Source organism: Streptomyces sp. NPDC050546, from assembly GCF_044457425.1.
In the GTDB taxonomy this organism is placed as follows: Bacteria; Actinomycetota; Actinomycetes; order Streptomycetales; family Streptomycetaceae; genus Streptomyces.
On record NZ_JBITGX010000010.1, the window covers coordinates 56,981 to 283,568 of the forward strand.

194 protein-coding genes, 4 pseudogenes and 2 riboswitches (2 of these 200 cut by a window edge) are annotated in these 226,588 nt (G+C 72.1%); of the genes and pseudogenes, 103 read left to right on the plus strand and 95 right to left on the minus strand.

All coding sequences use genetic code 11. The features are described 5' to 3' along the window. Positions 1-736, minus strand: partial view of a cytochrome P450 gene (locus tag ACIBK5_RS24845; protein WP_399022553.1) — the 5' portion only. Its footprint begins 461 nt before the window's first position; the window shows 736 of its 1,197 coding nt (coding positions 1-736); its start codon is at positions 734-736; its stop codon lies beyond the left edge, outside the window. A gap of 369 nt (positions 737-1,105) precedes the next feature. On the opposite strand from ACIBK5_RS24845, the gene ACIBK5_RS24850 reads away from it, so the two are divergent. Together ACIBK5_RS24850 and ACIBK5_RS24855 are read left to right on the plus strand one after the other, a co-directional pair. Then, positions 1,106-1,738 carry a LysE/ArgO family amino acid transporter gene (locus ACIBK5_RS24850; RefSeq protein ID WP_399022555.1) on the plus strand — a complete coding sequence of 211 codons (633 nt, stop codon included), beginning with the start codon at positions 1,106-1,108 and terminating at the stop codon, positions 1,736-1,738. Between the two features lie 75 nt (positions 1,739-1,813). Beyond that, positions 1,814-2,263 (plus strand): nitroreductase family deazaflavin-dependent oxidoreductase, encoded by a 450-nt coding sequence (locus tag ACIBK5_RS24855; RefSeq protein ID WP_399022557.1) that lies wholly within the window; start codon positions 1,814-1,816, stop codon positions 2,261-2,263. A 94-nt stretch (positions 2,264-2,357) separates the two neighbouring features. On the opposite strand, the gene ACIBK5_RS24860 is transcribed toward ACIBK5_RS24855, so the two are convergent. Further along, entirely contained in the window at positions 2,358-3,278 is a 921-nt protein-coding gene (locus tag ACIBK5_RS24860) for a cation diffusion facilitator family transporter (protein ID WP_399022559.1), read from the minus strand. Between the two features lie 179 nt (positions 3,279-3,457). Here ACIBK5_RS24860 and ACIBK5_RS24865 point away from each other — a divergent pair, with 179 nt between their 5' ends. Further along, positions 3,458-4,480, plus strand: coding sequence for a glutathione S-transferase family protein (locus ACIBK5_RS24865; RefSeq protein WP_399022561.1), 1,023 nt, complete (start codon positions 3,458-3,460; stop codon positions 4,478-4,480). Positions 4,481-4,520: 40 nt separating this feature from the next. Beyond that, positions 4,521-4,817 (plus strand): DUF4235 domain-containing protein, encoded by a 297-nt coding sequence (locus ACIBK5_RS24870; protein WP_399022563.1) that lies wholly within the window; start codon positions 4,521-4,523, stop codon positions 4,815-4,817. 73 nt (positions 4,818-4,890) lie between these two features. Here ACIBK5_RS24870 and ACIBK5_RS24875 read toward each other — a convergent pair whose 3' ends face one another. Then, positions 4,891-5,349 carry an Lrp/AsnC family transcriptional regulator gene (locus ACIBK5_RS24875; protein WP_399022565.1) on the minus strand — a complete coding sequence of 153 codons (459 nt, stop codon included), beginning with the start codon at positions 5,347-5,349 and terminating at the stop codon, positions 4,891-4,893. Between the two features lie 62 nt (positions 5,350-5,411). On the opposite strand from ACIBK5_RS24875, the gene ACIBK5_RS24880 reads away from it, so the two are divergent. From ACIBK5_RS24880 to ACIBK5_RS24895, 4 genes and pseudogenes are all read left to right on the plus strand, one after another. Continuing rightward, a complete protein-coding gene (locus ACIBK5_RS24880) occupies positions 5,412-6,104 on the plus strand; it encodes an AzlC family ABC transporter permease (RefSeq protein ID WP_399022567.1) in 693 nt (230 codons plus the stop codon). Beyond that, complete coding sequence (locus tag ACIBK5_RS24885; RefSeq protein WP_399022569.1) at positions 6,097-6,423, plus strand: branched-chain amino acid transporter permease; 327 nt, start codon at positions 6,097-6,099, stop codon at positions 6,421-6,423. Before ACIBK5_RS24880 ends, ACIBK5_RS24885 begins: the two co-directional genes overlap by 8 nt. A gap of 18 nt (positions 6,424-6,441) precedes the next feature. Continuing rightward, positions 6,442-6,765 (plus strand): annotated as a pseudogene (locus ACIBK5_RS24890) (acyl-CoA thioesterase domain-containing protein); the annotation flags it as partial. A 168-nt stretch (positions 6,766-6,933) separates the two neighbouring features. After that, positions 6,934-7,410: pseudogene (locus tag ACIBK5_RS24895) on the plus strand (thioesterase family protein); the annotation flags it as partial. Positions 7,411-7,419: 9 nt separating this feature from the next. Here the strand turns inward: ACIBK5_RS24895 and ACIBK5_RS24900 are convergent. Together ACIBK5_RS24900 and ACIBK5_RS24905 are read right to left on the minus strand one after the other, a co-directional pair. Further along, a complete protein-coding gene (locus ACIBK5_RS24900; protein WP_215116835.1) occupies positions 7,420-7,812 on the minus strand; it encodes a VOC family protein in 393 nt (130 codons plus the stop codon). 78 nt (positions 7,813-7,890) lie between these two features. Next, the gene (locus tag ACIBK5_RS24905; RefSeq protein ID WP_399022571.1) at positions 7,891-8,355 is read right to left on the minus strand and encodes a pyridoxamine 5'-phosphate oxidase family protein; all 465 of its coding nucleotides are present in this window, start codon (positions 8,353-8,355) and stop codon (positions 7,891-7,893) included. Positions 8,356-9,020: 665 nt separating this feature from the next. Between ACIBK5_RS24905 and ACIBK5_RS24910 the strand changes: the two genes are divergently transcribed. Together ACIBK5_RS24910 and ACIBK5_RS24915 are read left to right on the plus strand one after the other, a co-directional pair. After that, on the plus strand, positions 9,021-10,751 hold the full coding sequence (locus tag ACIBK5_RS24910) for a hypothetical protein (RefSeq protein WP_399022573.1): 1,731 nt from the start codon (positions 9,021-9,023) through the stop codon (positions 10,749-10,751). Positions 10,752-10,855: 104 nt separating this feature from the next. Next, complete coding sequence (locus tag ACIBK5_RS24915) at positions 10,856-11,125, plus strand: hypothetical protein (protein ID WP_399022575.1); 270 nt, start codon at positions 10,856-10,858, stop codon at positions 11,123-11,125. Between the two features lie 78 nt (positions 11,126-11,203). On the opposite strand, the gene ACIBK5_RS24920 is transcribed toward ACIBK5_RS24915, so the two are convergent. The 6 genes from ACIBK5_RS24920 to ACIBK5_RS24945 form a co-directional block, all read right to left on the minus strand. Next, positions 11,204-12,454: a cytochrome P450 gene (locus ACIBK5_RS24920; protein WP_399022577.1), complete on the minus strand. Its 1,251-nt coding sequence runs from the start codon at positions 12,452-12,454 to the stop codon at positions 11,204-11,206. Continuing rightward, complete coding sequence (locus ACIBK5_RS24925; RefSeq protein WP_399022579.1) at positions 12,451-13,056, minus strand: GTP-binding protein; 606 nt, start codon at positions 13,054-13,056, stop codon at positions 12,451-12,453. The genes ACIBK5_RS24920 and ACIBK5_RS24925 overlap by 4 nt, the downstream gene beginning before the upstream one ends. Further along, positions 13,037-13,408 carry a DUF742 domain-containing protein gene (locus tag ACIBK5_RS24930; RefSeq protein ID WP_215116839.1) on the minus strand — a complete coding sequence of 124 codons (372 nt, stop codon included), beginning with the start codon at positions 13,406-13,408 and terminating at the stop codon, positions 13,037-13,039. Before ACIBK5_RS24930 ends, ACIBK5_RS24925 begins: the two co-directional genes overlap by 20 nt. Further along, positions 13,405-13,815: a roadblock/LC7 domain-containing protein gene (locus ACIBK5_RS24935; RefSeq protein ID WP_003994857.1), complete on the minus strand. Its 411-nt coding sequence runs from the start codon at positions 13,813-13,815 to the stop codon at positions 13,405-13,407. The genes ACIBK5_RS24930 and ACIBK5_RS24935 overlap by 4 nt, the downstream gene beginning before the upstream one ends. Before the next feature lie 5 nt (positions 13,816-13,820). Then, the gene (locus ACIBK5_RS24940) at positions 13,821-15,545 is read right to left on the minus strand and encodes a sensor histidine kinase (protein WP_399022582.1); all 1,725 of its coding nucleotides are present in this window, start codon (positions 15,543-15,545) and stop codon (positions 13,821-13,823) included. A 261-nt stretch (positions 15,546-15,806) separates the two neighbouring features. Then, positions 15,807-16,751: a GlxA family transcriptional regulator gene (locus tag ACIBK5_RS24945; protein WP_399022584.1), complete on the minus strand. Its 945-nt coding sequence runs from the start codon at positions 16,749-16,751 to the stop codon at positions 15,807-15,809. A 71-nt stretch (positions 16,752-16,822) separates the two neighbouring features. Between ACIBK5_RS24945 and ACIBK5_RS24950 the strand changes: the two genes are divergently transcribed. Further along, a complete protein-coding gene (locus tag ACIBK5_RS24950) occupies positions 16,823-17,773 on the plus strand; it encodes an NADP-dependent oxidoreductase (RefSeq protein WP_399022586.1) in 951 nt (316 codons plus the stop codon). Here ACIBK5_RS24950 and ACIBK5_RS24955 read toward each other — a convergent pair. Next, complete coding sequence (locus ACIBK5_RS24955; RefSeq protein ID WP_399022588.1) at positions 17,742-18,137, minus strand: hypothetical protein; 396 nt, start codon at positions 18,135-18,137, stop codon at positions 17,742-17,744. The two genes, ACIBK5_RS24950 and ACIBK5_RS24955, sit on opposite strands and share 32 nt — an antisense overlap. 350 nt (positions 18,138-18,487) lie before the next feature. Between ACIBK5_RS24955 and ACIBK5_RS24960 the strand changes: the two genes are divergently transcribed. Beyond that, positions 18,488-19,855, plus strand: coding sequence for a cytochrome P450 (locus ACIBK5_RS24960; protein WP_399022590.1), 1,368 nt, complete (start codon positions 18,488-18,490; stop codon positions 19,853-19,855). 18 nt (positions 19,856-19,873) lie between these two features. On the opposite strand, the pseudogene ACIBK5_RS24965 reads toward ACIBK5_RS24960, so the two are convergent. The 3 genes and pseudogenes from ACIBK5_RS24965 to ACIBK5_RS24975 all read right to left on the minus strand — a co-directional run. Beyond that, a pseudogene (locus ACIBK5_RS24965) lies at positions 19,874-19,972 on the minus strand (IS5/IS1182 family transposase); the annotation flags it as partial. Between the two features lie 301 nt (positions 19,973-20,273). Next, positions 20,274-21,380, minus strand: a complete 1,107-nt coding sequence (locus tag ACIBK5_RS24970; protein WP_399022591.1) for an NAD(P)-dependent alcohol dehydrogenase — start codon at positions 21,378-21,380, stop codon at positions 20,274-20,276. Between the two features lie 23 nt (positions 21,381-21,403). Further along, positions 21,404-22,858, minus strand: a complete 1,455-nt coding sequence (locus ACIBK5_RS24975; RefSeq protein ID WP_399022593.1) for an aldehyde dehydrogenase family protein — start codon at positions 22,856-22,858, stop codon at positions 21,404-21,406. A gap of 103 nt (positions 22,859-22,961) precedes the next feature. Here ACIBK5_RS24975 and ACIBK5_RS24980 point away from each other — a divergent pair, with 103 nt between their 5' ends. The 4 genes from ACIBK5_RS24980 (at position 22,962) to ACIBK5_RS24995 (ending at position 25,477) form a co-directional block, all read left to right on the plus strand. Then, on the plus strand, positions 22,962-23,399 hold the full coding sequence (locus ACIBK5_RS24980; protein ID WP_215116846.1) for a MarR family winged helix-turn-helix transcriptional regulator: 438 nt from the start codon (positions 22,962-22,964) through the stop codon (positions 23,397-23,399). 205 nt (positions 23,400-23,604) lie between these two features. Next, on the plus strand, positions 23,605-23,985 hold the full coding sequence (locus ACIBK5_RS24985) for an anti-sigma factor antagonist (protein WP_399022596.1): 381 nt from the start codon (positions 23,605-23,607) through the stop codon (positions 23,983-23,985). 149 nt (positions 23,986-24,134) lie between these two features. Continuing rightward, positions 24,135-24,797: a DUF4230 domain-containing protein gene (locus ACIBK5_RS24990; protein ID WP_399022598.1), complete on the plus strand. Its 663-nt coding sequence runs from the start codon at positions 24,135-24,137 to the stop codon at positions 24,795-24,797. A gap of 134 nt (positions 24,798-24,931) precedes the next feature. Next, positions 24,932-25,477, plus strand: a complete 546-nt coding sequence (locus tag ACIBK5_RS24995; protein ID WP_399022600.1) for a VanZ family protein — start codon at positions 24,932-24,934, stop codon at positions 25,475-25,477. On the opposite strand, the gene ACIBK5_RS25000 is transcribed toward ACIBK5_RS24995, so the two are convergent. Beyond that, positions 25,474-25,710: a hypothetical protein gene (locus ACIBK5_RS25000; protein WP_193481290.1), complete on the minus strand. Its 237-nt coding sequence runs from the start codon at positions 25,708-25,710 to the stop codon at positions 25,474-25,476. The genes ACIBK5_RS24995 and ACIBK5_RS25000 overlap by 4 nt on opposite strands. A gap of 96 nt (positions 25,711-25,806) precedes the next feature. Between ACIBK5_RS25000 and ACIBK5_RS25005 the strand changes: the two genes are divergently transcribed. The 4 genes from ACIBK5_RS25005 (at position 25,807) to ACIBK5_RS25020 (ending at position 30,097) form a co-directional block, all read left to right on the plus strand. Continuing rightward, positions 25,807-26,847: a PHP domain-containing protein gene (locus ACIBK5_RS25005; protein ID WP_399022602.1), complete on the plus strand. Its 1,041-nt coding sequence runs from the start codon at positions 25,807-25,809 to the stop codon at positions 26,845-26,847. A 40-nt stretch (positions 26,848-26,887) separates the two neighbouring features. Then, positions 26,888-27,553 (plus strand): HAD family hydrolase, encoded by a 666-nt coding sequence (locus tag ACIBK5_RS25010; RefSeq protein ID WP_399022604.1) that lies wholly within the window; start codon positions 26,888-26,890, stop codon positions 27,551-27,553. Between the two features lie 51 nt (positions 27,554-27,604). Beyond that, complete coding sequence (locus tag ACIBK5_RS25015) at positions 27,605-28,876, plus strand: aromatic acid exporter family protein (RefSeq protein ID WP_399022606.1); 1,272 nt, start codon at positions 27,605-27,607, stop codon at positions 28,874-28,876. A 192-nt stretch (positions 28,877-29,068) separates the two neighbouring features. Further along, positions 29,069-30,097, plus strand: a complete 1,029-nt coding sequence (locus tag ACIBK5_RS25020; protein ID WP_399022608.1) for an SDR family oxidoreductase — start codon at positions 29,069-29,071, stop codon at positions 30,095-30,097. A 102-nt stretch (positions 30,098-30,199) separates the two neighbouring features. Here the strand turns inward: ACIBK5_RS25020 and ACIBK5_RS25025 are convergent, their stop codons facing one another. The 4 genes from ACIBK5_RS25025 to ACIBK5_RS25040 form a co-directional block, all read right to left on the minus strand. Then, positions 30,200-30,499 (minus strand): hypothetical protein, encoded by a 300-nt coding sequence (locus ACIBK5_RS25025; protein WP_399022610.1) that lies wholly within the window; start codon positions 30,497-30,499, stop codon positions 30,200-30,202. A 60-nt stretch (positions 30,500-30,559) separates the two neighbouring features. Further along, positions 30,560-31,849, minus strand: coding sequence for an ROK family protein (locus tag ACIBK5_RS25030; RefSeq protein ID WP_399022612.1), 1,290 nt, complete (start codon positions 31,847-31,849; stop codon positions 30,560-30,562). 73 nt (positions 31,850-31,922) lie between these two features. Next, the gene (locus ACIBK5_RS25035; protein WP_399022614.1) at positions 31,923-32,909 is read right to left on the minus strand and encodes a phosphotransferase family protein; all 987 of its coding nucleotides are present in this window, start codon (positions 32,907-32,909) and stop codon (positions 31,923-31,925) included. A gap of 30 nt (positions 32,910-32,939) precedes the next feature. Continuing rightward, entirely contained in the window at positions 32,940-36,122 is a 3,183-nt protein-coding gene (locus tag ACIBK5_RS25040; protein ID WP_399022616.1) for a cytochrome P450, read from the minus strand. A gap of 146 nt (positions 36,123-36,268) precedes the next feature. On the opposite strand from ACIBK5_RS25040, the gene ACIBK5_RS25045 reads away from it, so the two are divergent. The 4 genes from ACIBK5_RS25045 to ACIBK5_RS25060 all read left to right on the plus strand — a co-directional run bounded on the left by ACIBK5_RS25045 (position 36,269) and on the right by ACIBK5_RS25060 (position 40,200). Next, positions 36,269-36,919, plus strand: a complete 651-nt coding sequence (locus ACIBK5_RS25045; RefSeq protein ID WP_399023062.1) for a PAS domain S-box protein — start codon at positions 36,269-36,271, stop codon at positions 36,917-36,919. Positions 36,920-37,051: 132 nt separating this feature from the next. Continuing rightward, complete coding sequence (locus ACIBK5_RS25050) at positions 37,052-37,546, plus strand: FBP domain-containing protein (protein ID WP_399022618.1); 495 nt, start codon at positions 37,052-37,054, stop codon at positions 37,544-37,546. 87 nt (positions 37,547-37,633) lie between these two features. Next, positions 37,634-38,893 carry an aromatic acid exporter family protein gene (locus ACIBK5_RS25055; protein WP_399022620.1) on the plus strand — a complete coding sequence of 420 codons (1,260 nt, stop codon included), beginning with the start codon at positions 37,634-37,636 and terminating at the stop codon, positions 38,891-38,893. 116 nt (positions 38,894-39,009) lie between these two features. Beyond that, a complete protein-coding gene (locus ACIBK5_RS25060) occupies positions 39,010-40,200 on the plus strand; it encodes a lactonase family protein (protein ID WP_399023063.1) in 1,191 nt (396 codons plus the stop codon). On the opposite strand, the gene ACIBK5_RS25065 is transcribed toward ACIBK5_RS25060, so the two are convergent. Both ACIBK5_RS25065 and ACIBK5_RS25070 read right to left on the minus strand, forming a co-directional pair. Next, on the minus strand, positions 40,168-40,896 hold the full coding sequence (locus ACIBK5_RS25065) for a DUF2470 domain-containing protein (RefSeq protein WP_399022622.1): 729 nt from the start codon (positions 40,894-40,896) through the stop codon (positions 40,168-40,170). The two genes, ACIBK5_RS25060 and ACIBK5_RS25065, sit on opposite strands and share 33 nt — an antisense overlap. A gap of 85 nt (positions 40,897-40,981) precedes the next feature. Further along, a complete protein-coding gene (locus tag ACIBK5_RS25070; RefSeq protein ID WP_382577231.1) occupies positions 40,982-41,590 on the minus strand; it encodes a TetR/AcrR family transcriptional regulator in 609 nt (202 codons plus the stop codon). A gap of 108 nt (positions 41,591-41,698) precedes the next feature. On the opposite strand from ACIBK5_RS25070, the gene ACIBK5_RS25075 reads away from it, so the two are divergent. Next, positions 41,699-43,195 (plus strand): cytochrome P450, encoded by a 1,497-nt coding sequence (locus ACIBK5_RS25075; protein WP_399022624.1) that lies wholly within the window; start codon positions 41,699-41,701, stop codon positions 43,193-43,195. Here the strand turns inward: ACIBK5_RS25075 and ACIBK5_RS25080 are convergent. From ACIBK5_RS25080 to ACIBK5_RS25130, 11 genes are all read right to left on the minus strand, one after another. Continuing rightward, positions 43,157-43,987: a pentapeptide repeat-containing protein gene (locus ACIBK5_RS25080; protein ID WP_399022626.1), complete on the minus strand. Its 831-nt coding sequence runs from the start codon at positions 43,985-43,987 to the stop codon at positions 43,157-43,159. The genes ACIBK5_RS25075 and ACIBK5_RS25080 overlap by 39 nt on opposite strands. 31 nt (positions 43,988-44,018) lie before the next feature. After that, positions 44,019-44,912: an RNA polymerase sigma factor SigJ gene (gene sigJ, locus ACIBK5_RS25085; RefSeq protein WP_399022628.1), complete on the minus strand. Its 894-nt coding sequence runs from the start codon at positions 44,910-44,912 to the stop codon at positions 44,019-44,021. 23 nt (positions 44,913-44,935) lie between these two features. Further along, positions 44,936-45,670, minus strand: coding sequence for a PIG-L deacetylase family protein (locus ACIBK5_RS25090; RefSeq protein WP_399022630.1), 735 nt, complete (start codon positions 45,668-45,670; stop codon positions 44,936-44,938). 28 nt (positions 45,671-45,698) lie between these two features. Beyond that, positions 45,699-47,000, minus strand: coding sequence for an alpha/beta fold hydrolase (locus ACIBK5_RS25095; protein WP_399022632.1), 1,302 nt, complete (start codon positions 46,998-47,000; stop codon positions 45,699-45,701). A gap of 120 nt (positions 47,001-47,120) precedes the next feature. Further along, complete coding sequence (locus ACIBK5_RS25100; protein WP_399022634.1) at positions 47,121-48,146, minus strand: LacI family DNA-binding transcriptional regulator; 1,026 nt, start codon at positions 48,144-48,146, stop codon at positions 47,121-47,123. An 89-nt stretch (positions 48,147-48,235) separates the two neighbouring features. Continuing rightward, positions 48,236-49,660, minus strand: a complete 1,425-nt coding sequence (locus tag ACIBK5_RS25105; RefSeq protein WP_399022636.1) for a BNR repeat-containing protein — start codon at positions 49,658-49,660, stop codon at positions 48,236-48,238. 16 nt (positions 49,661-49,676) lie between these two features. Continuing rightward, positions 49,677-49,997 (minus strand): L-rhamnose mutarotase, encoded by a 321-nt coding sequence (locus ACIBK5_RS25110; RefSeq protein ID WP_215116872.1) that lies wholly within the window; start codon positions 49,995-49,997, stop codon positions 49,677-49,679. 17 nt (positions 49,998-50,014) lie between these two features. Then, a complete protein-coding gene (gene rhaS, locus ACIBK5_RS25115; RefSeq protein WP_399022638.1) occupies positions 50,015-51,100 on the minus strand; it encodes a rhamnose ABC transporter substrate-binding protein in 1,086 nt (361 codons plus the stop codon). Positions 51,101-51,180: 80 nt separating this feature from the next. After that, positions 51,181-52,158, minus strand: coding sequence for an ABC transporter permease (locus ACIBK5_RS25120; protein ID WP_399022640.1), 978 nt, complete (start codon positions 52,156-52,158; stop codon positions 51,181-51,183). Further along, on the minus strand, positions 52,151-53,191 hold the full coding sequence (locus ACIBK5_RS25125) for an ABC transporter permease (protein ID WP_399022642.1): 1,041 nt from the start codon (positions 53,189-53,191) through the stop codon (positions 52,151-52,153). The genes ACIBK5_RS25120 and ACIBK5_RS25125 overlap by 8 nt, the downstream gene beginning before the upstream one ends. Then, positions 53,188-54,705 carry a sugar ABC transporter ATP-binding protein gene (locus tag ACIBK5_RS25130; protein ID WP_399022644.1) on the minus strand — a complete coding sequence of 506 codons (1,518 nt, stop codon included), beginning with the start codon at positions 54,703-54,705 and terminating at the stop codon, positions 53,188-53,190. Before ACIBK5_RS25130 ends, ACIBK5_RS25125 begins: the two co-directional genes overlap by 4 nt. Before the next feature lie 261 nt (positions 54,706-54,966). Between ACIBK5_RS25130 and rhaI the strand changes: the two genes are divergently transcribed. The 6 genes from rhaI to ACIBK5_RS25160 all read left to right on the plus strand — a co-directional run bounded on the left by rhaI (position 54,967) and on the right by ACIBK5_RS25160 (position 62,683). After that, on the plus strand, positions 54,967-56,127 hold the full coding sequence (gene rhaI, locus ACIBK5_RS25135) for an L-rhamnose isomerase (protein ID WP_399022647.1): 1,161 nt from the start codon (positions 54,967-54,969) through the stop codon (positions 56,125-56,127). Positions 56,128-56,238: 111 nt separating this feature from the next. Then, on the plus strand, positions 56,239-58,278 hold the full coding sequence (locus ACIBK5_RS25140) for a bifunctional aldolase/short-chain dehydrogenase (RefSeq protein WP_399022649.1): 2,040 nt from the start codon (positions 56,239-56,241) through the stop codon (positions 58,276-58,278). Next, positions 58,275-59,723 carry a rhamnulokinase family protein gene (locus tag ACIBK5_RS25145; protein WP_399022651.1) on the plus strand — a complete coding sequence of 483 codons (1,449 nt, stop codon included), beginning with the start codon at positions 58,275-58,277 and terminating at the stop codon, positions 59,721-59,723. The genes ACIBK5_RS25140 and ACIBK5_RS25145 overlap by 4 nt, the downstream gene beginning before the upstream one ends. A gap of 70 nt (positions 59,724-59,793) precedes the next feature. Next, positions 59,794-60,549 carry a (Fe-S)-binding protein gene (locus ACIBK5_RS25150; RefSeq protein WP_399022653.1) on the plus strand — a complete coding sequence of 252 codons (756 nt, stop codon included), beginning with the start codon at positions 59,794-59,796 and terminating at the stop codon, positions 60,547-60,549. Then, complete coding sequence (locus tag ACIBK5_RS25155; protein ID WP_399022655.1) at positions 60,546-62,024, plus strand: LutB/LldF family L-lactate oxidation iron-sulfur protein; 1,479 nt, start codon at positions 60,546-60,548, stop codon at positions 62,022-62,024. Before ACIBK5_RS25150 ends, ACIBK5_RS25155 begins: the two co-directional genes overlap by 4 nt. Then, positions 62,021-62,683, plus strand: coding sequence for a lactate utilization protein C (locus tag ACIBK5_RS25160; RefSeq protein ID WP_399022657.1), 663 nt, complete (start codon positions 62,021-62,023; stop codon positions 62,681-62,683). The genes ACIBK5_RS25155 and ACIBK5_RS25160 overlap by 4 nt, the downstream gene beginning before the upstream one ends. Here the strand turns inward: ACIBK5_RS25160 and ACIBK5_RS25165 are convergent. Then, complete coding sequence (locus tag ACIBK5_RS25165) at positions 62,659-63,453, minus strand: SDR family NAD(P)-dependent oxidoreductase (protein ID WP_399022659.1); 795 nt, start codon at positions 63,451-63,453, stop codon at positions 62,659-62,661. The two genes, ACIBK5_RS25160 and ACIBK5_RS25165, sit on opposite strands and share 25 nt — an antisense overlap. A gap of 156 nt (positions 63,454-63,609) precedes the next feature. On the opposite strand from ACIBK5_RS25165, the gene ACIBK5_RS25170 reads away from it, so the two are divergent. The 4 genes from ACIBK5_RS25170 (at position 63,610) to ACIBK5_RS25185 (ending at position 68,080) form a co-directional block, all read left to right on the plus strand. Beyond that, positions 63,610-64,395 (plus strand): ABC transporter ATP-binding protein, encoded by a 786-nt coding sequence (locus ACIBK5_RS25170; protein ID WP_399022661.1) that lies wholly within the window; start codon positions 63,610-63,612, stop codon positions 64,393-64,395. A 3-nt stretch (positions 64,396-64,398) separates the two neighbouring features. Further along, the gene (locus ACIBK5_RS25175; protein ID WP_399022663.1) at positions 64,399-65,706 is read left to right on the plus strand and encodes an FtsX-like permease family protein; all 1,308 of its coding nucleotides are present in this window, start codon (positions 64,399-64,401) and stop codon (positions 65,704-65,706) included. Positions 65,707-65,861: 155 nt separating this feature from the next. Further along, positions 65,862-66,719: an AAA family ATPase gene (locus ACIBK5_RS25180; protein ID WP_399022664.1), complete on the plus strand. Its 858-nt coding sequence runs from the start codon at positions 65,862-65,864 to the stop codon at positions 66,717-66,719. After that, the gene (locus ACIBK5_RS25185; protein ID WP_399022665.1) at positions 66,716-68,080 is read left to right on the plus strand and encodes a VWA domain-containing protein; all 1,365 of its coding nucleotides are present in this window, start codon (positions 66,716-66,718) and stop codon (positions 68,078-68,080) included. Before ACIBK5_RS25180 ends, ACIBK5_RS25185 begins: the two co-directional genes overlap by 4 nt. Positions 68,081-68,199: 119 nt before the next feature. On the opposite strand, the gene ACIBK5_RS25190 is transcribed toward ACIBK5_RS25185, so the two are convergent. The 3 genes from ACIBK5_RS25190 to ACIBK5_RS25200 form a co-directional block, all read right to left on the minus strand. Next, entirely contained in the window at positions 68,200-68,556 is a 357-nt protein-coding gene (locus ACIBK5_RS25190) for a cupin domain-containing protein (RefSeq protein WP_391108961.1), read from the minus strand. A gap of 140 nt (positions 68,557-68,696) precedes the next feature. Beyond that, complete coding sequence (locus ACIBK5_RS25195; protein ID WP_399022667.1) at positions 68,697-69,674, minus strand: pyridoxal-phosphate dependent enzyme; 978 nt, start codon at positions 69,672-69,674, stop codon at positions 68,697-68,699. Beyond that, complete coding sequence (locus tag ACIBK5_RS25200; RefSeq protein WP_399022669.1) at positions 69,671-70,351, minus strand: transcriptional regulator; 681 nt, start codon at positions 70,349-70,351, stop codon at positions 69,671-69,673. Before ACIBK5_RS25200 ends, ACIBK5_RS25195 begins: the two co-directional genes overlap by 4 nt. A 175-nt stretch (positions 70,352-70,526) precedes the next feature. On the opposite strand from ACIBK5_RS25200, the gene ACIBK5_RS25205 reads away from it, so the two are divergent. Genes ACIBK5_RS25205 through ACIBK5_RS25215 form a run of 3 tightly spaced genes read left to right on the plus strand, consistent with a single transcriptional unit; the run spans position 70,527 to position 73,161 of the window. After that, entirely contained in the window at positions 70,527-71,447 is a 921-nt protein-coding gene (locus ACIBK5_RS25205) for a metal ABC transporter solute-binding protein, Zn/Mn family (RefSeq protein ID WP_399022672.1), read from the plus strand. Further along, complete coding sequence (locus tag ACIBK5_RS25210; RefSeq protein WP_399022674.1) at positions 71,444-72,292, plus strand: metal ABC transporter ATP-binding protein; 849 nt, start codon at positions 71,444-71,446, stop codon at positions 72,290-72,292. The genes ACIBK5_RS25205 and ACIBK5_RS25210 overlap by 4 nt, the downstream gene beginning before the upstream one ends. Then, positions 72,289-73,161: a metal ABC transporter permease gene (locus ACIBK5_RS25215; RefSeq protein ID WP_399022676.1), complete on the plus strand. Its 873-nt coding sequence runs from the start codon at positions 72,289-72,291 to the stop codon at positions 73,159-73,161. Before ACIBK5_RS25210 ends, ACIBK5_RS25215 begins: the two co-directional genes overlap by 4 nt. Here the strand turns inward: ACIBK5_RS25215 and ACIBK5_RS25220 are convergent. From ACIBK5_RS25220 to ACIBK5_RS25235, 4 genes are all read right to left on the minus strand, one after another. After that, positions 73,124-74,821, minus strand: a complete 1,698-nt coding sequence (locus ACIBK5_RS25220; protein ID WP_399022678.1) for an amidohydrolase — start codon at positions 74,819-74,821, stop codon at positions 73,124-73,126. The two genes, ACIBK5_RS25215 and ACIBK5_RS25220, sit on opposite strands and share 38 nt — an antisense overlap. Positions 74,822-74,903: 82 nt before the next feature. Further along, positions 74,904-75,887 carry an ABC transporter permease gene (locus ACIBK5_RS25225; RefSeq protein WP_399022680.1) on the minus strand — a complete coding sequence of 328 codons (984 nt, stop codon included), beginning with the start codon at positions 75,885-75,887 and terminating at the stop codon, positions 74,904-74,906. Next, the gene (locus ACIBK5_RS25230; protein WP_399022682.1) at positions 75,884-77,398 is read right to left on the minus strand and encodes a sugar ABC transporter ATP-binding protein; all 1,515 of its coding nucleotides are present in this window, start codon (positions 77,396-77,398) and stop codon (positions 75,884-75,886) included. The genes ACIBK5_RS25225 and ACIBK5_RS25230 overlap by 4 nt, the downstream gene beginning before the upstream one ends. A gap of 10 nt (positions 77,399-77,408) precedes the next feature. After that, entirely contained in the window at positions 77,409-78,419 is a 1,011-nt protein-coding gene (locus ACIBK5_RS25235; protein ID WP_399022684.1) for a sugar ABC transporter substrate-binding protein, read from the minus strand. Between the two features lie 232 nt (positions 78,420-78,651). Between ACIBK5_RS25235 and ACIBK5_RS25240 the strand changes: the two genes are divergently transcribed. Continuing rightward, complete coding sequence (locus ACIBK5_RS25240; protein ID WP_399022687.1) at positions 78,652-79,683, plus strand: response regulator transcription factor; 1,032 nt, start codon at positions 78,652-78,654, stop codon at positions 79,681-79,683. Between the two features lie 15 nt (positions 79,684-79,698). Here the strand turns inward: ACIBK5_RS25240 and ACIBK5_RS25245 are convergent, their stop codons facing one another. After that, entirely contained in the window at positions 79,699-80,640 is a 942-nt protein-coding gene (locus ACIBK5_RS25245) for a TIGR03619 family F420-dependent LLM class oxidoreductase (protein WP_399022688.1), read from the minus strand. Between the two features lie 104 nt (positions 80,641-80,744). Here ACIBK5_RS25245 and ACIBK5_RS25250 point away from each other — a divergent pair, with 104 nt between their 5' ends. Beyond that, on the plus strand, positions 80,745-81,317 hold the full coding sequence (locus tag ACIBK5_RS25250) for a MarR family winged helix-turn-helix transcriptional regulator (protein WP_399022690.1): 573 nt from the start codon (positions 80,745-80,747) through the stop codon (positions 81,315-81,317). Positions 81,318-81,331: 14 nt separating this feature from the next. Here ACIBK5_RS25250 and ACIBK5_RS25255 read toward each other — a convergent pair whose 3' ends face one another. From ACIBK5_RS25255 to ACIBK5_RS25300, 10 genes are all read right to left on the minus strand, one after another. Continuing rightward, the gene (locus tag ACIBK5_RS25255) at positions 81,332-82,024 is read right to left on the minus strand and encodes a gamma-glutamyl-gamma-aminobutyrate hydrolase family protein (protein WP_399022692.1); all 693 of its coding nucleotides are present in this window, start codon (positions 82,022-82,024) and stop codon (positions 81,332-81,334) included. Then, a complete protein-coding gene (locus ACIBK5_RS25260; protein ID WP_399022694.1) occupies positions 82,021-83,511 on the minus strand; it encodes an aldehyde dehydrogenase in 1,491 nt (496 codons plus the stop codon). The genes ACIBK5_RS25255 and ACIBK5_RS25260 overlap by 4 nt, the downstream gene beginning before the upstream one ends. Before the next feature lie 24 nt (positions 83,512-83,535). Continuing rightward, complete coding sequence (locus ACIBK5_RS25265; RefSeq protein ID WP_399022696.1) at positions 83,536-84,993, minus strand: APC family permease; 1,458 nt, start codon at positions 84,991-84,993, stop codon at positions 83,536-83,538. A gap of 215 nt (positions 84,994-85,208) precedes the next feature. After that, positions 85,209-85,811 carry a TetR/AcrR family transcriptional regulator gene (locus tag ACIBK5_RS25270; RefSeq protein ID WP_399023065.1) on the minus strand — a complete coding sequence of 201 codons (603 nt, stop codon included), beginning with the start codon at positions 85,809-85,811 and terminating at the stop codon, positions 85,209-85,211. A gap of 106 nt (positions 85,812-85,917) precedes the next feature. Continuing rightward, the gene (locus tag ACIBK5_RS25275; RefSeq protein WP_399022697.1) at positions 85,918-86,763 is read right to left on the minus strand and encodes a fumarylacetoacetate hydrolase family protein; all 846 of its coding nucleotides are present in this window, start codon (positions 86,761-86,763) and stop codon (positions 85,918-85,920) included. Then, positions 86,756-87,697: a 3,4-dihydroxyphenylacetate 2,3-dioxygenase gene (locus ACIBK5_RS25280; RefSeq protein ID WP_399022698.1), complete on the minus strand. Its 942-nt coding sequence runs from the start codon at positions 87,695-87,697 to the stop codon at positions 86,756-86,758. The genes ACIBK5_RS25275 and ACIBK5_RS25280 overlap by 8 nt, the downstream gene beginning before the upstream one ends. After that, positions 87,690-89,153, minus strand: coding sequence for an aldehyde dehydrogenase (locus ACIBK5_RS25285; protein WP_399022700.1), 1,464 nt, complete (start codon positions 89,151-89,153; stop codon positions 87,690-87,692). The genes ACIBK5_RS25280 and ACIBK5_RS25285 overlap by 8 nt, the downstream gene beginning before the upstream one ends. Before the next feature lie 97 nt (positions 89,154-89,250). After that, on the minus strand, positions 89,251-90,063 hold the full coding sequence (locus ACIBK5_RS25290; protein WP_399022702.1) for an acetoacetate decarboxylase family protein: 813 nt from the start codon (positions 90,061-90,063) through the stop codon (positions 89,251-89,253). Further along, positions 90,060-91,271 (minus strand): NAD(P)/FAD-dependent oxidoreductase, encoded by a 1,212-nt coding sequence (locus ACIBK5_RS25295; protein WP_399022704.1) that lies wholly within the window; start codon positions 91,269-91,271, stop codon positions 90,060-90,062. Before ACIBK5_RS25295 ends, ACIBK5_RS25290 begins: the two co-directional genes overlap by 4 nt. A gap of 1 nt (position 91,272) precedes the next feature. Next, the gene (locus ACIBK5_RS25300; RefSeq protein ID WP_399022705.1) at positions 91,273-91,461 is read right to left on the minus strand and encodes a ferredoxin; all 189 of its coding nucleotides are present in this window, start codon (positions 91,459-91,461) and stop codon (positions 91,273-91,275) included. A gap of 340 nt (positions 91,462-91,801) precedes the next feature. Here ACIBK5_RS25300 and ACIBK5_RS25305 point away from each other — a divergent pair, with 340 nt between their 5' ends. The 4 genes from ACIBK5_RS25305 (at position 91,802) to ACIBK5_RS25320 (ending at position 96,794) form a co-directional block, all read left to right on the plus strand. Further along, positions 91,802-93,151, plus strand: coding sequence for a glutamine synthetase family protein (locus ACIBK5_RS25305; protein WP_399022707.1), 1,350 nt, complete (start codon positions 91,802-91,804; stop codon positions 93,149-93,151). Positions 93,152-93,180: 29 nt separating this feature from the next. Then, the gene (locus ACIBK5_RS25310; RefSeq protein ID WP_399022709.1) at positions 93,181-94,467 is read left to right on the plus strand and encodes a cytochrome P450; all 1,287 of its coding nucleotides are present in this window, start codon (positions 93,181-93,183) and stop codon (positions 94,465-94,467) included. 103 nt (positions 94,468-94,570) lie between these two features. Next, positions 94,571-95,953, plus strand: a complete 1,383-nt coding sequence (locus tag ACIBK5_RS25315) for an FAD-binding oxidoreductase (RefSeq protein WP_399022711.1) — start codon at positions 94,571-94,573, stop codon at positions 95,951-95,953. Positions 95,954-95,984: 31 nt separating this feature from the next. Beyond that, on the plus strand, positions 95,985-96,794 hold the full coding sequence (locus ACIBK5_RS25320) for an alpha/beta fold hydrolase (protein ID WP_399022712.1): 810 nt from the start codon (positions 95,985-95,987) through the stop codon (positions 96,792-96,794). Positions 96,795-96,801: 7 nt separating this feature from the next. Here ACIBK5_RS25320 and ACIBK5_RS25325 read toward each other — a convergent pair whose 3' ends face one another. Then, a complete protein-coding gene (locus ACIBK5_RS25325) occupies positions 96,802-97,641 on the minus strand; it encodes a (2Fe-2S)-binding protein (RefSeq protein ID WP_399022714.1) in 840 nt (279 codons plus the stop codon). A 103-nt stretch (positions 97,642-97,744) separates the two neighbouring features. Here ACIBK5_RS25325 and ACIBK5_RS25330 point away from each other — a divergent pair, with 103 nt between their 5' ends. The 4 genes from ACIBK5_RS25330 (at position 97,745) to ACIBK5_RS25345 (ending at position 103,665) form a co-directional block, all read left to right on the plus strand. After that, complete coding sequence (locus tag ACIBK5_RS25330; RefSeq protein WP_399022716.1) at positions 97,745-98,917, plus strand: acetyl-CoA carboxylase biotin carboxylase subunit family protein; 1,173 nt, start codon at positions 97,745-97,747, stop codon at positions 98,915-98,917. Beyond that, positions 98,914-100,644: an IucA/IucC family protein gene (locus ACIBK5_RS25335; RefSeq protein ID WP_399022719.1), complete on the plus strand. Its 1,731-nt coding sequence runs from the start codon at positions 98,914-98,916 to the stop codon at positions 100,642-100,644. The genes ACIBK5_RS25330 and ACIBK5_RS25335 overlap by 4 nt, the downstream gene beginning before the upstream one ends. A gap of 88 nt (positions 100,645-100,732) precedes the next feature. Further along, on the plus strand, positions 100,733-102,469 hold the full coding sequence (locus ACIBK5_RS25340) for an IucA/IucC family protein (protein ID WP_399022721.1): 1,737 nt from the start codon (positions 100,733-100,735) through the stop codon (positions 102,467-102,469). Then, positions 102,466-103,665 (plus strand): type III PLP-dependent enzyme, encoded by a 1,200-nt coding sequence (locus ACIBK5_RS25345; protein ID WP_399022723.1) that lies wholly within the window; start codon positions 102,466-102,468, stop codon positions 103,663-103,665. Before ACIBK5_RS25340 ends, ACIBK5_RS25345 begins: the two co-directional genes overlap by 4 nt. On the opposite strand, the gene ACIBK5_RS25350 is transcribed toward ACIBK5_RS25345, so the two are convergent. Both ACIBK5_RS25350 and pdhA read right to left on the minus strand, forming a co-directional pair. Then, positions 103,662-105,674, minus strand: a complete 2,013-nt coding sequence (locus ACIBK5_RS25350; RefSeq protein WP_399022725.1) for a 2-oxo acid dehydrogenase subunit E2 — start codon at positions 105,672-105,674, stop codon at positions 103,662-103,664. The two genes, ACIBK5_RS25345 and ACIBK5_RS25350, sit on opposite strands and share 4 nt — an antisense overlap. Then, positions 105,662-106,768, minus strand: a complete 1,107-nt coding sequence (gene pdhA / locus ACIBK5_RS25355; RefSeq protein WP_399022727.1) for a pyruvate dehydrogenase (acetyl-transferring) E1 component subunit alpha — start codon at positions 106,766-106,768, stop codon at positions 105,662-105,664. Before pdhA ends, ACIBK5_RS25350 begins: the two co-directional genes overlap by 13 nt. A 230-nt stretch (positions 106,769-106,998) precedes the next feature. Between pdhA and ACIBK5_RS25360 the strand changes: the two genes are divergently transcribed. The 6 genes from ACIBK5_RS25360 to ACIBK5_RS25385 are packed head-to-tail and all read left to right on the plus strand — an operon-like array spanning position 106,999 to position 129,418. Continuing rightward, positions 106,999-108,285, plus strand: a complete 1,287-nt coding sequence (locus ACIBK5_RS25360) for a cysteate synthase (protein WP_399022729.1) — start codon at positions 106,999-107,001, stop codon at positions 108,283-108,285. Between the two features lies 1 nt (position 108,286). Then, the gene (locus ACIBK5_RS25365) at positions 108,287-116,098 is read left to right on the plus strand and encodes an amino acid adenylation domain-containing protein (RefSeq protein WP_399022731.1); all 7,812 of its coding nucleotides are present in this window, start codon (positions 108,287-108,289) and stop codon (positions 116,096-116,098) included. Between the two features lie 5 nt (positions 116,099-116,103). Beyond that, the gene (locus ACIBK5_RS25370; protein ID WP_399022733.1) at positions 116,104-123,690 is read left to right on the plus strand and encodes an amino acid adenylation domain-containing protein; all 7,587 of its coding nucleotides are present in this window, start codon (positions 116,104-116,106) and stop codon (positions 123,688-123,690) included. Positions 123,691-123,745: 55 nt separating this feature from the next. Continuing rightward, complete coding sequence (locus ACIBK5_RS25375; protein WP_399022735.1) at positions 123,746-127,939, plus strand: amino acid adenylation domain-containing protein; 4,194 nt, start codon at positions 123,746-123,748, stop codon at positions 127,937-127,939. Next, positions 127,936-128,145: an MbtH family protein gene (locus tag ACIBK5_RS25380; protein WP_399022737.1), complete on the plus strand. Its 210-nt coding sequence runs from the start codon at positions 127,936-127,938 to the stop codon at positions 128,143-128,145. The genes ACIBK5_RS25375 and ACIBK5_RS25380 overlap by 4 nt, the downstream gene beginning before the upstream one ends. Positions 128,146-128,197: 52 nt before the next feature. Continuing rightward, positions 128,198-129,418: a cytochrome P450 gene (locus tag ACIBK5_RS25385; protein WP_399022739.1), complete on the plus strand. Its 1,221-nt coding sequence runs from the start codon at positions 128,198-128,200 to the stop codon at positions 129,416-129,418. A gap of 1 nt (position 129,419) precedes the next feature. Here ACIBK5_RS25385 and ACIBK5_RS25390 read toward each other — a convergent pair whose 3' ends face one another. Continuing rightward, the gene (locus ACIBK5_RS25390) at positions 129,420-130,040 is read right to left on the minus strand and encodes a sigma-70 family RNA polymerase sigma factor (protein ID WP_399022741.1); all 621 of its coding nucleotides are present in this window, start codon (positions 130,038-130,040) and stop codon (positions 129,420-129,422) included. A 148-nt stretch (positions 130,041-130,188) separates the two neighbouring features. Further along, positions 130,189-130,863 carry a hypothetical protein gene (locus ACIBK5_RS25395; RefSeq protein ID WP_399022743.1) on the minus strand — a complete coding sequence of 225 codons (675 nt, stop codon included), beginning with the start codon at positions 130,861-130,863 and terminating at the stop codon, positions 130,189-130,191. A gap of 143 nt (positions 130,864-131,006) precedes the next feature. Between ACIBK5_RS25395 and ACIBK5_RS25400 the strand changes: the two genes are divergently transcribed. Beyond that, complete coding sequence (locus ACIBK5_RS25400) at positions 131,007-132,149, plus strand: winged helix DNA-binding domain-containing protein (protein ID WP_399022745.1); 1,143 nt, start codon at positions 131,007-131,009, stop codon at positions 132,147-132,149. A gap of 126 nt (positions 132,150-132,275) precedes the next feature. Here ACIBK5_RS25400 and ACIBK5_RS25405 read toward each other — a convergent pair whose 3' ends face one another. After that, the gene (locus ACIBK5_RS25405) at positions 132,276-132,584 is read right to left on the minus strand and encodes a hypothetical protein (RefSeq protein ID WP_399022747.1); all 309 of its coding nucleotides are present in this window, start codon (positions 132,582-132,584) and stop codon (positions 132,276-132,278) included. Between the two features lie 62 nt (positions 132,585-132,646). Continuing rightward, positions 132,647-133,123, minus strand: a complete 477-nt coding sequence (locus ACIBK5_RS25410; RefSeq protein WP_399022749.1) for a DUF4396 domain-containing protein — start codon at positions 133,121-133,123, stop codon at positions 132,647-132,649. 63 nt (positions 133,124-133,186) lie between these two features. Between ACIBK5_RS25410 and ACIBK5_RS25415 the strand changes: the two genes are divergently transcribed. After that, positions 133,187-133,984, plus strand: coding sequence for an SDR family NAD(P)-dependent oxidoreductase (locus ACIBK5_RS25415; RefSeq protein ID WP_399022751.1), 798 nt, complete (start codon positions 133,187-133,189; stop codon positions 133,982-133,984). 13 nt (positions 133,985-133,997) lie between these two features. On the opposite strand, the gene ACIBK5_RS25420 is transcribed toward ACIBK5_RS25415, so the two are convergent. Further along, positions 133,998-134,849: a class I SAM-dependent methyltransferase gene (locus tag ACIBK5_RS25420; protein ID WP_399023067.1), complete on the minus strand. Its 852-nt coding sequence runs from the start codon at positions 134,847-134,849 to the stop codon at positions 133,998-134,000. Between the two features lie 168 nt (positions 134,850-135,017). Between ACIBK5_RS25420 and ACIBK5_RS25425 the strand changes: the two genes are divergently transcribed. Continuing rightward, the gene (locus tag ACIBK5_RS25425; protein ID WP_399022753.1) at positions 135,018-135,815 is read left to right on the plus strand and encodes a VOC family protein; all 798 of its coding nucleotides are present in this window, start codon (positions 135,018-135,020) and stop codon (positions 135,813-135,815) included. A gap of 57 nt (positions 135,816-135,872) precedes the next feature. Here ACIBK5_RS25425 and ACIBK5_RS25430 read toward each other — a convergent pair whose 3' ends face one another. Next, on the minus strand, positions 135,873-136,637 hold the full coding sequence (locus tag ACIBK5_RS25430) for a carbonic anhydrase family protein (protein WP_399022755.1): 765 nt from the start codon (positions 136,635-136,637) through the stop codon (positions 135,873-135,875). Between the two features lie 140 nt (positions 136,638-136,777). Between ACIBK5_RS25430 and ACIBK5_RS25435 the strand changes: the two genes are divergently transcribed. The 10 genes from ACIBK5_RS25435 to metE all read left to right on the plus strand — a co-directional run bounded on the left by ACIBK5_RS25435 (position 136,778) and on the right by metE (position 148,450). After that, the gene (locus ACIBK5_RS25435) at positions 136,778-137,233 is read left to right on the plus strand and encodes a nuclear transport factor 2 family protein (RefSeq protein ID WP_399022756.1); all 456 of its coding nucleotides are present in this window, start codon (positions 136,778-136,780) and stop codon (positions 137,231-137,233) included. 30 nt (positions 137,234-137,263) lie between these two features. Next, positions 137,264-137,800: a GNAT family N-acetyltransferase gene (locus ACIBK5_RS25440; protein ID WP_399022758.1), complete on the plus strand. Its 537-nt coding sequence runs from the start codon at positions 137,264-137,266 to the stop codon at positions 137,798-137,800. Between the two features lie 113 nt (positions 137,801-137,913). Continuing rightward, positions 137,914-139,719, plus strand: coding sequence for an ABC transporter permease subunit (locus ACIBK5_RS25445; protein ID WP_399022760.1), 1,806 nt, complete (start codon positions 137,914-137,916; stop codon positions 139,717-139,719). Then, complete coding sequence (locus tag ACIBK5_RS25450; protein ID WP_399022762.1) at positions 139,716-141,014, plus strand: MDR family MFS transporter; 1,299 nt, start codon at positions 139,716-139,718, stop codon at positions 141,012-141,014. The genes ACIBK5_RS25445 and ACIBK5_RS25450 overlap by 4 nt, the downstream gene beginning before the upstream one ends. Before the next feature lie 262 nt (positions 141,015-141,276). Next, entirely contained in the window at positions 141,277-142,704 is a 1,428-nt protein-coding gene (locus tag ACIBK5_RS25455; protein ID WP_399022763.1) for a serine/threonine-protein kinase, read from the plus strand. Between the two features lie 56 nt (positions 142,705-142,760). Next, positions 142,761-143,028, plus strand: a riboswitch (cobalamin riboswitch). A gap of 29 nt (positions 143,029-143,057) precedes the next feature. Beyond that, the gene (locus ACIBK5_RS25460; RefSeq protein WP_193481353.1) at positions 143,058-143,759 is read left to right on the plus strand and encodes an energy-coupling factor ABC transporter permease; all 702 of its coding nucleotides are present in this window, start codon (positions 143,058-143,060) and stop codon (positions 143,757-143,759) included. Beyond that, on the plus strand, positions 143,756-144,100 hold the full coding sequence (locus tag ACIBK5_RS25465) for an energy-coupling factor ABC transporter substrate-binding protein (RefSeq protein ID WP_399022766.1): 345 nt from the start codon (positions 143,756-143,758) through the stop codon (positions 144,098-144,100). The genes ACIBK5_RS25460 and ACIBK5_RS25465 overlap by 4 nt, the downstream gene beginning before the upstream one ends. Before the next feature lie 5 nt (positions 144,101-144,105). Next, on the plus strand, positions 144,106-144,855 hold the full coding sequence (gene cbiQ / locus ACIBK5_RS25470; RefSeq protein ID WP_399022768.1) for a cobalt ECF transporter T component CbiQ: 750 nt from the start codon (positions 144,106-144,108) through the stop codon (positions 144,853-144,855). Then, the gene (locus ACIBK5_RS25475; protein ID WP_399022770.1) at positions 144,852-145,703 is read left to right on the plus strand and encodes an energy-coupling factor ABC transporter ATP-binding protein; all 852 of its coding nucleotides are present in this window, start codon (positions 144,852-144,854) and stop codon (positions 145,701-145,703) included. Before cbiQ ends, ACIBK5_RS25475 begins: the two co-directional genes overlap by 4 nt. 27 nt (positions 145,704-145,730) lie before the next feature. After that, positions 145,731-145,951: riboswitch (cobalamin riboswitch) on the plus strand. Between the two features lie 165 nt (positions 145,952-146,116). Beyond that, the gene (gene metE, locus ACIBK5_RS25480; RefSeq protein ID WP_399022772.1) at positions 146,117-148,450 is read left to right on the plus strand and encodes a 5-methyltetrahydropteroyltriglutamate--homocysteine S-methyltransferase; all 2,334 of its coding nucleotides are present in this window, start codon (positions 146,117-146,119) and stop codon (positions 148,448-148,450) included. A gap of 45 nt (positions 148,451-148,495) precedes the next feature. Here the strand turns inward: metE and ACIBK5_RS25485 are convergent, their stop codons facing one another. Continuing rightward, positions 148,496-150,289, minus strand: coding sequence for an FAD-binding dehydrogenase (locus ACIBK5_RS25485; RefSeq protein WP_399022774.1), 1,794 nt, complete (start codon positions 150,287-150,289; stop codon positions 148,496-148,498). A 206-nt stretch (positions 150,290-150,495) separates the two neighbouring features. Between ACIBK5_RS25485 and ACIBK5_RS25490 the strand changes: the two genes are divergently transcribed. Then, the gene (locus ACIBK5_RS25490) at positions 150,496-151,152 is read left to right on the plus strand and encodes a maleylpyruvate isomerase N-terminal domain-containing protein (RefSeq protein WP_399022775.1); all 657 of its coding nucleotides are present in this window, start codon (positions 150,496-150,498) and stop codon (positions 151,150-151,152) included. A gap of 30 nt (positions 151,153-151,182) precedes the next feature. On the opposite strand, the gene ACIBK5_RS25495 is transcribed toward ACIBK5_RS25490, so the two are convergent. Next, complete coding sequence (locus ACIBK5_RS25495; RefSeq protein ID WP_399023069.1) at positions 151,183-152,643, minus strand: glycoside hydrolase family 43 protein; 1,461 nt, start codon at positions 152,641-152,643, stop codon at positions 151,183-151,185. A gap of 8 nt (positions 152,644-152,651) precedes the next feature. Next, positions 152,652-154,469, minus strand: coding sequence for a glycoside hydrolase family 2 protein (locus ACIBK5_RS25500; RefSeq protein WP_399022777.1), 1,818 nt, complete (start codon positions 154,467-154,469; stop codon positions 152,652-152,654). 173 nt (positions 154,470-154,642) lie between these two features. Between ACIBK5_RS25500 and ACIBK5_RS25505 the strand changes: the two genes are divergently transcribed. The 8 genes from ACIBK5_RS25505 to ACIBK5_RS25540 all read left to right on the plus strand — a co-directional run bounded on the left by ACIBK5_RS25505 (position 154,643) and on the right by ACIBK5_RS25540 (position 164,799). Continuing rightward, positions 154,643-155,656: a LacI family DNA-binding transcriptional regulator gene (locus tag ACIBK5_RS25505; RefSeq protein WP_399022779.1), complete on the plus strand. Its 1,014-nt coding sequence runs from the start codon at positions 154,643-154,645 to the stop codon at positions 155,654-155,656. Between the two features lie 95 nt (positions 155,657-155,751). Beyond that, on the plus strand, positions 155,752-156,555 hold the full coding sequence (locus ACIBK5_RS25510; protein ID WP_399022781.1) for an alpha/beta fold hydrolase: 804 nt from the start codon (positions 155,752-155,754) through the stop codon (positions 156,553-156,555). Beyond that, positions 156,555-157,877 (plus strand): PP2C family protein-serine/threonine phosphatase, encoded by a 1,323-nt coding sequence (locus ACIBK5_RS25515; protein ID WP_399022783.1) that lies wholly within the window; start codon positions 156,555-156,557, stop codon positions 157,875-157,877. Before ACIBK5_RS25510 ends, ACIBK5_RS25515 begins: the two co-directional genes overlap by 1 nt. After that, positions 157,874-158,206 carry an STAS domain-containing protein gene (locus tag ACIBK5_RS25520; RefSeq protein WP_399022785.1) on the plus strand — a complete coding sequence of 111 codons (333 nt, stop codon included), beginning with the start codon at positions 157,874-157,876 and terminating at the stop codon, positions 158,204-158,206. Before ACIBK5_RS25515 ends, ACIBK5_RS25520 begins: the two co-directional genes overlap by 4 nt. Positions 158,207-158,352: 146 nt before the next feature. Then, positions 158,353-159,000, plus strand: a complete 648-nt coding sequence (locus ACIBK5_RS25525; RefSeq protein WP_399022787.1) for a dihydrofolate reductase family protein — start codon at positions 158,353-158,355, stop codon at positions 158,998-159,000. A gap of 79 nt (positions 159,001-159,079) precedes the next feature. Then, entirely contained in the window at positions 159,080-159,970 is an 891-nt protein-coding gene (locus tag ACIBK5_RS25530) for an FCD domain-containing protein (protein ID WP_399022789.1), read from the plus strand. Positions 159,971-160,127: 157 nt separating this feature from the next. Next, positions 160,128-162,779: an aconitate hydratase AcnA gene (gene acnA / locus ACIBK5_RS25535; RefSeq protein ID WP_399022792.1), complete on the plus strand. Its 2,652-nt coding sequence runs from the start codon at positions 160,128-160,130 to the stop codon at positions 162,777-162,779. 205 nt (positions 162,780-162,984) lie between these two features. Then, entirely contained in the window at positions 162,985-164,799 is a 1,815-nt protein-coding gene (locus tag ACIBK5_RS25540; RefSeq protein WP_399022794.1) for an ABC transporter ATP-binding protein, read from the plus strand. A 122-nt stretch (positions 164,800-164,921) separates the two neighbouring features. On the opposite strand, the gene ACIBK5_RS25545 is transcribed toward ACIBK5_RS25540, so the two are convergent. Continuing rightward, entirely contained in the window at positions 164,922-165,422 is a 501-nt protein-coding gene (locus ACIBK5_RS25545) for an arginase family protein (protein WP_399023071.1), read from the minus strand. A gap of 89 nt (positions 165,423-165,511) precedes the next feature. On the opposite strand from ACIBK5_RS25545, the gene ACIBK5_RS25550 reads away from it, so the two are divergent. Beyond that, complete coding sequence (locus tag ACIBK5_RS25550) at positions 165,512-165,673, plus strand: hypothetical protein (protein ID WP_399023076.1); 162 nt, start codon at positions 165,512-165,514, stop codon at positions 165,671-165,673. Positions 165,674-165,699: 26 nt separating this feature from the next. On the opposite strand, the gene ACIBK5_RS25555 is transcribed toward ACIBK5_RS25550, so the two are convergent. After that, on the minus strand, positions 165,700-166,596 hold the full coding sequence (locus ACIBK5_RS25555; RefSeq protein ID WP_399022796.1) for a helix-turn-helix transcriptional regulator: 897 nt from the start codon (positions 166,594-166,596) through the stop codon (positions 165,700-165,702). Between the two features lie 195 nt (positions 166,597-166,791). Between ACIBK5_RS25555 and ACIBK5_RS25560 the strand changes: the two genes are divergently transcribed. Both ACIBK5_RS25560 and ACIBK5_RS25565 read left to right on the plus strand, forming a co-directional pair. Next, positions 166,792-167,997 (plus strand): Cmx/CmrA family chloramphenicol efflux MFS transporter, encoded by a 1,206-nt coding sequence (locus ACIBK5_RS25560; RefSeq protein ID WP_399022798.1) that lies wholly within the window; start codon positions 166,792-166,794, stop codon positions 167,995-167,997. Between the two features lie 49 nt (positions 167,998-168,046). After that, positions 168,047-169,018, plus strand: a complete 972-nt coding sequence (locus tag ACIBK5_RS25565) for a zinc-binding alcohol dehydrogenase family protein (RefSeq protein ID WP_399022800.1) — start codon at positions 168,047-168,049, stop codon at positions 169,016-169,018. A gap of 60 nt (positions 169,019-169,078) precedes the next feature. Here the strand turns inward: ACIBK5_RS25565 and ACIBK5_RS25570 are convergent, their stop codons facing one another. After that, a complete protein-coding gene (locus ACIBK5_RS25570; RefSeq protein ID WP_399022801.1) occupies positions 169,079-169,786 on the minus strand; it encodes a TetR/AcrR family transcriptional regulator in 708 nt (235 codons plus the stop codon). A gap of 148 nt (positions 169,787-169,934) precedes the next feature. Between ACIBK5_RS25570 and ACIBK5_RS25575 the strand changes: the two genes are divergently transcribed. The 3 genes from ACIBK5_RS25575 (at position 169,935) to ACIBK5_RS25585 (ending at position 173,946) form a co-directional block, all read left to right on the plus strand. Then, positions 169,935-171,431 (plus strand): APC family permease, encoded by a 1,497-nt coding sequence (locus tag ACIBK5_RS25575; protein ID WP_399022803.1) that lies wholly within the window; start codon positions 169,935-169,937, stop codon positions 171,429-171,431. A gap of 25 nt (positions 171,432-171,456) precedes the next feature. Then, the gene (locus ACIBK5_RS25580) at positions 171,457-173,118 is read left to right on the plus strand and encodes an amidohydrolase (RefSeq protein ID WP_399022806.1); all 1,662 of its coding nucleotides are present in this window, start codon (positions 171,457-171,459) and stop codon (positions 173,116-173,118) included. A 72-nt stretch (positions 173,119-173,190) separates the two neighbouring features. Then, positions 173,191-173,946, plus strand: coding sequence for a hypothetical protein (locus tag ACIBK5_RS25585; protein ID WP_399022808.1), 756 nt, complete (start codon positions 173,191-173,193; stop codon positions 173,944-173,946). 152 nt (positions 173,947-174,098) lie between these two features. On the opposite strand, the gene ACIBK5_RS25590 is transcribed toward ACIBK5_RS25585, so the two are convergent. Next, complete coding sequence (locus ACIBK5_RS25590; protein ID WP_399022810.1) at positions 174,099-175,589, minus strand: MFS transporter; 1,491 nt, start codon at positions 175,587-175,589, stop codon at positions 174,099-174,101. Positions 175,590-175,787: 198 nt separating this feature from the next. Here ACIBK5_RS25590 and ACIBK5_RS25595 point away from each other — a divergent pair, with 198 nt between their 5' ends. Together ACIBK5_RS25595 and ACIBK5_RS25600 are read left to right on the plus strand one after the other, a co-directional pair. Then, entirely contained in the window at positions 175,788-177,284 is a 1,497-nt protein-coding gene (locus ACIBK5_RS25595; RefSeq protein WP_399022812.1) for an MFS transporter, read from the plus strand. Positions 177,285-177,395: 111 nt separating this feature from the next. Beyond that, entirely contained in the window at positions 177,396-177,809 is a 414-nt protein-coding gene (locus ACIBK5_RS25600; protein WP_399022814.1) for an SRPBCC family protein, read from the plus strand. A 75-nt stretch (positions 177,810-177,884) separates the two neighbouring features. Here the strand turns inward: ACIBK5_RS25600 and ACIBK5_RS25605 are convergent, their stop codons facing one another. From ACIBK5_RS25605 to ACIBK5_RS25635, 7 genes are all read right to left on the minus strand, one after another. Then, positions 177,885-178,595: a phosphonatase-like hydrolase gene (locus tag ACIBK5_RS25605; RefSeq protein ID WP_399022815.1), complete on the minus strand. Its 711-nt coding sequence runs from the start codon at positions 178,593-178,595 to the stop codon at positions 177,885-177,887. Next, positions 178,589-179,713: a TIGR03364 family FAD-dependent oxidoreductase gene (locus tag ACIBK5_RS25610; protein WP_399022816.1), complete on the minus strand. Its 1,125-nt coding sequence runs from the start codon at positions 179,711-179,713 to the stop codon at positions 178,589-178,591. The genes ACIBK5_RS25605 and ACIBK5_RS25610 overlap by 7 nt, the downstream gene beginning before the upstream one ends. 133 nt (positions 179,714-179,846) lie before the next feature. Continuing rightward, the gene (locus ACIBK5_RS25615; RefSeq protein WP_399022817.1) at positions 179,847-180,602 is read right to left on the minus strand and encodes a GntR family transcriptional regulator; all 756 of its coding nucleotides are present in this window, start codon (positions 180,600-180,602) and stop codon (positions 179,847-179,849) included. A gap of 54 nt (positions 180,603-180,656) precedes the next feature. Beyond that, the gene (locus tag ACIBK5_RS25620) at positions 180,657-181,820 is read right to left on the minus strand and encodes a Rieske 2Fe-2S domain-containing protein (protein ID WP_399022819.1); all 1,164 of its coding nucleotides are present in this window, start codon (positions 181,818-181,820) and stop codon (positions 180,657-180,659) included. 102 nt (positions 181,821-181,922) lie between these two features. Then, positions 181,923-182,570, minus strand: coding sequence for a hypothetical protein (locus ACIBK5_RS25625; RefSeq protein ID WP_399022821.1), 648 nt, complete (start codon positions 182,568-182,570; stop codon positions 181,923-181,925). A 69-nt stretch (positions 182,571-182,639) separates the two neighbouring features. After that, entirely contained in the window at positions 182,640-183,518 is an 879-nt protein-coding gene (locus ACIBK5_RS25630) for an alpha/beta fold hydrolase (RefSeq protein WP_399022823.1), read from the minus strand. Beyond that, the gene (locus ACIBK5_RS25635) at positions 183,515-183,880 is read right to left on the minus strand and encodes an STAS domain-containing protein (RefSeq protein WP_399022825.1); all 366 of its coding nucleotides are present in this window, start codon (positions 183,878-183,880) and stop codon (positions 183,515-183,517) included. Before ACIBK5_RS25635 ends, ACIBK5_RS25630 begins: the two co-directional genes overlap by 4 nt. A gap of 173 nt (positions 183,881-184,053) precedes the next feature. Between ACIBK5_RS25635 and ACIBK5_RS25640 the strand changes: the two genes are divergently transcribed. Then, positions 184,054-184,503 (plus strand): ATP-binding protein, encoded by a 450-nt coding sequence (locus ACIBK5_RS25640; RefSeq protein ID WP_399022826.1) that lies wholly within the window; start codon positions 184,054-184,056, stop codon positions 184,501-184,503. 67 nt (positions 184,504-184,570) lie between these two features. Here the strand turns inward: ACIBK5_RS25640 and ACIBK5_RS25645 are convergent, their stop codons facing one another. The 7 genes from ACIBK5_RS25645 to ACIBK5_RS25675 form a co-directional block, all read right to left on the minus strand. Continuing rightward, positions 184,571-185,245: a 4-carboxy-4-hydroxy-2-oxoadipate aldolase/oxaloacetate decarboxylase gene (locus tag ACIBK5_RS25645; protein WP_399022828.1), complete on the minus strand. Its 675-nt coding sequence runs from the start codon at positions 185,243-185,245 to the stop codon at positions 184,571-184,573. Between the two features lie 9 nt (positions 185,246-185,254). Beyond that, entirely contained in the window at positions 185,255-186,493 is a 1,239-nt protein-coding gene (locus ACIBK5_RS25650) for an aspartate transaminase (protein ID WP_399022830.1), read from the minus strand. Positions 186,494-186,497: 4 nt separating this feature from the next. Continuing rightward, positions 186,498-187,241: an SDR family oxidoreductase gene (locus ACIBK5_RS25655; RefSeq protein WP_399022832.1), complete on the minus strand. Its 744-nt coding sequence runs from the start codon at positions 187,239-187,241 to the stop codon at positions 186,498-186,500. 34 nt (positions 187,242-187,275) lie between these two features. Then, the gene (locus ACIBK5_RS25660) at positions 187,276-188,586 is read right to left on the minus strand and encodes an MFS transporter (protein WP_399022834.1); all 1,311 of its coding nucleotides are present in this window, start codon (positions 188,584-188,586) and stop codon (positions 187,276-187,278) included. 122 nt (positions 188,587-188,708) lie between these two features. After that, positions 188,709-189,695 (minus strand): biotin-dependent carboxyltransferase family protein, encoded by a 987-nt coding sequence (locus ACIBK5_RS25665; RefSeq protein WP_399022836.1) that lies wholly within the window; start codon positions 189,693-189,695, stop codon positions 188,709-188,711. Beyond that, on the minus strand, positions 189,688-190,401 hold the full coding sequence (locus ACIBK5_RS25670; RefSeq protein WP_399022838.1) for an allophanate hydrolase subunit 1: 714 nt from the start codon (positions 190,399-190,401) through the stop codon (positions 189,688-189,690). The genes ACIBK5_RS25665 and ACIBK5_RS25670 overlap by 8 nt, the downstream gene beginning before the upstream one ends. 1 nt (position 190,402) lies before the next feature. Beyond that, positions 190,403-191,185 carry a LamB/YcsF family protein gene (locus tag ACIBK5_RS25675; protein ID WP_399022840.1) on the minus strand — a complete coding sequence of 261 codons (783 nt, stop codon included), beginning with the start codon at positions 191,183-191,185 and terminating at the stop codon, positions 190,403-190,405. Positions 191,186-191,441: 256 nt separating this feature from the next. Between ACIBK5_RS25675 and nac the strand changes: the two genes are divergently transcribed. Both nac and ACIBK5_RS25685 read left to right on the plus strand, forming a co-directional pair. Then, a complete protein-coding gene (gene nac / locus ACIBK5_RS25680; protein ID WP_399022842.1) occupies positions 191,442-192,359 on the plus strand; it encodes a nitrogen assimilation transcriptional regulator NAC in 918 nt (305 codons plus the stop codon). Positions 192,360-192,450: 91 nt separating this feature from the next. Continuing rightward, positions 192,451-193,458, plus strand: a complete 1,008-nt coding sequence (locus ACIBK5_RS25685; protein WP_399022844.1) for a 2-hydroxyacid dehydrogenase — start codon at positions 192,451-192,453, stop codon at positions 193,456-193,458. A gap of 86 nt (positions 193,459-193,544) precedes the next feature. On the opposite strand, the gene ACIBK5_RS25690 is transcribed toward ACIBK5_RS25685, so the two are convergent. Beyond that, positions 193,545-194,771 carry a DUF418 domain-containing protein gene (locus ACIBK5_RS25690; protein ID WP_399022846.1) on the minus strand — a complete coding sequence of 409 codons (1,227 nt, stop codon included), beginning with the start codon at positions 194,769-194,771 and terminating at the stop codon, positions 193,545-193,547. 213 nt (positions 194,772-194,984) lie between these two features. Between ACIBK5_RS25690 and ACIBK5_RS25695 the strand changes: the two genes are divergently transcribed. Beyond that, positions 194,985-195,656 carry a response regulator gene (locus ACIBK5_RS25695; protein ID WP_399022848.1) on the plus strand — a complete coding sequence of 224 codons (672 nt, stop codon included), beginning with the start codon at positions 194,985-194,987 and terminating at the stop codon, positions 195,654-195,656. After that, entirely contained in the window at positions 195,653-196,777 is a 1,125-nt protein-coding gene (locus tag ACIBK5_RS25700; RefSeq protein ID WP_399022850.1) for a sensor histidine kinase, read from the plus strand. Before ACIBK5_RS25695 ends, ACIBK5_RS25700 begins: the two co-directional genes overlap by 4 nt. 9 nt (positions 196,778-196,786) lie before the next feature. Here ACIBK5_RS25700 and ACIBK5_RS25705 read toward each other — a convergent pair whose 3' ends face one another. Next, entirely contained in the window at positions 196,787-197,140 is a 354-nt protein-coding gene (locus ACIBK5_RS25705; RefSeq protein ID WP_399022852.1) for a helix-turn-helix domain-containing protein, read from the minus strand. Between ACIBK5_RS25705 and ACIBK5_RS25710 the strand changes: the two are divergent. Beyond that, a pseudogene (locus ACIBK5_RS25710) lies at positions 197,021-197,339 on the plus strand (FAD-dependent oxidoreductase); the annotation flags it as partial. The gene ACIBK5_RS25705 and the pseudogene ACIBK5_RS25710 overlap by 120 nt on opposite strands. A gap of 457 nt (positions 197,340-197,796) precedes the next feature. On the opposite strand, the gene ACIBK5_RS25715 reads toward ACIBK5_RS25710, so the two are convergent. Together ACIBK5_RS25715 and ACIBK5_RS25720 are read right to left on the minus strand one after the other, a co-directional pair. Then, entirely contained in the window at positions 197,797-198,255 is a 459-nt protein-coding gene (locus tag ACIBK5_RS25715) for a hypothetical protein (RefSeq protein WP_399022854.1), read from the minus strand. Between the two features lie 199 nt (positions 198,256-198,454). Then, on the minus strand, positions 198,455-199,486 hold the full coding sequence (locus ACIBK5_RS25720; protein ID WP_399022857.1) for an Lrp/AsnC family transcriptional regulator: 1,032 nt from the start codon (positions 199,484-199,486) through the stop codon (positions 198,455-198,457). A gap of 118 nt (positions 199,487-199,604) precedes the next feature. Between ACIBK5_RS25720 and ACIBK5_RS25725 the strand changes: the two genes are divergently transcribed. The 3 genes from ACIBK5_RS25725 to ACIBK5_RS25735 all read left to right on the plus strand — a co-directional run bounded on the left by ACIBK5_RS25725 (position 199,605) and on the right by ACIBK5_RS25735 (position 204,143). Next, positions 199,605-200,948: a diaminopimelate decarboxylase gene (locus tag ACIBK5_RS25725; RefSeq protein WP_399022858.1), complete on the plus strand. Its 1,344-nt coding sequence runs from the start codon at positions 199,605-199,607 to the stop codon at positions 200,946-200,948. Positions 200,949-201,086: 138 nt separating this feature from the next. After that, the gene (locus ACIBK5_RS25730) at positions 201,087-202,535 is read left to right on the plus strand and encodes a M81 family metallopeptidase (RefSeq protein WP_399022860.1); all 1,449 of its coding nucleotides are present in this window, start codon (positions 201,087-201,089) and stop codon (positions 202,533-202,535) included. A gap of 201 nt (positions 202,536-202,736) precedes the next feature. Further along, positions 202,737-204,143, plus strand: coding sequence for a Na+/H+ antiporter NhaC family protein (locus ACIBK5_RS25735; protein ID WP_399022862.1), 1,407 nt, complete (start codon positions 202,737-202,739; stop codon positions 204,141-204,143). 779 nt (positions 204,144-204,922) lie between these two features. Here the strand turns inward: ACIBK5_RS25735 and ACIBK5_RS25740 are convergent. Further along, positions 204,923-207,157, minus strand: a complete 2,235-nt coding sequence (locus ACIBK5_RS25740; protein WP_399022864.1) for an alpha-L-fucosidase — start codon at positions 207,155-207,157, stop codon at positions 204,923-204,925. A gap of 199 nt (positions 207,158-207,356) precedes the next feature. On the opposite strand from ACIBK5_RS25740, the gene ACIBK5_RS25745 reads away from it, so the two are divergent. Next, positions 207,357-208,061: a FadR/GntR family transcriptional regulator gene (locus tag ACIBK5_RS25745; RefSeq protein WP_399022866.1), complete on the plus strand. Its 705-nt coding sequence runs from the start codon at positions 207,357-207,359 to the stop codon at positions 208,059-208,061. Between the two features lie 9 nt (positions 208,062-208,070). On the opposite strand, the gene ACIBK5_RS25750 is transcribed toward ACIBK5_RS25745, so the two are convergent. Continuing rightward, positions 208,071-208,643 carry a helix-turn-helix domain-containing protein gene (locus tag ACIBK5_RS25750; protein WP_399022867.1) on the minus strand — a complete coding sequence of 191 codons (573 nt, stop codon included), beginning with the start codon at positions 208,641-208,643 and terminating at the stop codon, positions 208,071-208,073. A 149-nt stretch (positions 208,644-208,792) separates the two neighbouring features. Between ACIBK5_RS25750 and ACIBK5_RS25755 the strand changes: the two genes are divergently transcribed. Then, complete coding sequence (locus ACIBK5_RS25755) at positions 208,793-209,500, plus strand: B3/4 domain-containing protein (protein ID WP_399022869.1); 708 nt, start codon at positions 208,793-208,795, stop codon at positions 209,498-209,500. A 31-nt stretch (positions 209,501-209,531) separates the two neighbouring features. On the opposite strand, the gene ACIBK5_RS25760 is transcribed toward ACIBK5_RS25755, so the two are convergent. Continuing rightward, positions 209,532-210,197: a TetR family transcriptional regulator gene (locus ACIBK5_RS25760; protein WP_399022870.1), complete on the minus strand. Its 666-nt coding sequence runs from the start codon at positions 210,195-210,197 to the stop codon at positions 209,532-209,534. Positions 210,198-210,476: 279 nt separating this feature from the next. On the opposite strand from ACIBK5_RS25760, the gene ACIBK5_RS25765 reads away from it, so the two are divergent. The 3 genes from ACIBK5_RS25765 (at position 210,477) to ACIBK5_RS25775 (ending at position 214,760) form a co-directional block, all read left to right on the plus strand. Next, positions 210,477-211,799: a UDP-glucose dehydrogenase family protein gene (locus ACIBK5_RS25765; protein ID WP_399022872.1), complete on the plus strand. Its 1,323-nt coding sequence runs from the start codon at positions 210,477-210,479 to the stop codon at positions 211,797-211,799. Between the two features lie 45 nt (positions 211,800-211,844). Then, on the plus strand, positions 211,845-213,053 hold the full coding sequence (locus tag ACIBK5_RS25770) for a glycosyltransferase (RefSeq protein WP_399022873.1): 1,209 nt from the start codon (positions 211,845-211,847) through the stop codon (positions 213,051-213,053). A 90-nt stretch (positions 213,054-213,143) separates the two neighbouring features. Continuing rightward, positions 213,144-214,760, plus strand: coding sequence for an MDR family MFS transporter (locus ACIBK5_RS25775; protein ID WP_399022875.1), 1,617 nt, complete (start codon positions 213,144-213,146; stop codon positions 214,758-214,760). A 31-nt stretch (positions 214,761-214,791) separates the two neighbouring features. Here ACIBK5_RS25775 and ACIBK5_RS25780 read toward each other — a convergent pair whose 3' ends face one another. Beyond that, the gene (locus tag ACIBK5_RS25780; RefSeq protein ID WP_399022877.1) at positions 214,792-215,166 is read right to left on the minus strand and encodes a hypothetical protein; all 375 of its coding nucleotides are present in this window, start codon (positions 215,164-215,166) and stop codon (positions 214,792-214,794) included. 102 nt (positions 215,167-215,268) lie between these two features. Between ACIBK5_RS25780 and sigJ (ACIBK5_RS25785) the strand changes: the two genes are divergently transcribed. Next, on the plus strand, positions 215,269-216,186 hold the full coding sequence (gene sigJ / locus ACIBK5_RS25785) for an RNA polymerase sigma factor SigJ (RefSeq protein WP_399022879.1): 918 nt from the start codon (positions 215,269-215,271) through the stop codon (positions 216,184-216,186). 727 nt (positions 216,187-216,913) lie between these two features. On the opposite strand, the gene ACIBK5_RS25790 is transcribed toward sigJ (ACIBK5_RS25785), so the two are convergent. The 3 genes from ACIBK5_RS25790 to ACIBK5_RS25800 all read right to left on the minus strand — a co-directional run bounded on the left by ACIBK5_RS25790 (position 216,914) and on the right by ACIBK5_RS25800 (position 218,559). Further along, positions 216,914-216,994, minus strand: coding sequence for a putative leader peptide (locus ACIBK5_RS25790; RefSeq protein ID WP_350839683.1), 81 nt, complete (start codon positions 216,992-216,994; stop codon positions 216,914-216,916). Positions 216,995-217,040: 46 nt separating this feature from the next. Beyond that, positions 217,041-217,940, minus strand: coding sequence for a dihydrodipicolinate synthase family protein (locus tag ACIBK5_RS25795; protein ID WP_399022880.1), 900 nt, complete (start codon positions 217,938-217,940; stop codon positions 217,041-217,043). Between the two features lie 67 nt (positions 217,941-218,007). Beyond that, entirely contained in the window at positions 218,008-218,559 is a 552-nt protein-coding gene (locus ACIBK5_RS25800; RefSeq protein ID WP_399022882.1) for a GNAT family N-acetyltransferase, read from the minus strand. Between the two features lie 81 nt (positions 218,560-218,640). On the opposite strand from ACIBK5_RS25800, the gene ACIBK5_RS25805 reads away from it, so the two are divergent. Beyond that, on the plus strand, positions 218,641-219,075 hold the full coding sequence (locus tag ACIBK5_RS25805; protein ID WP_399022884.1) for a VOC family protein: 435 nt from the start codon (positions 218,641-218,643) through the stop codon (positions 219,073-219,075). Positions 219,076-219,300: 225 nt separating this feature from the next. Continuing rightward, entirely contained in the window at positions 219,301-220,485 is a 1,185-nt protein-coding gene (locus tag ACIBK5_RS25810; RefSeq protein ID WP_399022886.1) for a type III polyketide synthase, read from the plus strand. Positions 220,486-220,566: 81 nt separating this feature from the next. Here the strand turns inward: ACIBK5_RS25810 and ACIBK5_RS25815 are convergent, their stop codons facing one another. Then, on the minus strand, positions 220,567-222,738 hold the full coding sequence (locus tag ACIBK5_RS25815; protein ID WP_399022887.1) for a SpoIIE family protein phosphatase: 2,172 nt from the start codon (positions 222,736-222,738) through the stop codon (positions 220,567-220,569). Positions 222,739-222,985: 247 nt separating this feature from the next. Next, the gene (locus ACIBK5_RS25820) at positions 222,986-223,939 is read right to left on the minus strand and encodes a LysR family transcriptional regulator (RefSeq protein WP_399022889.1); all 954 of its coding nucleotides are present in this window, start codon (positions 223,937-223,939) and stop codon (positions 222,986-222,988) included. A 170-nt stretch (positions 223,940-224,109) separates the two neighbouring features. Between ACIBK5_RS25820 and ACIBK5_RS25825 the strand changes: the two genes are divergently transcribed. Together ACIBK5_RS25825 and ACIBK5_RS25830 are read left to right on the plus strand one after the other, a co-directional pair. Next, the gene (locus ACIBK5_RS25825; RefSeq protein WP_399022891.1) at positions 224,110-225,255 is read left to right on the plus strand and encodes a PrpF domain-containing protein; all 1,146 of its coding nucleotides are present in this window, start codon (positions 224,110-224,112) and stop codon (positions 225,253-225,255) included. Positions 225,256-225,358: 103 nt separating this feature from the next. After that, positions 225,359-226,588 carry the 5' portion of an SLC13 family permease gene (locus tag ACIBK5_RS25830; protein ID WP_399022893.1) on the plus strand. The gene runs 24 nt beyond the window's last position, so only the first 1,230 of its 1,254 coding nucleotides appear in the window; its start codon is at positions 225,359-225,361; its stop codon lies beyond the right edge, outside the window.

The following is a 226,588-nucleotide window of genomic DNA, read 5'->3' on the forward strand; positions in this document are numbered from 1 at the left end:
TCATGTTGGCGGTCGTCTCGTGGCCCGCGACCAGCAGGATGAGCGCCATGGCGATCAGGCCCTCGCGGTCGAGTGCGCCCTCGTCCGCCTGCCGGTGCACCAGGTCGTCCAGCAGACCGGTGCCCCGCTTCTCCCGCTTGCGGTCGATCAACTCGCCGAAGTAGGCCTCGAGCCGGTCGCGGGCGTCCAGCACGTCGGCGGTCTCCGGGCCGCGCAGCAGCCGCCGTGACTGGGTCTCGAAGAAGTCGTGGTCGGAGTACGGGACGCCGAGCAGGGCGCAGATCACCATGGACGGCACGGGCAGCGCGAAGGCGGTCACCAGGTCCGCCGGCGGGCCCTGGGCGATCATCGCGTCGAGCCGCTCGTCGACGATCTGCTGGATCCGTGGCCGGAGTTCGACGGCCCGTTTGAGGGTGAAGTCCCCGACGACCATGCGGCGCTGGGTGCGGTGCTCGGGGTCGTCGACGCCCAGCAGGGCCGTTCTGCGGTTGCGGATCCCGGCGAACCGCTTGGTCGGGGCGGGGAAGCCGGGCCGGTCGCGGTCGGACGACAGACGCGGGTCGGCCAGCAGCGCGCGGGCGATCGCGTGCCCGCTGACCAGCCAGGCCTCGCGGCCGTCGAAGAGGGTGATACGGGTGAGGGGGCGCTCGGTGCGCAGCACGTCGTAGGCGGCGGGCGGCTGGTAGGGGCAGGTCCGGCTCTGGGGGTAGGCGACGGGTGCGGTCGTGTCCGTCATGAAGACCTCGCAGACGAGTAGTGCGTCGTGCCGATCATCATTAGATGCCCCGGGCACCTATAGGGCGACGCGAAGTTCGGCCAGATCGGTGGCGGCTGCAAACATGGCCGGGGAATGCCGTCTTCACGTTCGAAGGCCGGGGTCGGGGTCCGTGGCGTGCGAACAGGGCCCTTGCCGGGAGCCGGGGGCTCCCGGGAAGTCATGGCGGCGATTCGAAAACCGGTTGTCGCCGCGGCGGGACAGGCCCCAGGATCCAGCCATGCCTACGCTCGAGGTCCTTTCGCCGTCGCTGCCGCTGTCCGCCGCCGCTCCTGCCGCGCGCCGACAGCAGCGGTCCGGCCGCCGTGGAGGGCCGACGCCGCCGCGGTCATGACGGCCGCGCTCCTCGCGGGGCTGCTCGCCGGATACGGCATCGCCGTTCCCGTGGGCGCGGTCGGGACCTACCTCGTCTCGCTCACCGCCCGCACATCCCTGCGTACCGGTGTGTGCGCCGCGCTCGGCGTCGCCACCGCCGACGGGCTGTACGCCCTCGCCGCCACGCTCGGGGGTACGGCCCTGGCCGCCGCGCTGCGGCCGGTGCTCGGGCCGCTGCGCTGGGTCTGTGTCCTGGTGCTGCTCGGGCTGGCGGTGTGGGGCGCGGCCGGCGCCCTGCGCGAGTACCGCGGCCACCGGCTCGCCACGCGGACGGGCGCCGCTCCCCCGAGTCCCGCCCGGGCCTTCGCGGGGCTGCTCGGCATCACCCTGCTCAACCCCACCACCGTGATCTACTTCGCGGCCCTGGTGCTCGGCTCCCGGGCCACGGGTCCGGCCGGGCCGGTGGAGCAGGGCGTGTTCGTCCTGGCCGCCTTCGCCGCATCGGCCAGCTGGCAGGTGCTGCTCGCCGGGAGCGGTGCCCTGCTGGGCAGGGCGCTGACCGGTCGCCGGGGCCGGCTGGCGACGGCGCTGGTGGCGAGTGGCGTGATGACGGCTCTTGCCGTCCGAATGGCGGTTTCTCCTGGATGATTCCCCGGCGTACCGGTGTTGGGGGCAGGTACCAGGTACCAGTCGGCCTCTGACACGACGATGGGACGGAATGCCATGCCTCTCGAGGGCGAGTACGAACCCAGCACGACGCAGTGGGTGCGCAAGCAGGTGGAACTGTACGAGAGCTCCGGCGGTACGGAGGGGACGACGCTGCAGGGCTCCAAGATGCCGGTCGTCGTCCTGACCTCCCGGGGCGCCAAGAGCGGCAAACTGCGCAAGACACCGGTGATGCGGGTGGAACACGAGGGGCGGTACGCCGCCGTCGCCTCCCTCGGCGGTGCGCCCAAGCACCCGGTCTGGTACTTCAACCTCAAGTCCGACCCGCACGTGGAGCTCCAGGACGGGCCGCGGAAACAGGACATGACCGCCCGTGAGGTCACGGGCGAGGAGAAGTCCGAGTGGTGGGACCGGGCCGTCGCGGCGTATCCGGCCTACGCGGACTACCAGAAGAAGACGGACCGGGAGATTCCGGTGTTCGTGCTGGAGCCGGCAGAGGGCGGGTGACACAGAGCCGGCCCGCCCTGCCCCCGGGGGAAATCCACCGGCAGAAAAGTTTCGCCCGGTGTGCATGAACCCCCGGCGGCGGGGCACGCGTGGTTCAGGCCCCGCCGCGTTCCCCCGTCGCGGCGGGGCTTTCCGCTGCCTCCCGGGCCCGACGGTCCGTGACGTCGAGGAAGATCTGGTGCGCCTCGGGCACCGTCCGGGCGATGGAGCGCTTGATGCGCACGGCGACGTCCTCGACGTGCTCGCTGTCCAGGCCCGGCACCAGGTCGACACGGGCGGCCACGAGGGCCGAGTCGAGGCCCGTCTTCATCGTGAAGAGTGCCTCCACACTGTCGATCTCGGGCTGCGCCCGCAGCAGTGCCTGGATCCGCCCGCTCGCCTCCGGGTCGGCCGCCTCGCCGATCAGCTGGTCGCGCGCGTCACGGCCCAGCCGGAAGGCGACGTAGACCAGCAGCGCGCCGATCGCCAGGGATGCCGCCGCCTCCCACACCACCTGTCCGGTGACCATGTGCAGCGCCATGCCCGCCATGGCCAGCGTGACGCCGAGCACCGCGGTGCCGTCCTCGGCGACGACCGTCCGCAGGGCCGGGTCGCGCAGCCCGGCGCGCATGCCACCCTGCCCGCGCACCTGGTACAGGGCGCGCAACAAGGAGCCGCCCTCCGCGAGGAGGGCGATGCCGAGCACGATCAGGCCGGCGACATAGCCGCTGAGCTTCTCCTCCGATCCGCTCGCGAGGGCCTCGAAGCCCTGGAAGAAGGAGAAGCAGCCGCCCATGACGAAGATCCCGACCGCCGCGAGGAGCGACCAGAAGAACCGCTCCTTGCCGTAGCCGAAGGGGTGACGCCGGTCGGCGGGGCGGCGGCTGCGACGCAGCGCCGCCAGCAGGAAGACCTCGTTCAGGCTGTCGGCCACCGAGTGGGCCGCCTCCGACAGCAGGGCGGGTGATCCCGCGGCCAGGCCTCCGACGGCCTTGGCGACCGCGATCACCAGGTTGGCCGCGAGCGCCACCAGCACGGTGACGCGTGTCCTCCGATCAGATCCTTGTTCAGTCACCCACGCCGATTGCCCCGCTCGGCGGTGCTCACACCGTGCCGTCGGCCGAAAAAGGGGAACGCGTTCACCAGGGCACACGCACGACAGACAGGGCACTCGCACGACGAGCGGGCCACACGCACGGCAAGGAGGTCACCCCCATGAGCCGCGACGACGGCGACGGCAACAGCGCCTACGGCAGGAGGTCGTTCAAACGGTCCAAGGCGCATTTCGCGGACCGGATCACGGCGGACGGCCGGGACGGCTGGCCGGTGGAGGCGGGCCGCTACCGTCTGGTCGTCAGCCGTGCCTGCCCGTGGGCGAGCCGGTCGCTGGTCTCCCGGCGGCTGCTCGGCCTGGAGGACGCGCTGTCCCTGGCCGTCGCCGACCCGATCCAGGACGACCGCAGCTGGCGCTTCACGCTGGACGAGGACGGCCGCGACCCGGTTCTCGGCATCCGCTACCTCGGCGAGGCCTACGACCGGCGGGAGTCCGACTACCCCGGCGGTGTCAGTGTGCCGGCGATCGTGGACGTGCCCAGCGGGAAGCTGGTCACCAACGACTACCAGCAGCTGACGCTCGACCTGGCGACCGAATGGACGGCCCTGCACCGGCAGGGCGCGCCCGACCTCTACCCGGACGCGCTGCGCGACGAGATCGACGCGGTGATGGCGGACGTCTACGAGGACGTCAACAACGGCGTGTACCGGGCGGGGTTCGCCACCGGGCAGGAGGAGTACGAGGCCGCCTGCGCGAGGGTCTTCCGGCGGCTGGAGCTGCTCGCGGCGCGGCTGGAGGGCCGGCGGTACCTCGTCGGCGACACGATCACCGAGGCGGACATCCGGCTGTTCACCACGCTGGTCCGCTTCGACGCCGTCTACCACGGCCACTTCAAGTGCAACCGCTGGAAGCTGACGGAGAACCAGGTGCTGTGGGCGTACGTCCGGGACCTGTACCAGACGCCCGGGTTCGGCGACACCGTCGACTTCGACCACATCAAGCGCCACTACTACCAGGTGCACACGGGCATCAACCCGACCCGCGTCGTGCCGCTGGGCCCGGACCTGTCGGGCTGGTCGGCCCCGCACCACCGTGCGGAACTGGGCGGCCGGCCCTTCGGCGACGGCACACCGCCGGGGCCGGTCCGCGCCGAGGAGCGGGTCCCGGCCGCGCACACACCCTGACCACCCCCACCCACCCCCCTGAGCGACGAAGGAGATCCCCGTGGCCAAGAAGAAGAAGCTGCCCCTCGCCTACCAGCCCCTCGGGTTCGTGCTGGGCTGGTCGAGCGGCTGGCTGTCCGGGCTGGCCTTCCGCAAGACGTGGATGGCGATCCGGCACGAGGAGGACGCGCCCGACGCGCTGGACCGGGACCGCGGCTGGGGCGAGATCCTGCTGGCCGCAGCCGTCCAGGGCGCCATCTTCGCGGTGGTGCGCAGCGCCGTCGATCGCGCGGGCGCCAAGGCCATCGAGCGTTCGACCGGCACATGGCCGGCTGACGAGAAGGGCGGCAGGGACTGACAGAAGGCCCCGGCCTCGCCCGGCCCCGCCTGGCCCGTGCCGCCGGCGGGGCCGGTCCGTGCCGGGCGTCCGCTCAGCCGTCCACCTTGATCGTCTTCATGGTGAGGTGGGACTCGAGGCGGAGAACGGCGGGCAGTCCGCTGAGCCTGCTCATCATGAAGGCCTCGTAGGCGGCGTGGTCGGCGACGGCGACGCGGAGGAAGTAGTCGGGGCGTCCGTACATCCGCCGGAACTCGACGACCTCCTCGTAGGAGGCCACGGTGGTCTCGAACTCCTCGACGGTCCTGCGGTCCTGGGCGTAGATCTCGACGTCGACGAGCACTTCGAGCTCGCGGCCCAAGGCTCCGGGGTCGATGACGGCCCGGTAGCCGGCGATGACGCCGCTCTCCTCCAGACGCTTGACCCGGCGCAGGCAGGGAGGCGGAGTCAGCCCCACCCGCCTGGCCAGCTCGACGTTCGGCAGCCGGCCGTCCTGACGCAGGTGAAACAGAATTTCTCGGTCGACGGCATCGAGGCCATCTTCATTGCCCATATGGAGATCATAGAGCCACAATCGGCAACCATATGAGGTGCGAACTTTCCTAAAATGTCGACATGCGAATAAGCCCTGCGGCGCGCGCCGCCTTCCAGGACTGTGCCTCCGTGGGCCTCGGGATGGTGCCGCTCGGTCTCGCCTTCGGGGCGCTCGTGGTGCAGTCGGGACTCGACTGGTGGTGGGCCGGGCTGTCCGCGGCACTGGTCTACGGCGGCTCGTTCGAGTTCCTGCTGATCGGCATGGTCGTGGCCGCCGCACCGCTGGTGTCCATCGCCCTGGCCGCCTTCCTGGTACAGGCGCGGCACCTCTTCTACGCGCTGTCCTTTCCCCTGCACCGCGTGCGGGGCCGGTTCGCCAGGACGTACAGCACCTTCGCCCTCACCGACGAGGCGTACGCGCTGACCGCGACCGAGCAGGCCCGCGACTGGTCCAGCCCGCGCATCCTGTGGCTGCAGTTCTTCATGCACCTGTACTGGGCCGGCAGCGCGACCGCCGGGGCCCTGCTGGGCTCCCTCGTCCCGGACAGCGTCACCGGCCTGGACTTCGCCCTGACCGCCCTGTTCGTCGTTCTCGCACTCGACGCGGTCCGTGACCTGCGGGGCGATCTGCCGACCCCCGTGCTCGCCCTGCTCTGCGCCCTGGGCGCCCGGCTGTTCTTCCCGGGTCAGCTGCTGCTTGCGGCCTTCGCCCTGTTCACCGCCGGCCTCCTGGCACGCCGGCTCGCCGACCGGAGGAAGCCCGCTCATGTCTGACACCTACGCCGTCGTCGCGGTCCTCGTCACCGCGGCCGTCACCTGGTCCCTGCGCGCCCTGCCGTTCGCCGCGCTGGCGCCGCTGCGGGCCAGCGCCACCGTGCGGTACCTCAGCGTCCGTATGCCTGCCGGGGTGATGGTGATCCTGGTCGTCTACTGCCTGCGCGATCTGCCGCTCACCGAGTCGCGCGCCGTGGCCCCGCTGGCCGCCCTGGCCGTCACCGTCGGCCTGCACCTGTGGCTCCGCAACGCCCTGCTGAGCATCCTCGCCGGCACGGCCGTCCATGTGGCCCTGGCCAGCGCGGTCTTCACCCACTGACCCCGTCCCCCGAGAGGCATGCTTCCTTTGAACACCGGCAGCTACTTCGAGCCCGTCGACGCGCACCGCTACAGGCCCACCGGACACGCGAGCGGCGCATGGGATCCGGCCGAGCAGCACTTCAGCCCACTCGCCGGCCTGCTCGTCCACGCCATCGACCGGCAGCGGGACACGGGCTCCGACAGCCGCCTGAACCTGTCCCGGATCAGTTTCGACATCCTCGGGCGCCTCGCCCTGGACGAGTGCGAGATACGGGTGGAGACCGTCCGGCCCGGCCGCACCATCGAACTCGTCGAAGCCGTCGCCCTGATCGCCGGGCGCCCCGTCGTACGGGCCCGGGCTTAGGGGGCTTCTGATGGATCTCCGTGGAAGAAGGAGCGGCGTTCGGTGCGTGCTCTCGGCGTGCCGGGCGGAAGGCCTCGTAGCGGAGCTACTAGGCCTTTTGTCCGGTGCGGCGAGAGTGCGTGCCGGGCGTCGCGACGCCGCGGAGATCCATCAGAAGCCCCCTAACTCCTCGCCGACGGCGACACCGCGGAGGTCGCCGGCGGTGGCACCGGCCGGCTCACCCCTCCCGAACTGCTCGCCCCGTGGCCGCTGAGCTCCGTGTGGCCCGGCGGATACATCGCCTCCCTCGACGTCCGCCCGCCGACGCCGCCGCGTCCGGGCCGCACGACGGCCTGGATCTCCACCTCGCTCGACCTGGTGGCCGGGCAGACGGCGAGCCCGCTCGCCTCCTACATCGCGCTCGTCGACACCGCCAACGGCATCGCCGTACGCCAGTCGCCCGACCGGTGGATGTTCCCGAACGTCGACCTCACCGTCCACCTCCACCGCCGGCCGGAAGGCCCCTGGACCGGGCTCGACACGACCGTCACCTTCGGCGCCACCGGCCAGGGCGTCACCAGCACCGTCCTGTACGACCTCGCCGGACCCGTCGGCCATGCCCAGCAGATCCTCACCGTCAGGCCGATGCCGGTATCCGGCTGAACGCCGGGCTCAGCCCTGCTTGGGTGCCGTCGGCGCGGTGCGGCGCAGGGTGAAGGAGTGGCCCGCCGGGTCGGCGTACCCGCGTTCCTCCAGGGGGCCCGAGGCGTCCTTGGCCTCCAGGGGGCGTCCGCCCAGGCTGATGACCCGGCGTTCCACCGCGTCGAGGTCGTCCACCACGAACTCCAGATGGGCCTGGAGGGAGTTCTCGGGGCGCGGCCAGCTGGGCGGGGTGGCGTTGACGTCCCGGCGCAGGGCGATCCGGAAGCCGTCGGCGCTCCTGATCTCCACCCGGTTGGCCGTCGCGTCCGACTCCTCCCCTTCCAGCAACTCCTTGTAGAACACGGCGAGCTTCTCGGGCTCGGCGCAGTCGAGCACCAGGACACCCGCTTTCACCAGGGCCATGTCTCCTCCGCAGGATTCCGTCCGCGGGGCGTGCTGCCCCACGGCCTCGTACCTTGCGGTTATCCCGGCACGGCCGATTCAGTCGGACCTCAACCACCGTCCGTCGCGCATGAGTTCGCGGCCGTGCAGTTCGTCGGCCTCCCGCCAGGCCTGCACCCGCCGCGGTACCACCCGGAAGTAGAGGTACGGCGTGGCCAGCCGCCGGGGATCGAACCCGGTCTTGGCGGCGAAGAGTTCGGCGTCCTGCTCCGCCAGCTCGCCGGGCTGGACGGTCTCGACGGTGCCCTCGAGCAGGACGACGTCACGGGTCGGCCCGATGCCCACCCGGGCGCGGCCGGTCGCGGTCAGGTTCCGTCCGGTGGGGCTCGACGCGGGAGTGGCGAACAGCAGGTACGAGCCGTTCCAGAGGAAGGACAGCGGGACGAGGTGCGGCGTCCCCGACGCGGTGCCGGCCGTGGCGACCCAGGCGTCCACATCGTGGTCCAGACGGTGCAGGGTGTCCTTCTTGCGCTGCTCAGCGCCGCGTACGGGTGCGGACGTCATCGTCGGTGCGCCTCCTGAAGAGTCGTCAGAACGGACGAGGTCCAGTGTGACGCCAGGAGGCCGGGGAGGCCCGGCGGACGGGCCGAGCCGGGTGAGGGACGAGGGAGCATACGCAGCTCAAGCGCTTTCCGCAGTAACCGAGATCACGGCAGTGTCACGGAATGGCTTATTCCCGCCGTGGGCAGTCTCGTACCGCTTCTCGGTTCAACGTTCGGACTGCGAAGTCGAGTTCGAGTGTGCGGCCGGTCAAGGCACCGTCCGCTCGCAGGGGCGGGGGGCTCTGCGGTCCGTCTCCCGAAAGGAAGCCCATGCCTCAGGACGTCCGGTTCGACCTCCCCTTCGACATCCCGGTCAGCTACCCACACGCCTCGGGCGAAGCAGCGCATCTCGGCTCCAGGGGTCGCGCTACGCCTGACGGACCGCGAGTGCTTCCTGATCAATACAGCTGAGGCGGCGATGCAGGTGCTCGCCTTGCAGCAGGAGTGCCGTCATCGCAGCAGTCGTGCCTCTCACGGTCGTTCGCAGCAGGAGCCAAAGCCGGTCGCATGAGTCCGGCTGTCCGGCGAGGTCGTCGCGGAAAGTACAGAAGATTCCCGGACACGGCAGGTCAACGACCACGGTCGATCGATTCCGTTGCCAGGACCACAGCTTATGGGGAGACCGGTGTGAAATCTCGAGTCGCAGGTGCTGTTACGAAGGCATCCGCCGACAGCTCGCTCCCGGCGCAGCCAAGCGCCCAGATCCAGCCCACGGAGGCGGGGAACATCCTGGCCCGCCTCCTGGTGAAACAGATCAATGGGAGCACGGAGCAGTACCGAAAGTCCCAGAACGCCGCTCAGCAGCGGCTGAACGCATTCGGCTCCCCCCACTCCAGCACGACGCTGCAGGTGGAGGGAGCCCTCCATCTGGCGCGGCCCGCGTTCCTCCCGCCCGACGAGGAGGGCTACGCCAGGTTGAGGCACCTCGACACCAGCCTGCGCATGATCGAAGCAGCCTTCCCCCAAGTCAGTACCGACATCGAGGTCTGCAGACTGGCCTGCACCATGCTGGAAGGGGCCTGGAGGAGCCGGGCACTCGCCCCGCCGCGCGAGGAGGAGCAGACAACCGTCTGCGCCTGCCCTCTGTGCCGTCGGCTGCCCACGCCCCCCGCACGCACTCTGGACGACTACCGTTGGCGGCAGAGCGCCGGTCGTCCCCTCACCGTCAAGACCTGGCCATACCGCCGGGAACTCGACAGCGTCCTGACCGGTGGATGGTCCTGGACCCGGCAGATGAACGACCTCGAACGAGACCTCGGCCACCGCCACCACTTCGAGAACGACATCCTCGTCTTCCACGAATACAAACGCGTGATCGACACCATCGACACAACGCGCCTCACCCAACACGTCGAAGGCCGCCTGGCCGAGAATTTCAGCACCAACAGCGCACGGGCCCTGGTCTCCGGACTCTTCGCAGCCCACAAGCGATCCGTCGACGAGTACTGGCTCCAACAGCACGACGCGGGCAGCGTCATGCTCCCCCAGACCAACCCGCTCAACCAGAGCACCTACTCGGCCCTGCAGATGCTGGACTGCCTGTTCTGGCACGTCGCCCCCGACACCGAACTCTGGCAGGAGGAAAACCTCGCCTCCCTGCTGCTGTGCCGCGTCATCGACGACATGGCCGATGTACGAGCCGACGCCCTCACCGGCGAGATCAGCAACTTCTGGCTCGCCGACATGCCCACCCACACCAAGGCGCTCTACGCTGCCTGCGCGATAGCCGTCGTCAAGTACGGCTGCATGCCCGAGGCCCACAGCCCGATGTGGAACACCTGGCTGATGACCACCACCACCGTCTGGATGGGGCTCACGGGCCGCCACGCCCTGTGGTTCGACGGCATCACCCAGGGCCTCCCCCCGGCCGAGGAGTGCACGCTGTGCGACCTGCAGCCCAACCCATGCACCGGCCTCCTCACCCACGGCACCACCCTCACCATCGCCCCGCGGCCCACCGCACCAGCACTGAGCACCAGGACCGCCGAACTGTCCGCACTCTGCCGAGCCCAGTACCCCCAGACATGGGCACTCTTCGACGCCGAGCTCCATGCCTTCGAAGCACTGCACGGCCCCTGGTACGGCAACACGGACAGCACATGGGAGATCTTGCGCCGCACCTACATCGCCGCCGTGGAGGCATCCAGCGCCGCACCATCGCCGGACCGCGCCCGTCATGTCCAACAAGACGCCGGCGTAGTCGGATCCGAGAGGTTCCACACCCTGCACGACCCTCAGACCGGGAGGGAGGACACCGCACTGCTCGCCTACATGTTCGGCTGCGCCCACCCGCATTTCCTCTGGAACGCCACGGGATACCGTCCCACGGGCGTCGCAGGCGACTGGCTCGACGGCTGACGCCTCGATCCTGAAGGCTCGGGCCGCTGCTCACACCCGCCTGGTGGTGGTAACGGCCCAGCCTGTGCCCGGCCCCACCGCAGACGCGAAAGCACTGCCAGGGCATGGCCGTACTCGGCGACGGCGCTCACCTCGACATCGGCCTGACCGTCCCGCACCTCAAACGCCCCGAACGGCCCCTGCTGAAGGGCGACGATGAGGACAGCGCCGCGCCACCGCAAGGCCCGCATGGCCGCCGGCAGCGCGGCGACTGCCTCCACCACTCCGTCCAGGCCGAGGTCGCACGGACCACCGGCCGCTACGCCGCCACCGAGGGGTGTGCCCCGTGGCCTCGGCCGGACTCCCCGGACGCAGCTCGGTTGACGACCTGCTGAGCGTGTGAGCCACCGCCTGCACCCACGCACGGCGTTGCCCGGCCGGAAGCCGGCCGGGCAACGGTCCGCCGGCGTGGCCTAGACGGCGAACTCGACCGGCAGGCTGTCCAGCCGGGACTCCCACGTGGAGGCCGTCGAGCCGAGTTCTTCCGGCGGTACAGCCAGGCGCAGGTCCGGCAGCCGGTGCAGCAGGACGTCCACGCCGATCTCGATGATGGACTGGCCGATGTTCTGCCCTGGGCACTCGTGCGGTCCGGCGCTGAACGCCAGGTGCGACTGGTTGCCCTGCACGGCGACGGCCGAGTCGGGCCGTACATCCGGGTCGAGGTTGCCGGCGGCCAGGCCCAGGATGAGCAGTTCTCCCTCCTGGACGTGATGGCCTCCGAGCTCCATGTCGGCGGTTGCGAACCGGCCCGGCAGCACGGACAGCGGCGGGGCGTCCCACATGACCTCCTCCACCACTGAGGAGACGTTCAGCTCCCCGCTGACCAGACCGGACAGCCGGGCGGCATCGGTGAGGACCCGTTGCAGGACCCGGGCCAGCAGATTGCTGGTGGTGGTGTGCGCGGCGATCAGCACCAGGCGCAGATGGCTGACGACCTCGTCGTGGTCGAGGCCGGCCGGGTGCTCCAGCAGGGCCGTGGCGAAGTCGGAGCCCGGCTCGGCCCGCTTGCGCTCGGCGAGTTCCGCGAGGATCTGCATGATCCGGTCGTTGTGCTCGAGGGCGCCCTCACCGCCCTTGAAGACCTGGGCGCACGACTCAATCATACGTAGACCGTCCGCCGCGGGAAGGCCCAGCATCCTGGTAAGCACGAGCATCGGCAGCTGCTCGGCGTAGTCGGCCACGAGGTCGGTGTGCCCGGCGTCGGCGAACGCGTCGATCTGCTTGTTCGCGAAGTACGTGACGTGCCGCCGGATGCCCCGGGCGGCCGCCGCCTGCAACCCGTCGGTGACGGCGCCGCGCAGCCTGCGGTGCGGTTCGCCGTCCTGGGACACACAGTCGGGGCGCCAGCCGACCATCGGCATGATCGGCGAGGTCTCCTCGATCCGGCCGTCCCGCCAATCCCGCCAGATCCGCGCGTCCCGGCTGAACTGACGGGGGTTGTCGAGCACCCGCCGGTTGTCGCGGTATCCGAGGACCAGCCAGGCGGGCACGTCGCCTTCGAGCAGGACCGGCGCGACCGAGCCGTGCTCCTTGCGCAGCCGCTCGTAGATGCCTCCCGGATCGGTCGCGGCGTCCGGGCCGTACAGCCTGGTCAGGTCGGCGCCGTGATGGGCGACGGGGCAGCCCCGTACGGCCTGGAGTCCGGATTCGGTCGAGTCGTTCATCGGGGCTCCAGGGCCACGGCCGAGCGTTCCTTCAGATGGTGGATCAGGGCGACGAGGACGTCCCGGCTGGAGGCCCGGTCGCGGGCGTCGAAGGCTATGACCGGGGTGTGCTCGGGGATGTCCAGGGCGTCCCGGATCTCCTCGACCGGGTAGTTGGTGGAGTCGGGGAAGACGTTCAGGGCGACGACGAAGGGGACCTCCTGCCGCTCCATCTCCTCGATCGCCCGGAAACTGGACTCCAGGCGGCGGGTGTCCACCAGGACGATGGCGCCGAGCGCCCCCTTGAACAGCCCGTTCCACAGGAACCAGAAGCGCTCCTGACCGGGCGTGCCGAACAGGTACAGCACCAGGCTCTCGTTGATGCCGATCTTGCCGAAGTCGAGGCTGACGGTGGTCTGCGTCTTGTCGGCGACGCCGATGAGACGGTCGACGTCGGCACTGGCCTGGGTGAGGGTCTCCTCGGTGGTGAGCGGCTTGATGTCGCTGACCGACCGGACCATCGTGGTCTTCCCGGTGCCGAACCCGCCGGCGATCATCACCTTCACCGAGCGGGCGTCCCCGCCCGCCCGCCCTCCGGGTTGGTCAAAGCCTTTCAAGTCCACTGAGTACCTCCTCAAGGAGCGCGAGGTCGGGCCCGCGGCCGGCGTCGTGCGCCGGGATGGGGTTACGGGCTTCGACGCGACCTGCGACGAGCAGGTCCGACAGCAGCACTGCGAGAATGTTGAAGGGCAGCCCGAGGTGAGCGCCGAGTTCGGCGACCGACAGCGGATCGCGGCACCGGCGGAGAATCTCCTCGTGCTCGTGCTGCATGCCCGGTAACGGGGCGGCGCGGGCGACGACCAGCGTCGCCACGTCGAGGCTCGACGCCGAACCGCCCGGTCCGCTGCGACCGCCCGTGAGGACGTAGTAGCGCTCGAGACCGGACGGGTCCGAAGGCCTGCGGGGAGCACTCATCCAGAGTGCTCCTCCAGGCGCGGAGTGGTGCCGAGGAGCTCACCCATCCTGCGGGCCAGGTCTCTCATCTGGTGCCCGAGCAGGCCCTGGTCGAGGCCTTCCCTGGCAAGGACACCGAGGTACGTCTCCACACCGGCGCGGACCACGAAGAGGTGCCCGCCGTCGACTTCGATCATCGCGAGCCGCAGCTGCCCGGCGTACTTGGGGAACTGCTCGGCGACCGGCTGGGCGAGGGCCTGCAGGCCGGCCACCACGGCGGCGAAGCGGTCGACGTCGTCGGGGTCTTCGGCGCCGTAGGAGGTGATGGCCTTGCCGTCGCTGGAGGCCACGAGGGCGAAGCGGATCTCCTGGATGCTCTCGACGAGATCGCGGAGCGCCCAGCTCACATCTGTTCCTTGTTGCGTCATGAGGACTAGTCGCTCTCTTCGGTGCGGTGCTCGGTGGACTCGCGTCCGGCGTCGGTGTCGCGGTCGCCGGGCGCCCGGGACGCCTCTTCGGCGTCGCGTCCGGCGGTGGCGAAGGCGGCGAGACCGGAGAACGAGGCGTCCGGCGGGATGGCGGAGACGGTGCTCCGGTCCGTCCGCTCGGCCTCCCTGGGCTCGGCGGCCTCGTTCCGCCTGCTGCGGCGCCGGGGCAGTCCGCCGGGTGTGGTCTCCGCAGCCGCGGCCGGTGCGTCCGACGCGGGTGCGGTGGCCGTCTCGCGGGCCGGGGCTGGCGTGGCGGCGCGGACCTCGGGGGCGGGCGCCGCCGAGGCGGCGGGGGCGGCGGGCAGCGGGCTGAAGTACTTGTGCGGAACCACGACCACCACGGAGGTGCCGAGCCACGGGGAGTCCGCGAAGGTGACGCGGATGCCGTAGCGACGGGCGAGGGCTCCGACGACGCGCAGACCGATGTTCGCGTCCTCGGTGATGCCGCCGAGGCCCGCTCCGGGAGCGGTGCCCGCGAGGGCGTGCTCGGCCTCGCGCTTCTTCTCCTCGCTCAGGCCCTTGCCGGAGTCCTGGATCTCGATGCCGACGCCGTTGGGCACCTCCTTGCCGGAGATGAGCACCGGCTCGGTGGGCGGCGAGTAGCGGGCCGCGTTGTCGAGGAGGTGAGCGAAGATCAGCGTGAGGTGGTCCACGAGACCGCCGTCGACGCCGAGTTCGGGCAGGTGGCGGACCTGGATCCGGTGGAAGTCCTTGATCCGGCCGATGCCGCCGCGCGCCACGCTGAGCAGCCGCTGCGGCTCCTGCCACTGCCGGCCGGGCCGGTCCGAGCCGCCGAGCACACCGATGCTGGCGGCGAGACAGTCGGCGGGGCCGATCTCCTGGTCGAGCTCCATCAGGCCCCGGGCGACGGCCGGCAGCCTGCCGTGCTCGCCCTGCATCTCGTGCAGACGGCCGCGGAGCTTGCTGGTCAGCACGTGGATGCGGTTGCCGATGCTGATGACGGCCTGTTCGGCGGAGGTGGAGCGGTCGAACTCCGACTCGAGGCCGATCAGGGCGGTGCGCAGCACCTTGCGCAGCTCGGCCTGGAGGTCGGAGCTGACCTTGGCGCACTGGTTGAGCGTGGGCAGCACGTCGTCGATGGCGTCGCCGGAGCGCAGCGCCTCCATGGCGGAGGGCAGTTGCTCGTCGGCGAGCCGGGCGACCGCGGCGAGCTGGTGGGAGAGCTGCTCCTGCCAGACCTCGGCCTGGTCGGCGAGCTGGGCCTCGTAGGACGTGGCCTGCTCGGTCAGCCGTTCCTCGTAGGCCCGGGAGGTGTCGGAGAGCTGCGTCTCGTACGTGGCGCTCTGGTCGGCCAGGCGCCGCTCGTAGGTCGCGTTCTGCTCGGTGAGCTGGGACTCCAGGGTGGCGCGTTCGGCGGAGAACTTCCGTTCCAGGCCCGCCACGTGCTGCTGCCACTGCTGGTTGTGCTCGGCCTGCGTGGTGCGGAAGGAGTTCTCCGCCTTGTGCAGTTGTGCCCGGGTGCGCAGCAGCAGGCGTACGCACACGGCACTGGCCGCCGTCGCCGCGAGTCCGGCGACGGCCGCGGTTATTCGCTCCGAGCTCATGAAGGTGGCGGCAACGGTCCCGCCTCCCAAGCTCAGCGGCATCAACCACCAGCTGTACCAGGCGACAGGGGCCCGCGCCGCCGGTGGCGGAGTGGCGAGTTCCATCTGCATCCTTCGAACAAACACGATCGAACAGGGGGGTGTGGATCGCACTCATGAGTACGCACCGCGAGTCGACCGGACGCGATCGCGTCAACTCGCAGCGCCGATCGGAACCTTATCGGGTTTAGACACGAAAGGATCAACCTCGTCGCTCTGCGGACGTGAGGGTTCCGTCACGCTCCGACAGAAAGAAACAGGTCGACAAATATCCATGCCAGCCTGGGCAGTTGACCGGTGAACGACCGCCCGCGATCGGCGGACGGGTCAGCGGGCGGTCTGGAAGGTGCGGCGGTACGCCTGCGGGGACACCCCGATCGCCGCGTGGAGATGCTGGCGCAGGGACGCGCCCGTCGCGAAGCCGACCCGGCCGGCGATCTGATCCACCGTGAGGTCACTGGACTCCAGCAGGTGCCGGGCCCGGGCCACGCGCTGCTGGATGAGCCAGCGGCCGGGACTGAGGCCCACCTCGTCGTGGAAGCGGCGGGCGAAGGTGCGCTGGCTCATCCGGGCGTGGCCGGCGAGGTCGGCGAGGGTGAGCGGTTCGCCCAGGCGCTCCAGGATCCAGGAGCGGGTGGCCGCGGTACTGGCGGCGCCCTGCTCGGGGACGGGCTGTTCGATGTACTGCGCCTGGCCGCCGTCCCGGAACGGCGGGACCACGCAGCGGCGCGCGACGGTGTTGGCCAGCCGGCTGCCGTGGTCCTTGCGGACCAGGTGCAGGCAGATGTCCACCCCGGAGGCGGCTCCGGCGGAGGTGAGGAAGGGGTGGTCGTCGACGAACAGCACGTCCGGGTCGAGGTCGACGAGCGGGAACATGCGCCGGAACCGGTCGGCGACCTGCCAGTGGGTGGTCGCCCTGCGCCCGTCGAGCAGCCCGGCGGCGGCGAGGACGAAGGCGCCGGTGCAGATGGAGACGATGCGGGTCCCGGGCCGGATGAGCGCGAGGGCGGCCAGGACGTCGCCCGGCACCTCGTCGGCGAGGTGGGCGGGCGCTACGGGCGCGATCACCACCGTACCGGCCGTGGCCAGGACCTCGGGCCCGTGCTCCACGGTGACACCGAAGTCCGCGTTGGTGCGCACCGGACCGCCGTCGACCGAGCAGGTCAGCACCTCGTACCGGCCGTCGGCGGCGCCGAGGATACGGCTGGGGATGCCCAGCTCGAAGGGGTACACCCCGTCCAGGGCCAGGACCACCACTCGTTCGCGTCGCATGGCACGATCCTATCGAAGGTTGGCAATCTTGCCATTGGTGAGCGGTGCGCGAACCGGCACGCTTGATCACCATGAGCACACAGAACACGATGCGAGCCATCAGCCAGGACGTCCTCGGCGGTCCCGAGGTCCTCAAGGAAGTCGACGTCGAGCGCCCGGCACCCGGGCCGAACCAGGTGCTGGTCCGGGTGCGGGCCGCCGGGGTCAATCCGACCGACTGGAAGCACCGCGCGACCGGCGGGTTCCTGGGCGAGCCGCCCTTCGTCCTCGGCTGGGACGTCTCCGGTGTGGTGGAGGCGGCCGGCATCGGCGTCGTGGCCTTCGCGCCCGGTGACGAGGTCTTCGGCATGCTGCCGTATCCGTACGGGCACGGCTCGCACGCGGAGTACGTCATCGCTCCCGTCCGCGCCCTCACCCGCAAGCCGGCCGGTGTCGACCACGTCCAGGCGGGCGCGCTGCCGCTGGTCTCGCTCACCGCGTGGCAGGCGCTGGTCGAGCACGCGGACGTGCGGCCCGGGCAGCGGGTGCTGATCCACGCCGCGGCGGGCGGGGTCGGGCATGTGGCGGCGCAGATCGCCAAGGCGCGCGGCGCGTACGTGATCGGCACCGCGAGCGCGGGCAAGCACGAGTTCCTGCGCGGGATCGGCGTGGACGAGACCGTGGACTACCGGGAGACGGACTTCACCGAGGCCGTGAAGGACGTCGACGTCGTCCTGGACACGATCGGCGGCGACAACGCCCTGCGCTCCCTTCGCGTCCTGCGCCCCGGCGGTGTCGTGGTCTCGATCCTCCCGGGCGGCTCGAACGACTTCTACGAGGAGGCCGAGCGGCTCGGCGTACGAGGGCTCCGCATGCTCGTGGACGCCGACCGCAGCGACATGCGGGCGATCGCGGAACTCGCCGAGGCGGGCAAGCTCCGCGCCACGATCGCGGGCACCTTCCCGCTGGCCGCTGCGTCGGAAGCGCACAGGCTGGGCGACACCGGGCGTACTACGGGGAAGCTGGTGCTGGTGAACGACTAGCCGGGCTGGGCGGGCACACCTTCCCCCGGCCTGCGCGGGCCCTGATCGGTCTGGCCGGGCCGGCCGGACCTTGATCGGGCCGGCCGGAGCCAAGGCCGATGGCAGGCTTCCCGCTGTTCTCGGCGGGTTCCTTCCTGCCGCCGGCCTTGGGCTCGAAGTCTGTGACGACCTTCACGGTGGGCCATTCGCGGCCTTTGGCCTTGTGGCCGGTGGAGACGACGACGTCTGCTTCTCTTTCGGGATGCAGCTTGCGCACGGTGGCGAGGACGAGTTCCGGCCCGTACTCGTCGACGATGTCGACAAGCGCCAGCAGGTCGCCGCCGGAGGGGTCAGAGGTGGCGACGCGCTTGGACCCCTCCAGCATGCGGAGCACTTCGCAAAGTGGCGCCGGCGTTGGACCGGCACAGCACGGCGTCGGGGTGGTCGACAGGGCCGACAATGGTGTCGAGGGCAGGCATGCCCGTGAGTCGCTGGGGGGATTCCACGAGGGCTAGCCATCTGCTGGCTTCGGCGGCGATGGCCGGGCCACGGAATGACTGGGTCAGGCTCAGCTGGACGCCGTCGAAGCCGGAGAGGAGAGAGGGTTGCTCCCCCTCCCCTCCCCACCATCGCCACGTGGCGCAGGACACGTTCATGTCAGGATTGCACTTGGGAAGGTTCAGGGAAGTCATAGGGGCACCCATGAACCCATGATTGCCGTGAAGGTGATGACCCGTGACGTCCACTGCGCCTCCCCCCATACCTCGAGCCGCAGGATCGTTTCCGTTCATCGGCCACACTCTGAAAATGCGCGACAACCTCGGCTTCATCGACTCGCTGCGCGAGACACGAGAACCACTTGTCGAGATCATCCTGCAACCCGGGACACGCACCATCGTGGTCCAGGACCCGGCCCTGATCCACCAGATGCTCAAGGCCCTGGGGCCCAGCCTCGACAAGGGCCGGCTCTACGACAAGCTGGGCCAGCTGCTGGGCGACAGTGTCGTCACCGCCACCGGCCGGACCCACGTACGCAAACGCCGCCAGCTGCAACCGGCGTTCGCCCACACCGAGATCAGCCGGTACGTCGACATCATGCGTGCCGAGGTGACGGCCACGGTCGCCGGCTGGGAGCCCGGGCGAACCCTCGACGTACGCGAGGCGATGGTCGGGCTGAGCCTGGACATGCTGGCCAAGACGGTGTTCGCCGGCAGCCTCGACGACCGAGTCTTCCGTCGGCTGCGCAGCGATCTGTCGGTGGTGCTGAACGACGTCGGTGTGCGCATCATGCTGCCCGACTGGGCCGAGCGTCTGCCGCTGCCCTTCAACCGCCGCTTCGACCGGGCCCGGGCCGGCGTACGCGCCACCATCAACACCGCCGTCGACGAACTGCAGGCCTCCGGGCACGACACCGGGGACATGCTCTCCATGCTGCTGCGGGCCATCGACGAGGAGACCGGCGAGCCGCTGACCGGGCATCAGATCTGCTCCGAGATCCTTACCCTGGCCGTCGCCGGCACCGAGACCACCGCGTCGGTGCTGTCCTGGGCTCTGTACGAACTCGCCCGCAACCGCGACATCGAGGCCCAGGTCATGGCTGAGCTGGACGAGGTCCTCGGCGAACGGCCGGTCGCCTTCGACGACGTGATCCGGCTGCCGTACCTGAACCGGGTCATCACCGAGACCCTGCGGCTGCACCACCCTGGCTGGCTGGTCACCCGCCGCACCACCGAGGAGACTCGGCTCGGCGAGTGGATTCTGCCCGCCGGCACCGAACTGGCCTACTGCCAGCACGCCCTGCACCGCGACCCCGAGCGCTTCCCCGACCCGCACACCTTCGCCCCGGACCGGTGGACCGACCCCGCGCAGGATCCTCCGCCGGGCGCGTTCCTGCCCTTCGGGGACGGCAAGCACAAGTGCATGGGGGACCGTCTCGCCCTCACCGAGATGGTCACGGCGCTCGCGACGATGCTGCGTTCGGTACGGCTGGAACTCGCCGAGGGCCAGGTCATCCACCAGGTCGCCCGGCTCACCGTACGGCCGCACACCCTGCGGATGACGGTCCACCGCCGGAACCGTCCCCGAGCCGGGGGCGGTCTCTAGGCCTGTTCGAGGTGTGGATCACGTTGGTCGGAGACTGCGGATCCAGATCACGGCACCGCGTAGGTGGAGTCCAGCGAGGTAGCTGGTGACGGTCTTGTCGTATCGGGTGGCCAGGCCCGGGCCGGGTGCGCGGGCGGCCGACCGGGCCACGCACCTTGACGCCCTACGGGCCGGGCCGTCGGGGCGGACCGGCGTGCAGCAGCCGGGGAGGCCCAGGCCCGGTAGCTCCCGAACCATCCGGCCGCGCCTCGGGCCACGCCCTGCTCGTACCCCTGTCGACAAGTCGGCGGACCGGCGGGAAGGGGCGAACCATCAGGTCCCGCCCGGCCACCGTCCAGACCCGCACCAGCCACCCGGCCCCCTGGTCACAGCCCGCCGGCGGGGCCGTCGGCCGACCTGCCCGGCTCAGTCGCCGGTGTCAGAACGTCAGCACCGGCTTGATCGTCTTGCCCGACCTCATGTCCTGGACCGCCCGGTCGATGTCCCCGAAGGGATAGGTGCTGATCAGGCGGTGCAGCGGGAGGCGGCCCTCCTTCACCAGGCGGACCAGGGCGGGGATCATCGTCTGGGTCTCGCTGTCGCCGAGGGTGAGGCCGACGATCCGCTTGCCGCCGAGGAGGCCGTTGACGTCCAGGGCGACCTCCGTGCCGAAGGGCGGGGCGCCGACGACGACCAGGGTGCCGCGCGCGGCGAGCGCGTCGACGCCCTGGCGCAGGACGCCGACGTTGCCCGTGGTCTCCACGACACCGTCCGCGCCCTGACCGCCCGTGATGCCGGCGAGGGCCTCGGCGAGGTCCTCCCGGCTGGTGTCGACGGTGTGCGAGGCGCCCAGCTCCGTGGCCAGTGACAGGCGTTCGGCAACCCGGTCGACGGCGACGATCCTGGTGGCCGGGGTGAGGGCCGCCGCCATCACGGCCGACAGGCCGACCGCTCCGGCACCCAGGACGACGACCGTGCTGCCCGTGTCGGGCTTCAGGACGTTCCAGACGGCGCCCACACCGGTCTGTACGCCGCAGCCCAGCGGGGCGATCGACTCAAGCGGCACATCCGGGTCGACCTTGACCAGGCTGCGCTCGTCGGCCAGGGCCCGCTCGGCGAAGGAGGACTGGCCGAAGAAGTGGCCGCCCAGGGCCTCGCCGTCCCGGCTGATGGTGTTCGAGCCGTCGGCGCGGCTGCCGCCGAGCAGGTTCAGCGGCAGCCAGGTCGCGCAGTACGCGGGGTGCCCGCCGCGGCAGTTGCGGCAGTCGCCGCAGGAGGTGAAGGAGAGCAGGACGTGGTCGCCGGGCGCGACGCCGGTTACGGCGGGGCCGACGGCCTCGACGACGCCCGCGCCCTCGTGGCCGAGGACCCCGGGCAGCGGGAAGGGCAGTCCGCCGCTCGCCACCCCGAGGTCGGTGTGGCACAGGCCGGTGGCGACCATGCGGACCAGCGCCTCGTGGGGGCCGGGTTCGTCGAGGACGACGTCGGAGAGGGTGAAGGGCGCGCCGCCGGACTCGACGACCGCGGCACGGGTGGTGGTGGGCATCGCAATGGCTCCTTGACGGTGTCTCAGTCGAGCGAGACGACGACGGACTTGACCTTGGTGTAACCGGCGAGGGCCTCGGGCCCGTACTCACGGCCGTAGCCGGAGTCCTTCACACCGCCGAAGGGCACGGCGGGGTCGAGCATCGCCCAGTCGTTGATCCAGACGATGCCGGCCTGGAGCCGGTCGGCGACCCGGTGGGCGCGGGCGAGATGGCTGGTCTGGACGCCCGAGGCCAGACCGTAGGGCGTGGAGTTGGCGAGGGCGACGGCCTCGTCCTCGTCGTCGAAGGGCTGCACGGTGAGGACCGGGCCGAAGATCTCCTCCTGGATCACACGGGAGTCGTTCGCCAGGTCGGCGATGACGGTGGGCTTGTAGTAGTAGCCGCCGTCCAGGTCGAGCCGCTCACCGCCGCAGACGACACGGGCACCCTCCTTGCGGGCCAGGGCGACGTACTCCTCGACCTTCTTGAGGTGCTTCTCGGCCGCCATCGGGCCGATGACCGTGGCCGGGTCGCGCGGGTCGCCGATCGGCACGCCGGGCACGGCCTCGGCGAGGATGCCGAGCAGCGTCGGGTACACCGAGCGGGCCACCAGCAGGCGCGGGCCGCCCATGCAGAACTGGCCGGTGTTGAAGACGAAGCCCTTGATGACCGCGCCGACCGCCTTCTCCAGGTCGGCGTCCTCGAAGACGATGTGGGCCGCGTTCCCGCCCAGCTCCATGGTGACGGGCTTGAGCGCCTCGCCGGCGACGCTCGCCACGTGCCGGCCGATCGCGGTGGAGCCGGTGAAGGCGACCTTGTCGACACCTCGGTGGCGCAGCAGCGCCTCGCCGGCGACGGGACCGCTGCCGGTCACGACGTTGACCACGCCGTCCGGTACGCCCGCCTCCTGGAGGAGCCGGGCCATGTACAGGGCGCTGAGCGGGGTCTCGTCGGCGGGCTTGTGGACGACGGTGTTGCCGGCCGCGAGCGCGGGGCCGAGCTTGGAGCCGGCGAGGATCAGCGGGAAGTTGAACGGGGTGATCGCCGCGACCACGCCGAGCGGCTCGCGCCTGGTGTAGGCGAGGGCGTTCATGGGGGTGTCGCGCAGGGCGCCGTCCTGGCTCTGGGCGAGGTTCGCGTAGTACTCGTAGTCGTTGGCCGCGTTGGTCACGTCGACCGCGCCGCACAGGGTGATCGGCTTGCCGACGTCGAGGCTCTCCAGAGCGGCGAGCTCGTCGGCGTTCTCGCGGATGAGCTGGGCGACACGGTGCAGCACCCGGCCGCGCTCGCGGCCGCTCAGCCCGGACCAGGCACCGTCGTCGTGGGCCTCGCGGGCGGCGCGTACGGCCGCGTCGACATCGGCGGGGCCCGCCTCCGCGACGGTGGTGACGACCGTGCCCCGGGACGGGTCGACCACCTCGGTACGCGCCCCGTCGGCGGCCTCGCGCCACTGCCCCCCGACGAACAGCTGTCCGGGTTCCCTCTCGAAGGTGGTCATCGCCGCTCCCCAGCGTCGTCGCCAAGTTTTCAACAAACAGGATTCCTGTTGGTTCGCAGTCTCTTTACAGACAGGTTTCCTGTCAATGCTCTAGCCTGCTTCCATGCTCGACACACAGGTGACCAAGGCGCCCCCTTCCCTGCTCTACATGGTCAAGCAGGTGGAGCTCGTCGTGCGCTCCCACCTGGACGAGCTGGTCAGACCTTCCGGGATCACCGCTCTCCAGTACACCGCGCTGACCGTCCTGGAGCGACACGACGGACTGTCGGCGGCCCAGCTGGCGCGCGACTCCTTCGTCACCGCGCAGTCCATCGCCGATCTCGTCCGCTCTCTGGAGGGCCGCGGTCTGGTGCGCCGGGAGCGCAACCCCCGCAACCGCCGGGAGCTGCTGATCCTGCTCACGGACGACGCCCGGGAGCTGCTCGCCCGGCACGCCGGGCCGGTCCGGGAGCTGGAGGAGCGGATGGTGCGCGACCTCACGGCACACCAGACCGAGCAGTTCCGCCAGGCGCTCACCAAGGCCTGGCACGCCCTGTCGTAGCCCGGAGCGCACGCCTGGAATCGCGCCCGCGCTCACGCCCGCGCACTCCCCCGCGCGAACCTCGGCCAACTCGCCTGCAATTCAGAGACATATGTCAATCGAACATGCTCAAATTCACTCGTTGGAGGGTAACTTGCGGAGCGGGGAACGGTTTTGAGGCCGTGGCCCCTCCCCACGCACGGAGCAGGCTGGAGGCGATCTCGTCGTGCGGCAGGAACCTGCACCGCTCACCCGGCATCTGCGCGTCCGCCAGGAACGGGGACACACCGTGCTGGAGTTCCGCGGCGAGATCGACCTCGCCGCGGCCACGGAGATCGCCCCGCACCTGGACCGGGAGACGAACCGCCGCGCCGCCCGGGTCGTGATCGACCTCAGCGGGATCGAGTTCTTCGACTGCTCGGGCCTGCGGTTGCTGTACCGGGCCAGGAGCCGGGTCCTCGACCGGGACGGTCACCTGCTCCTCGTCTGCGCCCACCCCCTGACCCTGCGGGTGCTGCGCATCACCGGCCTGTCCCGGCTGCTGCCGCCGCAGCCGACCCTGGACGCGGCCCTGGAACAGCCGGAGGCCACGTCCGGCTCAGTGTGACGCCCGGGCGCAGACCTCCGTCCTTCCGTACGTCCCTTCCTGTCCGTGCGCGCCCTGCCGTGCTTCCACCGAAGTCGTCCGGTCCTCAACCGGCCGGTCTGGCAGGGGATGTGGCGGGCATCCGGACAGTAGGAAGGAGGGCCGTCGACATGACGACTCCCGTCAAGCACCTCCCCAGGCGCATGCCCGGCTGGGCCAAGGTGGTGGGCGCGCTCGTGCTGGTGCTCGTCGTGTTCTTCGCCGGGATCCGGCTCAGCGTGATCCCGGGCCTGAAGGACCTGTTCGGCACCGACACCCACGACCGGTCCGGCCCCGCACTGCTGAAGTCCATCCAGGACATCAGCCGGTACGACGCCGCCTCCGGCAACTTCCAGGTCGTCGTGGACCTGGAGAAGGACGCCAGGTTCCTGCCCGACGCGATCCGCGGCACCCGCACCCTGTACGTCGGCGCGGGGACCGTCGACGCCTATGTCGACCTGGGCAAGGTCGGCGACGACGACGTGAAGGTCAACGGCGACCGCACGTCCGCCACACTCCGGCTGCCGCACGCGCGACTGGGCAAGCCGGCCCTCGACCCCGACCGTTCCTACGCCGTCTCCAAGCAGCGCGGTCTCTTCGACCGCCTCGGCGACCTCTTCTCGGACAATCCCAACGGTGAACAGGCCGTGCAGAAACTCGCGGTACGGCACATCGGGGACGCGGCGAAGGAGAGCGAGCTGACCGCACGCGCCGAGAAGAACGCCACCGGCATGCTCGAAGGGCTGCTGCGCTCCCTGGGCTTCAAGGAGGTGAGGGTCTCGTACGGGACCTGAGGACCCCCCGGACAGGGCGGAGTGCCCCGGCGGAACGCGGGCAACAGTGGCTGGGAACGACCCCCGGCGGCATCGTCGGCGCGGCCGTGGGTAACCGCCCTGTCACACAGGGAAGTTGAAGAGTGGAGGAGCGTATGGCCAGTGCAGCCTCACGTCCCCGTACCGTCGGGTCCGGGAGCGAGCGACGTCCACTGCCGCTGCCCGTCCGGCTGCTGGCGATGCTGTGCGCCTTCACATTCATGGTCGCCTTCGCCGTGGTGCTGGCCCAGCTGACCCTGCAGCCATCGCCCGCCTCGGAGGCGCTGACCCACACCAACCTCCAGCCCGGCGACTCCCTGAAGGCCTATCTCGACCAGCCGGAACTGCGGGACGCCCTGCGCCAGATCGGCGGCAACATCCTGCTCGGCGTCCCCTTCGGCATCCTCGTGCCCGTCGTAGCGCCGCGCACGCGCGGCATTCTGCGCGTCCTGCTGATGACCGCGATCGTGATGCTGCTGGTGGAATTCGCCCAGGGTGCCCTGGTCACCGGCCGCGCCTTCGACATCGACGACGTCATCCTCAACACCACGGGCGCGCTGATCGGCTATCTGCTCCTGGGCCGCCGCATGAGCCGCGCGGTCCACGCACGCAGGCCCCGGCGCGGCCGGGCGGCCGGGAAGTCGCCGGCCGGGAAGGCCTAGTGCAAGGTCCAGGTGTACTTGTCTCCGCCCACCCAGCGGACCACGTCCGGATCGTCCATGTCGTGGACCGTGATGCCGAACGCGGCCGCGGCCGTCAGTACGTCGGTGGCGGCCTTGGCCTCCCCGACCACCTGGCCGTCGATCTCCACGATCCGGAACGGCGGTGTGCCCGGCTGCACCCCGAGCACCATGATCCGTGGGTGGGATATGTACGGGCTCGCGCTTTCGGTCATGCATCGAGGGTAGAGCGCAACCGGCGACAGCGCGGGGTTCAAGCCCACGTCGTGCGGTCCGCCGGGGGCTGGGGAACCCTTGAGGTGGAGGTGGCGATGGATCCCGTCGAGGCACTGGACCGGATCGCCTTCCTGCTGGAGCGGTCCCTGGCACCGACGTACCGGGTGCGCGCCTTCCGTACGGCGGCCCGGGTGCTGAAGGAGCTGGGCGACGACGAGGTGCGCCGGCGGGCGGCGGACGGTTCGCTGGAGTCGCTCAAGGGCGTCGGGCCGAAGACCGCGCAGGTGGCGCGGGAGGCGCTGGCCGGGGAGGAACCCGGCTATCTGCGCACGCTGGAGAGCGAGGCCACGGAGCGGCCCCCCGTGCGGGGCGGCGAGCGGCTGCGGGAGCTGCTGCGCGGCGACTGCCATCTGCATTCCGACTGGTCGGACGGCGGCAGCCCGATCGAGGAGATGGGCCGGGCCGCGGCGGCACTGGGCCACGAGTGGGCGGCGCTGACCGACCACTCGCCGCGGCTGACGGTGGCGCGTGGCCTCACGGCCGAGCGGCTGCGGGAGCAGTTGGACGTGGTGGCGGAGCTGAACGAGACCTGGGCGCCGTTCCGCCTGCTGACCGGCATCGAGTGCGACATCCTCGAGGACGGTTCCCTCGACCAGGAGCCGGAGCTGCTGGACCGGCTCGACGTCGTCGTGGTGTCGGTGCACTCCAAGCTGCGGATGGACGCCCGGTCGATGACCCGGCGGATGGTGGCCGCCGTACATGATCCGCACTCCGACGTGCTCGGGCACTGCACGGGGCGGCTGGTGACCGGCCGGGGGCGGCCCGAGTCGGAGTTCGACGCGGACGAGGTGTTCGCGGCGTGCGCGGAGACCGGCACGGCGCTGGAGATCAACAGCAGGCCGGAGCGGCTCGACCCGCCGCGGCGGCTGCTGCGCCGGGCGGTGGACGCGGGGGTGCTGTTCTCCGTCGACACCGACGCCCACGCACCGGGGCAGCTGGACTGGCAGATCAACGGGTGCGCGCGGGCGGAGGAGTGCGGAGTGCCGCCGGAGCGTGTGGTGACGACGTGGTCCCTCGAGGAGCTGCTGGCCTGGACCCGCGAGCGGCGGGTGCCGTCCGGCGTGACGGGCGGCTGAGGTGGTACCCGGGCGGGCCTGAGAGGAAGGGACCACACCTATGGACAGCGCCGGACGGGCGGCCGTGTTCGACGTCGACGGCACGCTGGTCGACACCAACCACCTGCACGTCGTGGCGTGGTGGGAGGCCTTCCGGCAGGCGGGCCACCAGGTGCCGATGCACGCCGTTCACCGGGCCGTGGGCCTGCCCTCCACCGACCTCGTCGCCCACTTGCTGGGAGACAGCCGCGACAAGGACCAGGACGCCGGCATCAGCGCCGCCCACAAGGCGCTGTACGGGCAGTGCTTCGACCGGCTGCCCGCGCTGCCGGGTGCCGGGCCGCTGCTGCGCCGGCTGCACCGGGAGGGCTGGGCGGTGGTGCTGGCCACCTCGGCGGGCGGCACCGAGCTGAGCGCGCTGCGCCGGGCCATCGACGCGGACGACGCCATCACCGCCACGGCGAGCGCCGACGACGTCGACGAGGGCAAGCCGGCACCCGAGCCGGTCGAGCACGCGCTGGAGCTGGCCGGGGTACCTGCTCAGCGGGCGGTCTTCGTCGGAGACACCGCGTGGGACATGCTGGCGGGCAGCCGCGCCGGGGTGCGCTGTGTGGGTGTGCTGTGCGGCGGCATCCCGCGCGCCGACCTGGAGAAGTCCGGCGCGGACGCGGTCTACGCCGACCCCGCGCACCTGCTGTCCTCCCTCCGGAGCAGCCCGCTGGCATGAGACCGCCATGAGGCGGCGTGAAACCCCCGGTCACGCGGATACTCGCAGCGCATGACGCGGGTGACGAGAGCGGTACGGCGGGCGGCCCGGGCCTTCCGTCCGGGGCGGGACAGAGGCACGTCGGCCGAAGCGGGGCGGATCCGCGCGCTGGAGCACGAGGCCCGCGGCAGACGGCCGGTGGATGCCGTGGGGCGGGAGACGCGGGCCGCCTGGAACGCCCTGCGAGCCGCCTGGAACGGGCCCGGGCGCGAACGCGATCTTGTCGTCCAGTCGCTGAAGGCCGCCGCGGCCGCGGTGCTCGCCTGGCTGGTGGGCGGCGTCTGGATGGGGGACCCGCTCGCGCTGATGGCGCCGTGGGTGGCACTGGTGCTGGTGCAGGCCACCGTCTACAGCTCGCTGGTGCAGGGTGCGCGGCAGTTCGGGGCGATCTGTGTCGGCACCGTGCTGGCCTCGGCCGCACAGGCGCTCACCGGCGACACGACGGGCGCGCTCGCCCTGTCCGTCCCGGTGCTGATGCTGCTCGCGAACTGGTCCCGCTTCGGCGACCAGGGCATCTACGCGGCGACCACCGCGCTGTTCACCCTCACCGCGGGCTCGGTGAGCATGTCGAGCGTCGGGCACCGGGTGGGGCAGGCGGCACTCGGGGCGGTCATCGGCCTCGCGGTCAACGCACTCGTCCTGCCGCCGGTCCATCTGCGGGACGTACGGGAGAACCTGGCGGCCCTCGCCCGGGAGGCGGGCGACGTCCTGCGCACCGTCGCCGCCGACCTGCGCGAGGGCGAGTGGGACGCGCAGACCGCCGCCGGCTGGCTCAGTGCGTCGTCCCGGCTGGACACCCGGCTGGAGGCGCTGCGCTCGGCGCGCCGGTGGAGCCGGGAGAGCCTGCGCCTGACCTACGGCCCGCTGCGCGCCCTGCACCGCGTGCCGCACGGGGGTGGTGCCCTGCCGCCGATGGACGAGGACGAGCGGTTCAGCCGGGTCACCGGGCATGTCACCGCGCTGACCCGGGCCCTGGCGGTGTCCGTGGACGACAACCGGACGCCCGCACCGCCCGAGGGCCCGGCCCTTGACGCGTACGCGCGCCTGCTGGACCTGATCGGGGAAGCCTGCCACAGCGAGGCCGACAGTCTGCTCGACGGCAGCGTGCGGCCCCGCCCGGACGAGGAGACCGTTCGGGCGATGGCGGAGCTGCACCAGGAGCTGCAGGAGAAACTGCGCCGGGACGCCGGGGAGGGGGCCGCGCACACGGCGGTCCTGGGCACGCTGCTGCTCCAGGCGGAGAACCTGTGGGCCGAGACCGTCCCGGACGACCGGGGACGGTGACCCACCTCACCGGACGGGGCGTCCGAGCGTGGAACACCCAGCGATGGTTGCCCGTTGAACAAGGCGTGGGTACGCGCTCACACCTTGAGCCGCCCCGGCCGTGATTCCCCCGTCCGGCCGGGGCTTCCCCATGTTGCCACCCGGGTACTCGGTGCACCGCTCGCGGAACCACGCGGCCGAGAGGAGCGGAAGGTGAGCAGCGCAACGGGCAAGAGGATCGTCGTCACGGGCGCCACCGGCAATGTGGGCACCAGCGTGGTGCGCCTGCTCTCCGAGGATCCGGAGGTCGCCTCCGTGCTGGGCCTGGCCCGGCGGATCCCCGACTGGTCGCCGCCGAAGACGGACTGGTCCGCGGTGGATCTGGCCTTCGCGGAAGCCGACCTCGTGGAGCGGTTCGCGGGCGCCGACGCGGTCGTCCATCTGGCCTGGGCGTTCCAGCCGACGCACGATCCCGCGAGGACCTGGCGCACCAATGTGCTCGGCAGCATGCGGGTGTTCGAGGCGGTGGCCGCCGCGGGGGTGCCGGCGCTGGTGCACGCCTCGTCGGTCGGCGCGTACTCGCCGGGTCCCAAGGACCGGACGGTGGACGAGTCGTGGCCGACGCACGGCTGGCCGGACGCCGCGTACTGCCGGGAGAAGGCCTATCTGGAGCGTGCGCTGGACACGTTCGAGCGTGATCACCCCGGGACGCGGGTGGTACGGATGCGTCCCGCCTTCCTCTTCCGGCGGGAGTCCGCGAGTGAGCAACGCCGTATCTTCGGCGGGCGTTTCCTGCCGGGCCCGTCGGCCCGTCCGGAGCTGCTGCCCTTCCTCCCCGACATCGCGGGCCTGCGGGTGCAGGCGCTGCACACGGACGACGCGGCGCACGCCTACCGGCTGGCGGTGCACTCCGAGGCGCGCGGCGCGTTCAACCTCGCGGCCGAGCCGACGGTCGACGCGGAACTCCTGGGCAGGATGTTCGGCGCCCGTCCGGTGCGGCTGCCGCGCACGGCGGCCCGTTCGGCGATCGCCGCCGCCTGGGGCCTGCGCCTGCTGCCCGCCTCACCGCAGCTGTTCGACGCGGTCCTGCGGCTGCCCCTGATGGACTGCGCACGCGCGCGCGGAGAACTCGGCTGGCGGCCGGAGCACACGGCGCCGGAGGTGCTGGAGCAGTTCCTCCAGGGACTCCAGCAGGGTGCGGGCGCGCCGACGGAACCGATGCAGGGACACAAGGTGGGCTGACCCCAGGCCGGCCCGCACCCCCGCCTCCCGCACTTCGGAATCGACCGATGGCCGCAGCCGGCCCCCACGGTCAGCTGCGGCCATCGGCGCTCAGGGGGGTGCTCAGTCGGCGGGCTCGTCCGGCACCGGATGCTCGGGGTGCACCGTTCCCGGTTGCGGCGCCTCCCCCTGCCGGCCCGTCCCCGCCTCGTCCGTACCGGGCACGTCGGCGGGCTCGTCGGCGGAGCGCTTCCCGTCCTTCCCGGCCTTCTCGTTCTTCCCGTCCTTCTCGTCCTCGCCGGTGCCCGTGAAGCGCGGGGCCACCTCCCACGGGTCCTCGCCGGCGTCGGCCTGCTGGTCCGGCATGTCCCGCGGGACGGGCTCACCGTTCTCGCCGGGTCCTTCGAGGCGGTGGTCGGTCACGGCGTACTCCCTTCGTGGTCCGGGCGTCACGCGAGTACCTCTGCCGTGACCTGCAAAACCTCAGTGCGGTGCCCGCTCGCGAAGTGCCGCGTGCCACGCGGGAAGCGGACTCTCCGGTGCCGGATCGGGACGCCGTCCGCCCCGGGCGAAGAAGTCGGCGAGCGGCAGGATCGCGGCGCCGATCGTGACCGCGTCGGGCCCGAGCCGGCCCAGTTCGACGGTCACCTTCCCGGCCGGGTGGCGCAGCGCGTAGGACATGGCGTGGCGGCGTACGGCGGGCAGGAAGCGGGCTCCGAGGGCCAGGCCCGCCCAGCCGCCGATGAGGATGCGCTCGGGCTGGAAGAGGTTGATGAGGCCGGAGAGGCCGGCGCCCAGGTACTCGGCGGTCTCCTCCAGGACGGACAGCGCGACCGGGTCGGCCTCGCCGTCCCCGGGCGGGTACGCGGCGGCGAGCATCGCGGTGAGCGCGGACTCCTCGTCGGCGCGGTCACGGACCCGGCCGCCCTCCTCCCGCCAGCGGGCGATGAGCGACTCGGCGCCCGCATAGGCCTCCAGGCAGCCGAGCGCCCCGCAGCGGCAGCGGCGGCCCCGGACCCGCACGGTCAGGTGCCCCCATTCGACCGCCCGGCCCTGCTCCACCTCGGGGGTGACGAGGCTCGCGCCGACGCCGGAGCCGAAGAGAATCACCACGGCGTTGTGCGCGCCGCGTCCGGCGCCGAACCACATCTCGGCCTGGCCCAGCGTCTTGGCGCCGTTGTCGATGAAGTACGGGACGGTGTCCGGCAGCGGGGTTACGGTGCGGAGCAGGGCCTCCAGCGGGACCGCGTCCCAGCCGATGGTCTGCCCGTGCACGAGCGCGCCGCGGTCGGGGGTGCGCTCGACGATGCCGGGGACGCCGATGCCGACGCCGAGGAGCCGTTCGGGCGCGAGGCCGGCGGTGTCGAGCACCTCGGCGATGCCCTGGCGGATGTGGTCGACGACGACCTCGACCTCGTATCGCGCCGCGGCGAGCGGGCGCTCGACGCGGGCGAGTTCGGTGAGGGTGAGGTCGAACAGTTCGACCCGCACCCGGGTCTCGCCGACATCGACGCCGATCATGTGGCCGCTGCCGGGCGCGACGCGCAGCAGGGTGCGGGGGCGGCCGCCGTCGGAGTCGACACTGCCGGCCTCCTCCACCAGACCGTCGGCGACCAGATCGGCGACGACGTTGCTGACGGAGCCGGAACTCAGTCCGGTCACCGGGCCGAGAGCGAAGCGGCTGAGCGGGCCGTCGAAGTAGAGCCGTTGCAGCACGGCCGTGCGGTTGGCCCGCCTGAGATCGCGTACGGTGCGCCCGTTCCGCCCCGCCATGTGGCTCCTTCCACCCCTTGCCCGGCCTGCAACATACCGCCGGGGCAAGCTCGGCGCGACATTCCTCCACCCCTTATTTCACGCTGTGAGATTTCCCGCCTCGGAGTTCCTCGATCTCGTCCAGGGCCGCGACGAGTTCCGGGGCGACCGTCTCCCGGACCCAGCGCACCTGTTCCTCGCCGGCCTCGCGCGGAACCGTCTCGGTGAGCATGATCAGGTACAGATAGGCGCGGTACAGGGCGAGACGGAGGCGGGCCGGGGCGTCGAAGCCGGCCCGGCCGCCGGACTCCCGGTAGCCCGACAGGAAGGCCTCGTCCTCCTTGATGTCCCCCAGCAGCGCCAGGGAGACGAATTCGGCGAGGGGGTCGCCCCAGAACATGCGCTCCCCGTCGATGAGGCCGCCGATGCGGGCGTCTCCGTCCGACCGGTCGACGAGGATGTTGCCCCGCCACAGGTCGAAGTGGACGAGGCACGGGACCGTGACCTCGCCGAGGGCGCCGTACGCGGAACGGGCGGTACGGGCCACCGCGTCGACCGGGCGTGGCAGCCAGGCCTCGTAGCGCCGGGCGTCGTCGAGGACGGCGTCGAACATCGTCGTGAACGCGGTCCGCCAGTCGGGGGCGAGCGGTCCGAGGGCGCCGGAGGGATAGCCGAAGCCGGGGCCCGTCACGCCGTGCAGCCGGGCCGTCCGGCGTCCCAGCTCCGCACGCAGCGCGGTCTGCTCCGCCGCCGTGAGCGAGTCGTCCCAGGAGTCGCCCGGGCAGGCCGTCATCAGCAGGAAGTCGTCGCCCAGGGACACCAGCCGCGGCGCGGGGACACCGGCGCGGGCGGCCGAACGGTAGAACTCGGCCTCCGAGACGAGCAGTCGGCGCTCGTGCCGGAGGCCGGGGACCGTGGCGGCGGGCGGGATCTTCAGCACGTAGCGGGTGCCGTCGGTGAGGCGGAGTTCCTCGACGGTGTTGTACGTGCCGCCGGTCAGCGGGCGGAGGTGGGCGAGGCGGCCGGGGTCCAGACCCGCCGTCGCCAGGACGCTCCGGGCCCGTTCCCAGGAGTCCACCACCGTGCGCCCACCTCTCCCCTACGGCATCGGTCAGCCGGCCGCGTACACGTCCTCGACGTAGCGCCCGTCCGCGACCAGCCCGTCGAGCCACTGCTCGGCGGCCGTCTCGTCCGCACCCGGCGTGTGCTTGCGGTACAGCGTACGGAACGCCTCCCGCACCCCGGGCGCCATCCGCGAACCGTCACCGCAGACGTACACCCGCGCTCCGGCGGCCAGCAGGCCCCAGACCTCCTCGGCCTCGGCGGCGACGCGGTGCTGCACGAACCGCACCTCGCCCTCGGGGGTCTCGCTGAAGGCGGGGCGCAGCGAGACGGCCCCGGCCGTGTCGGCGGCGCCCAGTTCGTCGGCGTGCATGAAGTCGGCGTCGGGCGCGTCGCAGCCGAAGTAGCAGACGGCCGGGGCCAGTTCGGCGCCCGCCGCGAGGGCGGCCGTGCGGTCGGCGATGGCGCCGCGGAACGGGGCGAGGCCGGTGCCGGCCGCGACCATGATGACCGGGACTGATCCGCCGGTGGCGTCGATGCGGAAGGCCTCCCGGCACGGCTGCACGCGCGCGTAGACCGTGTCACCGGGCTCCACCGCGTTGAGGTGGCCGGATCCGGTGCCCCGGTAGACGCCCTTGCCCGAGCGGGCGGGCGCCTGCAGCAGCGACACCATCAGGTCCACGTGGCCGGGGTCGACGGCGGGCGAGGAGGAGATGGAGTAGTGCCGGGGGCGCAGCGGGGTGAGGAGGTCGAGGAGCCCCGGCCAGTCCAGGGCGCCCCGCAGGGCCGGGTGGTCCTCGAGGATCTCCACGAGGGTGCGCGGGTCGTCGGTGAGGGCGGCCAGGGCCATGCGCTCCGGCGGGCACGGGTTGGCGGCGGCGAGCGCGGCCAGTTGCCCGGCGCTCGGGCGCTCCTGCAGCTCCACGTGGTGGCTGAGGAGCTGCCGTACCGTCACGGGCCGGTCGACCGCGATGCCGTCACGGCGCGGGCGGGTGGCGCGGATGTCCAGGACCGTGTCCAGGTCGACGCCGAGCGCGGTGGCGGTGCGGGTGACGAGGTCCGGGTCGTTGGCGGGCAGCACGGTGAGGTGGTCGGCCGTGCGGTAGGTGACGCCGTCCGGGAGGGCGACGCGCAGGAACCGCTTGCGGCGCGCGTAACCGGGCGCGGTGAGGTCGTAGGCCTCAGTGACCCTCATCGGGACGAGTTCGTGCCGTTCGGCGAGGGCGTCCAGCGGGCCGCCGGTCAGGGCCCGGACCTCGTAGGCGACCGCGGGCTCGGGCTCCGGGGTCGTGGCGTCCGGGTCGCCGTACTGCCGCAGGAGGGCGGTGCGCAGGGCCGTCGTGAACTCCCGGACGGTGCCGGTGAGGTCGCCGGAGGCGTCGGCGGCGGCACGGTCGAGGAGCCGGGTGGCGCCGGACTCCGCGAGCCGCTCGTCGATCCGGGTGGGGACGTGCTGGTAGGTGGCGGCCCAGTTGCGGTCGCCGACGCCGAGCACGGCGTACGTCACTCCGGACAGGTCGTGGCTCTCCTCCAGCCGGGCGGCGAAGGCGGCGGCGTCGTCGGTGGGGCGTCCGTTGTAGGAGGCGGCCGTGATGACGACGGGCCGGTCGGTGGGCAGGCCGCCGGCGTAGGCGTCCAGGGGCGCCACCTGGGTCTCGCAGCCGACGGCCGCGGCCTCGTCGGCGAGCTGGGCGGCGAAGTCGCGGCAGGTGCCGTAGTTGCTGCCGTGCAGGAAGAGGGCGGCGGTGCCGGGGCGGACGCGCGCGGGCAGATCCTGCGGCTCGGCCGAGCCGGTGTCCTGGAGCGGGGCGGCACCGGGCAGCGGCGTGTGGACGCGGTCGGCCGGGGTGCGCCGGGTGAGCGCGAGGGTGAAGCCCTCGGGCTTGAGGGTGAGGGTCTCCTTGATGTCGAGCCGGTAGCCGGCGTGGTCGCCCAGCCGGTAGCGGTGCACGAGCATGGCCAGCAGCATGGTCGCCTCGTGCAGCGCGAACTGGCGTCCGATGCAGGCGCGCTCGCCGGTGCCGAACGGCTTGAAGGCGTGCACCGGGCGCTCCGCCTCCGCCTCGGCCGTGAAGCGGGAGGGGTCGAACAGCTCGGGGTTGTCGCCCCAGACGGGCTGCCGGTGCAGCATCGGCGTGAGCACCAGGGCGGACTGCCCGGCGCGCATCGGGATGCGGCCGCCGAGGAGTGTGTCCTCGCGGGCCTCCCTGGAGAACACGGCGGCCGTGGGCCAGAGCCGGAGCGCCTCGTTGAGGACCTGGCGGGTGTAGGTCAGCCGGCCGACCTCGTCGTACGTCGGCTCGACGTCCGCCGTGTCGCCCCACAGCTCGTCGACCTCGCGCTGCACCAGCTGGAGCGCGGTCGGGTGCTTGGCGAGGTAGTACAGCGCGAAGGACATGGCGCCGGAGGTGGTCTCGTGCCCGGCGATGAGGAAGGTGATGACCTGGTTGCGGATGTTGGCCGTGTCGAGGGTGGTGCCGTCGGCCGGGTGCTCGGCGGTGAGCATCAGGCCGAGGAGGTCGTCGGCCTGGCTCTGGTCGGTGCCGGTGCGGGCGGCGATGACCTCGTCGACGACCTGGGCGAGGTAGGCGGAGTCGTCGCGGAAGGCCGCGTCCTGCGCCGAGTAGTCCTGGCCCGGGACGCGGGCGAGACGGGTCATGCTCCATTCCAGGCAGCGGACCATCGACTCGACGAAGGGGTGCGGCTCGGCCCGCTCGAAGGAGCCGAAGTCGTAGCCGAAGCCGGCGAGTCCGATGGTGTCGAGCGTCATGCGGGTCATGTCGCCGGGCACGTCGACGGGCTTCCCGGCACCGGCGTCCCGGTCCCAGGACGCGATGAGCCGCTGGGCCACCCGCAGCATGACGGGGTGGTACGTCCGCATCGAGCCGAGCGCGAAGGCGGGCATCAGGATGTCGTGCGCCTTGGCCCAGTTGGGCTCGTCGTTGTAGGCGGTGAACAGGCCGTCGGCGGCGAACTCGCGGACGTTCTCCAGGCCGGGCCCGATGTGCTTGGCGAACCGCTGCTCGTCCGCGAGCTCGGCGACCAGGTCCAGGTCGCCCACGAACAGGGTGTCCCGGCCGTAGAGCCGCCGGACGAAGGCGGGCCCGTGCTCGCGCATCAGGTCCATGGCCTGCTGGATGGGCGCGGGGCCGGGTCCGGTGGCGGTGATGTCGGCGACGGGGAGGCCGGCGCGGGTGTCTGCGGGGCGGGAGGTCTGTCCGGTGGGGGGCATGACGCGGCAACTGCCTTTCGCGGTACGGAAGTACTGCGATCCAGCGTGATCCACGGGGCCCGGCGGGCGAAACCCCGCCCCTACATGATTGTGTAGCGCAAGGAGATACGTCGCTCTTGCGCGGGAGCGACCCGGCGTGGCAGGAGATGCTCGTGGACCTGGCCCGGCAGGAGGCCGTGGTGTGGCGCAACCGCGCCCTGCTCCTCTTCGACCGGGTGGCGATGCCGGTCGCGGTGTGCGACGTGTACGGCGCCGTGCTGCTCGCGAACCCGGCGATGGCCGCGGAGTGCGGTACCACTCCGGGGCAGCTGCGCGGGCGGGACGTGCTGGAGCTGTTCAGCCCGCGGGAGGCGACGCAGGTGGAGCGGATCGCCGAGGCGCTGCGGTTGCGGCACCGCTCGCGGTACCAGGTGTCCGTGCGCTGGCGGTCGCCCGGCGGGGCGGAGCGGTACGGGGAGCTGACGGCGGACCCGGTGAGCGACACCGTGGAGGAGACGCCCGCCCTGCTGGTGATGCTGCGGGTGGACGGCGAGCACGAGGCCCGCGGTGCCCCGCCCGCCGAACGGGTCACCCCGTCGGAGGCACGCATCCTGGCCCTTCTGGCCGCAGGCGCCACCACGGCCCGGGCCGCCCGCGAGACCGGCCTCACCACGGACGGCGTGACGTACCACCTCCGCCGTCTGTCGGCCCGCTGGCAGGCGGCCAACCGCACGGAACTGGTGGCCCGCGCCTACGCGCTGGGGGTACTGGCCCCTGGGGTGTGGCCGCCGGAGGTCTCGGCGGCGGAGCCGGGGTGAGCCGGCCTCCCGGAAATCCACTCGCCCGGTTCGGCGCGGCTGTCTAACCTGACCTGGCCGACGAAACCTAGGACCCCTAGGTTTGGCCGAACAGACGCCGAAGAGAAGCCGAAGAGAACCAGGAGCCCTCCCGTGAAGCCGCTCACCGAGAAGGACATCCGCACCTCGTTCATCAACTGCTCGAAGGGAGAGGCCAAGCGTCTGGCCGTGCCGCGGGATCTCGCGGAGCGGCCCTGGGACGATCTCGACTTTCTCGGGTGGCGGGATCCGGGGGCGCCCGATCGGAGCTACCTCGTGACGGAGCGGGACGGCCGGCTCGTCGGGGTGACGATGCGGTTCCAGCCCGCGCAGCGGGGGCCCCTGCAGCGCAGCATGTGCTCGCTGTGCCTGACGACGCACCCGCGGGGCGGGGTCTCGCTGATGACCGCGCGGAAGGCCGGGGCGGCCGGGCGTGAGGGGAACTCCGTCGGTGTGTACATGTGCACCGACCTCGCCTGTTCCCTCTACGTACGCGGGAAGAAGGTGCCGGAGAGCGGCTCCCGCCTCGAGGAGAGCCTCACCCTGGCGGAGCAGATCGACCGGACCACGGACGGGCTGGCCGCCTTCCTCGACAAGCTGTACGCCTGAGCGTCCACGGTCGCCCGTGTTTTCCCGCGGCGCTAACGTCCTTCATGGATGCGTTCGATGCGCCAGGGGAAGGGGAACAGCCCGAGGATGCGAGAGGTACGTGAGTGGACGGCGCACGCCACTCGGATCATGCACAAGCGCCGGGATCCCGTGGTCGTCCAGACGTTCCGGTCCGCGACCGCGGCGACGATCGCGTACGTCATCGCGCTCCGGCTGAGCCCCGAGCCGACGGCCGCACCTCTCACCGCTCCCCTGACCGCGCTGCTGGTCGTCCAGGTGACGCTGTACGCGACGCTGACCAACGGCTTCCGCCGGGTGAACGCCGTGGTCACAGGCGTTCTCGTCGCCATCGCGTTCAGCCTGCTGGTGGGGCTGACCTGGTGGAGCCTGGCGCTGCTCCTCGTGGCCGCGCTGGTCGTGGGGCGGCTGGTCAAGGTGGAGGAGTACGTCCCCGAGGTGGCGATCAGCGCGATGCTGGTCCTCGGGGTCACCACCGTCGGGAACACCGCGTGGGCCCGGGTGGTGGAGACACTGATCGGCGCGACGGTCGGACTCGCCTGCAATCTGCTGCTGGCGCCGCCGGTGTGGGTGGAGGAGGCGGGCGAGTCGATCGAGGGGCTGGCGCGCCGGCTGCGGCAGCTCATGCTGCTCATGGGCGAGGAGGCGGCGGGTGGCACGCCCGTGGACCGCGCGGAGAAGCAGCTGCACGAGGCGCGGCGCCTGGACCACGACATCGTCGAGGTGGATGCCGCCCTGAGACAGGCCGAGGACAGTCTGCGGCTCAACCCGCGGGTGCAGGACAGCGTGCTGCACCGGGTCGTGATGCGCACCGGCCTGGACACGCTGGAGATCTGCACGGTCGTCCTGCGCGTGCTCGCGCGCTCCCTCACCGATCTCGCCAAGGAGCGCGACCCCAAGCCGCTGTTCGAGGCCGAGACGGGCGCCGCACTGGAGCAGTTGCTGTCCGAGATCGCCGATGCCGTGGTGAGCTTCGCGGTACTGGTCACCACCCACCTCAGCGCGAGCGCCGAGTCGGCCGAGGAACGTCTCGCCGCGGAACTGCGCACCGCGGCGGGCACCCGCGACAAGCTGGCCCTGCTGCTGCGCGAGGAGGCCGAGCGCGACCCCGGGCACTGGCAGCTGCCGGGCGCCGTCCTGACGGAGGTCAACCGCATCCTCGACGAGCTCGACACCGAGCACCGCACCCGGCGCCTGTTCGAGGAACTGGACCGCGTGTCGCGCGAGCAGCACGCGCGGATGCCCCGGCTGACGCGACTGCGTGAGCGGCTGGGCGTCACGGAACAGCTGTGGCGGAACCGCGCCGGGTTCGAGGCGCGTTCTCGCTGACAGCCGGCACCGCGCGTTGCGTGACACGCAACGCGCGGTGCCGTTGTTGCACCCGGTGGGTGATCCACGCCAAGGTGGCTGTCGCGACGGGGACGAGCGACGACCTGAGGGGCGACATGGGCAGTGGTGGCTGGAGCAGGCGCCGGTTCGTCGGCGCACTGGCAGGAGGATCCGCCGCGGCGGCGCTCCCGGCCTGTGACAAGGCGCCCGCGCCCTCGACCTCGACAAGCCCCTCGGCCCCCGCGCCGAGTCCGTCCGCGGAGGCCCGGCGGCCCTCCGGGCCCCGCCCCCTCCACCTCGGCACCTACACCTCCGCCGAGGGCGGCGGCAAGGGCATCGGCCTGGCCACGTACGACGCGGCGACGGGCCGGATCACCGGCACCGGCACGATCACCGGCGTCGGCGACCCGTCGTATCTCGCGATCCACCCGGACCGCCGCACGCTGTACGCGGTGGACGAACGCGCGGACGGCGCCGTGACGGCCGTCCGGCTGGAGGACCGGAAGGTCCTGGGCAGCCGGAGCACCGGGGGCGCGGCCCCCTGCCATCTGTCGGTGCATCCGGGCGGGCGCTGGCTGCTCAGCGCGAACTACGGCTCGGGCAGCGTGGCCGTGCACCCGATCGGCTCCTCGGGAGCCCTCGGCGAGCGCACCGACCTCGTCCGGCATTCCGCTCCGCCGCCCGGGCCGGGCCAGGACGGGCCGCACGCCCACCAGATCTTCGCCAGCCCCGACGGGCGGTACGTGCTCGCCGTCGACCTCGGCACCGACACCGTCTACACGTACCGGCTCGACGAGAAGGCCGGCACGCTCACCGAGGTGTCGCGGGCGCGGACCCGGCCGGGCGCGGGACCGCGTCACCTCACGTTCCACCCCGGCGGCCGGTACGCCTATCTCGCCGACGAGGTCGACAACACCGTGGCCGTCTGCTCGTACGATCCGGCCTCCGGCCGTGTGACCGTCGGTGCGGCGCAGTCCACGGGCACGGGCTCGGGCACGAACTATCCGGCGCAGCTCCTGGTGACCGCGAACGGCCGGTACGCCTTTCTCGCCAACCGCGGCGCCAACAGCCTCACGCGCTATGCGATCGAGGCGGACGGTGCCCGGCTCAGACTGCTGGACACCGTGCCGGTGGACGGGGACTTCCCCCGCCAGATCGCCTTCTCCCCGGAGGGCACGCTGCTGTTCGCGGCGAACCAGAAGTCCGGCACCGTCACCGTCTTCCACGTGGACGAGAAGAGCGGTGCGCTGCGGCGCGCCGGAGAACCGTTTCCCTCACCGGTCGCCGTCTGTGCGCTGCCGCTGTAGGGCCTTGGGGCAGGACGCGGCGCTCGCCTGTGTGAGCAGGACGTGCATGCGCTCGGTGAGTTGCGCGACGTCGTCGGCGGGCGCGTGGAACGCCAGACGTACGTCGCCGTGGGCGCGGGCCCGTTCGATGCGCAGCGTCAGTCCGTGCCGGTCCACGGCGAGCGGCTGGACGCGGACCGCGCCGTGCAGGCTGTCGTGCTCCACCAGCCGGGTGAGCCGCTCGACGGCGTCGGCGTGGCAGTCGGCGAGGTGCGTCAGCAGCCGGGCCTCGGCCGTGGTGAGCGGGTCGGGCACGGCGGCGGTGAACTCGTCGAGGTCCACGACCACGGCACCGGACGTCTGCCGCAGCACCACACGGGTGGGCCTGAAGGCCAGTTGTCCCTCCTCGACGGCGAACCAGCCCGCGAGCCACAGCCGGGTGCGGATCCGGTTGCGCACGGGGACGGGCGCGACATCGGCGAACTCCAGCACCGCGGACGGCTCGCCGCGGGGCGCGCAGATCGCGGCCGCGAGCAGGGCGCTGTCCTCCGGCACGGTCACCAGTACCCTGCCGTCCTCGGTCACCGTGTGCGCGCCGACCAGCTCCTCTCGCGTGCCCTCCGCGGTCACCGAGCAAGACCAGGCGGCGGCGAGCACCGAGCGCGCCCGCTCCGCCGCGGCAGGGGCCGCCGTCCAGCTTTGGCTGTCGTCACCCATCCCGAACCTCCTTAGGTAAGCCTTGCCTAACCTACCGAAGATCGGGGTGTGAGCCAACCACGTCACGTGATCTTTACGAGACGTCTCAGGGAGTGAGCACACCCAGCAGGGCACGAGCGCACAGTTCGCGCACCTGCTCCCGGCCCAACTCCGCGTCGCGCAGCCACTCCAGGCAGACGGCCGTGGTGAACGCCAGCCAGCCGCGCACGGCGAGCCGCACCTCGGGCCGCTCCTCGAAGGCCGGGCCGAACTCGGGGTCGGCGGCGAGCGCGGCGAGGATCTGCCGCTCCTGCGCGGCCAGGGCCCGCTGGTAGACCCGCCGCACCGCCTGGTCCCCGGCCGCGTCGGCACGGTGGAAGGCACGGTAGCCGTGCGCGTGGGCCCGGACGTACTCCAGGAACGTGTCGAGACCGGCCGCGAGTTGCTCGCGCACCGGGACGCCCGGAACCGCCGCCGTCATACGCAGCATCCGCTCGCTCTCGCGCTCCACGACCGCCGCGAAGAAGTCACGCTTGGTCGGGAAGTAGTGATACAGCAGCCCGCGCGACACCCCGGCGATCTCGGCGACCTGCTCGATCCACACGTCGTCGTACGGACTCTCCGAGAACAGCCGTGCCCCGACCGACAGGAGCTGCTCCCGGCGCTCCTCGGTGCTGAGCCGGCGGCGGGTGCGCCCGCCCTGGTTCGCGGCCATACCGGCACTTTACTTGACGCCGGTTCAACAACGGGACCAGACTGACCGCGCTATTGAACTCACGTACAACACGTGCGAACCCGCCGCCGGATCAAGGGAGATCGCGTCATGACGGAGGCGCCGATACGGGCTGCAGGGCCCAAGGGGTTCCGGAGTGCCGAGCTGGGCTGGCCCGAGCTGGACCGCATTCCGCATCCGCCGCGCCGGATCCCACTGCTCGGTGACGTGGTGGGCGTGAACCGGCGCACTCCCCTCCAGGACTCGCTGCGGTACGCCCGGCAGCTGGGGCCGGTCTTCCGGCGGAAGGCCTTCGGCAAGGAGTTCGTGTTCGTGTGGGGCGCCCGGCAGGCGGCCGATCTCGCGGACGAGTCGCGGTTCGCCAAGCACGTGGGACTCGGCGTCGCCAACCTGCGGCCGGTCGCCGGGGACGGCCTGTTCACCGCGTACAACCACGAGCCGAACTGGCAGCTGGCGCACGACGTGCTCGCCCCGGGGTTCAGCCGCGAGGCCATGGCCGGCTACCACCCGATGATGCTGGACGTCGCGCGGCGGCTGACGGAGCACTGGGACCGGGCGGCGGCGACGGGCCGCTCGGTGGACGTGCCCGGCGACATGACGAAGCTGACGCTGGAGACGATCGCCCGCACCGGCTTCGGGCACGACTTCGGGTCCTTCGAACGCTCCCGGCCACATCCCTTCGTGACCGCGATGGTCGGGACGCTGACCTACGCGCAGCGGCTCAACACCGTGCCCTTCCCGCTGGCCCCGCTCCTGCTGCGGAGCGCGAGCCGCCGCAACGCGGCCGACATCGCCCACCTCAACCGCACGGTCGACGAGCTGGTCCGGACCCGGCGCGCGACCGGCGGCGGCGACGGCGACCTGCTCGACAGGATGCTGGAGACGGCCCACCCGGAGACCGGTGAGCGGCTCTCGCCGGAGAACGTCCGCCGTCAGGTGATCACCTTCCTCGTCGCGGGCCACGAGACCACCTCGGGCGCGCTCTCCTTCGCCCTGCACTACCTCTCCCGGCACCCCGAGGCGGCGGCCCGGGCCCGCGCCGAGGTGGACCGGGTGTGGGGCGACACGGCGGAGCCGGCCTATGAGCAGGTCGCCAGGGTGCGCTACGTCCGCCGGGTGCTGGACGAGTCGCTCCGGCTGTGGCCCACGGCACCCGCCTTCGCCCGGGAGGCACGGGAGGACACGGTGCTGGCCGGGGAGCACCCCATGCGGCGCGGGGCGTGGACGCTGGTGCTGACGCCGATGCTGCACCGGGACCCGGAGGTGTGGGGCGCGGACGCCGAGCGGTTCGACCCGGACCGCTTCGACGCGCAGGCCGTACGGTCCCGGGCCCCGCACACCTTCAAGCCGTTCGGGACGGGGGCGCGGGCGTGCATCGGGCGCCAGTTCGCGCTGCACGAGGCGACGTTGGTCCTGGGTCTGCTGCTGCGCCGCTACGAGCTGCGGCCCGACCCGGCCTACCGGCTGCGTGTCACGGAACGGCTGACGCTGATGCCGGAGGGTCTGCGGCTGCACCCGGAGCGGCGGACCCCGGTGCGGGAGCCCGCCTCAGACCTGCGCTGTCCAGTGCCCGGGGCGGGTGACTGACTCCGGCAGCCGGGTCCCCGCACTCCCCCGGGCCGCGTTCAGCTGCGGCTGGGTGAGGAAGAACGCGCCGGTCAGGTCGGCGTCGGTGAGATCCGCGTCGCGCAGGTCGGCGCCGATCAGGTCGGCGCCCCTGAGGTCCGCGCCGGTGAGGTCGGCGGCGATGAGGTAGGCGCCGCGCAGACTGGCACCGCGCAGGTCGGCGCCCTTGAGCCGGGCGCCCATGAGGTCCGCGCCCCGGCGGTCCTTCCTACGGCCCCGGGTGCCGGCCCTGGCCAGTTCGCTCGTCCTCAGCAGCAGGACGTTGATCTCCTGGCGGTGCGCCGCCACGTCCAGCCCGGCCAGCTCCTCGGGGCTCCCGTCGGTGAGCTCCCGGGTCTTCTCCAGCGCGTCGCGCAGCTCGGCGTGGACCGGGCCGGCCGCGGGCAGGGCGAGCGCCTCGGTCAGGTACCACAGCAGCTCGTGCAACTGCCGGACGACCGGGAACACGTCGAACATGCGGCGGGCGTGCTCCGCGGGCCCGGACCTCCAGTCCCGCCCGCCGAAGGTGATCTGCGAGACCTGCTGTCCGGCGCCGAAGCAGTCGTAGACGGTGCAGCCGGTGAACCCTTTCTGCCGCAGCCTGGCGTGGATGCCGCAGCGGTGGTCGTCCTGGAGGTTGCGGCAGGGCGTTCCGGCGTCCTTGCCGACCGCGAAGTCGGCCGATCGCGCGAAGGGCAGGGCGACACAGCACAGCCCGAAGCACCGCTCGCAGTCGCCGCGCAGTTCCGCTCGCGCGGCTTTGTGATCTCGCATGCCGTTCAGCGTACAAAACGAGGAACGCCGCTCAGCCCGTGAGGCCGGGCACCTCCAGGCGCTCCAGCCGCTCCGGGTCGGCCAGGATGTACATGCCGGTGATCCGGCCGTCGGCGATCGTGACCCCCATGACCGACTGCACGCGTCCCTCAGGCGCGTGGACGAGGCCGACCGAGCCGTTGACCAGCACCAGCCGCGCGGACTGCGTGTACCGGGCGAACATGAGCGCCTGCTCCGCCACCGTCTTCGCGCCCTGAACGGCCTTGGAAGCGGCCGCGCCCCGCACGAGGGCACCCGAGTCGGCCCGCAGCACCACATCCGGGTGCAGCAGCGCGAGCAGCGCCTCGAAGTCGCCGCCGCGCGAGGCGGCGAGGAAGGCGTCGAGCACTTCCTTCTGCCGGCCGAGGTCCGGCTCGGCCGAGGGCGTGGCGCCGCGGACCCGGCGCCGGGCGCGGCTCGCCAGCTGCCGGGTCGCGGCCGGGCTGCGCTCCACGACGGGCGCGATGTCGTCGAACGGCACGGCGAACATGTCGTGCAGCACGAACGCGAGCCGCTCGGCGGGCTCCAGGTTCTCCAGGACGACCAGCAGGGCCAGGCCGACCGAGTCGGCCTGGAGCACCTCCTCCGCCGGGTCGACGTGCGACAGGGGCCTGAGCACCGGGTCCGGGACGAAGACGTCGTCCATCGGCTCCTCGCGGCGTGCGGTGCGCGAGCGCAGGAGGTCGAGGCAGATGCGGCCGGTCACCGTGGTGAGCCAGCCGCCGAGGTTCTGGATGTCGTCCGGGTCGGTGCGGCTCAGCCGCAGCCAGGCTTCCTGGACGGCGTCCTCCGCCTCGGCCAGCGAACCCAGCATGCGGTAGGCGACCGCTCTGAGGTGCCCGCGGTGCTCCTCGAACCGGTCTGCAAGTTCCGCGCTGTCTGTCATGGTCTCCCCCGTCGTCCGTCAGGTCATCTGCTGAACAGTTCGAACGCCACGGCGGGCCTGCCCCCGAAGCGCTCGCCCGTGGCCTCGGCGTGCTGGGTCAGGAAGCCGCGGACGTAGGTTTCCGGGTCCTGGTCGGTCAGCGCCTCGATGTAGCTGCGGTGCTCGAGCAGCGAGGCCACCGCGCGCTCCAGGCCGGACGTCGCGTCGACGGCGTGTGTGGGTGTGCTGGAACCGGCGACGGCGACCCAGCGCACTCCGTCCCACGGCTCGAGGCCCTGCTCGACGAGTTCCTGGAAGATCCACCGGTTGCCGGCGTCGCCGGCCGCGTCGAGCGTGGCGCGGCCGACGGCGACATGGTCCGGGGTGTTCCAGGCGACGCCGCCCCAGGTGTCCCGGTGGTTGAGGGTGATGACCAGCTCGGGCCGGTGCCGGCGGATCGCGGCGGCGATGTCGCGGCGCAGGGCGGTGCCGTACTCGATGACGCCGTCCTTGTGGTCGAGGAACTCGACGGCCGAGACCCCGACCACCGCCGCGCTCGCCCGCTGCTCGCGTTCCCGCAGCGGGCCGCACTTCTCCGGCTCCAGCGTGTCGATGCCCGCCTCGCCCCGGGTCGCCAGCACATAGGCGACCTCGCGGCCCCCGTCGGTCCAGGCGGCGATCGCCGCCGAGCAGCCGTACTCCAGGTCGTCCGGGTGGGCCACGACCGCGAGGGCACGCCGCCAGTCGTCGGGCATGGGCTGAAGTCGAGTGGTCGTCATGTCGGCAGACTAGTCCGGGCCTCCGGTCTCAGACCTCGTCACGCGCCATGGCCAGCAGCCGGTCGAGGACGCGGGTGCCGCCGGTGCGCACACCGTCGTGCTCGAACTCGTCCGTGATCCAGGTGCGCAGGCCGCGAATGCCGCGGGCGGTCCGCAGGGAGTGGGCCGTGTCGACGTACATGTCGTCGTGGTACACGGCCGCGACGACCGGCACCTTGTTGGCGGCCAGACGGGCCGCGTCGTACAGGGGTGTCCAGTCGGTGCGGGCGGCGAGCAGGTCCGCGGTCTCGCGCAGGGGGCGCAGGGCCGGGTCGCAGTCGAACATCCAGGGGTGGATCGACTCGCCGGTGAACAGCAGCGGCTCGTCACCCGCGAGTGCCTTGGCGGCGTCGAACTGCGGGAACTCGGCGCGGACCCGCTCGGCCGACCAGGCGGTGGGCCGGCCGTCCTGGCCGTAGATCGACTCGTGGACGAGGGCGTACAGCGGGTGGCGGGCGTAGGACAGCATGCCCTGCGTCTGTTCCTGGAACGCGTCGGACAGGGTGAAGCCCTGCGGGGTGCGGACGAAGGCGTCCTCCAGGAGGTAGTGGAGGCGGTGGGTGCCGTCGCCGGTGCCGAGGAGGATGCCGAGGGACTGGAACGCCTCGACGGTGAGCCGGTAGCCGTTCGGCAGGACCACGTCGTGGGTCAGCAGATGGTCGGCGATCCGGCGGGCGCGTTCGGCGTCCTGCGGGTAGCGGGCGTAGTGGGCGGCGACCTTGCGTTCGACGCGCGGGAAGGCGGCCCGGTAGACGTCGTCGGCGTGGGCGTCCAGGGCGGGCAGCCCGCCGGTGATCACCGCGGTGGCCAGGCCCTCGGGGGCGAGGGAGAGATAGCTGGTCGCGCAGAAGCCGCCGAAGCTCTGGCCGAGGACGGTCCAGGGCGCGCCGCCCGTGACCAGCGGGCGGATGGCCTCGCAGTCGCGGACGATCGAGTCGGCGCGGAAGCAGGTGAGGTACTCGGCCTGTTCGGCGGGGCCGCCGCGCAGCGGGAGCGTCTGCCGGTTGGCGGGGGTGGAGTGGCCGGTGCCGCGCTGGTCGAGGAGCAGGACGCGGAACTCCTTCAGGGCCCTGCCCAGCCAGCCGGGCCTGCCGACGGAGCGGTCCGCGCCGAAGCCGGGGCCGCCCTGCAGATAGAGCAGCCAGGGCAGGTCCTGGTGGGCCCTGTCGCTCGCCACGACCTCGCGGGCGTACAGCTCGATCGTGTCGCCCTCGGGGTGGTCGTGGTCGAGGGGGACGGTGAAGCGGCGGTCGGTGAGGACGACTCCGGGCTGGCGGTAGCTGAGGGTCAACAGGGCTCCCGGGACGGACGGATTTTCGGACCGCGTCCCAGTTCATCACAGGGAACGTCCTCGGGTGGGCCCTTCGGATCATGAAGCTTTCCTGAACGGCCGTTCAGGCCCCGGGGCGCCCTAGCGGGCAGAGAGACTGGAGCGGCGGACCACCAGCTCCGGCTGGAGGACGACCCTGCGGTGCTCGTGCGGCTTCACGGCGCCCTCCGCCTCCGTCTCCTCCAGCAGCAGGTCGGCCGCCATGGCGCCCATGGTGACTGCGGGCTGCCGTACGGAGGTGAGCGGGACGGCGGCGGCGGCCGCGAACTCGATGTCGTCGTAGCCGACGATGGCGAGGTCGTCGGGGACACCCACGCCCGCCGCGTACATGGCCTGCAGGACACCGAGGGCCAGCAGGTCGTTGGCGCAGAACACGGCGGTCGGCCGGTCGGCGAGGCCGAGCAGCCGGGCTCCGGCGTCGCGGCCCGCGGCGACGTCCAGCCGTTCGGTGGGCAGCTCGCGCAGCGCCTCGGGGCCGAGCCCGGCCTCGGCGAGCGCATCCAGGGCGCCCATACGCCGGTCGCGGACCTGGTTGAGGCCGGGCGGGCCGCTGACATACGCGATCGAGCGGTGCCCGGCGTCGACGAGATGGCGTACGGCCAGGGCGCCGCCCGCGACGTCGTCGACGGAGACCGAGCACTCCGTGGTGCCCTCGGCGACCCGGTCGACCAGGACGAACGGGATGCCGTGCCGGCGGAAGGCCTCGATGTTGCGCCCCGTGGCGTCGGCGGGGGTGAGCAGCACGCCGCGCACGCGCTGCTCGGCGAAGAGCGACAGGTAGTCGGCCTCCTCGCCCGGGTTCTGCGCGCTGTTGCAGACCATCACACCGAGTCCGGCCTGACGGGCGGCACGCTCGGCGCCGCGTGCCACGTCGACGAAGAAGGGGTTGCCCATGTCGAGGACGAGCAGCCCCATGATCCGGCTGCGGCCCGCGCGCAGCTGCCGCGCGGACTCGCTGCGGACATAGCCGAGCCGGTCTATCGCGGACTGCACGCGGGCCCGGGTCTCGGTCGCGACCGTGTCCGGGCGGTTGATCACGTTCGACACCGTGCCGACGGAGACTCCGGCGGCACGGGCGACGTCCTTGATACCCACCGACTGGGACATCGGACAGGGACCTCCAGAAGGGGAAAAGAGGGGGCGGCGGCCGGAGCGGCTTCACATTACCGGCATGCCGCCCCGGCGACCGGGTCCGGTCAGGCGGGCAGCCGGAAGTCGGTGACGTGCAGCGCCGAGGGCGTCGTACCGCTGGATTTCTCCTGGTACATGAAGGACAGCACCCCGTCCTGCCCGACGCGTGTCTCGTCGATGACGACCTCGCCGAAGGCGTTGAGACCGCTGCCGTCGAACAGGATCCTCCAGTCGGTGTACCCGGAGGCCGCGGAGGCGGCGGCGATCCGGCCGAAGGGGAAGACCGCGTACGCGTTGTCGTACTTGTCCAGGATCAGCTTGGTGCGCTGGCTGGAGTTCAGCGGGACCGGGATCTCGGTCTTCTGCCAGGTGCCGGAGGCGTTCCTGCGGACGTGGAAGGCGCGCCCGTTGGCGGTCCGGTTCGCGACGTAGTTCGTGGTGCACTGTCCGAAGCGGCCGGGGACGTAGGAGATGATCGCGTGCGGCCGGCCCGCGGAGTCGGTGAACTGGCTCTCCTGGTTCATCAGGGAGTGGTCCGGGTTCAGCGGGTCGACGACCAGGCCGGTGTCGTTCACGGACACCTTGTCGGAGCCGCCGGTGGTGCCGACGACGCTGCCGGCGTTGTTGCGCCAGGTGCGGCCCCGGTCGTCGGAGTAGACATAGCCGGTGTCGTGGTTGCTGATGCCGCCGCCGTCGCACATCACGGCGCCGTTCTGCTCGCGCCAGGTGAAGAAGGAGTGCAGCCGCCCGTTCCGGTCGTAGTCGATGCCGTGCAGGTACATGTTCCGGGCGGTCGAGGAGCCGTGCTCGCTGGTGTATGTGCCCGTCGAGCTGGACCACTCGCCGAGGTTGGTCCACCTGGTGCCGTCGTACTCGGCGAGCGCGTTCCGGCCGTTGCCGGAGACGGCGACGCGGTAGCTCAGCTGGAGCCTGCCGTCGGGCGTGGAGACGAATTGCGGATAGGTGAACTGCGAGGTCAGCGCCAGGCCGTCGAGGGTGGACTGCGGCGCCCCGAAACGGGCGGCGGTCCAGCTCAGCCCGCCGGGGTTGTCCATCAGTCCGGCGACCGACTTGACGTAGGTGAAGCCGTCGCTGTGGGAGTCCATGTTGAGGTGCAGCCGGCCGTCGACCCTGGAGACGCCCATGGAGATGACGTTGTGGGAGTCGTTGTACCGCAGAGTGTGCCCGACCTTCACGGTCGACCAGGTGCTCGCTCCGAGGGCGCGGCGGCCGACGACGGCATTGCGGTCGGCGGTGTACCAGACGGCGTACTGGTAGCCCTTGTAGGTCAGCAGGCCGTTCTTCTGGAACGCGTTGTTGTTGACCAGCCCGTCGTACGACACGAAGAAGACGGCCTGGTTGTCGAGCGTGGTGGTGCCGGTCCGGGTGACGGAGGGGCCGGGGTCCGCGGCCCGGGCCGTGCCGGAGGCGAGGGCGGGGGTCACCACGGCTCCGGCGAGGGCGGCGGCCAGCAGCGTACGTCTGCGCATCTCATGGACTCCATCGTCATACGAGGTGGAACACTTCCGTGAGCGGTTTCATGGCCTCGTCGGGCCGGGCGCCGTCCAGCGACTCGAAGAACGGCGCCATCTCCGCCTGCCAGCGGGCGTTGACATCGGTGGCTTCCATTCCGGCCAGGGCGGCCGCGAAGTCCTCGGTCTCCAGGTAGCCGACGAGCAGTCCGTCCTCGCGCAGGAACAGCGAGTAGTTGTGCCAGCCGGTGTCCGAGAGCGCCTGGCGCATCTCGGGCCACACGGTGGCGTGGCGCTCGCGGTACTCGTCGAGGCGGTCCGCCCTGACCTTCAGCAGGAAGCACACGCGCTGCATCAACAGACCTCCGGGGACTAGAAGTTGAACTGGTCGATGTTCTTGGCGTCGAACACGGTCGGCTTGCCGAGGCTGATCACACCGTCCTTGCCGATGGTGTACTCGCCCATGGAGCCGGCCTTGAAGGTCTCGCCCTCCTTGCCGGTGATCTGCCCGGAGGACAGCGCGACGGCGGTACGGGCGGCCAGCTCGCCGAGCTTGGCCGGGTCCCACAGCTCGAACGCCTCGACGGTGCCGTTCTTGACGTACTTGCGCATGTCGTTCGGGGTGCCGAGGCCGGTCAGCTTGACCTTGCCCTTGTACTTGGAGCCGGACAGGTACTGGGCCGCGGCCTTGATGCCGACGGTGGTCGGCGAGATGATCCCGGCCAGCTTCGGGTGCTCCTGGAGCAGGCCCTGGGTCTGCTGGAAGGACTGCTGGGCGTCGTCGTTGCCGTACGCGACCTTGACCAGCTTCATGTTCTTGTACTCGGGCTTCTTCAGCTCGTCCTTCATGAAGTCGATCCAGGTGTTCTGGTTCGTCGCGGTCTGCGCGGCGGACAGGATCGCGATCTCGCCCTTGTAGTCGAGCTGCTTGGCGAGCAGCTGCACCTCGGTACGGCCCAGGTCCTCGGCGGACGCCTGCGAGACGAAGGCGTTGCGGCAGCCGGCCGTGGTGTCGGAGTCGTAGGTGACGACCTTGATGCCGTTCTTCATGGCCTGCTTGAGCGCGGTGCACAGGGCGCCGGGGTCCTGCGCGGAGACGGCCATCGCGTCGACCTGCTGCTGGGTGAGCGTGTTGACGTAGCTGACCTGCCCGGCGGTGTCGGTGGCGCTGGACGGACCGACCTCCTTGTAGCTGGAGCCGAGCTCCTTCAGCGCCTTCTCGCCGCCCTTGTCGGCGGAGGTGAAGTACGGGTTGTTGACCTGCTTGGGCAGGAACCCGACGGTCAGGCCCTTCTTGGTGGCGGCATTCGGATCGGCCTTGCCGGCGGTGGCGGCGGATCCGCCTTCCTTCGCCACGTCCTTCTTGGTGGTCCCGCCACCGCAGGCGGTGAGGGCCAGGGCGAGCGAGGTGGCGGTGGCGAGTACCGCGCAGCTGCGGCGGAGAGTCGATTTACGCATGACGTTTTCCTTTGAAAGAGGTTGAGGGAAGCGCCGCTCAGGGGCGCGGGGAACTGCGCGACCAGCCACGAACAAGCGGGTCAGCCGGACGACGATTGCGCACGCAAGACGGCGATCTGCCGAGCCACCCGCGGCCCGAGCACGGAAAGCACGAGCAACACACCGGTGACGACGATCTGCGACTGCGCCGAGACATCCTGAAGGCTCATCACGTTCTGCAACGCGCCGAGCAGAAACACCCCGGCGATCGCACCACCCAACGTGCCCTTGCCGCCGTCGAAGTCGATCCCACCGAGCAACACCGCGGCCACAACGGACAGTTCGAGCCCGGTCGCGTTGTCATACCGCGCACTCGCATAGTGCAGCGCCCAGAAGACGCCGGTCAGCGAGGCCATCAACCCGGTCAGCGTGAACAGGAGCAGCTTCTGCCGCTTGACGCGGACACCGGCGAACCGCGCCGCCTCCTCACTCGCCCCGGTCGCGAACAACGACCGCCCGAACGGCGTGGCGTGCAGCGCGACCACGGCGATGGCGAGCAGGACGAGGAACGGCAGGAAGGCGTACGGGATGAACGTGTCACCGAGGCGCCCGGCCGCGAAGTCCAGGTACTGCGTGGGGAAGTCGGTCACCGCGTCGGACCCGAGCACGATCTGCGCGATACCCCGGTACGCGGCGAGCGTGCCGATCGTGACGGCCAGGGACGGCAGCCCGAGCCTGGTCACCAGCAGCCCGTTGACCAGCCCGCACACCACACCCAGCAGCAGGCAGATCGGGATGATCGTCTCGATGGCCATGCCCTGGTTCCACAGGGCCCCCATCACCGCACCGGACAGACCGGCGGTCGACGCCACCGACAGGTCGATCTCCCCGGACACCACCAGCAGGGTCATCGGCAGGGCGATCAGAGCGATCGGAAGCGTGTTGCCGATCAGGAACGACAGGTTGAGCGCGTTGCCGAAGCCGTCGACGAACCCGAAGGAGAACAGCAGCACGACGAGGAGCAGGGCGCCCACAACCGTGTCCCAGCGAATCGCTCGGCTCAGGGAGATGTCAGCCATGGCGGGCGTTCCTCTTCTTCAGGGCGGAGGCCACGCGCAGCGCGACGACCCGGTCGACCGCGATCGCGAGGATGAGCAGGATGCCGTTGATGGCGAGCACCCAGACCGAGCTGACACCGAGGGCGGGCAGCACACTGTTGATGGAGGTCAGCAGCAGCGCGCCGAGGGCCGCGCCGTAGACGCTGCCGGAGCCGCCGGTGAAGACGACGCCGCCGACCACGACCGCGCTGACGACGGTCAGTTCGTAGCCGGTGCCGGTGCCGGAGTCGACGTTGCCGAACCGGGCGAGGTACATCGCGCCGGCGAGTCCGGCGAGGGCGCCGCAGAAGGTGTACGCGGCGAGGATCCGCTTGCGGACGGGGATGCCGGCGAGCCGGGCTGCCTCCGGGTTGGAGCCGAGGGCGTAGAGCTCGCGGCCGCTGCCGTAGTGCTTGAGGTAGTAGGCCGTCGCCACGAGCACCGCCAGGGCGATCAGCGCCAGGTACGGCACCGCCCAGATGCCGCCGGAGCCGAAGTCGACGAACCCGCCGGGCAGGTCGGCCGCGGTGATCTGGCGGGAGCCGACCCAGATGGAGTCGATGCCGCGGATGATGTAGAGCGTGCCGAGGGTGACGACGAGCGCGGGCACCTGGCCGAGGCTGACGAGCAGCCCGTTGAGCAGTCCGAAGCCGATGCCGAGCAGGACGGCCAGCGCGATCGCCACGACCGGGTTGCCGCCGCCCTGGAGATACGTTCCGGCGGCGAAGGCGCTGATGCCGAGCGTGGATCCGACGGACAGGTCGACGTTCCGCGTGATGACCACCAGGGACTGGCCCGTGGCGACCAGTACGAGGATCGTCGCGTTCAGCAGCAGGTCCTTGATGCCCTGCTCGGACAGGAACTCGCTGTTGCCGGCCTGGGTGACGGCGATCATCACCAGGAACACGACCAGGATGGCGAGTTCGCGCATCTTGAAGACCCGGTCGACAAGCCGTGTGCCGCTCGACTTGGGCACGTCGGCCACGGGGGCCTCTCGGGGAGTGACGACCGTCATGCGGCGGCCCTCCCGGTGGCTGCGGCCATCACGGATTCCTCGGTGGCGTCGGAGCGCGGGATCTCGGCGGTGAGGCGGCCCTCGTGCATCACCAGCACGCGGTCGGCCATGCCGAGGATCTCGGGCAGGTCGGAGGAGATCATCAGGACGGCCACGCCGTCGGCGGCCAGCTGGGACAGCAGCCGGTGCACCTCGGCCTTGGTGCCGACGTCGATGCCCCGGGTCGGCTCGTCGACGATCAGCACCTTGGGGCCGGTGGCCAGCCACTTGGCGAGCACGACCTTCTGCTGGTTGCCGCCGGACAGGGTGTTGACGGTGTCGGCGATCCGGGCGTACTTCACCTGGAGTTTGACGGCCCAGTCGAGGGACCGGCTGCGCTCGGCGCCGCGGTCCATCAGCCCCGCCTTGACGGTCTTACGGAGCCCGGTGAGGCCGATATTCCGCTCGATGGACATGTCCATCACCAGGCCCTGGGCGCGCCGGTCCTCTGGGACCAGGGCGAGTCCGGCGGACATCGCGGTGGAGGGGGCCCCGTTGACGAGGGCCTTGCCCTGTACGGAGACCTCGCCCGCGTCCCAGCGGTCGATGCCGAACACGGCCCGGGCGACCTCCGTACGCCCGGCGCCGACGAGCCCGGCGAGGCCGACGATCTCCCCGTGCCGCACCTCGAAGGAGACGTCGGTGAACACGCCCTCGCGGGTGAGGCGGCGCACGCTCAGGGCGACTTCGCCCGGCGTCACGTCCTGCTTGGGGTACAGCTCGTCGAGGTCGCGGCCGACCATGCGACGCACCAGGTCGTCCTCGGTCATGCCGTCCAGGGGCTCGCTGGCGATCCAGGCGCCGTCGCGCAGGGTGGTGACCCGCCGGCAGATCTCGAAGATCTCCTCGAGCCGGTGGGAGATGAACAGCACGGCGGCGCCCTGGTCGCGCAGGGTGCGTACGACGCCGAAGAGGCGGGCGACCTCACTGCCGGTGAGGGCGGCGGTCGGCTCGTCCATGATCAGGACGCGGGCGTCGAAGGAGAGGGCCTTGGCGATCTCGACGATCTGCTGGTCGGCGATGGGCAGACCGCGGGCGGGCCGGTCGGGGTCGAGTTCGACGCCGAGGCGCTCCATGAGGGCGGCGGTCGCGTTGTGCGTGGCCTTGTGGTCGATCCGGCCGAGGGCGCGCTTGGGCCTGCGGCCCATGTAGATGTTCTCGGCGATCGACAGGTCGGGGAAGAGCGTGGGCTCCTGGTAGATCACGGCGATGCCGGCGTCGCGGGCGTCGCCGGGGCCGTTGAAGACGACGGGCGCTCCGTCGAGCAGCACCTGGCCGGCGTCCGGCCGGTGCACTCCGGCGAGTGCCTTGATGAGGGTGGACTTGCCGGCGCCGTTCTCGCCGGCGAGGGCGTGCACCTCCCCGGGGAACAGCTCCAGGGAGACATCCCGCAGCGCGCGGACCGCGCCGAAGGACTTGGACACGTCCCTCAGTGCCAGAACCGGGGCCGGACCCGTGGTGGACGGGTGGGTCATGAGGGCTCCTCGACGACGCCGGCGGGAGGCCCTCTCGGCGTCGTGAAAGGTTTCAACTGGGTTGCCGGGACGTTAGGCGGGCCGCACATGTCACGTCAATGGGTCCCGGTCGAAAATATTTCGAGGACAGAAGGTCACGCGCTGGTCACGGGAAACCGTGTGAGCCGGAGGGGTTGACACCCCTTCGGGGGACCCATAGCTTCGCGTCCTGAATCGTTTCATTCAGTGGTCGCTACGACCCGATGCCACAGGAGCCCTGACGTGACCGAGCTCGCCGCGGCGAAGACCGCGCTCAAGACCCAGGCCGTCGAGACGCCGTCGTGGGCGTACGGGAACTCGGGCACCCGGTTCAAGGTGTTCGCGCAGGCGGGCGTGCCGCGTGATCCGTACGAGAAGCTGGACGACGCGGCGAAGGTGCACGAGTTCACGGGGGTCGCCCCGACGGTGGCCCTGCACATTCCGTGGGACAGGGTCGACGACTACGCGGCGCTGGCGAAGCACGCGGAGCGGCGTGGTGTGCGGCTCGGCGCGATCAACTCCAACACCTTCCAGGACGACGACTACAAGCTCGGGAGCATCTGCCATCCGGACGCGGCGGTGCGGCGGAAGGCCGTGGATCATCTGCTGGACTGCGTCGACATCATGGACGCGACGGGGTCGGCGGATCTGAAGCTGTGGTTCGCCGACGGGACGAACTATCCCGGGCAGGACGACATCCGGGGGCGGCAGGACCGGCTGGCCGAAGGGCTGGCCGAGGTCTATGAGCGGCTGGGCGAGGGGCAGCGGATGCTGCTGGAGTACAAGTTCTTCGAGCCGGCGTTCTACACGACGGACGTTCCGGACTGGGGTACGGCGTACGCCCACTGTCTGAAGCTCGGGCCGAAGGCGCAGGTCGTGGTCGACACGGGGCATCACGCGCCGGGGACCAATATCGAGTTCATCGTGGCGACGCTGTTGCGTGAGGGGAAGCTCGGGGGGTTCGACTTCAACTCGCGGTTCTACGCGGACGACGACCTGATGGTGGGGGCGGCGGATCCGTTCCAGTTGTTCCGGATCATGTACGAGGTGATTCGGGGTGGGGGATTCGCGCCTGAGGTCGCGTTCATGCTCGATCAGTGTCACAACATCGAGGCGAAGATTCCGGCGATCATTCGGTCGGTGATGAATGTGCAGGAGGCTACGGCCAAGGCCTTGCTGGTCGATGGGGATGCGCTGCGCGCGGCTCAGGGGGCGGGGGATGTGTTGGAGGCCAATGCCGTGGTGATGGATGCGTACAACACGGATGTGCGGCCGTTGCTTCGGGAGGTGCGGGAGGAATTGGGGTTGGACCCCGACCCTGTTTCGGCTTATCGGCGGTCCGGGTGGGGCGAGAAGATCGTTGCCGAGCGGGTTGGTGGGCAGCAGGCGGGGTGGGGGGCGTAAGCGTCTGCCGAGATCTGTTGATTGCGGGGTGCGGGCCGGTTGTGGCCGGTCGCGCAGTTCCCCGCGCCCCTAGGTAAGTCATCCGCCGTCCCTTGAAAGGAACTCCTCTCCATGGCACCCCATCCCGAGGCCGCTGCTCTGCTCGCTCGGTCCCACCGGCTCGGATCCGATCCCCGCAACACCAACTACGCAGGCGGCAACGCCTCCGCCAAGGGCACCGAGACCGATCCCGTCACCGGGGGTGATGTGGAGTTGATGTGGGTCAAGGGGTCCGGTGGGGATCTGGGGACGTTGACCGAGGGCGGGCTGGCCGTGTTGCGGCTGGATCGGATGCGGGCGCTCGTCGATGTGTATCCGGGGGTGGAGCGCGAGGACGAGATGGTCGCCGCGTTCGACTACTGCCTGCACGGGAAGGGTGGGGCGGCTCCTTCGATCGACACCGCCATGCATGGGCTGGTCGGGGCCGCGCATGTCGATCATCTGCATCCTGATTCCGGGATCGCGCTCGCCTGTGCCGCCGACGGGGAGAAGCTGACCGCCGAGTGTTTCGGGGACAGTGTGGTGTGGGTGCCCTGGCGGCGGCCCGGGTTCCAGCTGGGGCTGGACATCGCCGCCGTGAAGGAGGCCAATCCGCAGGCCATCGGATGCGTTCTCGGCGGGCACGGGATCACCGCCTGGGGTGACACCTCCGAGGAGTGCGAGCGGAACTCGCTGCACATCATCCGGACCGCCGAGACGTTCCTCGCCGAGCGTGGGAAGGACGAGCCCTTCGGGCCGGTGATCGAGGGGTATGCCGCGCTGAGCGCCGGTGAGCGCCGGGAGCGGGCCGCCGCGCTCGCGCCGTACGTACGCGCTCTCGCTTCCCAGGACCGGCCTCAGGTCGGGCACTTCGACGACTCCGAGGTCGTTCTCGACTTCCTGGCGAGCGCCGAGCATCCGCGGCTGGCGGCGCTGGGCACCTCCTGCCCGGACCACTTCCTGCGGACCAAGGTCCGACCGCTGGTCCTCGACCTGCCTCCGTCCTCGACGCTCGACGAGGCCGTCGCACGGCTCAAGGAGCTGCACGCCGGGTACCGCGAGGAGTACGCCGCCTACTACCGGCGGCACGCCCTGCCCGACTCCCCCGCCATGCGCGGCGCCGACCCGGCGATCGTGCTGGTCCCGGGCGTGGGGATGTTCTCGTTCGGCAAGGACAAGCAGACCGCGCGGGTGGCCGGGGAGTTCTACGTCAACGCCATCAATGTGATGCGGGGCGCCGAGGCCGTCTCCACGTACGCGCCCATCGAGGAGTCGGAGAAGTTCCGTATCGAGTACTGGGCGCTGGAGGAGGCCAAGCTTCAGCGGATGCCGAAGCCCAAGGCACTGGCCACGCGGGTCGCGCTCGTCACCGGTGCGGGCAGCGGGATCGGGAAGGCCATCGCGCACCGGCTCGTCGCCGAGGGGGCGTGTGTCGTCGTCGCGGACCTGAACGGTGAGAACGCCGCCGCCGTCGCCGAGGAGCTGGGCGGGTCCGACAAGGCCGTCGCGGTGACGGTCGACGTCACGTCCGAGGAGCAGATCGCCGAGGCCTTCCGGGCGGCCGTGCTGGCCTTCGGCGGAGTCGACCTCATCGTCAACAACGCCGGTATCTCGATCTCCAAGCCGCTGCTGGAGACCTCCGCCAAGGACTGGGACCTCCAGCACGACATCATGGCGCGCGGCTCCTTCCTCGTGTCGCGGGAGGCGGCACGGGTGATGATCGCGCAGGGGCTCGGGGGCGACATCGTCTACATCGCCTCGAAGAACGCCGTGTTCGCCGGGCCCAACAACATCGCCTACTCGGCCACCAAGGCCGACCAGGCCCACCAGGTGCGGCTGCTCGCCGCCGAGCTGGGCGAGCACGGGGTCCGGGTCAACGGGATCAACCCGGACGGTGTCGTGCGCGGGTCCGGGATCTTCGCCGGTGGGTGGGGAGCGAAGCGGGCCGCCGTGTACGGGGTGGAGGAGGAGAAGCTGGGTGAGTTCTACGCGCAGCGGACCATCCTCAAGCGCGAGGTGCTGCCCGAGCATGTGGCCAACGCCGTCTTCGCGCTGACCGGCGGGGACCTGACCCACACCACCGGGCTGCACATCCCGGTCGACGCCGGCGTCGCGGCCGCCTTCCTGCGATGAGCGCGAGTGTGAAGTCGTACGCCGCGGTCGACCTCGGCGCGTCCAGTGGGCGCGTCATGGTCGGCCGTGTCGGCCCGGACTCGCTGGAGCTGAGCGAGGCCCACCGCTTCCCGAACCGGCCGGTGCGGGTGCCCGAGGGGCTGCGCTGGGACGTGCTGGGGCTCTACGCGGGGGTGCTGGACGGGCTGCGGGCGACCGGGCGGGTCGACTCCGTCGGCATCGACAGCTGGGCTGTGGACTACGGCCTGCTGGACGCCGACGGGGCGCTGCTCGGCAACCCGGTGCACTACCGCGACAGCCGTACCGAGGGCGTCGCGGAGAAGGTGTGGGCGACCGTGCCCGCCGAGGAGCTGTACGCGGCTACGGGGCTTCAGTACGCGCCCTTCAACACCCTGTATCAGCTGACCGCCGCCCGTTCCACAGCCCAACTCGCCCAGGCTCGGCGGCTGTTGCTGATGCCGGATCTGCTGACGTACTGGCTGACCGGTGAGCAGGGCACAGAGCTGACCAACGCCTCGACGACCCAGCTGATCGACCCGCGCACCCGGGACTGGGCGTACGGGGTCGCCGAGCGGCTGGGCATCGATCTCGGGCTGTTCGCACCGCTGCGGCAGCCCGGGGACGCCGCGGGGGTGCTGCGGCCGGAGGTGCTGGAGGAGACCGGGCTGACCGGTCCCGTGCCGGTGACGGCCGTCGGGTCGCACGACACCGCGTCGGCGGTCGCCGCCGTACCGGCGTCGGGTGAGCGGTTCGCGTACATCTGCACCGGCACCTGGTCGCTGGCCGGTCTGGAGCTGGACGCTCCGGTGCTGACCGAGGAGAGCCGGGCGGCCAACTTCACCAACGAGCTGGGGCTGGACGGCACGGTCCGGTATCTGCGCAACATCATGGGGCTGTGGCTGCTCCAGGAGTGCGTGCGGGCCTGGGGCGACACGGATCTGGGCGCGCTGCTGCTGGAGGCCTCCAAGGTGCCGGCGCTGCGGTCCGTGGTCGACGCCGGCGACGCGGCGTTTCTCGCGCCGGGGCGGATGCCCGAGCGGATCGCCGAGGCGTGCCGGGCCTCCGGACAGCCCGTGCCCGAGTCGCCTGCCGAGGTGACGCGCTGCATCCTCGACTCCCTCGCGCTCGCGCATCGCGAGGCCATCAAGGACGCGCAGCGGCTCGCGGGGCATCCGGTCGACGTGGTGCACGTGGTGGGCGGGGGTACGCGCAACGCGCTGCTGTGCCAGCTGACCGCCGACGCCTGCGGGCTGCCGGTGGTCGCCGGGCCGACGGAGGCCGCCGCCCTGGGGAACGTGCTGGTGCAGGCGCGGGCGCACGGTCTGGTCGGTGACCTGGAAGGGATGCGGCGGCTGCTCGTGCGTACGCAGCCGCTCACGCGGTACGAGCCGCGCGGCGGGACCGGGCGGTGGCGCGCCGCGCGGGACCGGCTCGCCGGGGACTGACGGGGTCTCCCCCGGGTCCTGTCCCCGCACTACGCTTCACTCATCCGATGATCGACCACAAGGAGCCGCGATGCGTGTCGCCCTGTTCCTGACCTGCGTCAACGACACGCTGTATCCGGACACCGGGCGCGCCGTGGTGAAACTGCTGACCAGACTGGGTGTCGACGTGGACTTCCCGATGGCGCAGACCTGCTGCGGACAGGCGCACTACAACACCGGATACCGGCACGAGGCCGAGCCGCTCGCCCGGCATTTCTCCGATGTCTTCGGCGAGTACGAGGCGATCGTGACACCGTCCGGGTCGTGCGGGGCGATGGTGCGCGAGCTGTATCCGAGGATGGGCGAGCGGGCCCGGGCCGAGGGGCGTGGGGACACCCTCGCGGCCACGCTGGCGCCGGTGGTGCCGAAGACGTACGAACTCACGGAGTTCCTGGTGGACGTGCTGGGAGTGACGGACGTCGGGGCCTACTACCCGCACAAGGTCACGTACCACCCGACCTGTCACGGACTGCGCGGACTCGGACTCGGCGACCGGCCTCGGCGGCTGCTCCAGGCCGTGAAGGGTGTGGAGCTGGCCGAGTTGCCGGGGGCGGACGAGTGCTGCGGGTTCGGCGGCACCTTCGCCCTGAAGAACTCCGACGTCTCGGCGGCGATGGGCGCCGACAAGGTGCGCAACGCCGAGTCGACGGGCGCCGAGGTGCTGTGCGCGGCCGACAACTCCTGTCTGATGCACATCGGCGGCACGATGACCCGGCTGCGGACCGGCATGCGGCCGGTGCACATCGCGGAGATCCTGGCGAGCACGGAGGAGGAACCGGCCGTATGAGCGGGACGTATCTCGGCATGCCGGCGTTTCCGGAGGCCGCACGGGAGGCCGTGGGCAACGAGACGCTGCGCGGCAATCTGCGGCACGCCACGCACACCATCCGCGCCAAGCGGGCGAAGGCCGTGACGGAGGTGTCCGACTGGTCCGAGCTGCGCGAGGCGGGCAAGCGGATCAAGGACCACACGCTGGGCCATCTCGACCGCTATCTCGAACAGTTGGAGGAGTCGGTCACGGCCGCGGGCGGCGTCGTGCACTGGGCCGCCGACGCGGACGAGGCCAACGAGATCGTGACCCAGCTGGTGAAGATGACCGGCGAGTCGGAGGTCGTCAAGGTCAAGTCGATGGCCACGCAGGAGATCGGGCTCAACGAGGCGCTGGAGGCCGAGGGCATCCGCGCCTACGAGACCGATCTCGCCGAGCTGATCGTGCAGTTGGGCAAGGACCGGCCCTCGCACATCCTCGTCCCGGCCATCCACCGCAACCGGGGCGAGATCCGGGACATCTTCCGCTCCGAGATGAGCGAGTGGGGCCGGCCGGCCCCCGAGGGCCTCACCGACACGCCCGCCGAGCTCGCCGAGGCGGCCCGGCTGCATCTGCGGGAGAAGTTCCTGCGCGCCAAGGTCGGCATCTCCGGCGCCAACTTCATGGTCGCCGAGACGGGCACCCTGGTGGTCGTGGAGTCGGAGGGCAACGGCCGGATGTGCCTGACCCTGCCCGAGACGCTGATCTCGGTCGTCGGCATCGAGAAGATCGTGCCCACGTGGCGGGACCTGGAGGTGTTCCTGCAGACCCTCCCCCGCTCCTCCACGGCCGAGCGCATGAACCCGTACACCTCGACGTGGACCGGCACCACCGACCAGGACGGGCCCAGCGCCTTCCATCTGGTGCTGCTGGACAACGGCCGCACCGACACCCTGGCCGACGAGGTCGGCCGGCAGGCGCTGCGCTGCATCCGCTGCTCGGCGTGCCTCAACGTGTGCCCGGTGTACGAACGGGCCGGCGGCCACGCCTACGGCTCGGTGTACCCGGGCCCGATCGGCGCGATCCTCAGCCCCCAGCTGCGGGGCACGGCCAGCGAGATCGACGCCTCGCTGCCGTACGCGTCCTCGCTGTGCGGGGCGTGCTACGAGGTGTGCCCGGTCGCCATCGACATCCCCGAGGTGCTGGTGCATCTGCGGGAACGGGTCGTGGAGGGCGGTGAGGTCACCCGGGAGGGCAACAAGGTGGTGCTGCGGCCCGCGAAGGGGCATGCCGCCGAGCGTGCGGCGATGCGGGCGGCCCGCTGGGCGTTCACGCACCCCGGCGCGCTGCGCACCGGCCAGCGTGCCGCCTCGCGGACCCGGCGCTTCCATCCCCGTACGCTGCCGGGGCCCGGCCGGGCCTGGAGCGGGACCCGGGAGCTGCCGCCGGTGCCCGCCGAGCCGTTCCGGGACTGGTGGTCGCGGACGCGTGGTGGGAAGGACGGGGCCAAGTGAACAGCAGGGAGCGGATCCTGGGGCGGGTGCGGCGCGCGCTGGCGGATGTGCCGCGGGACGACACGCCGTACGAGCAGGCGGTCGCGCGCGACTATGCGCGGGAGCACGGGGACCGGAGTGCCGAGCAGACCGTCGAGTTGCTGGCCGAGAACCTGGCGGACTACCGGGCCGTCGTGCACCGCACGGACGCCGAAGGGCTGGCCGCGCTGATCGCGGGGCTGCTGGACGAGCGCGGGTCGGCTTCGGTACTGGTGCCGCCCGGGCTGGACCCGGCGTGGCTGGAGCGGACCGGGGTGACGCGGGTGGCGGACCGGGCGGAGAGCACTCCGGGCGAACTCGACCGGGTGGACAGTGTCGTGACGGCCTGTGCGGTCGCGATCGCGGAGACCGGGACGATCGTGCTGGACGGCTCGCCCGACCAGGGCCGACGGCGGATCACTCTCGTCCCGGACCACCACATCTGCGTGGTCCGCGTCCCCGGGCAGGTCGTGTCGTCGGTGCCGCAGGGCCTCGAACGCCTCGACCCGGCGCGCCCGTTGACGTGGATCTCGGGGCCGTCGGCGACCAGTGACATCGAGCTGGACCGGGTCGAGGGGGTGCACGGGCCGCGCACGCTGGAAGTGGTGCTGGTCGGTCAGGGCAGGATCGAGTCGACGTAACCGCCGTCGACACGCAGGGCACCGCCCGTGGTCGCCGAGGCCTGGTCGGAGCCGAGGTAGACCACCATGTTCGCGATCTCCTCCGGCTCGATCAGCCGCTGGAGCAGGGACTGCGGCCGGTGCTGTCGCATGAAGGCGCGCTGGGCCTCGTCCCAGGGCAGCTCGCGGTCGACGAGCTGGTAGACGAAGTCCTCGACGCCGCCGGTGTGGGTCGGCCCGGCGATGACGGAGTTCACCGTGACGCCGGTACCGGCCGCCTGCTTGGCGAAGCCCCGGCTCACCGCGAGCAGGGCGGTCTTCGACATGCCGTAGTGGATCATCTCGGCGGGGATGACGACCGCCGAGTCGCTGGCGATGTACTGCACCCGGCCCCAGCCGCGTCCGGTCATGCCGGGCAGGACGAGCCGGGTGAGGCGTACGGCGGCCAGGACGTTCACCTCGAAGTAGCGCCGCCACTCGTCGTCGCTGATCTCCAGGGGGTCCGCGGACTCGAACACGCCGAGGTTGTTGACGAGGATGTCCACCTGCCCCAACGTGTCCACCGCCTGCCGCGCGCCCTCCTCGGTCGTCACATCGGCGGCCACGGGCACCAGGTCGGCGCCGGGGGCCTCGCCCCGCATCCGGTCCACGGCCTCTTGCACCCGCCCGGGCGAGCGGCCGTTGACACCCACCCTGGCGCCCGCCCGGGCCAGGCCCGAGGCGATCGCGGCGCCGATGCCCTGTGTGGAGCCGGTCACCAGAGCGGTGCGGCCCTTCAGATCGATCTGCATGCCGGGTCAACCCTTTCGGTGCTGGTGCGATCGGGTACCCCCGAGGTGTCGCTGAGTACACCCCCCGATACGGGTTCTGCGGCCAGTGTGGTCACGTCGCCTTCTCCGTAGCGTCGAGGACGAGACACAGGGCGTGTCGGACGAAGGGGGACGACGATGGTGCGCACCGGCCCACGAAAGGACCAGGACCCGGGGCCCGCGCCCGAGGCGCTGCGGCTGGTCAAGGTCACCAAGACCTACGGGAGCGCCGACAGCGCCGTGACCGCCCTGGACGGTGTGACGCTCGGTCTGGGGCGAGGCACGTTCACGGCGGTGATGGGGCCGTCCGGTTCCGGCAAGTCGACGCTGCTGCAGTGCGCGGCGGGACTCGACCGGCCCGACAGCGGGATCGTTCAGGTCGACGGCACGGAGCTGACGGGCGGCGGCGAGGCCGAGCTGACCAGGTTCCGGCGCGGGCGGATCGGGTTCGTGTTCCAGCAGTACAACCTGCTGGAGACGCTGACCGTCGCCCAGAACACGGTGCTGCCGCTGAAGCTGGCCGGGCGGAAGGTGGACCGGCGGCGGGTCCGCGAGGTGCTGACAGCGGTGGGACTCGGCGACCGGCTCGGACACCGGCCCGATCAGCTGTCGGGCGGGCAGCGCCAGCGGGTCGCGATCGCCCGGGCGCTCGTCACCGAACCGCGGGTGATCTTCGCGGACGAGCCGACGGGCGCGCTGGACACCCGCAGCGCGCGGGACGTGCTGCGGCTGCTCCGGCAGGCGGTGCGGGTGCACGGGCGGACCGTGGTGATGGTGACGCACGACCCGGTCGCCGCCTCGTACGCCGACACCGTGCTGTTCCTGGCGGACGGCCGGCTCGCGGGCCGGATGGACGCGCCGACGGCCGACGCGGTCGCGGAGCGGCTGGCGCACCTGGGTGACGACGTGCGGGCGGGGGTGTGAGCCGTGTTCGTCCTCGCGATGCGGTCGATACGGCGGCGGCCCGGGCGGTTCCTCGCGACCCTGCTGTCCGCGTTCCTCGGCGCGGCGATCGTCATGACGTTCAACTCGATGCACGACACCGCCGGGCAGCCGGGCGTGGACCCGGTGAGCGAGGAGACCCTGTCCACCGCGGCGGGCGTGGTCGGCGGCTACGGCACCCTGCTGGTGTTCTTCGCGATCGCCTCGACGCTGACGGTGAACGTGCGCCAGCGGGCCGCCGAGATGGAGCTGTTGCGCTGCTCGGGGGCGACTCCGGCACAGATCAAGCGGATGGTCGTGGGTGAGGCGCTGGCCGTGGCCCTGGTGGGCGTGGCGCTGGCGATCGGCCCGGCGCTGCTCGGCGGCCGGGCACTGCTGGAGGTGTTCCAGGACAGCGGTCAGGTCGCGCGGTCCGTCGAGTACTCCTTCGGCCCGGTGGCGTCGGCGTCCGGTGTCGCCATCACGCTGGTCGCCGCCGTGGGGGCCGCGTTCCTCGCCGTGCGGCGCGCGACGGGCGGGAGCCGGCAGCGGGGCCGGGCGCGAACGGTCCTCGCCTACGCGGCTCTGGTGGCCGGAGTCGCCTCGGCGACCTCGACGTTCGTGTTCTCGGCGACGGACTCCGCGCTGATGGCGCCGCCGGCGTACGGGGCGATCCTGCTGTCCGTGGGGTGCGCGCTGCGGGCGCCGCGGCTGCTGGCGGCCGTGCTGGACCGGCTTCAGCTCGGCGGCGCGAGCGGCTGGCTGGCGGTGCGCAATCTGCGCGAGCGGGCCGGGCAGCTCGCCGGGATCCTGATGTCGCTGATCCTGTTCACGGCGGTCGCCACGGCCACGCTGACCATGCAGGCGGTGGAGAGCGACGCCGTCGAGGATTCGGGCATGGTCAAGTCGGTCGACGCGAAGAACCTCGAGACGCTCAACTTCACGGTCGTCGGGATCATCGTGGTCTTCGTGTGCGTCATGCTGGTCAACTCGCTCTATGCGGCGACCAGTTACCGGCTCCGGGAGTTCGGGCAGCAGCGCCTCGCGGGGGCGACGCCGGGGCAGGTGCTCGGGCTGGTCGGGGTCGAAGGGCTGATCCTGATGGTCACGGGGGTGGTCTTCGGCACGCTGGCGGCGCTGGCGGGGGTCGTGCCCTTCACGGTGGTGCGCACCGACGAGGTCGTGCCGGGTGAGTTCTTCGGCATCGGCTCGGCGGTCGTCGGGGTCGCGGCGGTGGTGACGCTGGGCACGAGCCTGGCGACGGCCCGGCGGACGCTGCGCACTCCGGCCGTCGGGGCGGTCGCGATGGCGTGACGAACAGGACGGTCACGAGGGGCCGTCGCTGCGGCGGCCGTGAGGGGGGGCGGTCGCTGCGGCGGCCGCCCTTTCGCCGTATGCCGGACGCGTGACATCCTGGCTGAACAAGCGCTTAGATAGTGCTCCGTCCAGCCGCTGACCTGGAGGCCCCGTTGTTCACATCCGTCGACGACGTCTCCGCACGTCTGGCCGGTACCGGGTATCTCGCCTCGCCCGCCGTCGCCACGACCGTCTTCCTCGCCGACCGCCTGGGCAAGCCACTGCTGGTCGAGGGCCCGGCCGGGGTGGGCAAGACGGAGCTCGCCAAGGCCGTCGCCGAGGTCGCGGAAGCGCGCCTGGTGCGCCTCCAGTGCTACGAGGGGGTCGACGAGTCCCGGGCGCTGTACGAGTGGAACCACGCCAAGCAGCTCCTGCGTATCAGCGCGGGCCGCGACGAGTCGTGGGACGAGACGCGCACGGACATCTTCAGCGAGGAGTTCCTGCTCACCCGGCCGCTGCTGACCGCCATCCGGGGCGACGACCCGAAAGTGCTGCTGATCGACGAGACCGACAAGGCGGACGTCGAGGTGGAGGGCCTGCTCCTGGAGGTGCTCAGCGACTTCCAGGTGACCGTGCCCGAGCTGGGCACCATCACGGCGACGCGCCGCCCCTTCGTCGTCCTGACCTCCAACGCGAGCCGGGAGCTGTCCGAGGCGCTGCGCCGCCGCTGCCTCTTCCTCCACATCGGCTTCCCTGACGAGGAGCTGGAGCGCCGGATCGTACGGCTGAAGGTGCCGGGGCTCGACGAGGCGCTGGCCCGCTCGGTCGTCCGGGTCGTGGGCGCGCTGCGGGCGATGGACCTGCGCAAGGTGCCGTCGGTCGCCGAGACCATCGACTGGGCGCGCACACTGCTCGCGCTGGGCGCCGGCACCCTGGACGAGACGGTGGTGCGGGCCAGCCTCGGCGTGCTCCTCAAGCATCAGGAGGACGTCCTCAAGGCGAGCGCCAAGCTCGACCTGGAAGCCCTGTGACCACCCCGACGGACGCGGGCGTCGCGGAGCGGCTGACGTCCCTGGTCGGGGCGCTGCGCGCGCACGGCATCCGGATCGGCACCGGCGAGACGGTCGACGCGGGGCAGGCGATCGAGGCGCTCGGCCTCACGGACCGTGAGCTGCTGCGCGAGGGGCTGGCGGCGACGCTGCTGCACGGCACCGGGCAACGGCGGGTGTTCGACCCGGTCTTCGACCTGTACTTCCCGCGGAGCGTCGGCGGCCCGGAGCGGAAGGCCGCCGGACGGGACGATCTGCGCGACCGGCTGGCAGCCGCGCTCGCCGCCGACGACCGGGCGCTGCTGGGCCGGCTGGCGGTCGAGGCGGTCGACGGTTTCGGGGGCTACGGCTCCTCGGCGGAGTCGGACGGCTGGTCGTCGTACCAGGCACTCGAACGGCTTCGCCCGGGGACCCTGCTCGCCCGGGTCCGGGACAATGTGCGGGGGCAGGGCGGCAGTCCGGGTTTCGCCGACCGGCTGCTGGAGGACGAGATCCGGCGACGCATAGACGGTTTCCGCGCCTTGGTGGCCACGGAGGCGCGGCGCCGGGTGGCCGAGCGGCGCGACCGGGACGAGATCGCCCGGCGGGCGGTGGCCCCGACCACCGAGCAGGTCGACTTCCTGTTCGCCGGGAAGGCCCGGCTGGCGGAACTGCGCAGGGCGGTTCAGCCGCTCGCCCGCAAGCTCGCGACCCGGCTCGCGGCGCGGCGCCGCCGCGCCTCCCGGGGCACGATCGACCTGCGCCGGACCCTGCGCGGTTCGCTGTCGACGGGCGGGGTGCCGATGAAGCCGGTGCTGCGCCGGCGCCGACCGGCCCGCCCCGAACTGGTGCTGCTGTGCGATGTGTCGGGTTCGGTGTCCGGCTTCTCGGACTTCACGATGCTGCTGGTCCAGGCCCTGCACGACCAGTTCAGCAAGGTGCGGGTGTTCGCCTTCGTCAACCGGATCGACGAGGTGACCGCGCTCCTCCGGCACGGCACCGCGGACCCGGAGGGGCTCAGCGCCCGCATCGGGGCGGAGGCCACCCTCACCGGATGGCACGACAGCAGCGACTACGGCACGGCGCTGGGCGAGTTCGCGGAGATCCACGGCGACGCGGTCGGTCCGCGCACGACCGTGTTCGTCCTCGGTGACGCCCGGACCAACCGGAGCGACCCGAATCTGCCCGCCGTAAGGCAGATCGCCGGGCGGGCGCGCCGCGTCTACTGGCTGAACCCCGAGCAGCGCTCCCTGTGGGGCACGGGCGATTCCGTCGCGCCGGTCTACGCCGAGCTGGTCGAGATGCACGAGTGCCGCAATGTCGCACAGCTCAGCGCACTGGTGGCACGGCTGCTGCCGGTGTGACCGAGGGTGTGATCAGGCGACTGCGAGTCGCGGGTGGAGAGCGCGCGAGCGGCACGGAAACCGATCGGTTCCCATGACGGGACGTGTAAATCGATCGGTTTCCGGAGAGCGGGCGGGCGCTACTTCTTCGCGAACTCCCTCGCCGACTGCCCCTGGAAGTCGTAGACCACGACCTGCTCGTCGCCCACCACCCAGGCGTCGTGGCCGGGTGTGCACACGTAGACGTCGCCGGGGCCGACCTCGGTCTCACCACCGTCGTCCATCCGGATGTGCATGCGCCCCTGGAGCATGTAGGCGTTGTGGTGCATCTGGCAGGTGTCGGTGCCCGCGATCGGGCCCACGGACTCGGACCAGCGCCAGCCGGGCTCGAAGGTCGCCACGGCGAAGTCGAGCTCCGTCATATGGACGGCTTCGAGGTGGCCACGGGGAAAATCACGCCGCTCGTCCGGCTTGTCGAGCGTCTTCACTTCCAACATGACGCGCTCCCTTCCGGCCGCGGCGCACCGCGGCCGGGGGCCGGTCTCCCCGGCGGCCCTGGACACCGCGCGTCGGCGGCCGGCCTCTCCCCTCCATCGTCCGCCCGTCCCTCCGGGGCCGCCAACCAGGGAACGCCCGCTCAGACCTGGTGCCCGCAGAGCTCGGCGAAGCGTCCGGCGTCGATGTTGCCGCCGGAGAGGATGACGCCGACGCGGCGCGGGAGACGGCCCGCGCGGCCGGTCAGCAGAGCGGCGAGCGGAGTGGCACCGCTCGGCTCCAGGACGATCTTCAGGCGTTCGAAGGCGAACCGCATCGCGTCCCGGATCTCGTCGTCGCCGACCAGCGCGATCTCGTCGACGAGCCGCCGGTTGACGGAGAAGGTGAGTTCGCCCGGTGTGTGCAGGGCCTGCCCGTCGGCGATGGTGTGCGGCACCGGGATACTGATGCGCCGTCCGGCCTCCAGCGAGCGCCTGGTGTCGTCCCCGGCCTCCGGTTCGATGCCGATCATCCGGATGTCCGGGTACAGCCCCTTGGCCACCGTGGCACTCCCGGCCATGAGCCCGCCGCCACCGACCGGTGTCACCATCGCCCCCAGCTCTCCCGCCTCTTCGAGGAGTTCGAGCGCGGCCGTGCCCTGGCCGGCCATCACGTGCGGGTGCTCGTACGGCGGGATGAGGGTGAGACCCCGTTCGGCGGCCAGGGCCTCAGCGATGGCCACGCGGTCGCCGGTGTAGCGGTCGTAGGTGACGATCTCGGCGCCGTACCCGGCGGTGGCCGCGCGCTTCGACGGCGGGGCGTCCTCCGGCATGACGATCACGGCGGTGGTGCCGAGCTCACGGGCGGCCAGGGCGACGGCCTGGGCGTGGTTGCCGGAGGAGTAGGCGGCGATACCCCGCGACAGCTGCTCGGGGGTGAGGCGGGAGGCGGCGTTGTAGGCGCCGCGGAACTTGAAGGCGCCGACGCGCTGGTAGTTCTCGCACTTGAGGTGGATCTCGGCACCGGCGAGCGCGTCGAGGGTGCGGGAGCGCAGCACCGGGGTGCGGTGGGCGACGCCCTTGAGCCGGGCGGCGGCGGCCCGGACGTCGTCGGGGGTGACCGGTGGGCTGGTGGTCGTCACGCGGATCCTCCGGTGGGAGTGTCGTGGGCGGCCCGGGCCTGGGAGAGGTAGTTGTATGCGGAGGCGCGGGAGATGCCGAGCCGGGCGGCGACCTGCTCGACCGCGCCGCGCACGGCGAAGACACCGCGGTTGTCCAGCCCGCCGAACAGTTCCAGGCGCTCGGCGCGGTCCAGTTCCGCCCAGCTCCCCCGCTGCTTCGACTGGTGGGCGTCGACGAGGGCGTCGACCACGGCGTCGATGTCGTTGCCGAAGGTGGTGGTCGGCAGCTCCGCCGGCTCGGGGCGTATTCCGGCGAGCGCGCCGAGCAGACCGTGGACCTGGCTGACGGCGCCGACGTCCACGTTGACGCAGAGCGCGCCGAACACGGTCGCCGTGGAGTCCCGCAGCACCATCGTGGAGGACTTCACCAGCGCCCCGTTCCGGGTGCGGGTCACGTAGTTCAGCTCGTCGGCCGCCTCGTCCCCCCGGGCGAGGACACGCATGCCGATCTCGCTCATCGCACCGCCCACCGTCCGCCCGGTCACCGATCCGGCGACGGCGACCACCGACTTCTCCGGGTTCCGGTAGTCGTGCAGCACGACCTCGCAGACCGGCCCGAAGGTCGCGGCGATTCCTTCGACGACCGGTGTCAGCGCGGCGAGGATCGCATCCCGTTCCGCGGTCAGAGGCTCTCGCATGGAAATTAGACTACGCATCCAACGATTGGATTTCCAGTCCAGATCGACCCGGACCTCCGCTTCAACAATTGGCAATGGTTTTCACATGACTTCGGCCAGAACCCGCTCTTGACATTCATTCCCATCTAGCGTGGCGCTGCCAAGTACCCCTGTGCACGTCCGTCATGGAGGAGCCATGCCCCTGTCCACGTCCCGCCGCCTGGCGCTGCTGACCAGCGCGTCCCTGGCCCTGCTCGCGGGCTGCGGCAGCTCGTCGGACTCCGCCGGCGCCAAGAGCACACCGGCCCGCGTCTCGGTGGTCGCCTCCACCGACGTCTACGGCGACATCGCGCGGCGCGTGGGCGGCGACAGCGTCGACGTCACCTCGATCATCAGCGACCCCGACCAGGACCCGCACTCCTACGAGGCCGACCCCCAGAACCAGCTGGCCCTGTCCAAGGCCGAGGTCGTCGTGGAGAACGGCGGCGGCTACGACGACTTCGTCGGCCGCATGCTGAAGGGCGGCCACAACGACTCCGCCCAGGTGATCGACGCGGTGAAGGTCTCCGGCAAGACCGCGCCGAAGGGCGGCGAGCTGAACGAGCACGTCTGGTACGACTTCCCCACCGTCGCCAAGGTCGCCGACCGCATAGCCGCGGCCCTCACCCGGGCCGACCCGTCCGACGCGGCCGTCTTCAAGAAGAACGCCGCCGCCTTCAAGGCCCGGCTCACGCCACTGGAGGCGAAGGAGGCCCGGATCAAGAGGGAGCACGGCGGTGCGGGCGTGGCGATCACCGAGCCCGTGCCGCTGTACATGACGGAGGCCGGCGGTCTCGTCAACCGCACTCCCGCCGCGTTCAGCGAGGCGATCGAGGAGGGTGACGACGTCTCCCCGCGGATCCTCCGGGAGAACCTGGCGCTGTTCAGCGGCAGGAAGGTCGAGGCCCTCGTCTACAACGCGCAGACCACCGGCCCGCAGACCGAGAAGGCCGAGGCGGCGGCCAAGGCAGCCGGCATCCCCGTCGTACCCGTGACCGAGACCCTGCCGAAGGGCAAGGACTACCTCGGCTGGATGACCGCCAACGTCGACGCGCTCGCGAGCGCGCTGGCCAAGTGACCGCGATATCCGGGCAGGGCGGCGTTCCTGTCATCAGTCTGCGCGGCGCGGCCCTGGCGTACGGCGCCCGCGAGGTGTGGAGCGGCCTCGATCTCGACGTACGGGCCGGGGAGTTCCTGGCCGTGCTGGGGCCGAACGGTGCGGGCAAGACCAGTTTCGTACGGGCGTTGCTGGGCCGCCGGCCGCTGTCCGCCGGGACCCTGACCGTCCTCGGCCGCCCCGCGCGCGACGCCGCCCGGGAGATCGGCTATGTCCCGCAGCAGGCCGCGCTGTCCGCCCAGGCCATGCTGCGCGCCCGGGATCTCGTGCGGTTCGGCATCGACGGGCACCGCTTCGGGCCACGGCTGCGCACCGCCGGGGTCCGTCGCCGGGTCGACGAGATCCTCGAAGCCGTCGGGGCCTCGGCCTACGCCGATGTCCCGCTCGGAACGCTGTCCGGCGGCGAACGGCAACGCGTCCGCATCGGCCAGGCCCTGGCCACCGACCCGCGGATCCTGCTGTGCGACGAGCCGCTGCTGTCGCTCGACCTGAACCACCAGCGGGCCGTCACCGAACTGATCGACGCCCGGCGCCGCTCCCACGGCACGGCGGTGGTCTTCGTGACGCACGAGATCAACCCGGTGCTGGGGCCGGCCGACCGGGTGCTGTACCTGGCCCCCGGCGGCCACCGCGTCGGCACCCCGGACGAGGTGCTGACCTCCGAGTCGCTGTCCCGGCTGTACGGCACACAGGTCGATGTCGTACGGGTGCGCGGCCGGGTGGTGGTCGCGGGGGCGCCCGACGAACCGGCCGCACCGGCGCACCATCCCGAGCCGTCGGACGAGCCGGACGGAGTGCGCGCATGACGCTCGCCGCCGGGATCTGGCACCAGATCTTCGACTTCACCGACTACGGCGAACTCCTCGGCCTGGTCCGCAACTCCCTCGTCGCGGGCGTGGCGCTGGGGCTCGTGGGCGGGCTGGCCGGGGTGTTCGTGCTGATGCGGGACCTGCCGTTCGCGGTGCACGGCATCAGCGAACTGTCCTTCGCGGGCGCGTCGGCGGCGCTGCTGCTGGGTGTGAACATCGTGGCGGGGTCGATCGCCGGCTCGCTCCTGGCGGCCGGCGTCATCGGGGTGCTGGGGACGCGGGCCCGCGATCGCAACTCGGTGATCGGCATCATCATGCCGTTCGGGCTGGGCCTCGGCGTGCTCTTCCTGGCCCTCTACCAGGGCCGGGCGGCCAACAAGTTCGGGCTGCTCACCGGGCAGATCGTCGCTGTGGACACACCGCAGATGTCGTGGCTGCTCGGCACGTCCGTGCTGGTGCTCATCGCCCTGGCGGTCATGTGGCGTCCGCTCGCCTTCGCCAGCACCGACCCGGATGTGGCGCAGGCGCGCGGGGTGCCGGTGCGGGCGCTGTCCTTCGCGTTCATGCTGGTGCTCGGGCTCGCGGTCGCCCTGTCGGTGCAGGTCGTCGGCGCGCTGCTGGTGCTCAGCCTGGTCGTCACCCCGGCCGCTGCCGCCGCCCGCGTCACCGCTTCGCCGGTACTGCTGCCCGTGCTGAGCGTGCTGTTCGCCGTGGCCTCGATCGAGGGCGGCATCCTGCTCGCCCTGGGCAGCAGCATCCCCATCAGCCCCTACGTCACGACGATCTCCTTCGGCGTCTACGCCGTGAGCCGGGTGGCCGGCCGGCGGCTCAGCGTTCGAAGACCACCCGCCCGTCGAACACGGTGAGGTCCACCCGCACTTCGGTGATCTCGTGCGGGTCGAGGTCGAGCAGCGGCCGGTCCAGTACGCACAGGTCGGCGGCCCGGCCGGGTTCGACGGTGCCCTTCCAGTCGTCGGCGAAGTCCTGCCAGGCGGCGGTGGCCGTGTAGGCGCGCAGGGCGTCGGCGAGCGGCACGCACTGTTCGGGGCCGCTGGGCCGGCCGCTGGCCTTGGACTCGCGGAGCATCATCGAGGCCACGCCCTGCCGCCAGTCGGGCTCGGTGATCGGGGCGTCGGAGCTGGCGCAGACCCGTACTCCGGCGTCGAGCGCGGAGCGCACCGGCCACTGGTAGGCGGAGCGTTCGGGGCCCACGACCTCGTCCATCAGATCGGAGATGGTCCATTTGATGGCGGGGTTCATGTTGACGCCATAGCCGTGTGCGGCGAGCTTGGCGAGACTGCCGGGGCTGATGAAGTCGCCGTGGATGACGTAGTGGCGGGCGTCCGGGCGCGGTGCGGCGGTGTTCGCGGCGACGAAGGCGTCCACGACCGTGTCGATGGCCCGGTCGCCGGTGACGTGCACGCCGAGCTGGAATCCGGCCTCATGGGCGACCCGGATCATCTCGCGCAGTTCGTCCGCCTGGAGCGCGGGGGTGTCGCCGTGCACGCACAGGGCGCCGTGGCCGCCTTCCGGGTAGGGCTCGTTCATCCAGGCCGTGCGGTTGGGCGGTACGCCGTCCCCGAAGACCTTGACGCCGATGGCCCGCAGCAGCCGGGGGTCGGCCGACTCGGGGCGGCGCAGTTCGGCCAGGCCCTCGCGGACGTCGTCGGCGGAGCCCCCCATGGGGGCGGGCAGCAGCAGGACGCTGACACGGGCTTCGAGTGCGCCCTCGGCCGCGAGTTCGGCGTACGCGCGCCAGTTGTCCGTGCTCAGACCGCCGAAGAGGGTTCCGGTGCCGCCGGGGCCGAGGCCCGGCTCGGTGTAGCTGGTGATGCCGCGTGCGTGCAGCTCACGGATCACGCCCTGGATGGCCTGGCGGCGCTGGGCGACGGTGGGGGCGGGCAGCTCCGCCTGGACGAGCCGCCCGGCGGCCTCGCGCAGGATGCCGGTCGGCCGGCCGTCGGGGTCGTGGTCGATGACGCCGCCGGGCGGGGACGCGGTGTCCGCGTCGATGCCGCAGCGGCGCAGCGCCTCGGAGTTGGCCCACACCATGTGCGAGGAGAAGTCGGTCAGACAGACCGGGTGGTGCGGCGCCACCTCGTCCAGGTCCCGGCGGTGCGGGAAGCGGCCCGGGTCGGCCAGGCACTCCGCGAGATAGCCGGGGTCCCAGCCCAGGCCGACGATCCACTCGCCGTCCGGGGCGTCCCGTGCCGCCCGGGCCACTGCCCGGGCGATGTCCGCGAGGGAACCGACCGCCGGATGGCCGACGTCGATGGCGAACGGCGGATTGGTCATCCCGTAGGCGGCCCCGTGCAGATGCGAGTCGTTGATGCCCGGCAGCACGGTCCGGCCGCCCAGTTCGACGATCCGCGTGCCGGGTCCGGCCAGGGCTCGCATCTCCGCGTCGCTGCCCACGGCCAGGATGTCCCGGCCGCGCACGGCCACGCCTTCGGCGACGGTGAAGCCGGCGTCGACGGTGAGGACCTGACCGCCGGTCAGGACGAGGGTGGGAGCGGTGTCGCTCACGGGTGACCTCATTTCGGGTTCAGGTTCAGGTTCAGGTTCGGGTTCGGGTTCGGGTTCCGGTTCGGGGAGCGGAGGAGGTGAGTCAGCGCCCCGTGCGGGGTGCGAAGTACGCGAGGGCCGCGCCGGCCACCAGCGCGACGCCCTGGGCCATCTGCTGCCAGAACGTCGGCACGTTCAGCAGGGTCAGGCCGTTCTGCAGACCGCCGAGGAAGAGCACGCCGAGCAGGACGCCGAGGATCGACCCGGTGCCGCCGGTGAGGGCCACTCCGCCGAGCAGCACCGCGGTGAGCACGGTCAGTTCGAACCCGGCCCCGGAGGTTCCGGCGACCACGCTGTCCAGCACCGACGCCTTGACGACCCCGGCGAGGGCGGCGGCCACGCCGGTGACGACGAACAGCGCGAACGGGGTACGGCGGACCTGGATGCCGGAGAGGTGGGCGGCCTCCCGGTTGACGCCGATGGCGAAGACGTGCCGTCCGGCCGGGGTGAGCGCCAGGAAGAGCACGCCCGCCGCCAGCACCAGTGCCGCGATGACGACCGGCGCCGCGACTCCGGCGATCCGCGCCCCGCCGATCCAGGCGAACCCGGAGCCGAAGCCGCTCAGCGGCAGCGGGAACAGCTGCTGTGCCAGGCCCCGTACGGCCGTCAGCATCCCGAGGGTGACGATGAACGCGGACAGGCCGAAGTAGCAGCACAGGACGCCGTTCACCGCCCCGACCGCCGCCCCGGCGGCGAGCGCCCCCAGCAGGGCGACGGCGGGTGACTGGTGGTGCTGGCCGGCCAGCCAGCCCGCGACCAGCCCGCCGAGGGCGAGCGTGGAGCCGACGGACAGGTCGAGGTAGCCGCTGATGACGAGCAGGGCCAGCGGGACGGCGACGATGGCGAGGGTGGCGGCGTCGGTGGCGATGCCGCTCAGGTTGGCCGGGTCGAGGAAACTGCCCGTGGTCAGCTGGAAGACCAGCACCATGGCGACGAGCACAACGAGGAGCGGGTTGCGGCGTACGGTGTCCAGCCCGCCCGTGGCCAGGAGCCGGGGGCGGGTGAGGACGGGGTCGGCGGTGGTCATGCTGCTCCTTCGGCGGGCAGGGGGGTGTGGACGGCCGACAGCAGGGCCTGTTCGGTGAGTTCGGCACCCGAGAGTTCGCCGGCGATCCGTCCGCCGGCGACGATCAGGCAGCGGTCGGCGAGCGCCACGACCTCCTCGGGGTCGCTGGAGGCGAACAGCACGGCGGTGCCACGCTCGGCGGCGAGGGACGACACGACCCGGTAGATCTCCTGCCGGGCGCCCACGTCGACGCCCTGCGTCGGCTCGTCCAGCAGCAGGACGTCCACGTGCCGGGCCTCGTTGATCCACCGGCCCAGGACGAGCTTCTGCTGGTTGCCGCCGGAGAACGCGCCCGCCGGCAGCCCGGGCCGGGCCGGACGCAGCCCCACCGCCGCGGCCAGCGCCTCGAACACCCGCCGCTCGCTGCGCAACGCCCGTATGCCGTGGCGGGCCAGGGGCCGGACGGCCGGCAGCAGCGCGTTGTCCTGCGCGGACAGCGACGGGAACAGGCCCTGTGTGCGCCGGTCCGCCGGCACGAGCGCGATCCCCGCGGCGAGCGCGTCGGCCGGTCTGGCGGGGGCGACGGTACGGTCACCGACCCGGATCGTTCCGGCGGTGGCGCGGCGCCTGCCGTAGAGGGTCTCCAGGATGCGGGTGCGGCCGGAGCCGATGAGCCCGAAGAGGCCCACGCGTTCCCCTTCGGCGACGGTGACGTCGACGGGGCCGAAGCCGGGGCCGCCCAGGGCTTCCACGACGAGCCGGGGTGCGGTTGACGTACGGCGGGGCCGGGGCCCGCGCACCTCCTCCGTCGGCCGCCCCGCGATCGCCGTGACCAGTTCGGCCCGGGTCTGCCCGGTCACCGTGCCCTGGTGCGCGACCCGTCCGTCGCGCAGGACCGTCACCGCGTCCGCGAGCCGTTCCACCTCCGCCAGCAGATGGGTGACGTAGACGATGGCGAGTCCCTGGGTGCGCAGGTCCTCCACGCGTTCGGCCAGGGCGTCGGTCTCCGCGCCGGACAGGGCGGCCGTCGGTTCGTCGAGGACCAGGACGGAGGCGCTGCGGCTGAGGGCCTTGGCGATCTCCACCAACTGGCGTTGTCCCATGGGCAGATCACCCACCCGGTCGCGCGGGGAGCACCGGGCCGCGACCCGCTCCAGCAGCCCGGCGGCGACGTCCTCCTGGGCGCGCCGGTCGATGCGGCCGTACCGGGTCCACTCCTGGCCGAGGAAGATGTTCTCCGCCACGGTGAGAGCGTCGACCACGCTGAGCGTCTGGAAGATGATCGCCACGCCGGCCGCGATCGACTCGCGGGGACTGAGGCGGGTGTGGGTCGTTCCGCCCACCTCGATGGTGCCGGCGTCGGGCGGGAAGGCACCGCCCAGGCACTTGATGAGGGTGGACTTGCCTGCGCCGTTGTGGCCGAGCAGGGCGTGCACCTGGCCGGCGGGGACGGTGAGGTCCACGCCGTCCAGGGCCCGGACTCCGCCGAAGGACTTGGTCAGGCCGCGGACACGGAGGTTCGTGGTCGTCATGGTCGTGGGCCTAGGCGTTCTGCGCGAGGAGCGTGTCGATCCGGGCGGTGTCGGCGCGCTGTACCAGCGTGATGGGCACCTGGGTGCTGGGGTTCGCCTTGCCCGCCGCGACCGCGCGCGGCACCTCGACGATGGCGGCGGCGATGTCCTTCGGCGCCAGGGCGGCGGAGGCCCGGTAGAAGGTGCCCTGCTTGACGGCGAGGAGCGAGGGCGCGGAGCCGTCCTGTCCGCCGACGAAGGTCTTCGCGTCGTCCTTGTCGCGGCCCGACTGCTGGAGTGCCTTGAATCCGCCGTACGCGGCGGCGTCCGTGACGCCGAGGACGAGGTTGAGGTCGGGGTGCTTGGCGAGGATCGCCTTCGTCTTCGACAGGCCCGTGTCCGGGTCGATGGCCTGTTCCCGCGCCACCACGTCGACGCCGGGCGCCAGCTTGGTGAAGGCGTCGATCATGCCTTTGGTGCGTTCGCGGCCCAGCTCGATGGTGCTGTCGGTGAGGAAGGCGATCTTGCCCTTGCCGCCGAGGTGTTCCTCGGCCCACTTCGCCGCTGCCTCGCCGAGCAGGGTGCCGCCCTCGCGGAAGCTGAACTGTATGTCGGCGCTCTGGTGCTGGAGGGAGCCGCCGTAGGTCACCCAGATCAGTCCCGCGTCGAGGGCCGCCTTGGCGATGGGCTCGGCGGCCTCGAAGACCATCGGGAAGGACACGATGGCCGGGACCTCGCGGGCGACCCAGGTGTTGAGGTTGCTCGCCTGGGTGTCGGCACTGGCGTTGTCGCTGGTCGTGAGCAACGAGATGCCGTGCCGCTTCGCCTGGGCCGTGGAGAGCTTCACCAGCGTGGAGTAGAGCGGGAGTTGGGTGAAGGGGTAGTCGAGGCCGATCTTCGTCAGGCGGGTGCCGCCGGACCGCGAGGGCTTGGCCGAGGCGGCCGTGTTCTCCGGTGCCGAGCATCCGGCGGCGGACAGTGCTGTGGCGGCGGACAGGGCGAGGAAGTGTCTGCGCGAGGCGGTGTACAGGGGTTGGGTCATCGCGTGGGCTCTCCGAGGGGCGGGCCCGACTGGAGCGGGCGTCCGGCTGCTGTGCCGAACAGGAAAGACCCGCGGGGCCCGCCGCACCATCCGTACAAATACCGACTGCCGACGGCGACCGGCCGTGCACCGGGCCCTCGCGCGAGTCGGTCGGCACCTTGTCGGGCACGGACCGGAGCCCTATCGTTAGGCCCCAAACGATATCGTCGCCCGAGCCGTCCGGAGGCTCGTCATGCCCAGCCACCACCAGATCGCGGCAGCCGCCCGCATCGGCATGCTCACCCGCGAGCGCGACACCGCGTCGGCCTCCGCGCAGGCCCTGCGAGAACTCGCCCGCGCCCTGCCGCTGGACGCCGCGACCCTGCTCACGATCGACCCGCTGACCGGCTCCCACGTCCAGATCGCGAGCATCGGCTACACGGCCGAGGCCTCGCAGGCCCTGGCCGGGGAGTTCGTCGGCACCCCGTGGTACCGGAACGTCGTGCGGCGGGAGCTGCCACCGTCCATCTCGGAAGACGCGGAGGACTCCGAGGACGCCGGCCCGCGCTTCCGGCACGGCTGGTTCTACGCCGAGCGGGTCCGGCCGGCCGGCTTCCGGGACGGCGTCACGGGAGCCCTGCGGCATCGGGGCCGCCTGGTGGGACTCGTCCATCTCTCCACCGAGAGCGCGGACGCCTACGGCACCGACGCCCGGCTGCTGCTCGCCTCCGTGATCCCGGCCCTGGCCTCGCTCGCCGACCCGCTGGCGCACGCCGGTGACCTGCACGGACTGGCCGAGGAGGACGCGGCGAGCCTGGTCACCGGTGACGGCGGGGTGATCGACCTGCCGGGCCGGGACCGGCCCCTGGTGCTGCGGGACGACGGGCCCTTCCGCGCGCTGCTGGACGCCTTCTCGGGCACGGGCGGGCGGCGGCTGCGGCTGCTGTGGCCGGCCGGGGGCGGCTGGCAGCGGGTCGCCCTGCACCGGCACCCGCCGGGCACCGGCCTCGTATCGGAGGCGGTACTGGTGCACGAGACCCCCACGGAACTGCCGTACGGGCTGAGCCCTCGGGAGCTGGAGGTCCTCACCCGGGCGGCCACGGGGCAGACCAACCAGGCCATCGCGCAGGCGCTGTTCCTGTCCCCGCGGACCGTGCACAGCCATGTCGAGCATCTGCTGCGCAAGACCGGCTGCGCCTCCCGCGCCGAGGCCACCGCCCTCGCGGTGCGGGACGGGCTGCTGCGGCCGGACCCGGATCACCTCGGGCGTTTCGTCGAGCGGTGATCCGGCGCCTGGTCCTCAGGAGGTCAGTGCCGCGACGCGCCGCACGACCTCGCGGCAGAACGCCCCGACTCCGTCCGGGTCGTCGATGAACTGGTTCGGTTTCACGCAGAACGTGGTGAAGCCCTGCTCCAGTTGGCCGGGGATCACGGCGAGCGCGGCGCCGAGGTCCGCCGGGGAACGGTCGTCCGGAAAGACCGCCCGGGTGCCGCCGATCATCTCCAGGTCGGCGATGTCCCGCCCGGCGGCCGCCATCGCGTCCTTGAGCGACCGAAGGTCCTCGGGCGTGGGCCGGCCGAGCGGATGGAAGCCGTGGCCGTACCGCACCAGGCGGCGCAGGACGGGTCCGTGCAGGCGCTGACCGCCGAACCAGAGCCGGGGGCCGTCCGGGCGGTGGGCCTTGGGCTCGAACCAGACGTCCTGGAAGGGGTAGTGCGGCCCCTCGTGGGACAGCGGGGACGGGCCCCAGGCCTTCGCCCAGACCTCCAGCTGCTCGTCGAGGAGCCGTCCCCGACGGGCGAAGGGCACACCGAGGGCGTCGTACTCGTCCTTGCTCCAGCTCACCGTGGGCTGCACGACCAGCCGTCCCTCGCTGAGCAGGTCGAGGGTGCCGAGTTCGCGGGCGAGCAGCAGCGGGTGGCGCAGCGGGGCGAGTACGGCCGCCGCGGCGAGGCGCAGCCGGGAGGTGACGGAGGCGATGGCGGCGAGCAGCAGCAGGGAGTTGGGCCAGGGGGTGCACGGGTCCTGGTTGCCCGGGAGGGCGTAGTCGCGGGGGTTGCCCATGATGCCGGCGGCTGCCGCGTCGGGGCCGAGGACGATGTGCTCGCTGACCATGACGGCGTCGAAGCCGGCGTCCTCGGCCTCGCGGGCCCAGCGGACGGCGGCGGGCAGATCGGCCCGGCCGCCGGTCAGGGTCCAGTTCTCGCTGAGGACGAGGAGCATGCGGGGAGGGGTGGGCATGTCGGGTTTCCCTTTCATCTCCGTACAATTTGAGCCCGAACGACTGGACGGCGAGGATGAGCCGCCCGAGCGTGACACGTCGTGATCAGACGAAGGAGCCGCCCGTGCCGGGCCAGCGATCCATCACCGAGGCCGAGAAGCTCGCAGCGGCGAAGCTCGGTGGTTTTCCGATCCGCCGGGAGCAGATGGCGGCGGTGGCGAACATCTACCGGGCCGCCTCCGCCGTGCGGCAGCACCTGGAGAACTCGGTGCTGCGCGGATCCGACCTGACCTGGACGGCCTTCGTGGTGCTGTGGGTGGTCTGGGTGTGGGGCGAGTCGGAGACCCGGCATGTGGCGGAGGAAGCGGGGATCTCCAAGGGCACGCTGACGGGGGTGGTGCGCACGCTGGAGTCGCGGGGGCTGCTGCGGCGGGACGGTCATCCGAGCGACGGGCGGCTGGTGCTGCTGAGCCTGACGGAGGAGGGCGACGCGTTCATGCGGCGGGTCTTTCCGGCGTTCAACGACGAGGAGGCCTTCGTGACGGCCCGGCTCAGCGACGAGGAGTGCCACAGTCTCGCCGAGGGGCTGCGCAGTGTCGTGCTCCAGGTGGAGGAGCACGGCGAGGAGCGGCGGGAGTCCCTGCGGGGCGGTGCCGAGCCCACTCCCCGGCGCAGCGGGCGGCGGCCCCGGGCCTGACTCCCGCGGCGGCCTCATCTGGCGGCGGCCCGGACGAGCGCCTCGAACAGGCCCTGCTGGGCGGGGTCTTCGTGGGCGGTGTCCTCCGGGTGCCACTGGACGGCCGTGAACCAGCCTTGGGCGCCTGGGAGTTCGAGCGCCTCGACCGTACCGTCAGCCGCTCGGGCCGTCACCCGCAGGCCCGCGCCCAGGCGGTCGGCCCGCTGGTGGTGGTAGCAGGACACGTCGGTCTTCTCGGCGCCGGTGGCCGCGGAGACGGCCGAGCCCGGTTCCAGGGTGACGGGGTGCACCAGGTGCCGGTGCTCGCGCTCCGGGCCGCCCATGTCCTGCTCCAGGGTGCCGCCGAGGGCCACGTTCACGACCTGGAGGCCGCGGCAGATCGCGAGCAGGGGCAGGCCCGACTCCAGGGCGTGGCGGGCGACCTCGAGGTCGAAGCTGTCCTGGAGGGTGTCGACGTCGTAGACGGTGTCGTGCGTGCCGGCGGCGCCGTAGCGGGCGGGGGCGAGGTCGCCGCCGCCGGGGAGCAGCACGCCGTCGAAGCGGGCGAGCCGGGCGGCGGTGCCGGTGTCGGCCGGGTGGATGCTCGCCGGTTCGCCTCCGGCCCGCCAGACGGCCTCGATCAGGGCCCGGGCGTTGACCTCGGCGGCGTACCGGAGTGCGGAGGTCCGCGCGGAGAACCGGGCGGGCACGGCGATCAGTGGCCTCACAGCTGGATCCAGGTGGTCTTGAGCTCGGTGTACTTCTCCAGCGCGTGGACGGACTTGTCACGGCCGTTGCCGGACTGCTTCATGCCGCCGAAGGGCACGGTCAGGTCGCCCTCCTCGTAGCAGTTGACCCAGACCGTGCCGGCCCTCAGCCTGCGGGAGACCCGGTGGGCGGTGGACAGGTCGGAGGTCCACAGGCCGGCGGCGAGGCCGTACTCGGTGGCGTTGGCCAGGCGGACCGCCTCGTCGAGGTCGTCGAAGGCGAGCACGGACAGGACGGGGCCGAAGATCTCCTCCCTGGCCAGTCGCGAACCGGGGTCGACCTGGTCGAAGACGGTCGGCTCCAGGTAGGTCCCGCCCGTCTCGGCGAGCAGGAGTTCGCCGCCGGTGCGCAGACGGGCGCCCTCGTCGACGCCGTGTCGGACGTGGTCGCTTACGCGGTCGAGGTGGGCCTGTCCGACCAGTGCTCCCATCTCCGTCGCCGGGTCGAGGGGATCGCCGACGCGCAGCTCCCGGGCCCGCCGGACCACGGCCTCGGTGACCCGCTCGGCGATCGAGGCGTGCACGAGCAGCCGCGAAGGCGCCGTGCACATCTCGCCCTGGTTGAAGAAGATGCCCCAGGCGGCGGTGGCGGCGGCCTTGTCGAGGTCGGGGGCGTCGGGCAGGACGATGTTGGGCGACTTGCCTCCGAGCTCCAGCCAGACCCGCTTCAGGTTGGAGTCGGCGGCGTAGCGCAGGAAGTGGCGTCCGACGGCGGTGGAGCCGGTGAAGGCCAGGACGTCGACGTCGGGGTGGAGGCCCAGGGCCCGGCCGGCTGTGGGTCCGTCGCCGCCCAGGACGTTGAGCACGCCCGGCGGCAGTCCGGCCTCGGTCGCGAGGCGGCCCAGGAGCAGGGCGGAGAGCGGTGAGTGCTCCGAGGGCTTCAGGACGACCGTGCAGCCGGCCGCCAGGGCGGGGGCGATCTTCCAGCCGGCCAGGGTCAGCGGGAAGTTCCAGGGGACGACCGCCCCGACCACCCCGGCGGGTTCCCGGGTGACCAGGGCGAGGGCGTCGGGGGCGGTGTACGGGGACTCGTCGGTGAGCTTGTCCGCGAGCTGGCCGTACCAGCGGAAGGTGTTGACGACGGCGCGCAGTTCGATGGCGTGGGCGTCCGTGATCGGCTTGCCCATCTCCAGGCTGACGGCCAACGCCAGTTCCTCGCGCCGCTCGTCGAGCAGGTCGGCGAGGCGGAGCAGGGCCCGGCCGCGCTCGGCGGGTGCCAGGCGCGGCCACGGGCCGGTGTCGAAGGCCCGCCGGGCGGCGGCGACGGCCGCGTCCACCTCGGCGGTGCCCGCGTCGGCGACCTCGGCGATGATCCGGCCGTCCCGCGGGGACACGACCGGGAACGTCGCCCCGCTCCCGGGTTCGTCGGCACCGCCGAGGTGATGGGCGCCGGAGGGCTGGAACGCCTTGGCGCGGCGCAGCCACTCGTCGTGGGTGACGGCCGGCATGGAACCTCCTTGGGGTTTCCCTGATCAGGTCGGTGTGTCGGCGGACGGTCTGCGCACCCGCGCGGCCACGACGCCCAGTGCCATGACCACCGGGACCGGCAGCGTGAGCCACAGGGCCGTGGTGCGGTCGCCGCCGATGAGGGTGGTGAAGTTGGCGAGGATGAGCCAGATCGCCCCGGCGATGCCGAGCGCGCCCAGGACGGGTGCGATCAGGGTGTTCCAGGGGCGGGCGTCGAGACGTTCGCGGCGGAAGAAGACGACGACGGACACCGAGGTCAGCAGGTACAGCAGCATCATGGCCAGGACGGCGACCCCGCTGAACCAGGAGAACAGCGTGAGCACCGGGTCCTTGCCCGCGAGCGCGAAGGGGAGCACGAGGAGGACGGCCAGAACGGTCTGGACACACCCCGCCGTCCAGGGGGCATGGCGGCGGTTGAGTCCGCACAGCCGGCGTGGCAGCAGTCCGTCGCGGCCGAGCGAGAACAGGTAGCGGTTGGCGGAGTTGTGGAAGGTGAGGATGCCCGCGAAGAGGGAGGTGGCGAGCAGCACCGGCAGCACGTCGCCCACCCAGCCGCCGAACTCGGCCGCGATGGGCGCGAAGACGAACCCGGCCCCGTCGCCGCCCTCCAGGGCCTTGCCCGCGGCCGCGGTGGCCTGGGAGGCGCCGTAGGAGGAGACGATCATCCAGGAGGTCAGGGCGAAGAAGCCGGTGACGACGGCGACCGCGAGGTAGGTGGCCCGTGGCACGGTCTTCCTCGGCTCCCGGGCCTCCTCGCCGTAGATCGCGGTGGCCTCGAAGCCGAACATGGACGCCACGGCGAACATCACGGCCACGCCCGGCGCTCCGTCCAGGGCTGCGGCCGGGGAGAAGCTGTCGGCGAGGCCGAGCCCCTCGGGGCCGCCGCCCTTGACGAGGGTGACCAGGGCGAAGACCGCCAGGATGCTGAACTCGGCCAGGACGAAGACGGCCAGCACCTTGGCGCCCATCTCGACACCGGCCGCGCCGAGCGCCTGGACGACGGCCATGGTGGCCAGCGTCCAGACCCACCACGGCAGGTCGAGGCCGGTGTGGTGCGCGACCAGGCCGCTCACGATGGAGCCGTAGAGCCCGTACATGGCGGCCTGGATGGTGCAGTACGCGAAGAGCGCGAGGCCCGCGCTGCCGGTGCCGGTGGTCCGGCCCAGGCCCTTGCCGATGTAGGTGTAGAAGGCGCCCGCGTCCACGACATGGCGGCCCATGGCGACGAAGCCCACCGAGAACAGCAGGATCACCAGGCCCGCCACCAGATAGGCGGCGGGCACGCCGGGCCCGTTGCCGAGCGCCACGGCGATGGGGGCCGCGCCGGCGATGCCGGTGAGCGGGGCCTGGGCGGACAGGACGAAGAAGAGGATGCCCAGGACGCCGAGGGCGTCGGGCTTGAGCGTGCCTGCGGTGGGCGCGTCCGGTTTCGCCGTGTGCGGGGAGACCGTCTGACTGTCCACTCGGATCACCTGCCAGAGGGAGGAAGGATCGTTTCAGGCCAAACGAGTTGCCTCATCGTGGGGCGGAACTATCCGTTTGGCAAGGGGTGAGGGGCGAGGAATTCCGGGGCTCCGGTCCAGGACGGCCGTGAGGTCCAGGAGGTCCAGGAGGGCCGGGAGGTCCAGGAGGGCCGGGAGGTCCAGGAGGGCCGGGAGGACCGGGAGGACCGGGAGGGTCAGGCCTTGTCGTCCCGGCGCTCGGCGAGCAGCCGCAGTACCGCGCGCAGTTCGTCGAGGGCGTCCTCGATGACCTCGCGCTCGCCGAAGACCAGCTGGTGCAGGACGAGTCCCTCCAGCGTGGCGAAGACCATCCGGGACAGGCCCTCGTCGACCGGTCCGGGCAGCATCTGGGTGAGTTCGCGCCGGGTCGCGTCGAAGTACTCGTCGTACAGCGACCGCAGGTGGGCGAGGAGCTCGGGGCGGCGCCGGGACTCCAGCAGCAGTTCGTACTGGAAGGCCTGGAGGTCCGGCCCGGCCTCCACCATGTCCGTCAGGCCGACCGAGAAGTCGGCCACCTCGCCCGTGCCCGGTTCGAGGGCGCTGCTGCTCAGCGAGGAGCGGATGGCGTGGGCGACGGCCTCCTCGATCAGGGCGTCGCGGGAGCCGAAGTGGTGCACGACCAGGCCGTGGGTGACACCGGCCTCCTCCGCGACCGCCCGGTAGGTGAGCCTGCGCAGCCCGCCCCGGGCGACGACCCGCACGGCGGCCTCCAGCAGGGCCTCGCGGCCCGTGCCGTAGTTCACGCGCTTGCGGGGGCGGCGCCCGGCGGGCTCGGTCATGCCCGCGACCCTACCCGGGCCGTCCCGCTCGGCGGCGCGGACGGGACCCACCTCGGCGACGCCGTATCCGGTCCCCACGGCGGTGACGCCGCTTCCGGTCCCCACGTCAGCGGCGCGGCGGCCGGATGCCACGGAACTCCCAGTCGCCGCCGAGTGCGGTCGACAACACCTCCTCGGACTCGGTGGGCTGGGCGCCCACGTCCGAGCGGATGGCGGTCGGCCCGGTCACGATGTGGTTGGTGAGCCGTCCCAGCCCTTCGACCTCCACCTCCACGACGTCTCCCGGCTGCACGGGGCGCGAGTTGGCGGGCGTGCCGGACAGGAGGACGTCCCCCGGGTGGAGGGTGATGGTGCGGGCTATGTCGGCGACGAGGTAGTGCATGTCCCACGTCATCTCGTCGGTGGAGCCGTCCTGAACGACCTGTCCGTTGACGTAGGTCCGCAGCCGTTTGCCGTGGAAGTCCCAGTCGGTGACGAGGCCGGGGCCGAGCGGGCAGAGGGTGTCGGAGCCCTTGACGCGAAGCATGGAGCCGGCGTCGGTGTCGCGGAAGTCGTGCAGCCCGTAGTCGTTGGCGACGGTGTAGCCGGCGATGTACTCCCCCGCCTCGGCCGGTGCGATGTTCCGCGCGGTCCGCCCGATGACGATGGCGACCTCGCCCTCGTAGTTGAGCCACTTGCAGCCCTCCGGGCGGACGACCGCGCCCTGATGGGCGTTGAGGGCGGAGGTCGGCTTGTGGAAGTAGGTGGGGGTGTCGGGCAGGCCGATCCGAAACTCGTCCACCCGGCTGCGGTGGTTGAGGTGGACGGCGATGACCTTGGACGGCACGACCGGCGGCAGATGCTGTGCCGTCCCGGTCTTGACGCGGCGGCCGTCCCCGGCGACCAGTTCGTCACCGTCGACGGTGACCTGGACCGCGGCGCCGTCGAGGAGGATTCTGCGGTACTCAGGCATGGGCGGACTCCTGCGCGGGGGTGTGGTCAGCGGCGGGGGTGGCGTGGCCCCCGGTCCAGCCGTCGGCCGGCCGGTCGAACCAGAGGTGGACCTGGCCGGTGCCGACGGAGTTCTCGTACTCGCCGTACTGGCGGGCCCGGGCGACGCAGGCCTGCTCGCCGAGGGCGCCGGCCAGCATCAGGTAGTGGAAGAACTTCGCCTCGGGCTTGTACCGCCAGAACGCGTCCATGGTGTCGAGGACCTTGTCGTGGCGGCCCTCCTTGAACCAGGCGATCCGCTCCTCGTCGGCCTCGCGCGCTTCGGGCGTACGAATGTGGACGGGGTCGCTGGCCTCGTGGTCGCGCAGTTCGCGCAGCGGCCAGAAGGTGTGCGACAGGGCGCCGGAGGCGATGACCAGCACCCGTCGCCCCGGGGTGGCGGCGATCCCGTCGGCCAGTGCCCGCCCGAGCCTCAGATGGTCCTCCATGTCGCCGGTCTGGCAGACGCCGATGGTGATCCACCGTTTGTCGGGCAGTCCCTCCCCCAGGTACTTCCAGAGGTTGAGAGTGGCGTAGTAGATCGGCAGGTACGCGTCGTCGATCGGGGTGATCCAGGTGCCGTGCTTGTCGGCGAACCCGGCCATGTTGTGGGCGAGTTCGGGGTCGCCGGGGAAGTCGTACGGCATCCTGCACATGCCGCGCGGCAGCTCCTCGGAGGTGAACAGGCCCGCGCGCCGCTCCTGCGCGGTGACGACGAACTCGACGGTGGTCGCCCAGTGGGAGTCGAGCACGACCACGGTGTCGTAGTCGTCGCGTTCGAAGACGTCCCCGCGGAGCTCCCGGAGCCCGGTCACGAGGGTGATCTCCTTGCCCTCGTTGAGCTCCCGGCGATCCGCCTCGGGGAGCACGATGGTGGGGACGTGGGCGAGCAGCCCCGCCCCGACGATCTCACCCATGGTCCTGGCTCCATCCCTTCGGGGCGGTGACGGTGTTCTTCAGGTCGCAGTAGAAGTCGAAGCTCCAGGTGCCGCCCTCCCGGCCGACGCCGGACTGCCGGGAGCCGCCGAAGGGTGCCTGGAGGTCGCGTACGAAGAAGCAGTTGACCCAGACCGTGCCCGCGACGAGCCGCGCGGTGACCCGCTCGGCACGGTCGCGATCGCCGGTGACGACGGTGGCGGCCAGCCCGAAGCGGGTGCCGTTGGCGAGCCGGACGGCCTCGTCCTCGCCGGTGAAGGTCTGGAGGGTCAGGACCGGCCCGAAGACCTCCTCCTGCACGATCTCGGAGTCCTGGTCGACCTCGGTGAGCAGGGTCGGCGCGTAGTACTGGCCGTCCTTCCGGTGCCCTCCGACGACGGCCCGCGCCCCGGCCGCGACCGCCCGCCGCACAAAGCCGTCGATCTTCTCCAGCTGCCGGGGGTGGATGTTGGGCCCGATGTCGGTGCCTTCGTCCCGCGGGTCGCCCTGCCTGAGCCCGGCCGCCTTCTCGGCGAACCTGCGGGTGAACTCGTCGGCGACCGTCTCCTCGACGAGCAGCCGGGTGCCCGCCAGACAGACCTGCCCGGCGTTGTCGTACTGCTCGACGGCGAGGTCCACGGCCAGCTCGAGATCGGCGTCGGCGAACACCAGCAGCGGTGACTTGCCGCCGAGTTCGAGGCTCAGGGGGGTGAGCTGCGCGGCGGCCGACTCCGCGATCCGCTTCGCGGTCGGCACGGACCCCGTGAAACTGATCCGGCGCACGTCCGGATGCGAGGTCAGGGCGTCCCCGATCTCCGAGCCGTACCCCTGGACGACATTCAGCACCCCGGCCGGCAGCCCGGCCTCGGCCGCGATGTCGGCCAGCAGGGAGGCGGTCAGCGGGGACCACTCCGCCGGCTTGAGGACGACGGTATTGCCGGCGGCGAGGGCAGGGGCGACCTTCCAGGTGGCCAGCATCAGGGGCGCGTTCCACGGGGTGATCAGCACACAGGGCCCTGCCGGGTCCCAGCTGACGTGGTTGGTGTGCCCTCGGGTCTCGAAGTCCTCGTGGCCGAGCGACAGCAACCAGTCCGCGAAGAACCGGAAGTTGTGGGCGACACGGGGCATCACGCCCCGGCGGTGGGAACGCAGGAGGGCGCCGTTGTCGGTGGTCTCGACGATCGCCAGCTCTTCGATCCGCTTCTCGACCCCGTCGGCGATGGCGTGGAGGATGCGGGCGCGTTCCGTACGGGAGGTGGCGGCCCAGGCGGGAAAGGCGTCCCGGGCGGCGGCGACGGCGGCTTGGGCCTCGACGGGACCGCCCCGGGCGATCTCGCCGAGAGCACCGCCGTCGATCGGCGAGTGGTCGGTGAAGGTGGTGGCGGAGGCGACGCGCTCGCCGCCGATCCAGTGCCGGGTATCGATGGAGACACCCGCGACGATGATGTTGTCAGGCATGAGAAGGGTTCCATTCAGAAGAGGGGCTGTCGCACGTCCTCAGGGGCGCGGGGAACTGCGCGAACAATCACGACGGACCCGCACCCGCCCACAAACCTCACTCGGCACACGCTGCTGACGTACCGACCTCAAGCAGCCGCCCCCCGTCCCAGACCACCCCGACCTGCCGGTAGTACGCAGCGATCGGCTCACGCACCTCCAGCCGGGCAAGCTCCTCGGTGGGCGCCTCGAACAACTCCAACTCAGCGTCACCGACCCACGCCTGCCCACCCTCGAACGACGCCGCCCCGGACTCGATCAGCTCGTCGAGAGCCAGCCCCTTTCCGTTCTCGATGGACGGCAGCCACCGGTGATGGGCCATGGGATGGGCATTGACGAAGCCGCCGCTCTCCGATGGCTCGCGCAGCGTCACCACGGCCTGAGCCAGCCGCCGGTCCGCCGCGGCCAGCGTCGCCCCGAACCGCGCCCCCGCCTCGATCCGCGGCGCGGGCCCATACGGATGCGGCCGCGTCTGGTGGATGGACCCGAGCTTCTTCGGATACCCCTGATGCAGCCCTCGCGCGATCGCGAAGTCCTTGTCGACCCAGATGTAGACGCACCGCGAGTAGGTCCGCCCGCGGAACTTGCACCGCACGACCGCGAACGCCTCCTTGTACTGCGCCCGCACAGGATCGAGCAGCTCCTCCCCCGCCCCCGAGCACGACTGCCAGTCCGCCCAGATCAGGGCGACGGCCCCCGGGTCCTCGTCGGCCAACTCCAGTGGCTCGGGCAGTAGTTCGCGCACCCGCGAGGGATCTGTCCGGTATTCGACGGTCAGCAGGTCTCCGGAGTAGCGCCACGGGGGCGCGGGGATCAGCGACGAGGCACCGCTCGCCGTCTTGGGGTGGAAGTAACCCTGAACTACGGTCACTTGAGGGCTCCTTGCACAGTGAGGGCGGGCTGCTTCAGCAGCTCGGCGCGACAGCGGGCGGCGGCACGACCGACGGCCGGCCCGCCGAGCGCGACGACACCGACCAGCAGTCCGTCGCGGTGGTAGCCGACCAGGACGTCCCCCGAGGGATCACCGTCGAGGACGCGGACGTCACCGAGCCCGAGAGCGGGCGCGCCGAAGGACTGGAGCCGGAAGTCGTGCTGGTCGCTCCAGAAGGTGGGCAGCGGCGCGAAGGGCGTCAGACCGGCCGCGCCTCCGACCAGCACCTTCGCGGCGTGCTTGGCCGAGTCGGCCGGGACGGACCAGTGCTCGACCCGGCGCGGCACACCGTCGTAGCGGGCGTTGGGGAAGCGGGCGACATCGCCGACGGCGACGACCTCGGACCGGCCGCCGACGCGCAGGTGTTCATCGGTGAGCACCCCGTCGTCCAGGTCGAGCCCGTTGCCGTCCAGCCACTCGGTGTTGGCGACCGAGCCGACGGACTCCACCACCACATCGGCGGGAAGCACGGAGCCGTCCTTCAGAACGACAGCGGTGACACGGTCCCGCCCCTCGAACCCGGCGACACCCGCACCGAGCACGAAACGCACCCCTCGTTCCTCGTGCCGCCGCAGCAGCACACGCGCGAGCAGCTCACCGAGGGGCCCGACCATCGGAAGGGGCAGCGGGTCGACCACCGTCACCTCACCCGCGCCCAGCCCGAGGGCCGTCGAGGCGACCTCGCAACCGATGAATCCCGCGCCGACCACGACCACGCGCGCCCCGGGCCGGGTGAGTTCGCCCCGCAGCAGCCGGGCGTCGTCGATCGTGCGGACGGTGTGGCGGCCGGCGGCCGGCCCGGGGCAGCGCAGCCGCCAGGGCCGCATGCCGGTGGCGACGACCAGACCGTCGTAGGAGAGCACCGAGCCGTCGTCGAGCACGACGGTGCGCTCGTCGAGCCGGGCCGCGGCCACCTTCGTGCCGAGCCGCCATTCCACGTCCGCCACGGACGCCTTCGGGGTGAAGGCCAGCGACGCGAAGGCCGCCTTGCCCGCGAGGACCTCCTTGGACAGCGGAGGCCGGTTGTACGGCGGGTGCGGCTCGTCGCCGAGCACCGTGATGCCGCCGGTCCAGCCGGCGGTGCGCAGCTGCTCGGCCGCGCGCAGGCCGCCCAGGGAGGCGCCGGCCACGACGATGCGCCCGCTCATGTCAGTCCTCGATCCGGATGGCCTGGAGCGGGCAGACGTCCGCGGCCTCCTCGACCTCGTCGCGCAGCGCGTCGTCGGGGTCGGGGACGTGGGCCAGGCGGCCGGTGTCGTCCAGGTGGAAGACGTCGGGGGCCGCGAAGACGCACTGGCCGTGGTCCTGGCACTTGTTCATGTCGACGACGACCTTCATGGCCGGTCCTCCTGAGTGTGAGGGCGTCGAAGGGAAGGGAGAGGGGCCCGGCCGGAAGGGCCGGGCCCCGGCCAACGGGGTGCGGTGAGACGCGCCCCGAACTCGTTTGGCTTCAAACAAGGTAGGCAGGGGCGGAGGTCTGGTCAATAGCTATCCGGATGGATAAATTCTTGCCCCCGCCCCCTTGCGGCACCCCTCGCCCACCCCTACCGTTTGGCATCAAACAAAGCACCCGGGCGGTCCCTGGCTCCGCCGCGCCCGGCCTGCTCGCTCTCCCGCCACCCGCCTCCCCGGCCCCCGTGTCCCGGAGGTGTCCCGACGTCCGCCCGAGGAGACAACGGTGAGCGCTCACGACCTTGAAGAAGTCCGCCGCCACATGGAGCGGCTCGCCGCCGACGGCATCGACGTGGTCCGGGTGACCTATCCCGACCTCATCGGCACCGACCGGGCGCGCGACGTGCTGCTCGAGGAACTGCCCCGGGCCTGCGCGCACGGTCTCGCGTTCTGCCGGGCCGTCTACCACACCAGCCCGCAGGGCGACGTGGTCCCGGTCAGCGGCGGGCTGGACGCGGGGCTGCCGGACATCTGCGTACGGCCGGACCTCGGCACGCTGGTGTCCCTGCCCTGGGAGCCCGGGGTGGCCGCCTGTCTGGGCGAGGTCGTCGACCCGGCGACCGGCGCGCCCGCTCCCGAGTCGCCCCGCGACCTGCTGCGCGCCGTTCTCGCCCGGTGTGCCGAGCACGGGCTGCGGCCGGTGGTAGGGCCGGAGCTGGAGTACTTCCTGTGCGAGCCGGAGCCGTCCGGCGGCTGGCGCCGCTACGCGCCCGACCCGGGCGTCGTCTACACCGCGGGGCTGCGCGCCGACCCCGGAAACCACCTGCTGCGCACCCTGCGCCACGTACGCGATCTGAGGATCGGGGCGATCAGCGGCAACCACGAGTTCGACGGCGGCCAGATCGAGATCAACCTGGCGCACTCCGACGCCCTCTCGGCCGCCGACCGGTCCTTCCGCTTCAAGGCGGCGATCAAGGAACTGGCCCGCAAGGAGGGCCGGCTGGCCACCTTCATGGCCAAGCCCTTCAACGACGCGGGCGGCTCCGGCTTCCACCTGCACCTCTCCGGCGAGGACGACCGGGGCGGCAACACCTTCGACGACCCCTCGGCCCCGTACGGTCTGTCCGCCGTCGCCCGGCACGCCGTGGCCGGTGTCCTCGCCCACGCTCCCGCCCTGGCCGCGCTGCTCAACCCCACCGTCAACTCGTACAAGCGCTTCGGCCCGGACACCCTCGCGCCCTGGCTGATCGACTGGGGGCTGGACAACCGCAGCGCCATGGTGCGCGTCCCGCCCGAGCGCGGCTCGGGTGCCCGGCTCGAACTGCGGCTGGGCGACGCGAGCGCCAACCCCTATCTGGCGATCGCCGCCACGACGGCCGCCGCCCTCCTGGGCGTCCTGGCCGGCGAGGAGCCGCCCGCCCCGCTGGAGGGCTACGGCTACGACACCTCCCGGTCCGCCGCCCTGCCCCGGACCCTGTCCGCCGCGCTGGACGCGCTGGAGGCGGACACCGCCCTGACCGACCTGCTCGGCAAGGGCTTCACCACGTCCTTCCTCTCCTACAAGCGCGACGAGGTCGAACGCTTCCACCGGCATGTCACCGACTGGGAGTTCACCGAGTACGCCTACCACCTGTGACGCCCCCTGTGACGCCGAGGAGCTGTTCGATGACCACCGAGACCCCGACCGACGCCCTGCGCGAACCGCTGCCGCTGGCCGATGTGAACCTCGCCGACCTGGACCGCTTCACGGACGGCGTCACACCCTGGCGGATGTTCCACACCCTGCGTCACCAGGACCCCGTGCACTGGCAGCCCGAAGAGGCGCCCAACTCCGGTTTCTGGGCGCTGACCCGGCACCAGGACATCGTCCGGGTCGACCGCGACCCGGAGACCTTCACCTCCACGAGGTTCGTCAACCTGGAGGAGGTCGACGACGACCAGATCAAGAAACGCGCCTCGATCCTCGAACTGGACGGGGTCCGGCACCGGGCGCTGCGCAGCCTGATCCAGCGGCAGTTCGGCGCGAACGTGATCAGCGGCTACACCGACTTCCTGCGCGGACTGACGGCACGGACCCTCGACGCCGCGCTCGCCAAGGGCCGCTTCGACTTCGTCGAGGACGTCTCGGCGGACTTCCCGATCAACGTCCTGGCCCGGCTGCTGGACGTGCCCCCGGAGGACAACCAGCGGCTGATCGACTGGGGCAACCGGATCATCGGCCACACCGACCCCGACTACGCGGACGTCCTGCTGCACAGCGAGGAGAGCGAGCGGTACCGCGATCTGCCGTTCCGCTCCCCCGCCTCGCTGGAGGTCTTCGAGTACGGCCGGGAGCTGGCGCGGCAGCGGCGGGGCGGAGACGGCACCGACCTGGTCTCCCGACTGGTCAACACCATGCCCCGGGACGGTGTGCCGCTCTCCCCGCAGGACTTCGACAACTACTTCCTGCTCCTGGTCGTCGCCGGCAACGAGACCACCCGGCACACCATCTCCCACTCGATGCTGGCCCTGATCCAGCACCCCGAGCAGCTGGCCCGCCTCCAAGAAGACCCCTCACTGATCCCGGTCGCGGTGGAGGAGTTCCTGCGCTGGGCCTCCCCCGTCTACCACTTCCGCCGCACCGCCACGCGCGACGTCGAACTGGGCGGCAGGCTGGTCAGGGAGGGCGACAAGGTCGTGATGTGGTTCGCCTCCGGCAACCGCGACGAGGAGGTCTTCGGCGATCCGTATGACTTCGACGTCACACGCGCCGACAACGACCACGTCACCTTCGGCAAGGGCAGCCCGCATCTGTGCCTGGGCAATCTGCTCGCCCGCACCGAGATCCGGATCATGTTCGAGGAGCTGATCCCGCGCCTGGCGGACATCCGTCTGGCCGGTGACGTGCCGCGGGTGCGGTCCAACTTCGTCAACGGCATCAAGAAGCTGCCGGTGGAGGTCACCCTGACCTGAGTCCGCGGGCAGCCGGGCGACGGCCCCCGCCGGACATGCACAGCCGCGCCGTCGGCGGGACGCTGGTGATGTCAGCACGGGCACGCGTCCCGAGGAGATCGTCATGAACAGCGCCACCCTGGAAGACATGCGGACCACGCTGCGAGGACCGGTCATAGGCCCACGGGACGCCGAGTACGACCAGGCCCGCAAGATCTACAACGCGATGATCGACAAACACCCCGCCGCCATCGTGCGGTGCGCGGACGCCGCGGACGTCATGGCCGCGGTCGCCTACGTCCGCGATCACGGCCTGGAACTCGCCGTGCGGGGCGGCGGGCACAGCGGCCCGGGCCTGTGCCTGGTGGACGACGGTGTGACCATCGACCTCTCGCCGATGCGCGGCGTACGGGTCGACCCGGCGGCGAAGACCGCGCAGGCCGGCGGCGGCGCCCAGCTCGGCGACCTGGACCACGCCACCCACGCGTTCGGCCTGGCCACCCCGACCGGCATCATCTCCATGACGGGGGTCGGGGGCCTGACCCTCGGCGGCGGACACGGCTATCTCACCCGCAGGTACGGCCTGACCGCGGACAACCTGATCGCCGCCGACGTCGTCCTGGCCGACGGCAGCTACGTCACCGCGAACGCGGACGAGCACCCCGACCTTTTCTGGGCCCTGCGCGGAGGCGGCGGCAACTTCGGCATCGCGACTTCCCTCACCTACCGGCTGCACCCGGTGGACACGGTCGGGGTCGGGGTGACCGTCTGGCCGGTGGATCACACCCGTGAGGCGCTGGCGTGGTATCGCGAGTTCCTCCCACAGGCGCCCGAGGACGTGTACGGCTTCTTCAACGTCTTCGTCGTCCCGCCCGGCCCGCCCTTCCCCGAGGAGCTGCACCGGCGGAAGGTGTGCGGCATCGTGTGGTGCCTCACCGGCGACCTGGACGGGCTCGACGAGACGCTCTCCGTGGTGAACGAGGCCGGGCCGCCGGCCTTCCACTTCACGACTCCGATGCCCTACGTCGGGCTGCAGAGCATGTTCGACGAACTGATCCCGACCGGCTACCAGTGGTACTGGCGCGGCGACTTCTTCGACCACATCCCGGACGCCGCCCTGGACGTGCACCTCAAGTACGCCGAGAACAACCCCACCCAGCTCTCGCTGATGCACCTCTACCCGGTCGACGGGGCGGCCCACCGCGTGGGCCCGGACGACACGGCGTGGAGCTACCGGGACGCGGTCTGGTCCGGTGTCTTCGCCGGTGTGGACCCCGATCCGGTCAACGCCGGGGCCATCAGGCAGTGGTGCGTCGACTACCAGGAGGAGCTGCACCCGTACTCCATGGGCGGTTCATACGTGAACTTCATGGGGTCGGGCGAGGGCCAGGAGCGGGTCCGGGCGACCTACCGGGGCCACTACGACAGGCTCGCGCGGGTCAAGCGGACCTACGACCCGGACAACCTGTTCCACGCCAACCAGAACATCGCGCCGGCGCGAGCGTGACGGCCACGGTTCCCCGCTCCGGGAGGCGGCCATGGGACAGATGATCGACGCCGGCGGTGTGGAGCTCTGGGTCGAGCGACGGGGCCAGGGGCCCGACGTGCTGCTCATCTCGGGGCTCGGGGACCCGGCCGAGGCGTGGCAGTCACAGCTCGACGGGCTCGCGGACCGCTACCGGCTCACCGCCTTCGACAACCGGGGCGCCGGGCGTACGCCGCTGCCCGAGGGGCCGCTCACCATGCCCCGGATGGCCGACGACGCCGCCGCGCTGCTGCGCACGCTCCAGATCCCGGCCGCCCACGTGACCGGTTTCTCGGGAGGCAGCTTCATCGCCCAGGAGCTGGCGCTGAGGCATCCCGGCCTCGTCCGCAGCCTGGTCCTGATGAGCACGACGGCTCGCCCGGACTCCTACTTCCGCGCGATGACGCGCTTCTGGGAGTGGATGGTGGAGCGGGCTCCGACCGAGCGCGCCATGCTCGAGGCGTTCTACCTGTGGATCTACACACCGCGTGCCCACGCCGACGGCCTGGTCGACCGCCTCATCGACGAGACGCTGGCCTTCGAGCACCCGCAGTCCGCCGAGGCCTTCCAACGCCAGCTCGCTGCGTTCTGCCGCCATGACACGTCCGACCGTCTCGGCGGCATCACCGCGCCGACCCTCGTTCTCTCCGGCGAACTCGACCTCGCCACACCGCCGCGCCTCGGCCGGGAGGTCGCGGAGGGCATCCCGGACGCCGAGTTCGAGGTGCTGCCCGGAGAGGCCCATCAGCCGTTCCAGGAGGTGCCGGAGGTGTTCAACGCGCGGGTCGACGCGTTCTGGCGAGAGGTGGAGGCAGGAGACTGACGGCTGGTCACTCCTCCAGCCGGCGCAGCCGTTCCGTGTCGCAGGTGCGGGGGCAGGTGCCACAGGCCTCGTCCGGCCGGATGGCGTAGTAGAGACAGCAGCCGGCCCGGGTGCGGGTCGTGTGGCGGCGGCCGTCGGTGCCGGTCAGCAGCCGGAAGTCGGCTCCCGAGGGGTACGGGCTGACGGGCTCGGGGAGCAGGGCGGTCGCCGCGCGTACGGCGTCCTCCTCGCGGCCGAGGGTCCGGCCGAGGTACCAGATCCCGGAGACGAGGTCGTCGCCGACCATGCCCCACAGGGCGCGCGGCCCGCGGCGCACGGCGGGGCCGAGGGCGGTGAGCAGCGGGCGCATGTGGTCGGCGACCGCGGCGCGCAGCTCGGCCCGCAGGGCCTCCTCGCCCGCGACGGTCACCGCGCCGGGCAGCCCGGCGACGGGGTCGCCGGGAAGGCAGGCGACACGGGACTCCGGAGTGATCGTGTACGCCCCGGCCTCCAGGTCCAGGCGCACCGACTGCGGCCGGATGCGCGGCACCCGGCGTTCCAGGTACCAGACGCCGCTCATCAGGAGGGCGATCGACCAGGCGTAGTCGTGCAGGGCGCGTGAGGCGGTGACGTGGGGGCGGGGGGTGCGGGCGAAGCGGGTGTGGATGCGCGTCTCCTCGGCCTCCAGGAAGGCGTCGAGGGCCGCCTGGTCCGACGTCAGTCCGGCTGCGGTGAGCTCCTGTTCGTCATAGGCCGTCCGGGGGTCCGCGACCTCGACGCTCAGCGCCTCGCAGATGTCCGTCAGCCGCCGGTAGGCGGTGCCGAGGACGGAGGCGAGGGTCGGCGGTGACTCCAGGACAGTGCGCATCGATCACTCCTACGGGCAGTTGCCACCCGCGATTGGATAGGTAAGGCTAACCTAAGGTACAAGATCGTCGGACGTGCTCCCGACCCACCGATGGAAGACCGCCATGCGCCTGTACCTGCTCGCCCTCAATCCGACCGACTCCGTCACCGAGGGCTTCCTGCCCGCCGCCGCCCGGCTGGGCCTGGACGTCACCGTCCTCACCGACCAGCCCGACGCCCACCGGAGAACCTGCCCGGACGTCGAGGTCCTGGAGTGTGACGTGCGGGACTTCCGGGCCGTCGTGTCACGGATCTCGGTCCACGGCAGCCCTGGTGCCGTCTTCACCAACAGCGACCACCTCCAGACCCAGGCCGCCCTGGCCGCCGCCTACTTCGGCCTGCCCGGCAAGGACTGGCGGGCCACCCTGCGCTGCAAGGACAAGGCCGAGACGCGCCGCCGGCTGACCGCCGCCGGGGTCGACGCCGTCTGGTCGGCCGAACTCGCCGAACCGGCCCCGCTCGACGCGCCCTACCCGTGTGTCGTCAAGCCCCGTGAGGGCGTGGCCAGCGAGGACGTCGTGCTCGTGGACGGCCCCGAGGACCTGGTGATCCGCGCGAAGGAGATCCTGGAGCGCCGGCCGGGCACCGCCCTGGTCGTCGAGGAGTACCTCCCCGGCGAGCTGTGCACGCTGGAGACCCTGGGCGACGGCCGGGTCCGCCACGTCCTGGGCGGCTTCCGCACCACGTTGTCACCGCCGCCGCACTTCGTCGAGCAGCGCCTCACCTTCGTCCCCGCGCACCCCGAGCCGGTCGTCGCGCAGGTGCTCGCCCAACTGGACGCGCTCGGCGTCGGGTTCGGCGCCTGTCACACCGAGTTCGTGGTGCACGAGGGGCGGGCACGGATCATCGAGGTCAACTACCGGGCCATCGGCGACCAGTGCGACCTGCTGCTCGAACGGCTCCTCGGCATCCCGCTGTTCGAGCACATCCTCCGCACCCACCTGGGCGAACCGCTCCCGGCCGATCCGGGCGCCCGCCCCGATCGCGCCGCCCTCCTGGAGTACCCGTGCGCCGACCGGGCCGGGACCCTGACCGACGCCCCGGCCGCCGCCGAGCTCACCGTCGACGGGGTGTGTCTGACGTACCGTCCGCTGCGCGCGGTGGGCGAGCGGCACGAGCTGTACGGCACCAACCGCGACTACCTCGGCGTCCTGCGGGCCACCGGCACCGACCAGGACACCGTGGACCGCGTGGCCGCCGGCTTCCTGGCCGGCCTCCGCTGGGAGATCCGGGCGTGACCGTACTGCCACCCGCGCCGGACACCTGCGCGGCCGAACTGCTCACCCGGGTGCTGAGCGCCCTGCTGCGCGAGGACGTCGTCGGACTGCGCACCCGCGGCACCCTCGTCCACCGGCCGGACGGACCCTGGCTGCGGCTCGCCGCAGGTCGTGACGCCCTGCTGCTGCCGGTCGCCGAGGACGGCTTCCAGTGCCGGTACGCCGCCCGGCTGCCGCTGCTCCTGCGCGCTTCGGACGGCGCCGAGCTGACCTCGTACGAAGAGGTGCTGGACACGCTGCGCGTGCTCGCCGAGCCCGAGGACCGGGCCGGATTCGACGCCTTCGCCGAGGAGTGCCGGCAGACGCTGGCCACGTTACGGCTGCACGCGGACACCCGCGAGGCCCTCGCCGGGCGGCTGACCGGCCGTCACGGTGCCGAGCCCGCGCACTGGACCGGCCTCGGCGGCGGGACGGCGTTCGACGCGCTCGCCGCCCGGCTGGACCATCCGGTGTACCCGACCGCACGCGGCCGGGCAGGGCTGGACGAGGAGCAACTTCGGTCGTACGCACCCGAGTTCCATCCGCGGTTCCCGCTGCGCTGGCTCGCCGTGCCCCGGGACGCGCTCCTGCTGACCGGCACACTGCCCGAGCTGTGGCCCACGCCCGCGCGGCTCGGTCTGGCCGGGCTGGAGCGCACGCACCTCGCCCTGCCGGTGCACCCGCTGACCGTCGGCCCGGCGCTCGACGCGGGCTTACGGGCCACCGGTCTGCGCGGGCGGGCGGTACTGGCGGACCAGGGCTTTCTCGACGTCGTACCGACCCTTTCCATGCGGACGGTGGCGACGGTGACGGACCCGGCGCTGCACCTCAAACTGCCCCTGGACACCTCGTCGCTGGGGCTGCGCAACAAGCGGTCCGTCAAGCCCGGCACACTCGTCGACGGGGCCGCGGGGCAGCGACTGATCCGGGAGGTCGTCGCCCGCGAGCCCCGGTTCCGGGACACGATCCTGCACGCCGACGAGACGACGTACGCCCACGCGGGGCACGAGCTGCTGGCCGTGCTGTGCCGCCGCTACCCGGCCGATCTCGGGGACTCGGTCGTCGTGCCGATGGCGGCGCTCCTCGCCGAGGCGCCGGACGGACGGCTGGTCGTCGACCATCTCGCCGACCGCTTCTACGACGGCGACCCGATCGCCCTGCTCGACGCCTGGCTGACGCTGCTGTTCGACTGGCAGACCACGCTGTTCGGGTACGGCATCGCGCTGGAGTCGCACCAGCAGAACATCTCCCTGGTGCTCCGGCCGGGCGGTCTCCGGCTGCTGTTCAAGGACAACGACGGGCCGCGGGTCAACGCGGGGCGGCTGCACGCCCGGATCCCCCGCGGGTGGGACTTCGACGACCCCCGGGTCCTCGGCACGGAGGACGGGCCGGTGGCCGACCTCTTCGCCACCATCACGGTCCATCTGTGCGCGGGCGCCTACGCGTTCGGGCTGGCCCGGCACGGCCGCGCCCCGCTGCCCGTGCTGCTGCGGCTGGTGCGCCGACGGCTCGCGGAGGCCGTGGAGCGGCTGGGCGGCGAGGCGGGGGGCGTCCTGCGCGCCCGGCTCCTCGACGCCCCGGAGCTGCCGGTGAAGGCGATGGTGACGGCCGGGACGCTGCTCAGCAAGGAGCGTTCGGGCGCCGCCGACATCAACAAGCACTACACCACCGGGCCCAACTACCTGCTGCCGTACCGGAGCAAGCGATGAGAACCCGGGACCGGACCGCCGGTCCCGTCGTCGCCGCCCGTACTCGCCCCGCCCCTCCCCCGCACTCGCGCAACCGCTGGAGCCTGCCATGCCCTCGCTGACCGAATCGCCCGGCCGCACCACCGCGTCGCTCTCCCTGCCCACCGCCGACGACGTGGTGGCCCACACCCTGCTGAACTGTCTGCTGCGCGAGGTGTCCGGGCCGGAGCGGCAGACCGTCGTCGCCGACGGCCGCCTGCTGCTGCGGCTGCCCCGCCGCGGAGTGCTGCTGAGTGTCGCCCTGCGCCGCACCTCGCTGCTCGGCGCGCACCGTTTCACCGGCCCGGTGCGCGAGGAGCGGGACGGCGGCTGGGCGGACATGGACTGGCGGCGGCTCGCCGAGTACACGCGTGACGAGCTGTCGCTGCGCACCGGTGTGCGCAACGAGGAGTTCCTGGCGCAGGTCGCCTCCAGCCACGCCGCCGTCGAAGGCTCGCTCACCGCCCTGCCGGAGGTGCCGGAGCCTCCTGGCGACCTGCTGTCCGCCTATCTCGCCTCCGAGCAGTCCCTGCTCTTCGGGCACCGCTTCCACCCCACACCCAAGGCCCGCACCGGCGACCCGGGTTCCTGGGCCGCCTACGCACCCGAGACGGGCGCCTCCTTCCCACTGCGACACCTCGCCGTGCGGGAGCACCTGATCGCACAGGAGAGCGCCGAACCGTGGGCCACCGCCGCCCTGGACCGGCAGCGCCCGGACGTCCCGGAGGGCTACCGGCTGCTGCCCGCCCACCCCTGGCAGTACGAGACGCTCCGGGATCACCCGCTGCTGCGCGCCGCCCAGGACCGCGGTGACGTACTCGACCTGGGACCGGGCGGCCGGCCCTTCGCGGCCACCGCGTCCGTGCGCACGCTGTACGACGGGGAGACGTTCCTGAAGTTCAGCCTGAACGTGCGGATCACCAACTGCCTGCGCAAGAACAGCAGTTACGAGCTGACCGGGGCGGTCGCCCTCACCCGGGCGCTGGCCCCGGCACTGTCCGACCTCGCCGGGCGCTTCCCGGGCGGTGCCGTGCTCCGCGAACCCGCCTACCGCACCCTCGCCCTGCCCGGCCCCGACGGTGTGCCGGACCGCGAGCTGCTGGAGGGCTTCGGCGTCATCGTCCGCGAGGGCCTGTCCCGGCGGCTCGCCCCCGGCACCACTCCCCTGCTCGCGGCCGCCGTCGCCGACGAGTACCCGACGAGTGCCGCCCAGGTCTCCCGGCTCCTCGCCGGGGCGGATCCGGCCACGGCGCTCGACTGGTGGTCGGCGTACCTGGACCTCCTGCTGCCGCCCGTCCTCGCCGCCTACTTCGACCACGGCCTGGTCCTGGAGCCGCATCTGCAGAACGTGCTGCTCTGCGTCGACGGGGCGGGCCGGCCCGCCCAGGTCCTCTTCCGGGACCTGGAGGGCACCAAGCTGGTGCCCGAGCGGCACCCGGAGACGCTGGCCGCGCTGGAGCCGGAGGTGGCCGGGCCGATGACGTACGACGCGCGGCGCGGCTGGGACCGGGTCGTGTACTGCCTGCTCGTCAACCACGTGGCCGAGATGCTCGCGGCCCTCGCCGACCTGCATCCGGAGACGGAGGCGGCACTGTGGGCCCGCGTGCGGAAGACCCTGCGCGCCTACGCCGACCGGCACGGCTGCCCGCCCCGGCTGGCCGCCCTGCTCGCCGGGGTGCCGCTGCCCGCCAAGACCAACCTGCTCACCCGCTGGGAGCGCAAGGCCGACCGCCGGGCCGGATACGTCCGGCTGCCGTCGCCGCTGGGCGAAGAGGTGCTGCACGAGGCGAAGAGGAGCTCCCGATGACCCTCCCCACCGCCGCGGTGAACGACCGCGCCCTGTCACTGCCGTCATCGGAACTGCCCGCCTACCTCTACGACTTGGCGGCCCTGCGCACACACACCGCCGGGATCCGGGCCGCGCTGCCCGGTCGGGTCGAGCTGTACTACGCGGCCAAGGCCAACCCGGAGCCGGAGATCCTGGCCGCGCTGGAGCCCCGCGTCGACGGGTACGAGGTCGCGTCGGGCGGTGAACTCGCGCATGTCGCCAAGGCCGTGCCGGGCCGGCCGCTGGCCTTCGGCGGGCCGGGCAAGACGCCGGACGAGGTGACGGCGGCGCTGGAGCTGGGCGTCGAGCGCTTCCACGTCGAGAGCGAGCACGAGCTGCGCGTGCTGGCCGAACTGGCCCGCCGCGTCGCGCCCCGGCGGCGTGTCGCGGTGCTGCCGCGCGTCAACCTGCCGGTGCCCGACGGCTCGCTCGCGGGGAGCTCGCTGGCGATGGGCGGACGGCCCACACCCTTCGGCCTGGACCCGGCGCGAGCCGAGTCGATGATCCGGACGCTCGCCGGGGGGACGTACCCCCAGCTCGGACTGCGCGGCGTCCACGCCCACTTGGCGAGCGGGCTGGACGCGGCGGAGCTGCTGGGAGTCGCGGAGAGCGTGGTCGGCTGGGCCACGGGGCTCGGTGTGCCGGTCGAGGAGGTCAACGTCGGGGGCGGCATGAGTGTCGACTACGCCGACCCGGAGCGCCGCTTCGACTGGGCCGCGTACGGCGAGGGGCTGGCCCGGCTCATCGAGGCACGTCCGGGGCTGACGCTGCGGATCGAGCCGGGGCGGGCGCTCACCGCGTACTGCGGCTGGTACGCCACGGAGGTGCTGGACGTGAAGCGCAGCCACGGCGAGGAGTTCGCCGTCGTCCGGGGCGGCACACACCATCTGCGCACCCCGGCGACGAAGGGACACGACCAGCCCTGCACCGTGCTGCCCGTGGACACCTGGCCGCACCCCTGGCCGCGCCCGGCGGCGGAGAACGGGCCCGTCACACTCTCGGGGCAGCTGTGCACACCGAAGGACGTGCTGGCCCGCCGGGTACCGGTGCGTGAGCTCCGGGCCGGGGACCGGGTGGTGTTCTCCCTGGCGGGCGCCTACGCCTGGAACATCTCGCACCACGACTTCCTGATGCATCCCAGGCCCGGGTTCCACTTCTTGGACGAGAACGCCTAGGGTCCCTCGGTCACATGGGCGAGGAACGCGGCGGCGGTGACGCCGTCGCAGACCCGGTGGTCGAAGGTCAGTGAGAGGTGCACGACCTTGCGGACCGCCAGCCGGCCGTCGACCGCCCAGGGGCGGTCGGTGATCCGGCCGATGCCGAGCATCGCCGCCTGCGGGTGGTTGAGGAGCGGTGTGGCGCCGTCGACCCGCAGAGGTCCGTAGTTGTTGACGGTGAAGGTGCCGCCGGTGGTGTGGGCCGCGGTGAGTTCGCCGTGGCGGGCGCGGGCCGTCAGTCGGCGCAGTTCGTCGGCCAGTTCGCCGGGGGCGAGCAGGTGGGCGTCGCGCACCACCGGAGTGAGCAGCCCCCGCTCGGTCTGGGCGGCGAAGGCCAGGTCGACGTGGGGCAGTCGGACGAGTTCGGCGCGGTCGGTGTCGATCCGGGCGTTGAGCTCCGGGTACTTGGCGAGGCCGGTGACGCACCGGGCCGCGAAGGTGGCGAGCACGTCGCGGGCGGGGACGCCGGTGGCGTCGGTGTCCCGCCAGATGGTGACGGCCGGGGTGTCACGGTGGGCGCGCTCGTACTTGCGCGCGGCCGGGCCGAGAGGGGTGCGGGGTCCGGCCAGGTCGGCGGGATCGGCGGGTCCGGCGGGATCGGCGGGTCCGGCGGGATCGGCGGGTCCGGCGGGTTCGGCGCGGGTGCCGTAGCCGGTGAGGACCGCGCCGGAGCCGGTCGGTGTCCCGGCGTGCTCCTGTGCGGGCCCAGGCCGCACGGACAGCAGCGGGGCTCCGACGGCCAGCGTCTCCCCGGCGCCGCAGTGCACTCGGGTGACGGTGCCGGCGAAGGGCGTCGGCAGCGTGACGACGGACTTGGCCGTCTCGACCTCGGCCACCACCTGGTCCACGGCCACCGTGTCGCCGACGGCGACCCGCCACTCCAGCAACTCCGCCTCGGTCAGGCCTTCGCCGAGGTCGGGGAGGGCGAAGACACGCTCGCCTGAGTCCGGTGTGCGGTGGAGGCCGTGCACGACGGCGCGTGGTGCGGCCGTGTCGTCGCCCAGCAGCCGGGCGAGGGCGTTCAGGACGCGCTCCGGGCCGGGCAGATGGGCGTCTTCGAGCAGCGGCGGCGGGTACGGGATGTCGTAGCCGGTGACGCGCAGCACGGGCGCCCGCAGGGACGGGAAGCAGCGCTCCTGGACGCGGGCGGCGAGTTCGGAGGCGACCGAGGCGAAGCCCTGGGCCTCCTGGACCACCAGGCACCTGCCCGTGCGGCGCACCGAGGCCGTCACGGTGGCGTCGTCCAGGGGCGTGAGGGTGCGCAGGTCGACGACCTCGACGTCCCAGCCGCGCTCGCTCGCGGCCCGTGCCGCGTTCAGGGCGACGGCCACGGCGGGGCCGTACGCGACCAGGGTGGCGTCGGTGCCGGGGCGGCGGACGGCCGCGGAGCCGAACCCGGCCGTGCGCGGCGGGAGGACGAGGTCGGCCCTGGTCCAGTAGTGCTTCTTCGGTTCGAGGAAGACGACCGGGTCGGGGTCCTCGACGGCTTCGCGCAGCAGGGAGTAGGCGTCCTCGACGGTCGCAGGGGCGGCCACCTTCAGACCGGCGGTGTGCGCGTAGTACGCCTCGCTGGAGTCGCTGTGGTGCTCCACGCCGCCGATTCCGCCGCCGTAGGGGACGCGGATCACCAGGGGCAGGGGGAGGGCGCCGCGTGTGCGGTTGCGCATCTTGGCCACATGGGAGGCGATCTGCTCGAACGCCGGGTAGGCGAAGGCATCGAACTGCATCTCCACCACCGGGCGGAACCCGGCCATCGCCATGCCGACCGCGAGGCCGACGATCCCGGACTCGGAGACGGGCGTGTCGAAGCAGCGGCGTTCGCCGAACTCGGCGGCCAGCCCGTCGGTCACGCGGAAGACACCGCCGAGCCGGCCGACGTCCTCGCCGAACACCACCACGCGGTCGTCCCCGGCCAGGGCGTCCCGCAGGGCGGTGCGCAGGGCCTGCGCCATGGTCACGGGCGCCATGCCGCCTCCACCTCGGTGCGCTGCTCGGTCAGTTGTGACGTGGGGTGCCGGAAGACGTGGTCGAAGAGGGTGCGGGGGTCCGGCTCGGGGGGCGCGGCCAGGCGTGCGCGCAGGTCGCCGGCCAGCGCCTCGGCGCGGTCGGCGGTCTCGGCGACGGTGGTCTCGTCGAGCAGGCCGGAGGCGCGCAGCCGGCGCTCCAGCCGGGCGATCGGGTCGCGGGCCCGCCACGGTTCGCTCTCCTCGGGGGAGCGGTAGCGGCTGGGATCGTCGGCGCTGGTGTGCGGGCCCACCCGGTAGGTGAGCGCCTCCACGAGCCAGGGGCCGCCGCCGGTGCGGGCGTCCTCGACCGCGGTGGCCAGGACGGCCAGGACGGCCGCGGCGTCGTTGCCGTCGACCTGTTCGGCGCGTACGCCGTAGCCGACCCCGCGGTGGGCGAGGCTCGTGGCCGCCGTCTGCGCGGCGAACGGCACGGAGATGGCGTAGCCGTTGTTCTGGACGAGGAAGACCACCGGTGCGCGCAGGACTCCGGCGAGGTTGAGGGCCTCGTGGAAGTCGCCCTCGCTGGTCGCGCCGTCGCCGAGCAGGGCGAGGGCGACCGTGCCGGTGCCCTTGAGGCGCTCGGCGTGGGCCAGGCCGACGGCGTGCGGGGCGTGGGTGGCCAGCGGGGTGCACTGGGGCGCGGTGCGGTGCGCCACGGGGTCGTAGCCGCTGTGCCAGTCGCCGCGCAGCAGGGTGAGGATCCCGACGGGATCGATGCCCCGGCTCACCAGCGCCACGGAGTCCCGGTAGGTCGGGAAGAGCCAGTCGTCGTCGCGCAACGCGAGTGCGGCGGCCACCTGGCAGGCCTCCTGGCCGAGCGAGGACGGGTAGACCGCCAGCCGGCCCTGCCGGGCGAGCGCGTTCGCCTGCTCGTCGAATCGGCGCCCGAGGACCATCTTCCGATAGGCGGCCAGCAGCGTTTCCGCGTCCGCCATCGGGTAATCCCGGCCGGCCGGCGAGGGATCGGCGTCTTTTTCGGGAAACGCGAAAGGAACGGGCCCGGGAAGCAAAATCTCGATTCCCGTCCGCCGCTCCGGCGCCAATTTCTCGGACATGCCTGGGAAGCCTCTTTCCTCGATGCTCCGGGAAGGGTCGTAGAAAGCCTTCGCGGACGTCAACGCAACGTCCACCAAGGGCAGATGAACACGGGTTGACATCCGGCGCGCAGGTAAGAATTCTTACCCTGGAGCCGCATTCGGCCTCTCCACAGCGTCACCACACCCTCGTACTTGAGCATTCAAGCGGTAGCTACCGGCTGTTTTTCCCGCCCTGAAGCAATGACGTCATGCTCGGTAAGCGGCACTACTCGGTCGTCTGCGCGGCATGCGGCACACGGTATGAGGACGACGGCCTCATACTGGAATGCCCGGCCCCGCACGAACCGGCTTTTCTGCGCACGGAATACCGGGCGCCGTGCGCGGACTCGGCGGATACCGGACTGTTTCGGCACGCCGGTCTGCTGCCGGTCGCGCGTACCTTTCCGGACGTCGGCGGACCCGTGGTCCACCCCGCGGGGCGGCTGGGCCGGCTGCTCGGGCTGCGGCGGCTCTGGGTCGCCTTCAGCGGCTACTGGCCGGAGCGGGGCGCCTTTCTGACGACCGGCACGTTCAAGGAGCTCGAGGCGTACACGGTGCTGGGACGGCTGCCCGAGGCGGCGCCCGTGCTGGTCGTCGCCTCGGCGGGCAACACCGCCGCCGCGTTCGCCTGGGCCGCCACCCTGCATCGCGTGCCCGTCCTGATCGTGGTGCCCGCCTCGGCGCTGGAGCGCCTGCGCCTCCCCGGCCCGCTGGATACTCGGGTCCGCGTGGTCGCCCTCGACGGCACCGCCACCTACAACGACGCCATCGCCTGCGCCGACCGGCTCGCCCGGCTCCCCGGGCACCATCCCGAGGGCGGCTGCCGCAACGTGGGCCGGCGGGACGGGCTCGGCACCGTCATGCTCGCCGCCGCCCAGGCGCTGGGGCGGCTGCCGGAGGTGTATGTCCAGGCGGTCGGGAGCGGCGCGGGCGCGATCGCGGCGCACGAGGCGGCACTCCGGCTGTGCGGCGACACGGACGGTTCCCCCTCCCGGGTCCCCCGGGTCCTGATGTGCCAGAACACGCCGTACGCGCCGCTGTCGCACGCCTGGCGCGGCGGTACGGGCCCGGCGCCCGGCCGGGCCGTGGACGTGATCGCTCCCGAACTGACCAACTGCCGGCCTCCGTTCGCGGTGCGCGGCGGGGTGCGGGACGTGCTCCGTGAGAGCGGTGGCGAGGTGCTGGAGGCGGACAACGAGGCCGCGCTGGCGGCGATGGCGCTGTTCGAGCAGACCGAGGGCATCGACATCGAGCCGGGCGCCGGGGTCGCCCTGGCCGCCCTCGCCGAGGCGGCCCGCACGGGCCGGGTGGGCCGCGACGAGCTCGTCCTGCTGAACATCACGGGCGGCGGCCGGGCCCGCCTCTCCCACGACGTTTCCCTGGCCCCGGCCGAACCGTGGCTCCGTGTCCCGTGGGGCCCCGGCAGTACGGCCGACGACGCCGCCGAGCTCGTCCGCCGTGCGCTGGGGCAGGTGCCGACCCCGAGTGGAGTGTGAGATGACGGCCGGTCAGGAGCAGGTGCACGTACGCCTCGGAGCCTCGGCAGCGCAGCGGGCGATGTGGTTCGGGGAGCAGGCGGACGCCGCCGGTGCCGCGTACAACGTGGGTGAGTACACGGAGATCCACGGGCCGGTCGACGCCGGGCGGCTGCGTGCGGCGATCGCCGCCGCCGTGGACGCGACCGAGGCGCTGCGCAGCCGTTTCGCCGCCGCCGGGCAGGATGTGGAACAGCTGGTCGACGGGCGTCCGGAGTGGTCGATGCCGGTGGTGGACCTGTCGGCGGAGGGGGACCCGCTCGATGCGGCGCGGGCCTGGATGGCGGCCGACTTCGCCGTCCCGTTCGACCCGGCCGCCGGTCCGCTGTTCCGGTACGCGCTGCTGCGGCTCGCCCCGGACCACTGCGTCTGGTACCAGTGCTACCACCACATCGCGATCGACGGCTTCAGTTGCTCGCTGGTGGCCGCGCGGGTGGCCGAGGCGTACACCGACGCCGCGGTTCCGCCGTCGTACCCGGTGGCCGCGCTGGTGGCGGAGGACGCCGCCTACCGCGCCTCGGAGCGGTACGCGGCCGACCGCGCCCACTGGGCCGAGGTGATGGCGGACGCGCCCGAGCCGGTGGGGTTGTCGCCGGTGCCGCCGCGCGTGGACGGCGGATTCCGGCGTCGTACGGCGCACCTGTCGGCCGCGGCCGGAGAGGCCGTGCACGCCTGCGCCGAGCACGGCGGTACGCGCTGGTCCCGGGTCGTCGTCGCCGCCGTGGCCGGATTCCTGCACCGGCTGACCGGAGCCCGCGAGGTGGTGCTGGGGCTGGCCGTCACCGCCCGGCGGTCCGAGGCCGCCCTGACGACCCCCGGTATGGCGTCCAACGTGCTCCCGCTGCGGCTGGCCGTACGGCCCGACGCCCCGGTCGAGCAGCTGGTCCGCGAGACGGCCCGGGCGACCCGGGACCTGCTGGCGCACCAGCGGTACCGGGGCGAGGAGCTGCGCCGTGAGCTGGACTGGTCCGGGGCTGCGCACCGCTTCTTCGGGCCGGTGGTCAACATCATGGCGTTCGGGCCGGAACTGCGCTTCGACGGCTGTCCGACCACCCGGCACAACCTGTCGACCGGCCCGGTCGAGGACCTCGCGGTCAACGTCTACGACCGCTCCGACCGCCACGGTCTGCGCGTCGACCTCGATGCCGCGCGCGGACCGTACCCGGAGGACGAACTCGACGTCCTGCACCGGCGGTTCATGGCATTCCTGGAGCGCTTCGCGGCAGCGGGGCCGGGCACGCCGCTCGGCCGCCTGGACGTGCTGCTCCCGGGCGAGGAGGACGCCGGGCTGCTGATGGGCGAATCTGCGACCGCCGGACCGCTGATGGGCGAGCCCGCGACCGCCGGACCGCTGATGGGCGGCCCCGCGACCGCCGCCCCCGGGACGGTTCCCGCCGTCTTCGCCGCCCGGGTCGCCGAGCGGCCGGACTCGGTCGCCGTAGCAGGCGAGTTCGACCTCACCTACCGCCAACTGCACCAGAGGGCAGCGCGGTTGGCGGAGGTGGTCGGGCCCGGCCCGGAGGAGCGCGTCGCCGTGCTGATGCGGCACTCCCCCGATCTCGTCGCCGCGCTGCTGGGTGTTCTGTCGGCGGGCGGCGCGTACGTACCGCTCGATCCGCGTGCCCCCGACACCCGGCTCCGCCGGATCCTGGCGCACACGGGTGCGTCCGTGCTGCTGACCGACGCCTCGCTGGCCGAGCGGGCGCGGACGGTGCACGCCGGGCGAGTGCTGGTGGTGGACGACCTCGCCGTACGTCCTTCCGCCGAGCGCGGAGGCGTGCCGCTGCGGCCGGACGGGCTGGCGTGCGTGATGTACACCTCGGGATCGACGGGTGAGCCCAAGGGCGTCGCCGTGACGCACCGGGATCTGACGGCGCTCGCGGCGGACCGGCGGTTCGACGGGGCGGCGCACGAGAGGGTGCTGGCGCACTCGCCGGTGGCGTTCGACGCGTCCAGCTTCGAGATATGGGTGCCGCTGCTGCGCGGCGGCAGCGTGGTCGTCGCCCCGGAGGGGGACGTGGACGCTGCGGCCGTCGCCCGGCTGACCGCCGGGCACGGTCTGACCGCGCTGTGGCTGACCGCGGGGCTGTTCCGGCTCGCCGCGCAGGAGGATCCGGGGTGCTTCGCCGGGCTGCGGCAGCTGTGGACGGGCGGTGACGTGGTCCCGGCGGCGGCCGTGCGCAGGGTGCTGGACGCTTGCCCGGGGCTGGTCGTGGTGGACGGCTACGGTCCCACCGAGGCGACGACGTTCACCTCCGCGCGGGCCTTCGACGCGGCCGGGGCCGTCCCCGACGCGCTGCCCGTCGGCCGCCCCCTGGACGGAATGCGGGTGCTGCTGCTGGACGCGGCGCTGCGGCCCGTGCCCCCGGGCGCGGTGGGCGAGCTGTACGTGGCGGGGCCCGGCGTCGCCCGGGGCTATCTGGGGCGCCCGGACCTGACGGCGGAGCGTTTCGTCGCCGACCCGTCGGGCGGGCCGGGGACGCGGATGTACCGGACGGGAGACCGGGCCCGGATCACCGACGGAGGGGAGCTGGAGTTCCACGGCCGGGCCGACGGCCAGGTCAAACTGCGCGGCTTCCGGGTCGAACCCGGCGAGACCGAGGCACGGCTCACCGCTCTGCCCGGAGTCGGGCAGGCGGCCGTGGTGGTACGCGAGGACCGGCCGGGCGACCGTCGGCTGGTCGGGTACGCGGTGCCGGCCACCGGTGAGCGTCTCGACGGCCCGGCGCTGTGCGAGCGGCTGGCCGGTGAGCTGCCGGAGTACCTGGTGCCGTCGGCGGTGGTGGTGCTGGACCGGCTGCCGCTGACGGCCAACGGCAAGCTGGACCGGGCGGCGCTGCCCGAACCGGCCCGTGTTCTGCCCCGGGCCACTTCCTCCCGCGGCCCCGCCACACCACAGGAGGAGGTGGTCTGCGGGCTGTACGCCGAGGTGCTGGGGCTGCCGGCCGCCGGGCCCGAGGACGACTTCTTCGCCCTGGGCGGCGACTCACTGCTGGCGATGCGGCTGGTGGCCCGGCTGCGCGGGGTGTTCGGTACGGAGGCCGGGGTGCGCGAGGTCTTCGGGGCACGGACCCCGGCGGCGCTCGCCGCGCTGGTGGCCGACACGGGACCCGGACGCTCCCGGAGCGAAGGGCGGCCCGGAATTCCCGAGGCGACGGCGGACGACCGGCTCTCCTTCGCGCAGCAACGCCTGTGGTTCCTGCACCGTCTGGAGGGCGCGGGCGCCGCCTACAACATCCCCCTGGCCGTACGGTTCACCGGCGGCCCGCTGGACACGGAGGCCCTGCGGGCGGCTCTGGGTGATCTCGTCGGGCGGCACGAGATCCTGCGGACGGTCTATCCGGACGTGGCCGGTGTACCGCACCGGCGTCCGGCGCGGCAGACACCGCAGCCGGTCGTCGAGGAGATCACCGAGGCCGAGCTGCCGGGTGCGCTGGCGCGCGAGGCGGGCCGGGGCTTCGACCTGGCGTCGGAACTGCCGCTGCGGGCCTCCGTGTTCGTCCTCGGCCCCGAGGACCACGTGCTGCTGCTCGTGCTGCACCACATCGCGGCGGACGGCTGGTCGCTGCGGCCCCTCGTCCGGGATCTGTCCGCCGCCTACCGGGCCCGCGCCTCCGGCGACGCGCCCGCGTGGGTCCCGCTGCCGGTGAGCTACGCGGACTACGCGGCCTGGCACCGGCGCCTGCTCGGCGACCCGGCCGACACGGACAGCCTGCTCTCCCGACAACTCACCTTCTGGCGCGAGACGTTGAAGGGGCTGCCGGACGAACTGCCGCTCCCCGCCGACCACCACCGCCCGGCACGCCCGACCCACCTGGGCGGGGACATCCCCTTCGCACTGCCCGCCGCGCTCCACCAGCGGCTGCGCGCCCTCGCGGCGCGGCACGGCGGCACCGTCTTCATGGTGCTGCAGGCCGGTCTCGCGGCCCTGCTGACCCGGCTCGGCGCGGGCACCGACATCCCCGTCGGCACCCCGGTCGCCGGCCGCTCCGACGAGGCGCTCGACGACCTGGTCGGCTTCTTCGTCAACACCCTGGTCCTGCGCACGGACACCTCGGGCGACCCGGACTTCCGCACCCTGCTGGAGCGGGTGCGCGGCAACGCCCTGGCCGCCTACGCCCACCAGGACCTGCCGTTCGAACGTCTGGTGGAAGCGCTGAACCCGCCCCGCTCGCTCGCCCGGCATCCGCTGTTCCAGGTGATGCTCACCCTGCGGCCGCCCGGCGGCACCCCGTGGGACCTGTCGGGCCTGCGCGCGGCGGAGGTCCCCGTCGGCAGCGGTGCCACCAAGGTCGACCTGTCGCTGAACGTCGCCGAACGCACCGCCGACGACGGCACTCCGGCCGGTATCCAGGGCGTCCTCCAGTACAGCGCGGACCTCTTCGAGCCCGAGACCGCGCGGGAGCTGGCCGACCGGCTGGCACGCCTCCTCGCCGCCGCCGCCGAGAACCCGGACGCGTCGCTCTCCGTGCTGGAGGTCCTGGAGCCGGCCGAACGCCACCGGCTGCTCGTCGCCTGCAACGACACCGCCCGCCCCGTGCCGGACCTCGCCTTCCACGAGCTGTTCGCCGCCCGGGCCGCCGAAACGCCCGGGGCACCGGCCGTGACGGACGGCCGCGTTGAGCTGACGTACGGCGAACTCAAGGAGCGGGCCGACCGGCTGGCGGCCGTGCTGCGGGACCACGGGGTCGGGCGTGGCGGGATCGTGGCCTTCGCCCTGCCGCGTTCCGTGGACATCGCCGTCGCCGTGCTCGGCGTGCTCACGGCCGGCGCGGCCTACCTGCCCCTGGACCCCGGCCATCCGGCCGAGCGCACCGCGAGGCTGCTGGCCGACGCCGCGCCCGGCCTCCTGCTCACCACGCACGCGGCGGACGACCGGCTGCCCGCCGAGCCCGGCTGCCCGGTGCTGGACCTCGGCGCCCTGGACGTGGAGGTCGGCGGCATCGAGCCGGTCCCGGTCTCGGGGGCCGACGCGGCGTACGTCATCTTCACGTCGGGCACCACCGGGCGGCCCAAGGGCGTGGTGGTCGAGCACCGCAACCTCACCAACTACGTCCTGCGCTGTGCCGAGGCGTATCCGGGCCTGCGGGGCCGGACACTGCTGCACGCGACCATGTCGTTCGACGCGACGGTGACCGCCCTGCACGGTGCCCTCGCCGCGGGCGGCACGGTGCACATCGCGGAACTGCACGAGGCGGGCGCCGCACCGCCGCCCGGCGGCTACACGTTCCTCAAGGCGACCCCGAGCCATCTGACGCTGCTGCCCGGACTGCCGTACGACGTCTCCCCCGGCGAGGAGTTGATGCTCGGCGGCGAGGCCCTGGTCGGCGAGGCGGTGCGCGACTGGCGGGACCGGCATCCGGGCGTACGGCTGTTCAACCACTACGGGCCGACCGAGCTGACCGTGGGCTGTACGGATCTGCGGTTCGAGCCGGGTGAGCGGGTGCCGTCCGGGCCGGTGCCGATCGGCCGCCCGATGTGGAACACCCGCGCCTATGTCCTGGACGAGCGGCTGCGGCCGGTGCCGCCGGGCGTGCCCGGGGAGCTGTATGTGGCGGGCGCGCAGGTCACCCGCGGGTACCTCGGACGGCCGGGGCCGACCGCCGAGCGATTCGTCGCGGACCCCTACGGGACGCTGTTCGGCGAGCCCGGGGCACGCATGTACCGCACCGGTGACCGGGCGGTGCGCCGCCGTGACGACGTGCTGGAACTGCGCGGCCGGGCGGACCGGCAACTGAAGGTCCGCGGGCTGCGGATCGAACCCGGTGAGATCGAGGCCGTGCTGGCCGGACATCCGGACGTCGGGCAGGCCGTGGTGGGCGTGCACGACGGGCCGGCGGGCCCACTGCTGGCCGGCTACCTGGTCCCGGCGGACGGCCGAAGGCCCGGACCCGAGGACGTACGGGCGCATGCCGCGCGGCTGCTCCCTGAGCACATGGTGCCGCAGACGCTGCTCCTCCTGGACGCGCTGCCGCTGACGCCGAACGGCAAGCTGGACCGCGACGCCCTGCCCGCTCCCGATATGACACCGGAGCGCACCGCCGCCGGACGGGCCCCGTCCGGTGAGCGGGAGGAGGTGCTCTGCCGGCTTGTCGCGGAGGTGCTCGGCCTTGACCGGGTCGGGCCGGACGAGGGGTTCTTCCGGCTGGGCGGGGACAGCATCCTCTCCATCCAGCTGGTCAGCAGGGCGCTGGCGGCCGGGCTGCGGATCACGCCCCGGGACGTCTTCGAGCAGCAGACCGCGGCCGGACTCGCGGCCGTGGCCTCCGGCACCGACGCTCTCCAGGCACCGCCCCACCCCGGTGACGGTTGCGGTGACGTGCCGCTCACGCCCGCGATGCATCGGCTGCGCGAACGCGGAGGCCCGATCGGCCCGTTCAGCCAGACCGTACTGCTGCGCACCCCGGCCGGGGCGGACGAGAGGCGACTGGCCGCGGCCCTGCTCGCCCTGCTCGACCACCACGACGCACTGCGCCTGCGGCTCACGGAGAGTGCGGGCGACTGGTCGGCGGAGATCCCGCCGCCGGGCTCCGCGAAGGTCGCGCTGGAGCGCGCGGACATCACCGGTCTGGCACCCGCCGCCGCCGAAGCCCTGATCGGCGAGCAGGTGCGTGCGCAGCCGGGGCTGCTGGACCCGGCGCGGGGCGAACTGGTGCGTGCCGTGTGGTTCGACGCGGGCGGGGCGGCGGAGGGCCGGCTGCTGCTCACGGTCCATCATCTGGCCGTGGACGGCGTGTCGTGGCGGATCCTGGTGGCGGATCTGGCCGACGCCTGGGAGGCGGAAGGGGCACCCCGGTTCGCGCCGGTGGCGATGTCCTTCCGCGGCTGGGCGCGGCTGTTGCGGCAGGAGTCCGCCGAGCCGCGCCGGGCCGCCGAGGCGGAGCGGTGGGGTGACGTGCTCGGCGGATGTCCGCCGTTGCCGGGCGTCGCACCGCTCGACCCGAGCCGTGACACGGTGGGCGGCATGCGGCACCTCAGCCGTGACGTGCCCGCGGGCGATCTGCTCACGGCCGTGCCCGCGCACTTCAACGCCGGTGCCGAGGAGGTCCTCCTCACCGCTCTCGCCCTGGCCTTCGCCCACTGGCGTGCCGGGCGGGACGGCGTACCGGGCCTGCTCGTGGACGTGGAGCGGCACGGGCGTGAGGAGCTCGCCGAGGGCGCCGACTGCGCCCGTACGGTCGGCTGGTTCACCAGTGTCGCCCCGCACCGGCTCGACCTCGCCGGCCAGGACGTCGACGGGGCGCTGCGCGGCGGCGCCGGGACGGGTCAGGTGCTCAAGCAGGTCAAGGAGCAGGTGCGGGCGCTGCCCGACCGGGGTTTCGGGCACGGCCTGCTGCGCCACCTCAACCCCGGCACCCGGGCGGTACTGGCGCACCTGCCCTCACCCCAGGTCGGCTTCAACTACCTGGGGCGGCTCGGCATCCTCGGCGAGGAGACACCCGCGTTCGGGCTAGTGCCGCACCCGGCGCTCGGCCCGCTGGGCGTGCTCGGCGCGGCCCAGGATCCCGCCGCGCCGGTCCCCCACGGTCTGGAGGTGACCGTGCTCTCCCGGGGGCCGGTGCTCGAATCCACCTGGTCCTGGGCGCCGGGCGTGTGGGACGAGCGGGACGTGCGCGAGCTCGTCGGCCTGTGGTGCCGGGCCGCCGAGGCGCTCGCCGCACCCGCCACCCGGCAGGAAGCGGGCGGCCACACGCCGTCCGATCTGCCGCTGGTGTCGATGTCCCAGGAAGAGATCGACGAACTCGAGGCCGAGTTCGCAAGCGAGTGGAGGTAGACGCGGTGACGCGGTCCGGACTGTCCGACATCTTGCCCCTGTCGCCGCTGCAGGAGGGGCTGCTCTTTCACGCGGCCCTCGACGACACCGAGGCACCCGACGTGTACGCCGCCCAGCAGGTCCTCGACCTGGACGGCCGTACCGACCCGGCGGCGGTGCGCGCGGCGGGTCAGGCGCTGCTCGACCGGCACCCCAGCCTGCGGGCCTGTTTCCGCCGCCGCGAGAGCGGCCGGCCGCTCCAGGTGATCCCGGCGGACGTGGCGCTGCCCTGGGCGGAGGCCGACCTGTCCGGCCTGACGGAAGCCGGGCGGGACAAGGAGTGGCGGCGGCTGCTGGACGAGGAGCGTGACCGGCGCTTCGGCCTCGACCGGCCGCCGTTGCTGCGCTGGCTGCTGGTGCGCTGGTCGGCGGACCGGCTGCGCCTTGTGGCCACCAACCACCACATCCTGCTGGACGGCTGGTCCAAGCACCTGCTGGTGCAGGAGCTGACGGCCCTGCTCGACGGAACCCACCCGACGGCTCTGCCGGCCGTAGCTCCCTACCGCGCGTACATGGAGTGGCTGGGGCGACAGGACCGTACGGCGGCGGAGACGGCTTGGCGGAAGGCACTGACGTGCGGGAGCGAGGTTCCGGGCGGGCCCGAGCCGACCCGGCTCGCCCCGGTGACCGCCACCGCCACCGCGCCGCGGCACCGGTCCCAGCCGGACGAGCTCGTCGTCGAACTGTCCCCGGAGCTGTCCGGCGCGGCCGAGACCGCCGCCCGCGCGCTCGGCGTGACCGTCAACACGCTCGCGCAGTCCGCCTGGGGGCTGCTGATCGGCAGGCTGACCGGGCGCCGTGACGTGCTGTTCGGGCAGACCGTCAGCGTCCGGCCGCCGGAACTGCCCGCCGCCGCCGGCGTGGTGGGCCTGTGCATCAACACCGTGCCGGTGCGGCTGGCCTGGGACGAAGGCGGCACCGTGGCCGGGCTGCTGACCGGACTGCAGGAGCGGCAGGCCGCCCTGCTGCCGCACCAGCACCTGGGCCTGGCGGACATCCAGCGAGCGACCGGCGGCACGGACCTGTTCGACACGCTGCTGGCCGTCGAGAACTATCCGGCGGCCCCCGACGGGCAGACCTCCACCGTCACGTCCGTCTCCGGCCGCGACGCGACCCACTACCCCCTCGCCCTGGCACTGCTGCCGGGCCCGCGCATCGCACTGCGGCTGTCGTACCGGCCCGACCTGTACGACGAGGAGGCGGCCCGGCTGCTCCTCGCCCGCTTCACCCGGGTGCTGGAACAGCTCGTCGAGGAGCCCGGGCGGCGCGTGGCCGCCGTGGAGGCACTGCTGCCGGGCGAGCGGGAACGGCTGCTGACGGCGGCGTGCGGTGAACGCCGGCCGGTCGGGGAATCGACCGCGGCCGGGCTGATCGCCCGCCAGGTACGCCGTACGCCCGGCGCGGTCGCCGTGACCTGCGGCGAAGTGACCTTGACCTACGCCGAGTTGTGGGAGCGGGCCGGCCGGGTCGCGGCCGTGCTGCGGGAGCGGGGTGTGGGCCCGGAGCGGGTGGTCGCGGTGGCCGTGCCTCGTTCGGCGGACGCGGTGGTCGCGCTGCTCGCGGTGTGGCGAGCGGGCGGTGCCTGGCTGCCGGTGGACCCGGCGCATCCGGCGGACCGGATCGCGTACGTCCTCGAGGACGCCCGGCCGGTGTGCGTGCTGGGCGGACCCGATGTGGAGCGCCCCGGTTCGCTGCCGCGCGTGGACCTGCTCGCGGCGATGAGGGAGCCGGGTGAGCCGCCCGCCGAGTCCGGCCCGGCGGGCCGGGCGGCCTACCTCATCCACACCTCCGGCTCGACCGGGCGGCCGAAGGGTGTGGTCGTCCCGCACACGGGCGTGGTCAACCTCCTCGACTGGGCGGTGACCGCGTTCGGGCCCGAGCGGCTGGCGGCGGTGGCCGTCTCCACCGCGTTCTCGTTCGACGTGTCGGTCTTCGAGCTGTTCGCGCCCCTCGTCTGCGGGGGCCGGGTCGAGATCGTCCGGGACGCCCTGGCGCTGGCCGAGCACGAAGGCACGGTGAGCCTGGTGAGTGCTGTGCCGTCCGCCGTCTCGGCGGTCGTGGGCCACGGGCGGCTGCCTGCCGGTACGGGCACCGTGGTCCTGGCGGGCGAGGCGCTTCCCGGTGCGCTGGTGGAGCAGGTACGGGCGGCGGCACCGGGTGCCCTGGTGGCCAACGCGTACGGTCCGACCGAGGCGACCGTGTACGCGACGGCATGGATCGCGGAGGACGGTGCGGCGCACCCCCGGCCTCCCATCGGCCGGCCCCTGCCCAACGTCCGGGCATATGTGCTGGACGCGGTGCTGCGGCCGGTGCCGCCGGGCACCCCGGGTGAGCTGTACCTCGCGGGCGCCGGGCTGGCCCGGGGCTACGCGGACCGGCCCGGGCCGACCGCCGAGCGGTTCGTCGCCGATCCGTTCGGGGGGCCCGGGGAGCGCATGTACCGCACCGGCGACCTGGTCCGGCTCCGTCCCGACGGCCTGCTCGACTACCTGGGCCGTACCGACGATCAGGTGAAACTGCGCGGCTACCGCATCGAACCGGGCGAGATCGAGGCCGCCCTGACCCGGCAGCCGTCCGTCACGGCCGCCGCCGTGCTGGTCCGGGACGGCCGTCTGCTCGCCTACGTCACCGGCGAAGACCCCGATCCGGACGGGCTGCGCGGGGAGCTGGCCCGGACGCTGCCCGCGTATCTGGTGCCCTCCGCCGTCGTCTCCCTCGACCGGCTGCCGCTGACGCCCAACGGCAAGCTCGACCGCCGCGCCCTGCCCGATCCGGGGCTCGCGGCCGAGACGGCCGGCGGCGCCCCGCGCACACCGCAGGAGGAGATCCTGTGCGGTGTCTTCGCGGACGTCCTGGGCCTGGACCGCGCGGTCGGCCGGGACGACGGCTTCTTCGCGCTGGGCGGCGACTCCCTGCTGGCGATGCGGCTCGCGGACCGCGTCCGTACGGCGTTGAAGGCGAGCCTGCCGGTACGGGCGCTCTTCGAGGCCCCGACCCCGGCCGCGCTGGCCGGACGCCTGCGCGAGGAGAGCACGCCCCGGCCCGAACTGCGCCCGCTGCCGCGCCCCGACCGGATCCCGCTGTCGTACGCCCAGCGGCGTCTGTGGTTCATGAGCCGCCTCGGCCACGGCACCTCGACCTACACGCTCCCGTTCGCGCTGCGGCTGCACGGCGCCCTGGACGCCGACGCGTTGCGGGAGGCGCTGGCCGACATCGCCGCCCGGCACGAGACGCTGCGCACCCGCTACCCGGACGAGCGGGGCACGCCGTACCAGCTGGTCCTGGACGCCGAGGCCGCCCGGCCCGGGCTGGACGTCGTACCGGCCGCCGAGGAGGACCTGCCCGGACTGCTGCGGGCCGCCGCCGGGCACCGGTTCGACCTGGGGCGTGAACTGCCGCTGCGCGCCACCCTCTACCGGCTGGGCGTCGAGGAGCACGTCCTGCTGCTGCTCGCGCACCACATCGCGGTCGACGGTGCGTCGCTGCGCCCGCTGCTGCGGGACCTGGGCACGGCCTACGCGGCCAGGCTCGCCGGTACGGCCCCGCGGTGGGCGCCGCTGCCCGTGCAGTACGCCGACTTCGCGTCCTGGCAGCGCGCGCTGCTCGGCGACCAGGAGGACGCGGACAGCCTGATGAGCCGTCATCTGGGCTTCTGGCGGGACGCGCTGGCGGGTGCTCCGGAGGAACCGGCGCTGCCCGCCGACCGGCGGCGGATCGCGGAGCCGACCGACCGGGGCGGCCGGGCCGATGTCCGGATCGACGCCGAACTGCACGCCCGGCTGGTCGAGTTGGCGAACGGCTCGCGCTCCACGCTGTTCATGGTGGTCCAGGCGGGGCTGGCCGCCCTGCTGACCCGGCTGGGCTCGGGTACCGACATCACCCTCGGCACACCCGTGGCGGGCCGTGACGAGGCGCGGCTGGAGGAACTGGTCGGCTTCTTCGTCAACAGCCTCGCCCTGCGCACGGACACCTCGGGCAACCCTACGTTCCGTGAACTCCTGGACCGGGTACGGGACTTCGACCTGGCCGCGTACGCGCATCAGGAGCTGCCGTTCGAGAGCCTGGTGGACGCGCTCAGCCCGGAGCGTTCACTCGGCCGGCATCCGCTCTTCCAGGTCATGCTGGCCTTCACCGGCGCCGCCGCGGTGCCCGGCCTCGCGCTGCCGGGGCTGCGGGTGGCGCCCGAGCCGGTGGACACCGGGACCTCCCGGTTCGACCTGACCTTCTATCTCACCGAGCACCGCGACACGGACGGCGGCCCGGCGGGTGTCGACGGTGTCGCCGAGTACAGCGCCGACCTGTTCGAGCCGGATACCGCGCGGCGGCTCGCCCGGCGGCTGGTGCGGTTCCTGGCCGCCGTGGCCGCCGACCCGGACCGCCGCATCGGCGAGGTGGACCTGCTGGACAAGGACGAGCGCCGCGCGGTGTCGGAGCGCACACCCGTCTCCGACGACCTGCCGGTTCTCCCGCTCGCCGAGCTGTTCCGGCGTCAGGCCGCCGAAGCGCCCGGGGCCCCGGCGCTCGTCGGCCCGGACCGCACCCTGTCGTACGGGGAGCTCGCGGACCGCGCCGAGCGACTGGCCGAGGTGCTGGCCGGGCGGGGTGTGCGGCCCGGGGACGTCGTGGCCGTCGTGCTGCCGCGCTCGGCGGACCGGGTGGAGGCGGTGCTCGCGGTGGCGTTCGCTGGGGCCGCGTTCCTGCCGGTCGACCCCGAACTGCCCGCCGAGCGCATCGCCTTCATGCTCAGCGATGCCCGGCCGGCGTTGGTGCTGACGGACACTCACCTGGACGGTGCGCCGGGCGAGCTGCCCGTCTCCTACCACCCCGACCAGGCGGCGTACGTCATCTACACCTCGGGGTCGACCGGCACCCCGAAGGGCGTGGTGGTCACCAACCGGGGCCTGGTCGCGCTGAGCCGTACCCAGGTGGAGCGGTTCGCGCTCGGGCCGGACGCGCGGGTACTGCAGTTCTCCTCGCCCGGGTTCGACGCGTCGGTGATGGAGCTGCTGATGGCGTTCGGCTCGGGTGCCGCGCTGGTGGTGCCGGGCCCCGGGACGCTCGTCGGGGCGACGCTGGCGGAGTCGCTGCGCGAGGGGCGGGTGACGCATGCGCTGATCCCCCCGGCCGCGCTGGCGACACTGGAGCCCGGCACGTTCCCGGAGCTGCGGACCCTGGTGGTCGGCGGTGAGGCCTGCTCGGCGGAGCTGGTGGCGCGGTGGGCACCGGGGCGGCTGATGGCCAACGCGTACGGGCCGACGGAGTCGACGATCTGCGCCACGGTCCACTCGCCGCTCGCCCCGGGCGGGGCACCGCCGATCGGCGTGCCGGTGGCGGGGACCCGGGCGTACGTCCTGGACGGCGCCCTGCGGCCGGTGCCGCCGGGTGTGACAGGTGAGCTGTACCTCGCCGGGCCCGGGCTGGCTCGCGGCTATCTGGAGCGAGCGGGGCTGACGGCGGACCGGTTCGTGGCCGACCCGTTCGGCGGGCGGGGTACGCGCATGTACCGGACCGGGGACCTGGCGCGGTGGCCCGCCGACGGGCCGCTGGAGTACCTGGGGCGCTCGGACGGCCAGGTGAAGATCCGCGGCTTCCGGATCGAGCCGGGCGAGATCGAGGCGGTGCTCGCCGCCCACCCTGCGGTGCGGCAGGCGGCGGTGCTGGTCCGTGAGGACGAGCCGGGCGCGCGCCGCCTGGTCGGCTACACGGTCCCGGCCGAAGGCGCCGCACCCGACCCGGCGAAGCTGCGCCGCCACGCCGGCGTGAGCCTGCCGGAGCACATGGTGCCGGCGGCGGTCGTGGTGCTGGACGCGCTGCCCCTCACCCCGAACGGCAAGCTGGACCGCCGCGCGCTGCCCGCCCCCGGGACGGTGGCCGCCGAGTCCGTCAAGGCCCCGGCCACTCCTGCCGAGAAGGTACTCGCGGACCTGTTCTGCGAGCTGCTGCGACTACCGCGGGTCGGCACGGACCAGAGCTTCTTCGACCTCGGCGGGGACAGCATCGCCTCCATCCGGCTGGTCAGCCGGGCCCGTGAGGCCGGGGTGGTGCTCAGCCCGAGGGACATCTTCGAACGGCAGACGGTGGCAGGGCTGGCCGCCGTCGCGAGGGGCCCGGTCGGTGCGGCTCCGGCCGCGGACGAGGCGGAAGCCCTGGGGCGTATCCCGCTGGGGCCGGTCATGCGGTGGCTGGTGGAGCGCGGCGGGTCCTTCGGGCGGCTCAGCCAGTCCGTCCTGCTGACCGTGCCCGCCGACGCGAACCTGCCCCGGCTGACGGCGGCTCTGCAGAAGCTGCTCGACCACCACCCCGTGCTGCGCTCCCGCCTGGTGGAGGAGGACGGCGAACTCTCCCTGGACGTCCGCCCGACGGGCGCGGTCCGAGCCGAAGACATGCTGAGCCGCCGGGACCTGGCGGGCGCGGACCCGGGTACGGCCGTCGCGGAGGAGTCGGAGCGTGCGAACGGCATGCTGGACCCGGGCACCGGGGCCATGGTGCGGGCGGTCTGGTTCGACGCCGGGCGGGAAGGGTCCGGACGACTGCTCCTGACCATCCATCATCTGGCGGTGGACGGCGTGTCCTGGCGGATCCTCGTCCCCGACCTGGCAGCGGCCTGGCGGGGCGCGGAACTGCCGCCGTCCGGCACGTCGTTCGCCCGCTGGACGCGGCTGCTGGTGGAGAACGCGGCTTCCCGCACGGCCGAACTTCCGCTGTGGCGACGGATTCTCGACGGGCCGAACCCGCCGATCGGCACCCGCCCGCTCGACCCCGCACGGGACACGGCCGCCACCGTCCGCTCCCTCACCCTGACGCTGCCGCCCGAGCACACCGCTCCCCTGCTGGGCGCCGCGCCCTCGCGCTACGGTGCCGGGCCGCACGAGCTGCTGCTGGCCGGCCTGGGACTCGCGGTCGCCGCCTGGCGGGGCACACCGGAGGTGCTGCTCGATGTCGAGGGGCACGGCCGTGAGGAGTTCACCGACGGCGTCGACCTGTCCCGTACGGTCGGCTGGTTCACCTCCCTCTACCCGCTGCGCCTCGACCTCACCGACGCGCAGGCGCCGGACCGGGCGGTCCGCCACGTCAGGGAGCGGCTGGGCGAACTCCCGGACCACGGGCTGGGATTCGGCCTGCTGCGCCACCTCGACGCGCGGGCGGGACAGGAGCTGGCCGCCTTCCCCGCGCCCCGGGTGGGCTTCAACTACCTGGGCCGGTTCGACACCGCGACGCACGACGACGGCCGTCCCTGGGCCCTCGCTCCGGAGTCGTCCGCGATCGGCAGCGGTATGGACCCCGGGCTCGGCACGGCGCACGCTCTGGACCTCAACGCGGTCGTCCGGGACACGGAGGAGGGCCCCTATCTGGAGGCCACCTGGTCCTGGGCGGACGGGCCGCTCGACGAGAGCGCCGTACAGGGGGTCGCGGAGGAGTGGTTCCGGGCACTGACCGCGCTGGCGGCCGGGAGCGCGGAGCCGGTCTCGCCCACCGGGCCGCTGCCCGAAGTCCTGCCCGACGAGTTCCTTCCCGAGGAGTGGGAGGAGCTGGCCGCCGGTCTGGAGGACTGACCGCGCATCCCCGCCACCCCGCACAGCACCGCACAGTCAAGGATCGGTAAGCCCCATGACGCAGCCCGCTCGGGTCGACGTACTCCCGCTGACCCCGCTCCAGGAGGGCCTGTACTTCCACGCCCGGTACGAGGACGGGCCGGACGTCTATCTGGTGCAGCTCGTGTTCGACCTGGCCGGGGCCGTGGACGCCGAGCGCCTGCGGGCCGCGGGGCAGGCACTGCTGGACCGCCATCCCAACCTCCGTGCGGCGTTCCGGCAGCGCCGGGACGGCCGCCCGGTGCAGGTCGTGCCGCGCCGGGCGACGCTGCCGTGGGCCGAGGCGGACCTCACCGGGCTCGACGGGACGGAGGTCGAGCGGGAGTGGCGGCGGCTGCTGGACGAGGACCGGGACCGCGGATTCGACCTTGCCACTCCGCCACTGCTCCGCTTCACCCTGGCCGGACTGGGCGAGGACCGCTTCCGGCTGCTGATCACCCATCACCACATCCTGCTGGACGGCTGGTCGGTCTCCGTCCTGCTCCGGGACCTGCTCGCGCTGTACGACTCGGCCGACCTGCCGCCGGCTCCGGAGTACCGGGCGTTCCTCGACTGGCTGGGCCGGCGCGGCCCGGCCGCCTCGCTCGCCGCGTGGCGCGAGGAGCTGGCGGGGGTCGACGAGCCCACCCGTCTCGCAACCGCCGACTCCACCGCGCCGGGGGCGATCGGCCAGGCGTACGTGGAGTTGCCGGAGGCGGCCACCCGGGCGCTGGCGGCTCGGGCGCGGGAGCTGCGGGTCACGCTCAACACGGTCGTGCGGGCCGCGTGGGCGGTGGTGCTGAGCCGGCTGACGGGACGGGACGACGTCGTGTTCGGGACGACCGTGGCCGGGCGGCCCGCGGAGATCCCGGGCGTGGAGTCCATGGCCGGGCTGTTCATCAACACCGTGCCGGCCCGGGTCCTGCTGCGCCCCGACGAGCCGCTGCGCGCGACACTGACGCGGGTGCAGCGGCAGTACGCCCGGCTGCTCGACCACGAGCACGCCGGTCTCGCCGACATCCAGCGGGAAGCCGGGCTCGGTGAACTCTTCGACACGCTGCTGGTGTTCGAGAACTATCCCGTCGACACCGCCGCCGGGGCGCGGGACGGCTCCTTCCGGATCACCGGGGCGCACGGCCGCGACGCCACCCACTACCCCGTCACCCTGGTCGCCGTCCCGGGCCCGCGGCTCCGCTTCCGGCTCGCCCACCGCACCGGCCTGTTCGGCGGCGACCGGGCCGAACGCACCCTGACCCGGCTGCTGCGCGTGCTGGAGACCATCGCCGCCGACCCCGGCCTCCCGCTCGGCCGGGTCGACCTGCTGGCCGCCGAGGAACGCACGGCGCTCACCACGTCCGAGGCGGCCGCCCTACCCGCCGCGGCCGTGACCCCGGCCGACCTGTGGGAGGCGCAGGCCGCCGCCACCCCGGACGCGCCCGCCCTGCTGGACCGGGGCGCCACGCTCACCTACCGCGAACTCGACGCCCGCGCCGAGCGCCTGGCCTGTCTGCTCGCCGAGCGCGGTGCCGGCCCGGAGCGCACGGTCGGCATCGCCCTGCCCCGCACCGCCGACCTGGTGGTGGCCCTCGTAGCCGTCCTGAAGACCGGGGCCGCCTATGTGCCGCTGGACCCCTCGTACCCGAGGGAGCGGCTGGCCTACATCATCGGAGACACGCAGCCGACCGTCGTCCTCGCCACCACGGACACCGCCTCCGCGCTGCCCGACAGCACTCCCCTCCTGCTGCCGACCGGCCTTGGCGAACCGCCGGCCGGACGGCCCGCGCCCCGGCGCGACCCGGAGCAGACCGCCTACGTCATCTACACCTCGGGCTCGACCGGCCGGCCCAAGGGCGTCGCCGTCACCCACCGCGGTGTGGTGGAACTGGTGGAGTGGGCGCACGCCGAGTTCGGGCCCGAGGGACTGGCCAAGGTGCTGTTCTCCACCTCGCTCAACTTCGACGTGTCGGTCTTCGAGATCTTCCCGGCGCTGCTGTGCGGCGGGCGGATCGAGATCGTGGAGAACCTGCTCGCCCTCGTCGGGGAGAAGCGCGAGAGCTGGGACGTCGGGCTGGTCAGCGGGGTGCCCTCGGTGCTGGCGACGGTGCTCGCCGTCGGGCCGCCGCCCGTGACTCCGCACACCGTCGCGCTGTGCGGTGAGGCCGTGTCCGATCAGCTCGTCACCGACCTCCAGAAGGCCTTCCCCGGCGCGCGGATCGCCAACTTCTACGGCCCGACCGAGACGACGGTGTACGCCACCGCCGGATACACCACCGCCGGACACGCCGGCGACACCCGGTCCGGGGCGCCGCCCATCGGTGCACCGATCGCCGGCGCCCGCGCCTACGTCCTCGACCAGACCCTCCAGCCCGTACCGGAAGGGGCCGTGGGCGAGCTGTATCTGGCGGGCGGCGGCGTGGCCCGTGGGTACGCCGGCGGGCCGGACCTGACGGCACAGCGTTTCGTCGCCGATCCCTGGGGCCGGGCGGGCGCGCGGATGTACCGCACGGGCGACCTGGTCCGGTGGCGGCGGGACGGGCGGCTGGACTTCGCCGGCCGGGCCGACCACCAGGTGAAGATCAGGGGCTTCCGTATCGAGCCGGGCGAGATCGAGTCCGTCCTCGTCCGGCATCCCTCGGTCGCCCGGGCCGCGGCCGTCGTCCGGCAGGACCAGCCGGGCGATCCACGGCTGGTGGCGTACGCCGTACCGGCCGGGGACGGCGGGGCCGACCCGGCGGTGCTGCGCGAGCACACCGCCGCCGCGCTGCCCGGGTACATGGTGCCGGCGGCGATCGTGCTCCTGGACGCCCTGCCGTACACCGCCAGCGGCAAGCTCGACCGGGCCGCGCTGCCCGCGCCGGGCGGCTCCGCGCCGGACAGCGGGGCGCCGGGCACGGAGCGGGAGGAGATCCTGTGCGGGCTGTTCGCCGAGGTGCTGGGACTGCCCGGGGTCGGGGTGCACGACGACTTCTTCGAGCTGGGCGGCCACTCCCTGCTGGCCACGCGGCTGATGTCACGGATCCGGTCGGTGTGCGCCGCGGACCTGCCGGTACGGGTGCTCTTCGACGCGCCCACCGTCGCGCAACTGGCCCGGCGCCTGGGCACGGTCGGCGCGGAGCGCACCCCCGACCGACTACGGCCCACCACCACCGCCCCGGCCCTGCCCCCGACTCCGACTCCGACAACGGCGCTGGCCCCGACTCCGGAATCGGCAACGGCTACGGCCCCGACCCCGGACCCGGCTCCCGCGCCCACCCACGCCCTGGTGGTCGACGCCGCAGCGGGGGAAGCGCCGGCCGGGACACGCCCGGGGAGCCGCCGTGCCCGCTCCACGGATGTGCTGTCCGAGTCCGACGCACGGGACGTCGCCATGCGCAGGAGTGCCGCGCCCGGGCGGTCGGAGGCCGATCAGGCCCGGCCGGCGGACAGTTCCGCTTCCGGGGACCCGCTGCTGCCGTTGCGCAGGCGCGGGGCGCGGGAGCCGCTGTTCTGCGTCCACCCCGTCTCGGGCATGAGCTGGGGCTTCGCCGGCCTGTCCCGGCACCTGGACGCGGACCGGCCGGTCTACGGCCTGCAGTCCCGCGGCCTGCTCACCGGCCGCGGCCTGGCGACCGGATTCGACGACCTGGTCGCGGACTACGCGGCACGGATCCGCCACGTCCAACCGCACGGTCCGTACCACCTGCTCGGCTGGTCCATGGGCGGCCTGGTCGCCCACGCGCTCGGCACGGCCTTCCAGGAGGCCGGCGAGGAGGTCGGTCTGCTGGCGCTGCTCGACTCCTACCCGGAGCAGCGCGGCGCGAGGAAGCGCGTGCCGGACGACCGGCAGGCTGCGTTGCGCAACCTGCTGACGGTCCTGGGGCGTGACGTGCCGTCGACCCGCCTGAGCGAGGCGGACTTCCTGCGCCTGGCCCGCGGTGTCCCCGACATGGCCGCCACCCTGACCGACACCGAACTCCTCGCCCTGGTCCGGGTGACCACCAACAACCGGCGGCTGATCACGGAGTTCGCTCCCCGTCCGTACCGCGGTGACGTGCTGTTCTTCACCGCGGCACAGGACCCCGACGCGTCCCGGTACAGCCACCGCTCCTGGCAGCCGTACGTGACCGGGCGCATCGACAACCACGACGTGCCCTGCACGCACGCCGCCATGACGCGGCCGGAGCCACTCGCCCTCGTCGGCCCGATCACGGCCGGCCTGCTCGACCCCACCCCCGAGAGGAACGCCCGATGACCAACCCCTTCGACGACGACACCCTCCAGCACCTCGTCCTGGTGAACGACGAGGGTCAGCACTCCCTGTGGCCCGCCTTCGCGGAGGTCCCCGCGGGCTGGACGGTCGCGCACGGCCCGGAGAGCCGGCAGTCCTGCCTGGACCACGTCGACGAGCACTGGACCGACCTGCGGCCCAGGAGCCTCGTCGAGGCCATGGGCGAGTAGCGGCGCACAGGAACACCGAGGCAGGAACACGGAGCACGGAGAAGGGGCACGTATGACCACGCGCCGCAGGATCGCGCCGGAGGAACTGGACGGCCTCGACCTGGCCGATCCGAAACTGCACGCCGAGGCCGATCTCACCGGCGTGTGGCGCCACTTGAGGGAGCACGAGCCGCTGCGGTGGAACCCGGCGGCCGGCGCTGCGCCCGGCTTCTGGGTGGTGTCCCGGCACGCGGACGTGACGTCCGTGTACCGGGACAGCGCCCGGTTCACCTCGCAGGGCGGCAATGTGCTGGAGACGCTCCTCGCGGGCGGCGACTCGGCGGCCGGGCGGATGCTCGCCATCACCGACGGCCCGCGCCACGCCGACCTGCGCAAGGTGCTGCTGCGGGCCTTCTCGCCGAAGGCGCTCGCCCCGATCGTGGACAGCGTGCGCCGCACCGTGGACCGGCTGCTGCGGCAGGCCCTGGAGCGGGGCGGCTGCGACTTCGCCGCCGACGTGGCCGCGGGCATCCCGCTGGGCGCGATCTGCGACCTGCTCGGGGTGCCCGACCGAGACCGGGACCACGTCCTGAGCCTCACCTCGTCGGCGCTGGGTTCGGAGCACGCGGACGCCACGGCGGCCGACGCCTGGATCGCCAAGAACGAGATCCTGCTCTACTTCGCCGACCTGGCCCGCGAACGCCGGGGCACCGGCCACTCCGACGTCATCGGTCTGCTGACGACGAGCCAGGTGGACGGCGCCCTGCTGGACGACGACGAGATCATGCTGAACTGCTACAGCCTGATCCTCGGCGGCGACGAGACCGCACGGCTGTCCATGATCGGAGCCGTGCTGGCGCTGCTGGAGCACCCGGACCAGTGGCGCGCGCTCAAGGACGGCGACGCGGGCCTCGACCGGGCGGTGGAGGAGATGCTGCGCTGGACCACGCCCGCGCTGCACTCCGGGCGCACCGCCACCGCCGACACGGAGATCGCCGGCCTCCCCGTCCGCGCGGGCGACATCGTCACCGTCTGGAACGCCTCCGCCAACCGCGACGAGCTGGTCTTCGACACCCCGGACGCACTGGACCTGAACCGCTCCCCCAACAAGCACCTCACGTTCGCCTACGGCCCGCACTTCTGCCTGGGCGCCTTCCTCGCCCGCGCCGAGATCGCCGCCGTCCTCTCCGGGCTGCGCGAACTCGTCACGGAGTTGGAGCGGACCGGCCCTGTCCGGCCGATCTACTCCAACTTCCTCAACGGCCTGAGCAGCCTGCCGCTGGAACTGCGCTGAGTCAGGCCGCGACGAGGGCGGGTGACGCCGCCGCCGGTTCCTCGGCCTCGGCCAGCAGGGCCATGAGCGTCGCCCGGGCACGGGCCACCCGGGAGCGGACCGTGCCGACCGGGCAGTCGCTCAGCGCGGCGGCCTCCGCGTAGGGCAGACCGAGCAGCTGGGTGAGGACGAACGCCTCGCGCCGCTCCTCAGGCAGTCCGTCCAGCAGCTCGAGCAGTGCCACGCCGTCGTCGAAGCCGGGCAGACCGCGCGGCTGGGCGAGCTCGACCGCCAGTTCCCAGTCCTGCAGATCGGCCGGGCGGGGGCGCACGGCGGAGTACCGGAGGCTGTCCGCCACCGCACGCCGGGCGATGGCCAGCAGCCAGACACGTGCCGAGGAACGGCCCTCGAACCGGTGCAGACTGCCGAGCGCCCGCAGGAACGTGTCCTGCGCCAGATCGTCCACGGCCTGCGGATCCGCGCACAGATGGGCGACGTAGCGGATGACGTCACGGTGCAGGGCGCGCACGAAGTGGTCGACGGCCGCGGAGTCGCCGCCGCGCGCGGCCAGCGCCCAGGCGGTTATCGACTCGTCGGACGACGGATTTCTCTCGTGCGAAAGGGGCAGGGCAGGAGTGATCACCTGGTGTCCTTCTCGGAATCCCGGGACCACGCGAACACGCGTGCGACCCGGTGAGCGGGGATACGGCCGCGTCCGTACGGCGTGACGTACGGACAGCGGGACCGAGACCGGGGCACGCGGAATGCCGCCCCGGGAGCGCCGGCTGCCGTCAGGCGGCAGCGGCCCCCGCGGGCGGTCCTCGAGAGGTGATCGCGTGGACGAGAAGGAGAAGGCGCGGCGCGCGGTCCGAGGGCCGGCGCCGGACACGCACGGGTGGGGGCGGCGGCGTGGGCAGGGCGAACAGGAGCCGCAGCGGCGCGGCCAGCCTGCTCCCCACGGCGCGCAGCAGACGGAAGACGGCCCGCTCGCCGTGGCCCAGCCACAGTCCGCACAGCAGCGCGGCCAGCAGGTGGGCGGCGAGCATGCCGAGGGACGAGTCACCGCCCGGGACATGTCCCGTATGCCCCATGTGATGAGACATGGAGCCCATGTCATGCCCCATGGATCCCATGCCATGGCTCATGGCTCCCATGCCATGCCCCGTGGAGGCCATGTCCATGGAGTCCGTGCCACCCGCCGCCCCGGCGGCCGGTGACGGTACGAGCGAGAACACCGAGTGCAGTCCGGTCTGGACGACCACGGCGACGGCGACGACCAGCCGGAGCCCGCGCTCGCGGCCCGCCAAGCACCAACCCGCGACACCCGTCACGGCCCAGCCGGCCAACAGCGTCGACAGGGGGACGTGGTCGCCGGACATCATGACGTGCCCCAGGGCGGCGAGCACGACACAGACGGCCGCGAACACCGCGGCCCGTGTCGTGCGAGCACACCACCCAGCTGTCATGGCGCCTCATCTTCGCATCCGGCCCCGCTCCTGCACCCATGGGTACGGACATCCCCCCGTTCCGGCACTCAATCGGCGACATGTGATCCAGGCCACTTTCCAGGAATCGATGCCTCCGGCCGGGCCACGGCAGAATCCCCGGCGTGGACATCACCGCGCAGGAACTCAACCGGGCGACCCTCGGCCGTCAGTTGCTGCTGGGCAGGGAGGTGATGGAGGCCGGGGAGGCCGTGCGGCGTGTGGTGGCGCTCCAGGCGCAGCATGCCGCTTCGCCGTATGTGGCGCTGTGGAACCGGCTGGCCGGCTTCTCCCCGGCCGGGCTGGACGACGCCTTCGCGCGGCGCGACGTGGTCAAGGCGACCCTGATGCGCATCACGCTGCACGCGGTCCACGCGGACGACTACCAGGTGTTCCGTGAGGCGACGCAGCAGATGCTGTACGCCTCACGGCTGGGCCACCGCTTCGCCGCCGCGGGGCTCACACCGGCCGACGGCGAGGCGCTCGTCCCGGAGCTGCTGGACTTCGCCGACCGGCCGCGGACGGCCGCGGAGCTCCAGGCGTGGCTGGAGGAACGGGTCGGCGCGGACAAGAAGGCCGGCGCGTGGTGGGGGCTCAAGGGGTACGCGCCCCTGCTCCACCTCCCGACCGGCGGGCCCTGGTCGTTCGGCACCCGGGCGTCGTTCGCCGCGGCGCGGACCGGCCCCGTGCCGACGGGCCGGGAGTCGGCGGCGGACGCACTCGGGCAGCTCGTGCTGCGCTATCTGCGGGGCTTCGGGCCGGCCTCGGTGGCGGACGTGGCCCAGTTCGCCATGCTGCCGCGGCAGCCGATACGGCAGACGCTGCTCGCCCTGTCCGGCGCGGTGGAGCAACTGCGCGGACCGGACGGGACGGTCCTGTACGACGTACCGGACGCCCCGCGCCCACCGGCGGACACTCCGGCGCCGCCGCGCCTCATGGCCATGTGGGACAGCGTCCTGCTGGCCCACGCCGACCGCAGCCGCGTGATCCCCCCGGACTACCGCCGCCTGGTGATCCGCGTGAACGGTGACGTACTGCCCACCCTGCTGGTCGACGGCCGGGTCGCCGGCGTGTGGCGCGCGATCGACGGCGGCATCGAGGCCACGGCGTTCCACGACCTGCCGCCCACCACATGGGACGGCCTCGCGGAGGAAGCCGCCTCACTGACACGTCTGCTGACCGACCGCGACACCGAGCCCTACCGCCGCTACCACCACTGGTGGCCGAAACTCCCCGCCGGACACGTACGACTGCTCAAGGCCGGTTGACTCCCCTGCCCCGCACCCCACGACGGCGGCGCGGTCGGCTCCCGCGGGCCCAGAGCCCCATGGCGGCACCCGGCGACCCTGGCGGGGCGCCCAGACCCGCGATGACCAGAAGGGGGAGCAACCCGCTCATGGCGTCTCCTCAGGCCGCCGGGGCCTGATGTGCACCACTCCGGCATCGAGGTCCACGCGGAACGGATCCCCTTCCGCCGGTCTCACGTTCTTGCGCACCCTCTCCTGCTCCATGGCCCGCCTGGCCGCCTGCGCCGCGGGGTCTCCCTCTTGCAGGAAGTCGGCCCCTATGGCCGACAGGCCCTTTCGCTTGCGCCAGTAGATCCAGCCCCGGGCCTCCACCCACAACAGCGCGCGATCGGCGAGGAAAAGGGCCGACGCGGTCCCCAGTATTCCGACGGTGACCTGCCACACGGTATGCGTCATGCGGGGGCAACGGCCCGTTGCGTCGCGTGGTTCCCTTGCGTCGCACCACCGGTGACATCGAGTCAGTGGTGTCCGTGGACGACGGCATGGCCCTTGCCCCGGCCGATCATCCACTTGTTGACCGGTGCCGTGATCAGGAAGGCCACCGCGAAACCGCCCAGCAGCGCGGACCAGAACAGTCCGTCCGTGAGATGGGCCTCCAACGCGCCCGGGGTGAGCGCGATGATCGCGTTGTCGACGAGTTCCATCACCGCGATCGAGACCGTGTCCGCGGCCAGCGCGACCCTGATCGCGGCCTTGAGGCCGAGGCCGGCCCGCAGGACCGCGAACAGGGTGAACGAGTAGCCGAAGAGGAAGGCGAGCCCGATCGCCAGCACCATGGTGGGCACATCGCCCCACCCGAGCGCGGTGCCGATCACCATGCCGAGGATCTCGCCGATCGCACAGCCCGTCAGACAGTGCAGTGTCGCCTTCACGGCGGTCGCCCAGGACGCCGTCCCGCGCGGGTGCCCTTCGGGGTGGTGCGGGGTGTGGTCCATGACGTGCCAGTATGCGGCAGCCGCGTGCTCCCCCCGTGATCGATCCGCATACAGTGTCGGATCATGACGACACAGGCGACCCGGTCGGCACAGGCGTATCTCTCCGAGTTGTTCTCCCTGGACGGCCGCGTCGCGGTGGTCACCGGCGGGAGTTCCGGCATCGGTCGCGCCATCACCGGGGCACTCGCTCGCGCCGGCGCGAGCGTGGTGGTCGTGGCCCGCGGGGAGGCCGGGCTCACCGCGACGGTCGAGGAGCTGACGGCTCAGGGCTGCCGCGCCGCGTGGGTCAGCGCCGACCTGAGCACGCGTGAGGGTGTGCGGATGGCCGCCGAGCGGGCGGTCGAGGCGTTCGGGGAGCCCGACATTCTCGTCAACAGCGCCGGGATCAATCTGCGTCCGCCGATGGACGAACTCACCGAGGACGTCTGGGACCTCACGATGGCCGTCAACCTGGAGGCGCCCTTCCTGCTGGGGCAGCGCTTCGGCCCGGGCATGGCGGAGCGCGGGTTCGGGCGCATCCTGCACATCAGCTCGCAGCAGGCGCACCGGGCGTTCGTGCAGAGCGGCGCGTACGGCGCCTCGAAGGGCGGCCTTGAGTCGCTGGCACGTTCCCAGGCCGAGGCATGGTCACCGCGCGGCGTCACCTGCAACGTCCTGGTGCCGGGCTTCGTCATGACAGCCCTCAACAAGCGCCTGTCGTCGGACCCGGAGAAGGTGGCCGCCCTCGCCGACCGCACGCTGATCGGGCGGAACGGCCTGGCCGAGGACTTCGCGGGCGCGGCCGTCTTCCTGGCGAGCCCGGCGTCCGCCTACGTCACCGGGCAGTCGGTCTACGTCGACGGCGGTATGTCCGTCCACTGACGCGGCAACCCGCTCAGACGGCCGGGCCGTTCCGCCACACGAAGACCTCCGTGCTCGGTGCCCGTTCGGAGAACCGGCCCGAGGGCGAGGCCTCGCGCAGCAGCAGCCGCAGGTCCGCCTCGAAGTCGTCCCGGCGCCCTTCGAAGAGATGCGGAGCCGAGAACGACATGGAGAACACCCAGGCGACGACATCGTCGAAGCTCCGCACCAGCAACTGCCCGCCGGGCACCACGAGACGCCGGGGACCGGAGAAGCCCGCCCGGACGAAGACCTCGTCCTCCCCACCCGGTGTCCCCTGCGCCAGCACCCCGCGGCCCGCTCGTCGCACGGGCCCCAGGTACCGCTTCACCAGTGCGTCCACCCCCGCGTAGGGGATCGCGGGGTGGGGCATGCCGTCGACGGTCCGGGGCTCCGTCTTCAGGTCCGCGATGTGCACCAGCGCCCCGCCGGGCAGGAGCATGTCCCGGACGGTCGCGGCCACCAGGTCGCGGTCCATCCAGTGGAAGGACTGGCCGAAGGTGGCGACGGCGAACGTGCCGAGCCCGAGCCCCGCGGGCAGGGCCTCGGCCCGCGCCCGCACCCACCGGGTCCTGGCGCCCACTCCCCGGTCGGCGGCCCCGCGCCGGGCCTCGGCGATCATCCCGCTGTCGGGGTCCACCCCGACGATTTCGCCGAACAGATGCGCGAGACTCAGGGCGATGGTCCCGGGCCCGCAGCCCACGTCGAGGAGACGCCCCTCCCCGTCGAGCGGAAGTTCCTCCGCGAGCGCGTCCGCCAGCCCGGCGGCGTACGGCAGCCGTCCGCGCTCGTAGTACGCGGCGGTCCCCGAGAACAACGTGTCGTCCCACTCCCAGCCGACCACCACGCCCGCCACCACCCTCACCGCACCGAACTCCGCGACCACCCGACCGGCCGACAACCCCGATGATTCCACGGCCGACCGGAGGTCCCCCGTCGGAGAGCGGCCGACGGGCGCTTGTCAGTGCCCGGTGTCACGCTGGGCACACAGGACCTGCGGAAGGGAAGCATCGCCATGATCACCACCGAGTTCGCCCCCGGTTCCCCCTGTTGGCTCGACCTCGGCGCTCCGGACGTCCGGACCGCCGCTGCCTTCTACGGCGCCGTGCTCGGGTGGGACTTCGAGTCCATGGGCGAGAGCGAGGACTTCGAGGGCGGGATGTTCCGGAAGGACGGCAAGATCGTCGCCGGGCTCGGCAAGCTGACCGAGGAGGGCGCGCGCTCGGCCTGGATGCTCTACTTCAGCGTCGCCGACGCCGACGCCACGACGAAGGCCGTGGAGCAGTCGGGCGGCAGTGTGCGCGTCGCGCCGATGGACCTCGAGGAATGGGGCCGGATGGCGCAGTACACCGACCCGCAGGGAGGACAGTTCGCCGTCTGGCAGCCGGGGACGACCAAGGGCCTCGATCTGGTCGACGAGCCGGGCTCGCTGTCCTGGACCGAGCTGTACACGAGCGACGCGGCGGCCGCGAAGGAGTTCTACGGCGGACTCTTCGACTGGCGGTTCAGTGACATGCCGCTGCCGGGTGATGGGGGTACGTACACCCTCATCACCCCCGCCGGACTGCCCGAGGAGCGGATGCACGGCGGTCTCATGGAGGTCGGCAGGACGGACCTGTCACTGGCGAACGGGCGGCCGTACTGGCACCCGGTCTTCGCCGTCGACGACTGCGACGCCGCGGTGGCCAAGGTCAGGGAGAACGGCGGCAGCGTACAGATGGGCCCCGAGGACGCTGAGGGCGTCGGCCGTCTGGCCGTCTGCCTCGACCCGGCGAACGCGGACTTCGTGGTGCTCACCCCGGCCCAGGGCTGAACCGCCCCGCCGCCCGGTGAGCGGGTGCCGGGGGCGGCCCTGGTGCCGGGGGCGGAGTCACCACCAGCGATGGATGTCCCCGGCGATCCGCCGCTTCCCGAGCGGCTGTACCTCGCGGGCGTTGCCCTCGGGGAAGAGGCTCCGGTAGTGCTCCAGCGCGGCGGCGGACGCCTGGACCGGATGGGTCAGGACGGTCCAGCGCACGCCGGTGGTGTAGGGGCAGGTCGTGGTGGAGCCGAGGTAGCGGTACGACTCGGTGCAGGGCGGCAGCAGGGTGTCGATCGCCACGTCCGGGACGTCCCAGGGGTCTTCGCTCCGGAGGGCGGACTCCAGCAGCCGGTCCAGGGAGCGGTTGGCGTCGCCCGGGTGGATGAACACGGCGAGCACCGCGTACTCCTTCGCACCGGCCGCGGTCCCGGCCCCGGCACCGTCCTCGTCCCTCTCCCCGTCCTCGTCCCTCTCCCCGATCGTCCGTGCGTACTTCAGGTGCTGTTCCACCGGGAAGGCCACCCCGCCGACGGTGTGCTCGGACGGCGTGTGCCAGTGGATGTCCTCCAGGTGGTAGGTGGCGTCGCCGACGCTCATCAGGCAGTCCTGCCCGCGCGGCGGCTCGGCCTTCACCGATCCCTCCTCGGCCCGGGCGCAGTCGGGCCGGTGCCGCTTCGGACGCTCGAAGCGCAGACGCATGGTGAGCCGGGCCGGATGGCGCAGGCGCAGGGGTGGCAGGGCCGAGACGTCGATGGCCTGCGGACGGATGTCGACCGGGCTCTGGGACTGCAGCGCGGTGCCGACGGTGGAGTGGGCGGGAGCGGTCAGGGACACGGGTGATCACTTTCGGTCGACGGGCGGACGGCCGTGCAACGACGACCGCATCCTTTTCCCTCGGCGACGCCCGGGACGCGCGAGGTCACCCGGACTGCTGAACACCCCGGATCGCGGCCTTGACGCGTTACGGTCGCGACATGAACCAAGGTCCCGAAGCGGCGGCTCAGGAACCCGGCGAGGACACCGTCCGCGCGTTCACCGATCTGGCGCGGGACTGGGCGGCGGCGATCGTCGCCAACGACCCCGTACGCATCGCGGGCTTCATGGCGGACGAGTGGGTGATCGTCTCCGAGTCGGGGATCGATCCGAAGGAGAGGTTCCTCTCCGTCGTCCGGTCCGGGGAGCTCACCCACTCCGCGATGGGCCTCAGGACCCGGCCCAGGGTCCGCGTCTACGGCGACACGGCGGTGGTCACCGGACGGGTCACCAACACGGCCCACTACCGGGGAGAGCGCTACGACGCCGACGAGTGGACGACGGACGTGTTCGTGAAGCGGGACGGGCGCTGGCAGTGCGTGCTGAGCCAGATCACATCCGCGGCCCCCGGCACCACAGCTGCGGCCGCCGGCATCACATCCGCGGCCCCCGAATGAGCGTTCATGTGATTTGCATATGATGCGCAAATGCATGACTACAGCATCAGGGAAGCCACGCCTGCGGACATCGACGGGGCGCGGGTGGTGATGCTGGACGCCGTGTACCGCGACTTCGACACCGGCTATGTGCCGCGCTGGCACGCCGACATCATCGACCCGGTGCCCTTCTACGTCGAACCGCCGCGGCACACCCTCCTGGTGGCCGTGGACGAGCGGGACGGGACGGTGGCGGCCACCGGGGCGCTGGACGCGCGCGGGCCGGCGCATCCGCCGAACCCGCGCTGGCTCGCCGAGCGGTACCCCTCGGGCGAGACCGCACAACTGCGGCGGCTGTACGTCAGCCCCGCGCACCGGCGGCGCGGACTGGCCCGGAGGCTGGTGGCGGGCCTGGTCGACTTCGCCCGGGCCGACGGAGGTTACCGGTCCGTCTATCTGCACACATTTCCGCACTCGCCCGGCGCGATGGGCCTGTGGCGGACCCTGGGCAAGGTGGTGTGCGACGAGCGGGAGGAAGTGCCCGGCGGCGGCAGCGGCGTGGTGCACTTCGAGATTCCCTTCGCCTGAGCACCACGGGAACGACACTGAACACCTCGCACTCACCCCTGACCAAGGGCCTCACCGCCCTGCGCGCCCTCGCACGGGGCGGCGCCCCGACACTGCTGTGGCGGGCCGTGCTCATGGCCGCCCTGGTGGGCGCGATCGGCCTGCTGCCCTGGCTGTCACGCACCGACCCGGCCCTGACGGTGCTCAAGGCCCGCTCGGCCGACCGCGACCCGACGCCCGAGACACTGCGCGCCATCCGCGACCAACTCGGCCTGGACGACGGCCCGCTGATGCTGCTGGGCCGCTGGCTGGGCGGGCTGCCGCACGGGGACGCGGGCACGTCATGGGTGTCCGGCGGCCAGGTGCTGCCCGGTGTCGTACAGTCGCTCGGCGCCTCGCTGCTGCTGATGTCCGGGGCTCTCGTCGTCGCGGCGGGCACGGTCGCGGCCGTGTGCGCCCGCACACTCCGGCTCGGCTCGCGGGGGCGGCTCGCCGCACGCCGCCCCGGCGGCACGGCCTCGGCCGTACTGGCCGCGCTGCCCGAGTTCCTCGTCGCCTCCGTGCTGGCCTCGGTGATCGGCGTCCAACTGGGCTGGCTGCCCGCTCTCGGCTGGTACGGGCCGCAGTGGATGGTGCTGCCGTCGCTGGCCCTCGGTCTGCCCGCCGGGGCGATCCTCGGACGGATGCTGGACGACCTGCTGCCCGGCGCCTTCGCCGAGCCGTGGGCGCTGGCCGCCGCGGCACGCGGTGTCCCGCCGAAGTCCGTGGCACGGCAGGCGGTGCGCCGCTGCGTGCCCGGGCTGCTGCCCAATCTGGGCCTGTTCGTGGTCGGCCTGACCGGCGGCTCGGTCGCCGTCGAGCAGATCTTCGACATCCCGGGCCTGGGCCGGCTCACCCTCCAGGCCGCCCTCGCCCAGGACCTGCCGGTCCTGCAGACCGGCACCCTCGCCCTCGTCCTGGTCGCGGCCGTCGCCGGGGCCCTCGCCCGGCTGTCGGCCCGGCTGCTCATCGGTCCCGCGCTGCGCGACGGCGCGCTGCACTCCCTGCACCGCGCCGGCCCGTCCGAGCGCCGCGCCCTGCCCTTGCTCTACGGGGCGCTGCTCGCCGCCGTCATCGGGTTCGGGCTGCCCCGCGACGCGCTCGCCCTGGACACCCTCGCCCGGCTGCGGGCCCCCTCCCTGGCACACCCGTTCGGGACGGACGCGCTCGGCCGGGACGTCCTCGCCCGGGTCTCCCACGGCGCTCTGACGACCCTCGGCATCGCCCTCGCGGTGAGCGCAGCCGCCCTCGTCGTGGGACTGCTGCTGGGGCTGCTGCCGAGACTGTCCGGGCCGCTGGTCGACACCGTCAGCGCCGTGCCCCCCGTCCTGGCGGGACTTCTCGTCGCCGGTGTCGCGGGGAGCGGGCCCTGGACGCCCGCGTTCGCCGTGGGCATCGTGGCCTGGTCCCCGCTGGCCGCCCACACCTCCTCGCTGCTGCGGCAGGAGCGCGCCACCACACACCTGGCCGCGACCCGCGCGCTGGGCGCCGGCCGCTGGTATCTGCTCTGGCACGAGATGCTGCCCGCCGTGCTGTCGCCGGTGGCCAAGCACGCCCTGCTCCGGCTGCCCGGCATCGCGCTGAGCCTCGCCGCGCTCGGCTTCCTCGGCCTGGGCGCCCAGCCGCCGTCCCCCGAGTGGGGCCTGCTGCTCGCCGAGAACCAGCCGTACGCCGAACGCGCCCCGTGGGCCGTCCTCTTCCCCGCCGCCGTACTCGCCCTGCTGGGGGCGCTCGCGGTGACAGCCGCAGGCGGCGTACGGCTGCCCGGGCGGCGCAGGCGGCCCGAGGGCCCGGCCGGGCCGTCCGGGGAGCGGGCCCTGCCCCCGCAGCGGAACAGTCCTGACGCCCCCCTGGCCCCCGTGTCCACCTCTGTGTCCACCTCACCGGCGGAAGAACGATGACCGACCCCGTCTCCCGCGTGCCGGCCCGCCGGTCCGCCCGTGCGCCCAAGACCCCGCGCGAGAGCACCTGGCGGCTCTGGAAGGAGCTGACGCCGCTGCTGCGGCTGCTGATCCTGACCCAGCTCGCCTTCAACGTGGGTTTCTACGCCGTACTGCCGTTCCTCGCCGAGCACCTCGGCACCGCGATCGGCATGGCGGGCTGGCTGGTCGGCTTCGTGCTCGGGCTGCGCACCTTCAGCCAGCAGGGCCTGTTCGTGGTCGGCGGCTGGCTCGTCGACCGGTTCGGGGTGCGGCCGGTCGTGCTGGCCGGCTGTGTGCTGCGGATCGCGGGGTTCGCGTGGCTCGGGTACGCGGAGGCGAGCGGGGCCGTGATCGGCGCCGTGTTGGTGATCGGTTTCGCCGCCGCGCTGTTCTCGCCCGCCGTGGAGTCCGAGGTGGCCCGCCAGGCGGTGGTCTGGGAGGAGGAGGGACGCGGCTCGCGCACCCGGCTCCTGGCCCTGTTCAGCGTCGCGGGCCAGGCCGGGGCCTTCGTCGGGCCGCTGCTCGGCGCGTTGCTGCTCGCCGTCGACTTCCGCACCGCGTGCCTCGCCGGTGCGGCGGTCTTCGTGCTGGTCCTGGCCGGGCATCTGTGGCTGATGCCGCAGCACATCCCGGGCCGGGTCCGTATCCGGGAGCGGGGCGGGGCGCGCGTGCTGCTGCGCAACCGCCGCTTCCTGGCCCTGTGCGGGGCGTACGGCTCGTACCTGCTCGCCTACAACCAGCTGTATCTGGCCCTGCCGGACGAGGTGCAGCGCGCGGCGGGCTCCCAGGCGCCGCTGTCCTGGCTGTTCGCCCTGTCCTCGGTGCTGGTGGTCTTCACTCAGCTGCCGGTGACCCGCTGGGCGGGCGACCGGCTGGACCTGCGCCGCTCCATGACAGCCGGACTGCTGCTGATCGCGGCCGGTTTCACGGTGGTGGCCGCGGCGCGCCCCGTCGGCTGGACGGGTGCCGCCGGGCTGCTGCCCGCCGCGGGTTTCGTCGTACTGCTCACCGTGGGCCAGATGCTGGTGGTGCCCGCCGCCCGCGCCTGGGTGCCCGACCTCGCCGAGGAGGGCCGGATCGGCCTCTACATGGGCGCGCTGTCCTCCGTCTCCGGCCTGATCGTCCTGGCCGGCAGCGCGGCCACCGGCTCCCTGCTCGACCTCGGCCTCCCGCCCGCCGTACCCTGGCTGGTTCTCGCGGCCGTCCCGGCCCTGACGGTGGCTCTGCTGCCGCGCCGGGAGGAGCGGCCGGAGGAGACGGACGAGACTGCCTGACCCGGCACGCACAGGCACCAGAAGACGACCCCCGGCGCCCCGAGGCTCGCGCAGGACACCCCCGGCAACCGCGCGCACCGCACCGTCACCCCGCCGGGTGACTCCTCCGCTCCTGGATTTCCGGGACCGTACCGTCTCTCTCCCCCGCTGCGGAGATCATGGGTCACGCGGCGCCAGTATCCTGGGTCGGCTGCGACGTTCCCCACCAACCCCCGCGTCAAAACGGGGAGTTCGGCATGCGGCGACGTACCTTCCCCCCTGCATGAGACGAGGACGAGTGCTGCTAGCGGGCCGCTACCGGCTGGATGTTGAGATCGGGCGCGGTGGAATGGGAGAGGTCTGGCGCGCGTACGACGAGACGCTCGCCAGAGCGGTGGCCGTCAAGCTGCTGCTGCCCCAGGACACCGATGTCACGGCGGCCTCCCGGTTCCGTCTGGAGGCCCAGACCGCCGGGCGTCTCAACCACCCCCATCTGGTCGGTGTCCTGGACTTCGGCGAGTACGACAACCGGCTGTACCTGGTGATGGAACTGGTCGAGGGCGACAGCCTCGCCGGGGTGCTGGCCGCCTCCGGCGCGCTGCCCGCCGAGCGGGTGGCCGATCTCGCCGCACAGGCCGCCGCAGGGCTCGCCGCCGCGCACGCGCAGGGCATCGTCCACCGTGACATCAAGCCCGCCAACCTCCTGCTGGACACCCACGGCACCTTGAAAATCGGCGACTTCGGCATCGCCCGCTTCCTGGACGACCCCGGCGCCGCGCTCACCGCTACCGGCCAGATCGTCGGCACCGGCCTCTACCTCGCACCCGAACGCGCCCTGGGCCAGCCCGCCGGTCCCGCCTCCGACATGTACTCCCTGGGGTGTCTGCTCTACCAGCTCCTCAGCGGACGGCCACCGTTCCAGGCGGACACCGCCGTCGCGCTCCTGCACCAGCACCTCGACTCCGCGCCCGTACCGCCCCGCGAGCTCGGTGTCGCCGGACTCCCGCCGGCCTTCGAGAACTACCTGCTCGGCCTGCTCGCCAAGCAGCCCGAGGACCGGCCCACCGCACAGCAGACCGCCGAGTGGTTCGCCGGTGGCGCCTGGCGAGGGCGGCCCGAGCCGCTGCCGGAGGCCGCGCCCCCGGTGACGTCCGCCACGCCCGGGCCGTATCCAGCCACCGAGACCCGCAACCCGGCCACCTACGCGCTGCCCGGCGCCCCCGGGCTGCGCACCGGCCGCACACCCCAGGCCGGCCGTTCGCGTCGCGCCGCACCCCGGGGCGGCGACGACAACCGGCGCAGAGCGGCCGCGACGGTCGCCGCGGCGACACTCTTCGCCGCCGCGATGCTCGCCGGCATGCTGTGGTTCTCGCCCGACGACACCGCGACGGAGGGCACGGAACCCGACGCGTCCCCGTCCGCGAGCAGCCCGGCCGCCACACCGTCCGCGGACTCCGCCTCGCCCCTCTCCTCAGCTCCGGCGGAGGACACGGATCCGGCCGCCACCGCGCCGGCCGCCGGCACAGTGGCCGATATCACCCCGTCCACCACCGCGTCTCCTCCCCCGACCCCCGTCGAAGTGAAGCCCAGCCCCACGACTCCGGCGCAGGAGACGGCCGCCCCACCGCGAAAGGCGGACAAACCCCAGCAGGAGAAGCCCCGTCAGACCTGGGAGGACGGGGACGACGATGACGCCGGGGGCGACGACTGAGCGGCCCTGCGCCGGTGTGCGAGCGGACGCCCCCTCGCGCGCCCCCTCGGGTGGCTTGTCATCGTCCTTATCTCGGCATTACTGTCACCACGCCTTGGTGAACGGGAAATCCGGTGTGATGCCGGTGCGGCCCTCGCCACTGTGAATCGGGAAGTCCGGCTCCAGCCCACACGGGCAGCCACTGGGTCCTAGGGCTCTGGCGCCACATTCCCGCCCTCCGGGCGGACGACGGGAATGTGGCGCCAGAGCCCTTGCCCCGGGAAGGCGGAGCACGGGCGGTGGTACCCGTCAGCCAGGAGACCGGCCAAGGCACGTCAACCATCCACGAGGTGCTGGAGAGGGTCTGCTGAGCCATGCACATAGCCGAGGGTTTTCTGCCACCCGCACACGCGGTCGCCTGGGGCGTCGCGTCGGCCCCGTTCGTCGTCCACGGAGTCCGGTCGCTCACCCGTGAGGTGCGCGAGCACCCCGAGAGCACCCTGCTCCTCGGTGCCTCCGGTGCCTTCACGTTCGTTCTGTCCGCCCTGAAACTGCCGTCGGTCACCGGCAGTTGCTCCCACCCCACCGGAACGGGTCTGGGAGCCATCCTTTTCCGGCCACCCATCATGGCGGTGCTGGGCACCATCACCCTGCTCTTCCAGGCGCTGCTGCTCGCCCACGGCGGTCTGACCACGCTGGGCGCCAACGTCTTCTCCATGGCGATCGTCGGGCCCTGGGCCGGATACGCCGTGTACAAGCTGCTGCGGCGGTACGACGTGCCGCTGATGGTCGCGGTCTTCTTCGGGGCGTTCTTCGCCGACCTGTCCACGTACTGCGTCACCAGCGTGCAGCTGGCACTGGCCTTCCCCGACCCGGGCAGCGGGTTCGTGGGCGCGCTCGGCAAGTTCGGCACCATCTTCGCCGTCACCCAGATCCCGCTCGCGGTGAGCGAGGGGCTGCTGACGGTGCTCGTGATGCGGCTGCTGGTGCAGTCCAGCAAGGGCGAACTGACCCGGCTGGGTGTGCTCCTCGCCAAGAAGCAGTCCGTGACCGAGACCGAGGCGGCGGCCCGATGAAGAAGAACACGAAGATCAACCTCCTGCTGCTGCTCGCGGTGGCCGCGCTCGCCGTACTGCCGCTCGCGCTCGGCCTCGGCGACCACAAGGAGGAGCCGTTCGCGGGCGCCGACGCCCAGGCGGAGACGGCGATCACCGAGATCGACCCGGACTACGAGCCCTGGTTCTCGCCGCTGTACGAGCCGCCGTCGGGTGAGATCGAGTCGGCGCTGTTCGCCCTCCAGGCGGCGATCGGCGCCGGTGTCCTCGCCTACTACTTCGGTCTGCGCCGGGGCCGGCGCCAGGGTGAGCAGCAGGCTCGGGAGCGGGACGCCGAGGAGCCGGCGGCCGAGAGGGCCTGAGCCGCGTGCTGCCGATCGACGCGGCGGCGCACAGCAGTCGCTGGCGCCGCCGCCATCCCGTGGACAAGGCCGTGCTCGGTCTCGGACTCACCGTGCTGGCCATCTCCCTGCCGCCCTGGCCGGGCGCGGCTCTCGTGCTCGTGACGGCCGTGTCCCTGCTGCTGGGGCCGGCCGGGGTGCCCGGCCGGCGGCTGTGGCGGGCCTACCGCGTGCCGCTGGGCTTCTGCGTGACCGGCGCTCTCACGCTGCTCGTCCAGGTCGGCGGGCCGGGGGGCTTCGTCTCCTTCGCGGACGACGGGCCGCTGCGGGCCGGGGAGTTGCTGCTGCGCACCTCGGCGGCCTCCCTGGGGGTGCTGCTGTTCGCCTTCACCACGCCCATGTCCGACCTGCTGCCCCGCCTGGTCCGGGCGGGCGTCCCGGCGCCGGTCGTCGATGTCGCGCTCGTGACGTACCGCATGAGCTTTCTGCTGCTGGACTCCGTGCGCCGGATCCGCGACGCGCAGGCCGCCCGGCTCGGGCACACCACGCGGGCCGCCGCCTGGCGTTCGCTGGGCGGACTCGGCGCCACCGCGTTCGTCCGGGCCTTCGACCGGGCGGCCCGTCTCCAGGCCGGCCTCGCGGGGCGCGGCTACGACGGGACCCTGCGGGTCCTGGTGCCCGAGGCCCGCGTCTCCGTCCGCTTCACGGCCGCCAGCTGCGCGCTCCTCGCGGCGCTGGCCGTCCTCACCTTCGTACTGGAAAGGCCGCCGGCATGAGCGAGCCCGCCCTCGTCGCCCTGCGGGGCGCGTCCTTCGCCTACGAGGACGGCCCGGCCGTGCTCAGCGGCCTCGACTTCGACATCCGCGAGGGGCGGGCCCTCGCGCTGCTCGGCCGCAACGGCAGCGGCAAGACCACCCTGATGCGGCTGCTCAGCGGCGGGCTGCGGCCGCACGAGGGGCGGTTGACGGTCGACGGGCAGCCGGTGACGTACGACCGCAAGGGCCTGACCCGGCTGCGGACGACCGTCCAGCTGGTGGTGCAGGACCCGGACGACCAGTTGTTCGCGGCGTCCGTGGAGCAGGACGTGTCGTTCGGGCCGCTCAACCTCGGGCTGTCCGACACGGAGGTACGGGCGCGGGTGGCGGAGGCACTCGCCGCCCTGGACATCAGCGGCCTGGCCGACCGGCCCACCCATCTGCTCTCCTACGGGCAGCGCAAGCGGACCGCGATCGCCGGCGCGGTCGCCATGCGGCCCCGGGTCCTGGTCCTCGACGAGCCGACGGCCGGGCTCGACCCCGACGGCCAGGAACGGCTCCTCAGCACGCTCGACGGGCTGCGTGCGAACGGCACCACGGTGGTGATGGCCACCCACGACGTCGATCTCGCCCTGCGCTGGGCCGACCACGCGGCGCTCCTCACCCCGGACGGTGTGCACCTCGCTCCCGCGCCGACGGCACTGGCCCGGACCGATCTCCTCCGGCAGGCGGGGCTGCGGTTGCCGTGGGGCGCCGCCGCCGCGGACCTCCTGCGCGCGCAGGGGCTGTTGACCGGGTCGGCGCCCGGCCCGCGCACTCCCGAGGAGCTGGCCGCGCTGGCGGCGGGGCGGCCGGTGAGCGGCGGCTGAGGGTCGCTTCAGCGGCCTTGTCGTGTATAGGCTGGCGGTGCAGCTGGTTCGCCCCGTCCGCCAGGCGGGATGCGTCGCAAGAGGGAACCCGGTGGGAATCCGGGACTGCCCCGCAGCGGTGAGCGGGAACGACCGCCGTCATACGCACTGGGCCCACGAAGGGCCCGGGAAGCGACGGCCAGTAGGTGTTCTCACATGGTGAGACGTGCCCGCGAGTCCGAAGACCTGCCAACTGCCCGCGTGCGGACGATACGTGCGCGGACATTCCGGTGACCTCGAGGGCGGGTCGGCGTACCTACCAGGCGGACGACCGCGCTGTGCCGCGCGAGGTCGTCTCCGTCCGGTTCGTCACCCCTTCGCGCTCTCGTCCCGTCGCCGGGATCTCAGGGATTCGTCTCGCGAAGGAGATCTCCGTGACCACCAAGCCCGCAGCCGCGGCAGCACGGTCCACCGTGTACGGCTACCCCCGCCAGGGACAGAACCGGGAACTGAAGAAGGCGATCGAGGGCTACTGGAAGGGCCGCGTCACCGCAGACGCCCTCCGGGCCACCGCCACCGAACTCCGCGCCACGAACTGGCGGCAGCTGGCCGACGCCGGCATCGACGAGGTCCCGACGGGCGACTTCTCGTTCTACGACCACGTCCTGGACACCACCGTCATGGTCGGCGCGATCCCCGGCCGCCACCGGGACGCCGTCGAGGCGGACGCCCTGGACGGCTACTTCGCCATGGCGCGTGGCACGCAGGACGTGGCGCCGCTGGAGATGACGAAGTGGTTCGACACGAACTACCACTATCTGGTGCCCGAGCTGGGTCCGGACACGGTCTTCACCGCCGACTCGGCGAAGCAGGTCGCCGAGCTGCGCGAGGCGCTGGCGCTCGGCCACACCGCGCGTCCCGTCCTCGTCGGCCCTGTCACGTATCTGCTCCTGGCCAAGCCCGCCCCGGGGGTGCCAGCGGACTTCGAGCCGCTCACGCTCCTGGACCGGCTGCTGCCCGTGTACGCCGAGGTCCTCGCCGACCTGCGCGCGGCGGGCGCCGAGTGGGTCCAGCTGGACGAGCCTGCCCTGGTCCAGGACCGGACCCCGGCCGAGCTGAACGCCGCCGAGCGTGCCTATCGCGACCTCGGAGCCCTCACCGACCGGTCGAAGCTGCTGGTCGCCTCGTACTTCGACCGGCTCGGGAACGCCCTGCCGGTGCTGGCGAAGGCGCCGGTCGAGGGGCTCGCGCTGGACTTCACGGAGTCGGCGGCGGCCAACCTGGACGATCTGGCCGCGGTGGGCGGTCTGCCGGGCAAGCGGCTGGTCGCCGGTGTCGTCGACGGGCGCAACATCTGGATCAACGACCTGGCGGCCTCGCTCTCCCGGCTCGGCACGCTCCTGGGCCTCGCCGACCGGGTGGACGTCTCGGCCTCCTGCTCCCTGCTGCATGTGCCGCTGGACACGGCGGCGGAGCGGGACATCGAGCCGCAGGTGCTGCGCTGGCTCGCCTTCGCGCGGCAGAAGACCGCCGAGATCGTGACCCTCGCGCGCGGTCTCGCGCAGGGCACGGACACGATCGGCGCGCAGCTCGCCGCGAACCGGGCGGACCTGTCCTCCCGGGCCAACTCCCCGATCACCCGTGACCCGGCCGTCCGCGCCCGCACGGCCGCGGTGTCCGATGCGGACGCCCGCCGCTCGCTGCCGTACGACGAGCGGACCGCCGCGCAGCGCGCCCGGCTCGGTCTGCCCCTGCTGCCGACCACCACGATCGGCTCCTTCCCGCAGACCGGTGAGGTGCGTACCGCCCGGGCGGACCTGCGCGCGGGCCGGATCGACACGGCCGGTTACGAGGAGCGCATCAAGGCCGAGATCCAGGAGGTGATCTCCTTCCAGGAGAAGGCCGGTCTGGATGTCCTGGTGCACGGCGAGGCCGAACGCAACGACATGGTCCAGTACTTCGCGGAGCAGCTCACCGGCTACCTCGCCACGCAGCACGGCTGGGTCCAGTCCTACGGCACCCGCTACGTCCGCCCGCCGATCCTGGCCGGCGACATCTCGCGGCCCGAGCCGATGACCGTGCGCTGGACGAGGTACGCGCAGTCCCTCACGGACCGTCCGGTCAAGGGCATGCTCACCGGCCCGGTCACCATGCTCGCCTGGTCCTTCGTCCGCGACGACCAGCCGCGTGCCGAGACGGCCCGTCAGGTCGCTCTCGCCCTGCGCGAGGAGGTGAGGGACCTGGAGGAGGCAGGGACGTCGGTCATCCAGGTCGACGAGCCCGCCCTGCGCGAGACGCTGCCGCTGCGTGCCGCCGACCGGCCGGCGTATCTGGCGTGGGCCACGGAGGCCTTCCGGCTCAGCACGGCCGGCGTGCGGCCGGACACACAGATCCACACCCACATGTGCTACGCCGAGTTCGGCGACATCGTGCAGGCCATCGACGACCTCGACGCGGACGTCATCAGCCTGGAGGCCGCCCGCTCCCATATGCAGGTCGCCCGCGAACTCGCCTCGCACGGCTATCCGCGAGAGGCGGGGCCGGGTGTCTACGACATCCACTCCCCGCGCGTTCCCGGTGCGCAGGAGGCGGCCGACCTGCTGCGCACCGGCCTGAAGGCCATCCCCGCCGAACGGCTGTGGGTCAACCCCGACTGCGGCCTGAAGACCCGCGGCTGGCCCGAGACCCGCGCGTCCCTGGAGAACCTGGTGACAGCGGCCCGGAGCGTCCGGGCCGAGCTGGCCGGGGAGCGGCCCGGACTCGCCTGACGCTCTGGGCCGGGGGCGGGCTGGCATGGCCCGCCTCCGGTGGGGTCAGGTCGCCGTCGCGGCCGCCGCCGCCCGGCCCGCCGCGCGGCCCGAGAACAGGCAGCCGCCCAGGAAGGTGCCTTCGAGGGAGCGGTAGCCGTGGACGCCGCCGCCGCCGAAGCCGGCGACCTCGCCGGCCGCGTACAGCCCGGTGATCGGCTTGCCGGAGGCGTTCAGGACGCGGCCGGAGAGGTCGGTCTGGAGGCCGCCCAGTGTCTTGCGGGTGAGGATGTTGAGGCGTACGGCGATCAGCGGTCCTGCGGACGTGTCCAGGATCCGGTGGGCGGAGGCGGTGCGGCTGAGGGTGTCGCCGGGGTAGGCGAGGGCGTTGCGGATGCCCATGACCTGGGCGTCCTTGGTGTACGGGTTGGCGATCTCGCGGTCGCGGGCCTCGATCTGCCGTTGCAGGCGGGCCAGGTCGATGAGGTCGTCCCCCGTCAGTTTGTTCATGCCTGCGACCAGTTCGGGCAGGGTCTTGGCGACGACGAAGTCCTCGCCCTTCTCCTTGAACCGCTCGATCGGCTCGGGGGTCTGCCAGATGCGCGACAGCAGCTTCCAGACGTTCTTCTCGGTGAGGTCCGGGTTCTGCTCGGAGCCGGAGAGCGCGAACTCCTTGGCGATGATCTTCTGGGTCGTGACGAACCAGGAGTAGTCGTAGCCGGTGTCGGTGATCGACTTGAGCGTGTGGAGGGTGTCGTAGCCCGGGATGTCGGGGCTGGAGAAGCGCTTGCCCGTGGCGTCGAACCACATGGAGGACGGGCCTGGCAGGATGCGGATGCCGTGGTCGGGCCAGATCGGGTCGTAGTTCTTCAGGCCCTCGGTGTAGTGCCACATGCGGTCGGGGTTGACGATCCGTCCGCCCGCCTTCTCGGTGATCGCGAGCATCCGCCCGTCCACGTGCGCGGGCACTCCCGTGATCATGGACTTCGGGGGTGTGCCGAGGCGCGCGGGCCAGTTCTGCCGGACGAGGTCGTGGTTGGCGCCGATGCCGCCCGAGGTGACGATCACGACGGGGGCGTTCAGTTCGAAGTCGCCGACGACCTTGCGGGAGCTGGGCTTGCCGCGTGCCGCGCTGCTGGGCTCCAGGACCTTTCCGCGTACACCGGTGACGGCACCGTTCGTGACGACGAGGTCGTCCACGCGGTGGCGGAACCTGAAGGTCACCTTGCCGTCGTCGACGGCCGCGCGCACCTTCTTCTCGAAGGGCTCGACCACGGCGGGCCCGGTGCCCCAGGTGACATGGAAGCGGGGTACGGAGTTACCGTGCCCGTCCGCGAGTCCGCCGCCGCGCTCGGCCCAGCCGACGATCGGGAACCACTGCATGCCGAGCCCCGCGAGCCAGGAGTGCTTCTCCCCCGAGGCGAAGTCCACGTACGCCTCGGCCCATTTGTGGGCCCAGTGGTCCTGGCCCGACGGGTCGGTGATGCCACGGTCGAAGCCGGCCGTGCCCAGCCAGTCCTGCCAGGCCAGTTCCCGCGAGTCCTTGATGCCCATGAGCCGCTGCTCGGGGGAATCGACGAAGAACAGCCCGCCGAAGGACCAGAAGGCCTGCCCGCCCAGACTGGCCTCCGGCTCCTGGTCGAGCAGCAGCACCTTGCGCCCGGCGGCGGCCAGTTCGGCGGTGGCGACGAGTCCGGCGAGGCCGTGACCGACGACGATGGCGTCCGCGTCCGACGATCCGGCGCCTGCCGCGAAGGCCGGGAACGCCGACTGCGCGAGCGCGGCACCGGCGAGCACACCGCCCGCCACGGTCAGGGCACGGCGGCGGGTGAACGCGGCGGGTTCTGACGGGTGTTCCATGGGCCGCCTTCCGGAGGAGGTGCGCAGGGGTCGGGAGAGGCCCCTGTGGCAACCAGGGGTGTTACCGACGGTAGCCCAGGAGTTCTCAAGGCCGCCAGAGTCCTGCGCCGATGAACTCAAGGGCTCGGTTCGGGAGTTGGCACAAGGGCGTACCGACCGCCCGAAAGCGTTTGTCCGCCCACGACGCACCCCACTACGGTGCCGAGGTGGATCTCTTCTCACGTTCCTGGACGGCATTGCGCGCGGCGGTCGCGGACCTGGCCGACGAGGACTTCGCCCGGCCGTCCGGCTGTACGGGCTGGCTGGTGCGGGACCTGGTGTGCCATCTCGTCATCGACGCCCAGGACGTCCTGATCACCCTCGCCACCCCCTCCGACCGGGAACCGACCCGTGACGCGGTGACCTACTGGGAGCTCGCCGACACGCCACCGACCGGTGACGACCCGCTCGACGCGCTGACCGTCCGGCTCGCGGCCGCGTACGAGGATCCTCGACTGCTCACGTTCCACCTGGACGACGTCGGTTCCGCCGCAGGCCGCGCCGCCCGGCTCGCCGACCCCGCCGGCCGGGTCGGCACCCGCGACGAGGTCCTCACCGTGGCGGACTACCTCTCGGCGTATGTCCTGGAGTGGACGCTGCACCACCTCGACCTGATCGCGCACCTCCCGGACGCGGAGCAGCCTCCGGCGGAGGGGCTCACCCGCTCCCGTGAACTGCTGGAGCGGATCGCGGGCAGCGCGTTCCCCGCGTCGTTCCACGACCGGGACGCGCTGCTGGTGGGCACCGGGAGACGGGCACCCACGGAGGCGGAGCGGGCCGAACTCGGCGAGCCGGCCTCGAAACTCCCGCTCTACCTGGGCTGACCCGCCTCCCCGGCCCTCCGCGGCCGTTCGTCAGTTCGTGTACACCTCCGCACGGTCCACGCTCACGAACGCGCCCCGGGACTGGGCGTTGTGTTCCCCGGTGACCCGGATCCGCAGGGCGTGCCGCCCGTACGGCAGCTTGGGGCTGACGTACTGCAGCTTCTCGCCGGTGCGGATCGCGCCATGGAAGTCGACGCGCTGTTCGGCTCCGCCGTCGACGCTGATCCCGGCGATGCCGTTGCCGGTGTCGCGGACGGACAGCAGGGCGATACGGGTCCCGGTGAAGGTGAAGGTGGCCGTGTTGCCGGCCCGGTCACTCCAGTGGTCGTCGCCCCAGAAGCACTGGGTGGCGCAGCCGGTGCCGGAGTTCCAGTCGCCCGCGTAGGCCACGCTTCCGGCGCCGCTGGAGCGGCCGTCGTCGTTGATCCAGTACGTGCCGGACCCGGGGTCGCCCGAGGGCAGGTCCTGGGTGGCGCCGAGGGCGAGCGGCCGGCCGAGGTCCGGGCTGCCGTCCGCGTTCCAGGTGATCTTCTGGGCGCGGGTGGTGCGGTCCGTGTAGGTGTTCGTCGAGGTCGTCTTGGCGTGGTAGACGATCCAGTCCTCGGTGCCGTCGGGCGAGCGGAAGAAGGCATGGTGGCCGGGGCCGTAGACGCCTCGGTCGTCGGCGCGGGAGAAGACCGGCCCGGAGTGCTGCTTCCAGTTGCCGGGCACGAGCGGGTCGGCGCCGTCGCGCAGGGACATCATCCAGACCTGGTAGTCCGGCTTGCCGGTGTCGCAGGTCGAGTACGTCATCCAGGTACGGCCGTTGCGGTGGAGGAACTCCGGCCCTTCGCGCACCTCGGGGCAGCCGCCGGCGGCGTCGAGGGGGACGGCGTCACCGGAGACGGTCCAGGGGTTGGACATCGGGGCGATGTTGAGGCCGTTGTGCTGGTACTGGTTGAGCCCGGCGTAGGCCAGGTAGAGGCGGCCGTCGTGCCGGAACACGCCGGGGTCGATCGCGTACTTGTCGGCGTGGTTGGGCGGGGTGAGCCTCGCCTTGAAGCGGTACGGGCCCGCCGGGTCGTCGCGCTCGGACTCCAGGACGTACAGCCGGTGGTGTTCGTCGACCCCGTCGTCGGCCGTGTAGTAGAGGTACCAGCGGTCGCCGAAGCGGTAGAACTCCGGCGCCCAGATGTTGCGGTTGCGGGAGCCGTCGGTGTCCTTCCACACGGTCACCGGGTCCGAGGTGAGCAGTGTGCTCAGCGAGGGCGAGCGCCACATGCGGATGCTGTCGCCCTGGGTGGTGGTGAGGTGGTAGTTGCCCTTCCAGTACGAGACGTAGGGGTCGGGGCCGGGATTGAGAGGGTTGCGGAAGGTGCCCGCGGCGGCGGCCTTCGTCCCCTCGGCGCCGCCGGCCGCCGACGGGACGGCGGTGAGTCCGAGCAGCAGGGCCAGGAGGACGGCGAACAGTGAAGCTCGGGATCGTAAGCGCATGAGCGGTTCTCCTTGCATCGTTGTCATCACCGACGACGCGGGGCGGCCTCGAAAGCGGCCGGGCGGGTCTGGGCGTCGCGCAGGAGCGTGGTGTCGACCTTCTCGGAGCGGTCGAAGCGGTAGACGCCGTTGCGTTCCTGGAAGACGTCGGTGAGCTGGGTGTAGCAGTAGCCGAACATGTCCGGGTCGTCGAGCAGTACGCCGGTCAGGCCGGTGAAGCGGGCCACGAACTCCTCGGCGCTGCCCGGCCGTTGTCCGTAGCCCCATGAGGAGTCCTGGTCGTCGCCCGCCGAGCCGGCCGCCGCCTCCGGGTCCCACCAGATGCCGCCGAACTCGCTGCAGAAGTAGGGCTGTCCACGGTAGGGCACCGACCAGGTCCGTCCGTCCGGCGCCCGGTTGACGTGCGGCCGGTCCTGCGCCAGCCCGTCCATCGTCGTGGCGAAGACGTCGGGGTCCTGCTCGTAGCAGTGGGAGTCGTACACATCGGTCTCCGGCACCCGGTGGGCGTAGCCGGAGGCGTCGATCACCGGGCGGGTGGGGTCGGCCTGCTTGGTGGCCAGGAACATCGCCCGGGTGACGTCGTCGAGCCGGGTGATGCGGTCGTGCAGCGGCTGGTACGTCTCGTTCAGCGGGCACCAGCCGACGATCGAGGGGTGGGAGTGGTCGCGCTCCAGGGCCTCCAGCCACTGGGTGACGTAGGAGGCGTCGGGGCGCTGGTTGTCGTCGCGCACGCCGGTCTCGCAGCCCCAGTCGCCGAACTCGCCCCAGACCAGGTAGCCGAGCCGGTCGGCGTGGTGGAGGTAGCGCTCCTCGAAGACCTTCTGGTGCAGACGGGCGCCGTTGAAGCCCGCGCGCAGGCCCAGTTCGATGTCCCGGACGAGGTCGGCGTCGGTCGGGGCGGTCATCAGGCCGTCCGGGTAGTAGCCCTGGTCGAGGACGAGCCGCTGGAAGACGGGCTCGCCGTTCAGCAGCAGCCGCTTGCCGTGGACGGCGACCGAGCGCAGGCCGGCGTAGGAGCGCGCCGTGTCGACGACCGTGCCGGACGCGTCGAGGACCTCCAGGGTCAGGTCGTACAGGTGCGGGTCCCGGGGTGACCAGACGCGCAGCCGGCCGGTGGGCACGGGCAGGACGAGCCGAGGGCACAGGTCGAGGTCGGCGCGCGCCTCGGCGGTGGCGAGGTCCCCGTGGCCGTCGGCGAGCGTGGCACGGACGCGGTGGCCGGGCGCGTTGGCGGAGAGCGGGAGTTCCAGGAAGAAGGAGCCGGAGGCGAGGTCGGGCGTGATGCGGGGTCTGCGGAGGGCGACGGTGCGCGGGACCGGCTCCAGCCACACGGTCTGCCAGATTCCGGTCGTCCGGGTGTAGTGGCAGTGGGAGTTGGCGTACCAGTTCGCCTGCTTGCCGCGCGCCTGGACGCCGTGACGGCTGTCCCGGGCCCGGACGACGATGGTCAGTTCCCCACCGGGGACGGCGACTTCGCCGAGGTCGGCGGTGAACGGTGTGAAGCCGCCGCGGTGCCGGGCGACCTCACGGCCGCCGGCCCAGACGGTGGTGTCGTGGTCCACGGCCCCGAAGTGCAGCAGCACCCGGGCACCGGCCCACTCCGCGGGTACGGTCACGGTCCGCCGGTACCAGACCGCTTCCATGAAGTCCGTGTCCCCGACGCCGGAGAGCTCCGACTCGGGGCAGAACGGGACGACGATCGTGCCGGTGAGTTCGCGCGCCGCCAGTCCGCGTTCCAGGCCGGTGTCCGACCGGTCGATCTCGAACTGCCACGTGCCGTTGAGGTTCAGCCAGGCGTCCCGGACGAACTGTGGCCTCGGATGTTCGGGGCGGGGCACGGCCATGGGGCTCCTCGTGTCGCGTGTGCCGGGTGTCTCTGGTGCCGGGTGTCTCTGGTGCCGGGTGTCTCTGGTGCCGGTCGGTGCCCATGGCACCATGGGTTTACATCGATGTAAACCCGTCGGACGGCGCCTGGGCGCGGTGGGTACGATCTCGGCAGTCGGAAGGACGGGACAGCGTGGCGGCCAGACCCAGGATCAAGGACGTGGCGGAGTACGCCGGCGTCTCCCCCAAGACCGTCTCCAACGTGATCAACAACTTCGAGCATGTGTCGGAGCGGACCCGTGCCGCCGTCCAGGAGGCCATCGAGGCCCTGGGCTACCGCGTCAACATCGCCGGGCGGCAACTGCGCCAGGGCCGCACCGGCATGATCACCCTGGCGGTCCCGGAGCTGGACGTCGCCTACTTCGCCGAGCTGGCCAAGCACGTCATGGCCGAGGCGGACCGGCGCGGGCACACCGTCCTGCTGCACCAGACCGGGGCGGTGCGCGAACGGGAACTGGCGGCGCTGCACGGCTTCGACGCGCAGTTCTCCGACGGCGTCATCCTGAGTCCGCTCTCCCTGCAGCCGCGTGATCTCGCCGTCCGCGACCGGCGCCTGCCCGTGGTCCTGCTCGGCGAGCGCTCCGCCGAGGGCGGCACCGACCATGTCGGCATCGACAACGTGCGCGCGGCGCGCGAGGCCACCGAGCATCTCCTGTCCCGGGGCCGCCGGCGCATCGCGGTGGTCGGCGGTGCCCTGCACGGCCGCCAGGGCACCGACCGGCTGCGCACCGACGGCTACCGCGAGGCCCTCGAAGCGGCGGGCCTGCCCTTCGAGCCCGGCCTGGTGGTGCGGGTGGACGCCTATCACTGGCAGGACGGCGCGCGGGCCGCCGCCGCGCTGATGGAGAGCGGCCCCCGTCCGGACGCGCTGCTGTGCCTCAACGACCATCTCGCCCTGGGCGCACTGCGGGCCCTGCACGAGCTGGGCCGCTCCGTGCCGGGCGATCTCGACGTGGCCGGTTTCGACGACATCGAGGCGTCCCGTTTCAGCGTCCCCACCCTCACGACCGTCGCCCCGGACAAGCAGGAGATCGCCCGGGCCGCCGTCGCCCAGCTGCTGGCCCGGATCGACGCCCCGGACACCGCGCCGCCCGGCGACCATGTGGCCGGGCACCGGCTCGTCGTGCGGGAGAGCTCGGGCGGCTGAGCTGCGACGGAGCGGCCTTCCTCGCCCCGCGGTGCCGACCCTCCGCTGCCCGGCCCGCCGACGAACCGCGCCGGCCGAGGTGGGAGCATGGCCGCATGGACGTCCGCCGCAGGAACAATGTGAACGTCATCGGCCGCGACGACGCGCCGGTGCTGGTCCTGGCACATGGCTTCGGCTGCGACCAGAACATGTGGCGCCTGGTGGTGCCGGTTCTGGCGGAGCGGTACCGGGTGGTGCTCTTCGACTACGTGGGTTCCGGCGGGTCGGACCTGTCGGCCTGGAGCGAGGAGCGGTACTCCTCGCTGCACGGCTACGCGGCCGATGTCGTCGACGTCTGCGCGGAGGTGGACCTCCGTCAGGCGGTGTTCGTGGGGCACTCGGTCAGCGCCATGGTCGGGGTGCTGGCGGCGCGGGCCGCGCCGGAGCGGATCGCGGCGCTGGTGATGGTGACGCCCTCGCCCCGCTACCTCGACGACGAGGGATACCGCGGCGGGTTCAGCACCGAGGACATCGACGAGCTGCTGGACTCCCTGGAGGCGAACTACCTGGGCTGGTCGTCCGCGATGGCCCCGGTGATCATGGGCAACCCGGAGCGTCCGGAGCTGGGCCAGGAACTGACGAACAGCTTCTGCGCCACCGACCCCGACATCGCGCGTGTCTTCGCCCGTACGACCTTCCTGACCGACAGCCGCGAGGACCTCAAGGGCGTGTCCGTGCCGACCCTCGTGCTGGAGTGCGAGCAGGACGCCATCGCGCCCCGTGAGGTCGGCGCCTATGTGCACACGACGATTCCCTCCTCCCGCCTGGTCACCCTCGACGCCACCGGGCACTGCCCGCAGCTGAGCGCCCCGGAGGCCACCGCCGCGGAGATCCTCGGCTTCCTGGAGTCCCTGAAGTGATGTGCCGTGCGAACGGCGCGCCGGAGCCTGCCGGGACCGGAGACGAGGCGGGCACGGACGCGGCGTTCACCGCGCTGCTGGAGGACAGCGCGGAGGATCTGTACGAGTCGGCGCCGTGCGGTTACCTGTCCACGATGATGGACGGCACCATAGCCAAGATCAACACCACATTGCTGGACTGGCTGGGCCTGGAACGCGAGGCCGTGGTGGGCCGCAAGCGCTTCGCGGAGCTGCTCACCATCGGCGGGAAGCTGTACCACGAGACGCACTTCGCGCCCCTGCTGCGTATGCAGGGCGAGCTGCGCGGTATCGCCCTGGACCTGAGGCGCCAGGGCGGCGGCCGGCTTCCGGTGCTGGTCTCGGCCGTGGTCAAGTACGGCACCGGGGGCGAACCCCTGCTGATCCGGGTCACCGTCTTCGACGCCTCCGACCGCCGCTCCTACGAAGCGGAGCTCCTGCGCCGGCGCAAGGAAGCCGAGCGGGCCCACGCCGAGGCGGACGAGGCCCGGCGGCAGGCCGAGTCCGACCGGGCGCGGCTGGCCGACGCGCTGGCCGTGCTGCAGCGGTCCCTGGTGCCGGACTCGCTGCCCGCCGTACCGGGTCTCGAGACTGCCGTCCACTACCACACGGCCTCCCCGGACCAGCTCGGCGGCGACTTCTACGACCTGTTCCCCGTCGCCGGCGACCGGTGGGCGTTCTTCCTCGGCGACGTGTGCGGCAAGGGCCCCGAGGCCGCCTCCCTCACCTCGCTGACCCGCTACACCCTCCGGGCGGCGGCCCACCACGACCCGGAGCCGGCGACGGCCTTGGCCACCCTGAACGCCGTACTGCACGAGCGGTACACGGCCGACGGCGATCCCCGTTACTGCACCTGCGTCTTCGGGATCGTCGAGCCCGGCGGGGACCATGGCCCCACCGTCGTGCGCCTCGCCTCCGGCGGTCACCCGCCTGCGCTCGTCCTGCGGTCCGACGGCCGCGCCGAGTTCCTGCCCACCCCCGGCGGCCTGCTCGTCGGTGTGCTGCCCGACGCACCGATCGGCACCGCGGAGACCGTCCTGGCCGCCGGCGACACCATCGTGCTGTACACGGACGGTCTCACCGAGGCCCGCACCGGCCCCGGCCGCGACGACCTGTACGGCGAGGGCGCCCTGCGCGCCTTCGGCGCCGACCTCGCTCCCGCCGCCCCGGGCGAGGTGATCACCGCACTCACCGGACTGCTGGACAGCTTCGGCGAAGGGCTCGACGACGACACCGCCCTGCTCGCCCTCGGCGTCCCGGCCGACTCTTCCCCCGTCCGCCCCGCGACGAGTTTCCCCACATGAAGACGCTGACCATCCACCACCGCGACGCCGAGACCGGACCCGTTCTGCACGTGGCCGGCGACCTGGACCACGCCCGGGCCCCCGAACTGCGCGGCCAGGTCGGCCGGCTTCCGCTGACACCGGGGCAGTGCCTGGTCCTCGACCTCTCCGGCCTCGAGTTCTGCGACTCCTCCGGCATCACCGCCCTGCTTGCCGCCCGCCAGCACGCCCTGGCCGCCGATGCCGGCATCGTCCTGGCCGGCGTACCGGCGAACCTGCTGCGTGTCCTCACACTCGTGGGCCTCGACCAGGTCTTCACCCTGCGCCCGGACAGCGGCCCCATGTCGTGATCCGCCGGCGTTCGTCCGCGCCGCGATCAGGGAGTGACCGGGCACGTGCGGCCGACGCGTGCCGCTCCGGCACTGCGGTGGCCGCCGGGATCTGGAAAGAATGGGCGTGGGACGTCTCGAGAAGCACAGGACAGGAGTCGCCGGCCATGTCACTCGCTCGCGTGCACAACTTCTCCATCTCGCTCGACGGCTTCGGCACCGGTGAGGGACTGAGCCGTGACGCGCCGTTCGGTCATGCCGGCGAAAGGCTGCACGAGTGGATGTTCGCCACCCGGTTCTGGCACGAGATGATCCGCCGGCCCGGCGGGACCGGCGGCCTCGACGATGCCTTCGCCCGGCGCCACGGGCCCGGGATCGGCGCCGAGATCATGGGCGCGGGGAAGTTCGGTTACCCCGGATGGCACAACGACCCGGAGTGGAAGGGCTGGTGGGGCCCGAACCCGCCGTTCCACACGCCCACTTTCGTCCTCACCCGTCACACGCGCCCGCCGATCGAGATGGAGGGCGGCACGACGTTCCACTTCCTCGACACCTCGCCCGCCGAGGCGCTCGAGACGGCCCGCGAGGCGGCGGGCGGCCAGGACGTACGCATCGGCGGGGGCCCCACCGTGGTCCGCGACTTCCTCGCCGCCGGGCTCATCGACCACCTGCACCTCACGGTGGTCCCGATCCTGCTCGGCCGCGGCGTACGCCTCTGGGACGGGCTGGAGGGCGTCGAGAAGGACTACGAGGTCGAGGCCACCTCCTCGCCCTGCGGAGTCACGCATGTGACGTTCACCCGTACGGCCCCCTGAGTTTCCGGCAGGCGGCCCCCTGCGACCGGGTTCATAGGATGAGGCGTTCCGTCCGACCACGCACGAAGCGCAGGGGCTGATGTCACGGCCGAACCTGACCACCGCCATGGCCACCCGACTGGTGGACCTGTTCCGTCGCAGTGGGCTGACCGAAGGCGCGCACGTCACCGAGCAATGGGCGGCGGACGCGCTGGAGGTCTCGCGCACCCCGGTGCGCAAGGCGATGCTCTTCCTCACCGAGGTCGGCATCCTCGACCGCGTCCCCAACCGCGGCTTCTTCCTCACGCGGGACGCGAGCGCGCTGGCGCGGCCCGACCTCGGTGACGGCGAGGACGTGGAGCAGAAGGCGTACTTCGAGATCGCCGACGACCACGTGGGCGGGCGCTTCACCGGCTCATTCACCTCGGCCGACATCAGCCGCCGCTACGGGCTGACCTCGCGTCAGGCCGACCGTGTGCTCTCCCGTATGGAGGCCGAGGACCTGGTGCGGCGCAAGGCGGGTGGCCGGGGCTGGGAGTTCCAGCACGTCATGGCCACCGCCGAGGCACACGACCAGAGCTACCGGTTCCGGATGATCGTCGAACCGGCCGCGCTGCTGGAGCCCGGTTTCGCCGTGGACGCGGAGGCCTTCGGCCGGCACCGGCAGCAGCAGGAGGCCCTGCTGCACGGGGACGTCCTGCTGCTGCCGCGGGCTGAGCTCTTCCAGGTCAACGCGACGTTCCACGAGATGCTCGTGGGGTGTTCCGGGAACCCGTTCCTGCTGGATGCCGTGCGGCGCCAGAACCGGCTGCGGCGGCTGATCGAGTACCGGCACCAGGTCGACCGGACGCGGCTGGCCGGGCAGGCCCGGGAGCATCTGCGGCTGCTGGATCTGGTGGAGGGCGGGGACCTGGAGGAGGCGTCGGTCTTCCTGCATCAGCATCTGGACAAGGTGCGGTCGGTGAAGACCGGGGTCGTCGACGAGGCCTAGCTTCGGTCGGCCGTTTGCCGTCCGCGGGTCCGAGGTGGCCGGTCGCGCGGTTCCCCGCGCCCCTTCGGGGCGGCACCATCGAGCAAGTTGTATCAATGCGCGCCTTGAGACAATATTGAGGGCGGTCACCGTCGCACCGAGAGACTCGGAGTCAGGCTTGAGTTCCGATCGCACCAGCCCTGCCGTGCTCACCGTCGACGGCCGTGCCTACCGCTACCGGCCGCTGGACCGGCTGCTGCCGCCGGCGGAGCTGCGGACACTGCCGTACGCGGTGCGGGTTCTGCTGGAGAACGTCGACCGGTGCGCTCCGGACGCCCTGGCGGCTGTGGTCACTCGGGCGCGGGCCGGGCAGGGCACCTGTGAGGTGCCGGTGCGTCCGAACCGCATCATGCTGCACGACACCACGTGTCTGCCGGCCCTGGCCGACTTCGCCGCGATGCGCGACAGCGTCGCCGAGCTGGGCGGGGACCCCGGCCGTCTGCAACCGTCCGTTCCGGTCGACCTGACGGTGGACCACTCCGTCATCGTCGAGGAGTACGGCCGCCCGGACGCCGTGGAGCGGAACCTGCTGATCGACTTCCGCCGCAACGGCGAGCGGTACGCGATGGTGAAATGGGCCGAGCGCAGCGTGGACCACTTCCGGGTCGTCCCGCCCGGCACCGGCATCATCCACCAGGTCAACATGGAGGCGCTGGCCCGGGTGGTGTGGGTGGCGGAGGCTCAGGACGGCGACGGGCCCTGGCTGCATCCGGACATGCTGGTCGCCACCGACAGCCACACCCCGATGATCAACGCGCTGGGGGTCGTCGGCTGGGGCGTCGGCGGTCTGGAGGGCCAGGCGGCCATGCTGGGCGAGCCCGTCACCATCCAGTATCCGGAGGTGGTCGGCGTCCGGCTGACGGGACGGCTGGGCCCGGGCGTCGGCGCGACCGACCTGGCCCTGACGCTGACCGAACTGCTGCGCGCCGAGGGCGTGGTGAACAAGTTCGTCGAGTTCTGCGGCGACGGGGTCACGGCCCTGGGCTGGGCGGAACGGGCCGCCGTCTCCAACATGGCCCCCGAGTACGGGGCTACCTGCGTCTTCTTCCCCTACGACGACGAGACCGCCGCCTACCTCCGGCTCAGCGGCCGGGACGAGGAGCACGTCCGGCTCGTCGACGCCTATCTCACCGCGCAGGGCCTCAAGCGCACCGGCGACCTCCCCGAGCCCCGCTACGACCAGGTGATCGACCTCGACCTCGGCACGGTCGAACCCAGCCTCGCGGGGCCGCACCTGCCCCATCAGCGGCTGCCGCTGTCCGCCGTACCGGATTCCTTCCGCGGCCACGGGCGTGGCACGGGCGCGGAAGGCGATCCCGATGCCGGTGCGTTCGGTGAGCCGCTGCCGGACGGCCCCGTGGCCATCGCCGCCATCACCAGCTGCACCAACACGGCCAATCCCACCCTGATGGTGCAGGCGGGTCTTCTCGCCGAGCGGGCGGTGGCGGCCGGGCTGACCGCCAAGCCCTGGGTGAAGACCTCCCTCTCCCCCGGCTCACGGGTCGTCGAGGAGTACCTGCGGGCGGCCGGACTGCTGCCCGCGCTGGAGAAGACCGGCTTCCACATCGTCGGCTTCGGCTGTATGACCTGTATCGGCAACTCCGGTCCGCTGCACCCGGCGATGGAGGAGCGGGCCGCCGCCGGCACCGTGGAACCCGTCGCCGTCCTGTCCGGCAACCGCAACTTCACCGGCCGGGTCAACCCGCTGATCTCCCTGTCGTACCTGGCCTCCCCGCCCCTGGTCGTCGCCTACGCCCTGGCGGGCTCGGTCCTGCACGACTTCGACCGCACGCCCCTGGGCACCGCCCCCGACGGAAGTCCCGTCCACCTCAAGGACCTGTGGCCCTCCGAGGAGGAAGTGGCCGCGCGGGTCAGGGAGTCCGTACGCCCGGAGATGTTCCGCGCCAACGCCGCCCGCATCCGGCAGGGCACCCCGGCCTGGCAGGAGATCGACGCGCCCGGCGGCACCCGCTTCCCCTGGAACCCGGCGTCCACCTACATCCGCCGCCCCCCGCATCTGACGGACCTGTCCCCGCAGCCCCCCGCCCGGCTGCGGCTCGACCGGGCCAGGGTGCTGCTGCACCTCGGGGACGATGTCACCACCGACCACATCTCCCCGGCCGGCGCGATTCCCGCCGCGGGCGCGGCGGGTCACTGGCTGGCGGACCGCTCGGTCGCCCGCCGCGACCTCAACCAGTACTCCACGCGCCGCAGCAACCACGAGGTCATGCTGCGGGGCGCCTTCACCAACGCCGCCGTCACCAACCGGCTCCTCGCCGAGCAGCCGGCCCCCGGCGGTCACGCGCGCACCGCCGACGGCTCCCGGGTCCTGCCCGTGTACGAGGCGGCGGCCACCTACCGCGACGCCGGCCACGACCTGGTCGTCGTCGCGGGCCGCAACTACGGCGCCGGCTCCAGCCGTGACTGGGCGGCGAAGGCGCAGGCGCTGCTCGGGGTGCGGGCGGTCGTGGCCGAGTCGTACGAACGCATCCACCGCTCCAACCTGATCGGCATGGGCGTCCTGCCCCTGGAGTTCGCCGAGGGCGACAGCAGTGCGGGCCTCTCCTTCACCGGTGCGGAGGACCTGTCCTTCGATGGGCTCGACGACCTGTCCGTGGGCACCAACCGGATCACGCTGAGGATTCGGCGGAAGCAGGGGCCGGACACCACGGCCGTCCTGCGGCTGCGGATCTTCTCCCGCCAGGAGCTGACCTACCTCCGCCACGGCGGCATCCTGCCGTACGTCGTCCGCCGTACGCTCACCCCTTGAACCGACCGAGTCAGGTTCACGCCCCGTCCGCCACGCCCCTTGGCGCTCCCCCGCGCACCACCGCCCGGCCGGAAAAGGCTTGGACGCCGCGGTCGTCGTCGCGGGACACTGCCGGACTCGACCGAAATCCACACATTCGCCGCGGCGATGGCCCCTGCCCGCGTCAGCGCGTGGCGGGCTGCCATCAGGACGACACAGGGGTGGGATGGAAACGTCTGGTTCTCGCAGGGTTCAGCCGGGCAAGCGCTCGGTGTTACTCGCACTTCGCTACTACGGACGGGAGTTGGCCCGGCTGCGCCGGCTGACGGTACCCGCGATGCTGCTCATGGCGCTGGGCAACATCGGAATCAACTACGTGGCGCCGCTGATCGTCGCCAAGCTCGTCGGCGACCTCGCCGGCGACAAGGACGTCACGGTCGACTCGGCGCTGCCGTACGTTCTCGGCTTCGCCGGTGTCCTGCTGCTCGCGGAGGCACTGTGGCGCGTCGCCCTGCACTGCCTCAACCGCCTCGACGCCCTCGGCATCGAGCATCTGTACGTGCTCGGGATGGACGAGCTGTTCGCCAAGGACGCCGCGTTCTTCCACGACAACTTCGCCGGTTCGCTGACCAAGCGGGTCCTCAGCTTCGCCTCGCGTTTCGAGCAGTTCGTGGACACGGTGACGTTCCAGGTCGTGGGGAGCTTCGTGCCGCTGGCGTTCGGCGCGGTGGTGCTGTGGCGCTACGAACCGCTGCTCGTCGTCGGTCTGCTGGTGACGATCGCGCTGACGGCGGTGCTGGTCGCGCCGCTCATCCGGCGCCGCCAGCGGATCGTCGACCAGCGTGAGGAGGCGATCGCCCGGGTCTCCGGCCATGTCGCCGACAGCCTGATGAACATGGACACCGTACGGGCGTTCGCCGCGGAGAAGAGCGAGGCTGCCGAGCACCGCTCCCGGGTCGCGGTGTCGCGCCGGCTCACCGTGCGGTCGTGGGACTACGGCAACCTGCGCATCGACACACTGGTCGCGCCGATGTCCGTACTCACCAACGCGATGGGCCTGCTGCTCGCGGTCACGCTCGCCGGGGGAGCGCACGGCGTGGAGGCGATCGTGGTCGCCTTCGCCTATTACGGCAACGCGACCCGCATCATGTTCGAGTTCAACCAGATATACCGCCGGCTGGAGAGTTCGATGACGGAGGCCGCGCAGTTCACCGAACTGCTGCTGACACCGCCCACCGTACTCGACCCGGCGTCGCCGGAGCCGCTGTGCTCCCGGGCGGCCGACGTCCGCTTCGAGAAGGTCACTTTCGCACACCGTGGCGGTCGACCACTGTTCGACGGGCTGGACCTGGCCGTGCCGAGCGGGGCGAAGCTCGGCCTGGTCGGCCGGTCCGGCGGCGGCAAGACCTCGCTCACCCGGCTGCTGTTGCGGATGACCGACATCGACGCCGGACGCATCCTGATCGGCGGTCAGGACATCAGCCGGCTGCGTCAGGCCGATCTGCGCAGCCGGATCGCCTATGTGCCGCAGGACCCGGCGATGTTCCACCGCACCCTGCGGGACAACATCGCCTTCGCCCGGCCGGACGCCACCGACGCCGAGATCCGCCGGGCGGCCGAGGCGGCCCATGTCACCGAGTTCGCCGACGCGCTGCCGGACGGCTTCGACACCATGGTGGGCGAGCGCGGCATCAAGCTGTCCGGGGGTCAGCGCCAGCGGGTCGCCCTCGCCCGGGCGATCCTGCGGGACGCGCCGATCCTGCTGCTCGACGAGGCGACCAGCGCCCTGGACTCGGAGAGCGAGCTGCTCGTCCAGGAGGCGCTGTGGCGGCTCATGGAGGGGCGGACGGCGCTCGTGGTGGCGCACCGGCTGAGCACGGTCGCCACCATGGACCAGCTCGTCGTCCTCGACCGGGGCCGGATCGTCGAGCAGGGCAGCCACCAGGAGTTGCTCGCGGTCGACGGGGCCTACGCGAAGCTGTGGCAGCACCAGTCGGGCGGCTTCCTGGACGACGGCCCGGGGCGGGCCGAGGTGGTGTGAGAGCGGGCGGCGCGATGTCCGTCTCCCGTTGCGGGAACGGGCACCGCGCCGCCCTTCCGGCGTTGGCGGGCATCGTGGCGCCGTCGGAGTCCGGCTGAGAGGACGGCCGATCGCGACGGCTCTCACCTGCCGTGCAGCAGGGGGAAGCCGTTCAGGATCCGCTGGAGGTGCATGACCTGACGGGGGATGAACTCGGCGATCGTGAGGCCGACGACGTCCGCGGCCCGGTCGATGTCGGCGACGACGCGCCGCACCTCACCGCCGGTGAGCCCACCGGGTACGCATCCGAGTCCGAGGCCGATCTCGTCGCTGTCGACGGTGTCGACGTCGAAGTGGACGGCGACGCGTGAACAGTCGGTGGCCGAGAGCCAGTCGAGGACCGGACGGGTCGACGCGCGGAGTTCGTCCGGGCCGAACGACGTGATCCCCCACTCCTCGACGTTGGGGAAGTCGTCGTCGGTCCACTCGTGCAGGCCGACGAGGGCGACGCGGTCCGGGGAGACGGTCGCCGGCAGCAGCTTCTGGACGTCGGGGTCGCCATGGCCCGTGAGGACGGCGACGGCCATCGCGTGGTAGCCGTGGTACTCGCTGTCCGGTGTGCCGGTGTCGGGGTGCGAGTCGATCCAGACACGGCCGCCTTGGCCTCGACGCCGTCGCGTTCCGCGAGGCCCTCGTCGGTCATGGTGACCGGGACGGTCGCGGTGGGGCCGTCGTGCGGCGCCAGAACCGCTTCGAGGGCCGCGGTGCCGACCGCGTAGCCGCGCCGGGCGATCCCGAGCGGGAACTCGAGGGCGAGTTCCCCGACGACGGCCGCACCGGCGCCCTGCCACTGGGGCCGGACGAGACGCAGGTGATCGCCGGTGCGGCGGTGTGAGGCGTCGGCGGGGGTGGTGGCGTGGCTCATGGGTCTCCTGTCCGGGAGGCGGGTGACGTGCCGTCGCTGCGCTGGGCGTCGGGGGCGCTCCAGCTGGCGAGGAGGGCGAGGGTCTGGGCGGAGGCGGAGCCCGGTTCGGCGGTGTAGACGCACATGGTCTGGCCCGTATCGGCGGGGAAGGCCAGGGTCTCGTGGTGCAGGGTGAACTCGCCGACCACGGGGTGCTGGAAGTGCTGTGTGCCGTGGACGCACTGGGCCACTCGGTGGCTGTCCCACCAGGAGCCGAACTCCGGCATCTTGACGACGGCTTCGCCGATGAGTTCGTTGAGCCGGGCGTCGTCGGGGTGGCGCCCTGCTGCCAGGCGCAGATCGGCCACGACGATCTGCGCGACCTGGTCCCAGTTGATGTACAGCTCGCGGGCGGTGGGGGCGAGGAGGACGTAGCGGGCGAAGTTGCGTTCCCGGTACGGCAGCGCGTCCCAGTCCGTGATCAGGGCGCGGGCCAGCTGGTTGGCGGCCAGCACGTCCTGGCGGTGGTTGGCCACGAAGGCCGGTGAGACGCCGTTGAGGAGGTCCAGCATCTGATGGACCTCGGGGCGCACGCGCTGCACGCGCTCCGGACGGCGGCGCCGGGTGCGGGTGGTGGAGGGCCTGGCGAGGTCGAAGAGATGGCCGCGTTCGTCGTCGTCCAGACGCAGGGCACGGGCGACGGCGTCCAGCACGGCCTCGGAGACGTTGGGGTGGCGGCCCTGCTCGAGGCGGGTGTAGTAGTCCGTGCTCACACCGGCCAGGTGCGCGACCTCCTCACGGCGCAGCCCCGGCACCCTGCGGACGCCATGGCCCGGAGGCAGGCCCGCGTCGTCCGGGCTCAGCCGCGCCCGGCTGCTGCGCAGGAAGTCTCCCAGTTCGGCGTTCTGCTCCATCCCTCCAGTATTCGCTCGGCGCGGGCCGCTCGCCCCGTTCAGGGTGGCCCAGCTGGACCCAGGCTCGGCTGGGCCAGTTCCGCGGTCCGGCCGGGCCTGCTGGACCGTGAGCCTGGAAAGGCAGGCCGGTCCCGGAGGACCGGGCCCACCCTCGTCTCGGACTGTCCTCACGGTCCTTATGGAGTTCGCCCCACCATGCCTTTCATCGTCTACATCCTCGGGTTCGGCACGTTCGCGCAGGGCACCTCGGAGTTCATGCTCTCCGGGCTGCTGCCCTCCGTCGCCGACGATCTGGACGTCCCGCTGTCCGAGGCGGGGCTGCTGGTCTCGGCGTTCGCCGTCGGCATGATCGTCGGAGCGCCACTGCTGGCGCTGGCCACTCTCGGGCTGCCCCGCCGCGCCGCGCTGGCCGGTTTCCAGACCGTGTTCGTCGCCGGGCACGTGGCCGCCGCGCTCGTGCCGCACTTCGCGTTCCAGCTGGTCATGCGGGCGGTCACAGGCATGGCGTACGCCGGGTTCTGGGCGCTGGCCTCCGTCGCGGCGGTCTCTCTCGTCGCCGCGGACCGGCGCGGCAGGGCGATGTCCGTGGTCGTGTCCGGGCTGAGCCTGTCCATGATCATCGGTGTTCCGGGCGGCACGCTGCTCGCCCAGCACACCGGTTGGCAGGCCGCGTTCTGGGCCGTTGCCGTGCTGACCGCGCTGTCCGGGATCGCGCTGCTGCTCGGCCTGCCCGGCGGTCACGACGCCGGGACTCCGCGTCCGGGGCTGCGTAGAGAGCTGCGCTCCCTGGCCGTGCCGCTCCTGTGGGTCGCCTACGCCACCACCGCGCTGACCGTCTCCGCCACCATCGCCGTCTTCTCCTACCTCGGTGCCCTCCTGCAGGACGTCACGGGCGTCTCGGAGGGGTTCGTGCCGGTGGTGCTCGGGCTGTACGGGGTGGGGGCGCTGGCCGGTCTGACCGTGGGCGGTCGCAGGGCCGACCGGGCGCCGTTCGGGGTCCTGCTGACCGGCATGGGCACCGTCGCGATCGTGGCCGCGGGCATCGCGCTGAGCGCGGACAACGCCTCGGTGGTGATCCCGCTCGTGGTGCTCCTCGCCGCCGGTGGCTTCGTGACCAACCCGGCGGTGAACGCCCGGGTGTTCGGGGTCCTGGGCGAGACCAGGACGCTGGGCGGCGCGGTGAACATCGCCGCGTTCAACGTCGGCATCGCCGTCGCTCCCTGGGTGTCCGGCCTGGTCATCGACGCGGGCCCGGGCCTGGCCGGTATCGGCTGGGTCGGCGCGGCCTTCGCCCTGACGGCTGTCGCGAGCACCCTGCTGGACCGGCTCCTCACCCGCCACGACCAAGGCACGACGACGACGGTTCCCGACGCCGCCGAGCCCACCACTGCCGCCCGGTGAGCGACCACTGCTCATCGGACATCCGCACACAACTCTCTGGAGATTCATCATGAAGGCGATCGTGACGCGGCGATTCGGCAACCCGCCTCAGATGGGCGTGGAGGAACGCCCGAAGCCGGTTCCACGCGAGGGCTGCACGCTCGTCAGGCTGCGCGCCGCGACGATCAACCAGCTCTCCAACACGGTTCGGACAGGCGAGTTCGGCTTCCCGAAGGCCCCGCTCGTCCTGGGCAACGAGGGCGCGGGGACCGTCGAGGAGAGCGGTCGCTTCCCCGCCGGCACCCGGGTGGCCGTCTACGGCCATTCCGATCTCGGCGTCACCGTGGACGGGCTCTTCCAGGAGTGGGCCCTGGTCAGGGACGACCGTCTGCTTCAGCTGCCCGACACCCTCGACTGGGCGGAGGGATCGGCCCTGACGGTCAACTACCTGACCGCCTATCTGGCCCTCACCAAGGCCGCGGGGGTCCGGAACGGGCAGACGGCTCTGGTGTCCGGGGCGACGGGCGGAGTGGGCCACGCCGTGATGCAGACGGCCCGGGCGCTCGGGGCGCGGCCCATCGCCCTGGTCTCGACGGCGCGGAAGGCCCGCCGGGCAGCCGAGGCCGGTGCGCCGGCGGTCATCGACTCCTCCTCGCGGCATCTCGGCGAGGCCGTCGCCGAACTCACCGACGGCCGGGGCGTCGACATCGCCCTGGACCCCGTGGGCGGCCCGCGCCTCGGTGAACTGATCCGCTCCGTTCGCCGGCACGGCACGATCGTCTCCCTCGGCTTCACCGGCGGCAGGCAGGCCACGGTCGAGATCATGGATCTCCTCGCCGGCGAACGCGTCGTCACCGGCTACGGCGTGCACGGCGACTCCGACGAGGAGATCGCCAAGGGCCTCGACGGAATCGGCCGCCTGGCAGCCGAGGGACACCTGCGGCCCGTCATCGACAGCAGGTACGCCCTCTCCGACTTCGAGGCCGGCTACGCGCGTCTCGCCTCACGGAAAGCCGTGGGCTCCATCGCGCTGGAGCTGTGAGGCGCCGGGAGACGTCCGCCCGGCCGAGCCCCCACGACAGCGGATGCCGGACATCGCGGGTCAGCGGTGGGAACGCCGTCGCTCCGGGGCCCGGGCCGTCAGGGCCTCCAGGAGGAGGTCCACCGCCTGTGCGAAGGAGCTGTCCGCCATTCCGGGCAGCTCGGTGCGGACCGCGGTGAGGGACGGATAGGTCTCCGGGTCCAGGTCCTGGTAGACGTCCCGCCATGCCCGGTGGTCGGCGTCTCGCTGTTGCCGCGGGAGGGCGTGGAACGCGGCCTCCGTGGCGGCGTGGCTGAGCACGGTGTCGATGAAGGCCAGGTAGAGCCGGGCGGCGTCGGCCGGTGGGAAGCCCGCGTTCAGCAGGAGGCCGATCCCCGTGTCCACGGCGTGGATCTCGTTCCGGCGCCGGGTGACCCGGTGTGCGGCCATGGCGGCCGCCCGGGGGTGGGCGAGGTATCCCGCACGGACCCTCGTCGCCATCTCGCGCAGCGAGGCCACCCAGTCCTCTCCGGGTACGAAGCCGGCCATCGCGTCGCCGATGATCCGGTCGGCGATGGCGAGCACCAGGTCGTCGGTGCCGTGGAAGTAGCGGTACAGGGCGGTCGGGTCGCAGCCCAGCGCCGCGCCGAGGCGGCGCACGCTCAGCGCCTCGGGGCCGTGCTCCCCGATCAGGCGCAGCGCGGTCTCCACGATCACGTCCTCCGACAGCAGGACGCCCGAACGGGTCGGCCGCCGGCGCCGACGCTCCTGCGGGACACGAGTGGACATGACCGGGGCTCCTCTCGCCGTGCGACTGTGCACCGCAGTGAACGACCCCGGGCCGCCTTACGTCAACAGGGTTGACCGAATATGGACGCCGGTTGTTCCATCACAGTCCCGCGCGGCTCTTCCCACCCTGTCCCCCGAGGAGCCCTTCATGTCGTCCGCACCTCCGCCGGCACGTCCCGCGCTGCGCCGTTCCCTCGGCGTGGTCGACGGCGTCGCCATCGCCGCGTCCAGCACCGCGGCCACCACCAGCATCGCCATCGGCATGGGCACGATCGCGACGGTCGTGGGCCTCCAGGCCCCGGCGCTGCTGCTCCTGGCGTTCCTGCCGGTGCTCGGCATCGCCACCGCCTACGCCCGGCTCAACCGTTCGGAACCCAACTGCGGCAACGGCTACACCTGGGTCGGCAGAACCCTCGGCCCCTGGCCCGGTTTCCTGACCGGCTGGGTGACGCTGGTCGGCTCGGTCATCTTCTGCGCCTACACGAGCGCGATCATGGGCTCGGTCGTCCTGCTCTTCGCCAACAAGGCCGGTCTGAGCAGCCTCGCCGGCATCGCCCTCGATCCGACGTCCACCGGTGTCTGTACAGCGGTCGGCCTGGTGATCCTGCTCGCCCTCACGGCCCTGGCCGTCACCGGTGTCCGGGGCGCGACCCGGTTCCAGTTCGCCCTGCTGGTCTTCGAGTACGCGGTGCTGCTGGGCTTCTGCGGCTGGGCCCTGCTCACCGGCGACCACGCCTTCTCCCTCTCCTGGTTCAACCCCTTCGAGATCTCCAGCGGCACCAGCTTCGCCCAGGGCATGGTCCTCGCGGTGTTCTTCTTCTGGGGCTGGGACGCGGCCTTCAGCGTCACCGAGGAGACCAAACGACCGGGCGACTCGGCCCGCGGCGGTCTCATCGCGCTCTTCGCCATGCTCGGTCTGTTCCTCTTCGCCTCGGTCGCCTTCCAGCGGGAGATGAGCCTGGCCGAACTCGTCCGCAACGGGCCCCAGGCCCTCCCCTACCTCGGGGCGAAACTGGCCGCCGAGCCCTGGGCCGCCCTGCCCCTGGTCGCGCTGATGTTCTCCGCCGTCGCCTCCGTGCAGGCCACCCTGATTCCCACGGCACGCGGACTGCTCGCCATGGGCCGCGACCGCACGATGGGGCCGCTGTGGACCCGGATCCACCCGCGGTACGGCACACCCGCCGTCGGGACGGCCGTCGTGATGTCCGTCGCCGCCGTGATCGCCCTGGCCGCCTTCGCGATCCCCAAGCTGAGCGACATGCTGCTGGCCGCCGTCAACGCCATCGGCCTGATCGTCGCCCTCTACTACGGCCTCACCGCGCTCGCCTGCGCCGTGCGCTTCCGCTCGGCGCGTCATGACGGACCGCGCGAGGCACTGCTCGCCGTCGGTGTGCCCGCCGTGGCCGGGCTGGCGCTGCTGGGCCTCGGCGGCTACCTCGGATACTCGTACCTGACCATGAGCGACCACTTCGAACTGAGCCCGGACAACGGCTGGTTCATGTTCTCGCTGCCCGCCGTGATCGTGCTGGCCGGGCTGGGCATGGCGGCCGTGGCCAAGTACGTCCGGCGCTCGCCGTACTTCACGACGGGGCACGGCACGGACGCCGATGCCCTCACCCTCCCGATGGACCGCACGGCGGTCTGAACCCACCCCCATGGAGTTCACCCTCATGTCGCACCCCCACGCCACGGGACCGGCCGACCTCGTCTTCACGGGCGGCCCCGTGCACACCGTCGATCCCGCCCGCAGCCGCGCCACCGCCGTGGCCGTGCGCGGCGGGCGGATCGCCGCCGTCGGTCACGACGAGGTGCGCGAGCTGATCGGGCCGCGCACCGAGGTCGTCGACCTCGCCGGGAAACTGCTGCTGCCGGGCTTCCAGGACGCGCATGTCCATCCGCTGGGCGCGGGCATCGAACTCGGCCAGTGCCATCTCGGCGACACCGTCGACCCGGCCGAGTACCTGCGCAGGATCAGGGCGTACGCGCAGGAGCACCCGGACGCCGAGTGGATCACGGGTGGCGGCTGGTCCCTCGAGGCGTTCCCGGGCGGTTCCCCCACCGCCGCCGCCCTCGACGCGATCGTCCCGGACCGCCCCGTCTTCCTGCCCAACCGCGACCACCACGGCGCCTGGGTCAACAGCCGGGCGCTGGAGCGCGCGGGCATCGACGCCCGTACGCCCGACCCCGCCGACGGCCGCATCGAGCGCGACGCCGGGGGCAACCCCACCGGCATGCTCCAGGAAGGCGCGGTCCACCTGGTCGGCCGGCTGCTGCCGGACCCCACGCCCGAGGAGAAGCTCGCCGCACTGCTGCGCGCCCAGGCCGTGCTGCACTCCCACGGCGTCACGGCCTGGCAGGACGCCATCGTCGGCACGTACGCCAACATGACCGACCCGGCGCCCGTTTACCAGGCCGCCCTCGACCGGGGCCTGCTCACCGCCCGGGTCGTCGGCGCGCTGTGGTGGGACCGCGAGCGCGGCGCCGAGCAGATCGCCGAACTGGCCGCGTCCCGGGACGAGCTGAGCCGGGACCGGTTCCGCGCCGGCACGGTGAAGATCATGCAGGACGGCATCGCCGAGAACCACACCGCCGCGATGCTCGACCCGTACCTGACCGGCTGCGGCTGCTCCTCGGACAACAGCGGGATCAGCTTCGTGGAGCCGGGCGAGCTGCGGAAGTACGTCACCGAGCTGGACGCTCTCGGTTTCCAGGTCCACTTCCACGCGCTCGGCGACCGCGCGGTGCGTGAGGCGCTCGACGCGGTGGAGTCCGCCCGGGCGGCCAACGGCGTTCGCGACACGCGGCACCACCTCGCCCACCTCCAGGTCGTCCACCCCCGCGACCTGCCGCGTTTCCGCGCCCTGGGCGCGAGCGCCAACCTGCAGATGCTGTGGGCCGCGCACGAACCGCAGATGGACGAACTGACGCTGCCCTTCCTGGGCGCGGAGCGCGGCGCGTGGCAGTACCCCTTCGGTGATCTGCTGCGCGCCGGCGCGACCCTCGCCGCGGGCAGCGACTGGCCGGTCAGCAGCCCGGATCCGCTCCAGGCCATCCATGTCGCCGTCAACCGGATCTCGCCCGACGCGCCCGGGGGCACCCCGGCCTTCCTGCCGGAGCAGCGCCTCGACCTGGGTACGGCCATCGCCGCCTACACGGCGGGCAGCGCCTATGTGAACCACCTCGACGACATCACCGGCAGCATCACCGCGGGGAAGTCGGCCGACCTCGTGGTCCTCGACCGCGACCCGTTCGCGGGCCCGCCCGAGGAGATCGGCGCGACGCGGGTGCTGGAGACCTTCGTCGAGGGCCGGCGCGTCCACACCGCCGGGTAGCGGGCCTGGGCAGGGACCCGCAAGCGTGTTCCAATGCGCCTGCGGGTTCCGCGTAGAACGGGGGGACGAGTCATGGTGGAGTCGCCGGGGCGCATGGCGCTGCGGTCCGTTCTCTGGCTGCTGATCGCTGTCGTGGCTCTCGGGTTCGGGGTGGCGTCGGCCCTCCAGATCCGGGGAGCGCTGGAGCGGGAGCGGGAGTTCCGTGCCGCGCCGGCCTGCGCCTCTGCGCCGGTGCGGGCGTCGGGGTGCGTGTGGGAGCAGGAGTTCACGGTCCGGGAGGCCGACACGAACCGCGGTGAGCGGAACGCCTCCCCGGAGGCGGAGCTGGTGCTGCCGTCCGGCAGACCGTGGCAGGTGACGTTCCTGCGGGCCGATCCCGTGGTCTCCGAACTGGAGCCGGACGACAAGGTCGTCGGCCTGATCTGGCATGGGCAGGTCGTGGAGGTACGGGACGCCGAGGGGCTGCGGCAGCAGACGTCCGACGGGCCCGTGGGCTGGCCCGAGGACCGTCTGGGCGGCGCGCTGGCCTGTGTGTCGTTCGGCCTGACGGCCCTCGTGGGAGGGCTGTGGCCCCTCCTCGCCCGGGGCGACCGGCGGCATGCGAAGGCGGCCATGGTGGTGCGGTGGCACGGCGTCGGCCTGGGCGCCACCGCGATCCTGACCCTCTGGGCACAGTCGGCCAATGACTGGCCGATGTGGGCGATACCGGCGATCTGGGGACCGCTCGCGCTGATCGTCCTGGCCTCCATGACGGCCTTCGCCATCGCCGCCGTCCGCGGCGAACTGGACGACACCGCGCCGCGGGAAGCCCAACCGCAGACCGCCTGAGGCGCCGGAGCAGGTGAGGCCACGGACCACGTGAGGCCACGGACCACGTGAGGCCACGGACCACGTGAGGCCACGGATCACATGGGGCCACGACCACATGGGGCCACGACCACGTGAGGCCGACGACCGCATGACGCCCGGGCACCCGCTCCTCAGGTCTGCCTGGCGTGCACAGGGTTGTTGGCGACATCCTCCGGGCAGGTCCCGTGCGCCTGCGGGGTCCGCCGGTCGCGCCGCCAGTCGAACGTCGCCAGGGCCAGGGAGGCCGCCATGCCGACGAGCGCGGCGCCCAGCGCGACGAGGAGGGCGCCCCGGTAGTCGTCGCTCCCGCCGAGCACCAGATAGAAGAGGCCGGGCAGGGCGGCGGTGCCCACGGCGGCGCCGAGCCGCTGCCCGGTCTGCAGGGCGCCGCCCGCCGCGCCCGCCATGTGCACGGGCACGTCGCGCAGGGTCATGGTGATGTTCGGGGAGATCACACAGCCGCTGCCGGCGCCGCCGAGAAACAGCAGCGGGGCGGCGGCCCAGGGCGCGATGCCGAGGGGCGCGAGGCGGAGCAGCAGCGCGGTGCCGCCCAGGCCGGCCATCACGGCCGCGAGGCCACCCACGGTGAGCAGGCGCCCGAGCCGGTCCACCAGCCGCCCGGCGATCGCGGCCGCGCAGGCCGAGCCGAGGGCGAAAGGCGTCACGGCGAGGCCGGACCGGAGCGGGGAGAAACCCAGGCCGTCCTGGTAGTAGAGCGCGAAGACCAGCCAGACGCCACTGAAGCCGACGAAGTAGAGCGTGCCGACGCCGGCCCCGACGGCGTAGCCGCGCACGGCGGTGAACAGGCGCGGATCGAGCAGCGGCTGGATACCGCGGGCCACCAGGCTGCGCTGCCGACGGGCGAAGGCGACCAGGAGCGCGATACCGGCGAGGAAGAGCCACCACAGCCGGCCGATGCCGCCGGAGCCCGCCTGGACCAGCGGAAACATGAGCGCGAGGACACCGAGGCCGAGGAACAGGACCCCGGGCAGGTCCACATGTCCCCGGCCGGAGCGCCGGGTGCGGGGCAGCAGACGGCGGCCGAGCAGGACGGCCAGGATGCCGATGGGGACGTTGACGTAGAAGATCCACCGCCAGCCCTGGGCGCCGTCGGCCAGGGCGAGGATCATGCCGCCGACGAGGGGGCCGACGGCGGAGGAGATGCCGACGGTGGCGCCGAAGAATCCGAAGGCGCGACCGCGTTCGGCACCGCGGAACAGCTGCTGGATGAGCGCGGAGTTCTGGGGCGCCATGAAACCGGCGGCCAGGCCCTGGGCGAGCCGGGCCGCGATCAGCAGCGTGATGCTGGGGGCCGCCCCGCAGGCCGCGCTGAAGACCACGAAGCCGCTGAGGGCCAGCAGGAAGATGCGGCGGCGGTCCAGCGCGTCACCGAGGCGGCCCGCGGTGACGAGGGCGAGAGCGAAGGCGAGCGCGTAGCCCGACACCACCCACTGGACCTGCGCGGGAGAGGCGTGCAGGCCGCGCTGGACGGAGGGCAGGGCGACCACCACGATCGAGACGTCCAGCAGGCTCATGAAGCCGGCCACCAGCGTGACCCACAGGGCCCGCCACCGGCGCGGATCCGGCTCGTACCCGGCATCCTGCTCGGCCGACGCTGTCACCTGGGCTCCTCTCGGCCGGGCCCCGCCCTCACCCCGGGGAATCACGTTCCCCCACCAGGGGACGAGCACACGCCGCGGCCCGCAAGCGGAACCGGCCGGACGCCGGGAAGATCGTCTGTGACGTGGACGAGCGTTTGAGCGCGCGAGAACTGTGCAGGCGTTGTGCTTGGGAAAACGACCGGCGAAAGGAACGACGTAATGGCGGCGCCCGACAATGACGAGTCGGTGGATCCCGCGGCTGTGAGACGACACCGGGTTCTGTTCCGCGCGATCGAGAAACGACGCCACCCGAAGCTGCGCCGCAGCGACATCACCGTGACCGACGACGCTGCCGTCAAGCGCGCCACGAAGGCCGCCGCCCTCGGCAACGCGATGGAGTGGTACGACTTCGGGATCTACAGCTATCTGGCCGTGACCATCGGGAAGGTCTTCTTCCCGTCCGGGAACGACACGGCCCAGCTGCTCAGTTCCTTCGCGACGTTCGCGGTGGCCTTCCTGGTGCGTCCGCTCGGCGGCATGGTCTTCGGGCCGCTGGGCGACAAGGTCGGCCGCAAGCGCATCCTCTCCCTCACCATGATCATGATGGCGGTGGGGACCTTCGCCATCGGTCTCGTCCCCTCGCACGACGTCATCGGCATGTGGGCCCCGGCCCTGCTGATCTTCTTCCGGCTGGTGCAGGGCTTCTCGACCGGCGGGGAGTACGGGGGCGCCTCGACGTTCATCGCGGAGTACGCGCCCGACAAGAGGCGCGGCTTCTTCGGCAGCTTCCTTGAGCTGGGCACGCTCGGCGGCTACGTCGGGGCCTCCGGCCTCGTCGTCGTCCTCCAGACCGTGCTCAGCGCGGACGAGATGCTGGCGTGGGGCTGGCGCATCCCCTTCCTGGTCGCGGCGCCGCTCGGGTTCATCGGCCTCTATCTGCGGCTCAAGCTGGACGAGACGCCCGCCTTCCAGAAGCTGGAGGGTGGCCAGGTCAAGGCGAGCGAGGCGGCCGACTCCGTGGAGACCTCGGCCACCGGTGACCTCGGCAGGATCTTCACCCGGTACTGGCGGCCGCTGCTGCTGTGCCTCGCGCTCGTCGCGGCGTACAACATCAACGACTACATGCTGCTGTCGTACATGCCGACGTACCTGTCCGACGAGCTGGGCTACGGCACCAATCACGGGCTGCTGATCCTGCTCATCGTGATGGTCTTGCAGATGTGCGTCATCAACCATGTCGGACGGCTGTCGGACCGCTTCGGGCGCAAGCCGCTGCTGATGACGGGGATGCTGGGCTTCCTCTTCCTCTCGCTGCCGTCCTTCTGGCTCATCCGGCAGGGAAGTGTTCTCCTCATCGCCCTGGGTCTGCTGCTGTTGGGGCTGTCCCTGGTGACGATGCTCGGCACGATGTCGGCGGCGCTCCCGGCGATCTTCCCGACCCACGTCCGCTACGGCTCCCTCTCGGTCGCCTACAACCTGGCCACCTCGCTCTTCGGCGGCACGACGCCTCTGGTGATCACGGCTCTGATCAGCGCCTTCGACTCGACCCTCATGCCGGCGTACTACGCCACGGGCGCCGCCGTCATCGGCGTCATCGCCGTCCTGTGCATGCGGGAGACCGCCAACAAGCCCTTGGCGGGCTCGCCGCCGTCCGTGGAGACGGAGGCGGAGGCGACGGAACTCGTCCAGGCGCAGTCGCCCCAGCCCAAGTTCTGACCGCCTTGGAAGGCCCCGTCCGCAGGGTGCGGGCGGGGCCTTTCGCGGTTGGGTCCTGGCAGGCCGGGAACGCGGTGCGCTGTACGCCCCCGAGGCAAGGCAGGTACCGCGATGACCGAGTACGAACGTTCACGCACGATGCCCGCACAGCCCGAGCATGTCTTCGACGAGGCGGCGAACGTCGGACGGCTCGACACCTGGCTGCCGGAAGCCCTGCATGTGCGGGCCGAGGAACTGCCCGCCGTCACCGTGCACGAGGACCGCAGGGACGAGGACACCTCCGCCCTGCTGCGCGCCCGGCGCGACCAGATGCGGATCGAGTGGGGCACCCGGGACCAGGGCGGCTACGCGGGATGGCTCCAGGTCGCCGGCCTCGGCAGCGGCGCCAGCGAGGTGACGGTGCACCTGTCGTTCTTCGACGCCGGCCACGATCCCGGCGAGCGGGCCGTCGGCGACGCGCTGGACACCAGCCTCGAGCGACTGGAGGAGCAGGTGCGGCTGCGCGTCGACCACGCGGCCGGCTGACCCGCGGCACGAGCTACGGCGCGCGGCAGGCCGTACCCCCTCGCGGCATCCGGTCAGGGGAGCCGGGGCCGTAGCTCACGCGAGCAGTCCGGGCAGGTCCGCCACGCTGTCCAGCACATGCCGCGCCCCCGCGGCCCGCAGCGCGTCCGCGTCGTGCGCGCCGGTCAGAACACCGGCGACCAGGCCCGCCCCCGCCCGGACCCCGGTGAGCATGTCGTACGAGGTGTCGCCCACGACGGCGACCTGCCGGACGTCGTCCGCCGCCGCCGTACGGAGGAACGCGGTCAGGACCAGGTCGGGGAACGGGCGCCCCCGGCCCCCGGCGTCGGCGGGGCACAGCGTCAGCGGCACCAGGTCCTGCCAGCCCAGCGCGGCCAGGATCGCGTCCTGTGTGGTGCGCGCGAAGCCGGTCGTCAGCACGACCGTACGGCCCTGGGACAAAAGCGCCTCGACGGCCTCCCGCGCACCGGGCAGGGCCGCGACCCGGCCGCCGTCGACGAGTTCCGCGTAGGCCTCCTCGAAGGCCTGGTTGGCCTCCTGGGCCTTCGCCTCCTGCCCGAACAGCTGCCGGAACACGGAGATCTTGGACTCGCCCATGGTGGCGCGGACGTGGTCCAGCATCGAGTCGGGATCCGCGCCGAGGCGCCGGGCCGCCGCAGCGAAGGCCTGCTCGACGAGCCCGCCGTCTGCGACGGTCGTACCGGCCATGTCGAGGACGACGAGGCGGAGGTCCTCGGGTGCGTCGGGTGCGTCGGGTGCGTCGGGTGCGTCGGGTGCGTCTACCATCCCAGCTCCTCGGCGGTGGTCTCGGCTATCGCGGGCGAGCAGGTCATGCCGCGCCCGCCGGGCCCGGTGACGAGCCACACCCCGTCGCGCACCTGCTGCCGGTGCACGACCCGGGCGGTGTCGGTGCACTGGGCGTACACCCCGGCCCAGCGGCGCCGGACCTTCGGCAGGGGGCGGCCGAGGAGGGACTCGACGACACCGGTGAGGTGGTCGTAGGGGTCTTCGGGGGTGTCGAAGGCGAAGGGGTGCTCGTACTCGTGGGTGTCGCCGATGGTCAGCCCGCCGTCGGCGCGCTGGACCATGAGCAGCTGCATACGGTGGGTTGCGGCGGTCCCGGCCTGCGGCCTGCCGGCATTGAGCGCGTCGAGTGCGGAGGAGGCGTAGGCCGGGTAGTAGCGGAAGCTGTCCGCGTCGGCGACCGAGGTGGTCAGCGGCTCGCCCAGCGGGTCGGTCTGCATCATCTGGAGGCGTACGCGGCGCACGGGCAGGCCGGGTCCGGCCAGCTCGCGGACCAGGCCGCCGAGCCAGGCACCGGTGCAGAGGACGACCGCGTCGCCCCTGTGGATGTCGCCGTGGTCGTCGCGGACGGCGCCCGGCCCGACGACGTCACGGACCTCGCGGCCGGGCAGGAAGCGGTAGCGCGGGGACTTGAGCAGCTCCGCTCGCAGGGCGAGCTGGGCGGTGCGGGGCTCGACGGCCGCGTCGCGCTCGCAGTACAGGGCGGCGCTGAACTCGCCGCGCAGGGCGGGGTTCAGGGCACGGGCCTCGCCGGGGGTGAGCAGCTCGTAGCCGCGGGCGGCGGCGTCCGGGCGGGCCAGGGCGGCCTCGGCGACGGCGAGTTCCGGGTCGTCACGGACGGGGGTGAGGGAGCCGTTCGGGCGGAAGCCGAGGGCCGGGACCCGGCCGCCGATCTCCTCCCACAGCTCCCGGGCCCGCAGGGCGGTGTCCAGTTCCTCGCCGCCCGCGCGGCCGCTCACCCAGATCTGGCCGAAGTTGCGCAGGGACGCGCCGCGCGCCTCCGCCTCGCGCTCGATCTGTACGACCTCATGGCCGCGGTTCACCGCCTGCCAGGCGTGCATGGTGCCCACCACGCCCGCTCCGACGACTGTCACTCTCACGTCCGACACGCTCCTTGTGCTCGGGGTGCCGAAGGGGTCCGGCTCCCCACGACAGCGTGAACCAGGTCGGCACTTTTGGGCTAGACCCGTTATCTTTTCGTGATAAATGGAGGGCGTCAGGACTGGATGTCTCTCAGCCGTGCAGACGGGTCGTGAAGGAGAACCGGTCGCCCCGGTAGAGGGTCCGCACCCGCTCCAGCGGCTGCCCCTCCGTGTCCCGGGACACGCGGTGGATCAGCAGCATCGGCAGCGCGGGCGGCGTGCCGATGAGCAGTGCCTCGCGCGGCGTGGCCAGTACGGTCTCGATGCGCTCGTCGGCGTCGCCGAACCGGATGTCCTGGCTCTTGATCCAGGCGTAGAAAGAGGAGTCGGGGTCGAAGTCGCTGTCGAGCCGGGGCACCCGGGCCACCGCGACGTACGTGCTCTCCAGGCCCACCCGTTCCTCGTCGGCGAGCAGTACGCGCTCCAGGTGCCAGACGGGCTCTCCCCGCCGCAGGCCGGTCTCGGCGGCGAGCGCGTCAGGGCAGGGGAAGCGGTCGAGGGTGACGAGATTCCGTCCCGGGGTCCGCCCCTGCCGCCGCACACCTTCCGTGTAGCTCGCGAGGGACAGCGGTTGCTCCAGCTTGGGCCCCGCGACGACGGTCCCGCGCCCCTGCCGTCGGAGCTTGCCCTCCAGCACCAGCTCGCGGATGGCCTGCCGGACGGTCTCGCGGGCCACCTCGTACCGCTCGGAGAGATCACGCTCGGTGGGCAGCGATCCGCCCTCCCCCAGCTCCTCGACGAGCCGGTCGATCCGTGCCTTGACCGCGTAGTACTTCGGGACGCGGCCGTGCTCCGGGATGCCGGAGCGGACGGGGGCGCCGGGGGCCTGGTCGTTGGGGTAGTCCACGCGGAGATCGTCGCACGGGCGACCGGTCCTGCCGTCAGTCGCTGGATGGGAGCCCTACACCGACGCCCGGCCGTCGCACGCCTGGGCGGTGCCGCACACGGCGGCCCGGGGCCGGATGGGGACGCCGTTGGAACGCAGCACCTCGCGGACGTCCAGGATCAGGGAGAACACCTCGTGGTTGCGGTCCTCCCCCTGCTCGTCCCAGGCCCGCTGCTCGGCTTCGACGGCCATGCGGTCCTCGGCGAACACGCGCTCGGTGAAGCGCCTGATGAACGGCCAGGCCAGCTGAAGCGCGCCGGGGACCCGGGGCTTCTCGATCATCAGCAGACCGTAGGTGTGGCAGACGCGCTGTTCGGTGTCCTCGGGGACATAGGCGGCCCAGAGGCGGAAGGCCGGACGCTCGGCGTTCTCCGGAACCAGGTCGAGCGTCTGGTACGGGTACGCGGTGCGGATGGTCATGACGTCGCTGGAGTCGCTGCCCCTGATGCCCTCGGCGGCCAGCAGGCTGGCGCCGCGGTTCCGCTTCCCCCCGGCGTGGGTGAACAGATAGCGGGCCTCCACCGACCGCGCGTCGGTGCGGTGTTCCAGCAGTTCGGGGTGGAGCTTGCCGACGACGCCCCGATGGAGGAACTGGTGGTTCATGTCGAGCAGGTTCTCGTGCATGAACGAGTAGTGGCAGCGCACGGTCCGGGAGTAGGTCATGGTCCTGTAGCGCGGTGAGCCGAAGGCCGGCAGATCGGGCAGGGCGGTGCCGGCCGCCTTGTCCGGGTCGCCCGGGAACACGAACACCAGGCCGTAGGCCTCCCGGACGGGGTAGCCGCGCACGCCGCGCGGCGGCCGGCCGTCGTCGCGGGACAGGTACGGGATCTGCGAGATGCGGCCGTCGCCGCGATAGGCCCAGGCGTGGTAGCAGCAGCGGAGGGTGTCGCCCTCCACGACGCCCATGCTCAACGGCACCTGCCGGTGCGCGCATCTGTCCTCCAGGGCGTGCACGGCGCCGCTCTCCCCGCGGTAGAGCGCGATGCGCTCGCCCGCGAAGGCGGTCGCCACCACCCGCTTGCGCCGGACGCTGCGGGACAGCGCGACCGGGTACCAGAAATCGGGGTGCGCGCCGACGCGCCGGAGGTCGGCCGTGCCGGTACCCGGGTCGAGGCTCGGCGAGGTCCGGCCGCTTCCGTCCTCGGCGGGGAAGATCCTCGCCCTGTCGGTCTCGGTCATACCTCTCCCTCGCACGCACACGGCCGTCCCGGGCTCCTCCATCCTGAAGGGGGCCTCCCGGCGACGCCTTGCCCAGCGCGTGCGGACGGGTGAGTTCCGCGTTCAGTGGGCGAAGGGTGGGGAGAAGCAGCCGCTCTCCGGGTACGGGCCACCCGCCACCGCCGAGAAGTTCGCCTTCTGGACGAACGCCATGACGCAGGCGTCGTCGTGAACGCGCAGGGCGACCTGCGCCCCCTCGGGCGTCACGTAACCGTCGTCCTTCCAGCGTGAGGACATCTTGGCGACGGTGAGCGTCCCGCCGAGCCGCTTGCCGTCCGCTGTGACGCGCTCCTCCTCGTAGCCGAGCCGGAGCAGGGCCTCACGCACCGTCGCGGGGTCCCACGTCCGCCGCTTCCACAGCCGTTCGAGCACTGGCCTGATGCGATCGGCCTCCCGCTCGGCATCCTTCGCGTGGGCCGGGGACATCTCTCCCGGACGGCGGTGGCCGTTGTTCTCGCTGTAGTGCGGGGCCCCGTCACCGGCCCCGGGCTCCACGTACGGCGAGGCCCCGACGGCGCTGGGCGAGGCTCCGGTGGTACTGGGCGAGGGCCGGGCAGTGCTGGGCGAGGGCCCGGCGGACCTGCTGGGAGCGGCCCCGGCCGTCGTGTCCGAGGCGTGCAGATCACCGCAGGCGGTGAGGGTCAGGATCGCGACGAGGACAAGCCCCACAGCAGCAACAGGGGCCCGGCGGACGGACGTTGAGGCGGACATGCGGCGAGCCTTTCATCTCGGCCGGCCGGCCGGATGGGTGGTTTCGCGGGCCCTGCTGAGTACGCGTACTCATGACGGCATGGCGTCGAGGGGCACGGCGAGTTCACCCAGGAGGCTCGCCGCCGGCGCCGGGTCGACCAGCCACTTCAGGTGGCTGCCCTCGAGGGTGCGGACGTCGTACGGGTTGTGCGGCGTCAGCCGGTCGCCCTCACGGATCAGCCGGTCCTGGAGGGCGAGGGGCATGCTCGCGTCGTCGGCCAGGCGGACGTAGGTCTTCGGGACACGGCCCCAGGTCGCGGCCTGTGCCCGGTCGGCCGGGGCGCCGACGTCCAGGTTCTCGTCGGGCTGGAAGGTGCTCAGGAAGGTCAGGAACTCCTCGTCGGTGCCGTCGGCGAGGAAGGCCGCCTTGAACGCGGCGAGGGCGTCCGGGTCGGCGGTGCGGAAGTTGACGCGGAGCAGGCCGAGTTCGGCGGGGTCACCGGCCATCGCCGCACCCAGCGCGGCGACGTCGACCGTGGCCATCTCCGGCTCGGCGTAGTAGGCGCCGACATCGAGATCGACCGGGCACCAGGCCGCGACGTACACGATGCGGGCGATCAGGTCCGGCCGCGCGTTGGCCGCGGCCGTGGCCGTGATGCCGCCGCGGCTGTGGGCGACGAGGATCACGGGGCCGTGGCGCTCGGCCCGTTCCAGGATCCCGATCAGGTGCGCGGCGTTGTCGGCGAGCGTCACACCCTTGATCGCGCCGGGCGCTCCGGCGAACCCTTCGAGGTCCTGCGGCGCCTGATAGGCGCGGGTGTACGTCGCCCCGAATCCGTGGCCGGGCAGGTCGACGGCGACCGAACGGTGTCCGAGGAGGCCGAGTTCGGCCTGGAGCGGTGCGAAGGAGAAGGAGTTCGCGAAGGCTCCGTGCACCAGCACGAACGTCGGCTGTCGCCGGCCGCTCACGCCAGGGCTTCCTCGACCGTGGGGTGGCAGGCGACGACAGCGTCCAGGCCGACGAGCTGGACGACCCGCATCACCGGCCCCCGGATTCCGGCCAGGCGCAGCCATCCCTGTGCGGCGTCGGCCCGCTGGTGGGTGTGGATGAAGACGTTGATGCCGCTGGAGTCGATGAAGGTCACGCCGCTGAGATCCGCCACGATCCGAGGCGCGCCGGCCTCGCCGTCCCGGGGCGACAGGGCTTGCCGCAGTGCGTCCTTGACTCCGTGGTCGATCTCGCCGCGCAGGGTCACGACGCGGATGCCGTCGACGGTGGAGTGTTCGATGGAGAGCCGGTCCGGCCGGCCCGTCCCCTGGTTGTCGGTCACCGTCTCCTCAACTGCGCCTGGGCTGCCCCGTGCAACGTCTGTGCCGACGATTGTGCCGCACTCTCACGGCCGGACGCATCCGATCGACTGTGCCGAACAACACGCCCGTGGCATGCATGACAAAGTGAGGGGTACACGCACGCGCGTGAACGGGGAGTAGAAGGACGATGCTGTTGGAGCCGCAACCCGACGGGGACCGTACTGAGCCCGGCGCCCGCCCGACCCAGGTCGGCTATGCCCTGGGCGGTGACGACGGCTGTATCGCGCAGGCCCGCCACCACGCGGCGGACTTCCTCACCCGGCTGCGGGACGAGCGCGGCCTGGACGTCTCACCGCGTGCCATGGACCTGACCCAGCTGGTCGTCAGCGAGCTGGTCACCAACTCCCGTAAGTACGCCCCGGGACCCGTCCTCATGGAACTGCGCGTCTCGGGCGCCGCGGTGGAGGTCGTCGTGTGGGACAGCGACCCGGCCGTGCCCGCGGCCCGGGCCGCCGACCCCGACCGCGTAGGCCAGCACGGCCTGGAGATCGTCAAGGCCGTCGCCCAGGACCTCGACATCGAGCGGCAGCCGGTCGGCAAGCGCATCACCGCCCGCATCTCCCTGACGGACACGAAGCCCTGACCGACACTGGGAACTGACCGGCACTGGGCCTGACCGACACCGGGCCTGACCGGCACGCCGCTCGCCGCTACTCCTCGATCACCAACCCCTTCGCCGCGAGCAGCGGCTCGAGCCCGCAGATGTCGATGACTGTCCTGCCCGCGCGGTACGCGGCGATGTAGTCGGCCTCGGTGTCGACCCGCTCCTGTGAGGCGGCGGCCACCTCGGCGGCGTCCTCACGGCGGACGACGACCACACCGTCGGCGTCGGCCCTCATCACATCACCGGGGCGGACGAGGACGCCGCCGACGGTGACGGGCTCGCACATCGGTCCCACGGTCTCCTTGACCGTGCCCTTGATGGAGATGCTGCGGGAGAAGACGGGGAATCCCAGGGCGCGCAGGTCCTCGGTGTCCCGCACGCCCGTGTCGGTGATCAGGCCGCCGAGCCCCTTGGCCCGGCAGGCGTTGGCGAGGACGTCCCCGAAGGACCCCGCCTCCTCGTAGGCGCCGGCGGAGACGACGATGACGTCCCCGGGGCGGGCGTAGGCGATGGCGGTCTGCAGCATCAGGTTGTCGCGGGGTGCGCACTGGACCGTGAAGGCGGGGCCGCACAGGGACATGCGGTGGTCGACCGGCTTGATCACCGAGTCCAGCGCGCCGAGCCGGCCCTGTGCCTCGTGGATGGTGGCCGAGGAGAAGGCCCGCAGTTGCTCGACCAGAGCTGCGTCCGGCCGCTCGAACTTCGTGCTGACGCGGATCATGACGACCTTTCAGACGGAGGGAAGGGCGGAGGGAGCGGTGGAAGGGGCGGAGGTCAGGCCGGCGCACGCCGTGGCGATGCGCGCGCATGCCTCGGTGAGCACGTCCGTCGACGTGGCGAACGAGATGCGGAAGTAGCCGGGCGCGCCGTACGCGGCTCCGTGGATCACCGCCACCTGCCCGCTGTCGAGGAGGTGGCGGGCGAAGTCCTCGTCGCTCTCGATCCGGCTTCCCGACGGGGTGAACTTCCCTATCGCGTCCTGGCAGTTGACCAGGAGGTAGAAGCCGCCGTCGGGGACGGTGCAGCCGAGACCGGGGATGTCGTTGATGAGCTTCACCGTGGCGTCACGGCGTGCGCGGTAGACGCGCACGGTCTCCCGGACGAAGTCCTGCGGTCCGGTGAGCGCGGCAGCGGCGGCGGCCTGGCTCACGGAGGAGGGGCAGGAGGAGGTCTGGGACTGCAGCGTGTTGATCGAGGTCACCAGGTCCGCCGGGCCCACGCCGTAGCCGATGCGCCAGCCGGTCATGGCGTACGTCTTGGAGACGCCGTTGGTGAGGAACACCCGCTCGGCCAGACGGGGTTCGACGGCGGCCAGGGACGGGGCGTCCTCCTCGCGGTACCAGATCTCGTCGTAGATCTCGTCGGTGAGGACGCGCACCTGCGGATGGTCCAGCAGCACCTGGGCGAGGGCCCGCAGTTCCGCGGTGGTGTAGGCGGATCCGGTCGGGTTGCCGGGGGTGTTGAGGACGACCCAGCGGGTGCGCGCGGTGATCGCCGCCCCGAGCCGCTCCGGAGTGAGCTTGAAGCCGTCCGCCTCGGGGCAGTCGACGACGACGGGGGTGCCGTCGTTCGCGCGGACCATGTCCGGATAGGACACCCAGTACGGGGCGGGGACGATGACCTCGTCCCCTTCGTCCAGGGTGGCCATCAGGGCGAGGAAGATGACCTGCTTGGCTCCGCCGCCGACCGCGATCCGCGCGTCGGCGCACTCCAGTCCGTGGCGCTCGCGGAGTTTCCCGGCGATGGCCGAGCGCAGTCGGGGGGTGCCGTTCACGGGGGTGTACTTGGTCTCGCCCGCCTCGATGGCCTCGATCGCGGCGGCCTTGACGTGGTCGGGGGTGTCGAAGTCGGGCTCGCCCACGGTCAGGTCGAGGATGGTGTGGCCCTGGCTCTTCAGCTCGCGTACGCGCTGGGCGGCCGCCGTGCTGGGCGAGGGCTTGATACGGCGTACCCGTTCTGCCGTGTCCATGGGATCAGCCCTCCCTGCGCTCGAAGTTGAGGCCGCCGGGCACCTGGAAGGTGGGCAGGATCTCGATGTGCCCGATGTTGACGTGCCGGGGCGAGTCGACGGCGAACTCGATGGAGTCGGCGATGTCCTCGGGCTTGAGGGACTCGTAGCCGTCGTAGAAGCGCCGCTGGGCCTCCTCCATGTCGCCGAGCAGCCGGCCGAAGATCTCCGTCTCCACGCGGCCCGGGCAGATCTCGGTGACCCGGACCCGGCGGCCGTAGCCGTCGACCCGCAGCTGGCGGGAGAGGGTGTGCACGGCGGCCTTGGTGGCGTGGTAGATGGTGTTGCCGCCGAAGTTGTAGACGCCGGCGATGGAGCTGATGTTGACGATGTGGCCGAGGTCGCGCTCGACCATGCCGGGCATGAGCAGGCGCACCAGGTGCAGAACGGCCTGGATGTTGACGGCGACCTGCTCGTCGACGGCGAACTCGTCGGCGGTCAGGATGTTGCCGGTGCGCGAGACGCCGGCGTTGTTGACGAGGATGTCGATGTCCAGGCCGTCCAGCTCGGCGGTGAGCGCCTCGGTGTCGGTGATGTCGACGGCGTGCGGGATACAACCGGTGTCGCGGGCCAGGGCGTCGAGCCGTTCGGCGTTGCGCGCCACGGCGTGGACCTCGAGGCCGTGCTTGGCGAGTCGCTCGACGACCACGGCTCCGATGCCGGTCGACGCTCCGGTGACGAGGGCCGTCCTGTAGTCGGAGATGGGCATGCTGCTGTGCTCCTAGAAGTGAGGGGAAGGGGTGTCAGGCGTCGCGCAGGGGCAAATGGGCGCGGTCCTTCACCCGGGACACGGCGATGAGGGTGCCGAGGGCGGTGACGACGGCGTAGAAGGCCGGCATGTTGACGTTGCCCGTCTGGGCGATGAGGTAGGTCATCAACAGCGGCGCCGTGCCGCCGAAGAGCGCGGAAGAGACGTTGTAGCCCAGGCCGTAGGCGGAGTAGCGCACCCGGGTGGGGAACAGTTCGACGAGCAGGATGTGGATGACGCCGGTGTGCCCGGCGAACACGACGGCCATGAGACAGGCGCCGATGACGGCGAGGGCGAGGTTGCCGGTGCCGATCAGCAGGTAACAGGGGATGCCGACGACGGCCATGGCGATCGCCGAGCCGGCGATGACCTTCTTGCGTCCGATCCGGTCGGAGAGACGGCCCATGAAGGGGATGGCGATACAGATCGCGACCAGGCTGGAGGCGGTGACGAGCAGCCCCTGGACCTTGCCGAAGTCGAGCTCGCTGCTCATGAAGGTGGGCATGTAGCTGAACAGGACGTAGTACCCGGAGCCGTTCATCAGGGGGATGAACAGGGCCAGCAGCATGGCGCGGCGGTGCTCGGCGGAGGTGAACGCTTCCTTCAGGGGGTTCTTGGACAGGCCGCCCTGTTCCTTCAGGCGGTTGAAGTTGGGGGTGTCGCTGATCCGCTTGCGGATGTAGATGCCGGTGATGCCGAGCGGGACGGCGAGCAGGAACGGGATGCGCCAGCCCCAGGACTCCATGCGCTCGTCGCCGAGTCCGCTGGTCATGGCGGCGGCGACGAGCGTGCCGGTGAGCAGGGAGAGGAACGAGGCGATCTGCGCGTAGCTGGTGTAGAGGCCGCGCTTGCCCTCCGGGGCGTGCTCGGCGAGGAAGCTCATCGCGCCCGAGGCCTCGCCGCCGACGGAGAAGCCCTGGGCGACGCGCAGCAGGATCAGCAGGATCGGCGCCGCGATGCCGATGCTCGCGTAGGTGGGCAGGATGCCGATGGCCGCGGTGGCGACGCTGATCAGCATGATGACGAAGACCAGCATCCGCTGGCGCCCCATGCGGTCGCCGAGATGTCCGCAGATGATGCCGCCGAGGGGGCGGAAGAAGAAGGAGACGGCGTACCCGAGGAAGACGAGCATGATGGCGTCGTCGGAGCCGGGGAAGAAGACGGCGGCGAGCGTTCCGGCCATGAAGCCGAAGATGCCGTTGTCGTAGAGCTCGGCGAAGATGCCGACGCATCCCGCGAGGGTGACCTTCCGGGCTGTTCTGGGGTCGACGGTGTTGGGGACTGGCTGAGCGGCCATGGTGGTCATGGCGTCTCCTGTCTTGCGGCGGGCCGGGGACGAGGGGCGTGGGGCGTGGGGGCTCCGTGCGGGCGAGCGAGAGGGGGCGGTGGGGAGGTGGCCGGGGACATGGCCGGGGAGCTGGCTGGGTGTCAGGCCGTGTCGGGGGCGCGGATGCGCAGGGCGTCGAAGGCGGTGCGGACGCGGGTGCGCAGTGCGTCGACGGCGCCCCGCTGGGCACGGTGGGCGGTGACCGCCTGGTCGAGGGTGCGGTGGCGGAAGCGGATGCTCTGCCCGGGGCGCACCTGCCCGAGGGTGGACAGGCCGGTGGCGGTGACGACGGCGAGGACGGGGTAGCCGGCCGTGACGCCGCGGCCGCGGTGCAGCACGAGGAGTTCGTCCCCCGCCGGCACTTCGACGGCGCCGATGGGGACACCGCGGGAGAGGATCTCGCCCTGGGTGACGCGGCGGGGTACGTCGCCCCGCAGTCGCAGGCCGATGTGGTTGCTGCGCGGGCTGACGGTGAAGGGAGCCTCGAACAGCCGGCTTCCGGTGTCTCCGAAGTCGGCCCGGTCGGGGCCGTCGGTGACGTCGATGGTCCAGGTGGCGGGGAACGCGGGGACGGGGGCGTTCAGGCGGAACAGCGGGATCCGTGAGAAGGGGTGGTCGAGGGGCGGGCAGGTCGCGCGCAGCACGAGTTCGTCGCCGCCGCTCAGGGCGGGGCCGAAGCCCAGGATGGTGTCGGGGGCGCAGCTGCCCTGAAGGTAGTCGGCCTCGAACGAGCCGAGCACGGCCAGGTAGACACGCAGTCCCCGGCGGATGCCGGTGACGCGAAGGGTCTCGCCCGCGCACACGGAGACCGGCTCCCACTGGGGGCGGACGCCGCCCTCGACGGTCACGTCGGCGGGGGCGCCCGTCACGGCGACGAGGATGTCGGCCGAGGGCACGCACGCGAAGTCGAACGCCGTGATCTCCAGCAGCGGGGCGCGGTCGTCGTTGCCGCACAGGACGTTGGCGACACGCGCCGAGTGCTGGTCGGCGGCTCCGCCGGCGGGCAGACCGTAGCGGGAGCGGCCGACCCGGCCGAGGTCCTGCACGGTGGCGATGCCCGGGGTGCGGATCGTCAGGGTGTCAGCCATGGCAGGCCGCCAGGGAGGTGCCGGCGTGGTCGTCCCACTCGTCGGGGGTGATGGGGACGAAGCGGAAGGTGTCCCCCGGCCGGTAGGCGGTGATCGGGTCGCTGTGCGGGTCGAGGACGCGCACGGGCGTGCGTCCGAGGAGCGGCCAGCCGCCGGGCGAGGGCATCGGGCAGATGACCGCCTGCCGTCCGGCGACGGCGACCGCGCCGGGGTCGACGTGGGTACGGGGCGACGCCAGCCGCGGCACCGGCTTCGGGAAGGGCGGGCCGTCCGTCATCGGCGCCCCGGCGGGCGCTCCGAGGCAGCGCACGGTGAGGTCGCTTCCGGAGTGGAGGGCGACGACCTCGCTCTCGGTCAGGCCGATCTGGCGGGCGACCTCGGGCAGGTCGGGCCCGTGCTCGCCGCCGTAGACGACGGGCACGACGAAGCGTCGGGGCGGTGTCGCCGGCGCGGGGTCCGGTCCGAGGCGGGCGGCCTCGTGCGCCACGATCCGCCGGACGATGTCATGGTCGGTGCCGGTGCAGTCGAATTCCACAAGCAGGGCGTCGTAGGTGGGCACCACGTCGTGGACTCCGGGGAGCCGGACCGTGTCCAGGGCGTCGGCCAGGGCGTGGACGAGCCGCCAGGCGTCCTCGGCGTCTAGGCCCACGGCCCTGGCGGTCAGGGCGGAGTCACCGCAGTCCGTGATCGTGATGTTGCCGGTCATGTCAGACGCCCGTCCCGCTCAGCACCTTGTCGAGCGAGGTGATCTCGACACCGGCGGCGAGGAGTTCCGCGCGGATGCGGCCGGCCAGCGCGATCGCTCCGGGGCTGTCGCCGTGCAGCAGGACGGTGTCGCAGACGACCGGGATGTCCTTGCCGTCGGCGCTGCGGATGACTCCCTCGGTGACCATGCGCAGGGTCCGCCGGGCCACCTCGTCCGGGTCGTGGATGACCGCTCCGGGCTCCGAGCGGGGGACGAGGGTCCCGTCGTCGCGGTAGGCGCGGTCGGCGATGCCGACGATGCCCACGCGCAGTCCGCGGGCCCGGGCGGCGTCGGCGAGCTCGCCGTCCTGCGCGAGGACGATCAGCGACTCGTCCAGGGAGGCGACGGCCTCCACGACGGCACGGGCGTAGTCGGCGCGTACGGCGACCAGGTTGCCCAGGCGTCCGTGCGGGGCGACATGCTGCACCCGGGTGCCGTGCGCGACGGCGAACGCCTGGAGGGCGCCGATCTGGTACAGCACGTCCGTGCGGACCTCCTCGCGCGTGAGGTCCATCGCGCGGCGGCCGAAGCCGACCAGGTCGGGAAAGCTCGGGTGGGCGCCCACGGCCACCCGGTTCGCCACACAGGTCCGGACGGTGGCGTCCATGATGCGCGGATCGCCTGCGTGGAATCCGCAGGCGACATTCGCGGACGTCAGCATTTCCAGGAGGGCTTCGTCGTCGCCCATTGTGTAGGCGCCGAATCCCTCGCCGAGATCGGCGACGAGATCAACCTTGGGGGTCATGAAGTCCTCCGGGAGAATATGGGGAAGGACAGTGCGAGGAAGGGGAATGCGATCACGTCTCGCTGATTTCCCGAAATGCATCCTGGCTGGATGTTCCGCTCAACTTAATCCCCTGCTCGCTCGACCGCCAATATGCGTTCGATCTGGCGTTATCGCGAATGGTTATGACCTGCCTCACACCCCGGGCCCTCTCGGGGCTGTGCTTCGGGGTGGGCCCTCCCTACGATGAGGCTCCGCTCCCCGTGGAAGGCCCCGCATGGACACCAGGCGTCTGTACTCGTTCATCAAGATCATTGACGCGGGGAGCATCACGCGCGCGGCCGACATCCTGCACATCGCGCAGCCCGCGCTCAGCCAGCAGCTGTCCGCCCTGGAGGCGCAGTTCGGGCAGCAGCTGCTGATCCGCAGCAAACGCGGGGTGGCCCCGACCGAGGCGGGCCGGGCGCTGTACCGGCACGCCCAGCTGATCCTGAGGCAGGTGGACCTCGCGCACGCCGCCGTGGAGGTCTCCGGCCGGGCTCCCGCCGGCAGCGTGTCCGTGGGGCTCGCGCCGTACAGTCTGGGCGCGGCGCTCGCGCTGCCGCTGCTGAAGAGCGTGCGCGAGCGCTACCCGGACATCCTGCTGCACATTAACGAGAACTTCGGCGGTGTGATCAGCGAGGCCATCATGACCGGGCGGATGGACATGGCGTTCATCTACGGGGCCGGCCCGCTGCGGGGTGTGCAGTTCGAGCCGTTGCGGACGGAGGACCTGTTCCTGATCGGCGCGCCCGGCGGCACGGCCCCGCACGGAGCGGGCGAGGTGGATCTGGACGAGCTCAAGGACGTGCCTCTGCTGCTGCCCAGCCGCATCCACACGATCCGGCAGGTGGTGGACGCCGCCTTCCAGCAGGCCTCGCTCCTGCCGAACGTGGCGGGTGAGGTCGAGTCCGCGCTGACGCTCGTCAACGCCGTCGACGCGGGCCTCGGCGCCACCGTCCTGCCCTGGTCGGCCGCGCGCGCCATCCTCGACGTCCGCTCCCTGTCGGTGCGCCGCATCGTGCATCCCGTGATCCAGGTGAAGCTGTCCCTGGTCACCTCGGACAACCAGCCCCTCTCGGAGCCCGCCCTGGCGGTGCACGATCTGTTCCTCGAGCTCATCACGGACTTTGACGAGACACCGCACGAAGAATAAGAATCCGCAATAGCGTCACACGAAACCTCTATTTGTTTCCGGTGGCAGTCGCGGCTAGTTTTCTGCGAAAGTCGCTGCCCTGGAGACATGAATGCAGAAGCGTGTGCTCACCACCCGTGAAAACCTGCCCGGCAACGGCCTGGACCGTTTGTCCGCTGCGGCGGAAAGGGTGGCCTGGCCCGGTGACGGCAAGCCCGGCCCCGCGGACCTCGCGGCGCTCGCACCCGGAGTCAGCGGAATCCTCGCCCTGGGCAACGACCCGGTGGACGGCGCGCTGATGGACGCCGCCGGCCCCTCTCTGCGGGTGATCGCGCTGGCGAGCATGGGCTTCGACAACGTCGACCGGACCGCCGCCGCCGAGCGCGGCATCGTCGTCACCCACACCCCGCGCGTGCTCGCGGAGACCACCGCCGACCTCACCTTCGCCCTGATCCTCGCCGCCCGCCGGCGGATCGGCACCGCCGGAGCGAGCCTGGCGTCGGGCTCCTGGGGGCTGTTCCGGATGCACGACTACCTCGGTCTGGACATCCACGGCGCCACCCTCGGCCTGGTCGGCTACGGCCAGATCGGCCGCGCGGTGGCCCGCCGTGCCCACGGCTTCGGCATGCGGGTGCTCCACCACGACCCCTACGCGCCCGACGACGACCTCTCCACCTCGGTCGAACTGTCCACGCTGCTGACCGAGTCCGACATCGTGTCGCTGCACGTCCCGCTCACCGACGAGACGCGGCACCTCGTCTCCACCCGCGAACTGGCCGCGATGAAGCCCACGGCGACGCTGGTCAGCACCTCCCGCGGTGGTGTCGTCGACGAGGAGGCCCTGCTGCACGCCGTCCGGGAGGGGCGGCTGCACTCCGCCGGACTCGACGTCTTCGAACGCGAGCCGATGGGAACGGAGTTGTCACCGCTGGTCGCCGAGCCGAACGTGGTGACGCTCCCCCACATCGGCTCGGCCACCGAGGCCACCCGGGCCGCCATGGTCGACCTGGCGGTCGACAACATCCTGGACGTCCTGGCCGAACGCCCCGCCCGGACGCCTCTGCCGGGCAGCCCGGCGGTGCCCGGCGCCCCGGCCGGCACCGCCGGAGTGGGCGCCTGACGGCAGCAGCCCCCGTGGCAGTGGCCTGATCCGGAGACGGGTCGGGCCGTGCCGTCCCGCTCGGCGTCACCCGCGCGCTGTCCGGCTCACCGCACCAGTTCGGCCGGCTTGGTGGCCTTGCCGAGCAGCCACTCCAAAGGGCCTCGCCGGAAGAAGCGGGACCACAGCGTCGCGAGCACGGTCACGGCGGCGATGAAGCCGAGCAGCACGTGCGGCGGTGAGCCGGGGAGTTCCTCGATGCCGAGGAGCCGGATGCCGACGACGTGGAAGACGTACGCGGTCAGGGACATCGTGCCGACCGCGATCACCGGTCGGACCAGCCGGTGGAAGCGCGGGAAGGCGTCGACGGCCGCGAGACAGCCGACGAGGACCGCGATCGCCACACCGGCGTTGGCGATGACCGAGAGGGTGGTCTCGCTGTGCGGGGAGGCCACGAGAAGGGCGGCCGGGGTGTCGCCGCCGGGGTAGCCCCAGGTGTCGGACCACCAGGCGGACGCGGCCGAACCGCCCTCACCCCAGCCGGAGGCGCTGATCGCCGGCAGGGCTCCGGGCACCAGGTGCAGGGCCAGCCAGGAGCCGCCGTACCCGAGCAGGGCGAGCGCGACGCCGGTGATGGCCAGGCGTATGCGTACGGCGGTGGCGGCCAGGTCCAGGCGGGCCACGGCCATGCCGGCGATGACGAAGGGGATCCAGGTCAGGGCGGGATAGCTGCCGGTGACCAGCAGCGAGACGATGCCGTCGGCATCCGCGGGCCAGGCCCAGATGCCCCCGGGGCCTCCTTCCTCGCCGGAGTTCAGGGCGCCTTGCACGACGTACAGGACCTGGGGAAGGACCAGGGCACCGGCGACGGCGATGATCGCCAGCGGGCGGGCGCTCAGCCGGTACAGCGGCAGGACCAGCAGGAAGTAGAGGCCGTAGAAGGCGAGGATCACCTCGACCGGCGTGTCGGTGAGCGTGAGCGCCGTGCCCAGGGCCAGCAGCACCAGCGCCCGGATCACGACCTTGGCGACCGCCTGACGGCCCGCCCGGCCCGTCTTCGGGCTGCGACGGCCGGTGATCAGCATGATCGAGAAGCCGGCCAGGAAGGCGAAGAGCGCGGAGGCCCGGCCGTGCGCCAGCTCCATGAGGAAGCCGGTCGCTCCGCCCTCGGAGGGGTCGGGGCCGACGTGGGCCGCGTACATACCGAAGACCGCGAGCCCCCGGGCGAGGTCCACTCCGATCAGGCGTCCCACCGGGGCGCGCCCACTCGTGGTGGTTTCCGGCCGGGCGGCGGGCGGCGCCGCGAGTGCCGTGTCGTCTGCGTTCTGGGTCATGCTTCCCAGGCTCGGGAGCGGCCTGAGCCGGGAGTATCCGGCATGTGTCCGGTCCGGCCCCGCCGGGCGGCGGGTCCGTCCCCCCCCCGAGTGGCGGGAGCGTCCCGCCGCACCACCGCACCCGGCATTTCTCGTTCTACGGTGGGACCGGTGCCGGTCGGCACCGGTGTGCGGCCGGAGGCGTACGCACAGGGACGACGAGGCGGAGCACGCGTGATCCGGGTAGTGGTGGTGGACGACGAGGCGCTCGTGCGGTCCGGCTTCAAGCTGATCCTGGGCGCTGCGGACGACATCGAGGTCGTCGCGGCAACGGCGGGCGCGGAGGCCGTCGACAGTGTCCGGCGGGAGCGGCCGGACGTCGTGCTGCTGGACATCCGGATGCCGGACGTCGACGGACTGACCGTGCTGCGGGAGGTGCGCGCCCTGCCGAAGCCGCCGGTGGTGGCGATGCTGACGACGTTCGACGCGGACGAGTACGTCCTCACCGCGCTGCGCTCCGGAGCGGCCGGATTCCTGCTCAAGGACACCGAGCCCGACCAACTCGCCCAGTTGGTGAGGACCCTGGCGGCGGGCGGGGTCGTGATGTCGCCCAAGGCGTCCCGCGCCGTGTGGCAGAGCCATCCCGGGGCCGCGGCGGCCGACGACGCCGAGGCGGCGCGCGTGGGGCGGCTCACCGAGCGTGAGCGCGAGGTGCTCGTGCTGGTCGCGGAGGGACTGTCCAACACGGAGATCGGTGCCCGCGTCCATCTCAGCGCGGGCACGGTGAAGGATCACGTCAGCGCGATCCTCACCAAGTTGCGGGTCGGCAGCCGGGTGCAGGCCGCGCTGCTCGCGCAGCGGGCGGGGCTGCTCGACGGGCGACGGCGTTCGGGGTCCGGGCGATGACGACTCGCCGTGCGTGGTGGGCGCGCGTCCCCGAACCGGTCCTCGACGTCGTCATCGTGGCGATCGCGGCCGGGGACGTCTGGTTCAACCTGGACGAGGGCTCCCGCCTGGCGACGGCGGTGGCCGCCGCGGGCTGTGCCGCGCTCGTGTTCCGCCGCCGCTTCCCGCTCGCGGTGTTCGCGTGCACGCTCCCGGCCAGCCTGATGCTGGACATCGTCTTCGCCCCGTTCGCCGCCCTGTTCACGCTGGCGGAACGGTCCCGCGACCGCCGTCTGCTCGTCGTGTGCGCCGTGCTGTTCGCGCTGGCGTCAGCCGCGCCCTGGCCCCTGGACGACTTCGCCTCGCGCGACCGCACCTGGACCCTCGTCTACTTCTTCTACACGCTCGCCACGGCCGCCGCGCCCGTCCTGCTGGGCCAGCTCGTCCAGGCGCGCCGGGACCTGGCCCGTCGGCTCGTGGAGATCGAGGAGGCCCGCGAGCACGAACGGCTGCTGCACTCCCAGGCCGTGCTCGCCCGCGAGCGCGCCCAGCTCGCCCGTGAGATGCATGACGTCGTCTCCCACCAGGTCAGTCTGATCGCCGTGCAGGCCGGAGCCCTCCAGGTCGCCGCCACGGACCCGGATTTCAAGGAGGGCGCCCGCACCATCCGCTCCCTCAGCGTCGACACCCTCGACGAGCTGCGTCACATGGTCACCCTGCTCAGGGCCTCGGGCGGGGACGCCACCGAGCTCACCCCGCAGCCCACCCTCGCCGACCTGCGCAAACTCCTGGCGACGAGCGGCATCGACACCGAACTGCTCGGTGAACTCCCGCCCGACGTCAGCACGCCCGCGCAGCGCGCCGTGTACCGCACCGTGCAGGAAGCCCTCACCAATGTGCGCAAGCACGCGCCCGGCGCCACCGCGACCGTACGCCTCTGGTGTGCCGACGACGGCGAGGCCTTCGGGGTGACCGTCACGAACACACCCCCCACCCGGCCCTCCCTGCCGCTGCCCGGGTCCCGTCAGGGCCTCGTCGGGCTCAAGGAGCGCGCCGAACTCCTCGGCGGCGCCCTCGCGTCGGGCCCCACCACCGACGGGGGCTACGAGGTGAGCCTGCGGATCCCGGACCCCGCACGATGACAGCGGGGTTCACGGCCGGCCCGGTCGGTGTCGTGCCCGCTGTGCGTCCAGGGCCGCGATCGCGACATGCAGCTGCGCCCGGCAGTCGCCGGACTCGAGGTCCGCGCGCAGGATGTCCTCGATGAGGTGCAGACGTTGGTAGAGCGCCTGCCGTGACAGGTGGCTCCGCCGGGCCGCGATCGACTTGTTGCCCGCGGAGGCGAGGTAGTGGCGCAGGGTGGTCAGCAGGTCCGTGCCGTGGTCCGGCGCACCTGGCTCCCCATGAACAGCTCGATGATCGTCACCGAGCCCCTGCCGGAGTCCGTCTGGGAGGAGATCGGCTGGGGCGGGGGCGAGACCCTCAGCGACAAGTGCTACTCCCACATGTACGCCTGCCGACGGCCGGATCGCGATCGGCGGGCGGGGCATCCCCTACCGCTTCGGCTCGGCCACCGACCGCGACGGCGCCACCCAGGAGGCGACCATCCGGTCCCTCACCTCGATCCTGCACCGCAGGTTCCCCGCCACCCGCGGCCACCGGGTGGAGCACGCCGGGTGCGGCGTGCTCGGCGTCCCCCAGGACTGAGCGGTGTGCATCGTGAAGTCGCAGGTCACGGGTCTGGTCTGATTGACGAGTTGGGTACTCGTACCGGTCGGCGGCCGATGACCATGGCGTAGATCATCGGGCAGGTCCGGGTCCGGCGGATGCCGGGTTCGGCTGCGTCCGCGACCGGCCCCCGCCTACGATCCGTGAGCAGGTCGGCACGGCGTGAGAACACGGGAGGGTGCGGGGGACGCAGGTGCGGCAGTGGATCACCGCCCGCCGGAGCGAACTGGACGCCCTCGCGGAGGAGTTGGCCAAGCAGCTCCAGGCCGAGCGGGATGAACTGGCGATCGCGGAGCGGGTGTTGAACCGCCTGACTGAGCAGGCCGGGCCGATGCCGGGCTGTCGCTCCGTTATCGACGAAGGTGGCTGGACGGGCAGTCCTGCTCATCCCGCACCGCAGCGACGCGGCCGACGAGGGCGCGCTGCCCGGCGACTACGGCAAGATCCTGGCCATCGTGCGGGAGGCCGACGGCCCGGTGCAGGTCAGGGCGGGAGGCGAGCGGCCGGGGCTGGACGCCTCGGTGCGCGGCAAGCTGGAATCTCTGCGGGCGAAGATGACCAAGCTCGCCGACCGCGGCTGGGTGCACAAAATGTTGGCCAGCTCGAGCTTGGTCCAGCCCTGTCCGACCCAGATGACCGCGTTCATGATCTCCGGGAGCTCGGTGGCGGTCGGCGACAGCAACAGTGCCGTCACGGTGGCGGACAAGCCGAGCATGGGGCCGATGACGTCCAGCTGCTTCACGAAAGAGTGGGCGGCGAAGATCAACAGGCCGAGCGTCGGCTTGAAGGCGAATGGATCACGGGACTCGTCCAGACTTCCCGCACCGGCGGGGCCTCGAAGGACGAGCGGCGCGAGGAGCGGCGGAACGTCTTCGACCCCGCCGATACGCACTTGATGTCGTCTAAAAAGGGCCGAAGGTCTCGCCCACCCGCAGTCTCAACGATCACGGGCCCGGTCACCGGGAACCCGTGGGCTCCAGTGTGTCGACGACCGGTATTGCGGGGCTACTCCCCTTCCCAGCTGGTCGTGGTACACGGCCAAGACGGCCGCGGGTGTGGCGCGGCCCACCCAATGCTCCAGGGCGGCGGGGTCAGGTGACGGGGAAAGCAGTCGGGTTCAGCGCGAGCGCGCGGATGCAACGCCCGTCCGCGTCGAGTTGGCGCCCCATCTGCTTCATGGTGTGCAGGCAGACGGCTCGGTCGGTCACGGTGTACTCCGGATGGCTCTCGGACAGGACGCGTTCGAACTCCGGGAGCTCGGCCGGGGTTCGTAGCCACACCATCGTCAGCAGGTTGTCGGGACCCGACAGGGAGCAGCTCAGGCGGACTTCGGGGCGCGGGACGAGCGCACGCGCGACCTGGTCGAGAGAAGAGGGCGGTACGCGCGCCCACAGGATGGCGGTCGTCGGCCATCCGGACACCGATTGCGCCACCTCGCATCTGAGCCGCAGGGAGCCGCTGGCAAGAAGCCGGTTCACCCGCCGACGGACGGTGGCCTCGCTGACGCCTGCCTGTTCGGCCATCTCCGTAAAGCCCATGCGCCCGTCTGTGTGGAGCAACTCGTAGAGGGATCGGTCGACCTCGTCCACCCTGATTCCGCGGGCTTCGACGGCCGGCGCCTGGAGGGTCTGCTGCTGTGCTGGGGCAAGACTCCGCAGGCGCCAACGACTCGGTTCGCTGTAACCGACCGTGCGGATCTCGGACTGGTACGACAGCACGCCGGGCATGACGTCCAGGACGTCGCGCAGGAAGTGGGCCACGGCCGCGGGGCTTCTCCGGGCGACCACCACGAGCAGGGAACTCGCTCCCGTCGTGTGGTGCACGTAGCGCACGGCCGGATTCTCCACGAGACGTGTCGCCACGTCATCGAAGTGACCTTGTGCCGTGACGACGCGGACGTACGCCATGCATGAATCGCTGTGCCTGGACGGGCCCACGGTGCAGGTCACCCAGGCCAGACCGGCCGCGCTGAGGCGCTGCCACCGCCGCGCGACGGTGGCCGAATCGAGCCTGAGCGTCCGGCCCAGGACGGCCCACGTCGCCCGTGGGGCGACTTGCAGCGCGTTGATGAGCTCGAGATCGACCTCATCGACGACGAGATCAGGCAGGGCACTGGGGGTCATGTAGCGGAGTATGCAATATTTCGGCTTGATTCAGCGAACATTTGACGAATTTCAGCACCCAGGGTCCGGTGCGCCGCAGTGGGGTGAGTCTGGGGGACACGAACAGGAAGGTGCATCCATGGACCGGGACATTCAGCCATCCAGCGAAGACCGATTCGATCGGGTCGTTCGGGCCGCGGTCGAGGCGGGACTCACCGGGGCCGCGCATCCGGTGGCCGGGTTCATCGACATCGACGGGGTGCACACGACGGTCGGCGAACTGCAGAGCGCGTTCGAAGGGGTCGCGGTTCTGCACGCCTTTGCCGCGAAGGCATGCCCGCTCGTCCCGGTGCTGCGGTTGCTGGCAGCCAGAGGGCTCGGCTGCGAGGTGGCCAGCCCGGGCGAACTGGCACAGGCTCTTGCCGCGGGGTTTCCTGCCGAACGCATCGTTCTGGACTCGCCGGCGAAGACGCGCGCAGAACTGGCCGAGGCGCTCAACCTCGGAGTGGCGGTGAACGCGGACAATCTCGACGAGCTCAAGCGGATCGACGAACTGGTCACGCCACAGACGGCTTCCGTCCTGGGAATCCGCGTCAATCCCCAGGTGGGAGCAGGATCGATCAGTGCGATGAGTACGGCCTCCGCCAGTTCGAAATTCGGTGTCCCGCTCGCCGATCCCGGCATGCGCGACGAAGTGGTGTCGGCATGTGCCGCCCGACCCTGGCTCACGCGCCTGCACGTGCACGTCGGCTCGCAGGGCTGCCCGCTGGAACTCATCGCCGAGGGCGTGCGCGCGGCGTATGAACTCGCCGAAGAGATCAACGCCGCCGTCGGGCGGCGCCAGGTGACCAGCCTGGACATCGGCGGAGGCCTGCCGGTCAACTTCGACGACGACTCGGTCCGCCCCAGCTACACGGAGTACGTAGCGGTGTTGCGGGCGCGCGTGCCCGAACTCTTCAGCGGTCGCTACTCGCTCGTCACCGAGTTCGGTCGGTCCCTGCTGGCAAAGAACGGCTTCGTCGCCGCGCTGGTCGAATACACCAAGGACGCCGGCGGGCGGCGCATCGCCATCACCCATGCCGGCGCGCAGACCGCGACGCGCACCGTGTTCATGCCTCAGGCGTGGCCGCTGCGAGTAGAGGCCTACGATGCCGGCGGCCGACGCCGCCGCGGCCGCGAACTGGTCCAGGACGTGGCCGGGCCATGCTGTTTCGCCGGCGACGTCGTGGCCCACGGCCGCGAGCTGCCGGAGCTGACGGAAGGCGACCTGGTGGTCCTGCGCGACACCGGCGCCTACTACTTCTCGTCCCACTTCTCCTACAACAGCCTGCCCCGCCCGGCCGTACACGGATTCAGCAGTGCCGGTGACGGCACGGTCTTCGTCCCCATCCGCACCGCCCAGTCCACGGCGGAAGTCGTCGCGGAGGCAGGCGCGGAACACCGCGACGCCCTCCTGGCCCTCAACAGCGCCGTGGACCGCTGAAGTCACCTCGAGCACCACACGCGCCACGCGTGGCCCCTGGATACGCCCGAACTCGACTGTCCAGGATCGGGCGCTCCTGCCCGACGTACCTCCGTGAACTGGCCGCTACTGCGAGCACAGAGTGAGCAAAGGATGACCATGCGTGTCTTTACCGCCGGGATCGGCACCGAGACGAACACCTTCTCGCCCCTGCCCACCGGGATCGACGCCTTCCACGAGCAGGGCTACTTTCCCGCAGGAACGCATCCGGAGCACATGACCCGGTACTCCGCCCCCATGACGGTGGCCAAACGACGAGCCCGCCTGGAAGGGTGGACGATCCTCGACGGGGTCTTCGCCAACACCCATCCCGCGGGCCTGGTCTCCCGCGAGGCCTACGAGGGCCTGCGTGACGAGCTCCTGGCGGACCTGCGGCGCAGCCTGCCCGTCGACGTGGTTCTCCTCGGCCTCCACGGCGCCATGGTCGCCGACGGCTACGACGACTGCGAGGGCGACATCATCACGCGGGTACGAGAGGTGGCCGGTCCGGATGCGGTGATCGGATGCGAACTCGATCCGCACGCACACCTGAGTGACGCCATGGTGGCCAACGCCGACGTCCTGATCGCTTACAAGGAGTATCCGCACTCGGACATCGAGGACCGGGCCGTGGAGCTCGTCGACCTGTGTGCGAAAACGTTCGCCGGGGAGATCCGGCCGGTTCCCGCCGTCATGGACACCGACATGGTCATCCCCGTGCACACCTCCCGCGAGCCGGGCCTCTCGTACGTCGCCCGGATGAAGGCCCTGGAAGGACAGGGCGGTGTGCTCTCCGTGTCCACCATCCAGGGCTTCGCCACAGGAGACGTGCCGGACATGGGAACGAAGGTCCTCGTCTACACGGACGCAGACCTGCCGACGGCTCATGAGACGGCACAGCGACTGGCAGACGAACTGATCTCCCTGCGGGAAGAGTTCCTCGTCCGGTACCTGATGGTGGATGAAGCTCTCGACGCCGCGCTGAGTCAGCGCCCCGGGCCCGTCATCCTCGCTGACCGCTCTGACAACCCTGGAAGCGGCGCAGCCGGAGACTCCACCTTCATCCTGCAGCGGCTGATCGAACGAGAAATCACCGATGTGGCCCTCGGACCACTGTGGGACCCGGTGGCGGTGCGGACCGCCTTCGCAGCCGGCGTGGGCGCGCGATTGCCGATGCGCGTCGGCGGCAAGACCAGCCCCATGTCAGGAAGCCCCGTCGACGAGGTCTTCCGGGTGAAGGCGCTGCGCCGCAAGCACACGGAGACCAATCAGACAGGTGAGCCTCTGTCGGTCGGGGACGCCGCCCTGGTGGAAGCCAACGGTATCGAGTGCGTACTCACATCCGAGCGGGCCCAGGCCCTGAACATCGATCTGTTCACCGGACTGGGGTGCACCCTCGATGACAAGGCCGTAGTGGTCGTCAAGTCAGCCCATCACTTCTACAAGTCGTTCTCGCAGCTCTCGCCCCACGTCTTGTATGTCGGTGCGCCTGGTTCGGCGACCCCCCGGTGGAGCGATCTGACCTATCAAAAGGCGAGGCTTCCCAAGTGGCCGATCTCTGAGAAGTAGGCAGCTCGCCCACGTACTGCCGGTCTCCCACAGGCCTGGGCCCGCACACCTGGCACCGCTCTCCCGGCAGGGACCGTCCGTGCCGCCGCTCGAAAGCCACTCATCCAACCGACACGGAGGCACGCCATGAGCGAATTGCACGACAGCCCGCGGACCGGTCCTACGACCGCTGTAGCGACGTCCCCCACCAAGGAGTCCGAGATGGCGCTCAACCCGAAAGACCAATCAGAGCCCAAAGGGCGCCGCCTTGTCCCTGCGACAGCCGCTGTCGGCCTGGTTGCCTCCCTGATCGCAGGGATCGCGACGTCGCCACCGACGCTGTGGGGCCTGCTGCCAGTCGTCTTCTTCTCAACGCTCACCCTGCTGGGGATGGACATCCTCATCGCGACAACCGTGTCGGTGATGAGCGTGCTGCTCATGCTCCTGCCGGCTCCCAGCGCCATCGGGGACATGTTCGGCGCTTCGCTCGGAGAAACCGTGACGATGATCGGCTTGATCATCATGCTCGGCGCCGGCACAGGTGAGATTCTCCGCATCACCGGTACCGCCGACACCATCGTCAAGTCCATGCTGCGGGTGACCGGCGACAAGAGTCCCCAACGCACCATCCTCGGCATCATGCTGGTCTGCCTTGTCCTGGTCGCCGCGCTGGGCACTCTGGCGGGAGCGCTGGCCGTGGCGGCCCCGCTGCTGCTCCCGGTGGCCGCCCGTCTCGGCTTCACGCGTTCCGCGACAGCGGCCATGATGTTTCTGGGCGGCTCCGCGGGCCTGGCCGTCGCCCCCTTCGCGGGAACCAACGTGGCGATCATGGACGCAGCGGGCGTCAGCTACCCGCAGTACCTGCTCTACGGTGCCGCCCCGCTGGCCGTGATCTCTGTCATCGGCGGCATGATCGTCATCCCGTGGATGCAACGGCGTACCGAGAACACCGGTGATGAATATGACGGCTCGGAGGCCGCCGAGACCGACGAGCCGACCCCCGGTATTCGGCGCACCCACGCGACCGTCGCCTTCGCTGTCACCCTGGCTGTCTGCGTCGGTTACGCCATCGCTGCCGGCGCCGGCACATCGTTTCCGTTGCTCGCCCTGCCGGTGATCGCTGTCGTCACCGGTGTCGCCGGCGGCCTGCCGGTCCTTGCGACAGCGCAGCACGTGATGCGGGGAGCCTCTACGCAGCTCAGAATGTTCTTCCTGTTCTGGCTGATGGCCGTCTTCTTCATCGCCGTCGAGCACTTGAAGCCGTTCGACGTGCTGCGCACGATGTTCAACGACGACCTCGGCTCGATGTCCCCCCTGGCATTCGTGGCAGTGGTCGCCCTGCTGGGCATGCTCGGCGCTCCTGGAGCGGCGGCCGCACACGTGGTCCTTCTCGACAAGGTCTTCGGTGACCTCGCGACCAGCATCGGCGTGACCGTCAATGCCTGGGTGATCGTGCTGCTGTTCGCTTCGAAGCTGGACACATACGGTCCGTTCCCCAACGGCAACATGGTGGGAGCGATGGGCCTGGCCCGGTCGTCGAACCTGCGCAACCTGCTCGTCACGGGCGTCCTGATTCTTGTTCCGGCGACCCTGATGTACGCCGTCATCCTGGTCTTCGAGCTGCGCTGACACAGCCGCCCTCCACGCTCGGAAGGTGCTCTGCGGTGGTCGCTCGTACGCCATGCGGCACGAGCGACCACCGCGGTGAAGTTCTCCACAGCAGCACCCCGCACTCGGCCTTCGGTGTGGGGTGCTCCGGGTTGTGATCTGATCCGGACGAACGAGGCTGCATGCGGTGCCAGGCCCGGAGCGGGGCGCCCCATCAGCCCCCGTGTCCGGTCGGGCTGTCCCGATTCGGCACTGTTCTGCTCCTTTGAGCCGCGGACCGCGCGGCGTTCGATGGTTCCAGGGTCGCACCGGACCGGCGCTTGATGCCGACAGACACCGTCTTGCAGATCCCCTGCACCGGGATGTGCGTCGCCGCCCGTGCCACGGGGTGTGATGGGCGGCGAGTCGGGGCGGCGAAGTGAAGTCTCGGCGCCGTGCGCTCCGGCAGGCCGGTCCGCCGTTGCAACCGCCCCCGCGCGGCGACCCGGCGGGCGGTGATCCACTGCCGCTCCTGCATCCCCCGCACTCTCACGCCGTGCCCACCTGCTCATGGACCGTAATCGGGGGCCGGTCGCGGGCGCAGCCGAACCCGGCATCCCGCCGGACCCGGACCTGCCCGATGACCTACGTCATGGTCATCGGCCGCCGACCGGCACGAGTACCCAACTCGCCAATCAGGTCAGACCCGTGACCTGCGACTTCACGATGCACACCGCTCACTGGTGCTACAGCGCGGTGTTCGACCCGGCCACCGGACTCGGCCGGCGTCCCTGACGGCGCGGGGGCAGCGGTCCTGTTCGTCAGAGGGCCGTGAACGTCCAGAGCAGGTTGGTGCTGTTGCCGTACGTCCACTGCTTGGTGACGGAGCCCGAGGGCACGTCGCCACCGCCGTCGAGGACCAGTCCGGTGGCCCGGTTGGCGATCGAACAGCGGCCGTCGCCCCGGTGGGTGATCGTCCACTGCTGGTTGTCTCCGCCGTTCCAGGCGGCCTGCCGGGCGGCGGAACCGTCGGTTGTGGCGCCCCAGCCGTCGGCGACCATGCCGTTGGCGCGGTTGACCAGCTTGTAGTAGCCGCCTCCGACCTCCACCGCCTGCCACTGCAGATGGTGGCTGCCGTCCCAGGTCCACTGCTTGAGGTCGGCCCCGGAGGCGACGTCGCCGCCGCTGTCGAGGGCCAGTCCGTCGGTGACGTTGGTGACGCGGAAGTACGTCGAGGGCCTGAACTGGACCTTGAGCGAGGAGACCCGGTCGTTGCCGCCGGTGCCCCGGAGGTCGGCGGTGTCGGCGGTGAACGTCCAGGAGGTGCCGGTGAAGTGGTCGCCGGACCAGCCGATGACCTGGTAGCCCGGGGCCAGCCGCAGGGAGGAGAGGGTGCGGGTGCCCAGTCCTGCCGCGGTCAGTTCGTCCGCGGTGTAGTCGCCGACGGGGAGCACGGCGGCGACGCCGGAGTGGTTCACATCCCGGTAGCCGACGGCACCGGTCAGCGGGCGCAGGCCGGGGATCCGGCCGGAGAACGCGAGCTTCAGGACGTAGGCGTCGGCGCTGTACGGCGCCTGGGACGGCAGGGTGACCGTCAGCCCCGAGGAGTTCTGTGCCGGCTTCGGCAGGTCGGTGCAGGTGCCCGCGGTGGAGCCGAGCAGCTTCACCGAGGTCAGCGAAGAGAGGTCGATCCGGTCCGAGTTCAGTGTCTTGATGGTGAGTGAGCTGCCGGGCCAGCCGAGCACGGTGGCGTAGAGGACTGTGCTCGCCTTGTTGCGCGTGAAGCGGATGTCCTGTGCGGTGCCGGCCGTGGGCCGGGTGAAGGAGCCGCCGCCCATCTTCGTCGGCCCTTCGCCGTACGCGGTCCACGCGCGGGTCGAGTACACCGACTCGCCGAAGCGCTTCAGATGGTCTCCGATGCCCAGCAGGATGTCCTTCTGGACCTGGGGGATGGTGCCGTCGGCCTGCGGTGCGATGTTCAGCAGCATGTTGCCGTTCTTGCTGACCCGGTCGATGAAGGAGTGCAGCATCTGCTGGGTGCTGTAGTAGCCGATGTTCTGCGTGTGACACCAGCTGTTGCTGGAGATGCTGTCGTCGGTGAGCCAGTACGGGGCGGTGAGGTCGGCGGGGCCGCCGCGCTCGTAGTCGAAGACCTCCCCCTTGCCGTTCATGCCGTCCTTGTAGGTGGCGACGACCTCACGGCCCCAGCCGATGGCCTGGTTGTAGTAGTACGCGAGGAAGTTCAGCCGCTGTGTCTCGTCGACGGCGTCCAGCTTGAAGTCCTGCCAGAGGATGTCGGGTTCGGCCCGGTCGATGACCTCCTTGAGCTTGTCGTACCAGAGCCGGTTCTCCTCCGTCGCGCTCAACTGCCCGTAGAGCTTCTTGAGGCTGGGGTCCGTCTGGGCGGGCGCGTGCTCGTAGTAGCCGTTGTAGTTGTACGCGTGGTGCATCGCCACCAGCAGCTTGAGGCCCTTGGCCCGGATGGCCGTGGTGAAGATCCGCAGCAGGTCGAGCCCCGGGCCCTTGTCCACCGAGTTCCACTCGTTGACCTGGCTGTCCCACATGGAGAAGCCGTCATGGTGCTCCGCCACGGGGCCGGCGAATCTCGCGCCCGCGTCGACGAACAGCTGCGCCCACTCGTCGGGGTCGAAGTTCCCGCCCGCCGACTTCAGCTTCGGCGCGAACTGCACGGTGTTGCCCGCCAGATCCCGCGCGCCGTCGATGAAGTTGTGGAACGGCCACGCCGACGGGCTGCCGTAGGTCGCGATGTGATGCTTGTTCGCGCTGCTGCCGCCGGCGTACATGTTGCGCGGGTACCACTCGCTGTCGTAGGCCGGAACGCTGAAGGCGCCCCAGTGGAAGTAGACGCCGAACTTGGCGTCCTGGAACCACTCCGGGGCCGGCGGGTGCCGGTCCACCGAACCCCAGTCGGGCGTGTACCTCCGGGGCGCCGCCTGCGCTCCGCCGGCACCGAGCACACCTGCGGCGCCGGCCGCCGCGGCCACGCAGGTGGCACTGGCGAGGAACTGGCGTCTGTTGATCGAAGACATCGGCATGGAGACATCCCTGGTATGAGGGGGCAGGAGACGTTACGCACGAAGATCGACCCTGAGTGATGGGATGTCAACGGGTACGACAGAATGGAATGCGTCAGCAAACCCTGCGCATTCCCTGGCATTTCATTACTTACCAGGCTTACCGATCAGCCAGACATGGTATGTTTCCCGGCACCATCCGGCCGGCGAGGAGTGCGCGTTGTCTCTGACGGACAAGGCCATCGAGCAGATTCGCGAGCTGATCAGGACGGGCGCCCTGCCTCCCGGTTCGAAGCTCCCTGCGGAGGCGGACCTGGCCGCCCAGTTGGGCCTGTCCCGCAATCTGGCGCGCGAAGCGGTCAAGGCGCTGGCCGTGGCCCGGGTCCTGGAGGTGCGGCGGGGCGACGGCACGTATGTGACCAGCCTCCAGCCGAGCCTGCTCCTCGGAGGGCTCGGCGGTGCGGTGGAGCTGCTGCAGGGCGACTCGGCCGCGCTCCAGGACCTCATGGAGGTACGACGGCTCCTCGAACCGGTCGCCACGGCGCTGGCCGCCACCCGGATCTCCGTCTCCCAACTGGCCGAGGTCGAGCGGCACTTGGATGCCATGCGCGAGGCCCGTGACGATGTCGAACGACTCAACGCCCATGACGCCGCCTTCCATCGCGCCGTCGTCTCGGCCACGGGCAACGAGAGCCTCCTCACCCTGCTGGAGGGCATCTCCGGCCGCACCCTGCGTGCCCGCATCTGGCGCGGTCTGGTCGACGCCCGGGCCGCGGGCCGGACCCTCGCCGAGCACGAGGCGATCTTCAACGCCCTGGCCGCCCGTGACGCGGCCCTCAGTCAGGCGGCGGCACTGCTTCATGTGAGCAACACGGAGCAGTGGCTGCGGGAACACCTGGGCTCGGGCGCGGCTCTGTCGAGCTGAGGCGGCGGTTCAGGGCGCGGGCGGCAGGTGGACCGTCATGATCAGGTCGCAGGGTTCCGTGCCGGAGCCGCGGTAGGTGTGCGGGGTGTCGCCTTCGAAGGTGGCGGTCCGACCGGCTTCCAGGGTGTGTTCCGTGCCGTCGACGATCAGGGTCATGCGGCCGGAGGTGACACTGACGGTCTCCACGACTCCCGCCTGGTGGGGATGGCTGGGGTATTCCTCGTCGGGCTCCAGGCGCCAGCGCCAGACCTCGACGGGGGCCGGGCCCGAGGTCGTCAGCATGAGGCGGGCCTCGCTGCCCCGCTCGCCGGTCCACAGGGGTGCCACGTTTTCGGCGGCCACGACACGGACCCGGCCTTCGGGCGGACCCTGCATCAGCGCGGAGACCGAGATGCCGAGGGTGTCGGCCAGCCGGACCAGGGTGGCCAGATTGGGGTTGCCCTGGGCTCTCTCCAGGGCGACCAGGGCCCCCTTGCTCACCTGGGCCCGGCGGCCCAGCTCCTCCAGGGACAGGCCGGCCCGGGTGCGCGCCGCGCGGACGTTGTGCGCGACCGTCCGCAGGGCCGCGGCCGTCTCGACCATGTGATCTCCCTCCTCACCAACGACCATTCCACTGCACCACGCGGTCGTTTGGTTGACATCATCCGGTCGTTGCATTGTACGGTCTGGTCGTTCCATTGAATGGTACGGGACGTGCTGTGATCGCTCCGCTGGAAAGGGAAACCCCTCCCATGACCTCCTTCCACCTCTCCCCCGCCGTCGCGGAGGCCTTCCCCAGCACCCTCATCGCCCTGGTCACCGCCGTCGGCCTGCGCGGCCGGGAGCCCTGGCCGCACACCAGCGCGGCGCTGGAGGAGCTGGAGCAGCAGATCGCCGCCGGCGTCTGGCGTCCGGCCGATGAGGCCGACCCCCGCATCGAGGCCTGGCACACCGCCTACCGGTCCTTCGGCACCAACCCCCGCCGCATCCGCCCCAGCGTCGACGCGCTCGGCCGTCGCTTCGCGAAGAAGGGAACGCTGCCGCGCATCAATCCGGCCGTCGACTCCTACAACGCCGTCTCGGTCCGCCACGGCCTGCCCGCCGGCGCCTTCGACCTCGATCAGGTCACCGGCGACATCAGCGTCCGCCACGCGGACGGCACCGAGTCCTTCACCCCGCTCGGCGAACCCGGCACCGTCGAGCACCCCAAGCCCGGCGAGATCATCTACGCGGACGCCACCGGGGTCCTGACACGGCACTGGAACCACCGCGACGCCCACCGCACCCGCGTCACCGAGGACTCCACCCACGTGGCCTTCGTCCTGGAAACCCTCCACGCGGAGCGCGACGGCGACCTCCTCAAGCTCGCGGCCGACGAGCTGCTGGACCTGCTCGCCCCGCACGCCACGCGGACCGCCGGGTACTACCTCACCCCGGCCCGGCCCCGAGCCGCCGTCTGAGGTCCCGCGCCTCAGCCGGGGCGAGCGTGGATCAGCTGTCGCCGATGCCGCATTCCCCGTCCCCGGCTCCGGACATCCCCGCGCCGTCCCCCGGCACAGGGCCCAGCAGGACCTCGATGCCCGCCCGGAGATAGCGCTCCAGGGTGGCGTCCGGCACCGAGGCCAGGGCGGGTGGGCGGATCTCCGATCGCATCAGGCTGGTCCCGAGCATCCAGGCTGCCAGGAGTTCCGCCCGCAGGTCCGCGTCGGGGCCGCCGAGCCGGGCGGCCAGGCGCTGGGAGAACACCTCCGTGAAGTCCGCCCGCAGCCGCGCCACCGCCTCGTCCCGGCCGGAGGAGCGCAGCACGGACAGCACCGGATGCGGGAAGTCGCCCTCCCTCGGCGGGCCCATGAGCAGCGCGCAGAACCAGTCGGGTATCGCCTCGACCGGTTCGTCCAGCAGCGGCTCGAATATCTTGCCCGTACCCGACACGTCGTTGAACAGCGCTTCTTTCGAGCCGAAGTAGCGGTAGACGAGAGCCGCGTCCACACCGACGTCGCCCGCGATGTCGCGCACACTGGTGCCCTCGTAGCCGTACTTGCCGAAGCGGAAGGCCGCGGCGGCCCGCAGTGCGGTACGCGTCCCCGACGCCGAGCGTTTGTGGGCGGGCCGGCAGGCCGCCGTCTTCGGCGCCTCGCCCTTGTGTGCTCCGGTCACGTACCGCACCTCCGTGGTCCACGGCCCTTCGGCCATCCGCCCATGTTCCAGCCTGCGGGCGACTGTCTCAAAGTCACCGACCGATGTCATCAATCGTTGACCTGCGTTCTGACCGCATGACATACCTGACTCAGGTCAACGATTGGTGACTTGAGTCCTCGCTGTTCCCGGGCCGTACGACGGAGTCGGCCCTTCCAGGTCTGCCCGCAGGACGCGACGGCGCACGTCCGGAAGCCGTCGCACCCGGGCACCCCCACCGACCGGAAAAGGTGATCTTCTGTGCCTGCTCGACGCGTCGCCCTCATCGGAACCGGCTACGTCGGACTGACAACCGGCGCCTGTCTGGCCTCTCTCGGGCACCTCGTGGTGTGCGCGGACGCCGACCCGCACAAGGTCGAGCGACTGCGCGAGGCCCGGGTGGACATCCTGGAACCCGGGCTGCCCGAGACCGTCCGGGACGCCCTGGACGCGGCCCGGCTCGAATTCACGGGCGACACCGCGGCCGCCGTCGCCGAGGCGGAGGTGGTGTTCCTGTGCCTGCCCACGCCCATGGGGGCGGGCGGCGCGGCCGATCTCGCCGCCGTGGAGGCCGTGGCCGCGCAGATCCGCGACGTACTGCCGCCCGGCTGTGTCGTCGTCAACAAGTCGACGGTGCCCGTCGGTACGTGCGAGCGGGTGGCCGCGCTGCTCGGCCGGGACGACGTGGCCGTGGTGAGCAACCCGGAGTTCCTGCGCGAGGGCCGCGCCGTCCAGGACTTCCTGCACCCCGACCGGATCGTCATCGGCTCCGCCGACCGGGACGCGGCCCGGCGCGTGGCCGGCCTGTACGCCGCACTGGACGCTCCGCTGGTGCTCACCGACGCCGCAAGCGCCGAACTGACCAAGTACGCGGCGAACTTCTTCCTCGCCATGAAGCTGTCCTTCGCCAACAACCTCGCCACCGTCTGCGAACGCTTCGGCGCCGACATCGCCGATGTCACCGAGGGCATAGGCCGGGACCCGCGCATCGGCTCCGACTTCCTGCGGCCCGGGCCCGGCTGGGGCGGTTCCTGTCTGCCCAAGGACACCCACGCCCTGCTGACCGTCTGCGATCTGGCCGGGGTCGACTTCCCGCTGCTGCGCGCCACCATCGAGACCAACGTCGCCCATCAGCGGCAGCTCGTCGACCGGGTCGCCGCCGCCTGCGGGCGCGCCGAGGACGGTTCGCTGCACGGCGTACGGCTCGCCCTGTACGGACTGACCTTCAAGGCCGGCACCTCCGACCTGCGCGACTCGCCCGCGCTCTCCATCGCCCGGCTGCTGCGCGAGCGGGGCGCCGAACTCACGGCGTACGACCCGGCGTTGCGCGCGGAGCGGCCCGACCTGAGCGATCTGCTCGAGCTCGCCGACGACCCGGTGCGGGCGGCGGAGGGGGCGGCGGCCTGTCTCGTCCTCACCGAGTGGCCGGAGCTGCGCGACCTCGACTGGGCGGCGATCGCCGCGCGTATGACCGGCCACGAGGTCCTTGACTTCCGCGACCTGCTGGACGCGGACCGCCTGGCGCGGGCCGGACTGACCTGGCAGGGCATCGGGCGCGCGCAGGCGCCGGCACGGGTGGCGTGACGCCTCGTCCCTCCCTCGAAGAGACTCCAAGAGAAAGGCCCATCCATGCGGGTTCTGTGCACCACGCTCGGCAGTCCCTCCCACGGCCGTGCTCAACTGCCCCTGCTGCGCGCCCTCTCCAAGGCCGGAAATCGAGTGCTGGTGGTCACCACCGAAGCCCTCGCGCCCGTCTTCCGTGACGACGACGTCCAAGTGAACGCCGCCCTGCCGGAGTTCGATCCGCTCGCCGCGATGGGTCCGTACCTCGCCGAGCTCCAGGAGACCGCCGACCTCACGGAGCCGACGGACGCACTGACCAGGCTGCTGATGCGGCATGTGGCGGGCCCGGGAGTCAAGCCGCACCTGGACATCCTGCTTCCCCTGGCCAAGGACTTCCGGCCGGATGTGATCCTGCGGGACGGCATGGACATGGGCGCGGTGCTGACCGCCGAGCTGCTGGGCGTACCGCAGTTGCCGACGCCTTCGGGGTTCAGCAACATCCTGGACCCCGGCGAGGTGCTGCCGCGGCTGAACGAGCGGCGTGAGGAGCTGGGGCTGCCCGTTCGGGACGACCCGCTGTCCCTCGTTCCGCACGGCCGCGTGGACTACGTGCCCTCCGCCTTCTCCTTCGCCCGGCATCTGCGCGAGGCGTGGGCCTACCGGCAGACGGTGGACGTCGAGCGGGGCGGTGTGCTGCCGGACTGGCTCGCCCGGCTGCCCACGGACCGGCCGCTGGTGTACGCGGCGATCGGCACCGCCCTGCCGGTGATGCGGGAGCGCATGGCGGACCGGGCCACGTCCCTGCCCGTGAAGCTGCCGGACCCCACCGAGAGCCTGGAGGCGATCGTGGGGGCGGCGGCCGAGCTGGACGACTGCACGGTGGTCGTGTCGACGTCCGGGATTCCGGTGGACACCGAGGGCCTGCCCGGGCACGTCCATGTCACCGAGCGGGTGCCGCAGCCGCTGCTGCTGGAGTCGGTCGACGTGTTCGTCACGCACGGCGGCTTCAACAGCATCCGCGAGGCCATGCGCACCGGCACGCCGCTGGCGGTGCTGCCGCACTTCGGGGACCAGCCCGCCAACGCGGACCGGGTGGCGGAGCTGGGGCTCGGCCGTCACATCACGGACCGCAGCGCGGCCGGCATCGCCGACGCGTGCCGGGGGCTCCTCGCCGATCCCGGGCCCCGGGCGCGGGCCCGGTCGGCCCAGCTGGCGATGCTGACGCTGCCCGAGGTCGATCAGGCGGTCGGTGACCTGGCGAAGATCGCCGGCTGACCGCCCGGTTCCCCGGGTACGGGCCGCTCCGGAACCCCCGGGGCGGCCCTTACCCGCGAGCTGTACCCGCCCCCACCCCAAGGACGACACGTGACCTTCTCCGACACCCAAGAACAGGGCGCGTCCGGGGACATACCCCCGCGGCTCAGTCACCGGCAGATCACCACCGTCATGTCCGGCCTGGTCCTCGGCATGTTCCTGGGGGCGCTGGACCAGACGGTGGTCTCCTCCGCGCTGCGGACCATCGCCGACGACCTGCACGGGCTGACGGCCCAGGCATGGGTGACGACCGCGTATCTCATCACCGCCACCCTCGCGACGCCGCTCTACGGCAAGCTCTCCGACATCCACGGGCGCAGGCCCGTCTACCTCGCCGCGATCGCCCTGTTCACCGTCGGCTCACTGCTGTGCGGCTGTGCCACATCCGTCTATGAACTCGCGGCGTTCCGCGCCGTTCAGGGTCTCGGTGGCGGCGGGCTGATGTCGCTGGCGATGACGATCATCGCCGACATCACCTCCCCGCGGGAAAGGGGCCGCTACCAGGGCTATTTCATGGCCGTGTTCGGTGGCGCCAGCATCGTCGGCCCGCTGGTGGGCGGTGCGTTCGCGGACCGGGCCGAGCTGCTCGGCATCGCCGGCTGGCGCTGGATCTTCCTGATCAACGTGCCGCTCGCCGCCGCGGCCGCGGTGACGATCATGCGGGTGCTGCGCTTCCCGCACCGGCGGGTGCGGCACCGGCTCGACTACGCCGGGGCGCTCGCCCTGGCCGTGGGCATCGTGCCGCTGCTGACCGTCGCGGAGCAGGGCCGTACCTGGGGGTGGGACTCGCCCCTGGCCCTCTCGATGTACGCGATCGGTGTGGCGGGCCTTGCCGTGTTCCTCGTCGTCGAGCGTCGGTCGGGCGACGCCGCGCTGCTGCCGCCGCGCCTGTTCCGCATCCGGACCTTCCGGCTGGGGGTCGGGCTGCACTTCGTCGTCGGCATCGGCATGTTCGGCGCGATGACGACGCTGCCGCTCTACTTGCAGCTGGTCCGCGGTATGAGCCCCATCGCGGCGGGCCTGGCGACCCTGCCCACGGTCGCCGCGAACCTCGCGGTGACGCTGCTGACGGGCCGGATGATCGCCCGGACGGGCCGGTTCAAGGTCCATCTCGTCGCCGGTGTCGGCTCGTTCACCGCGGCGATGCTCGTCTTCGCCACGCTACGGGCGGACAGCCCGCTGTGGCACCCGGCGCTCGGCATGGCCCTGATGGGCGCGGGGCTCGGTGCGTCGATGCAGACGCTCACCACACTCGCGCAGTGCGAGGTGCCCCGTACGGACATGGGCGCGGCGACGGCGTCGGTCAACTTCTTCCGCTCCAACGGCGGCACGGTCGGCACCGCCGCGTTCCTGTCGGTCCTGTTCACCACGGCGGCCGGCAGCATCGCCGACCGCCTGGCCGAGGCCCGCCACGACCCGGCCTACCGCCGGCTGCTGGCCCAGCCCGACAACGCGCACGCCCTGACGGGAGTGCTCCGCCCCGACGGCGGCGTCGACCTGGAGGACTCCGCGTTCCTGCGCGCCCTCGACCCGAGCGCGGCGTGGCCGTTCCTGGAGGGCTATGTCGCCTCCATGCGTCTCGTCTTCCTCATGGGCGCCGCGGTGTCCCTGGTCGCCTTCGTGATCGCGGCCTGGCGGGTTCCCGATCTCACGCTGTCCGACGAGTAGCCGGTGACCGGGTGCCGCCCCGCGCCGGGTCTCAGCGCCGGGCCAACGCCAGCAGGCTCAGACCGAACATCAGGACGCCCAGAGGGAGATGGACCGACGGGACGTGCGCGATGCCGACCACGACCTGGACCGAGGCGAGTACGAGGAAGCCCGTGGCGTGCAGGACGGGCCGGGGCGAGCCGCCGCCCGGCTTCCACGCCAGCACCGCCGCGAGCACGTACAGCATCGACGCCCCGTACATCACCCGGGATCCGACGTCGTGCAGCATCGCCCCGTAGGACGAGGTCAGCAGCAGTCCGGCCGAGACCGCCTGGAGGAAGATGGTCAGGGTCTGCAGGGCGATCGCGATCCGCAGGAACGAGGAAGTGCGCCGGGCGTTCGCCGATGCCGTCACCTGAGTGGCCATGTCACAGTCCCCTTTTCCCGCCGTCGGGCGGTAGATCGATAAGGTCTCACCAGCTCGACGACGCGGGTCCGCGAAAGGTAAGGCGAGGGGGCGGCCGGGGGCATGGGGAGTGCCGGGACGAGGACGGACGGGGTAGCCGGCGAGCGACGACGACTGATCAATGTCGCTTACCGGTTGCTCGGTTCGGTGACCGAGGCGGAGGACGCCGTACAGGATGCCTACGCGCGCTGGTACGGGCTGTCCCTGAGCCGGCAGGAGGAGATCCTGTCCCCCGGCGCCTGGCTGACGACGGTGACCAGCCGCATCTGCCTGGACCTGCTCGGCTCGGCACGGGCGCGCCGTGAACGCTATGTCGGCGCGTGGCTGCCCGAGCCGCTGCCCGACCGCACCGAGTGGGACCGTGCGGGCGGCGCCGACGCCACCGGCCCCGCGGACCCCGCCGACCAGATCGTCCTGGACGAGTCGGTGGCCATGGCCTTCCTCGTCGTCCTGGAGTCGATGACGCCCGCCGAGCGGGTGGCGTTCGTCCTGCACGACGTCTTCCGCTACCCGTTCGCCGAGATCGCCGGAGTTCTCGGCCGCACCCCTGCGGCCTGCAAGCAGCTGGCCGCCTCCGCCCGCCGGCGGGTGGGTGTCACGCGCGCTCCAGCGCCGGCGACCGGCCGGGCCGACGTGGTGAGGCACGTCAAGGAGGCATGGGAGACGAAGGACATCGCGGCCCTCGTCGGACTCCTCGACCCGGCCGCCGTGATGACCGCCGACGGCGGCGGCATGGTCGGCACGGTCCTGCGCCCGGTCGAGGGCGGCGCCCGCATCGCCCAGTACATGGTCGCCATCGCCGACAAGGCTCCCGGACTCGAACTCCTGGAGCGCTCGGTCAACGGTGTGCCCGGTCTGGTGGCCCTGCACGACGGCGTCGTCATGACCGTGGCCGCGTTCGACGTCTCCGACGGACGCGTCACCCGGATCTGGGCGATCCGCAACCCGGAGAAGCTGGGGCCGTGGGCACAGGACGACTGACCGCCCCTCGCTCCCCTTGTGGTCGATGACGGTGTCAGGGACGCCGGTCCGGTCGGGACGTGCAGATCCCCGTCCCGCAGCCGGCCGGTCGCCCACACGCTGACCAGTCCGGTCAGCGCCAGACAGCCACATGCCCACCAGGGACGGCCCGAACCGGGTGCCAGCAGGGCGGTCATGATCAGCGGGGTGATGCCGGACGCGAAGATGCCGGGCACCTGGTGGACGAAGGACATGCCCGTGTACCGGACCGGGGTGGCGAAGAGGGCGGCGAACAGGGCGCCCTGCGGGCCGTAGAACCAGGCGTGCACGACCCCGAGTGTCACGATCAGCGCCGCCGCGAAGGCCCAGGTCCCGCCGGTGCCGAAGAGCCAGAACGCCGGGAGGACCGAGACGGAGAACGCGGCCATGCCGGTGAGGTAGACGCGACGGGCTCCGCGTTGGCCGACCGCCGCCCCGAACACGGGGATCAGCACGGCCATCACCAGCGCCGCCGCGGTGACCGCGAGCAGCACCGGCGTACGGTCCAGCTTCAGCGTTCCGATCGCGTAGGTGATGGCGAAGACGACCCAGGTGTTGAAGGCGGCCCCCTCGCCCACTGGGCGAGCATCCCGAAAAGGGGGATGCCCGCAGCCTTGGCCGGTGCGCATGGTGCTGTGGGGACGCGGACGCGCCAAGGCTGACGACCCGGTGGCCCTACGCCGCCGGGGAACTCATGGGCTCTTGGTCGTCAGCCGCGACAGGTCGCGCTGGACTGGCGGCACAGATCGACGTGCGGTCGTCCTACGAGGATGTCGGCGGCAGCGGTCATGCCAGGCACTGTGCGTGAGTCACCCCGCCGAGCTCAAGCAGGACCGTCACGCGCTCGGTCCCAGCGCGAGGTCCTCCAGGACGGTGACCAGTCGCTGTCGGGCGTCGGTGGGCAGGCCCCGCAGGGGCAGCGGGAGATTCGGCTCGGTCGCGAGGCCCAGCTGCGAGGCGGCCGCCGACATCACGCGCAGGCCGCCGTACCGGCGGAAGAGCTCCCAGAGGGGTTCCAGCCGCTCGGAGTGAGCCGTGGCCCCCGCCGCGTCGCCGGCCCGGGCGGCCCGGGTGAGGGCTAGGGCGGTGGCCGGGAACAGGCCGCCGGCGACCGAGTACCACGCGTCGCATCCGGCGTTCAGTCCGGCCGCCGCCGCCCAGTCGCCGCTCACACCGATGCCGACCGTGTCCGGGAGCAGCGCCCGCAGGGCCGCGACACGCTGTCGCGCGGCTGCCGGGTCCTCGGGCACCGGCGGGATCTTGACTGCGGCCACGTTCGGCAACTCGGCGATACGGCCGTGGAGTTCGTCGGTGAAGTGGACCTGGGTGGTGCCCGGGTTGTCGTACACGCACAGCGGCACCGACAGCTCACGGGTGACGCTCTCGTACAGGCCGAACACCTCGTCGTCGGTGAGGGGCTGATACGTCATCGGGGCGAGCAGGACCGCGGACACGCCCGCCTGCTGCGCGTCCTCGGCGACGCGCAGCACCTGCGAGGTGCGCAGTGCCCCGATGCCGGCCATGACCGGCACACCGTCGGCGGCCCGGACCGCGAGCCTCGCCACGCGGGCGCGCTCCTCGCGTGTGAGGTAGGCGTAGCCGCCGGTGGAGCCGAGGGCGCCGATGGAGTCGACACCCGCGGCGGCGAGGCGGGAGACGAGGGCGCTGAACGCCCGCTCGTCGATGCCCTCTTCCGTCGTGGGCGTGAGAGGGAAGGCACTGAGGCCGCGGAACATGGAAGGACTCCTCATGGGTTGCCGGGTTGCTGGTCGCCGGACACGTCGAACCGGTCGGCCGGCTCGATCAGGCGGGAACCTCGAAGACGAGTTCGAGGCCGTCTTCCTCGTCCCACTGCTCTCCGACCTCCACGAAGCCGAACCCTGCGATCGTGGCCAGGGACGCCGTGTTGTCAGGACTGATCGTCACCCGCACGATCCTGACGCCGGCTTCGGCAGCGGCCCACCGCACCAGCGCGGTCAGTATCGCCCTGGCATAGCCCTGACGACGGTGGGCGGGGACCACCGAGTAGCCGAGCTCCACCATGCCCGCCTCGTCCGGCGGGCCGTGGAACCCGGCATACCCGACGACGGTACCCTCCGGCTCGGCCACCACGATCCGCGTGAGCCACCCCGCGCAATTCGGGTCCGCGTCCAGCTGACCGACCCGATACCGCCAGACCCACTTCGCCCTGTCGGTGAGGAAGTAGTCGGGGAGCGCGACACCGGCTTCGGTACCGGCCTGAGCCAAGTCGTCCTTCAGCAAGGCGCTCATGGCCGTGCTCGACAACTCGACGAAACGCACCGACCTGGTGGTGCTCGCGGGGACTGGGGTACGGCGCTCGGCTCTGTCTGTCATAGCGCGAATCGTCATGGAGAGCCCAGGGCATGTCCAACGGATTTGGCGGTGGCCTGGCCGGCGAAGCGCTATGGTGCGCCGATGTCATCGATCAAGCAGTTCCAAGTCACCTTCGACTGCGCGGAACCCGAGCGCGTCGCTCGCTTCTGGTGCGAGGTGCTGGGGTACGTCGTACCGCCGCCCCCGGAGGGGTTCGCCACTTGGGACGAATTCAACCGTTCTCTGCCTCCCGCGGATCAGGGTGCGTGGTTCGCGTGCGTCGATCCCTCAGGGGTGGGACCGCGCCTCTACTTCCAGCGCGTTCCCGAAGGCAAGGTCGTCAAGAATCGGGTGCATCTCGACGTGCGGGCCGGCACCGGACTCGTGGGGGAAGAACGCCTGGCCACGCTTGAGGCCGAATGCGCACGACTGGTCGCTCTCGGCGCGGTACGCGTGCAGCTCCTGCTCGCCGATGAGGACAACGAGTCCTGCATCTCGATGCAGGACATCGAGGGCAACGAGTTCTGTCTCGACTGAGGGCCTTCGGGGGGCGAGCAGCGCAGTGTGCGCCATGTCACGCACGGCAAAAACGACCTAAGTTGCCCAGATCACAGCGCAAATGTCCATTTAAGTCCACTCTCGGAACGGCTACCGAAGCCCGAAGTGGAGCGCGCCGAAATGGACTTGGACACACCGCGCCCAAGTGATCCATGACACAGCGTTCATGATGCTCCGCCTCGCCCCCCGAGAAAGGTGCCCATCATGGCCGCTTACCTGTGCCCGCCCGCCGTGATCCACGGCGAGCACACCGTGAAGACCAGCCAGATCGTGGCGGAGGTGCGCGACCGGCATCCGCACGCGGCGTGGGCGCCGCGGATCGACGCCATCGCGGCCAGTACGGGCATCGAGAACCGCGGGTGGATGCTGCCGCTGGAGACCGCCGTCGCACCCGGCAAGGGGAACGCCCTGCCGGCCGCCGGCGTCGGGCCCGCCCGAGACGCCCTGGCCGGTGACGGGTTCACCGAACAGGACGTGGATCGCGTGATCGCCGCCCTCGAGGCGATACCCGCGCCGCAGAGCGTCCAGGAGCGCACCGCGCCGGCCTGGGCGGCCGTGCGGTCCGGCGGGGAGCGTGCGGCGCGCGGGGCCCTGCAGATCGCCGGGCTGGACCCCTCGGACGTCGACTGCCTGATCACCAGTAACTCCACCACCCCGGCGCTGCCGGGGCTTGACGTCGCCCTGGCCAACGATCTCCCGCTCCGCGGCGACGTGATGCTGCTCCCGGCCACGCAGTGGGCCTGCGTCGCCGGGACCCGCTCACTGGCGCTGGCGGCGGATCTCGTGGCCGCGGACCCCGACCGGGTGGTGCTGGTCGTGATATCGGAGGCGCTGAGCACGACCTACCAGCCCGCGGACGACACTCTGGAGTCCTTGATCGTCCGGTTGCTGTTCGCGGACACCGCGGTCGCCACGGTGGTCACGGGCCGCCCGAGGCCCCAGTCGGTGCTGCGACTGGACGCCGCCTGGCACCACACCCTGCCCGGCACCCAGGATCTGCACCGTCTGGAGACCCGGGAGGACGGCACCCACTTCGTGATGGACCGGCGCGGGCCGCGCGCCGTGCAGGAGACGGTCACCGCGATGTGGGAGTGGCTGCGCGTCCGCTACCAGGACGACCCCGGCTCCTGGCACCCCGACGTCCTGCTCGCGCACCCCGGCGGGACACGCGTCCTGGAGTACATGGAGCAGACGATGCCCGACGGGTGGCCGTCGGGGCTGCTGGACTACAGCCGGGACAGCTACACCAGCGGCAACCGCGGTGGCGCCGCCGTGTTCGACATCCTGCGCAGAGCGCACGACGCCGGGCAGGAACCCGGCAGTCGTGCCGTCCTGTACGCGGCGGCCCCGGGCCTCACGGCCACCGCCCTGGAAGGGGAGTGGCTGTAACCCGTACCAGCGGTCGGGCCGCCCGTACCGCCGGTGGCACCGCTCGACGAGCGCACCTCACCCGGCCCACGCCCAGCCGCGTCATCTCGCGACTGTCGCCACGGACGCCCAGACCACCTTGCCGGTGTCGGTCCACCGCACCCCCCACCGGGTGGTGAGTCCGTGCACGATGTGCAGGCCACGGCCACCGTCGTCGAGGAGCCCGCCCCGGCCGAGCCGCGGCCTGCCGTTGCCGGTGTCGCCCACCTCGCACAGCAGCCCGTGACCGGCCCTGATCAGCCGGATCGTGATGGGTCCCTCGGCGAAGCGGACCGCGTTGGCGACCAGTTCGCTGACCACCAGCAGCACGCTGTCCCGGGTGTCGGCTCTGGTGTGCCACTGCACCAGCAGCGCGGAGACCAGCACACGGGCCCGGGCGGCCGCGTCGCCGCGGGCGGGCAGGCGCCAGGTCGCGGTGTCCCCCTTGCGGTAGCCGATCATGCGGGCGAGCAGCAGGGTCACGTCGTCGCGCCGGCGCACGGGCGCCAGCTCGGAGACCACGCGCCGCGCGGCCTGCTGCAGGGCGTCCCAGGGGTGCACGGTGGACACGACGTCCGCCAGCCTGCCGATGCCCTCGTCGATCGACAGGGCGGGGTCCTCCACCAGGCCGTCGGTGTAGAGGGCGAGCAGCGAGCCCGGGGGAACGTCGAACACGTGCACGTCGAACGGCTCCCGCAGGGCGAACTCGGCGCCCAGCCCGGGGTGCGGACGTACCGCGACGGAGCCGGCGGGCCCCTCCGGGGGCACCAGGACCGGGGGGAGATGGCCGGCGCTGGACAGCGCCACCTGGTGGCTGACCGGGTCGTAGACGGCGATGCAGCAGGTCGATCCGAGGGCGCTGTATCCGGCCACCAGCCCGGACTCCGTGTCGTCCAGCAGCGTCACGGTCTCGTCCAGGTGCTCCAGCACCTCGTTGGGCGCCAGCCCCGCGGACAGCAGCGCGCGGGCCTCCATGCTCAGCTGCCCCATGGTCGCCGCCGCTCCCAGGCCGTGCCCGACGACATCACCGACCACCAGCGCGGTACGGCCGTCGGGCAGCGGAAAGCTGTTCACCCAGTCGCCGCCGACGCCCGCGCTGTCGGGGGTGGCGGGCTGGTAGACACTGGCGGTCTCGATGGTGTCGCCGCCGGACCGCGGCAGCAGTCGGCGCTGCAAGGCCAGCACCTGCGTGTGCTCGCGCTGGTGCTGACGGGCCAGGTCGACGTGATGAGAGGTCCTGGCCACCAGCTCCTGCAGGTCGAGCAGCTCGCCGTCGTGGAAGGGACGGTCCGCCCGCCGCCAGACCTCCGCCACCCCCAGAACGACGGGCGGCGCTCCGTTCAGTACCAACGGTATGTACGCCACACCCGCCGCCCGGTCGCTGGGCACCAGGGCACGGACCAGCCGCGCACTGCCGAGTGCCCGCTCGATCGCCTGCCGGTCGGGTATGACGATGGCCTGCGCGGCATCGTCACGCCGTATCGCCCGCGACAGCAAGCGGCTCGCGTCGCTGGGAAGATCGTCGCCCGGAGTCACATAGCCGTCGGGCCACGCCCGGTCCGGCACCAGGGCGGCACGCCGCAGCCGGATACGCCGCTGCGGCTGCTCGGTGACCACTTCGCCCGTCCACACGGCGAGGTCGAGGTCGATGGCGGCCACGTCTCCCCAGGCCAGCAGTGACTCCGCCAGGGACTGTGCGGTCTCGCCGATGTCCAACGAGGTGCCGATCGCGGTCTCGGCCGCGTACAGGTGCAGCCTCCTGGCCATGGCGATCAGGGAGACGGTCAGGCCCTCCTGAGGCGCCGCGGCGGGCAGGATGCTCATCGACACCACCAGCTCCGACCCGTCGCCGCGCCGCAGGCGCTGGACCCGTGCGACGTGCGGCTCACCGGTCTCGAGGACCTGCCGCAACCGCCGGGTGACCGTCGGTACGTCCCAGGGAGGCAGGAGGTCGACGAAAGAGCTCCCGGTCACGGCCTCCACCCCCGCGAAAACGGGGGCGCCCAGATTGCAGCGGGTGATTCTCAGCTCCCGGTCCAGATTGACCGCGCCGAGGATCTGCTCCTGACGGCCGGGGGCTGGATGGGCGGGTACGCGTCGGCGAGCGGCACTGTCGCCCTGCGGGTCGGCAGCACCGGCGGCCGCTGCCGCCCCGCCCCGTGGGATGTACTGCCCCAAGGCGCCGCTGACCATGTCGAACGGCGACGCGGACGAGGGGGAGGGGGTGGAGTCCATGCGGCTCTCTCAGCTCGCTCGCCAACCCCGGCACAGCGCCGGGGCCGTGCCAGAACCCGGGCGACAGGGCCCCGAGATTCCTGACCGCACACCTCATTCAATAACACCCGGGGCCGCTTCGCCCACACCAGCGGCTCGCACGACGCGCGGGGACAGCGAGGGACGGCGACGCCAGGTCGGCTCGATCAGAGAACGGCAACCCGGCATCGGGCGGCGGACGAGATCACCCCGGGCCGACGCCGCGTCGTCACCCGCGCCGGACCGCGCCGAGCTGGGCCCGGTTGAGGCCGGGGGCGGTGAACCGCTGCGCGACCGCGCGCAGCACACGGGCCATCGCCTGTGCGGGCGGGGTGGCCGGGCGTGCCGCGGCGCGGGCGAGGAGGATGCGGCGGGTGGGGGCCGGTACGTCGGAGGCGAAGGGCAGGAGGCGTACGTCGCTGCGTCGGCTGGTGAGGGCCAGGCGGGGGGCGAGGGCGATGCCGAGCCCGGCGGCGACCATGGCCTGCGCCTCCTGGTAGTCGTGCGAGGAGTAGGCGATGTGCGGCTCGAATCCCGCCTGCCGACAGCTTCGGCGCAGGACATCGGCGACGGGGTGGTTGTCGGCGCGGATGATCCACTCCTGATCGGCGAGGTCGCCCAGGCGCACGGAGGGATGCGTGCGCAGGGGTGAGTCGGCGGGGACGACCAGCACCGTGGGGTCGTCCAGGAGGTGGGTGAGGGAGAGCGCCGGATCGTCGAGGCGGTTCCATTCGTAGTCCCAGAGCAGCCCTTGCTCCACCTCCCCGGTGTGCAGCATCTCCCGGAGCTCCGCGAGGACCCCGGCGCGTACCTCGATGCGGATGCCCGCGTGGCTGCGCCGGAAGCGGGTGAGCGCGAGCGGCAGCAGGGACGCGCTGGCTGTGGGGAAGGACCCGAGCCGCAGTGTGCCCTGGTCGAGGGCCGTGAAGGAATCCAGGTCGGCCTGCGCGGCACGCAGTTCGCGGCGGATCACCTGACCGCGTCCGGCCAGCGCGGCACCCGCCGGGGTGGGGCGGATACCGCGCGGGAGCCGCTCGATCAGGGGCTGTCCGGCCTCCTGCTCCAGCAGGGACATCTGCTGGGAGGCGGCGGACGTGGTCATGCCCAGGGCCTCCGCCGCGGCGGTGAGCGAACCGCGTTCGGTGGCCTCGGTGAGCAGCAGCAGTCGGCGCACGTTCAGCATGCCTCCGACTTTAGCTGAGCTAAACCCATGTGAAGCGAACTGCGATTGTTCCGAAGTCACGCCTCTGCGAAGGTCTCCGCAATCGCCGAGCGGTTCACCGGCGCGCAACGCGCCCTTAACCACCGTCTCGGCCCTTCCCTCCCCTTCGTTGATCAAGGAAGAGTCCAGACGTGCACACTCCCGCGACCCTGGTGCGTGGCGGCACCAGCAAGTGCTGGCTGTTCAACCAGGTCGACGTCCCCACCGGCCGTGGCGAACTGGAGAAGCTGCTGGTCTCCGCGTACGGCGCCACCGATCCCGGGGAACTGGACGGCGTGGGCGGGGCGACCCCCACCACCTCGAAGGCGGCGGTGGTCAGCGCCTCCCCCGAGCCCGGCGTGGACGTGGACTATCTCTTCGCCCAGGTAGGCATCGGCACGGGCTCCGTCGAGTGGACGAGCAACTGCGGCAACTGCGCCACGGGGGTCGCTCTGTACGCGGTCGCGAAGGGCATGGTGGCGATCGCCGGTGACCGGACTCGTGTGGTGATGCGCAACACCAACACCGGCGCGGTCCTCGAAGGGCTCGTGGACACCACCGGCGGCGTCGTTCACCACTTCGGCCGCCAGACCGTGCCCGGCACCCGCGCCGGCGGGGTCGCCGTCGGCCTCACCTTCCGCGATCCGGCCGGCGGCACCACCGGTTTACTGCTCCCCACCGGGCGGGCCGCGCAGGACCTGCGGGTCGCCGCCGCCGAACCGGTACGGGTGAGCATGGTGGACGCCGGGGCCCCCGTCGTCCTCGTCGACGCCCTCGGTTCCGGCCGCACCGGCGCCGAGCCCCTGGAACGGATCAGCACGGACGTGCCCTGGCTGCGCGGCGTGCGTCATACCGCCGCACCGCTGATGGGGCTGCTCGAGCCGGGCGAGGAACCGGGCGACGCGGTGCCCAAGGTGGGCCTGGTGGGCCCGCCGGTGCCGTACACCACCACCCTCGGGGAGCGGATCGGGGCGGAGGACTACGACATCTCGGTGCGCATGCTCAGCATGAACGCCCCGCACCCCGCGATCGGCCTGACCTCCGCCGTCGCCGTCGCGGCGGCCGGGCTCGTCGAGGGCTCCGTGGTCTGCCGGACGGCGGGCGGCCCGACCGAGGAATGGCTGCGTCTCGGCACACCCGCCGGCATCGTCGCGGTCCGCTGCACCGACGTACGGGACGGCCTGCCGCGGCGGGTCACCGTGCAACGCGCGGCCCGGCTGCTCGCCGACGCGCGCATCTACGTCCCGGAAACAGGACGCGTCCACGTCCCGGAAACCGGCCACACGCAAGCCGCCTGAACCGGGACGGACATCACCTCGGTCGGCCGGTCCCCCAGCCGTCCGCACCGGGATACCCTCGCGCCCTCGGGGCGCGCCCCTCCCCATTGCACCAAGGACAAAGATGTCTGCTGAAGTGATCTCCATAGGCGCGCTGCTGGTGATGTTCGTGGTCGGCACGGTGCTGCCGATCAATCTGGGCATCCTCGCCTTCGTCGCCACCTTCGCCGTCGGCACCGCCTCGCTCGGCCTCACCGAGGACGAGATCTTCGAGGGGTTCCCGGCGAAGCTCTTCGTCACCATCGTCGGGGTCACCTACCTGTTCTCCGTCGCCCGCCGCAACGGCACCATCGACTGGCTCGTCGCGGCCGGGGTACGGCTGGTGCGCGGCAAGGTCGCGCTCATCCCCTGGGTGTTGTTCCTGGTGGCCGCCCTGCTGACGGCGTTCGGCACCTTCACTCCCGCCGCGGTCGCGATCCTCGCACCGATCGGCATGAACTTCGCCTACCGCTACAAGCTCAACCCGCTGGTGGTCGGCATGATGGTGATCAGCGGCGGACACGCGGGCGCGTTCTCCCCGCTCGCCGTGTCCGGTGCGCTGGTGCTCGGCCTGGTCGACAAGACGGAACTGCACGTCTCCGCGGTGACGCTGTTCAGCGCCAGCTTCGTGATCAACCTGGTGCTCTCGGCACTCACTTACGTACTGCTCGCCAAGCGGCCCGTCCCGCTGGCCGAGGGTTGCGAACAGGCCGCCGAGGACGAGGACCTCGCCGTGTCCGGCAGGCCCGACTGGCGCCAGTGGCTCACCCTCGCCTGCCTCGTCGCCCTCGTGGTCGGCGCGCTCGGCTTCCACCTGGAGATCGGCTTCCTGGCCCTGGCGGCCGGTGCCCTGCTCGCCCTGGTGGACATGAAGCGACAGGAGAAGGCCGTGGACGGCGTCAGCTGGTCCACCCTGCTGCTGGTCGCGGGCATGATGACCTACATCGCCATGCTGGAGAAGGCCGGCATCATCGAGAACATCTCCGAACACGCCGCGAATCTCGGCGCCCCGATCGCCGTCGCCCTGCTGCTGTGCTTCACCGTGGCCATCACCTCGGCCTTCGCCTCCTCCACCGCGATCCTCACCGCGATCATCCCGATCGCCGTACCACTGCTGCTCTCCAGCCACCTCAGCGCCGCCGGGCTGATCGCCGCACTCGCCGTCTCCACGACGATCGTGGACACCTCACCCTTCTCCACCAACGGCGCACTGGTCCTCAGCAACGCCCGCGGGGTGGACCCCCGCCGCTTCTACCGCCAGGTCATCGGATACACCGGCGGCATCGTCGCCCTCGGACCCATCGTCGCCTGGGGC

Coding starts and splice junctions, on each gene's coding strand:
- ACIBK5_RS24850 (WP_399022555.1), top strand. CDS start 1,106: ATGACGGCCGCGCTCCTCGCGGGGCTGCTCGCCGGATACGGCATCGCC.
- ACIBK5_RS24855 (WP_399022557.1), top strand. CDS start 1,814: ATGCCTCTCGAGGGCGAGTACGAACCCAGCACGACGCAGTGGGTGCGC.
- ACIBK5_RS24865 (WP_399022561.1), top strand. CDS start 3,458: ATGAGCCGCGACGACGGCGACGGCAACAGCGCCTACGGCAGGAGGTCG.
- ACIBK5_RS24875 (WP_399022565.1), bottom strand. CDS start 5,349: ATGGGCAATGAAGATGGCCTCGATGCCGTCGACCGAGAAATTCTGTTT.
- ACIBK5_RS24880 (WP_399022567.1), top strand. CDS start 5,412: ATGCGAATAAGCCCTGCGGCGCGCGCCGCCTTCCAGGACTGTGCCTCC.
- ACIBK5_RS24885 (WP_399022569.1), top strand. CDS start 6,097: ATGTCTGACACCTACGCCGTCGTCGCGGTCCTCGTCACCGCGGCCGTC.
- ACIBK5_RS24900 (WP_215116835.1), bottom strand. CDS start 7,812: ATGGCCCTGGTGAAAGCGGGTGTCCTGGTGCTCGACTGCGCCGAGCCC.
- ACIBK5_RS24905 (WP_399022571.1), bottom strand. CDS start 8,355: ATGACGTCCGCACCCGTACGCGGCGCTGAGCAGCGCAAGAAGGACACC.
- ACIBK5_RS24915 (WP_399022575.1), top strand. CDS start 10,856: ATGGCCGTACTCGGCGACGGCGCTCACCTCGACATCGGCCTGACCGTC.
- ACIBK5_RS24920 (WP_399022577.1), bottom strand. CDS start 12,454: ATGAACGACTCGACCGAATCCGGACTCCAGGCCGTACGGGGCTGCCCC.
- ACIBK5_RS24930 (WP_215116839.1), bottom strand. CDS start 13,408: ATGAGTGCTCCCCGCAGGCCTTCGGACCCGTCCGGTCTCGAGCGCTAC.
- ACIBK5_RS24935 (WP_003994857.1), bottom strand. CDS start 13,815: ATGACGCAACAAGGAACAGATGTGAGCTGGGCGCTCCGCGATCTCGTC.
- ACIBK5_RS24940 (WP_399022582.1), bottom strand. CDS start 15,545: ATGGAACTCGCCACTCCGCCACCGGCGGCGCGGGCCCCTGTCGCCTGG.
- ACIBK5_RS24945 (WP_399022584.1), bottom strand. CDS start 16,751: ATGCGACGCGAACGAGTGGTGGTCCTGGCCCTGGACGGGGTGTACCCC.
- ACIBK5_RS24950 (WP_399022586.1), top strand. CDS start 16,823: ATGAGCACACAGAACACGATGCGAGCCATCAGCCAGGACGTCCTCGGC.
- ACIBK5_RS24955 (WP_399022588.1), bottom strand. CDS start 18,137: ATGCTGGAGGGGTCCAAGCGCGTCGCCACCTCTGACCCCTCCGGCGGC.
- ACIBK5_RS24970 (WP_399022591.1), bottom strand. CDS start 21,380: ATGCCCACCACCACCCGTGCCGCGGTCGTCGAGTCCGGCGGCGCGCCC.
- ACIBK5_RS24975 (WP_399022593.1), bottom strand. CDS start 22,858: ATGACCACCTTCGAGAGGGAACCCGGACAGCTGTTCGTCGGGGGGCAG.
- ACIBK5_RS24980 (WP_215116846.1), top strand. CDS start 22,962: ATGCTCGACACACAGGTGACCAAGGCGCCCCCTTCCCTGCTCTACATG.
- ACIBK5_RS24990 (WP_399022598.1), top strand. CDS start 24,135: ATGACGACTCCCGTCAAGCACCTCCCCAGGCGCATGCCCGGCTGGGCC.
- ACIBK5_RS24995 (WP_399022600.1), top strand. CDS start 24,932: ATGGCCAGTGCAGCCTCACGTCCCCGTACCGTCGGGTCCGGGAGCGAG.
- ACIBK5_RS25000 (WP_193481290.1), bottom strand. CDS start 25,710: ATGACCGAAAGCGCGAGCCCGTACATATCCCACCCACGGATCATGGTG.
- ACIBK5_RS25005 (WP_399022602.1), top strand. CDS start 25,807: ATGGATCCCGTCGAGGCACTGGACCGGATCGCCTTCCTGCTGGAGCGG.
- ACIBK5_RS25010 (WP_399022604.1), top strand. CDS start 26,888: ATGGACAGCGCCGGACGGGCGGCCGTGTTCGACGTCGACGGCACGCTG.
- ACIBK5_RS25015 (WP_399022606.1), top strand. CDS start 27,605: ATGACGCGGGTGACGAGAGCGGTACGGCGGGCGGCCCGGGCCTTCCGT.
- ACIBK5_RS25030 (WP_399022612.1), bottom strand. CDS start 31,849: ATGGCGGGGCGGAACGGGCGCACCGTACGCGATCTCAGGCGGGCCAAC.
- ACIBK5_RS25040 (WP_399022616.1), bottom strand. CDS start 36,122: ATGCCCCCCACCGGACAGACCTCCCGCCCCGCAGACACCCGCGCCGGC.
- ACIBK5_RS25045 (WP_399023062.1), top strand. CDS start 36,269: ATGCTCGTGGACCTGGCCCGGCAGGAGGCCGTGGTGTGGCGCAACCGC.
- ACIBK5_RS25055 (WP_399022620.1), top strand. CDS start 37,634: ATGCGAGAGGTACGTGAGTGGACGGCGCACGCCACTCGGATCATGCAC.
- ACIBK5_RS25060 (WP_399023063.1), top strand. CDS start 39,010: ATGGGCAGTGGTGGCTGGAGCAGGCGCCGGTTCGTCGGCGCACTGGCA.
- ACIBK5_RS25065 (WP_399022622.1), bottom strand. CDS start 40,896: ATGGGTGACGACAGCCAAAGCTGGACGGCGGCCCCTGCCGCGGCGGAG.
- ACIBK5_RS25070 (WP_382577231.1), bottom strand. CDS start 41,590: ATGGCCGCGAACCAGGGCGGGCGCACCCGCCGCCGGCTCAGCACCGAG.
- ACIBK5_RS25075 (WP_399022624.1), top strand. CDS start 41,699: ATGACGGAGGCGCCGATACGGGCTGCAGGGCCCAAGGGGTTCCGGAGT.
- ACIBK5_RS25080 (WP_399022626.1), bottom strand. CDS start 43,987: ATGCGAGATCACAAAGCCGCGCGAGCGGAACTGCGCGGCGACTGCGAG.
- sigJ (WP_399022628.1), bottom strand. CDS start 44,912: ATGACAGACAGCGCGGAACTTGCAGACCGGTTCGAGGAGCACCGCGGG.
- ACIBK5_RS25090 (WP_399022630.1), bottom strand. CDS start 45,670: ATGACGACCACTCGACTTCAGCCCATGCCCGACGACTGGCGGCGTGCC.
- ACIBK5_RS25100 (WP_399022634.1), bottom strand. CDS start 48,146: ATGTCCCAGTCGGTGGGTATCAAGGACGTCGCCCGTGCCGCCGGAGTC.
- ACIBK5_RS25105 (WP_399022636.1), bottom strand. CDS start 49,660: ATGCGCAGACGTACGCTGCTGGCCGCCGCCCTCGCCGGAGCCGTGGTG.
- ACIBK5_RS25110 (WP_215116872.1), bottom strand. CDS start 49,997: ATGCAGCGCGTGTGCTTCCTGCTGAAGGTCAGGGCGGACCGCCTCGAC.
- rhaS (WP_399022638.1), bottom strand. CDS start 51,100: ATGCGTAAATCGACTCTCCGCCGCAGCTGCGCGGTACTCGCCACCGCC.
- ACIBK5_RS25120 (WP_399022640.1), bottom strand. CDS start 52,158: ATGGCTGACATCTCCCTGAGCCGAGCGATTCGCTGGGACACGGTTGTG.
- ACIBK5_RS25125 (WP_399022642.1), bottom strand. CDS start 53,191: ATGACGGTCGTCACTCCCCGAGAGGCCCCCGTGGCCGACGTGCCCAAG.
- ACIBK5_RS25130 (WP_399022644.1), bottom strand. CDS start 54,705: ATGACCCACCCGTCCACCACGGGTCCGGCCCCGGTTCTGGCACTGAGG.
- ACIBK5_RS25140 (WP_399022649.1), top strand. CDS start 56,239: ATGGCACCCCATCCCGAGGCCGCTGCTCTGCTCGCTCGGTCCCACCGG.
- ACIBK5_RS25145 (WP_399022651.1), top strand. CDS start 58,275: ATGAGCGCGAGTGTGAAGTCGTACGCCGCGGTCGACCTCGGCGCGTCC.
- ACIBK5_RS25150 (WP_399022653.1), top strand. CDS start 59,794: ATGCGTGTCGCCCTGTTCCTGACCTGCGTCAACGACACGCTGTATCCG.
- ACIBK5_RS25155 (WP_399022655.1), top strand. CDS start 60,546: ATGAGCGGGACGTATCTCGGCATGCCGGCGTTTCCGGAGGCCGCACGG.
- ACIBK5_RS25165 (WP_399022659.1), bottom strand. CDS start 63,453: ATGCAGATCGATCTGAAGGGCCGCACCGCTCTGGTGACCGGCTCCACA.
- ACIBK5_RS25170 (WP_399022661.1), top strand. CDS start 63,610: ATGGTGCGCACCGGCCCACGAAAGGACCAGGACCCGGGGCCCGCGCCC.
- ACIBK5_RS25190 (WP_391108961.1), bottom strand. CDS start 68,556: ATGTTGGAAGTGAAGACGCTCGACAAGCCGGACGAGCGGCGTGATTTT.
- ACIBK5_RS25200 (WP_399022669.1), bottom strand. CDS start 70,351: ATGCGAGAGCCTCTGACCGCGGAACGGGATGCGATCCTCGCCGCGCTG.
- ACIBK5_RS25205 (WP_399022672.1), top strand. CDS start 70,527: ATGCCCCTGTCCACGTCCCGCCGCCTGGCGCTGCTGACCAGCGCGTCC.
- ACIBK5_RS25215 (WP_399022676.1), top strand. CDS start 72,289: ATGACGCTCGCCGCCGGGATCTGGCACCAGATCTTCGACTTCACCGAC.
- ACIBK5_RS25225 (WP_399022680.1), bottom strand. CDS start 75,887: ATGACCACCGCCGACCCCGTCCTCACCCGCCCCCGGCTCCTGGCCACG.
- ACIBK5_RS25230 (WP_399022682.1), bottom strand. CDS start 77,398: ATGACGACCACGAACCTCCGTGTCCGCGGCCTGACCAAGTCCTTCGGC.
- ACIBK5_RS25235 (WP_399022684.1), bottom strand. CDS start 78,419: ATGACCCAACCCCTGTACACCGCCTCGCGCAGACACTTCCTCGCCCTG.
- ACIBK5_RS25240 (WP_399022687.1), top strand. CDS start 78,652: ATGCCCAGCCACCACCAGATCGCGGCAGCCGCCCGCATCGGCATGCTC.
- ACIBK5_RS25245 (WP_399022688.1), bottom strand. CDS start 80,640: ATGCCCACCCCTCCCCGCATGCTCCTCGTCCTCAGCGAGAACTGGACC.
- ACIBK5_RS25260 (WP_399022694.1), bottom strand. CDS start 83,511: ATGCCGGCCGTCACCCACGACGAGTGGCTGCGCCGCGCCAAGGCGTTC.
- ACIBK5_RS25270 (WP_399023065.1), bottom strand. CDS start 85,811: ATGACCGAGCCCGCCGGGCGCCGCCCCCGCAAGCGCGTGAACTACGGC.
- ACIBK5_RS25275 (WP_399022697.1), bottom strand. CDS start 86,763: ATGCCTGAGTACCGCAGAATCCTCCTCGACGGCGCCGCGGTCCAGGTC.
- ACIBK5_RS25280 (WP_399022698.1), bottom strand. CDS start 87,697: ATGGGTGAGATCGTCGGGGCGGGGCTGCTCGCCCACGTCCCCACCATC.
- ACIBK5_RS25285 (WP_399022700.1), bottom strand. CDS start 89,153: ATGCCTGACAACATCATCGTCGCGGGTGTCTCCATCGATACCCGGCAC.
- ACIBK5_RS25295 (WP_399022704.1), bottom strand. CDS start 91,271: ATGAGCGGGCGCATCGTCGTGGCCGGCGCCTCCCTGGGCGGCCTGCGC.
- ACIBK5_RS25300 (WP_399022705.1), bottom strand. CDS start 91,461: ATGAAGGTCGTCGTCGACATGAACAAGTGCCAGGACCACGGCCAGTGC.
- ACIBK5_RS25310 (WP_399022709.1), top strand. CDS start 93,181: ATGACCACCGAGACCCCGACCGACGCCCTGCGCGAACCGCTGCCGCTG.
- ACIBK5_RS25315 (WP_399022711.1), top strand. CDS start 94,571: ATGAACAGCGCCACCCTGGAAGACATGCGGACCACGCTGCGAGGACCG.
- ACIBK5_RS25320 (WP_399022712.1), top strand. CDS start 95,985: ATGGGACAGATGATCGACGCCGGCGGTGTGGAGCTCTGGGTCGAGCGA.
- ACIBK5_RS25325 (WP_399022714.1), bottom strand. CDS start 97,641: ATGCGCACTGTCCTGGAGTCACCGCCGACCCTCGCCTCCGTCCTCGGC.
- ACIBK5_RS25330 (WP_399022716.1), top strand. CDS start 97,745: ATGCGCCTGTACCTGCTCGCCCTCAATCCGACCGACTCCGTCACCGAG.
- ACIBK5_RS25340 (WP_399022721.1), top strand. CDS start 100,733: ATGCCCTCGCTGACCGAATCGCCCGGCCGCACCACCGCGTCGCTCTCC.
- ACIBK5_RS25345 (WP_399022723.1), top strand. CDS start 102,466: ATGACCCTCCCCACCGCCGCGGTGAACGACCGCGCCCTGTCACTGCCG.
- ACIBK5_RS25350 (WP_399022725.1), bottom strand. CDS start 105,674: ATGGCGCCCGTGACCATGGCGCAGGCCCTGCGCACCGCCCTGCGGGAC.
- pdhA (WP_399022727.1), bottom strand. CDS start 106,768: ATGTCCGAGAAATTGGCGCCGGAGCGGCGGACGGGAATCGAGATTTTG.
- ACIBK5_RS25360 (WP_399022729.1), top strand. CDS start 106,999: ATGCTCGGTAAGCGGCACTACTCGGTCGTCTGCGCGGCATGCGGCACA.
- ACIBK5_RS25365 (WP_399022731.1), top strand. CDS start 108,287: ATGACGGCCGGTCAGGAGCAGGTGCACGTACGCCTCGGAGCCTCGGCA.
- ACIBK5_RS25375 (WP_399022735.1), top strand. CDS start 123,746: ATGACGCAGCCCGCTCGGGTCGACGTACTCCCGCTGACCCCGCTCCAG.
- ACIBK5_RS25380 (WP_399022737.1), top strand. CDS start 127,936: ATGACCAACCCCTTCGACGACGACACCCTCCAGCACCTCGTCCTGGTG.
- ACIBK5_RS25385 (WP_399022739.1), top strand. CDS start 128,198: ATGACCACGCGCCGCAGGATCGCGCCGGAGGAACTGGACGGCCTCGAC.
- ACIBK5_RS25395 (WP_399022743.1), bottom strand. CDS start 130,863: ATGACAGCTGGGTGGTGTGCTCGCACGACACGGGCCGCGGTGTTCGCG.
- ACIBK5_RS25405 (WP_399022747.1), bottom strand. CDS start 132,584: ATGACGCATACCGTGTGGCAGGTCACCGTCGGAATACTGGGGACCGCG.
- ACIBK5_RS25410 (WP_399022749.1), bottom strand. CDS start 133,123: ATGGACCACACCCCGCACCACCCCGAAGGGCACCCGCGCGGGACGGCG.
- ACIBK5_RS25415 (WP_399022751.1), top strand. CDS start 133,187: ATGACGACACAGGCGACCCGGTCGGCACAGGCGTATCTCTCCGAGTTG.
- ACIBK5_RS25425 (WP_399022753.1), top strand. CDS start 135,018: ATGATCACCACCGAGTTCGCCCCCGGTTCCCCCTGTTGGCTCGACCTC.
- ACIBK5_RS25435 (WP_399022756.1), top strand. CDS start 136,778: ATGAACCAAGGTCCCGAAGCGGCGGCTCAGGAACCCGGCGAGGACACC.
- ACIBK5_RS25440 (WP_399022758.1), top strand. CDS start 137,264: ATGCATGACTACAGCATCAGGGAAGCCACGCCTGCGGACATCGACGGG.
- ACIBK5_RS25445 (WP_399022760.1), top strand. CDS start 137,914: ATGGCCGCCCTGGTGGGCGCGATCGGCCTGCTGCCCTGGCTGTCACGC.
- ACIBK5_RS25450 (WP_399022762.1), top strand. CDS start 139,716: ATGACCGACCCCGTCTCCCGCGTGCCGGCCCGCCGGTCCGCCCGTGCG.
- ACIBK5_RS25455 (WP_399022763.1), top strand. CDS start 141,277: ATGAGACGAGGACGAGTGCTGCTAGCGGGCCGCTACCGGCTGGATGTT.
- ACIBK5_RS25460 (WP_193481353.1), top strand. CDS start 143,058: ATGCACATAGCCGAGGGTTTTCTGCCACCCGCACACGCGGTCGCCTGG.
- ACIBK5_RS25465 (WP_399022766.1), top strand. CDS start 143,756: ATGAAGAAGAACACGAAGATCAACCTCCTGCTGCTGCTCGCGGTGGCC.
- ACIBK5_RS25475 (WP_399022770.1), top strand. CDS start 144,852: ATGAGCGAGCCCGCCCTCGTCGCCCTGCGGGGCGCGTCCTTCGCCTAC.
- ACIBK5_RS25485 (WP_399022774.1), bottom strand. CDS start 150,289: ATGGAACACCCGTCAGAACCCGCCGCGTTCACCCGCCGCCGTGCCCTG.
- ACIBK5_RS25495 (WP_399023069.1), bottom strand. CDS start 152,643: ATGCAAGGAGAACCGCTCATGCGCTTACGATCCCGAGCTTCACTGTTC.
- ACIBK5_RS25500 (WP_399022777.1), bottom strand. CDS start 154,469: ATGGCCGTGCCCCGCCCCGAACATCCGAGGCCACAGTTCGTCCGGGAC.
- ACIBK5_RS25510 (WP_399022781.1), top strand. CDS start 155,752: ATGGACGTCCGCCGCAGGAACAATGTGAACGTCATCGGCCGCGACGAC.
- ACIBK5_RS25515 (WP_399022783.1), top strand. CDS start 156,555: ATGTGCCGTGCGAACGGCGCGCCGGAGCCTGCCGGGACCGGAGACGAG.
- ACIBK5_RS25520 (WP_399022785.1), top strand. CDS start 157,874: ATGAAGACGCTGACCATCCACCACCGCGACGCCGAGACCGGACCCGTT.
- ACIBK5_RS25525 (WP_399022787.1), top strand. CDS start 158,353: ATGTCACTCGCTCGCGTGCACAACTTCTCCATCTCGCTCGACGGCTTC.
- ACIBK5_RS25530 (WP_399022789.1), top strand. CDS start 159,080: ATGTCACGGCCGAACCTGACCACCGCCATGGCCACCCGACTGGTGGAC.
- ACIBK5_RS25540 (WP_399022794.1), top strand. CDS start 162,985: ATGGAAACGTCTGGTTCTCGCAGGGTTCAGCCGGGCAAGCGCTCGGTG.
- ACIBK5_RS25555 (WP_399022796.1), bottom strand. CDS start 166,596: ATGGAGCAGAACGCCGAACTGGGAGACTTCCTGCGCAGCAGCCGGGCG.
- ACIBK5_RS25560 (WP_399022798.1), top strand. CDS start 166,792: ATGCCTTTCATCGTCTACATCCTCGGGTTCGGCACGTTCGCGCAGGGC.
- ACIBK5_RS25565 (WP_399022800.1), top strand. CDS start 168,047: ATGAAGGCGATCGTGACGCGGCGATTCGGCAACCCGCCTCAGATGGGC.
- ACIBK5_RS25570 (WP_399022801.1), bottom strand. CDS start 169,786: ATGTCCACTCGTGTCCCGCAGGAGCGTCGGCGCCGGCGGCCGACCCGT.
- ACIBK5_RS25575 (WP_399022803.1), top strand. CDS start 169,935: ATGTCGTCCGCACCTCCGCCGGCACGTCCCGCGCTGCGCCGTTCCCTC.
- ACIBK5_RS25580 (WP_399022806.1), top strand. CDS start 171,457: ATGTCGCACCCCCACGCCACGGGACCGGCCGACCTCGTCTTCACGGGC.
- ACIBK5_RS25585 (WP_399022808.1), top strand. CDS start 173,191: ATGGTGGAGTCGCCGGGGCGCATGGCGCTGCGGTCCGTTCTCTGGCTG.
- ACIBK5_RS25595 (WP_399022812.1), top strand. CDS start 175,788: ATGGCGGCGCCCGACAATGACGAGTCGGTGGATCCCGCGGCTGTGAGA.
- ACIBK5_RS25600 (WP_399022814.1), top strand. CDS start 177,396: ATGACCGAGTACGAACGTTCACGCACGATGCCCGCACAGCCCGAGCAT.
- ACIBK5_RS25605 (WP_399022815.1), bottom strand. CDS start 178,595: ATGGTAGACGCACCCGACGCACCCGACGCACCCGACGCACCCGACGCA.
- ACIBK5_RS25620 (WP_399022819.1), bottom strand. CDS start 181,820: ATGACCGAGACCGACAGGGCGAGGATCTTCCCCGCCGAGGACGGAAGC.
- ACIBK5_RS25625 (WP_399022821.1), bottom strand. CDS start 182,570: ATGTCCGCCTCAACGTCCGTCCGCCGGGCCCCTGTTGCTGCTGTGGGG.
- ACIBK5_RS25645 (WP_399022828.1), bottom strand. CDS start 185,245: ATGATCCGCGTCAGCACGAAGTTCGAGCGGCCGGACGCAGCTCTGGTC.
- ACIBK5_RS25650 (WP_399022830.1), bottom strand. CDS start 186,493: ATGGACACGGCAGAACGGGTACGCCGTATCAAGCCCTCGCCCAGCACG.
- ACIBK5_RS25655 (WP_399022832.1), bottom strand. CDS start 187,241: ATGCCCATCTCCGACTACAGGACGGCCCTCGTCACCGGAGCGTCGACC.
- ACIBK5_RS25660 (WP_399022834.1), bottom strand. CDS start 188,586: ATGACCACCATGGCCGCTCAGCCAGTCCCCAACACCGTCGACCCCAGA.
- ACIBK5_RS25665 (WP_399022836.1), bottom strand. CDS start 189,695: ATGGCTGACACCCTGACGATCCGCACCCCGGGCATCGCCACCGTGCAG.
- ACIBK5_RS25670 (WP_399022838.1), bottom strand. CDS start 190,401: ATGACCGGCAACATCACGATCACGGACTGCGGTGACTCCGCCCTGACC.
- ACIBK5_RS25675 (WP_399022840.1), bottom strand. CDS start 191,185: ATGACCCCCAAGGTTGATCTCGTCGCCGATCTCGGCGAGGGATTCGGC.
- nac (WP_399022842.1), top strand. CDS start 191,442: ATGGACACCAGGCGTCTGTACTCGTTCATCAAGATCATTGACGCGGGG.
- ACIBK5_RS25685 (WP_399022844.1), top strand. CDS start 192,451: ATGCAGAAGCGTGTGCTCACCACCCGTGAAAACCTGCCCGGCAACGGC.
- ACIBK5_RS25690 (WP_399022846.1), bottom strand. CDS start 194,771: ATGACCCAGAACGCAGACGACACGGCACTCGCGGCGCCGCCCGCCGCC.
- ACIBK5_RS25700 (WP_399022850.1), top strand. CDS start 195,653: ATGACGACTCGCCGTGCGTGGTGGGCGCGCGTCCCCGAACCGGTCCTC.
- ACIBK5_RS25720 (WP_399022857.1), bottom strand. CDS start 199,486: ATGACCCCCAGTGCCCTGCCTGATCTCGTCGTCGATGAGGTCGATCTC.
- ACIBK5_RS25725 (WP_399022858.1), top strand. CDS start 199,605: ATGGACCGGGACATTCAGCCATCCAGCGAAGACCGATTCGATCGGGTC.
- ACIBK5_RS25730 (WP_399022860.1), top strand. CDS start 201,087: ATGCGTGTCTTTACCGCCGGGATCGGCACCGAGACGAACACCTTCTCG.
- ACIBK5_RS25735 (WP_399022862.1), top strand. CDS start 202,737: ATGGCGCTCAACCCGAAAGACCAATCAGAGCCCAAAGGGCGCCGCCTT.
- ACIBK5_RS25740 (WP_399022864.1), bottom strand. CDS start 207,157: ATGCCGATGTCTTCGATCAACAGACGCCAGTTCCTCGCCAGTGCCACC.
- ACIBK5_RS25750 (WP_399022867.1), bottom strand. CDS start 208,643: ATGGTCGAGACGGCCGCGGCCCTGCGGACGGTCGCGCACAACGTCCGC.
- ACIBK5_RS25755 (WP_399022869.1), top strand. CDS start 208,793: ATGACCTCCTTCCACCTCTCCCCCGCCGTCGCGGAGGCCTTCCCCAGC.
- ACIBK5_RS25770 (WP_399022873.1), top strand. CDS start 211,845: ATGCGGGTTCTGTGCACCACGCTCGGCAGTCCCTCCCACGGCCGTGCT.
- ACIBK5_RS25780 (WP_399022877.1), bottom strand. CDS start 215,166: ATGGCCACTCAGGTGACGGCATCGGCGAACGCCCGGCGCACTTCCTCG.
- sigJ (WP_399022879.1), top strand. CDS start 215,269: ATGGGGAGTGCCGGGACGAGGACGGACGGGGTAGCCGGCGAGCGACGA.
- ACIBK5_RS25790 (WP_350839683.1), bottom strand. CDS start 216,994: ATGACCGCTGCCGCCGACATCCTCGTAGGACGACCGCACGTCGATCTG.
- ACIBK5_RS25795 (WP_399022880.1), bottom strand. CDS start 217,940: ATGTTCCGCGGCCTCAGTGCCTTCCCTCTCACGCCCACGACGGAAGAG.
- ACIBK5_RS25800 (WP_399022882.1), bottom strand. CDS start 218,559: ATGACAGACAGAGCCGAGCGCCGTACCCCAGTCCCCGCGAGCACCACC.
- ACIBK5_RS25805 (WP_399022884.1), top strand. CDS start 218,641: ATGTCATCGATCAAGCAGTTCCAAGTCACCTTCGACTGCGCGGAACCC.
- ACIBK5_RS25810 (WP_399022886.1), top strand. CDS start 219,301: ATGGCCGCTTACCTGTGCCCGCCCGCCGTGATCCACGGCGAGCACACC.
- ACIBK5_RS25815 (WP_399022887.1), bottom strand. CDS start 222,738: ATGGACTCCACCCCCTCCCCCTCGTCCGCGTCGCCGTTCGACATGGTC.
- ACIBK5_RS25820 (WP_399022889.1), bottom strand. CDS start 223,939: ATGCTGAACGTGCGCCGACTGCTGCTGCTCACCGAGGCCACCGAACGC.